This window comes from Leisingera sp. NJS201 (assembly GCF_004535885.1).
Taxonomy (GTDB): Bacteria; Pseudomonadota; Alphaproteobacteria; order Rhodobacterales; family Rhodobacteraceae; genus Leisingera.
Map to the genome: position 1 here is coordinate 3,835,001 of NZ_CP038234.1, position 226,347 is coordinate 4,061,347.

The window sequence follows — 226,347 nt, forward strand, 5'->3', positions numbered from 1 at the left end:
GGACAACCACCACGCCAAGATAAAACAGCGGTTCAATTTGGAAGCCCTTAACAAGCATCACGTAGTGCAGCGCCCCTAGAAGAGCTGCCGCATAGGTCAGCTTGTGCAACCGCGGCCAGGCACGACCCAGCCGCCGGACAGCGAAATTGTTGGAGGTCAAAGCCAGCGGAAGCATCAGGACAAAGCCCCCCATGCCAATGGTGATATAAGGGCGCTTGGCAATATCGCTGAGGATCTGGCCAATAATCTGAACGTCCAGCACCAGCCAAACCAGCAGATGGCAAGACACATAGAAGAAGCACAGCAGGCCGATCGACCGGCGGAACTTCATCAGGTTCAATCCCAGCAGCCGGCGCATCGGGGAAATGGAAAGCGTCAGGATCATCAGTTGCAGCGCCAGTTCGCCATATTCATGTTCCAGCGCCTTGATCGGCTCTACCCCCAGGCCGCCAGTGAGGCCGAGGTAAAAGAACCAGAACGCAGGCAGTGTCCCGAGCAGATAAACTGCCCAGACTGGAAAGCGGCGGAAAAGCTGATTTACCCTATCCATCACGCGGCTCCGGTCAGAAGTGCTGGGCAAGGTCCATCCCGTCATACAGGGCGGCGACTTCGTTCCCGTAGCCATTGAACATCAGCGTCGGCTGGCGCTTGGCGAACAGCCCGCCGCCAATGCGGCGTTCGCTGGCCTGGCTCCAGCGCGGATGCGAGACATCGGGGTTCACATTACTATAGAAGCCGTATTCCCGGCCATTGGCCATATTCCAGCTGGTCGGCGGCTCCTGATCCGTCAGGGTGATGCGTACGACAGACTTGATCGACTTGAAACCGTACTTCCATGGAACCACCAGCCGCAGCGGTGCGCCGTTCTGGTTGGGCAGCGGTTTACCGAAGATACCCGTTGCCATCATCGTCAGCGGGTTCATCGCCTCATCCAGGCGCAGGCCTTCGCGGTAGGGCCAGTCCAGCACCTTATAGGCGGTGCCCGGCATTTCAGATGGCCGGTACAGCGTCTCAAATGCAACGTATTTGGCGCCGTCCTGCACGCCTGCAAGGTTCAGCAAATCAGCAAGTTCGAATCCTTGCCAGGGCACCACCATGGACCAGGCCTCGACACAGCGGAAACGGTAGATACGCTCTTCCAGTGTCATTTCGCCCAGGATCTGCTCAAAGGAATAATCACCCGGCTTGTCCACCAGACCGTCAATCTTGACGCTCCAGGGCGTGGTGGTCATCCGGTCCGCGTATTTGGACGGGTCGCCTTTGCCGGTGCCGAACTCATAGAAGTTGCAGTAATTGGTCACTTCTTCCCAAGTATTGGGCTCCAACGCCGCCTCCGCGCGCACGCCAGTGCCCAGCGCCGCGGCCAGCCCGCTGCCTGCCAGCCCCGCCATGATCTGGCGGCGGTTCCAGAACGCAACCTCCGGGGTTGCATCTGCAAGGGTCAAATCATTGGTCCAGCGGCGCGCCATCTGCGTCTCCTGAGTTTACTGCTCCCTTTCAGGTAACGGTCCCGTGCGCAAAACCCAAAACATATCCTGTAACGACTGCGCGAGAGAACTGTAACGTTGCACAACCTTCTTCATTCCGCGTTAACAAAAGGAGCTTTCAGCGGCGCGGCGCCTGAACCGGCTATACGGAAACTTTCCGGTGGCGGTTGCCCCCGTCTCATGCAAAAAATGTAATATGTTAGCGCACGGCCCTGCAGGGCAGCGGGCGCGTGTCAGCAATCACCAGGGAGATGCCCGATGAAGATGTATGTAGTTGCAGCCGCCCTTGCCATCAGCACCGGCACGGCTGCGGCGCAGGACATGGTGAGCTACACCACCCCCCTGCCCTTTGATGACGTAACCTTCGGGCTTGAAAGCGCCATCACCAACCGGGGCCTGCGGATCGACCACATCAGCCATGTGGGCGACATGCTGGAACGCACCCGCGCCGATGTCGGCTCGGATATTGTGCTGTTTGAGCATGCGCAGGTCTTTTCTTTCTGCTCCGCCAAACTGTCGCGCCAGGTGATGGAGGCCAATCCAATGAACATCACCTTCTGCCCCTATGACATATTCGTCGCTCAGACCCCCGGCGCAGATGACGTCACCATTGGCTTCCGCGCTTTCCCCGAGGGCGAGATGCAGGTGATCCACGATCTAGTGGACGGCATCGTGCAGGAGGCGATTGAGGAGTAAGCTCCGGAGTACCCCTGGCTGCAAAATTTCCCGCTGCACTGCCTGCGTGATTTCACTATGCTGGCCGGAAACTGAAATTCCGGCACGGGCAGACCATGATGAAATCCCTTTTTGCTTACCTGATGATGCTGGCAGCCGCCACGCTGGCTGGCTGCGCCACCGGCCCTACGGCGACCAAGAACGATGTCCAAGAACTCTCGCTGGCGCTGCAAACCCTGGATCCGAAAGTGGACCCGGTTGAGGCCCGCCGCGCAGCCGAGATCGCCTACAGCTACTCCGCCAGGCTGGCCGAGCAGTATAATGTCACCACCTCGCCGATCCTGCACAACACGATGGTGAACACCGGGGTCAAGGACCGCGGCCTTTGCGTGCATTACGCCGAGGACATGCAGGCGCGGCTTAGCCAGGAGAACTTCCAGACGCTCTCGATGCTGCGCGCCATTGCCGAACCTAAAAACGATTTCCGCATCGACCACAGCACTGCGGTGATCGCGGCCAAAGGCGACGGAATAAATGAGGGCATCGTGCTTGACCCCTGGCGCTATGGCGGCAAGCTGTTCTGGTCCTCCACTACCGAGGACGGACGCTACAATTGGGAACCCCGCCTTCAGGTCCTGCGCCGCAAATATGAACGGCGGGTGGCCAAGGACGCGGTCGCACAGTGAAGCTGCACCCCTGGGACTACGGGTCAGCTGCGGCAATAGCCGCCCGGAACTGACCCGGGGTCATTCCGAACTGCTTCTTAAATGCGCTGATAAAGTGGGACGTGCTGTCATAGCCGACGGCCAGCCCGATGCCGGTGACCGCCTCCCTGGTGTTTTCCAGCAGCCCTTTGGCCTGATCCAGCTTGCGTTGCTTGCGCCATTGCGCTGGTGACGCACCGAAAATACGCCGGAACTCCCGGTTGAATGTCGGAACAGAGCGACCGGACAAGGCAGCAAGGTCGCCAGTTTGCAAATCGTGATCCTGAAACGCCCTGGCCACATAAGCGACTGAGCGATGGTGCTGCGTGCTGAGACTGCCTGCAAGCGTGTTCGCCAGCTTGCTGCGGTCATGCAGCACCGCAAGCAGCATAATCAGCTCAATCAGTTTCAAACGCACAAGATCCGCGTCCACCTGCAGGTCGCCGTAAACCTCGGCGACACCGCTCATAAACGCGGCCAGCCTCTGGCTTGCAGGCACGGTTTCCAGGCCTGCAGGCTCCCCAACCCTCCCGCCTCCCAAACGTGCGAGCGCATCGCGGACCAGCGCGGGTGCCAGGAAAATCATCACCGCCTCAAGCGGGCCGTCCTGGCAGCGGAAATCCGACTGCAACCGCACATTCGGCGGAATGATAACCAGTTCGCCCGCCTGGATTTCGGTGCAGATGCCGTCCGCATCGAAAAACCGTTCCCGGCCCTTCAGCAAATAGCAGATGCAAGTCTCGCTGGAGACAAACTCCAGTTCCCTCAAATCCGCATGCAGCTCCTTATGCATCAGCCGCCCGTGCCGGCTCGACAGAATTTCGCGCGTAAAGGAAAAGGCTTTCAATGCATCGGGAATAACGATCAGCTGACTTCGGGCATGTGTCACGCGGCGGCTCCATCAGGTTGCCGGTACGGGCTGCCATTGCTCACCCGTGTTTGCAATTGCAGAAACCTAACCAGGGTTTCTGATCGGATTGCAATACTATTGATCGGGTTACGTTAGCGGACCGCTATCATCCCAGCCATGAACTGCGCATCGAGAGAAAAAAGGAGATCCCGATGAGCATCTGGGTAACGCTTGAAATGGAAGTACTGGAAGGGCGGTTTGCAGAACTGGAACCCTTCCTTGCGGACCGCCTTCCTGCTGTACGCGGCTTTGACGGCGCACTGTCGGTCACACTCTATTATGATGACGAAACCCGCGGCCTGCTGATTGTTGAGGAATGGCTCTCAAAACAGCACCACGCCGCCTACATTCAGGCGATTTCAGAAAACGGTGTCCTCGCCAGCCTGGCCGCCTTCATGACCGCGCCGCCAGAGGTTCGTTACTACAAAAGGCTGGTGATCTGATGGCAAGCTGTTCCATAGGCATTTCACGCCGCACGGCCCTTAGCTGCACAGCCGCAGCCGCCGCGGCGGCCTGCCTCTCGCCGGTATTTGCCGCAACGGCACCGGCAGAGATACGGTTCCATACCGTAAAGCTCCGCAAATCCGGCACCGCTGAATACCTTCTGGGCATGCGCCGCAACCCGTCGTCACTCAGTCAACTGGTACTGGAGAATGAGGACTTTTGCCTGATCCTGGCGGGTGAACGCACCCGAACGGGCGCGCGCCGTTTGGAACTATAGCGTTCCCCCTTTCCTGACAAAGGCCCGCCATCGCTGGCGGGCCTTCCTCGTTGCTTTTCCTCAATGCACCACGGCATCGTCAGGCTTGGGCCGGTCTGACGTCCCCAGCCGGTCGCCGATAATCAGCCCCTCGCTGCCAGCCGAGACCGGGACAGTGTCGCCGTCCTTGACCTCGCCGCCCAGCAGGGCCTCGGCGAGCGGGTTTTGCAGGGCGCGCTGGATCACCCGCTTCAGCGGACGGGCACCAAACACCGGGTCATAGCCCTCATCCGCCAGCCAGGTCTTGGCCGCCTCGTCCAGCTCCAGCGCGATCTTGCGCGCCGCCAGCCGCTTCAGCAGCCGCGCCAGCTGGATTTCGACAATGCCGTCCATATCCGCCCGCGCCAAACGGTCAAAGATGATGGTCTCATCCAGACGGTTCAGGAACTCGGGCCGGAAATGCGCCCGGACCGCATCCATCACATCACGCCGCGCGTCCGAGGCATCCGCGCCTTCGGGCAGCTGGCTGAGCGCCTGCGCGCCCAGGTTCGAGGTCAGAATGATCAGCGTCTGCTTGAAATCCACGGTACGGCCCTGCCCGTCGGTCAGCATGCCGTCGTCCAAGACCTGCAGAAGCACGTTGAACACATCCGGATGCGCCTTTTCGACCTCGTCGAACAGCACCACCTGATAGGGGCGGCGGCGCACCGCTTCGGTCAGCACACCGCCCTCGTCATAGCCGACATAGCCCGGCGGCGCACCGATCAGCCGGGCGACCGAGTGTTTCTCCATGAACTCGGACATATCAACGCGCACCATCGCGTGCTCGTCGTCAAACAGGAAGCCGGCAACCGCCTTGGTCAGTTCGGTCTTACCCACGCCGGTCGGCCCAAGAAACAGGAACGACCCCAGCGGCCGGTTCTCGTCATTCAGCCCGCGCGCGCCCGGCGCACCGCATTGGCCACTGCGGTCACCGCAGTGTTTTGACCGATCACCCGGCGGTGCAGATCATCTTCCATGCGCAGCAGCTTCTCGCGCTCGCCCTCCAGCATCTTGGAGGTCGGAATACCGGTCCAACGCTCCACAACAGCCGCGATCTGCTCCGGCCGCACGGCCTCTTCGACCATCAGGCCCTTTTCTTCGCGGCTCTCGGCATCGGACAGCTGCTTTTCCAGCCCCGGAATAACGCCATAAGACAGCTCTCCCGCCTTGGCGAGGTTGCCTTCCCGCTTGGCTATGTCCAGGTCGGCGCGGGCACGGTCCAGTTGCTCTTTCAGGTCGCGAGCCCCTGCCAGCTTGTCCCGTTCCGACTGCCATTGAGCGGTCATCTCGGCCGACTGCTCCTGCAGGTCCGACAGTTCCTTCTGCAGCGTCGTTAACCGGTCCTTGGAGGCCGCGTCGTCCTCAAGCTTCAGCGCCTCTTCCTCGATCTGCATCTGCAGGATCTGCCGGTCCAGCGCATCCAATTCTTCGGGCTTGGAATCCACCTGCATGCGCAAGCGGCTGGCGGCCTCGTCCATCAGGTCGATGGCCTTGTCCGGCAAAAAGCGGTCGGTGATGTAGCGGTTCGACAATGTCGCCGCCGCAACCAAGGCCGCATCGGCAATCCGCACCCCGTGGTGCAGCTCATACTTCTCCTTGATGCCGCGCAGAATCGAAACCGTGTCCTCCACCGTCGGCTCGGTCACCATTACCGGCTGGAACCGGCGGGCCAGCGCCGCGTCCTTCTCCACATATTTGCGGTATTCATCCAGCGTGGTCGCGCCAACGCAGTGCAGCTCGCCGCGCGCAAGGGCGGGCTTGATCAGATTGGCGGCATCCATCGCGCCGTCGGATTTGCCGGCGCCGACCAGCGTGTGCATCTCGTCGATGAACAGAATGATCTCACCCGCGGCTTCGGTCACTTCTGTCAGCACCGCCTTCAGGCGCTCCTCAAACTCGCCGCGGTACTTCGCACCGGCAATCAGCGCGCCCATATCCAGCGACAGCAGCTTCTTGTCACGCAAAGACTCCGGCACATCGCCGTTGATGATGCGCAGCGCCATGCCCTCGGCAATCGCGGTCTTACCCACGCCCGGCTCACCGATCAGCACCGGATTGTTCTTGGTCCGGCGTGACAGCACCTGCATCGAACGGCGGATCTCCTCATCCCGCCCGATGATCGGGTCGATCTTTCCCTCCCGCGCCGCCTCGGTCAGGTCACGGGCGTATTTCTTCAGCGCATCATAGCCTTCCTCAGCAGTGGCTGAGTCAGCGGTGCGTCCTTTGCGGATATCATTGATCGCCTCATTCAGCTTCTGCGCAGAGACGGCGCCGGCTTCCAGGGCGTCCTTCGCCTTGGACTTCACCATGCACAGCGCCATCAGCAGCCGCTCAACCGGCACAAAGCTGTCGCCTGCCTTCCCGGCAATCTTGGCAGCCTCGTCCAGCACCTTGGCAGTCTGACCGTCCAAATAGATCTGCGCCGCATCTCCGCTTACCTTCGCCTGCTTGGCGACAGCAGCCTCGACGGCCTCAACCACGCGCGCCGGTGCGCCGCCCGCGCGGGAGATCAGGTTGCTCGCCAGCCCCTGATCATCATCCATCAATGCTTTCAGAATGTGCTCCGGCACCAGCCGCTGGTGCCCCTCGCGCATCGCAATCGTCTGCGCCGCCTGCACGAAACCGCGTGCACGCTCAGTGAACTTGTTCAAGTCCATCTTGCTCTCCTTTATCAAGCGCCCGATGTTTGGCAGCGCCCGCCCTGCGGCACGCCCCTGTCCGGGCCTCAAGGTTCAATGTGGGAAGCAAACCAGCCGCTTCAAGATCATTAAACACCGAAAAGATGAGCAAATCCCTGACCTGCGTCAACTTCGCCTGGCCGCCACAGGAGCGACCGCGCCGCGGCGACGCGGCGCCGGGCCCAAAACTGTAATCTGTCCCCGCACGGGGACAGCTTCAGTTGCGGGAGCCCCGTCTGCACCTTGCCCAACCGAAGCCCCTTGCGTATGAAACGCCAGTTTCACGCCAAATCCGCCAAGAGTAAGGACCGTCCCATGACCCACCCCCGCGCGCCGACGACCGTCTGATTGTTGCCATGGATGTCCCCAATGCGCTGAATGGCCTGAAGCTGGCCGAACAGCTGGGAGATGCGGTCTCCTTCTACAAGATCGGCCTAGGTATGCTGACCGGCGGCGGGCTGGCGCTGGCAAATGAGCTGAAGCAGGAGCACGGCAAGCGTATTTTCCTCGACATGAAACTGTTCGACATCGGCGCCACCGTGGAAAATGCGGTGCGCGGCCTGGCCCAGTTCGATCTCGACTTCCTCACCGTGCATGGCGACCCTTACGTTGTGCAGGCGGCCAAGGAAGGCGCTGCCGGCAAAGACCTCAAGATCCTCGCCGTCACCATCCTCACCTCACTGGACCGCCAGGACCTGAACGGCGCTCTGATCAAAGAGGGTGCGGTGCAGGATCTGGTACTGGAACGCGCAGGCAATGCCTTTGCCGCCGGCGCCGACGGGGTTATCGCCAGCCCGCAGGAAGCGGCCCTGATCCGTGCCCTGCCCGAAGCCGAAGGCAAGCTGATCGTCACCCCCGGCGTCCGCCCTGCCGGTGCCGACCTCGGCGATCAAAAACGGGTCGCGACACCTGCGAGCGCTATTGCTGACGGTGCCGACCATATCGTTGTTGGCCGTCCAATCTGGCAGGCAAACAGCCCCCGCGCCGCGGCTGAAGCCATCCTGGCTGAGCTGGCCGGCGTGCGGATGTAACACCGAACAGTCTCGGCCTGCCTGCGCTGCGAACAGTGCAGGCGCCTTCTTGCCCAAAAATTAGGCAGAAATAAATCTTTTGCTCTATGCACAATCCGCCAGTGGGAGCCATGGTTCAAAAGTATAGTGACGCTACGTCAAACACTTCATTTCACTGAGAAATCCGCCGAGAGTGCCAAAATCTGCGCCAAATTGCCCTGTGCCTTCAAAAGCACACCACACAGCTCCGCAAACTCTGCCCGCTGCCGTGGACTTTGCGAATTACCGCCGACTGAGCGATTCTAGGACTTGAGACACTCCCCAGACGGGCTTTTCTTCCTGAGACCCGTCACCTCCCCCGCTAGTTAGCGGGGGATCTTTCTTTCAGCCCCATGCAGACCGCCCACTCCGCAAGGCAGCGCCTTAGCCGTCCGGCAGGATGCGGCACCGCCAAAGAGTGCCCGCTGCAGGTATCCGGCGGCATCAGCGCCCATCCCTGCCCCTCATCTCCGAACTTCACCTGTCCGGCTGCAGCACTAGGCCAACTTCTTCCCGGGTCTCCCGCAGCGTGCATACTTCGGGGCGTTCCTTCCACACGCGCCCGCCGCCCGGCAGGTCTCAGTGCCCAGGGCGTGGAATATCCAGCGTGTCATCACGCAGGATGACACGCAGCTCCCGGCCCAGAAACAAGGCCACTTTCACGCCGGAAAAAATTTCTCGCCCTAGTGCCATGATCTGTCGCTTGGCGCCCCGCCACGCTAAAGACAAGCCTTCCGCCGCAAGCTAGACTTGCCGTTCCAGTCATTCAGCCACTTGCCCCGCCATGTATGCCCTTTGCCGAGACTGTCTGAAAGAAACCCCCGCCGCCCGGCGCTGTCCGCATTGCGGCAGCCCGCGGATCAAGGCGCATGCAGAGCTGTTTTCCCTCACCATCGCCCATATGGACTGCGATGCCTTTTATGCCAGCGTCGAAAAGCGCGACAATCCAGAACTGGCCGCCAAGCCGGTGATCATCGGGGGCGGCAAACGCGGTGTGGTCTCCACCGCCTGCTACGTCGCCCGCATCCGCGGAGTGCGCTCGGCCATGCCAACGTTCCAGGCCTTGAAACTTTGCCCCGATGCGGTGTTCATCAAACCGCGGATGAGCGTCTACGTCGAGGTCAGCCGCGAAATCCGCAAGATGATGAACGAGCTCACCCCGGAGGTGGAACCGCTGTCGCTGGATGAAGCCTTCATGGACCTCAGCGGCACCGAAAAACTGCACGGTGCGCCGCCCGCCGTGATGCTGGCCCGGCTGGTCAAACGGATGAAGGACGAATTGGGCGTCACCGGTTCCATCGGTCTGTCACATAATAAGTTCCTGGCCAAAGTTGCTTCCGACCTCGACAAACCGCGCGGGTTCTCGGTGATTGGCAAGGCAGAAACTGGTGATTTCCTGCGCGAAAAACCGGTGCGGCTGATTTGGGGCATCGGCCCCGCCGCCCAGGCAAGTCTGGAAAAGGCGGGCATCCGCACATTCTCGGACCTTTTGCGTTGGGACCGCGAGGCCCTGCACAGCCGCTTCGGCTCCATGGGGGACCGGCTCTGGCACCTGGCCCGCGGCCAGGACCGGCGCCGGGTTTCGGCCAATGCCCCCGTTAAATCAATTTCCAAAGAAACCACGTTTTTTGAAGACACCGCCAGCATAGACATTCTGGATGGTCATCTGTGGCGGCTTGCAGAACAGGTTTCCGACCGTGCCAAGGCGCGGGAACTTGCAGGCCGGGTTGTCACTCTCAAACTGAAACGCGCCAATCATTCCGCATTGACCCGGCGGTTGACACTGCGCAGCCCCACCCAGATCGCCGACCGCATTTACCGCACCGCACGCAACCTTTTGGACCAGGCGGGTGACCAAGGACCCTACCGGCTGCTGGGCTGCGGCATCTCTGAGCTCGTGCCCGAGTCGCAAGCCGACGAAACCGGCGACCTGCTGGATCCGCAGGCTGGCAAGCGGGCGGAGGCGGAACGCGCCACCGATGCCATCCGCAAGCGATTTGGTGATAGCGCGATTCTGAAAGGCCGCGCGTTGCGCTGAGCCGCGCAGGCGTTTTCTTCTTACTCCGCCGCCAGCGGCAGTTCCTCACGCCCAATCGCCGCAATCTCGGCAATCACTTGGCGCAACAGCTGCTGCAGCGGTTCAAAGTTCCCGTTGGGCCGGATTTTAGCTTCATCCATATACAATGCCCGGTCTATTTCGATCTGAACCGCGTGCTGCCGCCGCGATGGGCGACCATAGGTCTGGGCGATATAGGCACCGGCAAACGGCGTGTTGCGGGCAACGTTCAGCCCGGCCGCAGCAAAGGCAGCCTCGATCCGGTCCACAACGCTGCTATCGGCTGCGGCGCCGAAGCGGTCGCCCAGCACCACCTCGGGTTTGCCGCCCTTGCACGGAACCATGGTGTCGATCGCCTCATGCGGCATCGAATGGCAATCGACCAGGATCGCTTGGCCGAAATGCTGATGCGCCTGCTCCAGAAGCCCCTTCAGCGCCTGGTGGTAGGGGTGCCAGCAGCATCTGATCCGCTGCTCTGCTTCCGTCGCCGGCAGTTTGCCGCGGTAAATGGCACGGCCATTGGCCACCACCCGGGGAATCACCCCAAGGCCGGACGCCACCCGCGGATTCTGCCCGCGCCGCTGCACCCCTTCGATCACCGCCGGATCCAGCTCATCCGGAGACCGGTTCAGATCCAGGTAGGCACGCGGTTTGACTGCCATCAGCAGCGGTGATCCAAACTCTGGCGCGGCCTTAAACAACCGGTCGACAAAGGCGTCCTCCGAGCTGCGGATCTCTTTTCGCCCCAGAATCGACTGGGCCAGAAAGGAATCGGAATAGTCTGTGCCGCTGTGCGGAGAGGCAAAAACCACGGCGGACGCCAGTTTCTGCGGTGAAATCACGGAAAACGCTGTATCAGGCATCCTTGCTCCGGTGCTTCTTGTGCAAGAAACAGCATATCGCGGAAATTTCTGCGGTCAAAAGCTCTTGCACCCCTGAGCGACTCTATTTATAGACCCCCTCACCGGCGCGGCACCCCGCGCCCCTTTCACTTCTAAGGGGCAGGACGGCGCGCAGGCCAGAGTGGGCGATTAGCTCAGCGGTAGAGCACTTCGTTGACATCGAAGGGGTCACAAGTTCGATCCTTGTATCGCCCACCATTCATTCACGGCTTCGGCTCCGGCCAGGCCACCCGCTAACCCAGGCGCTGGTTCGCGCCGCAGACAAGGAGAGAGACCATGAAGGTCAAGAACTCGCTCCGTTCGCTGAAGAACCGGCACCGCGATTGCCGGGTTGTGCGCCGCAAGGGCCGCGTTTACGTGATCAACAAGACCCAGCGCAAGTTCAAAGCGCGCCAGGGCTAAGATCCGACACAGCGACACGCAGAAAACCGCATCATTTGATGCGGTTTTTTTGCGTTTGGCAACTGCGGTTTCCAGAAAAGGCACAGGCAAACGCTCCCGCACCCGCAGATCCCCCGGCCAAAACCGGGCGAATCTTCGCGGCCTTGGGCATGGCACCGCGCATGGCGCGGTGCCATGCCCAACCGAAGCGGACTTTGCCAGAAGTCCGGCGACGGGCGGGAGCGCGCCCCGGCATCTGCCCCTGCTCTTTAGCTCCTGCCCGCCTGCTCTCAGTTGCCGCCAGTCCAGGCCGAGAATTCACCAAGTGATTCAGTCGGAAATTCATTGCATCTTCTGCCAATTGCTTTAATTGACTATTTCAGTCGGAATAAAAGCCACAGAAGAACGGGACACCCAATGCTGAAAGCCACCACCGTACTGGCCGGCGCCCTGACCGCTGCCATTGCCACCTCGGCTGCCGCCGAAGGCGAGCTGAACATCTATTCGTCGCGCCACTATGACACCGACGAACAGCTCTATTCGGAATTCGAAGCGGCCACCGGCATCACCATCAACCGCATCGAAGGCAACGCGGACGAGCTGATCGCCCGGATGAACGCAGAAGGCGAGAATTCCCCTGCTGACATCCTGATCACCGTCGACACCTCGCGCCTGACGCGCGCCAAGGACGCCGGTGTGCTGCAAAGCATCAAAAGCGATGTACTGGAAGCCCGCGTGCCCGCCTATCTGCAGGACGAGGACAATCAGTGGTTCGGTTTCAGCCAACGCTCACGGATCATCTTCTATGACAAGGATGAAGTGGCTGACCCGCCGCTCACCTATCTGGATCTGGCAGACCCCGCCTACAAAGGCCTGGTCTGCATCCGCTCTTCCAAGAACACATACAACCAGACCCTTTTGGCCTCGATCGTGACTCACCACGGCACCGAAAAAGCCCGGGAATGGGCTGAGGGCGTCGTCGCCAACATGGCCCGCGACCCGCAGGGCGGCGACACTGACCAGATGCGCGGCATCATCTCGGGCGAATGCGATATCGCGGTGGCCAACACCTACTACTTCGCACGTTCGATCCGAAAAAACGTCAAGGGTATCTCGGACGGCCGCGATCAGATCGGCTGGCTGTTTCCCTCGCAGAATACAGAAGGCGCGCATATGAATCTCTCGGGCGGCGGTGTGGCGGCCCATGCGCCGAACAAGGAAAACGCCGTCCAATTCCTGGAATATCTCGCCGGTGATTCCGCCCAAGCGTATTTCTCGGCCGGGAATGACGAATACCCGGCGGTGCCCGGTGTCGGTCTGGCCCCCTCGATCGCAGCGCTTGGCCACTTCAAACCGGATGACGTGAGCCTTTCGGACGTTGCCAAGAATCTTCCCGAAGCACAGAAGATCTTTAACAACGTTGGCTGGAAGTAAGTCCAGCCGTCAGCCAACACGTAAAAAGCGCGGCTTGGACCGCGCTTTTTTTTGCAGCGACCGGTTCCCCAGAAACACACTGGCACGTCCCTTGACGAAAGATTGAAGCTGACCGAGCTTTTGCTAGACCCGTTCGGGCCACCGGCCTATAGATTCCCGCATCTTGAATTTCGGGGGGAATCATGCAGTCGAGAGCTTTCCGCGCTCTGGAGGAACAGAGCGTATGAACCGGTTGCCGGTAACGATAATCAGCGGCTATCTGGGCGCTGGCAAGACCACGTTAATCAACCGCCTTTTAGCCGAAGACCACGGATTGAAACTGACCGTGATCGTGAATGATTTTGGTGCAATCAACATTGATGACACCCTGATCCAGGACACCGCTGGGGGTACGATTGCTCTCACCAATGGCTGTGCCTGCTGCACCATGGGCGATGACCTGTCTCTCGCGTTGCGCGACATCCTGAACCGTCCGGACCGTCCGGATCATCTGATTATCGAGGCCAGCGGTATTTCCGACCCGGTCGCCATAGCCAATTCGGTTCTGAATGAAATCGGGCTGAGTTATGGCGGCATCGTCACTCTGGTGGATGCAGAGAATGCCGGAACCCTGCTGAGCGACCCGCTGGTTGCACCGCAGGCGGAGCAGCAAATCCGCGCCGCTGATCTGGTGATCGTCTCCAAATGCGATGGCATGAACCAGACGGTCTCCGCCCTGCTGGCGAAGGCCGGCGCCCGCACTCCTACCGTGCTGAATGGATCGCCCGTGGCCGAGCTGCTGTTCGACGTGGTGCCGCTGCCCAAGGGCACCGCTGTTGCCGCACATCCCGCCTATACCACCTGGCAGCACCGCAGCAGCGATGTGCTGGACCGCCGCGCACTGGGCAACAAGCTGGCGGCCCGGCCTGCGGGGCTTTACCGGATGAAAGGCTTTGTGCTGACCTCCGGAGGCGCATATGAGCTGCATGTAGTTGGCCGGCATGTTGAAGCCAAACGCTGTGAGGCTGAGGAAACCGTGCTGGTGGGCTTGGGTCCGGCAAACCGGATTTCCCGCGACGAGATTGAGGCCTGGTGGGCAGCATAAGCTGCACCCGGGCCAAGAAAATTCAAATTTTCTTGGCAAGAATTTTCCATAATTCTTGCGCCTAGCGCCGCCGTCCCACCTGACGGCAGATCAGAATCACCGGCAGCAGCCCCACCGCCATGATCACCAGCGAAGGCACCGCGGCGCCTTCCAGCCGCTCATCCGCCGCCAGCCGGTGCGCCTGCACCGCCAGCGTGTCGAAATTGAACGGCCGCATTATCAGCGTCGCGGGCAGCTCCTTCATCACATCGACAAACACAATCAGCAGCGCGGTCAGCAGGCTGGGCGTCAGGATCGGCAGATGCACCCGGCGCAGCATCCCAAGCGGCCCCTGCCCCAAGGAGCGCGCCGCCGCATCCATGTTGGAATGCATCGTGGCCTGGCCGCCCTCATAAGCGCCAAGAGCGGCGGCCATGAAACGCACGCCGTAGGCCGCGACCAGCAGCCAGATCGACCCTGTCACCAGCAGCCCTGTGCGAATGCCGAAACTTTCCCGCATCCAGGCATCCAGCGCGTTGTCAAAGGCGGCAAAAGGCACGATCAGCCCCACCGCGATCACCCCGCCCGGCACCGCATAGCCCAGCCGCGCAAAATAGGCCGCGGTTGAGGACACCTGCCCGGGCCGCAGCCGCTGGTAAAAGCCAAGGCACACTGCGGCTGCCACGGTCAGAACTGCAGCAGTTGCCGCCAAAGTGATCGAGTTGGCAGTGAAATCGATATAGCGCCGGCTGAACAGGTTCTGCTCAGACTCAAAACTCATCAGGAACAGCACCGCCACAGGCAGTAAAAACCCCAGCACCACCGGCACCGCACAGAAGAAGGCTGCGACCGCCGCCTGGAGCCCCTTCAGCTCGGCCGGCGGCATCTGGTTATGATGCTTGCCCGCGTGATGATACTTCGCCCGCCCCCGTGTCGCCCGCTCCGCTACGGCGAGCGTCAGGGCAAAGCCCAACAGGCACAGAGCCAGCTGCGCCGCCCCGCCCCGGTCGCCCAGCGAAAACCAGCTGGTGTAAATCCCGGTGGCAAATGTCTGCACGCCGAAATAGGAGACCGTGCCGAAATCCGCGATGGTCTCCATCACTGCCAGCAGCACGCCCGAGGCAATCGCCGGCCGCGCCATCGGCAGGCTGACCATCCAGAATGCCTGCCAGGCGTTCTTGCCCAACGCCCGTGCCGCCAGAAAAGCGCCCGCGCTCTGCTGCAGAAACGCCGCCCGCGCCAGCAGGTAAACATAGGGGTAAAGCACCAGAACCAGCATCGCCGCTGCCCCGCCTGTGGAGCGGATCTCAGGGAACCAGTAGTCCCGCGGCCCCCAGCCGGTCACATCCCGCAGCGTGGCCTGCACGAAACCGGGATGGTCCAGAATATGGGTATAGGCATAGGCCAGAACATAGGCCGGAAACGCCAGCGGCAGGACCAGAGCGATTTCCAGAAACCGCGCGCCGGGAAAGCGCGTCATGGTCACCAGCCAGGCAGCACCGGTGCCGATTGCAAATGTGCCAAGCGCGACCAGCGCGACCAGTGCCAGTGTCGTCAGCGAATATCCCGGCAGCACCGTGGCCGCCAGATGGCTGATCGTCTCCGTCCCGCCGAATGCCGCCGCCAGAGCCACCGCCAGCATCGGCAGCACGCAAGACAGGGCCACCGCCCAGGCCAGAAAGGCAAAAACACCGCCGCGGCTCCTTCCACCGCTGCGGCGCCCGTAGGGGGCATACTTTATGGGGTCATTCGCGGCAGTCATTTTACGGCAGTCACAGGTCCGGCTGATGGTTCGCGTTGCCCTATTACGACTATTCCAGTCAGAAATTCCAGCCAGAAAGCACTGCTTGCGCTCTGCCTGCTTGCGGAACAGTAAACGGGCGCCTGATGCCGGCGCCCGTGCTTCTTGGATCCTGCGAAGAAATCAGTCGTAGTTTCGCAGATCCTCGATCACCAGCCCGTCCTTGGGCAATGCGTCCGGTGCCACAACCTCAACTTTGCCCTTGAGCTTCAGCACCTCGATCACCGAGCGGGCATAGGCTGCCTCGTCGCCGCCCTGCGCCTCAATCTGCACGGTCATTGCATCCATCTCGCCATCGCGGCTGGCAACCACACGCGCCTTGACGATCTCGTCATGTTTGTCGACCAGCGCCGCCACCTGCTCGGGCCGCACAAACATGCCTTTGATCTTGGTGGTCTGATCCGCCCGGCCCATCCAGCCCTTGATCCGTAAATTGGTGCGGCCGCAGGGCGAAACGCCCGGCATCACTGCCGACAGATCGCCGGTGGCAAAACGGATCAGCGGATAATCCGGGTTCAGCGTTGTCACCACAACCTCACCCACTTCGCCGGGTGCCACCGGATTGCCGGTGCCGGGAGTGACAATCTCGACGATCACATGCTCGTCGACAATCATCCCCTCCATAGCCGGGCTTTCATAGGCGATATTGCCCAGATCAGCGGTGGCGTAGCACTGCAGGCAGGAAATCCCGCGATCAGCATACTCCTGACGCAGGGAAGGAAACAGCGCGCCGCCGCCCACCGCCGCCTTGGTAAAGGCCAGCTCCACACCCATGGCGTCGGCCTTGTCCAGAATCACCTTCAGGTAATCCGGCGTGCCGGCATAGGAGGTGGCACCAACATCACGCGCAGCCGTCACCTGCAGCTCTGTCTGGCCGGTGCCGGCAGGCAACACCGCCGCGCCCACCGCCCGCGCACCGTTTTCAAAAATCATGCCCGCAGGTGTCAGATGGTAGCCGAAACAGTTCTGCACTACATCGCCCTGGCCGATCCCGGCAGCGTTCAGAAACCGCCCCATCCGCCACCAGTCGCCATCCACCCCGCCCGGCTCATAGATCGGGCCGGGGCTTTGAAAAACATGGGCAAAGCCGGTCGCGGGCTTCACGGTGAAACCGCCAAAGGGCGGGTTCCCGGCCTGCGCCCGGCTCAGCTCCGACTTGCGCAGCACCGGCAGCGCCGCCAAGGCCTCCGCCGAGACCACCGCCGCCGGATCCACACCGTCCAGCAATTCCGCATATCCGGAGGCAGACTGCGCACGGGCGATCTGCTCTGGCAAGGCCTTGGCAAGATCTGCGGCGCGTTCATCTGCGCTGCGGGTTTCAAGCGTGTCAAAATAGGTCATCACGTCATCTCCCCGCATCAGCTCAGCCACCTCTTGCGGCGCCGGTAAGACCGCACGTCGCGAAAACTCTTACGCCCTTCATCCGACATGCCGAGGTAGAATTCCTTTACATCCGGGTTTTCCCGCAGCTCAGCCGCAGGCCCGTCCATCACAACACGGCCCGACTCCAGGATATAACCGTAATGTGCATAGCGCAGGGCCACGTTGGTGTTCTGCTCGGCCAAAAGGAAGGTCACCCCTTCTTTCTCGTTGATCGACTTCACGATCTCGAAAATCTGCTCCACCAGCTGCGGCGCCAGCCCCATCGAGGGCTCATCCAGCAGGATCGTCTCGGGCCGGGACATCAGCGCACGGCCCATCGCCACCATCTGCTGCTCGCCGCCCGAGGTATAACCGGCCTGGCTTTTGCGGCGCTCCTTCAGACGCGGGAAATAGTGATAGACCATCTCCAGATCGTCCTGAATCTTTGCACTGTTGTCCGAACGGGTATACGCACCGGTCAGCAGGTTTTCCTCCACCGTCAAATGCTCAAAACAATGGCGGCCTTCCATTACCTGAATGACGCCCTTCTTCACCAGCTCGGCCGGGTCCTGCTCATGCACATGCGCGCCGCGGTACTTGATCGAGCCTTTGGTGACCTCGCCGCGTTCCGAATGCAGCAGGTTCGAGATCGCCTTCAGCGTGGTGGTCTTGCCAGCCCCGTTGCCGCCTAGCAGCGCGGTTATGCCGCCCTTGGGAACATTCAGGCTGACGCCCTTCAGAACGAGGATCACGTGATTGTAGATCACCTCGATATTGTTGACCTCCAGCAGGGTCTCGGCCTGCACATCGGCGGTGTCGGCGGCGGTATTCGCTGCATCCAGCATCAAAGCGTGTCCTCATGACTGTCCCGGACCTGAACCGGAACCCTGTTGAGTGGCGCGGCAGCTCTCTGCCGCGCCGGTTGTTTCCGGCCCCGCCAAGGCAGGGGCCGGCCAAAGCCCTTACTCGCAGCGGGACTCAATGTTGTTTTCAGCCGCATAGGCGCCCGAATCTTCTTCGATCAGCTTACCGATCACTTCGGTATCGGACGGCTTGAAGTCCGAAATCAGCGACCAGGTTTTGCTCTCTGCATCCCACTGGGTCACACCCACCAGGCCAGGGCCGCCATGGTTGTCGCAGGAAACGTTGAAGGTCGGGCCAAAGTTCGGCATCCCCAGCGCAGCCATTTTGGCTTCGTCGATCACCAGCGCTTCCATGCCGTCCCGCATCATCGCAGCGTTGATATCCGCAGTGCCATGAATACCTTGCGCGGTCTTGGCGGCTTCGGCTGCCAGCATCGCCGCGTACATACCGCGGTTATACAGAACGTTACCAACCTGATCGCCGGCACCTGCGGCCTTGCCCGCATCGACGACATATTTCTGGATGTCGTCAAACACCGGGAAGTCGCGGCCGACGTTGTGGAAGGTCACTGCCTTGTAACCGTCCGCCTTGTCACCTGCCGGCATCACGTCATGCTCGGCACCGGACCACCACACACCGATAAAATTCTCCATCGGGAAACGGATGTTGGCAGCTTCCTGAATTGCCACCTGGTTCATCACACCCCAGCCCCACATCACAACATTGTCGGGACGCTCGCGGCGGATCTGCAGCCACTGCGACTTCTGCTCCTGGCCCGGGTGGTCCACCGGCAGGGCGATCAGCTCGAAACCGTGTTTCTTGGACAGCTCCTCCAGGGTGCGGATCGGCTCCTTGCCATAGGCAGAGTTGTGATAGATCAGCGCGATTTTCTTGCCGCTGATGTCGCCGCCGTTGGATTCCAGCAAGTAGTTCACAACGCCCGAGGCACCGTTCCAGTAGTTGGCCGGATAGTTGAACACATGGCTGAACACTTCGCCGTTCGCCGCCGAGGTACGGCCATAGCCCATGGTGTGCAGCGGGATGTTATCTGCTGTCACCTTGGGGATCAGCTGATAGGTGATACCGGTGGACAACGGTTGATAGATCAGCGCGCCCTGGCCCTTGGTGGACTCGTAGCATTCCACACCCTTCTCGGTGTTATAGCCGGTCTCGCATTCGATCACCTTGGCCGGTACACCGCCGATGCCGCCATCGCGCTCGTTCAGCAGGGTGAAATAGTCGTTATAGCCGTCCGAGAACGGAATGCCGCCGGCCGCATAAGGCCCGGTGCGGTAGCTGAGGTCCGGGAACACCAGGTCCGCCATTGCGGGGCTTGCTGCCATTGCGGCGCCCAGCGCCAGTGTGGTCAGTGTCTTTTTCATCGGCTTAAATCCTCCCTATGGTCTTATCCGATTGTTTCTTAAAACGGGGGTAGTCTTGCTTTTCTCCCCGCCGGTTTCCAGGCCGTGCCCGCATCAGTGCGGGAAGGGCCACAGTCTCAGTTTTTCCTTGGCGACGCGCCACAGCTGCGCCATGCCGTGCGGCTCGGCGATCAGGAACACCACGATCAGCGCCCCCACGATCACCAGCTGGAAATGCGCCACGATATCAGTTGGCCAGCCCAGAAGATCGACGCCCACCACCTTCAGCACCACCGGCAAGAGCACCAGAAAGGCCGCGCCGGCAAAGGAGCCGAAGATCGACCCCAGTCCGCCCAGGATCACCATGAACAGCACCAGGAACGACTTGTTGATGCCGAAGGCCTCGCCGACCTCGACCGCACCCAGGTAGACCGCAAAGAACAGCGCGCCGGAAATCCCGATGAAAAAGCCGGACACGGCAAAAGCTGTGAGCTTCGCTTTCAGCGGGTTCACCCCGATGATTTCAGCCGCGATATCCATGTCGCGGATCGCCATCCAGCTGCGGCCCACAGTGCCGCGGGTCAGGTTGCGGGCCACCAGCGCGCAGAACGTCAGGAAAATCAGGCAGAACAGATAGGTGGCCCAGGCCGGCGCATTGGGGCCGGTGATCAGGATGCCAAAGGTATCGCGCTCCGGCGCGTTGATCTGGCCCGAAGCCGAATAGTTGTAAAACCACGGCACCCGGTTGAACAGCCACACCAGGAAAAACTGCGCCGCCAGCGTCGCCACCGCCAGATAGAAACCCTTGATGCGCAGCGAGGGCAGGCCGAAGGCCATGCAGACCACCGCGGTGATGCCGCCCGCCAGGATCACATGGATGAACATGCTGACCTCGGGAAAGGCTGTCATCAGTTTGTAGCAGGCATAGGCCCCCACGGCCATGAACCCGCCGGTGCCCAGGGACACCTGCCCGCAGTATCCGACAAGAATGTTCAGCCCGATCGCCGCAATTGAATAGATCAGGAACGGCAGCAGGATCGCATTGGCCCAGTAGTCGTTGACCAGGAAGGGGATGATGCCAAAGGCCACCGCCAGCACCACATAATAGCGGACACGGTCGAACTTGATCGGGAAGGTCTGGCTGTCATCGGCATAGGAGGTTTTGAAGTCTCCGGCTTCACGGTAGAACATGTCTCAGATGCTCCCTTTCTGTTGCAAACAGGGCCCGGTCCGGGTGTTTGTCTTTAATGTTTCAGCAGCGGCAATCATTCGATCTGCCCCCATTGCGCCTGTGCCGCGTCGCGCTGCGCGCGGGTTATCCGGTTTGACGGTTTGGCATAGCCGCTGCGCTCGCTGCCGCGCACCAGACGCAGGTATGCAATGATGCCGGTAATCAGTCCTGAGGCCGCCAGCAGCGACGCGGTGACAATCTGGGTTTCCGTGAACCCTTCCGCGGTCAGCGCCAGATAGCCGAACGCCCAAAAACCCGCCCAGGCAATCACGTTGATGACGGCAATCGCCTTGGTCATGCCGCCGCCCCGCCGTTAACCAATTTGTCAGAAATCCGTGCCTGGCCACATTTTGCCCATTTCTTTCTGCCACCCTGTTCCTGGGTAAAGTGAGTGGGATCAATGACCGCGATTTTTGAGGAAATCCGGCGGCTGGAGGCCGCGCGGAAGAAGGGTGACATTTCAGCAGCCGAATTTGCAGAGGCCAAGGGCCGGCTGCTGGCAACGGTGGAAGACGCAACAGTGCTGCCGCCGTTCGAATTCGAGCCGCCGCGCCGGGAGGCACGCAGGGAAACCTCTGGGACCGCACCCGGCCCTTGGGGGCTGATGCTGATGGGGCTTGCCGGAGCCGGGCTGCTAACGCTCCTGGCCGGGCAGCTGATCGGCGATCTGACCATCGCCTTCACGCTGGTTGCCACGGTATTCGCCGCCATTGTCATCGCCGCATTCCGCAAGCTGGAAAGCTGAACAGGCCGGGAGCAGATCATATGAACCTCAGACCCGTTCAATGATCTTCTCCCCGAACAGGCCCTGCGGGCGGAACACCAGGAACAGCAGTGCCAGAACATAGGCAAACCAGTTCTCGGTGGCGCCGCCGACCATCGGGCCGATGGCAAACTCGAACAGTTTCTCGCCCACACCGATGATCAGCCCGCCGACAATGGCGCCGGGGATCGAGGTGAAGCCGCCCAGCATCAGCACCGGCAGCGCCTTCAGCGCGATCAGCGACAATGAGAACTGCACACCGGATTTAGTGCCCCAGACGATGCCCGCGACCAGCGCCACAAACCCTGCGACCGACCAGACCAGCACCCAGATGAAGTTCAGCGAGATACCGACCGACAGCGCCGCCTGGTGATCATCCGCCACCGCGCGCATCGCCCGGCCCTGCTTGGTGTATTGGGCAAAGCAGACCAGCCCGGCCACCAGCAGCGCCGCAATCACCGTCGCCACGATATCCAGATTGTCGATAAAGAAGCCGTAGCCGAAGATGTTGAAGGTGGTCTCGTCAATCCACAGGTTGATGCCCTGCGGCAGACCGACGTCCAGTGTCTTGATCTCGGACCCCCACATCAGGTCGGCAACGCCTTCCAGGAAATAGGCAAGACCAATAGTGGCCATGAACAGGATGATCGGCTCCTGACCCACTAGGTGCTTCATCACCAGCACCTGCACCAGCCAGGCCAGCAGCACCATCACCCCGACAGTCAGAGCAATTGCCAGCACACCGGGAACGTTCCAGCCGAAATGGGTGATATGGCCGCCAAAGACCGCATTTATGATATGCGCAAAGGGCACCTGCCCCTGCATAATCCCCACCAGCGTCATTGCCGCAAACAGCGCCATCACGCCTTGGGCATAGTTGAAAATGCCGGAAGCCTTGTAGATCAGCACAAAGCCCAGCGCGACCAGCGCATAAAGCACGCCTGCCATCAGGCCGTTCAGCGTCACTTCCATCGCAAAGACGAGTTGTTCGGGCATTAGAGGCTCTCCACGGAATTCTGCACTGCGGCGGTGCTTAGGGGCTGCACAGGGGGTGTACGGATGTCACCCTGCCGGAGCCGGGTGTTGCTGCATTGCAACTCAGTCATGACTGACCCCCAGATATGCGTCGATCACATCCTGGTTATTGCGCACCTCATCCGGGGTGCCGTCGCCGATTTTCTTACCGTAATCCATCACCACGACGCGGTCCGACAGATCCATCACCACCCCCATATCGTGTTCGATCAGGGCGATGGTGGTGCCGAATTCGTCGTTCACATCCAGGATGAAGCGGGACATGTCCTCCTTCTCCTCGACGTTCATGCCGGCCATTGGCTCATCCAGCAGCAATAGCTTTGGTTCGGCAGCCAGAGCACGTGCCAGTTCAACCCGTTTCTTCAGACCATAAGGCAGCCGTGACACCGGGGTCTTGCGGATGTGCTGGATCTCCAGAAAGTCGATGATCCGCTCCACAACCTCGCGGTTTTCGGTCTCTTCCTTTTCCGCTTTACCCTTCCACAGAGCCTGCGAAAACAATCCTGTTTTCATATAGTTGAGCCGTCCGGTCATCACGTTGTCCAGCACGCTCATGCCTTCGAACAGCGCGATATTCTGGAAGGTGCGTGCGATGCCCTGGCGGGCCACCTCATAGGGGCGCATCTGCGGGCGCTTCTTGCCGTGAAACAGCACCTCGCCTTCCTGCGGCACATAGAAGCCTGAGATCACGTTCAGCATCGAGGATTTGCCGGCCCCGTTGGGACCGATGATCGCGCGGATCTCGCCTTCTCGGATGTCAAAGGAGATATCCTTGATCGCCACCACACCGCCGAACCGCAGGGTGATGTTCTTCATCTCCATCACCACACCGCCGATGGTGCGGCCGTCTTCGGTGACATAGCTTAAGGAATTGTCAAGCATAACAACGGCCTCCATTATTCTGCCACATAGAAATTTTAAGGTTTCCATGCGATACTTGAAAAAAACGAGCAGCAAGGAGACCAAAACAATGTTTGGCGAACTTGAACATTCCTGCCTTCTGAAGATGGCCGTCGAATGCAAGCAGATGGGCCTCAGCCAATCCGAAAGCCTGACCTCGATCATCGAGCAGACACACGGGTTCAGCTCTCCCTTCAAGATCCAGCAGGTGGTCAACACGGCCTTCAATCCCGGCCTCAATCCCGACTTGATCTGAGATCTGCCCGGCCTGCCCGGCACGGGGCAGATTTTTCTCCGGAAATACGTGCATCATTCCGCGGCCACCTTGTGAACCGCAGCCGGTTTCACGTCCGCATCGACAATAGTCAGCGTCGCGCTGATGGACCCTTTGCGGCCGTCTTCATAGGTCACTTCCGTTACGGTCGAGACCTGCTCCGAACCGTCGTACAGCGCGGTTATGATATCGTCGAACTTCTCCTCAACGATGCGGCGGCGCACTTTGCGGGTGCGGGTCATTTCGCCGTCATCAGCGTCCAGTTCCTTGTGCAGAACCACAAAGCGGTGGATCTGGCAGCCTGACAGCATCGGGTCTTCCGCCACCGATTGGTTCACCGCCGACACATGCTCACGGAGTGACTCCAGGACTTGCGGATGCCCGGCCAGTTCCTGATAGGATGCATAGGCGATATTGTTACGCTCTGCCCAGTTTCCTACAGCCGTCAGGTCAATATTGATGAAGGCCACGCAGCGGTCTTTGCCATTGCCAAACAGCACTGCTTCCAGAATGTCCGGGTAGAATTTCAGCTTGTTTTCAACATACTTAGGCGCAAACATCGCACCATCAGCCATTTTGCCCACGTCCTTGGCACGGTCGATGATCCGCAGGTGGCCGGAGCCTTCCTCAAAGAAACCGGCATCGCCAGTGGCTACCCAGCCCTCCGGATCCTTGGTTGAGGCTGTAGAGTCCGGATTGTTGAAATATTCCACAAACGTGCCCGGCGAGCGGTAGTAGATTTCACCGTTGTCGCCGATCTTGATTTCCACCTCCGGTGCAGGAACACCTACGGTATCGGCACGTACTTCGCCATCCGGCTGCACGGTGATGAACACGGTGGCTTCGGTCTGACCGTAAAGCTGTTTCAGGTTGATACCCAGAGAGCGGTAGAAATCAAAGATCTCCGGCCCGATTGCCTCCCCCGCGGTATAGCCCACACGGATGCGGCCGTAGCCAAGCGTATCCTTGAGCGGGCCGTAAACCAGCACATTGCCCAATGCGTATTTCAGCCGGTCCATCAGACCCACCGGCTTGCCGTCCAAAATGTCGCCTCCGACTTTCTTGGCATGGGCCAGAAAATGGTGGAACATCTTGCGCTTCAGGGCGCCGGCGTCCTCCATCCGGATCATCACATTGGTCAGCTGGCCTTCGAACACCCGCGGCGGTGCAAAGAAGTAAGTCGGACCAATCTCCCGCAGGTCGGTCATCATGGTATCGGCGCTTTCCGGGCAGTTCACGCAGAAGCCGCACCAGTAGGCCTGACCGATTGAGAAAATGAAATCGCCCACCCATGCCATCGGCAGGTAGGACAGGATGTTCTCACCCAAAGTCAAATGGTCGAACTCAGCCGAGTTCTTGGCGCTCTGGATCACATTCCGGTTCGACAGCACCACGCCCTTGGGCTTGCCGGTGGTGCCGGAGGTATAAAGCATTACGCAGGTGCTGTCGTAGGTCAGCTTGGCCTGGCGCGCCTGCAGCTCACCGGTCAGTTCGTCGCGCGCCGCGCGGCCCTGATCCTGGATATGGCTGAACTGGTGCAGCTGGGTATGCTCGTATTTCCGCATCCCGCGCGGGTCGAGATAGATCATATGCTCAAACTGATGCAGCTGATCCTGGATCTCGATCACCTTGTCGGCCTGCTCCTGATCGCCCACGATCACAAAGCGTGCGCCGCAATGGCCCAGCACATAGGCCATCTCTTCGGCCACCGCGTCCTGATAGAGCGGTACCGGCACGGCACCCACCGCCTGCGCAGCAACCATCGACCAATAGAGATAAGGACGATTGCGGCCGATGATAGCGACAAAATCGCCCTCATTCACGCCAAGGTTGATGAGGCCCAGCGCCAGTGCCTCGATTTCCTTTGCCGCCTCGGCCCAGGTCCAGCATTGCCAAATGCCGAATTCCTTTTCCCGGTAGGCCGGTGCATTAGCGAATTGCGCCGCATTGCGTTGAAGCAGCGCCGGCAGGGATAACATCCCTTCGGCGCCCATCTGCATCTGAGCCAACTTTCTTTCCTCCCTTTCCGGCGTTGCTGCCGGACCTGACCGCTGCCCGCGGTTCTGGCCCGAGTAGGGACGTGCAAAGAATAGCCCGTCAACTTTTTCCTGATGTTTTCCCAAATCTTACGAATTGTAACAATGCCGTTCCCCTTGTTTTACGGGCTGTTACGCAAGCCGCCGAACCACCGGGCACAGAAAATCCCGCAGCCTTCACAAACACGCCGGGGCAAAGCGCGCGGGATGCGCACGAACTGGCCGGAATTCGAATCAAACGCAGCGGGCAGCCGTTTCAAGTTTCGCATCACTTGCACCATCTTCCGCTCACCGCGTCCGGCAACCCTAAGGAGACCGCCGGTCTGACGCGACGGCATGGCCTTCTCCCGCGGCTGAATGGCAATTTGCCCCGCACCCGCCGCGATGCTAGCCATGAAGCGGGGAGAACCATGAACCGAACAAGCAAGCCGCACGCCGCCATGACCACCGCCGGGCTGAACCTGATCGCCCAGGCGCTGTCGATCTATGACAACGATCTGCGCCTGGCGGTCTGCAACAGGCGTTTCCAAGAGATGTTCTCACTGCCTGATCATCTGGTGCAGCCGGGGGCGTCCTTTGCCGACACCATCCGCTTTCTTGCAGAGGCCGGTGAATACGCGCCGGAAACAGATACCCAGGACATCGTGCAAAGCCGGGTTGCTCAGGCACTGGATTTTGTGCCGCATTACCTGGAGCGTGAACGGCCCAACGGGCAGATGATTTCGATCGAAGGCTCGCCATTGCCGCAGGGTGGCTGGGTCACCGTCTATACCGACATCACCCGTACCAAACAGGCCGAGCAACTGCTGCATTCCCGGTCCGAGGAACTGTCCGAAAAACTGATCACCCATACCGAGGAACTATCCGCCGCCAACCGCCAGTTGGAAGCCACAAATACGGCCCTGGAAGAGACCAAGAGACAGCTGACCGAGATAGAAGGCCGTACCCGGCTGACGACCGAGATGATGCCCGCTCATATCGCCCACGTCGATGCAGACGGGTATTACACCTATACCAACCGCCGCCTCAGCTCGGTGTTTCCCAGCCGCCCCTCCGACATCCTCGGCATGCATATTGCGGACGCACTGGGAGAGGCTGCCTTTGACCGGATCGAGCCGCATTTGCTGGCCGCCTACAAGGGCAGCAGTCCGGTATTCGAGTTCACTGAGAGCCACGGCAGCCGCCGCATCCGGGTGGCCTTTACCCCGGACCAGCACGGCGGCGTGTATATCCTGTCGATGGATGTGACTGAGGAAACCCAGGCCCGGGTTGCCCTGCAGCAGGCCCGCCGCCGCGAGATGGCGGCGCAGATGACCAGCGGCCTGGCGCATGATTTTTCCAACCTTTTGACCATTATTCTCGGAATGCAAAGCAAGCTGGAGAAAATGGGGCTGAGCGGTGAGGCAACCCAACTGGTCCAAGGCACGCTTTCGGCCGCAAAGCGCGGCGGCCGGCTGCTAAGCCGGATTGCCGAAATGACCGGCCAGCGCACCTTGCGCCCGCAGGCGGCCGACATGCATGCGCTGCTGGGTGAACTGAAGATCCTCGCCTCTCCTTCGCTGCCGCAGGGAATTGGGCTAAGCATCCTTGATAACATGCCGGACGAGGTACTGCTTCTGGACAGCGGCAAGCTGCAGGATGCGCTTTTGAACCTAATCCTGAATGCCCGTGACGCTTGCGGAACTTCAGGCCAGATAACTGTCAGCGCCCACGCAGTCGGGCAGACCTGGGTGGAAATCACGGTGACCGACAGCGGCCCCGGCTTCTCCCCCCAAGCGCTGGACAAGGCGTTGAATCCTTTCTTCACCACCAAAGGCAGCGAAGGCTCCGGTCTTGGCCTGCCAATGGTTTACGACATGGCCAAACTGGCCGGCGGCGACATGCGGATCAGCAACACCCAAACCGGCGCTTCGGTGACCCTGCGGCTGCCCTACCGGCTGGCACCTGATGCCAAGGGCGGCATGGCCTTGCTGGTCGAGGACAGCCAGGAACTGCGTGCCGCCTTTCGCGATATGCTGATTGATCTTGGCTATTCGGTGATCGAAGCGGCCAGCGTGGACGAAGCCAGTGCGCTCACCGCCGACCTGCCAGACATCGCGCTGGTGCTCTCCGACATCAAACTGGAAGGGACTGCCACCGGCATCGACTTGGCCACCCGGCTAGACGGTTCAAACCTGCCTTGCATCCTGATGACGTCCCTTCCCGTCAGCGACCCGTTGTTCCGCAAGGCCTTGAAATGCGGCCCGGTTTTGCGCAAACCCTTCACCACGGATCAACTGTCCGCGCTGATCAAACCGGAGCCCGCCGCATGACATCGCCCTTGGTCACCATCCTGGATGACGAGCCGGAAATCCGCCGGATCCTGACCAGCACGCTGGAGGAGGCGGGCTTCCGCACCCAAAGTTTCGCCCGCGCGCGCGAATTCGAGGCGGCTCTGAACCGGATGGCACCCGATGTCTGCCTGGTCGATCTGTCGCTGCCTGACACCGATGGGCTGGCGTTGGTGCACCGGCTTGCACTGGAGCAAGGCGCGGCGGTCATCATCATCTCCGGCCGTGCCCAGGTGCAGGACCGGGTGACGGGGCTGGAACTGGGAGCAGATGATTACATCACCAAACCGTTTGATCCGGCCGAAGTTGTCGCCCGGGTCCGCGCCCGCCTGCGCAGCGCCCCCCGCACAGCGGCTCCTGCCAGCGACACTGCCCGGTTCTCCGGCTGGACCGCGCATTTCGACCGCTATTTGCTGGAAGATGAAGCAGGCAACGAAACCCCGTTTTCCCACGCCGAGGGCGAAGTTCTGCGATTGTTCCTCGACAGCCCCAAGCGGCTGATCTCCCGCGCCCAGATGCAGGAGGCGCTTGGCGGTGCGGCTGGTGAAAGCTTTGACCGGGCAATGGATGTGCGCGTCTCCCGCCTGCGCACGAAGTTGCGCGAAGACCCCAAGAATCCACGTCTGATCAAGACGATCTATGGCGCGGGCTACATCTTCTTGGGCGATGTGGACTGGGGCTGACCCTGTTCCGGTACAAAACCAATTTTCCCGCACTGCGCTCTTTCTTCCAGATAAGAAGAGCGAAAGAAAACGCAGCTGCAGTGCTTTACCGACCTTGTCCATTCTGGCTAAGCCGGTGTTCGCCGCGGCGGCGCTGTCTTGCGCGCTCTGCGGCCTCACTTTCGTCAGCGCCGCATAGAGATTCTTGCCGCGGCGAATCGCTTGGCGTAGAATCAGGTCATGGCCACCTGTCTGCTCTACCGCCAAGCCCCTTCGCGCCCGTCTCGGTTCTACCGGATTGAGCTGGCGATGAACCTGTTTTCCGAGGTCTCCGTGCTGCGCGAATGGGGCATAGCCGGCGGCAACGGGCAAAGCGTCATCAGCATCTACGGCAATCTGCGCGAGGCTTCCCTGGCTGCCGACAGGCACCGCAACCGGATGCTCAAACGCGGCTACGGACGGGGCTGACCGCGCCGCGCCAGCGGCGCCAGGCCCAACTGTGAGAGGGCATCCTGCAGGATGTCCGGGAACAGGCGGGAGTACCCGCCTGCATTTCACCCCGCCAGCGCCCGGGCCGCGCAGTCCAGCACCTGCAGCCCCAGCACCAGATCTGCCTCCGCCGTATCTTCGTCAAAGGCATGGCTTATGCCGCCGGTCGAGGGCACAAACAGCATTGCCGCAGGCATCACCGTCGCAAGATTGGCCGCATCATGCAAAGCACCCGACGGCATCTTTTGCCACTTTCCCGGTGCCAACGCCTCTGCAGCGGCCCCCAACTCCGCCTGAAACCGCACATCCATTGCCGACGGTTCTATGCCCATCACCGGTCCAAGCTCTGATGCTGCGCCGTGACCGGCCGCAATCTCCCGCGCTGTCTCCTTGATGAGTGTTTCCATCTGCACCAGCCGGTCTGCATCAGCATCGCGCCATTGCACGGAAAATTCGACGCGCCCGGGCACAACAGAGGACGCATTGGGATGCAACGCCACATGACCGATAGTCCAGACCGTGGCAGGCGTCACCACATCAGCAAACCGGCTGTTCAGCGCCGTGTTGAAGGCAGACAGCACCTGAAACGCATCCCGCCGCAGGTGCATCGGCGTGGTGCCTGCGTGGTTCTGCCGACCGAAAAACGTGATCCGCATATCCCGGATGCCGACAATATCAGTCACCACCCCAAGCTTGAGTCCGGTTTCTTCCAGATAGGGGCCTTGCTCGATATGCATTTCCAGAAATCCGCAGAAACGTTCAAGCGGCAGGAAATCCCCCGAAAGCTCCGCCATCCGCGCCCGCATCCCGGCCAGGGTATTGCCGGCGTTGTCAGTGAACCCATCCGCCTCATCCAGCGCCAGATTGCCGGTCCAAACATCCGATCCGGTCAGCACCCCGAACCGCCCCTCCTCATCCTGAAAACTGACGCAAGAAATGAGCGGCCCGCCGGCCTCCCGGGCTGCGCGGGCAATCTCCAGCCCGGCCACCACACCCAGCGCGCCGTCCAGCCAGCCGCCCTCGGGCTGGCTGTCGCTGTGCGACCCAACCAGCAAGCTGCGCTCCCCAGCCAGCCCGAACAGATTGCCAAGCGGGTCGAAATGCGGCTCTAATCCGCACTCTGTCATCCGTTCAGCCAGCCATTTCCGCGCCGCGATATCTGCTTCTGAAAACGCCGGCCGCACCACTCCTTTGCCTGCACCCGAGGCACCAAAGCTGCGCAATTCATGAAGATCATCCAGAAAACGCTGAGGGTTAAGGGGCATGGCAAATCTCCCAATTGACAGATGCACATTGCTCCAGTTTTGCTCCCGCCCTCAATCAAATTGATCAAACCTGCACCCAGCCCGCCCTTCCCTCTGCCCGGAACCTCCCCTAAGACTTCCCCGGTAACAACGGAGCCGCCGCCCATGTCCCACATAACGCTGATCCGCCACGGCCAGGCCAATACCGGCGCCCGGGACGAGGCAAGTTATGACCGCCTCAGCGATCTGGGTCACCAGCAGGCGGCCTGGCTGGGGGACCATCTGCGCAGCACCGGCAGCCACCACCCGCGCGTCTACTGCGGGACCCTCAGGCGGCACATCGAAACCGCAGCCTCTATGGGCTTTGCCGATCCGGCGCAGGACGCGCGGCTGAACGAGATGGAGTATTTCACCCTCGCCGAGGCGATGCGCGATCAGCACGGCCTGCCAATTCCGAAAGAGCGCGAGGGCTTTGTCGATCATTTGCCCAAGGTGTTTGCCGCTTGGGCCAAGGACGAAATCGCCGATCCCTACGAAAGCTGGGCCAGTTTCGAAACCCGCACCCAGGCCTGTCTGGAGGAAATCGCCGCAGGCGACGGCCCCGCAATGGTTGTCACCTCCGGCGGGCTGATCTCGATGGCCCTGCGGCAAGCGATGGGGCTGGACTCCGCCGCCATGGCCCGGGTTACGCTGGCGATCATGAACACCTCGATGCATCGTCTGTTCCCCATCGGCGGCCACCTGAGCCCGGTTTTGTTCAACGCAGTGCCGCATCTGGAAGCGCCGGACCGGCATTTTGCCCAGACACATCTTTGAACGTCCGAGAGGGAGGGAAAGACATGCAGCTTTATTACGCCCCCAACACCATCTCGGTGGCCGTGGCCATCGCGCTGGAAGAAGCCCGAATTGAATATGAGGCGGTGAAAATCGACTTTGCCGCCAAGGAACAGACCGGTCCGGCCTATGCCCAGATCAACCCCAAGGGCCGGGTGCCCGCACTGGCGGTCGAGGGCGGCATCCTGACCGAGACCGGCGCGCTGCTGGAATATATCGCTGATATGGCGCCCGAGGCCGGCTTGCGCCCGCAGGACCCGGTACTGCAGGCGCGGATGCGCGAGGTGATGTTCTACCTCGCCTCGACCATGCATGTGAACCATGCCCATATGCGGCGCGGTGCCCGCTGGGCCAGCAAGACCTCCAGCTACAAGGATATGCAGGCCAAGGTGCCGCAGACGATGATGGCCTCCTGCGAGTACATCAGCCAGGCCGGCCTGCGCGGACCCTTTGTGCTGGGCGAGACGGTCAGCCTCGCCGATTGCTACCTCTATGTGATCTGCACCTGGCTGGCGGGTGACGGGGTGAAGGTGGACGGCTTCCCCAAAATCCAGACTTTCATGACGGCAATGGAGCAGCGCGAGTCGATCCGCGCAGTCTATGCCAAGGGAATGCTTTGAAGGACATGACGATGACGCATCTGTGGGTACGGGCCGAACAGCGCCCGAATGAGGAGCGGGTCGGCCTGACCCCCGATGGCGCCAAGGCGCTGCTGTCAGGCGGCATCAGGGTCACGGTTGAGGAAAGCTCGGTCCGGGCGCTGCCGCTGCAGGGTTACATTGATGCCGGCTGCGACATTGCACCGGAAAACTCCTGGCCCCAGGCGCCTGCGGACGCAATCATCTTTGGCCTCAAGGAACTGCCCGAGGACGGCACCCCGCTGCCCCACCGCCACATCATGTTCGGCCATGCCTTCAAGGGCCAGCATTCCGGCAAGGCACTGCTGGAACGCTTCAAGGCCGGCGGCGGCACCCTTTATGATCTGGAATACCTGGTGGATGAAAGCGCCCGCCGGGTTGCTGCCTTTGGGTATTGGGCGGGCTATGCCGGCGCCGCGGTAACACTAAAGTCCTGGACCGCCCAGCAGCGCGGCGGAATCTGCGGCCCGGTTGGCGTTTATGGCGGCAAGGATGCGCTGCTGACGGATCTGGGCGCGGAACTTGATGCCCTGAACAAAGACCGCCCCTCTGCTATCGTGATCGGCGCGCTTGGCCGGGTCGGCACCGGCGCGGCAGATCTCTGCGAAGCGATGGGTGTCAAAGTCACCAAATGGGACATCGACGAGACCGCAAGCGGCGGACCTTTCCCGGAGATCCTGGCCCATGACCTGTTTCTCAACTGTATCTTCGCCCGTCCCGGCACCCCGGTCTTTGTCCCGCGCGAGGCGCTGGCTGCGGACCGCAAGCTGACCGCCATCGGCGATGTCGCTTGCGACCCTGACAGTGACTACAATCCGGTGCCGGTCTATGACCGCGCGACCTCCTGGGATCAGCCTGCGCTGCGCGTCGCCGAACACCCGGTGCTGGATGTGATGGCAATCGACAACCTGCCCTCCATGCTGCCGGTGGAAAGCTCCGAAGACTATGCCGCTCAGCTGCTGCCCTCGCTGCTGACCCTGACCGATCTGAAGTCCGGCGTCTGGGGCCGGGCGGAAGCCACATTCAACGAACATCTTCCGGGCTGAATGCCGCCGGAACCAAGTAAGGGAGAACTCTCATGACAATTCACTGGTGCGGCACCGGCCTCTCCGCCATTCCCGGCCTCCGCCGCCTGCTGGAAGCGGGCCATGACGTGGCGGTCTGGAACCGGACCACCGACAAAGCGCGTGAGGCCGTCGGCGATCTGACCACTAACATTCACGCCTTCAGCATCGCCAACCTGGGCCGGATGCTGAGCCCGAAAGACGTCATCGTCTCAATGCTGCCCGGCGACTGGCATGTGCCGCTGGCCGAGCTGGCGATCGAGCACGGCGCGCATTTCGTCTCCTCCTCCTACATCGCGCCGGAAATGCGCGCACTGGACCAGAAGGCCAAGGATGCAGGCGTCTGCCTGATCAACGAGGTGGGCCTGGATCCGGGCATCGACCACCTGATGGCGCATGCGCTGGTGGCGGATTACAAAGCGTCTGATGCCTTTGACGCGGAAAACGAGATCAGCTTCATCTCCTATTGCGGCGGTATCCCCAAGACCCCGAACCCGTTCCGCTACAAGTTCAGCTGGTCGCCGCTGGGCGTGCTGAAGGCGCTGCGTTCGCCCTCCAAATCAATCCGCGGCTTCAAGGAGCTGGACGTCGCCCGCCCCTGGGATGCGATTTCCTCCTATGAGGCGCCGCTGCCCGCACCCGAAAGCTTTGAGGTCTACCCGAACCGCGACTCGATCCCGTTCATGACGCAGTACGAGTTCGGCGAGGACTGGAAGGTGAAGGAATTCGTCCGCGGCACCCTGCGCCTTAACGGCTGGGCCGATGCCTGGGCGGATGTCTTCAAGGAAGTCGAGACCCTCGAAGGCCCCGAAGGGGACGCCCGCCTCAAGGAAATGTCAGACCAGTTCTGGACCGAGAACGCCTATGACGAGGGCGAGCCGGACCGGGTGGTGCTCTGCGTTGGCCTGAAGGCGGAAAAAGACGGCACCGAAGCCTGGCATAAGACCTATGTGATGGACGCCTGGGGCGACGACCGCGGCACCGCCATGGCGCGCCTGGTGTCCTACCCAGTCTCCTTTGCCATCGAGGCCGCGATGAACGGCAAGATCGCCGCTGGTGTACACGCCGCACCCAGCGACCTGGGCCTGGTCGAAAACTGGATGGGCGGGATCGGCAAGCTGGCCCAGCACCTTGAGATCGTCGATAGCAAGGCCTGAGGGCTTCTGGAAGCAATAAGGGGCGCCGGATTGCGGCGCCCCTATACATTTTACCCGGTGCGGCCCCTAGCGGCCGATCACATCATCTTCGACATCGTTCACATCAATCCCAAGCGCTTCCATGCCAGCCTCCAGATTGTCAGCCAGATGCGGCGTGCCGAGCAAGTAATCGACGGTCGGCGTGGTCGCTTCCTGCCGGGCGGTATAGATCGCTTCACCCAGTTCTTCCGGCTCGAAACTGCCGCGGCCGACCCACATGATGCCAACCAATTCCGACTGCTGATCTTCCCCCATCCGGTCGATGAAGGCGCGCAATTCCCCTTCAGCCCGGCCCAGTTCACGGGCCATCATCGCCACTTGTGCCACCTTACGGGCTGAAATCTCCAGCATTGCTACAATCCTTCTGTTCGCTGCCTCAGCATAGCAAACAGCAGGCCAAACGCCTAAGTCTTTGATCTGTGGCAAATGGAGCGCTGCTTAGCTGTTTGGTTCCAGGGGTTGATAGTGCGATCCATTCATTGGAATGGAAGGACGCCTTATGGGACAGATATGCCACGTCTGCGTCACGTCCTGTCACCCGGCAGGGTATTGCGCAGCATTGTCCCGAGAAGTGCAGGTTTCAATCGCGGAGCTGAACCAGGAACCTGGCATCACCCCAAAGCCGGTTGCGAAGCGGTAGACTGCTGAGGATCAGAAAACCCGTCCCAATGAGCCCCGCTCAATCGTCCCTAGTGAAGAAGATGAAGCCATGATCGTTGCTTTCAGGTGGCCTGCTCTCCGACCGCTGGACGACGGCCTTTGCAACCGCCCTCTCAAGACACTCAGTGGACGCGCGCCATACAAATACATCTGCAAGATCCGGACTTCAGAGTCAGACAGTTTCATTGCGGGTCCGTTTCACCGGAAGCCAGGACAGAACACTATGGTGAGCAGCAACATTTCCATGAAAAACCTGTCCGAAAGAAACACAACGCCAACAGCTGCAATGTGTCGTCGTGCCCGGCAATGCCCTTAATGGGCGCTTCCCGGGGTGATAATGAAACTTGGACAGTAAGCTTGGACAGTCGAAATTGCCCTGTTACAGACGGCTGATGATCACCCGCAGCCACACCAAGGGCGATGCGCCCTCAACCGCCGTCTATTCCGATTGCGAAACTTACCGCTACAGCCTGACCCGGGTTTGGGATCCTGCCGGACCGCGGGTGATGTTTGTGATGCTGAATCCGTCAACCGCAACCGAAGTGCAGAATGATCCGACCATCGAACGCTGCGAGCGCCGCGCACGGGCATTGGGGTTCGGCGGTTTCCGGGCCACCAACATCTTTGCCTGCCGGGTCACCGATCCGCGCGGGATGCGGCAGCTGGAAGAGCCGGAAGGCCCGGGCAACATGGCAGCCATTTTGCACGGCGTTGATTGGGCTGACATGGTGATCTGCGCCTGGGGCACCCATGGTGAGCACCGCGGGCAAGGGGAGCGGGTTGCGGCGCTGCTGCGCGCAACCGGAAAGCCGCTGCACCACCTCGGTCTCAGCAAGGCCGGCCACCCGAAGCACCCGCTTTACATCGCATACACCCAGCAACCAGAGCTTTGGCATCAGCGTTAGCGGGTTCTTCGGTTGCCGTTAACTGATGTTCCCTATTTGTTTTGCATTTGCAATCAACGCGTGTGATCGTGCAATTGAGTTTTGAGTGTTTATTGAGGTTGAGCGGGCAATGTTGTGGCTGGCGAGTGTTCTGGGCCTTGTTGCAGTGGGCAGCGCGGTCCTGGTTGATACCGAAACCCCGGATGGGGAGGAGCCGTCCTCCGGCCCCGATCCGGAGGCGGACACCGGCGGGGTGGGTCAGATGGCGGGTTTATCGAGCCGGGTGGCAGCACCGTAACCGGCACCGATGAAAATGACGTCATCGCGGGAACCGGGGCGGCTGACAGCCTTAGCGGCGGTGATGGCGATGATCAGCTTGGCGGTTACAGCGGTCATGACTGGATAGACGGGGGCCAGGGCAGCGATGTTCTGCATGGCGGTAGCGGAGATGACAGCCTGTCCGGCGGCACAGGCCAGGACCTGCTGCACGGCGAAGACGGTGCTGACGTGCTGCAGGGCGCCGCCGGAGAGGACAGTCTTTATGGGCATTTCGGGGATGACACGCTTCAGGGCGGCGGCGGTGCGGATCTGCTGCATGGCGGTCAGGGCGAAGATTGGCTGGAAGGCGGTGAAGGCCGGGACACACTGCACGGCAATGACGGCGATGACAGCCTAGTGGGCGGCGGCGGCGCCGACGCGCTGTTTGGCGGTTATGGAAATGATGTGGTGTCCGGTGCTGGGGACGGCACGGACCAAGACTATGTCAATGGCGGTGCCGGCGATGACACATTGATCGCCGGGGCGGGGGATGTGCTGACCGGCGGCACAGGCGAGGATCAGTTCATGGCCGGCAACTGGACCGGAACCGAACAGACTGTGCAGTTGATGGACTTCGATACGGATGAAGATAAGCTGGTGCTGGTTTGGGATTTTGAGGACGGCGAAGAGCCTTCCGTGGAGCTGCAGCAGAACCCTGAGGCAGAGGACGAGCAGGTCATTCTTGTCGACGGCGAGCCTGCCTTGCGGGTCACCGGAGCCGGCGGGCTGACTGCGGCGGATCTGGTGCTGATCGATCCGGTCTCAGCCGCTGCTACCGGGTTGCTGCCGCAGTAGGCCCGCGCAGATCCACCGGCTGGCAGTTAATCTTTGCCTTTACAACGGAAACGTCATATATGCCCGCATCTGCTGCGATTCTGCGGCGGATATCTCCATGGGCCTGTGCTGGACGACATCCCGGCCTGAGCCATCCACTCTAACCTTTAAGGAGACCCCGATGTCGATCACTGCAGAAGAAAAAACCCGCCTGATGAAAGAATTCGCAACCAAGGACGGCGACACCGGTTCGCCGGAAGTCCAGGTTGCAATCCTGACCTCGCGCATCAACACCCTGACTGAGCACTTCAAAACCCACAAGAAGGACAACCACGGCCGCCGTGGCCTTCTGAAGATGGTTGCTCAGCGCCGCAAGCTGCTGGACTACACCAAAGGCAAGGACGTGTCCCGTTACCAGGACCTGATCAAACGCCTGGGTATCCGCCGCTAATCCGCGCTTATCCCGGATTTTTTACGCCCGTTCCGAAAGGAGCGGGCGTTTTCTTTTGCGCGCAAACCCTGTCTTGGGCCTGGAACGCCGGCAAGGCCGGATAGAAAACGCCGCCCCGAATGGAGCGGCGCTTTTATGTCTTGGCCAGAAGCGGGAAAGCTCTGGGATCCTGTTTCACTCGCCGTAGGGCACCCAGATGTTCTTGATCTCGGTGGCCTCTTGCAGGAAACGCTTGCTGTGATCCTGCGTCCAGTCCATCGCGGTGGCGTTGTTGACCCAGGTCCGTTTCAGATTGCCCGCCGATGCGGCTTCGATCTCCTCCGACAGATCGGTGGAGGAAAAGCTCCAGACCGCATCCACGTTCAGATGCGACGCCAGCGGTTTTGCCAGCTCGGCGTGGCTGCCGGTCAGGATGTTGACCACGCCTGCGGGCACGTCTGATGTTTCCAAAACCTGGTAGAAATCGGTGGCCGCCAGCGGGAAAGGTTCGCAGGACGCCAGCACCACCCGGTTGCCCATGGCAATGGCAGGCGCCATTGCCGAAACCAGACCCAGCAGCGGTGCCTCATCGGCGCAGAGCACGCCAATCACACCGGCGGGTTCCTTCATTGCAAGCGCCACGCCGCGGATCGGTACGCCGTGGACCTGACCGTCATATTTGTCGGCCCATGCAGCCGCAGTGAACAGGCGCTGGATCGAGGCCTCGACCTCAGCCGCGCCGGTCTTCTTGCCGGTCATTGCGTCAATGCGGGCGGCAAATTCCGCGGCTCGGACCGAGAGGTTCTCGCCGATATAATATAGGATCTGTGCCCGAAGATGCCCGGTGGTCCTGGACCATTTTCCGGCGCCGGCGGCGGCTTCAACCGCGTTGCGGACATCCTTGCGGCTGCCGAGACCGATGTGGCCCAGCAGCGTGCCGGATTTGCCATAAACCGCTCGGGAGTATCCGCTGTCCGGGCGAGTCTGCTTGCCGCCGACATACATCTTGGCGGTACGGTCCAGCGGGTCTGCCGGGGCGCCAATGCCCTCGATCGGCTCCACCCTGGCCAGCGGTTTAGCTGCAGTCTTGGGGCGGGTATAAGCGGTCAAGCCCTCCCAGCCGCCCTCGCGTCCAAAGCCGCTCTCACGCACACCGCCAAAACCTGCAGCGGCGTCGAACATGTTGGTGCCGTTGATCCAGACAACGCCGGCCGCCAGTTTCGGAGCCATGCCGAGTGCCAGGTTCACGTTCTCGGTCCACAGCGTCGCAGCAAGGCCGTAGCGGGTGTTGTTGGCCAGCTCCACCGCTTCTTCGGGAGTGCGGAAAGTGCAGGAGACCAGCACCGGGCCAAAGATTTCCTCCTGCATCAGCGGATCGGCAGGCGACAGGCCTTCAATCAGCGTCGGCGGGTAGAAACAGCCGCCTTCTGGCATTTTCACCTGGGCCTGGTGCATGGTGCCGGCCTGGTTGGCTGCGACCATGCTGCTGATGGTATCCAGCTGCACCGGGTCGACGACGGCGCCGACGTCGATGCATTTATCCAGCGGGTTGCCGATGCGCAGGCCGTCCATCCGGGCCTTGAGCTTGGTGTGGAACCGCCCGGCGATGCCTTCCTGCACCAGCAGGCGCGAGCCGGCGCAGCAGACCTGACCCTGGTTGAACCAGATCGCATCGATTAGCCCTTCGATAGCTGAATCAATATCGGCGTCGTCAAAAACGATGTAGGGGGACTTGCCGCCCAGCTCCAGCGTCAGCGCCTTGCCGCTGCCTGCGGTGGCCTCGCGGATCCGGCGGCCAATTGAGGTGGAACCGGTGAAGGCGACCTTATCCACATCTGCCGCGGTGATCATTTCGCCCACGGCACCGTCGCCGGTGACGATGTTGACGACGCCCTTGGGCAGGCCCGCCTGATGGCAGATGTCGGCAAACAAAAGCGCTGTGAGCGAAGTGTACTCTGCCGGTTTCAGCACCACCGTGTTGCCCATTGCAATAGCAGGCGCGATCTTCCAGGCCAGCATCAGGAGCGGGAAATTCCACGGAATGATCTGGCCGCAAACGCCCAGGGCCTCGGCATCCGGCAGTTCGCTTTCCATTAGCTGGGCCATGCCGGCGTGATAGTAGAAATGCCGCTGGGCCAGCGGGATATCGATATCGCGGGATTCGCGGATCGGCTTGCCGTTATCGAGCGTTTCCAGCACTGCAAACAGGCGGGAATGTTTTTGCAACAGCCGGGCAATGGCATAGAGGTATTTGGCGCGGCCCGGCCCGCCTAGACCGGCCCAGCCGCCCTGCGCCTTGCGGGCTGCTTCAACGGCGCTGTCGACGTCTGCTTGCGTGGCTTGGGTCAGGGTCGCCAAAACTTCACCGGTGGCTGGGTTTTTACTGTCAAATCCTTCGCCAGGGGCGGTGAACTCGCCGTTGATGAAATGGCCGAACCGGCTGCCCTGATCGACCAGCCAGGCCAGTGCCTCGGCGGCGCTTTCGGGGGCGGGGCCGTATTCCATGGTGTCGAAAATCTCTTTGATGGTCATGTGTTCAGCCCTCAGCCCATGGAATGGCGGTAGCCGGCGGAGTATGCCCCGGTGACATGGTGTTCCAGCTGACGCTCGATATCGCCCAGCAGTGACGAGGCGCCAAAGCGGAACAGATCAGGCTGCAGCCAGCGGTCGCCCAGTTCGTCCTTCATCAGTGCCAGATAGACGAGTGCATCCTTGGCCTTGGAAATGCCGCCCGCAGGCTTATAGCCGACGCGGTGGCCGGTACGGTCATAATAGTCGCGGATTGCGCGGATCATCACCAGGCTGACAGGCAGAGTAGCGTTGACGCTTTCCTTGCCGGTGGAAGTCTTGATGAAATCGGCCCCTGCCATCATGCAGATCAGCGAGGCACGGGCGACGTTTCGCAAGCTGCCCAATTCGCCGGTCGCCAGGATCGCCTTCACATGGGCGTCGCCGCAGGCCTGGCGGAAGGCCTTCATCTCGTCATAAAGCGCCTGCCAATTGCCGGTCAGAACATGGCGGCGCGAGATCACGATGTCGATTTCCCCGGCGCCTGCCTTGACGCTTTCCTCAATCTCCGCCAGCCGCAGATGGAAGGGCGACAGGCCGGCCGGAAAACCAGTGGAGACCGCGGCAACCGGAATGCCAGTGCCGTGCAATGCGGCAACAGCCGCGGGGATCATGTCGTGATAGACGCAGACCGCCCCGGTGGTGAGACCCTCCATCCCCAATGTGCGCAGAACACCGGCGCTGACCGGCTGCCGGGCCTTGGCGCACAGACGGCGGACCCGGCCCTCGGTGTCGTCACCGGACAGGGTGGTGAGGTCAATGAGGCTGATGGCTTTCAAAAGCCAGGCGGCCTGATGGTCCTTTTTCACACTGCGGCGGCCCGGCAAGGTGGCGCAGCGGCGTTCGATGGCCGATGTATTGGCCTGCACGGCGGCGACCCAGTCCAGGTCCAGCGCCATGCCCGGATTGCGCGGCTCGGCCAGCTGCGGCAGCTGCGCGCTTCGTTCAGCGATTTGGCTTTCCATTCGGGGAGTCCTCAGCAGAGTTCCGTGCGAAATTCGCACGGGTGCGGCATATTGGCAAGCAAGGCTAAGGATTGCAGGCGGCTTTTTTGACTGATTGGACAAAATATTGGTGCGCGGGCTGCAATGACACTCTGAAAACCGGGAAGATACAGGTGGTTTGGTGCGAAAATCTTGTTTTACGCGTCTCCGGCCAAAGCCGCGCGCATTCCAGTGGCAGAATCAGCTCCGCATGCTAAATTTAGCGGTATGAGCAGTGCAGAACCCCATATCAGCGACAAAACGCGACCAATCATCCGCCAGCTGGATGACAGCGCCATCAACCGGATTGCCGCTGGCGAGGTGGTGGAACGCCCCGCTTCAGCGGTCAAAGAGCTGGTGGAGAATGCCATTGATGCCGGCGCCGCCCGCATCACTGTAGAAATTGCCGATGGCGGCAAGACGCTGATCCGGGTGAGTGATGACGGCTGCGGCATGACGCCGGAGGACTTGCCGTTGGCATTGTCCCGCCACGCGACATCCAAGATCGACGGCTCGGACCTGCTGAACATCCATACCTTCGGGTTCCGCGGCGAGGCGCTGCCTTCTTTGGGGGCTGTTGGGCGGCTGACAATCACCAGCCGCGCTGCAGGGCATGAGGCGGCGCAGATCCGGGTCTCCGGCGGCAGGCTGGAGCCGGTGAAACCCGCCGCCTTGCGGGCAGGCACCATAGTCGAGCTGCGCGATCTGTTTTTTGCCACACCGGCGCGGCTCAAGTTCATGCGCACCGACCGGGCCGAGAGCCAGGCGATTTCCGACACGGTGAAACGGCTGGCAATGGCAGAGCCTTCGGTAGGGTTCACGCTGCGCGATGTATCGGGCGGCGGTGAGGGGCGGGTGACCTTCCGCGCCGATCCTTTGCCGGGCGATTTGTTTGATGCGCTGCACGGGCGGCTGGCCTCGGTTCTGGGGCGTGATTTTGCCGAGAACGCGTTGAAGATTGATGCCGCCCGCGAGGGGATCCGCCTGTTTGGCTATGCGGCGCTGCCGACCTATTCGCGCGGCGCTGCGGTGGCGCAGTTCCTGTTCGTGAACACGCGCCCGGTAAAGGACAAGATGCTGACCGGGGCCTTGCGCGCGGCGTATTTTGATTTCCTCAGCCGCGACCGGCATCCTGCAGCGGCGCTGTTCATCGATTGCGACCCGCAGCTGGTCGATGTGAATGTGCATCCTGCCAAATCCGAGGTGCGCTTCCGCGACCCCGGACTGGCACGCGGGCTGATCGTGTCTGCCCTGCGCCATGCGCTGGCAGAGGCCGGGCACCGCGCATCAACCACAGTGGCAGGCGCCACGCTGGGGGCAATGAAACCGGAACAACCCACGGCGACAGGTGCGCCGCGGATATATCAGATGGACCGGCCGTCCATGGGCGCACGCAGCAGCGCCTACGCGGCGCAAGCCCCCGGGTTGCCGCAAATGTCTTCCTTCGATGCGCCGCCATCGCCAGGTTTTGCCGAATTGCAGGGGTCCTACAGCGGGCGGGTCACAGAGGTGCCATTGGCTCCAATGGCCCCGGGTCAGACCTCAGATGCGTCCGGGGCCACCGCGCCCGGGGCCGAACAGCTGCCGTTGGGCGCGGCGCGCGGCCAAGTGCATGAGAATTACATCATCGCCCAGACTGCCGACGGCATGGTGATCGTCGACCAGCACGCAGCCCATGAGCGGCTGGTCTATGAAAAGCTGAAACATCAGATGGCAGAGAATGGCGTTGCGGCCCAGGCGCTCTTGATACCGGAGATTGTCGAGCTCAGCGACAATGACTGTGCCTGCCTTCTGGGCGTGGCTGATGAGCTTGCGAAATTCGGCCTTGGCATTGAGGCCTTTGGCGGCGCTGCTGTTGCAGTGCGGGAAACCCCCGCGATCCTGGGCGAGGTCAACGCTGAAGCGATGATCAAGGATATTCTGGACGAACTGTCCGACCAGGGCGGAACCCAGCTGGTGCAAGCCAAGATCGAGGCTATCCTGAGCCGGGTTGCCTGCCATGGCTCGATCCGCTCAGGAAGGCGGATGCGGGGCGAGGAAATGAATGCTCTGCTGCGCGAAATGGAGGCAACGCCCCATTCCGGCCAGTGCAACCACGGCCGTCCCACCTATGTGGAACTGAAACTGGCAGATATCGAGCGCCTGTTCGGGCGCACCTGAACAAGAACCCCCGGTAAAGGGAGGACGAGCAGTGACACTGGAACAGGCCCAATGGGCCATTTACGCGCTGGCTGGTCTGGCCGCTGTTTTTGCCCTGGCTGGGCTGCGGCTGCGAGGCGCGGCCCGGCAGTTGGAACAGGCCAATGCAGGTCTGAGCCAGGAGGCGGCCGGGCTTCGGGCAGAGGTCAAGCGGCTGCCGGAGCTGAACGATGAGCTGGCAACCCTGCGCCGCACCAGCGATAATGAACGTGCCGCCCGGTATCAGGCTGAGGCACAAGTTCAAGCGCTGAAGGCAGAACATGCAGCGCGGCTGGAAGAGCTCAAGCAGATGAATGCGCAGATGGAACATAAATTTGCGGCGCTGGCGTCGGGCGTGCTGAAGCAGAACTCGGAAAGCTTCCTGAGCCTGGTCAGCGAGCGGTTTCAGGCACATAGCAAATCCGCGGATGCGGATCTGGCCAAGCGCCACGCAGCGATTGAAGGTTTGGTAAAGCCGCTGGATCAGAAGCTGGGTCAGTTCGGTGAGCGGATCAAGGAAATCGAGAAGGCCCGCAATGAGGCCTATGGCGCGATCCAGACGCAGGTAAAACACTTGGCCGATGGCCAGGCAGCATTGGGCGGCGAGACCCGCAAGCTGGTGCAGGCCCTGCGCGCGCCCAAGACCCGCGGCCGTTGGGGCGAGATGCAGCTGCGTCAGGTTTTTGAGATGGCCGGGATGGCCGAGCATGTTGACTATGAGCTGGAGAAAAGCGTCGGCACCGATGACGGTCTGCGCCGCCCCGATGCAATAGTGCGCATCCCCGGCGGCAAGAGCATCGTAGTGGATGCCAAGACCCCGCTGGAGGGTTATCTGGATGCGCTGGAAGCGGAGACGCCCGATCAGCAGCAGCAGGCGCTGCTGCGCCATTCGGGCCATGTGAAAACCCATGTGCGTCAGCTTGCGTCGAAATCCTATCAAAGCGCGCTGGGAGAGACGCCGGACTTTGTGGTGATGTTCATCCCCGGTGAGACCTTCGTGTCCGCGGCAGTGGAGGCGGATCCGGGATTGATTGAATATGCCTTTGAAAACAAGGTTCTGATCGCCACGCCAACCACCCTGATGGCGCTGGTCAAGTCCATTGCCTATGGCTGGCAGCAGGAGAAGATGGCGGAAAACGCAATCGAAGTGCAAAAGACTGCCAAAGAACTCTATGACCGGCTGGCGACGTTTTCCAAGAACCTGGCCTCCGTCGGCAAGTCACTGTCGTCATCGGTGAACAACTACAACAAGGCCGTTGGCTCATTGGAGGCCCGCGTGCTGCCTTCGGCCCGCCGGTTCGAGGCAATGGGCGTGGTGGCTAACGGCGCGGAACTGGAAGATCCTGGCCAGGTGGAAGTCGAGCCGCGCCAGGTGGCGCTGCTGGCGGAGGAGTAGATGCGGTTGCCGCTGGTTTCAGGCGCGGGCAACCTCAACCCCGGCGGGGCGGTGCTGCTGCGTGCGGCGGAATTAGAAGCCGAGCGCATTGTGGCACTCTTGCGGATTGCCGTGTCTGCCGGGCTGCTGGCGGCCTTGGTTCTTGCGGTTGATGCAGTGCAGACGGTGGGCCAGGACTACCTCTGGCACCAAGTCGGCCTGGCGGCGGCAACCCTACTTGCCTATCTTACGGTTGGGGTCCTGAGTTTTGCGGCTATCCGCAAAGGCGTGTTCCGGCACTGGATGATCTGGGCTGCAGTGACCGCGGACGGTGTCTTTCTTTTCCTGAACTCCTGGTTGTCTTTGGTGAATTCCGGGCTGTCCGGCGAAGTTGTCTTTGCCATGCCTTCGGCCTGGATGGCACCGCTGATCCTGGCTTTTGGCGTGTTGCGTTTCAACCCGCTGCTGCTGGGATACCAAGTGCTGCTGGTTGCGGCCGGGCTTTTGTGGCTGGTTCTGTGGGAACCGGCAATCGTCTCTGACGCTGCCATGCAGCGGGTGCATCTGGCCATGGCCACACCCCCAATCTGATGCGGGTGCTGATGGTGGCGCTGGCTGGTTTGGTGCTGATGGTGGCGGCGCTTCGGATGCGGGGCCTTCTGCACCGCTCCATAGAAGAAACGCGGCAGAAGGCCAATCTGACTCGTTATCTGCCGGCCCAGATGGCGGGCCGCCTTGCCGGCGGCGGGCTGGAGGCGTTGCAGGAAGGCCGCCAGCAGAAAATGGCGATCCTATTCATTGATATCCGCGGTTTCACCAGCTGGTGCGAGGGCCGCGAGCCGCAAGATGTCAGCAGACTGATCACCGAGTTCCGCACCCGTGTCGAATTGGTGGCGGGCCGGACTGGCGGTCTGATCGACAAATACATCGGCGACGCAGCGATGATCCTGTTTGAGGGTGAGCGGGCTGCAGCGCGGGCGCTGGATTGCGCCGAAGGGCTGCTTGTGGAAATGGAGGCTTGGCGCCAGGAACGGGAGGCTACTGGAGAGACCGGCCTGGCCGCAGGGATCGGAGTGCATTGGGGTGAGGTGTTTTCGGGTGTCACCGGCACACCGGCACGGCTGGAATATTCCGTGTTCGGAGACACGGTGAACACTGCGGCGCGGCTGGAGCAGCTGACCAAGACAAATGACACGGCGCTGATCGCGTCTGCAACTTTGCTGCAGGAAGCCGGCACAGAGCCCGCGCGCGGCGGCTGGACCGCGCTGCCGGCGGAGCAATTGCGCGGGCGCCGCAGCGGGCTCGCGCTGTTCGCAAAGGCGCAAGCCTAGCAACTGTATTGTTCAGACGGTCTCGACCGGTTCCAGGCAGATCATTCCGGCTGCACAAACACCCGGCTCGGGTGCAATTCACCAGCCTTGTAGATCCCCACGGCCACCGCCTGCCCGTCCAGCGAAGCCCAAGCTTCATCGCCGTACTCCACATCCGCGGCCATCACCATGCCCGGGTTGCCATTGCGCAAGCGCACTGCTCCCTGCGGGGTGCATTTCAGCTCGGGCAGGTCGGCAAGCCCTTCTTCCAGAGGCCGCAGATACTGGTCCAGATCAGTGGATTTCGCCAACTCATCCACCAACTCCAGCGAGACGCCGTCTTCGGCATCAAACGGGCCGGACCAGGTCCGCCGAAGCTGCTTCACATGGCCATGGCAGCCCAGCGCCGCACCCAGATCGCGGGCGATTGAGCGCACATATCCGCCTTTGCCGCAGGTCATCTCCAGCACCACGTGGTCTTCGTCGGGACGGTCCAGCAGGATCAGCTCTTCAACCCACAGCGGGCGGGCAGAAAGCTCTACCTCTTCGCCGTCACGCGCCAGCTTGTAGGCACGCTGGCCGTCAATCTTCACCGCGGAGAACTTGGGCGGCACCTGCATGATCTCGCCCAGGAACGGCAGCAGCGCATCCTTAATCTGTTCGTCGGTGGGGCGCTCGGCGCTTTCGGCAATCACCTCGCCCTCGGCATCGTCGGTATTGGTTGCAGAACCCAGCCGCACAGTGAAGGTATAGGCCTTCAACGCGTCGGTTATATAAGGCACAGTCTTGGTTGCCTCGCCCAGCGCCACGGCCAGAACACCGGTTGCCTCGGGGTCCAGGGTGCCCGCATGGCCTGCCTTCTTGGCATCCAGCGCCCAGCGCACCTTGTTCACAACTGCCGTGCTGGTCAGCCCCGCGGGCTTGTCCACCACCAGCCAGCCGGAAATATCGCGCCCTTTGCGTTTGCGTGCCATGCCTAGTCCCCATGTGTATGTGAGGCGCGCCAGTTACCGGATCGCCGGGACAGTGTCAATTTAGCAAATGCCAGGTCCCGAAGGAAAACCTGGAAAGAAGCCCGATGGGGACCGGATCAGGCCAGTGCTTGCCCCTGCCTGCCAGTGGCGCTAGGCAGGCGGTCATGGCCGTTTCAAGCGAATACACCCCGCCGCAGGACCCGCTGGAGATCCTGCACCACGACGCCGAGCTGCTGGCGGTAAACAAGCCTGCCGGGCTGCTGTCGGTACCAGGCCGCGGCGCGCATCTGGCCGATTGCCTGATCACACGCATTCAGGCCGTATTCCCCGAGGCGTTGCTGGTTCATCGGCTGGACCGGGATACGTCGGGTGTGATGGTGTTCGGTCTCACCCCGCATGCGCAGCGGCATCTGTCGATGCAGTTTGAAAAGCGCACGGCGAAAAAGGCCTATGTGGCGCAGGTGGCTGGCAGGCTGGAGCCGCGCAGCGGCACAGTGGAACTGCCGCTGATTGTGGATTGGCCGAACCGGCCAAAACAGATGGTCTGCAATGAGAGCGGCAAGCCTGCCGTCACCGACTGGCGGGTGATGAAATACGAGGACGGTGCTACCCGGGTGCGGCTGACACCGAAGACAGGGCGCACACATCAGCTGCGGGTGCATATGCTGTCGCTGGGCCACCCGATCCTGGGCGACCCGCTTTATGCCAGCGGTGCAGCAAAGGAGTATCCGCGGCTCATGCTGCATTCCCAGGAGCTGCGGATCAAACACCCGGACAGCGGCGAGTCGCTGAAATTCCGGGTGAAGCCGGAGTTCTGAGGGCCCCGGTCAGGGCGCCTCCATCACCATCAGGAACAATGTGCCGGACCGCGTCGCCTCATAGCTATGCGGGTGGTCGCCGGGAAAGCTGTAGTAATCGCCCGGCCACAGCAGCTCCTCCTGCCCTTCCAGCCCTGCCCGCATCTGCCCGGAACAGACCAGCATATGCTCCACTGTGCCGCGCGGGTGCGGCGCGGCGCGGCGGATCTCTCCCGGCTGCATCACCACGCGATAGACATCCCGGCGCACATTCGGCGGGCTGCGGGACAAGAGGACGGCAGCAAAGTCTGACTGCTCCGACTCCAGCACTTCACCTTCGCTCGCGCGGATCAGCTTGGTCGCGGGTGCCTCCGTTTCAAACAGCAAGCTCAGCGGAACGTCCAGCGCTGCGGCCAGTGCCCAAAGCGTCTCGACACTGGGATTTCCGTTACCGGCTTCAAGCTGCGAAAGGGTTGATTTTGCAATTCCAGCCTGGGCTGCCAGCCCCGACAGCGACATTCCCGCGCGGCTGCGCTCACGCTGGATGGCGGCAGCAATCATTTGATGGGGCGCTGACATGTTCGGTATTTCGCCTTTTTGTTCGACTTGACGAACGGATGTGCCGTTCGGTATACAAAACTTGCGTTCGGTTTAAGCGAAATCATGCCCCTTTTCCAGAGGAACTGCCCTCCATGGCAATCCAGAACATCTCCGCCCGGTCCCCCGCCTTCAGCCAGCTGACCTGCGGGCTGCGGGATATCCTGCCATTGGCTGCCGGCGTTGCTGTCTATGGGCTGGCATTCGGCCTGCTCGCAGCACAGGCAAGCATGGACGGGCTGCAGACCGGAATAATGGGCACCATCGTCTTTGCCGGATCTTCACAGATCATCGCAGTGGAGCGGCTGGTTGCCGGCACCGGCGCGGGTGCCGCCATTCTGGCCGGGCTGGCACTGAACCTGCGGCTGCTTCTGATCACCGCCTCGCTGCGGGATGAGTATTCCGGCCGGCCCTGGTGGCAAGTGCTGTTAGGGGTGCATCTGGCCACCGACGAGAATTGGGCCCTGATGCACGCGATGCGCGCCCGGGGCCATCAAGCCGGCTACTGGTACTTGATTGGCGGCGGCATCGGGCTGATTGCAGTCTGGGTGCTGTCCACAGCGGCAGGCGCGGGATTTGCAAACACTGTGCCAGACCCCAAGGCCCTGGGTATGGATTTTGCCTTCACCGCAGCTTTCATCGCCATTCTCCGGTCGCTGTGGAGCGGCTCAACCATGCTTTTGCCCTGGGCCGGTTCTGTGGCCATCGTATTGCTGACCGGCCTGTTAGCGCCGCTGGACCCTACCTGGACACTGATCCTGGGCGGTCTGGGCGGAGCGGTTCTTGCCGGAGTGCTGAATGATGACTGAAACATGGATCCTGATTCTCGGGCTGGCAGCGGCTACTTTTGCGGTACGGCTGTCTGGTTACCTCCTAGGCCAACGGCTGCCGGATCACGGCCCTTGGGCGCACGGTCTGCAGGCGCTGCCGGGCTGCCTGATCCTGTCACTGGTCACCTACCTTTTGATGCAGGGCGGCCCGCAGGAATGGGCATCGGGCGCGGTGGCGCTGGCAGTGGCTCTTGCCACCCGCAGCCTGCCCTTGACCATGGCTGCGGGAATAGCAGCGATCTACCTGCTTAGAGCCTATTTCTGACCAACCCCGCGCAGGCCCCCTGCCCGTGCGCAGCACGGGCCACGCCCAAGGCTGAGAACCGCCCGGCGCAGCCGGGGAATGAAGACGCGGGAGCACTGCCGATGCCCCCAGTCCCCCCGCAAAAAAGAAAGCCGCCCGGACAGGCGGCTCTCCATAACTTCAAAAGCTGCGGGACTATTCAGCAGCCCAGCCGCCTACAGCCTTCACTTCCAGGAAGTCCTCTATGCCCCATTTACCGCCTTCACGGCCCTTACCGGACTGCTTCATGCCGCCAAAGGGCGAACCGGCCGAGCGGGATTTTCCGTTCATCTCAACCATGCCAGAGCGCAGCGCGCGGGCCATGCGGTTGGCGCGGGCGCCATCCTGGGTCTGCACATAATTGGTCAGACCATAGGGCGTGTCATTGGCGATTTCGATCGCGTCTTCCTCATTCTCAAAGGGAATGATCGACAGCACCGGGCCAAAAATTTCTTCGCGTGCGATGGTCATCTGGTTGTTCACATCAGCAAAAACGGTGGGCTTTACATAGTAACCCTTGTTCAGCCCGTCCGGACGGCCAGTACCGCCGGCAACCAGTTTGGCGCCTTCGTCGATGCCCTGCTGGATCAGATCCTGGATCTTGTTCCACTGCAGTTCATTAACAACCGGGCCGATGTGGCGGCCTTCCTGGCTGGCCGGGCCGACCTCGACCTTGGCAGCGACTTCCGCAGCCTCGGCAACCACACGGTCATAGATGCTGTTCTGCACCAGCATCCGGCTCGGCGCGTTGCAGCTCTGGCCGGTGTTTTGCATCATGTGCAGCACCCCGCGCTTCACCGCCTTCTCATCGGCATCTTCAAAGATCACATTGGCGCCTTTGCCACCCAGCTCCAGATCCACCTTTTTCAGGGTCGGAGCCGCAGCCTGGGTGATCGCGATACCCGCCCGGGTGGAGCCGGTGAAGGAGATCATGTCCACATCCGGATGGGTGGTCAGCTGTGAGCCAACACCCGGGCCGTCGCCGTTCACCAGGTTGAACACGCCCGCAGGGAAGCCGGCCTCATCCATCAGCTCGGCAAAGATCATCGCGTTCAGCGGGCTTTGCTCGGAAGGTTTCAGCACCATGGTGCAGCCGGCCACAGCTGCTGCGCCGACCTTGAGTGTCACCTGATTCATCGGCCAGTTCCACGGCGTGATCAGCGCGCAGACGCCCACCGCCTCGTGGATGATGCGGTCGTTGGGGCTTCGGTCGTTCAGCGGCGCGTCAAAGCCGAACTCCTTGGCCGCGGCGATGAAGTTACGCAGGTGCCAGCTGCCCGCTCCGGCCTGCGACGTGCGCGCCAAATCGATCGGTGCGCCCATTTCCAGCGACATCGCTTGTGCCAGATCTTCGGCGCGGGCCTCATAGACATCCACCAGCTTTTCCACCAGCGCAATACGCTCTTCCACCGGGGTCGCCATCCAGCCTGGCAGAGCAGCCTTAGCCGCGGCAACGGCGGCGTTGGTATCAGCCTCGGATCCCAGCGAGATCACTGCACAGGGTTCTTCCGTCGAAGGGTTTACCACTTCGAAATCGTTTGAAGCAGCAGGAGCGGCCCACTGGCCGTTGATGTAAAATTCGCGTTTCTCGATCATGTCGGGATCTCCCAAATCAGAGGTATTCCGGTTACCGCCTTGCCGGTTTCGCGGCCACTGTGTCACTGCTCCGGCACGGGGGCAAGGGCGGGGCAAAGGCATCGCTGCGTAATTTGATCAAATTATTGCAAGCTCTGTCAATGGCCGCTTGGACCGGTTGCAATCTTTCGCCATGACTGCTTGCAGCAATTTATCGTGGTTTCCCGGCACGGGGGCTGTATCGTTGCGTTAGACTACTTAGGTTGCAGTCAAGACGACTCAAAATTCATATGACAAGGAGATACCGCCATGGGTTTGCGCATTAACGACACGGTCCCGGATTTTACTGCGGAAACGGATCAGGGCACCATCACCTTCCATGATTGGATCGGCGACAGCTGGGCGATTCTGTTCTCGCACCCCAAGGATTTCACCCCGGTCTGCACCACCGAATTTTCCGCGGTGGCGCAGCTGAGCGAGGAGTGGAGCAAGCGCAACACCAAGGTCCTTGGCGTTTCGGTTGACGGTGTTGAAGACCATAAGAAATGGAAAAAGGACATCGAGGAATACGGCAAGGCCGCGCCGGGCTTCCCGATCATCGCTGATGACGGTCTGGCGGTATCCAAAGCCTTCGACATGCTGCCCGCAGAGGCCTATCTGCCCGACGGCCGCACCCCGGCGGACAGCGCCACTGTGCGGTCGGTTTTCATTATCGGCCCGGACAAGCAACTGAAACTGTCGATGACCTATCCGATGACAGTGGGCCGCAACTTTGCCGAGATCCTGCGGGCGCTGGACGGCTTGCAAATGTCGCTGGGCAAGGGTGTTGCAACACCTGCGAACTGGATGCCCGGCGAGGATGTGATCATTCCGCCGACCGTGTCGAACGAAGACGCCAAGGCGAAGTTCGGCGAATTCGAGACCATCTTCCCTTACCTGCGCAAGACCAAAGCACCTGAGTAACCGGCGCTTGCCATCGCAGTGATTACAAGCCGCCTTCGGGCGGCTTGTTTTTTGTTTCCTTACTGAAGCCCGCCTGGTGCCGGTGGAAAATCCGGTGCCCGGCTTTGACACAATTGCCGCGCCTCCGCCGCTATGGCTTGGCCAGCCTCGCCCTTCAGTCCGGCAGCAAATCGCAGGGTTATGTCCGACCCGTCCCGGGTCAGCCAGCAGGGCGACTTCTTGAGGAAGGTGAACCCTGCCTCGGCATGCAGATAAGCTGGAATTGTGTAACTGACGCCTTGGGTTGCCACCGCTGTCAGGATGAAAGCCAGGTAATCCTCTGCCTGGGCGCCGTCTGACAGCAACCTTGCCTTCAGCGCCGCCAGGCTGGGGCGGCCAAAGATGACGGTTTCCTTGGCGATACGCCGGATCTCCTCCCGTGGCAGCTGCGCCAGCCGCTGATCCAAATCTGCAGTCTTCAGCACGGCGCCATGCGAAAACCCATGTGCCAGCACCCATTGGGTGAGGCCGGTTTCACCGCGGCGGACGATGAATTTCTTGTTGTTGGTCAGCGGGAAGCGCTGCCAGAACCTGAGGAAGCCCGGATCCTCCATCAACCGCCCTGAAAGCATCAGCGCATAAGAGCAGTACTGGAAATTGCGGCTGGCTGTGGAATACCCCCAATTGATGCTGCGGAAATTTTCTGCATCCACCCGTGGGTGACCGTAGTTGCAGGCGGCAGCCGCAAAGTCCGCATCCAGCGCCTGTGCTTCCTTCAACCAGTCGCCTGCCCCTGGCAATGGAAACCAGGAGGAATCATTCAGCAGCACCAGCCGGTCAATCTGTTCCAGCCGCGCGCGTGCCGCCAGCAGCCCGTCGCGGTAGCCGCCAAAGTCATATCCGAAATTCGGGCGTTCGATGCACAGCCAGCAGACGTCGCTCAGCCGCTGCCGGTCTTCGTCGCTTAGCGGGATGTTGGAGACCACAACCGGAGCGTAGCCACTGTCGATCAGATATCGCAGCGCGAGGAAATGCGACGCTTGCAGGCCCTGACTGGGGAAAATCAGGTAGACCGCAGGCTGCGGTCCGGCCGGAATGGCGCCTTCGGTGCAGCGGATATTGCGGGCCAGGAACGCGTCGTAATACCAGCGCCCCAGCAGCAGCGACCCGAGGCGGCTGGGCAACTGAGTGATTTGCTGCAACGGGCGTTTCAGCTCGCGGGTGATTTTCCAAAGCGGGGACCGTCTCATGCGGGACACCTGTAACTTTAAACTTTTGGTAGGCCAGCCCGGTCAGTCTTGCTGCCATGGCGGAGGGAGGTCTGCGGATTGCTGGGCAGCACTGCTGAGAACCGCACGGAAGTAATACCAGTTCTTGGACCGTTTACGTGCCGAAAGCAGGTTCAGCGGTGAGACCAATTGCAGCGACGCCTCCCCCAGGGCCCGCAGGAAACCAAATGGCAAGCCGTGTTTGCGGGCGCCATAAACGCGCGACTGGCCCATGTACCAGGCTTTCAATGCTGCGGTTTTGGCGGAGCGTTCGGTGGAATGGCCCAGCAGATGCCGGACCTGCGCTGCGTAAACATAACGCAGCGGCCCGCACTCCGCCTTCAGCCGCAGGCTGAGGTCGTCATCTTCGTGGAACAGGAATATTTTGGGGTCAAAGCCACCGACCTGGTCAAAGGCGGATTTACGCACCAGCAGGGCACCGCCCGAAAGCACCGGCACCTCGCCGTCCTGTTGCGCGGCATCCCGCCCCAGCCACAGCGATTTCGCAATCAGCTTGCTGCGGCGCTTGAAGAACAGCGATCCGTCACCTTTGACAATGCGGGTGTTAAAGGCGGATGCTTCGGGGTGTGCATCGGCGGCATCCAACAGATGCTCCAGCGTGTCCTCGAACAGTTCGGCATCGGGGTTCACAAAGAACAGAAACTCAGTGCCGGCCTGTGCAGCCCCCTGATTGCAGGCCGGACCAAAGCCGGTGTTTTCCGGGTTCTCAATAAACCGGGCGCCATGTGCTGCGGCCAGCGCGCCGGTGTCTTCTGCATCCTGGGACGCGTTATCGACCAGAATGCAAGGCACCGAAGCTGGAATGGAGCGCAACAGGCCCTCAACAACGGCGGAAGAATTATAGGTGACCGTTATGATGGTCACACGGGGCGGCAAAGACTGTTCCATAAGCGTCCCGGCAGAAATGGAAAACCCGGGGCACGGATCGCGCGCCCCGGGCTGTTTATGTGCAGTCAGACTGGGATCAGTCCTGCTCTGCTTTTTCTTTCTTTTCCGGCGCGATTTCTTCGCCGGTTTCCTGATCGACGATTTTCATCGACAGGCGGACTTTGCCGCGGTCATCAAAGCCCAGCAGCTTGACCTTCACTTCCTGGCCTTCCTTCAGAACGTCCGAAGGATGGTTCAGGCGGCGGTTTTCGATCTGGGAGACATGCACCAGGCCGTCGCGCTTGCCGAAGAAGTTCACAAAGGCGCCGAAGTCGACGATCTTCACAACCTTACCGGTGTAGACTTGGCCTTCTTCCGGCTCTGCCACGATCGAATAGATCATGTCATAGGCCTTTTTGATGGCTTCGCCGTTCGGGCTGGCGATCTTGATGATGCCATCGTCATTGATGTCGACTTTGGCGCCGGACACTTCGACGATCTCGCGGATCACCTTGCCGCCGGAACCGATCACTTCACGGATCTTGTCGGTCGGGATCTGCATGGTCTCGATGCGCGGAGCGTGGACCGAGAAGTCGGACGCTTCGGTCAGGGCTTTTGCCATCTCGCCGAGGATGTGGATACGGCCGTCTTTGGCCTGGGCCAGGGCTTTCTCCATGATCTCGGGCGTGATGCCTGCGACCTTGATGTCCATCTGCAGCGAGGTGATACCGTTTTCGGTGCCTGCCACTTTGAAGTCCATGTCGCCCAGGTGGTCTTCGTCACCCAGGATGTCGGACAGGATCGCGTAAGAGCCGTCGTCTTCCAGGATTAGGCCCATCGCAACACCGGCAACCGGTGCTTTCAGCGGCACACCTGCGTCCATCATCGACAGCGAACCGCCGCAGACCGAAGCCATCGAGGACGAACCGTTCGATTCGGTGATCTCGGAAACCAGGCGGATGGTGTAGGGGAAGTCGGTTGCCGCAGGCAGAACCGCCTGCAACGCACGCCAAGCCAGCTTGCCGTGGCCGATTTCGCGGCGGCCCGGGCCGCCCACACGGCCAACTTCACCCACCGAGTAGGGAGGGAAGTTGTAGTGCAGCAGGAAGTTGGACTTGAAGTTGCCGTGCAGCGCGTCGATGAACTGCTCGTCGTCGCCGGTGCCCAGCGTGGTCACAACCAGACCCTGGGTTTCACCACGGGTGAACAGCGCCGAACCATGGGTCCGCGGCAGCAGGCCGGTTTCCGACTCAATCGCGCGGATCTCGTCGGTTTTACGTCCGTCGATCCGCTTGCCGGTTTTGACAACATCGCCGCGCAGAATACCGGCTTCCAGCTTTTTCAACGCGGAACCCAGGTTTGCATCGCCCAGCTGCTCTTCGGACAGAGCACCCTTGATGGTTTCGCGGGCGGCGGCAACAGCGGCGGTGCGCTCCTGCTTGTCGCTGATCGCAAAGGCAGCACGCATCTCGGTTTCGCCGGCAGCTTTGACCGCTTCGTACAGCTCGGAGTAATCCGGCGCCTGGAAGTCGAACGGCTCTTTCGCGGCTTCTTCGGCCAGCGAGATGATCAGGTCGATGACCGGCTGGATCTGCTCGTGGGCAAATTTCACCGCACCCAGCATTTCTGCTTCGGACAGCTCGTATGCTTCCGATTCCACCATCATCACGGCGTCTTTGGTGCCGGCAACAACCAGATCCAGACGCTGCTCGGGGTTCAGGCGCAGGTCCTGCATGTCGTCAACGGTCGGGTTCAGGATGTATTCGCCATCCTCAAAACCAACACGGGCGCAGGCAATCGGACCCATGAACGGTGCGCCCGACAGGGTCAGCGCAGCGGAGGCGGCGATCATTGCAACCATGTCCGGGTCGTTGACCAGGTCGTGGCTCAGCACGGTGCACATCACCAGCACTTCGTTCTTGAAGCCGGGGACGAACAGCGGGCGGATCGGACGGTCGATCAGACGCGCGGTCAGGGTTTCTTTTTCGGTCGGGCGCGCTTCGCGCTTGAAGAAGCCGCCGGGCACTTTGCCCGCAGCATAGTATTTTTCCTGGTAATGCACGGTCAGCGGGAAGAAGTCCTGGCCGGGCTTCTGCTGACGGGCAAAGGTCACGTTGGCCATGACCGAGGTTTCGCCCAGCGTGGCAATTACAGAGCCATCAGCCTGGCGGGCAACCTTGCCGGTTTCCAGTGTAAGCGTCTCTTCGCCCCACTGCATCGATTTTTTCGAAACGTTAAACATCTAGCGTATCCTAATTGGGAGCACTCCCGGCCCTCCGGGTCTCCCGTTTGCGTGGCGGCCCCATTGCCGCCGGCCCCTTCTATCTTGCTTTCGCGTGCCAGGGCCTGGCACATCGTCTCAGACAAGCCCGCCCATACATGAGTTTGGGGTAAATTGAAAGGGAAAGCGGCAAGCGTCAGCCGCCCTGGGCAGCAGTGTGCTGTGCGGGATCCTTGGCGGGGCCTCGCAGCCCCGCCTGAGAGCTGTCAGTTGGTGGTTTCCAGCCCATCAGGGCGCCCGGCAATCGCAAAATGCAAACCGTCAGGATCCATGAACTCCGCGGCAAAGCGGTTCACATCTTCCAGCGTGACCGCGCTGATACGGTCGTTGCGGGTTTCCACATAGCTGATTGGCAAATGGTCCATCTGCATACCCGCAAGGATTGAGGCAATACGGCCATTGCCGTCAAAGCGCAGCGGATAGGCGCCGGTCAGATAGGTCTGCGCATCCTTCAGCTCTTTCTCTGTCACACCTTGTTCGGCCATCCGGCGCCATTCATCGCGGATCACCTCGACCGCTTCGGCCATCTTGCCGTTAGCCGACGCCACCGATCCCATATAGACCGCCGCCAGATCACGCGGCACCAGATAGGAGTAAACCCCATAGGTCAGCCCGCGCTTTTCCCGCACCTCGGTCATCAGCCGTGTCTCAAAGGAACCGCCCCCCAGGATCTGGTTCATCACATAAGCAGTGAAGAAATCCGGATCCTCGCGCTTGATCCCCTTTTGGCCGAACAGCGCCACAGATTGGGGGGTGTCGAAATCCACAACAGTGACGCCGCCCGCGATAGTGACCTCAGCCGGACCCGGAATCGGGTCGCCCTCCGCCGGCAAAGCGCTCAGCAGCTCATCCAGGAGCACGCCGAGCTCCTCGGCGGTGATATCGCCCACCGCACTGACGTACAGCCTGTCCCGGGCAAAAACCGCCTCATAGGCGTCAAAAATATCCTGCCGGCCAAGTGCGGAAACGGTCTCCTGCGTTCCCTTGCCGTCGCTGGCGTAAGGGTGGTCGCCAAAGGCCATCCGGGAGAAGGCCTCGCCCGCGATTGTGTTCGGATTTTTGGCATCAGAACGCAAACCCGCCAGCACCTGGGCCCGGACCCGGTCCAACGCATCCTGGTCAAACCGCGGCTCGAACAGGGTCTGGCGCAAAAGGGCCACTGCATCCTGTCGGTTTTCGGTTAGGAAGCGGGCGGAAATGGAGACTGAATCCTTGTCAGCATCATAGGAAAACTCCGCCGCCAGGGATTCCAATGCGCGGGCATAATCCTGTGCCCGCAGATCACCGGAGCCTTCCTCAAGCAATCCAGTCATCAGGTGCACCGCCCCGCGTTTCCCGGGGCATCCAATGAGGTGCCGCCGCGAAAGCGCAGCTCAAGAGCGGAGAAGGGAATCGCATGGTCCTCGACCAGCCAGGCGGTGATACCGCCGGGAGAGGTGACTTCCTCGATCTTGACTCCGGCCCATGCGGGCAGTGCCATGCAGCAGGCCACCAAGGACGCGGCGATTAGTTTCAGCAAGGTCATTGGGTTACCTCCTGGCCACGCGTCATCCAACCGGTGACTGATGTTTCAGGCCGCAGAACCTCATTGGCGGCGGCGATGATCTCATCCGCGGTGACCGATTGCAGGATCTTCGGCCAATCCTGCACATCCTGCACTGTCAGCCCAATGCTGAGCGCCTGGCCATAGCGGTTGGCAATTCCGTTCACGTTGTCGCGGTCATAGATTTCGGCGGCGCGCAGCTGCAGCTTGATGCGCTCCAACTGGGCTTCGTCCACTCCTGCTTCCAGAAAGCGGGCGATAGTGGCATCCAACGCCTCCTCGGCCTGATCCATGCTGATGCCCTCAGCCGGAACCACAAGAAAGGTGAAGGACGTATCATCCAGCGAGCTGCCCGAATAAAAGGCACCGGAGTAGACGGCGACCTGCTGGTCGAACTGCAGCGCATTGGCCAGATAGGAAGTGCTGCCGCCGCCCAAGAGTTCAGCCAGCAGATAAAGCGCAGCAGCTTTCTGCTGGGCGCCGCTGTCGCGTTCCGGCGCCAGATAGGAGCGTTGCACATAGGGCTGGGCGACGCGCGGATCCTGATAGGTGATGCGGCGGGCTGCCGTCTGAGGCGGCTCCTGGCTGCGGAAGCGCTCCGGCAAGTCCGGGTTGGCTGGGATCGCGCCATAATACTGCTCGGCCAGCGCCTTTACATCTTGCGGCTTCACATCGCCGGAGACCACCAGGATGGCGTTGTTGGGCGCATAATAGGTGCGGTAAAAGGACAGCGCGTCCTCCATATCCAGGCTTTCCATCTCGTGGCGCCAGCCGATCACCGGCTGGCCGTAACGGTGATTCAGATATTGCACCGCCTGCAGCTGTTCGCGAAACAGGGCCACCGGGTCGTTGTCGGTGCGCTGGTTGCGCTCTTCCAGGATGACCTCGCGCTCGGTGGCGATATCCTCTTCGCTGAGCCGCAGATTGGACATCCGGTCGCTTTCCATCTGCATCATCAGCTCCAGCCTGTCGGCGGCGACGCGCTGGAAATAGGCGGTGTAATCATAGCTGGTAAAGGCATTGTCCTGACCGCCGTTGGCCCGCACGGTGGCCGACAGCTCCCCCGGTGCCAGTTTATCGGTGCCCTTGAACAGCAAATGCTCCAGGAAGTGGGCAACTCCGGACTGGCCCGGCGGCTCATCCGCGGAACCGGCCCGGTACCAGACCATCTGCTGCACCACCGGCGCACGATGGTCTTCAAGCACCACCACTTCCATGCCGTTGTCCAGGGTGAACGCGGTCACCGCCTCATCTTCGGCCCATAGCGGGCCAGTCAGGGCAGCAGTCAGCGCTGCGGCGGCCAATGTGATCCTTTGGATCATCTGGCATCCTCCAATTTCTGCACGTTTGCCCTTGCCTGGCACCGTGCGGTTACTGCTCTTTTGTTCAATGCAGCCACAATTCGCCACCCATTGCCAGCAGAAAGACTGCTGTCAACCTACGCTGCTGCTGGCGTCTTACAAGACTGGCTGGCAGAAAAGTGAGGATCAGAAACCGTCAACCGGCGGTGCGGATGGGGTAGCAGCCCCGGCACGGCGGAATTGTTCGTTGGCGGCATGCGGGTCCAGCGTCTGCTTCTTGTAAAGCTGCTCGTAGCGATCCACCGGCAGCAGTTTGATCCGGCCCACACGGCGGTTGCGGTGGCGGAATTTGGAGTCCTCTTCGGCGACCGTTTCACGCACGCCCGGTTCCACACCATAGCGGCTGGACGCTGTCACCAGGGCCGCATCGCTGGAGGGAATACCGCTGCCAGGAACCAAGGCGCCGGGTTTGCCGCCCAGGGCAGCAACCGCTTCGGCTTGCGGATTGGGATCCGTCAGATTGGCGCCGCCGGGTGTCGGGGCCGGCAGGCTGCTGTAGCTTTCCGGCGTGCTTAGCGGCTTGGAGGGCAGAACCAGGAATTCATCCGGGCCGGTGCCGGGCTTCTGGATGAGGCGCAGCCCCTTTTGCCCGCAACCGGCCACAGCCAGTGCGCCTGCCAGAACGATCACTCCGAACGGGATCCGCATTACCCCAAACTCCTGCCTGTTTCTCAGCGCTTTTAGCGCAATTGCCCAGCGAGGTCTACGCAGGCTTTTTGCGCCGCCCGTCAAAGAAAATCAGCCCCGCTGCGCCAGCAAAGATGAAGATATCGGCAACATTGAACACAAACGGGTTCTGGATGCCGCAGCACGATGTGTTCAGGAAATCCAGCACGTACCCGTACAGCAGACGGTCCGCGACATTGCCCAGCGCGCCGCCGATCACCAGCCCGGCCGCGAGCTGCATGCCCCGCGCCGCCTTCTGTGAGCGTGCGATCCAGATCACAAGGGCCAGGCAGATCGCCAGTGACATCCCGATCAGCATCCAGCGCGATGCCTCGTCTCCACCGCCGAACAGACCGAAGTTGATGCCGTTATTCTCGCCGTAGCGGAAATTCAGAAACGGCGGCAGCACGTCGATCCGGTGGCGCTGGTCCAGCCCCATCCAGTGGATCACCAGGTATTTACTTGCCTGATCCGCCAGAAACGAAAGGCCGACGCCCCAGATCATCCAACGTGCTGCCATGTCTTAGCTCTGCCTGCTTAGTGGCGGAAGTGGCGCATGCCGGTGAAGACCATGGCCAGGCCCGCCTCGTTGGCCGCCTTGATCACCTCGTCGTCACGCATCGAGCCGCCCGGCTGAATGACGCAGGCGCCGCCAGCAGCTGCAGCTTCCAGCAACCCGTCCGCAAAGGGGAAAAACGCATCCGAAGCGACTGCGCAGCCCTTGGCGAGGCTTTCTTCCAGACCCAGTTCGGCGGCCATGCGGCCGGCCTTGGCCGCAGCCACATTGGCGCTGTCCAAGCGGCTCATCTGGCCGGCGCCGACGCCAACGGTGGCGCTGTCCTTCACATAGACGATGGCGTTGGATTTGACGTGTTTGGCGACTTTCCAGGCAAACAGCATGTCCTGCATCTGGGCATCAGACGGAGCCTTTTCGGTCACCACCTTCAAGTCCTCCATGCCGACGTAGCCCACGTCCTTGTCCTGTACCAGCATACCGCCGGCCACCTGTTTGTAGGCGGTGATGGCTTTGCGCGGCTCGGGCAGACCATCCGTCAGCAGCAGGCGCAGGTTCTTTTTGGCCGCGAAGACCGCCTTAGCCTCCTCCGAAGCACCGGGCGCGATAACTACTTCGGTGAAAATCTCGGTGATCTTGGCGGCGGTTTCGGCGTCCAGCGGCTGGTTCAGCGCGACAATACCGCCAAATGCGGAGGTGCGGTCGCAGTCAAACGCCTTCTGATAGGCCTCGGCCAGGGTCGCGCCCTTGGCCACGCCGCAGGGGTTGGCGTGTTTGATGATCGCGACAGCGGCGCTGTCGGCAGGATCGAATTCCGCCACCAGCTCATAGGCCGCGTCGGTGTCGTTGATGTTATTATAGCTCAGTTCTTTGCCCTGCAGCTGCACCGCGGTGGCCACGCCGGGGCGGTTGCTGCCATCGGTATAAAAAGCCGCCTCCTGGTGGCTGTTTTCGCCATAACGCAAGGTCTGCTTCAGCTCGCCCGCAAAGGCACGGCGGCGCGGGGTTTTCTCTTCAATCGCGGTTGCCATCCAATTCGACACGGCAGCATCATAGGCTGCGGTACGGGCATAAGCAGTCTGCGACAGGCGCTGGCGGAAAGCATAAGACGTCTGACCGTCGTTCCGGTCCAGCTCTGCCAGCAGCGCCTCATAGTCCTGCACATCGGTCACCACGTTCACGAACAGGTGGTTCTTGGAGGCCGCACGGATCATCGCCGGGCCGCCGATGTCGATGTTTTCGATCATCTCGTCATAACCGGCACCGCGCGCCAGGGCCGCTTCAAACGGGTAGAGATTCACCACAAGCAGGTCGATGGCACCGATGCCATGTTCGTTCATTGCAGCAACATGAGTATCATTGTCGCGCAGCGCCAGCAGGCCGCCATGCACCATCGGGTGCAGGGTCTTTACGCGTCCGTCCATCATTTCCGGAAAACCGGTCACTTCCGAGACATCCTTGACCGTTAGGCCGGCTTCACGCAGCGCCTTGGCAGAGCCGCCGGTGGACAGCAGCTCAACACCGCGCGCAGACAGCGCCTTGCCCAGCTCGATCAGGCCGGTCTTATCGGATACGGAAAGCAGCGCACGGCGTACGGGGTGAAGGTCGGTCATGGCAGGGCGGTCCTTTTCAAAGGCTCAGTCAAACGTCTCGGGTTCGTCCCGGTTCAGGTCTCGCACGGCAATGGCAGTCTCCTGCGCTTTGCTGAGCGTCCACCGGATACGCGTCGCATACTCCATCGCGCGTCCGGATAAAACGATCTGCTTTGCCGCACGCGGCTTTAAGCGGGTCTTTTCCAGGAAAACGCTCGGCTCCAGCCGCAGCCGGCAGGTTCCGTCATGGCGGAACACCCAGATTTCCCCGCTCTTGAGCGCCATGGATACCGCGGCGCCGCCCAAGTCAAGGGCCGCGTCCACCTCAGGGTGCAAATGCAGGCGGAGGTCAAAGCCGACGCCGCCTTCAGCGCTGGTATCCCGCACCTTGGTGAACTGGCGCTTGGCAGCATCGTCCAGCGCCACCAGCATGTCTTCGCCGCTCAGGGCCCGCCCGTCAAACGACAAATCCAGGGTCCGCGCATGGGTCAGCCCGAAATGAGAAGCATAGCCATTGTGCCCGCCCTGAAAACGGCAGCTATCCGCCAGGTCGCTGACCTCCAGCGGCACCTCATCAGGGGCTTCGATCAATTCCTCATGGCCAGTGGTCTTGTGTGGCGCGGCCAGCCGGGCGCTGGAGTGCCCCTCGATGCACAGCGTGGAATGCGAGGGCGTGGCGCGCCCGGCCCGGCGCCATTCGACGCCAAAAGTTTCACCCGATCCGCAATTCACAATCAGAGGCCGCCGCCCTGATGTCAGCTCAAACGCCAGGGTCGAGGCATGACCATAGTTTGACGCCTTGCCCTTGGGCGGCGCCGAGGCATCGACAAGTACCGAGGTCCGCCGCGCAGACAGCCGGGCAAACCCCATTGCCAGCCCATCCGCATGGCGATCAGCCACATGACTGGCCGCAAGGGCATGGTCCAGCCGCCCCTCCAATCCGCGGCCGCCGCCATGGAACCGTGCCAGCCCGCCATCACTGTGGCGCAAGGTGCGCAAAGTGGGGGCGATCCGCTCAATCGCATTGATATGCGCAGGCGGCACTGCGCGCCCGGCTTCATGCAGGGCAGCCGCGGCCCAGGTCAGCAGGGTGAAAACCTCCAGCAGCTCTTCTGGGTTGCGGGTCGGCAACCCGCCCTGGTCATCAATCTGCGCCTCGCATTCTGCCGCCAGCGCGCGGACCGCCGGGTCGGCCAGCTCTTCGCGTCCCTGCAGGGCAAGACCCGCATAGATCAAGCCGCATAATGCCTCGAACCGGGGCAAACCCGGCGCAGCCCCCTGCCAGCGCTGTGCCAGGAACCAGGTCTGTTGCGACAGCGAATGATAAAAGGCTTCGGTCTCGTCTTTTTCCTTGCCGCTCAGCAGGAACAGCGCGTGGTTGATCCAGCGGATCACCCGCCGCCCGGTCAGATCGGGCAGCCAGGCCAGCCCGCCGCTGCGTCCGTGCTGCTGGATCCAGCCCCAGACCCATTTCTGCGCTTTGGCGCGGGCCTTGAAATCCCCGACCGCCGCCAGGTCGTCGAGCCAGGAAAAACCGTGCCGCTCTGCATCGAAAGCTGCATCCGGGGCGGCAACCTCCCACAATCCGGTGTCAGGCGATTCGACCAGATACCCAGCAAACAGCAGGTTGCCAGCCACCAGCTGACGGCCACGGGCAAAGCTGCCGATGGTGCGCGGCTCGGGCTGCGAGACAAAGCCGGTAGCAGCCGGCTGGCTGCGCGCCCGCCAAGCGTAATAGCTGTTCAGCAGCCGGGTGCCGCGGCCGGCCATTCTGTCAAAAGTGGACATGCTCTTTTTGCCTCACGCCGGATTTTGCCAGGGCGTTTTGGCGCGAGCATAACGCGAGGGGCGGTTCAAGTCACCGGCGAAAACCGGGGACGCACCAGGGTCACGCGGATTTGCGCAAAAGGGCCATATAGAACCCATCCATGCCACCGCGTTCCGGCCAGTAGTCGGGGCGCAAGCGCAAGCCGCCCTCTTCGCTGATCCAGTCCGGAACCACGCCGGGCACCTGCAATCCTTCGCGGTCGACTGACATCTCCGGGAACATGTCCAGCGCTTCCTCCACCTGGCATTCGCCCTCATCCGGCAGCAGGGAGCAAGTGCAGAACATCAGCCGCCCGCCAGGTTTCACCAGGGTCCAGGCGTGGGCCAGCATCTGCGCCTGCAATTCGATCAGGGCGCCAAAGTCACTGCCATCTTTGGCCTGCGGAAGATCCGGGTGGCGGCGGATTGTGCCGGTGGCCGAACAGGGGGCATCCAGCAGCACGGCATCGAACTGGCCCTGCTGTTCCAGTGCGTCGCCCACAACCAGCTCCGCTTGCAGTCCAGTGCGGGTCAGGTTTTCCCGGAGCCTGGACATGCGGTTTTGGGAGACATCCACTGCGGTCACATTGGCACCCGCGGCTGCCATCTGCATGGTTTTACCGCCCGGCGCTGCGCAAAGTTCCAGCACCTGCTCGCCTGGGCGAACATTCAGAATGCGGGCGGGCAACGCGGCGGCGGCATCCTGGATCCACCAGTCGCCGGTCTCATATCCCGAAAGCGCCGATACCTGTCCGGCATTGGCGATCCGCACAGAACCGGTGGGCAAGATTTCCCCGCACAAAGCGCTCAAGTCCGAATTGGGTTTAGCCGTTACATCCAGCGCGGCACCGGCGAAATGCGCGGTCTCCATGCCCAGCATCGCCTCCGCCCCCCAGGCCTGCACCAATGGTTTGCGCAACCAGTTCGGCAGACGCGGCACACGCAGCTTGGCCCATTCCGCCGGACCGTCCTCTGCCACCTTGCGCAAGACTGCATTAACCAGCCCCTTGAGCTGCCCATGCCGCCGGTGCTTGGAGACGATGGCCACCATAGCATTCACAACACCGTGCGCCGCGCCGCCCGAACACAATTCCACCGTTCCCAGCCGCAACACATTCAGCACGGTCATTGGCGGTGTTTTCTTCAGATGCTTCTTCAGCACCCGGTCAGCGCGTTCCAGGTTGCGCAGGGTTTCCCCAGCCAGCCGCTGCGCCCGTGCCCGGTCTTCCGGCGCCAACTTCTCCAGTGTACCTGCGGCATAACATTCCGCCAGCAGCCGCCCCTCTCCCAGAACCTGATCCAGCAGGTATACCGCGGTGCGGCGGGCGTGATTGGCGTCTGACATCTGGCAACTCCTCAGGGCGCGGCTTGTTTGCGCGGGACAGGGGCGTATATCATGGGCCAAGCATAAAGGAACCCGCGATGAGCGACGATACTCCACTTGGTACAAATGGCCTGCCTCCCGCCGCCCTGCGCGCATTGGCCGAAGCCGAAGAGCGCCGCAAGGCAGCCGAGGCGCAGGAGCCGCGCCCCAAGGAGCTGGGCGGACGCGATGGACCCGATCCAGCCCGCTTTGGCGATTGGGAGAAAAAAGGCATCGCAGTCGATTTTTGAGCCGCGGCCGGGGGCTTTGCCCCCTCGCAGGCGCTGCCTGCTCACTCCCAGAGTATTTTCCCAAAGGTGAATGACCTTCATCTTTTCAAAAATACTCACGTCCCGCTGCCGGCAGGCGGCTTTGCCGCCGAGAGGCGAGGGGCGGCCCCCAGGGCCGCATTTCAGACCTCAGAGCCCCAGCACATCCACCATATCATACTGTCCCGCCCCCTTGTCCTGGCCCCAAAGCGCAGCCTTCAGCGCGCCGCGGGCAAAAATGGCGCGGTCGGTGGCCATATGGCGCAGCACGATACGTTCGCCAGCGGCGGCAAACAGCACGTCATGCTCGCCCACGATGTCGCCGCCGCGGATGGCGGTGAATCCAATGTCGCCGCGCTTGCGGGCGCCGGTGATGCCATCACGTCCGGAATCGCGCACATCTGACAGATGAACCCCGCGGCCTTCGGCTGCGGCTTCGCCCAGCATCAATGCAGTGCCAGACGGAGCATCGACCTTGTGGTGGTGGTGCGCCTCGATCACTTCAACATCGAAATCCTCGTCCAGCGCCGCGGCGACCTTCTTGGTCAGCTGCACCAGCAGGTTCACACCAAGGCTCATGTTGCCGGCGCGCACGATCACTGCGTGCCGGGAGGCCGGCTCCAATTGGGCGATCTGCGCATCCGTCATGCCGGTGGTGCCGATCACATGCACCGCGCGCGCTTGGGCTGCCAGTTTGGAAAAATTCAACGTCGCTTCCGGCGATGTGAAATCAATCACCGCTTGCGCTTTGGAAAAAGCCTCCAGCGCATCCGACGTGACGGTGACACCAACGGGAGCGCCGCCCATTGCTTCGCCCGCATCGCGGCCGACCCAAGCATGCCCTTCACGCTCCACCGCGCCGGTCAGCGTGGCCCTATCGCTTTCCAGCACCGTCTTGATCAGCATCTGCCCCATGCGGCCTGATGCGCCGGTAATCACAATCCCTGGTTTGTGAGTCATTGGCCAATTCCCTTGTTCAAGCTGGATTTGTCCTACATTGCCGGGCAGCGCTTGGCAAAGCCCGCAATCCGGCATAGATCGGAAATATGGCAAAGAACAAATTCCAAGATGGCCCCGGCCCTTCCCAGCGCCAGCTTCGCGTCGGCGAACTGATCCGCCGCTCTCTCTCCGAGGTGCTGGCGCGCGGAGATGTGCATGACCCGGACCTGAACCGCATGTCGATCACCGTAGGCGAGGTGCGCACCTCGCCGGATCTGAAAATCGCCACTGCCTTTGTGCTGCCTTTGGGCGGCAAGGGGCAGGAGGATGTGCTAAAGCTCCTCGCCCGGAACAAGGGTGAGCTGCGCCGCGCGGTCGGCAAGAAGCTGGGACTGAAGTTCGCCCCGGATCTGCGCTTCCGGCTGGATGAAACCTTTGATCAGATGGACGAGACCCGCCGGATGCTGTCCCAGGACGCGGTGCGCCGCGACACGGAAGAGTGATCCGCAAGGCCGCTTTGCTGCTGGCCGCGCTCTGGGCCGCCCCGGCCGCAGGCGCGGTGGAATGCAGCGATGCGGCCTACGAGGGCAACCGGTATTCGATCTGCGAGGTGGATGCATCACGGGAGCAGCTGCGGCTGTTCCTGCGCGATGGCGAGGGGCAAGTCTACGGGCATTTCTCCACGCTCGACACGGCGTTGGCGGAAGACGGCAAAGCGCTGGTATTTGCCACCAATGCCGGGATGTATCACAGCGACCGCTCGCCCGTGGGTCTCTATGTTGAAGACGGCGCCGAAGAAATGCGGCTGGTCACCAATGCAGGCCCTGGCAACTTCGGCCTGCTTCCCAATGGCGTCTTCTGCATCCGCGAAGGCCGGGCTGATGTTTTCGAAACCTTTGCTTTCGGCAAAGCCGCCCCCGCCTGCGCCTATGCCACCCAATCCGGGCCGATGCTGGTGATCGATGGAGAACTGCATCCGCGGTTCCTGCCCGATTCGGACAGTTATTATGTGAGGAACGGGGTCGGCACCTCAGCCGATGGCCATCGCGTCGTCTTTGCCATCTCGCGCAATGCGGTGACGTTTCACCAGTTCGGCAGCCTGTTCCGGGATTACCTGAAACTGCCAAACGCGCTGTATTTCGACGGCAACATCTCGCGCCTGCATGCGCCTGAGCTGGGCCGCAGCGATGCGGGATTCATGATGGGGCCTGTTGTGGGCGTGGTCGAGGACGCCCCGGCCGGCGAATAGCCCTCTTAACCCGGACGTTTGCGCATCTGCCGCACCATCGGAATCGAGTAGATAACCAAAGCGGCCCAGATCATCGGGAAGGCGATCATCCTGGCACGTCCGAATTCCTCGCCAAACAGCAGTACCGCAGCCAGCATGATCATAGTCGGTGCGATGTATTGCAGGATTCCCATGGTCGACAGCCGCACCAGCTTGGCCCCGTTGGCATAGATGATCAACGGCACCGCGGTGACAACACCGCACCCAAGAAGCAGCGAGGTGTCGCTGAAAGAGCCGCCAAAGCTGCTGCTGCCGGTCGCAGCAAGATAGGCAAAATAGCCCAGCGCCGGGAACAGCAGGATCAGTACCTCCAGCAGAAAACCCTGATTGGGGCCGATCGGCAGCGATTTTTTGAAAAACGCATAAAACCCCCAAGTCAGCGTCAGCCCAATTGAGACCCAAGGCACGCTGCCGGCTTCGACCGTCAGAACAACCACTGCAGCAGCGGCCAAAGCAACAGCGGCCATTTGGGCCTTGGTGAGCGGCTCACGCAGCAGGAAGGCGCCCAGGGCAATGCTGAATAACGGATTGATATAGTAGCCCAAAGCCGCGTCCAACGCCCGGCCAGAGGCAATCGACCAGACATAGATCCCCCAATTCACCGAAATCAGCGCCGCAGTGATACAGGCCATGCCCAGCATCCGAGGACTTTTCAGCGCCGCCTGCAGATCCCGTGTCCGCCGCAGGATGAGCAGAAGCGCCCCAGCGACAGGCACTGACCAGATTACCCGGTGGGTAACAACTTCAGCTGCGGAATGTGCGACAGCGCTTTCATGTAAAGCGGCAAAAATCCCCACATCAGGTAGGCCGCAATGGCAAAAGCCAACCCGCGGGCGTGTCTGTATTTTCGAAGGCCGGCTGTGTCATGCGGAAGTTCCTGTCCAGGACACTGTTATGGCTGGTTTTTACCGGGTTGAAACTTTGTTTTCCGTGATAACGGGTATTCGCTGCCTTTATGGGTCCGCCGGCATGCCGTTCCGGACTCATTACGCAACAAAACGGCCCCGGAAACCGGGGCCGCAGTGCAAATCGGGGCAAGCAGTTTGGGCTAAAACCGCCCGTCAGGCTTCAAGCGACCGGCGCAGCATCTCCACGTCTTCGGCGATCTGGCCGTCAGTGGTTTTCAGCTCCTCGATGCGCTTCACACCATGCATGACTGTGGTGTGGTCGCGCCCGCCAAAACGGCGGCCGATTTCCGGCAAGCTGCGGCTGGTCAGCTGCTTGCACAGGTACATCGCCACCTGACGCGGGCGGGCGTAAGAACGCAGGCGCTTGGGGCCGATGATGTCGGACATGCGGATATTGTAGTACTCGGACACCTTGCGCTGGATCTCCTCGACAGTGATCTTTCGCTCGGAGGCCCGCAGCACGTCGGCCAGGCAGTCCTGGGTCAGGTCCATGTCGATCTCGCGGCCTACCAGCGAGGCAAAGGCGAACAGGCGGGTTAGAGCGCCTTCGAGCACCCGCACATTGGTCGAGATGCGGTGTGCCAGGAATTCCAGCACGCCAGCGGCGATGCACAGGTCCGGATAAGTTTTGCGCTGTTGCTCCACCTTGGTCTGCAAGATGCCCAGGCGCAGCTCATAGTCGGTCGGGTGCAAATCCACCACCAAGCCGCACTGCAGGCGGGATTTCACCCGGTCTTCCAGATCCTTGATCTCGCCGGGGGCGCGGTCGGCCGAGATGATGATCTGCTTATTCTGATCCACCAGCGCGTTGAAGGTGTGGAAGAATTCCTCCTGGGTGGAATCTTTGCCGGCGATGAACTGCACGTCATCCACCATCAGCACATCGACGGAGCGGAACAGGTGCTTGAAGTCCATCATCTTGCGCTCGCGCAGCGCTTGCACAAAGCGGTACATGAACTGTTCCGCCGACAGATACAGCACGTTGAGCGACGGGTTCTTTTCCTTCAGCTCCCAGGCTATGGCGTGCATCAGGTGGGTCTTACCCAGACCAACGCCGCCATATAGCACCAGCGGGTTGAAGGTGACCGGGCCGCCTTCGCCAACGCGGCGCGCGGCAGCATGAGCCAGTTCGTTCGGCTTGCCCACGACAAAGCTGTCGAAGGTAAAGCGCGGATCCAGCGGAGCCGCCTGCAGCGCTTCAAGCGTGTCCTTGCCACCCGCAGATGCCGGCACAGCAGCGGGTGCTGTCATCACCGCCACGTCGCCCTGTGCGCCGCCATAGACATCAGCCGCTCCGGCGGTGTCTGCCGGACGTGCCGGGCTGTTGGCAGCAACCCGGAAGGCCAGGCGCTGAACCGGCTCACCGGACATCGCCAGCTCATGCAGAATCAGATCCGCAAAGTTCTGGCTGACATAGTTCCCCATGAAATTCGTCGGCACCTTGAAGACAGCAACGCCTCCGTCCACGGTGTCAAACTCCAATGGCTCAATCCAGGTTGTGAAATTGTTCTGGCCGACCGTCTTCAACAGCCGGTTTCTGAGCTGTCCCCATTTTTCTTCTGTCATGCTGCGCCTCACGCGTCCCCAAAAAAGCAGCGGCCCCTTGGCCGGGCCAATTCTATTCTATCTTACCCCCAACCACCCGGGAGGCATTCACGCACAGGGGTTATGTGTGCGGACCAGCAGTGGCCGCATTACCCGAAGGCTGAAAGTTCGCACAAACAGCAAAAACAGCCGCAAGAAGCGGCGGATTTGCCGTGACGAACAGTATCGCACACAATTGAGACAAGGCTGCTGTCCTAAACCAACACAGCAGTGGATCCCGGTCAGAACAACGCACGTATGTGCCGTCTGTACCGGATAACCTGGCAACCTTGATGCCCGTCAAGATTGCCGCAAGCAGCCTGTCCCCCCAGCGAGTGAATCGCTGTCCTATTGGTAGCAATTCGAGGGGGCGGCAGCAACGAAACTATGATGTTGACTCTGCCTTTGGCGACAAAGAATCTCTCGCGCCTGCAGAACACCGCCGAGGGTTTTCCCAAAAAACAAGGCGCTGCAATCTGCAGCGCCCTGACAACTTTTCAACTCTGCTTGAGCTTGCCCAGCAGCGCGAATCTCAGGCCAGTGCCTTCACGCGTGCGGACAGGCGCGAGATTTTGCGGGAAGCGGTGTTTTTGTGGTACACACCCTTGGTAACACCGCGCATCAGCTCGGGCTGAGCAGCGCGCAGAGCTGTGGTTGCAGCTTCTTTGTCGCCGGAAGCGATAGCTTCTTCAACTTTACGCAGGTAGGTGCGGATGCGCGAACGACGGGCTTTGTTGACGGCAAAGCGCTTTTCGTTCTGACGTGCGCGCTTCTTGGCCTGGGGCGAATTTGCCATGGTGTTTGACCTTATCTCGGGTTCTGTTTCTATCGGACGCAATGCCAGCCAAACCCGGGTCACTAAACCGGTGTGATTCTAGCCAGAGCGGGCTGCACGCGCATGTATGGGGCGGCATTTATCCAATCCGGTGCAGAATTGCAAGGGCGCTGGCCCGGAAAGCAAAACGGCGGGCCCATCCGCCCGCCGCCCTGTTACTTCAATCGCAAGCTGGACTCACTTGTCCCGGAACTGCGCCTCACGCTTTTCCAGAAAGGCGGCCATGCCCTCTTTCTGGTCTTCGGTTGCAAACATCGAGTGGAATACCCGGCGCTCGAACAGCAGCCCCTCGTTCAGCGGCAGCTCGTAAGAGCGGTTCACCGTCTCCTTGACTGCCATCGCTGTCAGCAGCGATTTTTCGGCGATCTTCTGTGCCGCTGCGGTGGCTTCCTCGATCAGCTTCTTGGCCGGCACCACGCGCGACACCAGGCCGGCGCGTTCGGCTTCCTCGGCGTTCATGAAGCGGCCGGTGAGGTTCATATCCATCGATTTGGACTTGCCCACAAACCGGGTCAGACGCTGTGTACCGCCAATTCCTGCAACGACACCCAGATTGATCTCAGGCTGGCCGAATTTGGCAGTCTCAGCAGCGATAATGAAATCGCACAGCATCGCCAGCTCGCAGCCGCCGCCCAGCGCATAACCGGCCACTGCCGCGATCACCGGCTTGCGAATGGCAGAGATCCGGTCATTGGCATCGGCAAACAGGTTCGTGGAGAACACTTCGGTAAAGCTCATCTCCGACATCTCTTTGATGTCGGCACCGGCGGCAAAAGCCTTTTCCGAACCGGTCAAAACGATGCAGCGCACCTTGTCGCTTGCATCGGCCTCCTCCAAAGCGGCGCACAACTCACCGATAAGTTCCTTGTTGAGCGCGTTCATCGCCTCTGGGCGGTTCAGTTTTATGAGGCAAACGTGGTCCTGCACATCGACGTTGATCGTCTCGTAGGCCATGATTTCTCTTTCGGTTGTTCCGTTCAAATCCGAGTCCTTACCAAAAGGGGCACTCTGATCAAGCTATCTTTGGCACTTTACACAGTAGAAGGTAGAGCGTCCGGACTGAGTGATTCTGGCAATTGACCCGGTGCAACCCGCACGGCGGCAAGGTTCGCCCTCGCGCCCGTAAGCATCGAAAGAATGTTGAAAATATCCAAGTTCACCAGAGGCTTGCCGAAAATCCTTGAGCGACGATCCGCCTGCACGAATGGCATCCTGCAACACTTCCCGGATGATCGGAACCAGCGCCGCAACCCGATGCGCGGCAATCTGCCCAGCCTTGCGGCGTGGCGAAATTCCCGCACGGAACAAAGCTTCGCAGACGTAAATGTTACCAAGGCCAGCAATGATTCCCTGATCCAGTAATGCAGATTTCACCGGCGTGTTGCGACCCTGGAAGGCGGCAACCAGATGATCCTCGTGAAAATCATTGCCCAGCGGCTCCGGCCCCAGCACCGCCAGCAGTTTGTGGGACTCGGCAGTCGCCGTCTCCAGCAGATCCATCGCCCCGAACCGGCGCGGATCGTTGAAGGTGATGCGGGCGCCGTTGTCCATATCCAGAACCACATGATCGTGCTTTACTGCTTGAGGGTGCTCATGCGTGAACTGCCCCAGCGGATCACCCGACACCGTCATCCGGCCCGACATGCCAAGATGAATGAGCAATGTCTCATCCGTATCGAGGTCGGCAAGAATGTACTTCGACCGCCGCCGCAGCCCATTGACCCGCGCACCGGTCAGCCGCTCGGCCATCCGCTCCGGAAACGGCCAGCGCAGGTCCGGCCGGTTCACAGCCGCATTTGTGATCACCGCCCCCTCCATCGCAGGCGCCAATCCGCGTTTCACTGTCTCGACCTCGGGCAATTCTGGCATTACACCCCTCCTGAACCAACGGGCCGCATTGTGCCTGCCCTCCAGCGCCTTATAACAAGGGCGGAATTCAGCAAACGGCAAGCCTCATGAGCGATAGCAGCGACAACACCACCCATTTCGGGTTCGAAACCGTCCGCGAGGAGGAAAAGGCCGGCCGCGTGCAGGGGGTCTTCAACTCGGTCGCCTCAAAATACGACATCATGAACGATGTGATGAGCGTCGGCATCCACCGGGTCTGGAAAGACGCGATGATGGACTGGCTGGCGCCGCGCCCCGATCAGCGGCTCTTGGATGTGGCGGGCGGCACCGGCGACATTTCCTTCCGCTTCCTGAAGCGCGCAGGGTCCGGTCATTCCACTGTGTTCGACCTTACCCGCCCGATGCTGGAGGAAGGCCGCAAACGCGCCGAGGCAGAGCAGATGGCGCACAGCCTCGACTGGGTCACCGGCGATGCGATGAAGCTGCCGTTCAAGGACAACACTTTCGACGTCTACACGATCTCTTTCGGCATCCGGAACGTAACCCGCCCGCAGGAGGCCCTGAACGAGGCTTACCGGGTGCTGCGCCCCGGCGGGCGGCTAATGGTGCTGGAGTTCTCGCAGCTGCCGAATGACGGGCTGCAAAAGCTTTATGACCTCTATTCCTTCAATGTGATTCCACGGATGGGGCAAATGATTGCCGGCGATTACGACAGCTACCAGTATCTGGTGGAATCGATCCGCAACTTCCCCGATCAGGAGACTTTCCTCGGAATGCTGCGCAAAGCAGGCTTTGAAAACGCCAAGTACCGCAACCTGTCGCTGGGCATCGCCGCCCTGCATTCCGGCTGGAAGATCTGACCTATGCGCGGTCCCCACAACATTCTGCGCCTGATCCGCACAGGCGCCACTTTCGAGCGCACCGGCGCCATGCATTCGGTGCTGGAGGCGTTTGAGGCCCCCAGGCCCCTGCGTATCCTCGCCCGCACCCTGGGCTGGCCGTTCAAATGGCTGGGCTACAAGGGCGATCCCGCGATGCCGCCCGAAACCCGCGCGCTGAACGCCCTGGGGCCTGCCTATATTAAATTCGGGCAGGTTCTTTCGACCCGGCCCGATGTGGTGGGCAAGGATCTCGCCCGCCAATTGCGGGTGCTGCAGGACAAGCTGCCGCCGTTCTCCCGCGCCGAGGCGCTGGCCGAAGTGGAAAAAGAACTGGGCCGCCCGGTCTCGGAGGTTTTCTCGGAGTTCAGCGACCCCATCGCCGCGGCCTCCATTGCGCAGGTGCACCGGGCCACCCTGGCGGACTCCGGCGATGAAGTGGCCGTCAAGATACTGCGGCCCGGTATTGAGCGCGCCTTCAACCAGGATGTGGACGCCTTTTACTTCGCTGCCCGCATAGCCGATCTTTTTGCGCCCGGTGCCCGCCGCCTGAAACCGATGGACGTGATCGAGCATTTCGACGGCGTGGTGCAAGGGGAATTAGACCTGCGCCTGGAAAGCGCCGCCGCCTCGGAATTTGCCGCCAATACAGTGAATGACGAAGGTTTCCAGCTGCCTGAGATCCGCTGGGGCTATTCCGCCCGCCGGGTAATGACGATGGGCTGGGCGGACGGCGTTGCGCTGGGTGACAATGACGCGCTGGATGCAGCCGGCCATGACCGCCGGGTGCTGGCCGACCGGGTGCTTTCACTGTTTCTCCGCCACGCACTGCGCGATGGTTTTTTCCACGCCGACATGCATCAGGGCAACATGAAGGTCGCGGCAAACGGTGACATTATCGCCTATGACTTCGGCATCATGGGCCATATTGATGAGTACACCCGCCGGGTCTACGCCGAGATCCTCTATGGTTTCATCAAACGCGACTACAAACGCGTCGCCGAAGTGCATTTCGAGGCCGGTTATGTATCCGCCTCCCACGATGTGGATGAATTCGCCCGCGCCTTGCGCGCGGTGGGAGAGCCGATCTTCGGCATGGATGCCTCGCAGATCTCCATGGGGCGGCTGCTGAACTATCTGTTTGAAGTCACAGAGCGTTTCGGCATGGAAACCCGCACCGAGCTGATCCTGCTGCAACGTACCATGGTGGTGGTCGAAGGCGTCGCCCGCTCGCTGGATCCGCATATCAACATCTGGGAAGCCGCCCAGCCGGTGGTCGAGGATTACATCAAGAAATCAATCGGCCCGCGCGCCGTGGTTTCCGACCTATTGGACACCGCCAAGGTGATGGCCCGGTTTGGCCCCCGGCTGCCCGCGCTGGTGGAACAGGCGCTGATCGCACAAGCAGCGCAGAACGGGACACAAAAACGCAAGCTGAACAGCTGGGTAACCCCGGCTGTTCTAGGCGCAGCCGGCGGAGCAAGCCTCTGTGCCGTTGTTGCCCTTCTGCTGTGAGCGTGCAAACGCCCCAACGGCACGGTCTTCTTTCTGGTCTGAAATACCCCAGGGGTGAGCGCCGCAAGGCGCGAGGGGCAGCGCCCCTTCGCTTTCTTTTACAGCCGCTCGATTGCCAATGCGATGCCCTGACCACCGCCGATGCACATCGTGATCAGACCTTTCGATCCGCCGATCCGCTCCAATTCATAAAGCGTTTTCAAGGTGATGATAGCGCCGGTTGCCCCCACCGGATGGCCCAGGGCAATCGCTCCGCCGTTCGGGTTCACCCGGGCAGGGTCCAGCCCCAGTTCCCTGTTCACCGCCAGCGCCTGCGAGGCAAAAGCCTCGTTCGATTCAATGACGTCGAAATCGCCGGCCGACAGGCCGGTCTTTTCGAACAGGTTACGCACCGCAGGAACCGGGCCGATCCCCATCACCTCGGGACGCACACCGGCATGGGCATAGCCCAGGATCCGCGCCTTGGGTTTCAGACCCGCCTTTTCTGCGGCGGAGGCCGTGGCCAGCACCACCGCCGCCGCACCATCGTTGATCCCGCTGGCATTGCCGGCAGTAACCCGGCCGTCTTTCTGGAACACCGCTTTAAGCCCGCCCAGCACATCCAGAGTGGTGGCTTTGGGGTGCTCGTCCACCTCGAACGGCACCATGTCGCGCTTGACCTTCACCTCAACCGGCGCGATCTGCGTTTTGAAATGCCCGGCCTCGATTGCTGCCGCCGCGCGGGTCTGGCTGGTAACGGCAAATTCATCCATCTGGGCGCGGGTAATTCCGTGCTCATCGGCGACGTTCTCGGCTGTAACCCCCATATGGCCTGTGCCGAACGGGCAGTTCAACGCCCCCAGCATCATGTCGAGCGACTTTACATCACCCATCTTCGCCCCCCAGCGGCTTTGCTGGAGGATATAGGGGCTGCGCGACATGTTTTCGGCGCCGCCGGCCAGCGCGAACTCCGCATCGCCCATGGCAAGAGATTGAAATGCTGATATAATTGCCTGCACGCCGGAACCGCAAAGCCGGTTCACGTTCATCGCGGGCACCGCATCAGGCACCCCCGCCTGCATCGCTGCAACCCGGCTCAGGTACATGTCGCGCGGCTCGGTGTTGATGATGTGGCCGAATACGGCGTGGCCGATTTGCCCGCCCTCAACGCCAGAGCGCTGCAGTGCTGCTTTTGATACGGTTGCGGCCAGATCAATCGGTGCAGTACCTGCCAGCGCGCCGCCAAATGTGCCGATGGCGGTGCGGGCGCCGTCCAGAATCACGATATCAGTCATTGTCTTTCTCCTCACTCCTGCGTCGCCGCCATTATGCGCCCGCAGCATGACCCTGTCTGCCGGGACGTGCCGTCATGGAAACGCCGCGTAACTCCCCGTACACCGCCACTGCGCAACATTCCGAAAGACCGCAGGATTTGACAAATCCTGCCTGACGGCGCAGAGAATCCGTCATGACGGAAAACACAGACGATATCCTGACCCTGCTGCCCGCCCGCCTGAAAGAGGCCCGCCGCACCCAAGGGCTGAGCCTGGAGGCGGTGGCGAATCTCTCCGGCGTCAGCCGTTCCATGGTAAGCCAGATTGAGCGTGGTGAAAGCTCCCCCACCATCGCAACACTGTGGAACCTGACCCGAGCGCTGCAGGTGGATTTTGCCGGGCTGCTGGAAACTGGGGACATGAAAGACCGGATTGAGGTTCTGCGCGCAACAGATGTGCCCAAGATCGAGAACATGGGCCAAGGATGCCGGATCCGCATACTGTCGCCGCCAGAGGACGCCGGCGGGCACGAGGTCTATGATATCCGTTTCGACAAGGGCGGTGCACTGATCAGCCAGCCCCACACCCGCGGCACAGTGGAACAGCTGACCGTGCTAGAGGGCGAAATTGCACTTTCTTCGGGCAATGCCAACAACTTGCTGCAAACAGGCGACACTGCCCGTTATGCCGCTGATGTTGCGCATTCGGTCACCGCCCCCGAGGGGCCGGCGCGGGTGTTTCTTATTGTGAAAACCGCTTGAGGTATGCCCTCAAGCCCGGCTGCACCCGTTGTTTCAATATCAATCCAGGCATTGGCAGACCTTTCACACAGGCGGGAGAGTTCGGGTTTGAGCCGGATCTTTTTAGCTGAACCGGCGTAAACGCACCGGCAAGAAAGCCCCTCTCTCCACCTTTCCGGAACAAAGCCCTTGAAAGACTCACGGCATCGGACCATATGTGGATCGCTAACGTTATTCTTGTCGATCCACTGTCTCCCGCTTTGCGGCGTTTTCAGTCTCTCGATCCAGACCGACTACGCCAGGCTGCCGCACTTCCGCGGGCAGCAATTATTAGGAGACTACGGATATGGCCACCGGCACCGTAAAATGGTTCAACACCACTAAAGGCTTCGGCTTCATCGCACCCGACGGCGGCAGCAAAGATGTGTTCGTGCACATCTCCGCTGTTGAGCGTTCCGGCCTGACCGGCCTGGCGGACAACCAGAAAGTCACTTTCGACATCGAGCCCGGCCGTGACGGCCGTGAGTCGGCTGTGAACCTGGCGCTGGCATAAGCTTTTAAGCTTAGCAGTTCTGAAACGCGGTCCCTTCAAAGGGGCCGCGTTTTTTTTTGCCTGCCATTCGGACACAAAGGGACAGTCAGCCCTTGTTCTTGTCATCCCAAGGCGCAGGCTCCCACAGCTCCACCTTGTTGCCTTCCGGGTCCATGATCCAGGCAAAGCGGCCATTCTCATGGGCGTCAGGCCCTTTCAGAATGGGAATGTCTGCGGCGGTCAGCTGTGCAACCATGCCGTCCATGTCATCAACCCGGTAGTTAATCATAAAGCCCGAGGTACTGGGATCGAACCAAGTCCCGTGCTGATCAGCAGCGGCCCATACGGTGAGGCCGCCGTCGCCGGCCTTGTCATCCTGCCACTTGAGGACGGCGCCGCCGAAATCCGCCAGCTCCAGCCCCAAATGGTCGCGGTACCATTCTGCCAGCTCAGTGGCGCCGCCGCGCGCCTTGATGAAGACTCCGCCGATACCCGTGATGCGTGCCATGACTGTTTCCTCCCTGTTTTGGGATGAGATAGTCCGGCCGGGTGGAATTCCAGCCTTCAAATCCGGTTTCACGGAATTTTTTCCGCCATACTGAAATCCTGTATTCCGGAAACGCATCCGCTATGATAGACACGCGACTCGAGACACCCAGGGAGCCAGCTCATGTCCAACGCATTTCTGACCGACATCTCCAATACGCTTGCCCAGATCGAGGCTGAGGGACTGTACAAACGTGAGCGAATGATCACCTCCCCCCAAGCGGGCGGGATCACGGTTGGCGGCCGCGAGGTGATCAACCTGTGCGCCAACAACTATCTGGGTCTGGCCAACCACCCTGCCCTCATCAACGCCGCCAAAGACGCGATGGAGCCAAAAGGATTCGGCATGGCCTCAGTCCGGTTCATCTGCGGCACCCAGGACATTCACCGGGAGCTGGAGCAGCGGCTGGCCAAATTCCTCGGCAAGGATGACGCAATCCTGTTTGCCGCCTGTTTCGATGCCAATGGCGGACTGTTCGAGCCGCTGCTGGGGCCGGAGGATGCGATTATCTCGGACTCGCTGAACCATGCGTCGATCATCGACGGGGTACGCCTGTGCAAGGCCAAACGCTATCGCTATCTGAACAGCGACATGAACGATCTGGAGGCCTGGCTGAAACAGGCGCGCGAGGACGGGGCGCGGCACATCATGATTGCCACCGACGGGGTGTTCTCGATGGACGGGTATCTGGCCAAGCTGCCGGAGATCCGGGCGCTGGCGGATAAATACGATGCTGTGGTGATGGTGGATGACTGCCACGCAACCGGCTTCATGGGCGCAACGGGGGCCGGCACGCCGGAGCATTTCGGGGTGGACGTGGATATCGTCACCGGGACATTGGGCAAAGCACTTGGGGGGGCCATCGGCGGTTATATCGCCGGGCCGCAGCCAGTGATCGACCTGCTGCGGCAGCGGGCACGGCCCTATCTGTTCTCCAATTCGCTGCCGCCATCAATTGTTGCTGCCGGGCTGGAAGCGATCCGGCTGGTCGAAGAAGGGGACGGGCTGCGGGCGCAGCTGTTCGAGAATGCGAAGTACTGGCGGGCGGGCTTGGAAAAACTCGGCTTTGACCTGTTGCCGGGTGAGCATCCGATCATCCCGGTGATGCTGGGAGAGGCGCAGCTGGCGCAGGATATGGCGGCGCGGCTGTTTGACGAGGGCGTCTATGTCTCCGGCTTCTTCTTCCCCGTCGTGCCGCGCGGTCAGGCGCGGATCCGCACCCAGATGAATGCGGCGCTGACGCGGGATGAGCTGGACCGGGCATTGGCCGCCTTTGGCAAGGTCGGCAAGGAATTGGGGATTGTGTCATGAGCCGGCCGAACACGATGAAGGCGCTGGAGAAGAGCCATCCGCAGGAAGGTCTGTGGATGGTTCAGGCGCCGGTGCCGGAGATCGGCCCGGACGAAGTGCTGATCAAGATCAGGAAGACTGGCATCTGCGGCACCGACATCCACATCTGGAACTGGGATGACTGGGCCTCGCACACCGTGCCGGTGCCAATGATTACCGGGCATGAATTTGCGGGCGAAATCGTCGAGATCGGGCGCAATGTCACCGATTTGGCGGTGGGGCAGCGCTGCTCCGGCGAGGGCATCTGATCAAGACGGACTCGCGCCAGAGCCGCGCCGGCAAATTCCATCTGGACCCCGGAACCCGCGGCATCGGGGTGAATGAGCAAGGCGCCTTTGCCCAGTATCTGAAACTCCCGGCCTTTAACGTGGTGCCGCTGCCGGAGGAAATCCCGGATGAGATCGGCGCCATTTTGGACCCTTTGGGCAATGCTGTGCATACGGCGCTCAGCTTTGATCTGCTGGGCGAAGACGTTCTGATTACCGGCGCAGGCCCCATTGGCATCATGGCGGCGGCGGTGGCGAAACATGCCGGCGCGCGCCATGTGGTGATCACCGATATCAACCCGGACCGCCTGACACTGGCGGAACATGTGGTTCCGGCAGTGCGCGCGGTGAACGTGGCGCAGGAAGACTTGCAGGATGTGGTGCGCGAGTTGGGGCTGAAACAGGGGTTTGATGTCGGGCTGGAAATGTCCGGTTCGCAAGCGGCATTGGATCAGATGGTCGAAGCGCTGGTGATGGGCGGCAAGATTGCCCTGTTGGGCATTCCGCCGGGAAAATCGCCGGTCGACTGGTCGCGCATCGTGTTCAAGGCAGTCACCATCAAGGGCGTCTACGGGCGCGAGATGTTCGAGACCTGGTACAAGATGATCGCCATGTTGCAGAACGGGCTGGATGTGAGCCGGGTCATAACACATCGCTTTGGCGTCGATGACTTTGCCGAGGGTTTTGCGGCGATGAAATCCGGGTCCAGCGGCAAGGTAGTGCTGGACTGGGGCTGAGGATTGGTTGCGGGGGCTTTGCCCCCTCGCGCCGCTGGCGCTCACCCCCAGGATTTTTTGAGCCAGAAGAAGAAGAGAATACTACGGGGTCAGCGGCTGGCGGCCGTTTTCCGTGAGCTGCCAGCAGTTGCGGCCTTCGAAGACGGCGGCACTGAGCGGGCGGCCGTAGCCGGCGCCGCTGTCCAGGTTGATGCGGTTGCCGTAATGGCTGGGGCAGTCCACTGGTGTATGGCCATGCACAATCAGTTTCGGGTGCGTACCAGTGTGGTCGTGGAACGGCTGCCGGATCCAGACCAGATCGTTCTCTTTCTGCCGGGCCAGCGGTACACCGGGAACGATTCCGGCGTGCACAAAGGCCAGATCAGGCGTCTCGTAGAGGGGCGTGAGGCTGCGCAGGAATTCAGCGTGACGCAGGGGAATAACCTCTTTGGCTTGTGCATGCAAATCGTCGAGCCGGGTGCGGTCCTTGAATGTCAGCCCGTAGCTGGCAAGGGTTTCAATGCCGCCGATCCGCTCATGCAGCCAGTGGTAGCCGATCAGAAGATGCGGGTCATGGCGCGGAATGTCCTCCATGAACCATTCAAACATCCGGTCGTGGTTCCCCTTCAGGCAGATCCAGTCCCGGCCCTCCTCCTGGCCTGCGATCAACCGTTCGATCACCCCGCGGCTGTCCGGGCCGCGGTCTGTGTAATCGCCCAGAAAGACAACCCGTGCGTCCGGGCCGCCGTCGGCCTCGATCCGGGCCAAAGCCTCCTCCAGCATGGCAAGCTGGCCGTGAATGTCACCGATCGCGTAAAGGGGGCGGTCATGGCATAGTCCTATGATTGAAGAAGCCCGGATAAGAAAACGCCGCCCTTATAACCGGGCGGCGTTCCTGATGGAACCAGTTACGTCTTCAGCACTTAGGCTACATCGAATGCCAGCGGCTTGATCTGGTTGAACAGCCCGGTTTCGGCCAGTTTGGCGCGGACCTCGGCGGGCACTTCGTCATCTACATAAAGCAGTGCGATGGCTTCGCCGCCAGCTTCGGAGCGGCCCAGGGTGAAGTTGGCAATGTTCACATCGCTTTCACCCAGGGTGTGGCCCAGGGTGCCGATGATGCCAGGCACGTCCTCGTTGGTGGTGTACAGCATATGCGCACCGACCTCGGCCTCGATATTGATGCCCTTGATCTGGATAAACCGCGGCTTGCCATCGGAGAACACGGTGCCAGCCACCGAGCGTTCGCGCTTGGAGGTCACTGCGGTCACCTTGACATAGCCGTCGAAGGTGCCGGATTTGTCCTGGTTTGTGGTCGATATCTGGATGCCGCGCTCCTTGGCGACCACCGGGGCGGACACCATGTTCACCTCGGGGTTGGCGCGTTTCATAATACCGGCAATCACCGCACAGTTCAGCGCGTCCAGATTCATCTCCGAAGCGGCACCGTCATAGAGGATGTTGATCGCCTTGATCGGTTCATCCGTCATCTGGCCCACGAAGCTGCCCAGGTGATCGGCCAATTTGATCCAGGGGCCCATGACCTTGGCTTCTTCCGCCGTCACCGAGGGCATGTTGAGCGCGTTTTCCACCGCGCCGGTCAGCAGGTAGTTGGACATCTGCTCAGCCACCTGCAGAGCGACGTTTTCCTGCGCCTCGGTCGTGGCGGCACCCAAATGCGGAGTGCAGACCACGTTGGGCAGGCCGAAGAGCGCGTTTTCCTTGGCCGGTTCCACCGAGAACACGTCGAAGGCCGCGCCGGCCACATGGCCGGAGGTCAACAGTTCTGCCAGCGCGCCCTCGTCCACCAGGCCGCCGCGGGCGCAGTTGATGATGCGCACGCCCTTCTTGGTCTTCTCCAGGTTTTCCTTGGACAGGATGTTGCGGGTCTGATCGGTCAGCGGCACATGCAGGGTGATGAAATCGGCACGGGACAGCAGCTCGTCCAGCTCCACCTTTTCGACGCCCATCTTGTCGGCTTTCTCAGTGCTCAGGTACGGGTCATAGGCCACCACCTTCATCTTGAGGCCGCGGGCGCGGTCGCAGACGATGCCGCCGATGTTGCCGGCGCCGATCACACCCAGGGTCTTGGCGGTCAGTTCGGTGCCCATGAACTTGGACTTCTCCCACTTGCCGGCATGGGTGGAAGCGGAGGCCTCGGGCAGCTGGCGAGCGGTTGCAAACATCATGGCGATGGCGTGTTCGGCGGTGGTGATCATGTTGCCGAAAGGCGTGTTCATCACAATGACACCGCGCTTGGAGGCGGCTTCTTTATCGATGTTGTCAGTGCCGATGCCGGCGCGGCCGATCACCTTGAGGTTTGCGGCACTCTCCAGGATCTTTTCGGTCACTTTGGTCGCCGAGCGGATCGCCAGGCCGTCATACTGGCCGATGATTTCCGCCAGTTTTTCCTTGTCCTTGCCCACATCGGGCAGGAAATCGACGTCGATGCCGCGGTCGCGGAAGATCTGGACGGCAGCTTCGGACAGTTTATCGGAGATGAGGACTTTGGGAGCCATATTTGTGGTCCTTTTCATACGGGGGCCTGTGCGGCCTGATATTGTGAAGGGTCCCCCCTTGGGGGTCCGGGGCATGCGCCCCGGAGCAGAGCCGAATTCAGGCGGCTTCAGTCTGGAGGGCGATCTCAGCCTCGAAGGCCCATTTGATCCAAGGCATCAGCGCAGCCACATCAGTGGTTTCAACCGTGCCGCCGCACCAGATCCGCAGGCCCGCAGGCGCGTCGCGATAGGCGCCGATGTCATAGGCTGCGCCTTCATTTTCCAGCCGTTTGGCCACAGCCTTGGCAAACGCTGCACCGTCCTGGATGCGCTCATCAGTGAACTTGAGGCAAACACTGGTGTTGGAGCGGTATTCCGGCTGTTCAGCCAGGAACGCGATCCAGGGATTGTCCTGCACAAAGCTTTGCACTGCGGCGAGGTTGGCGTAGGCGCGTTCGCGCAGGCCTTCCATGCCGCCAACCGAGCGCGCCCAGTCCAGCGCCAGCAGGTAATCCTCAACCGCCAGCATCGAGGGCGTGTTGATGGTGGCGCCCTGGAAAATGCCGTCGATCAGCTTGCCGCCCTTGGTCAGACGGAAGATCTTCGGCAGCGGCCAGGCGGGGGTGTAGCTTTCCAGCCGTTCGACAGCGCGGGGGGAAAGGATGATCATGCCGTGCGCCGCTTCGCCGCCCAGCACCTTCTGCCAGGAGAAAGTGGTCACATCCAGTTTATCCCAGGGCAGGCGCTGCGCAAAGGCTGCCGATGTGGCATCGCAGATGGTCAGCCCTTCGCGGTCCGCCGGGATCCAGTTGCCGTTGGGAACCCGCACGCCGGAGGTCGTGCCGTTCCAGGTGAAAACGACGTCATTGGAGAAATCGACAGAGGCGAGGTCCACGATCTGGCCGTAATCGGCGGTCTTGACGGTGGCGTCCAGTTTCAGCTGCTTCACCGCGTCGGTGACCCAGCCAGAACCGAAGCTTTCCCAGGCCAGCATCTCGACGCCGCGGGCACCCAGCAGGTTCCACATTGCCATCTCAACAGCGCCGGTATCCGACGCCGGGACAATGCCGATCTTGTAGTCAGCAGGGATGTTCAGAATTTCGCGGGTGCCTTCGATCGCCGCCTTCAGGCGCTCCTTGCCCACTGCCGCACGATGCGAGCGGCCCAGCGGCGCACCGGCAAGTTTGGCAACATCAAACACAGGAGGTTTGGCACAGGGGCCAGAAGAAAAACGCGGATTGGCCGGCCGCGATGCCGGTTGTGCAATAGCCATCAATGCTATCCTTCCAGATAAGCGCCCCTCGTTGGGGAGGGGTGTCCCGCCACCAGAGCTAGGGCGCTGCAGCGCGGCATGCAACAGGAAAGTCGGGGAAATACGGCCATACACACTCTTTTTGCGACACGTTTTTCCACCATCGGAAACAGGCGTCCCGAATTCGCTGCTGGCGGCCTGCCTTATAACGCCCCCTGTTTTTCACAGCATCGAGCAGGCTGGCCGATCCCGCGGCGTGCCGTTATGACAAGACGAACCCCGATGAAACGGAGCCTGCCGATGTTTGCTGCCACCCTGCTGTGCAATCCTGAACGCCCGGTTCTGGAACCTGCGCTGATCGAATCACTGCGCAATGCCTGGGGCGGTGGCGAGGCCGTCTGGCTGGCGCCGGGCGCGGCGGCTGAGTTTTCACTGAAGCAGATGCCGGACAACCGGTGGAACGTCTGGGAGGACCTGCAGAAGCTGGGCGTGGATCTGGTCATTCAGCCCAGCGCCGGGCGCAAGAAGAAGATGCTGCTGGCCGATATGGATTCCACCATGATCCAGCAGGAGTGCATTGACGAGCTGGCAGAAGAAGCGGGCGTTGGCGCACGGGTCAAGGATATCACCGCTCGGGCAATGAACGGCGAGCTGGATTTTGAAGGCGCGCTGACCGAGCGGGTCGGACTGCTGAAAGACCTGCCGGAAACGGTGATCGGCAAGGTGCTGGCCGAGCGCATCACTTACATGCCCGGCGGCAGGCATCTGCTGGCCACGATGAAGGCAGAGGGCGCTTATGCGGCGCTGGTGTCGGGCGGGTTCACGGCGTTCACCGCACAGGTGGCGGCAGAGCTGGGGTTTGACGAAAACCGCGCCAATACCCTGACCGTGGAAGACGGCAAGCTGACCGGAGAGGCAGGCCGGCCGATATTGGGCCGGGAAGCCAAGGTGGAGGCCCTGGAGCAGATAACCGCCCGGCTGGGGATTGGCGAGGCGGATGTCATTGCGGTTGGTGACGGCGCCAATGATCTGGGGATGCTGAAACGCGCAGGCGCCGGGGTGGCGCTGCATGCCAAACCTTCGGTCGCGGCGGAATGCGACATCCGCATCAACCACGGTGACCTGACTGCGCTGCTGTACATCCAGGGCTACGGTCGCGACGATTTCAAAGGCTGATCAATCACATGCTTGAAGTGGGGATCGAAACCCTACTGCTGTTGCTGGCGGCCGGATTTGTTGCGGGTTTCATTGACGCGCTTGCCGGTGGCGGCGGATTGGTGACATTGCCTGTACTGCTGCTGGCGGGGGCCAGCCCGGTCACAGCCTTGGCGACGAACAAGATCCAGGGGCTGTTCGGAGCGGCGACCGCAGCGGCCAGCTATGCCCGGGCTGGACACGTTGATCTGAAATCGCAGCGTAAACCTGCGCTGATTGCCTTTGCCGCATCGGTTGCAGGCGCCTTTCTGGTGACCTTCCTGCCCACCGAGTGGATCCGCCTGTTCCTGCCGGCGCTGCTGATAGCCATCGCTGTTTTCTTTGCGGTCAAGAAAGGGCTGGATGATCTGGACCGGCAGCGCCGCCTATCGCCTGCCCTGTTTGCCGCAACAATGGTTCCCTTGTGCGGCGCTTATGACGGGCTGCTGGGGCCGGGGGCAGGCAGTTTCTACATGCTCGCCTTTGTCTCCCTTGCCGGTTATGGCATCCTCAAGGCCACGGCCCATACCAAACTGCTGAACTTTGCCTCCAATGCGGGCGGGCTTGTTGCCTTTTCCTTTTTTGCCACCCCCTGGTGGATCACCGGCCTGCTGATGGGTCTGGCGCAGATTGCCGGCGCGCGTGCAGGGGCCGGGCTTGCAAAGAAGCAGGGCGCGAAGCTGATCAAGCCGCTGCTGGTACTGACTTCAATTACGCTGGCAGCGAAACTTCTTTGGGACATGCGGTGATCTGCTGACCCGCACCTGCCGGCGCCGGGCTTTGGGCCGCGCGGTTTTGTCATGCTGAATACGGGTCTATTGCACCCATATGTCTACTATCAAATTTTTAACCTGACACTTAATTAACAAAAGTGATAATAAGAGATATGATACCGATTCTGAAATCATTTGCCGCGTTGTCGGATGAAACCCGCATGTCGATCGTCGACCAGCTGATTGCAAAAGGCGAGCTGCCTGCAGGCGATCTGGCACCGGGTGCGGGCATTTCCGCACCTGCGATCTCGCGCCATCTGAAGGTGCTGCGCGAGGCCGGGCTGGTCACCCAGCGCGCCGATGGCACCAAGCGGCTGTACTCCGCCCGGCCCGAAGGCCTGCGGATGATTGCCGATTGGACCCAGTCCCGGCGCGCCTTCTGGGAGGGCGGTCTGGACCGGCTGGAGACAGCTTTAATGGCAGATGACACCTGATGGAGGAAACCGCATGAGTGATCTGCAGCTGCAACGGGTGTTTCCTGTAAGCCCGGAAAAGCTGTTCGCCTGGGTGACCACCCCGGACAAGCTGCTGAAGTGGTGGGGCCCGGAGGGGGTGCATATCCCGGAACATGATCTGGACCTGAGCCGCACCGGCCCTTGGTATTCCGTCATGCAGAACAGTGACGGCCAGCGGTTTCATGTCTCGGGCCAAGTGACACATGTGGATGGGCCGAAATCCGTCGGCTTCACCTGGGCCTGGCACGAGGAGGACGGAACCCGCGGTGCCGAAAGCCATGTGACCTTTACAATTTCTGCCACCGAAAACGGCGCCATGCTGCTGATTGACCACAGGGATCTGGACGGCAGTGAGATCGCATCGCGCCACGAACAGGGCTGGACCTCGACCCTGCGTAAGCTGGAGGCGCAACTGGCCGAAAGCCCCTGAACAGGAATTCATCGCAACCAAGGGAGAAGATCTATGCCACAGTTCATTTTTGCCTATCACGGCGGCAAGAAGCCCGAGAGCGAAGCAGAAGGCGCCAAGGAGATGGAGGCCTGGAAGAACTGGATGGGGTCGATGGGCGAAGCACTGAAGATCCCCGGAGCGCCGGTTGGCATGTCCAAAACCGTCAGCGCCGGAGGGGTCGTGGACAATGGCGGCGCCAATCCGCTTTCGGGCTACACGGTGGTCGAAGCGGCCGACCAGGATGCTGCCTGCGAAATGGCCAAGGGCTGCCCGATGGTGGTGAGCGGCAACGGTTCAGTCGAAGTGGCCGAGATCATCGACATGGAAATGTAGGCTGCATGCCCCGGGGCCGGCCCGGGGCAGCTATTTTCAGAACAGCAGTTCGGCTGCCGGGCGGATAGATCCGCACTCCAGCCCGCGGCGGCTGTAAAGTGTCTTGTTCATGTATTTGCGGGTTTCCGGATGCTCGGCCTCCAGCACACCAAGGCTGACCATCAGCGCGGCAATTGCGCATTCGCTGGCGCGGGTGGCGCCGTCGGTTATCTTCACGGCTACACCCATTTTCTGTTCAGGCAGGATCGCGATGAACACCGCTTCGGCGCCGGTCTTGACCGCCACTTTTCCGCCCATGGCCCGCATCAGGTTGGTGCAGCAGCGGGTTTCGCCTGCGACCAATTCGGGATGCGCCGTCATTGCCGCGACCAGCTGCTGCGCCGCTTGCGATGCGCGGTCAGAGCGGTCTGCAGCACTGGCAAACCAAGCCATGGACCGTGCGAGGCCAGAGACGGTGGTGGCAAAATTCGGCGCTGAGCAGCCGTCGATGCCATAACCGGGACTATCCTGCCCGGTGGTTTCCTCAAACGCCGCCAAACAGGCCTGCTGCACCGGGTGATCAATTTCGATATACTCGGCCCCTGCCCCCAGATATTGCGTCAGGGTCAGAAAGCCCGCGTGTTTGCCAGAGCAGTTGTTGTGAACCTGGCAGGGGCTGTTGTCGGTCTTGATCAGCTCATTGCGGGCCGGGATGTCGTCTGGCAATTGCGTGCCGCAGCGGAAGTCGTCATCGCCAAGGCCCAGCTGATTCAGCCAGGTATTCACCCGCTCGGTATGGATATGCGCGCCGTTGTGGGACGCACAGGCAAGCGCCAGCTGTTCGGACGTCAAACCATAGCGCGCGGCAGCGCCGGAGGTGATCAGCGGCAGCGCCTGGATCATCTTGGCCGAGCTGCGCGGGTAGATCACCGCATCCGGATCCCCCCAGCTGCGCACCACCTTGCCCGTGTCATCACAAATGACGGCATGACCCAGATGCAGGCTCTCCAGCAGCGGACCCCGCCAGACTTCGGCCATGGGCACAGGTTTCGGCATGATATCTCCCCTCATGTTTGCGTGCAGAATTCTGGGCGAAATCCTGCCAAAACGCACTTTCGCCCGTGGTGCAAGTTACGTTAGTGTGCTTGTGTAGCGCAAGCGAGGGGATCGGGATCAGACGGCGGCTGAAACGCTGCGGACCCTTTGTTTGGTATTTGAGGTTTAGAGAACAGTCTTGGAGTCGGGACAAATGGCATTGAAACTTGCCCGCGTGGCTGCGGGCCTGTGTCTGGCAGCATTGGCAACCACCGCATCTGCGCAAGCAACGTCGAATAACCGCGTTGCGGCCAAGGTGGACTGGAGCGTCTTTGAAGGCGAAAACCCAAATGAATGCTGGGGGGTTTCCGCACCAAAGGAAACCGTGAACACCCGCGACGGCCGCGTCGTGGCGGTGCGCCGCAGCGAGATCCAGCTGTTTGTCACCTTCCGCAGCAGCGATGCCCCCAAAGGCGAAGTCAGCTTTACCGGCGGCTACCCCTTTGCGCCGGGATCCACCGTGAACATGGCCATCGGCGAGACCGAATTTGAACTGTTCACCGAGGGCGAATGGGCCTGGCCGGCCACGCCTGCGGATGATGCCAAGATTGTCACCGCCATGAAACGCGGCGCAAATGCGGTGCTGACCGCGCGCTCCGCCCGGGGCACCCAAACCAAGGACAGCTTCTCGCTGCTGGGCTTTACAGCCGCCTTGGATGACGCGGAGAAACGCTGCAGCAAGTAATTTCGGCTGCCTAGCGGAAACACACCAAACCCCGGCCCGTGCCGGGGTTTTCTTGTTTGAGGCCCGCAAGCGGCGTAGCATGTTACGCAGGAGGTGCTTGCCATGCCGAACTCAGCCAGTCTCCCGTGCGCTTGCCTTGCAGTTGCGCTGCTCTTCCCGCCCGCTTTTGCCAACCCGGCGCTGGAATGCGGCGCTGGAACCCGTGAGGAAATCGGATCCTGCGTGGCGGACGATGAAGAAGGGGTGGAAGCCGCACTGCTCAACGCGCTGGAAGCCGCAATGGTCGCCGCTGCAGAGCGCGACAACACCAATGGCGGGACTGCGGTTGAAGCTGCACTGATGCAGAGCCAGACTGCATGGGAAGCGTTCCGGACTGCGCATTGCGCCTTTGCCGGCGAAGCCCATGCGGTGCGTGAAGATGCAGGAATTGCAACGCGGGCCTGCTGGACAACCTTGGGCCGCGCCCGGGTCGAAGAATTGGTGCGGTTTTCCAAATAGGCACTGGTCAAATCTGCGGTCTGAAACTTGTGTTCAAGGATTCCTTTTGATCTTCCGCGGGAATCCTATATAGAGCCGCATCCGCCCACCAGCACCGAGGCTAAAGCCAATGACCGCCAGCGCGCCGATCACCCAGGACGTATTGACCCTGCCCCGCAAGGATCCCGAGGGCGGCAAGATCAACCTTGTCGGCCTCACCCGCGAGCGCATGCGCGAGGTGCTGATCGAACATGGCACACCGGAAAAGCAGGCCAAGATGCGGGTCGGGCAGATCTGGCAGTGGATCTATCAATGGGGCAAGCGCGATTTCGCGGATATGACCAACCTGGCCAAAGCTTACCGCGCGGAACTGGCGGACACATTCGAAGTCCGCATTCCGGAAGTGGTGAGCAAACAGGTCTCCACCGATGGCACCCGCAAGTATCTGGTGCGCATCAATGGCGGCCATGAGGTCGAGGTCGTTTACATCCCCGAAGACGGCCGCGGCACGCTGTGTATCTCTTCCCAGGTGGGCTGCACCCTGACCTGCTCTTTCTGCCACACCGGCACCCAGAAGCTGGTGCGCAACCTGACCCCGGCCGAGATTGTCGGCCAGGTGATGATGGCGCGCGACGATCTGGAAGAATGGCCGGTACCGGGCGCGCCCAAGGACGAAACCCGCCTGCTGTCAAACATCGTGCTGATGGGTATGGGCGAGCCGCTGTACAATTTCGACAACGTGCGCGATGCAATGAAGATTGCGATGGATCCTGAGGGCATCTCGCTCAGCCGCCGCCGGATCACCCTGTCGACCTCAGGCGTGGTGCCGGAGATTGCCCGCACCGCCGAAGAAATCGGCTGTCTGCTGGCAATTTCCTTTCACGCCACAACCAACGAGATCCGCGACAAGCTGGTGCCGATCAACAAACGCTGGAACATCGACACGCTGCTGCAGGCGCTGGCGGATTACCCCAAAGTGTCGAACTCCGAGCGGATCACATTTGAATATGTGATGCTGGACGGGGTGAACGACACCGACGCGGACGCGCACCGTCTGATCGAGCACATCAAGCGCTACAATATCCCGGCCAAGATAAACCTGATCCCGTTCAACGAATGGCCCGGCAGCCCGTACAAGCGGTCCTCTAACAACCGTATTCATGCCTTTGCCAATATCGTGTATCAGGCCGGCTATGCTTCGCCGATCCGCAAGACCCGCGGCGATGACATCATGGCGGCCTGCGGCCAGCTGAAATCGGCGACCGAGCGCGCCCGCAAAAGCCGCAAGCAGATTGAGGCCGAAACCGGGTTGAAGTAACCCGGCTCCGGCCCCGGCGCGGCAGGGTCCCCGGCTGCCGTATCAAGTAAACAGGAAATGGTCCTCGGTGAGCGTGCCGGTATAGCCGGTCAGCTCAATCTCGTGACTGCCGAAATAGTCTATCAGCGTGTTGCCATTAACCTGTGTGATGGTCAGATCGCCGAAATCCTCCACTGAGGTGTCAAAGAATTCGATCCGGTCATTGCCTTTGCCGAAATCCTTGATGACTTCGTCTTCCCAATAATCGGCAGACACGAACACAAAAACATCCGCGTGTTTGCCTCCTGTCAAGACGTCAGACCCTTCACCGCCGACAAGGCGGTCTTTCCCGTTGCCACCGATCAGCCTGTCATCCCCCTGGCCACCGAAAAGCGTATCGCGGCCGCCATTTCCTTTGAGAAAGTCGTCTTCACCGTAGGCGCCTGAATAGTCGGTCTCATCCAAGCCGCCGATCAGTACGTCCGAGCCCTTGCCGCCTGCCAGCCTGTCTTCGCCAAAGCCGCCGGTCAGAGTGTCCGCGCCGCCGCCGCCGAACAGACGGTCATCCGCTTCGCGTCCGATAACAGTGTCATCGCCGCCCTTGGCATAAATCTTGGTATCCTGCCCGGTCGCCAATACAGTTTCTGCTCGGCTGCTGGCCTTGATCACCACGTCGCCCGCCGTATTGGCGTAAGCTCTCCATCCTGCGGTGCTGCCGGTATCGCCATAAAGATGGGTCAGGGCTTGCACATCAAACGTACCCAGCTCCGTGACGTTATACCCGGCATAGTTATAGGTCATCACGGTGTGCTCCTGGTCGTCCAGATGGTCCGCCAGCGTATTGTCACCGTCATGCGGGTGTTCAAGACCCAGCGCATGACCGATCTCATGCAGCACCGTTTCATAGCCATAGGACCCTGGCGCCATATTGCTGCTTTTAATCGCCAGTTCCCCCTCATTGGTGGAATATGAGGTGGACCAGGCAAGATCCGCCCAGCCCGCAGCAGAGCCGCCATTGTAGCCAAAGGCGTTGATCATCGCCGGGCCGTCCGTTTCGACAAACAGCAGGCCGGACGCCTCTTCGAACTCCGCAAGAGCCAGGCGGAAATAGTCGCGCTGCGTGCTGTTGAAGGACCAATAGCTGCTGGCGCCATAAGGGTCGTCAGCGACACTGCCCAAATCGCTGGTCTCAACAAAGCTGTATGTCACCACGGTTTGAGTACCGGGCTCAGTCAGGCTGTTCCAGCGGAGGCTGCTGTTCGATGTATAGGCTAAAAGCGCCGTGTAATCTGTAACTTCGGACATCAGCGGTCTCCACTATGCTGCTACAGGTAAGTTTTTGTTTGTAAATGTGGCCAAGTTTGGCCCGTTTCCGGCCTCAAGCCGAGCGAAGAAATGACAATTTTCTGCAATTGGCAAATTTCTGCGCGAAAACCGTCTGATGAAGTCCGGTTTCCCGCCGGTCCACTGCCCGCGTTACTGCGGCATCACCACGCCTGAGAACTGTTGCGCAGAAGCCGCACTTCGGGAGACAGGCCAGCCCGCCGTACTCTTTTCACAATACAGCTTAAATTCCGCCCTTTGCCGGGAACAATTTCCAAAACGCAGACAATTCATTTTCAGAAGGACTCACAGATGGCTCCAATGGAACGCAAGACTGCCCCGATTGACCCCAGCGTGCTGGACCTGATCCGCAGCGAACGGGGAAAAGCACTTAGCCCGCGGGAATGGCAATTCCGCCTGCGCGGTTATGGCTATTCTGTAAAAACCGTAGAAGGTGCGCAGATCCTCACCCGGCTGACCACCGGCGACGAGATCGGCAGACTGCCGCCGGAACTCTCTTAATCCCGGCAGCAGCGGCCTTGCATAGCGAGATTAGCGCTCGCGTCCGGGCAGGCTGTCGCGCGGCGGCGCAGGCTCCCAGTTGTCGATGATCTCCACCGCTTCCTGGGCAGTGTCGACCACGCGGAACAGGTCCAGATCCTGATCCGAAATGGTGCCGGCGTCACCCAGCGCCTCCCAGTTGATGATCCGGTCCCAAAATTCCTTGCCGAACAGCAGGAAGGGCACCCGCTCCATCCGGCCGGTCTGGATCAGGGTCAGGCTCTCGAACAGCTCATCCAGCGTGCCGAAACCGCCGGGGAATACGGTGATCGCCCGCGCCCGCATCAGGAAATGCATCTTGCGGATCGCGAAGTAGTGGAAATTGAAACTGAGGTCCGGCGTTACGTAGCCGTTGGGCGCCTGCTCATGCGGCAGCACGATCGACAGGCCAATGGACTGGCCGCCCGCGTCCAGCGCGCCGCGGTTGCCCGCCTCCATCACACCGGGGCCGCCGCCGGTTACGATCACGTTCTGACGGCCGCCGCTCTCCTTCGATTTTTCGGTCATCAGCCGGGCAAACTCGCGCGCCTCATCATAGAAATGCGACAAATCCGCCAGCGTCTTTGTCCGCGCCTGATCCTTATGCTTGGGATCCGGGATCCGCGCGCCGCCAAACATCACGATGGTGCTTTCGATGCCATGTTCGTTCAGCATCAGCTCAGGCTTCAGCAGCTCCAGCTGCAGCCGCACCGGGCGCAGCTCCTCGCGGCACAGAAACTCTTCATCGGCAAAGGCAAGCCGGTAGGCAGGCGCCTGGGTCTGCGGCGTGGCGGGCACATGTTCGGCCCGGTCCCGGTCGGAATGGGCATCGCGGAATCGGCTGTGGCGGTCTTCGGTCATAAAAAATCCCAGATTAATCAACAGGACTCCCTTTGTAGCCGCCCTTGACCGTTAGCGCCAATCAAGAATGCAACAACGCACCGTAGCGCTTGCACACAGCGGCGGCGCCGATAAGGTTCCCGCGCAGCAGGCAGGGAGATCGGCGCATGAACTGGCAGGATGAAATCAGGAACGCAGCAGAACGCGTTAGCCCCCATGTGCAGCAGACCCCGGTGATGCAAACGCAGGGCTTCGGCCTGGATTTCCCGGTGGAGCTGAAGCTGGAGCACATGCAGCACACCGGCAGCTTTAAGGCCCGCGGTGCCTTCAACACATTGCTGAGCCAGCCAGTGCCGCCGGCGGGACTGGTGGCGGCCTCGGGCGGCAACCACGGCGCCGCCGCGGCCTATGCCGCGCACCAGCTGGGCCACAAGGCCCGGATTTACGTGCCCGAGATGGCAGGCCCGGCCAAAATATCACTGATCGAACGAACCGGGGCTGATCTGCAGGTGGTACCCGGCGCCTATGCCAACGCACTGGAACAGGCCCAGGCCTATGAGGCGGAGACCGGCGCCATGCAGGTCCACGCCTACGACGCCCCCGCGACTGTTGCGGGCCAGGGCACCTGCTTTGCCGAATGGCAGGCCCAAAGCCTTGAGGCAGATACCCTTCTGATCGCGGTGGGCGGCGGCGGGCTGATTGCCGGCGCACTGGCCTGGTTCCAGGGAGCAAAGAAGATCGTGGCGGTGGAGCCCGAAACCTCTTGCGCGCTGAATGCGGCATTGCTGGCCCGTCAGCCGGTGGATGTGGACGTCTCCGGCGTCGCGGCCAACGCTCTTGGCGCCAAACGCATCGGCGCTATCTGTTTCGAACTTGCCTCGCAACCGGGCCTGCCTTCGGTGACTGTACCGGACAGCGCCATCACCAGGGCACAGACCGCATTGTGGCGCGAACGTCGGATCCTGGTTGAACCCGCAGGCGCCACTGCCTTGGCCGCACTGTTGTGCGGCGCCTACCGCCCTGCGCCCGGCGAGCGTGTGGCGGTGCTGGTCTGCGGCGGCAACATAGCCCCGGACCCGCTGGGATAACCCTTGCGACCCTCCATCAGCCCCGGTATCGCCAGGATATGTCGGCAACCATCGCAGATACCATCTACCGCAGCCTGAGCGAGCGCATCATCACCGGCAGCCTGCCTGCCGGCGAAAAACTGCGCCAGGACCATATCGCGCGCGAGTTTGACGCCAGCCACGTTCCGGTGCGCGAAGCGCTCCTGCGGCTGGAGGCGCATGGCCTCGCCCAATCCGAACCCCGCCGCGGCACCCGGGTCAGCGCCCTGGACCCTTCCGAAATCCGTGAGGTGATCGAGATGCGGGTGGCGCTGGAGGTTCTGGCCCTGACCCACGCCTTTGCCCGCCTGACACCAAAGGATATCGAAACCGCCGAGGCCGCCCGTCTCGCCTGCGACGCGGCACAGGACATGGCTGGCTGGGAACGGCTAAACCGGGCCTTTCACAAGACGATCCTTGCTCCTTGCGCGATGCCCCGGCTCTTGGCCTCGATTGACGATCTGCATATCGCCGCTGCCCGCCATTTGTTTGCCAACTGGCAGCACCAATGGACCCGCCGGACAGACAGTGATCATGCCGCCATCGTGCAGGCGATGGAGCGCCGCGATCCCGCTGCGGCTTGCGAAATCCTGCGCCGCCACCTGCGCCGGGTGCGCTGACTGCCGGCAAAACGCCGTCGGGGGCGGCAATTTGGACGCAATCCGGACATGACCTGCGAGCAGATTGCCGTTATGTAACCCCGAATCTAACGAATGCCGGAGGAACACCCATGTCCAACGCCCAGCTGGAAGCAGCGATCGAAGCCGCCTGGGAGGCGCGCGACACCATCACCCCCGCCACCACCGGCGAGACCCGTGAAGCCATTGAAGACACCCTGAACGCGCTGGACTCCGGATCACTGCGGGTGGCCGAAAAGCTGGACAGCGGTGACTGGCACGTGAACCAATGGGCAAAAAAAGCGGTGCTTTTGGGCTTCCGCATCAAGGACATGGAAATCCACGAAGGCGGCCCGCAGGCCGGCGGCTGGTGGGACAAGGTCGACAGCAAATTTGCCGGCTGGGGTGAAGATCAGTGGAAATCTGCCGGCTTCCGCGCGGTGCCGAACTGCGTCGTCCGCAAATCCGCCTATATCGCGCCGGGCGCGGTGCTGATGCCTTCTTTCGTGAACCTCGGCGCCCATGTCGGCGAAGGCACCATGGTCGACACCTGGGCCACAGTCGGCTCCTGCGCGCAGATCGGCAAGAACGTGCACCTCTCCGGCGGCGTCGGCATCGGCGGCGTGCTGGAACCGATGCAGGCGGGCCCCACCATCATCGAGGACAACTGTTTCATCGGCGCCCGTTCCGAGGTGGTCGAAGGCTGCATCGTGCGCGAAGGCTCGGTTCTGGGTATGGGCGTGTTCATCGGCAAATCGACCAAGATCGTAGACCGCGAAACCGGCGAAGTGACCTATGGCGAAGTGCCGCCTTACTCGGTTGTGGTCGCAGGCTCGATGCCGTCGAAGAACAACATCAGCCTTTACTGTGCAGTGATCGTGAAGCGCGTCGATGAAAAGACCCGCTCCAAGACCGGCATCAACGAGCTGCTGCGCGACTGATCCGCGCTGCATCGCAGAAACAATAGAGCGCGCCCCATCCGGGCGCGTTTTTTTTGGGGCTTTGCCCCAAACCCCAGGATATTTCGAGCAAGAGGAAGAAACAGGGGTCCGCTATTCCTCTTGCCGGAAATATCCCGGGGTGAGGCCGCGAGGCCAAGGGGCAGCGCCCCTCCAGCGCAATACTCTTGCAGCACAAAAAACATGCCGCTAATAGTATTACATCTACACATAAGAGGGTTAGATGCAGACCATATTCGCCCAGCACGCCCGCCTGCCCCAGGGATGGGCAGTGAACCTCCGGCTGACGATTGAGAGCGGCCGGATTTGCTCAATGGAATCCGGTGCCCAGCCGCAGCCAGGCGACGCGCGGGCAGACGTGCTGCTGCCGTCGCTGGGCAATCTGCATTCCCACAGCTTTCAGCGCGCGATGGCGGGAATGACCGAATACCGCGCAGCGGGCAAGGACAGCTTCTGGACCTGGCGCGAGTTGATGTACCGGTTCGTGGACCGCATCACCCCGGAGCAATACGAGGCTATCGCTGCGCTGGTTTTCATGGAGATGCTGGAAGCCGGCTATGCCTCGGCGGGCGAGTTCCACTATGTCCATCACCAGCCGGGCGGTGCGCATTTTGCATCACTGACCGAGCTTAGCGAGCGGGTGTTTGCCGCCGCCAGCCAGACCGGTATCGGTCTCACCCATCTGCCCGTGCTCTATACTTACGGCGGGGCGGGAAAACAGGCTCTGAATGGGGGCCAGCAGCGGTTTGGCAATTCGGTTGCGGAATTCTCTGAATTGGTCGCCCGGGCCCGCAAAATTGCTGCGCGGGATCTGCCGCAGGACGCCTGCGTCGGCATCGCACCGCACTCGCTGCGCGCCACCTGCCCCGAGGACCTGGCAGCAGTGCTGCAGATCCAGGACGGGCTGCCGGTGCATATCCATATCTCCGAGCAGCCAAAAGAAGTCGCCGACATCAGTGATTGGCTGGCTGCACGGCCTGTCGAATGGCTGCTGGACAACGCACCCGTCGATGGCAAATGGTGCTTGATCCATGCCACCCACATGACAAGCGCTGAGACCGGCGGCATGGCGCGTTCGGGAGCGGTCGCAGGGCTGTGTCCGATCACAGAAGCAAACCTGGGCGACGGCCCGTTCAACGGGAGAGAGTATCTGGCGAAGGATGGCGCGTTCGGGGTTGGTTCAGACTCTAACGTGCGGATTTCGATGCCCGAGGAGTTGCGCACGCTAGAGTATTCCCAACGTTTGCGCGACCTGGCCCGCAATGTGCTGGTGCCGGGAGCAGGCTCGGTTGGGGAAACGCTGTATTTGGGCGCAGCCAAAGGCGGCGCGCAAGCCTTGGGCCGGGATGGCGGCCGGATCGAGGAAGGCGCGCTGGCGGATCTAGTGGCCATCGACAGCAGCGTCCCGGCGCTCTGCGCGCTGAAGCCGGAGCAGATGCTGGACGGGCTGTGTTTTGCGGCAGGCGACGACACTGTGACGGATGTCTGGAGCGCCGGCCGCCATATTGTGCAACAGGGCCGCCATATCGCCCGCGACAGTGTCGTTGCGGGATACCGGACCGCGATCAGCGACCTGCTGAACAGTCTCTAAACAGGCAAAAACCGCAATTGGATAACCACGCCGCCATCGGAGATCCTTCCGCTAGCGGTGTTTTCCAGGACGATCCCTTCGCCCGGAGCAAAGTGGCCCTGGCCTGCAAGCTTCAGGCTGCCGGACACAACAAAGAACACTTGGCTGCCTGCAGCATCGGGCAGCGCGCCGTCTCTCAAAATTGCGGCGTCTGCCGTGACCCGCACTGGATCGTAGATCACATTACAGGCCTTGCAGGGTCCTTCGCGCAGACGGCAGTCCAAATCCAAGCCGCCATCAAAACACAGCGGTTTCAGCGGCCACGCTTGCAGCTGTGTTTCGCTATTTGACAGCGTGTGGCCTGCGCCCTCTACGATGCAATGGATGCGGGCAAGGCCCGGAAAGGCGGAAAACGGGCCGCTGCGTGAAATATCCGCCAGACTGAGACGCCAGATCATCTGGCCGTCTTCCTGATGCAAGGCCAATTCGCGTGTCACACCGCCGCCGTTCTTCCAGGGCACCGGCTGGGCAGTCAGAGCGGAGATGCGCATCGGCGGGTCCTTTGGGAAACTGAATAAGCGTAGACATAAATCCTGATCGCGCCTGCTTGCAAGCCATTCGCCAGCCCGGACAGTTTCCCCGCGGCCGCAATTTGATTGACCACCCCCCCGCCCCGGCGCTATGGCGGCGGCATGGAAAAGAAGAAACCCTCCCGCCAGCAAGTCTATACCCTGCTTGTCCAGATCGGACGCAAGGACGGCGACGGCCTGCCTGATGGCGCCACTGGCGCGGCGCTGATGATCTATGCCTCCGGCGTGGACGAGGCCGAGGCGGTGCGTGAAACCGTGGCGATTCTGAAACAGGCCGACACCGCGCCGCTGGATGTGACCGGATACGGCACCCTGGAGGAACGTGAGGCCGAAGGCCATGAGATCGGTGAGGAAGAACGCGCGCTGATGCAGCGGGCACTGGAGGAAAACGCCGTGATCGTTGCCCAGATGACCCCGTTCTTTGACGGCGAGGAGCCGGTTTTCCACTAACTCCGCAGGTCAGTTCTGGCTGCCGAACCATCTGCGGTAAAGGGCGTCATAGCTGCCGTCCTCCTGCATTGCCAGCAGCGCCTGATTAACCTCTTCCACCAGCGGCGAGCCGGCCGGGAACACCAGCCCGTAATTCTCGCGCAGGAACGGCTGGCCGATGGTGTATCCGAACTGGTACCCGCCCTGCTGAACATAATAGTTCAGCACCGGCGCATCAAAAACCAAGGCCTTCACCTCACCGGCTTCAAAGGCGGCCAGCATTTCATCCAGACCGCTAAAGGCGGAATAGTCGATCTCTCGCCGATCAAGGAACCCGGCTGCGGTCGACCCGCCGATTGTTGCAACGGATCTTCCATAAAGATCGTTCACCGAGTTCACCGAGCCGCTGATCGCCTCCACTGTCATCACAGCAGTGATCTTGGCGACAAAGACCGAGACGACGAACAGCGACGACACAACCAGCACCACACCGAACATCCGGCCTACCGGCGTACGCGGCACCCGTTCCTCAAATCCGCCGTTCACCACCAGGTTCAGCGCCCACCAGAAAGAAGGAAACCAGGCCTCTTTCAAGGGGCGGTCGAAATAGGGCTGGGCGCGGCGCTCGAAAACCCACATCAGCATGCCGCCGCCGAACAGCAGCAAAAAGGCAATGCCGATCGCCGCGGCCAGATCCCAGGACAGCAGCGCCCTGAACAGCGACGGCTGGCGGATTTCATCGGCCTGCACCATGATCTGCAGCCCGCTTTCAAAAATCGGATGGCTGAAGTCCATCGTGATTTCGCGTGATGCGGTGATGGAGATATTGGCGGCGGCCAGATCCGCCTCGCCGCTGCGCACCCCGTCCAGCATCTCTGCAAAGCTGCTCGTGCGGTTGACGCGGTACTCCCAATCCAGCCGTTCAGAGAGGACTTTGAGCAATTCCAGCGAGAAGCCCGTGTCACGCCCCTCTTCCACCATCGAAAACGGCGGACGGGTGACCGTGTTGACAGTCAGCACCTGCGCAGACAGCAATTGCCCCCAAATCAGGAACATGGCGGCGGTGGTCAGGCGGAGATACAGCACGGAAACGCTCGGGTCAGGCCTCTGGGACGGTTTCAATGTCCTTAGGCGGTTCCTTTTTTTCACGCAAGCGCCTTGGCAGCAAAGGCGGGATTCGATGCCGCGACTGTGTCAGGCCGTCCGCCGTTCAGCCAGTACTGCAGCGTCAAAGGCCCGCAGCACCGGGAATTTCGGCTGCCGGTGCTCGGGCAGGGCTGCGGCGCCCAGCGGTGCCAAAAGGCTGGCAGCCAGCCGCGGGGGATCGCGGCGCAGGCGGCCCAGGAACAGGCTCTCGGTCATGGCGCCGGCGGCCAGCAGCGGTTCATGATCCGGCAGCACCGCCTGACGGTAAGTGATCAGCGGAGTGGCTGACGCACCCCGCAATGCGGTGCCGGTCCCCAGCAAATTGCCGGCCGGCACCAGAACCGCAGGCTGCCCGAACAGATACTCCACCTCCGAACCGGACAGCACCAGCCGCTGAAACGGTGCTGCCTGAATGTCCCGAAGCAGCCCGAAGTAAGGCGCCCTGAGCCGCACCGGCGCAAAGGAGCCCAGCGCCGGCACTTGGCGTTCGATCACATGCAAGACCGGCACCGCCTCACCGCTGCTGGTCAGAACCAGATCGCCCCGCTGCAAACCATTCAGCGCACGGTAGCCTTCAGGTGTGGCAATCGGGGTGGAAGGCAGCAGCGCCGGGGCCGGACCGGCCGGCTCCATGCAGCTGGAGAACGCCACGTATTCTACTGCCGGCGCCACATAGCCCAACGGTCCGGTCAGCGCCTGCAGATCCCGCAGCCGCCAAGGTTTGGGTCTGGCCAGGGCAGCAATCTGCATCTGGCTGCCGTCCGGCTGTTCCAGCGTCAGCCGCCCTGTGCGGGCAGGTGCATCCCAGGCATAGAGCAGCCGCAGCCGGCCGGTGCGGCCCAGGCTGGTAGGATTCAGCGTCTGGTGCAGCACGGCACCGCTTTGCTCCAGCACAAAACTTAAGCCGCCGCCCGGCACCGCTTGCAATGCCAGCCGCAACGGCCAATCGCCGCATTGCGAATACAGCAGAAGCGGCTCTGGCCGTGCGCTTTCCGGCAGCTGGAATTCCAGCATGATTGTGCCGCGCACCAACAGGCCGTCGCTGTCAGATACCCCCGCTTTCAGCAGCACCTGCGGATCGCTCCAATTATGGCCGCTGCCAAAGACCGCAAACCAGCCCACCGGCGTCAGGCCGCCTGGATCGCGGCCAGCAGCCGCCCTTCATAGGCTTTAAGCGCAGGCCGCGCTGCGGCGCTGTAACCCGTGCCCGTTTCCGGATCAAGCTCGGGGAACAGCGCGCAGATCTCCTCTGCCACCGGCCGGTCGAACAGGTTGACGATCTGCGGACCGGGCAAAAAGCTCTCAGTAGCAAGACCTTCGGAGTAAATCACCTGGTGACGGTCGAACATCAGATGCACATAGGTGACTTCGCCGCCCGGACAGCGTGCCACACTGCGCCCATTGACCAGATCCTTGGCTGCCACCAGAACCTCTTCCTCGCCAAAAAACAACTCAGCATGGGCCCCGCGCACCAGCACCCGGTGCTGCGGAGAAACCATCAGTTCGCCATGCCGGCCAAACGTATCCGCGGCAATTCGGATCGGCGCAAAATCAGCTTCTGCCGCCACCGATCGCCCGCCGGTCCAGCACAGCACCTGCGCACCATCGTCGCGGGTCTCCACCAGATCGCCGGGCATCAGATCCTCCACCGGCACCTCGCCATAGGGGGTCCGGATCCGGGTGCCCGCCACGAAACAGGGGATCGAGCTGGCATTGACAAAGCCGGTATCGGAATTGACGCCATTGGTCACACCATAGGTAAAGTTGAAGTCCTCAACATCGCCGTCACCGATCAGGGTCAGCGTGCCATCCGCGTTCAGCTGCACCTCTTGCCCGGTGTTGAGCGTCACCACGGACCCGGCCGTCACCGCAGTACCGTTGAGATGAGTGATGGTCAGGCTGCCGCCGGAATTGTTCACGTCATTGGCCAGCACGTCGATGGTCTTGCTGCTGTCCGGTGCAACAAAAACCTTGTCGGTCATTGCCACCAGATCGGTCTGCACCGAATCTGCGGCGATCAGCAGGTTACTGTCGTAGCGGCTGTCGCTCACATCGGCGATGCCGATGCGGATGTCGTTCACTTCACCGGGGTTGACACGCATCGTCAGCGTCATGGTCAGGGTAAGCCCGTCCATCTCGGTGTTGAAATCATCGCCGGCGTTATCGAGATACAGATTCTCGTTGATAGAGGAACTGATGTTGCTGGGGTTGGCCTGGCCGTTGCCGATTTCCATCAACGCCTGCTCGCCATTGACCCAGACCGCCACCACGTCCTGATAGACTGAATTTTGGAATTCCGGAAATTCTTCGGAGGAAAAGACGAATTGCATCGTCATCACATCCGAATCGGGAATGAAGCTCACATCCAGATAGGAAGCATCATAGGTATTGGTGCCCGCTGCGGCATTGAAATCCGCGTTATTGCTTTCGCCGGACGTATTGGTCGAGGTTTGGGTGGACCGGTTGGGGTCGCTTCCATTCCGGGTGAAATGGCTGGCCCGCCCGGTCGACAGAATGACACCGGAATCGCTGGGTGTTGCGCCCGGTGCCAGGGCATCGCCGTTTGAATAGATCGCCGAGGACTGGCTCCACCCCGAATAGGAAGCGCCGACAACAGTGGCTCCATCGCCAAAAATTGTTTGCGCCATCTGCGTTGCAGAGGCGTTTGTCTGATAATTGAGTTCAGCGCCTGTTGCCATGATTTGCCCACCTCTTGCCTGTCAGAGGCCGGACAAACGAGAGACACAGGCCTGCACCTGCTGTCAATTACAGGCGCGCCGCGGCTGCGCACAGCTTGCTCCTGATTGGCCTTTGCGGCCCTTGTTGCTCGTTTGGTTGCCCTGCCTCGGGTCATTATTAACAAAGCCTTAACATAAAATTTTACGTGAGTCAGATTGGCCTGGGCGCATCTGCAAAACCGCAGCTTTTGCGCCACATTCCCTGCCGCAGCGGCGAATTGCACAGCGCCCCGATCCGCGCTAGGCCTGTGTGCACTCGTAATTCAGGAGCCCGCCCATGCCGCAAACCGATCCCGCCCGCCTGACTGCCGACCTGATCCGCTGTCCGTCGGTGACGCCCGAGGAAGGCGGCGCGCTGGTGCTGCTGGAGAAACTGCTGAGCGGCGCAGGTTTTGAGTGCGCCCGAACTGATCGCGGTGATGTTTCCAACCTGTTTGCCCGCTGGGGCGCCAAGGGCCACGCCAAAACCTTTGGTTTCAACGGTCACACCGATGTTGTTCCCTTGGGGGATGCCGCCGCCTGGACCATGCCGCCTTTTGGCGCAGAAGAGAAAGACGGTTTCATGTACGGCCGCGGCGCCACTGACATGAAGTCGGGGGTCGCTGCATTTGCCGCTGCCGCGATTGATTTTGTGCGGGATACACCGCCGGACGGTGCCATCATCCTGACCATCACCGGCGACGAGGAAGGCGACGCCGTGGACGGCACCACCGCGCTGCTGGATTACATGGACCGCGAAGGCGAGCAGATGTCGGTCTGCCTGGTGGGGGAACCCACCTGCCCCGATGAGATGGGCGAGATGATCAAGATCGGCCGCCGCGGCTCTCTCACTGCATGGTTCACAGTAACCGGCGTGCAGGGGCATTCGGCCTATCCGCACCGCGCCAACAACCCGCTGAACGCGATGGCGCGGCTGATGGACCACCTGGCCAGCCATGAGCTGGACAAGGGCACCGATCATTTTGATGCCTCGACGCTGGCGGTCGTTACCATCGACACCGGCAACCCGGCCACCAATGTGATCCCGGCACAGGCGGCCTCAACCGTCAACATCCGCTTCAACGATTCTCACAGCGGCGCCAGCCTGCGCGCTTGGCTGCAAGGCGAGGCTGACAAAGTGGCCGCCGAATTCGGTGTTGAAATCGGGATTAAGGTAAAAGTCTCCGGCGAAAGCTTCATCACCCCGCCGGGTGCGCTGTCAGATTTGGTTTCAGCGGCGGTGGAGGCGGAAACGGGCCGCAAACCTGACCTCTCGACTACTGGCGGCACGTCGGATGCGCGGTTTGTGAAAAACCACTGCCCAGTGGTAGAATTCGGCCTGGTCGGCAAAACCATGCATCAGGTGGATGAACGGGTGGAAGTCGCCCAGATCCACCAGCTGAAATCCATCTACACGCGCATTCTGCAGGATTTCTTCGCATGAGCCTGAGCATGGCTGTCACGGACGATCTTGAGACCTGCTTTGCTCTGCGCCACCAGGTGTTTGTGGTGGAGCAAGGGGTACCATTGGAAGAGGAACAGGACACGCTGGATGCCTCTGCCACCCACCTGCTGGCCGTTCAGGACGGTGATCCGGTGGGAACCGCACGGATTGTCTTCAAAGGCGACACCGCCAAAATCGGCCGGGTCTGCGTGCTGCAATCTACCCGCGGCAACGGGCTGGGCGCTAAGCTGATTGAAGCGGCGGTGGAAACCGCGCGGACCAAACCGGGCATATCCAAAGCCAAGCTGGGCGCGCAGCTCCATGCCATCGGGTTCTATGAAAAGCTCGGGTTCACCGCCTTTGGCCCGGTCTATGACGATGCCGGCATCGACCACCGGGACATGCTGCGCGATTTCACGTGAAACGGACCCTGATCATCATGGTCAAGGAGCCGCGCCCGGGCCGGGTCAAGACCCGGCTGGGCCGGGATATCGGCGTGATCCCGGCAACCTGGTGGTTCCGCCACCAATCCGCCCGGCTGATGCGGCGATTGCGCGATCCGCGCTGGCAGATTGTGCTGGCGGCAGCTCCCGGCATCGCGGTGAATTCAAAGGTCTGGCCCGCTGACCTGCACCGCCTGCCGCAAGGTAATGGCGACCTGGGCCAGCGGATGAAGCGGATGCTGCAATCTGTGCCTGGCCCTGTCTGCCTGATCGGCGCTGACATCCCCGGCATCACCCGCCCCATATCGCCCGCGCCTTTGCAGTCCTTGGTGATCACGACGCTGTCTTTGGCCCCGCGGAGGATGGCGGTTACTGGCTGGCGGGCGCCCAGCACCCGGCCCGCCTGCCCCACGGTCTGTTTCAAAACACCCGCTGGTCAACGGAACATGCGCTGGCTGATACGCTGCAGACCCTGCCCGGATACCGCATCGCCCTGACTGATACCCTGCGCGACGTCGACACCGCCGCCGATCTGCCCCGCCGCTAAGCTGCGCTTTTCACCATGACGCCGCCTCCGCGCCATGCTACGCGGGAGGTATGAGCCGTATTCCCTCCAAGGCCGAAATCCTCGACTGGATCTCCGCCAACCCGACCCATACCTCCAAGCGCGACATCGCCAAGGCCTTTGGCATCAAGGGCGCCGACCGCATCGACCTCAAGCGCATCCTGAAGGAGCTGGAGGGTGAGGGCCACTTGCAGAAGCGCAAGAAGACCTACCGCGACCCGGACCAGCTGCCGCCGGTGACCGTGCTGCAGGTAAAGGCGCCGGACGATAATGGCGACCTGTATGGTCGGCCGCTGGAATGGCACGGCGAAGGGGTGGAACCGGTTATTCTGATCCTCCCCGCGCCTCCGACCCGGCCCTGGGCGAAGGCGACAAAATCCTGGCCAAGCTGCAGCAGGTGCCGGATCAGGACCACAATTACGAGGCCCGGCTGATCCGCCGCATCGGCAGCAATCCGAAACGGGTGCTGGGCATTTTCCGCGCCGGTTCCGAAGGTGGACGGATTGTGCCGATCGACAAGGCCGCCTCCAGCGAATGGATGGTAGCCCCGGACGCCATCAACGGCGCCAAAGACGGCGAGCTGATCGAAGCCGAACAGGCAGGCCCCAAGGGCCGCATGGGCCTGCCGCGCGCGCGGATCGTGGAACGGCTGGGCGACCCGGCAGCACCAAAGGCGGTCTCGCTGATTGCCATTCATCAGCATGGTATCCCCGATCACTTCCCCGATCCGGTCATGGCCGAGGCCGATGCCGCCAAACCGATGGGCCTCAAGGGCCGCGAAGACCTGCGCGAGCTGCCGCTGGTTACCATCGACCCCGCAGATGCGCGCGATCATGACGACGCCTGCTTTGCCCATGCTGACGACGACCCGAAAAACCCGGGCGGCCATGTGATCTGGGTGGCGATTGCCGATGTGGCGGCCTATGTGCGCCCCGGCTCTGCGCTGGACCGCGAGGCGCGCAAACGCGGCAACTCCAGCTATTTCCCGGACCGGGTGGTGCCGATGCTGCCGGACCGGCTGTCGGGCGATCTGTGCAGCTTGCACGAAGGGGTGCCGCGCGCCTGTATCGCGGTGCGGATGCAGGTGGACGCCGATGGCAACAAGATCGGACACCGGTTTGTGCGCGGACTGATGCGCTCTGCCGCCTCGCTGCATTACGCCGAGGTGCAGGAGGCCATGGACGGCACTCCGAACGAAAAAACCACTCCGTTTGTGGAAGATGTGATCAAGCCGCTTTTTGCCGCATATCAGGCTCTAAAAAGAGCGCGTGCGGTGCGGGAACCCCTGGACTTGGACCTGCCGGAGCGCAAAATCATCCTGGATGACGCTGGTCAGGTCACCTCGGTTGCCTTCCGCGACCGGCTGGATGCGCACAAGCTGATTGAGGAGTTCATGATCCTCGCCAATGTCGCCGCGGCGGAGACGCTGATCAAAAAGCGCTCGCCGCTGCTGTTCCGGGTGCATGAGGAACCGGCGCAGGAAAAGCTGGAAGCACTGCGCGAAACCGCCCGCGCAGCAGGGTTGAACCTGGCCAAGGGCCAGGTGCTGCAAACCCGGCATCTGAATGCGCTGCTGAACCACGCGGCGGGAACCGATGAGGCGGAGCTGATCAACATCTCCACCCTGCGGTCGATGCAGCAGGCCTATTACAACCCGGAGAACTTTGGCCATTTCGGCCTGGCACTCAAAAACTACGCACATTTCACCTCGCCGATCCGCCGCTATGCGGACCTGATCGTGCACCGTTCGCTGGTCTCCTCGCATGGCTGGGGCGACGATGGGCTGGACGAAGCCCAGATTGAACGGCTCGAGGACACCGCCACCCATATCTCTGACACCGAACGGCGGTCGATGATTGCTGAACGGGACACCACCGACCGTTATCTGGCGTCCTACCTCAGTGAACGGGTGGGCAATGAATTCGAAGGGCGGATCAGCGGTATTGCCCGGTTCGGGGCCTTTGTGAAACTGGATGAGACCGGCGCCGACGGATTGGTCCCGGTGCGCTCGATCGGGCGGGAGTTTTTCCATTTCGACGCCCAGGCCGGCACGCTGATGGGGGCCGATACGGGCATGACCCTGGCCATCGGCCAACGGGTCACCGTGCGGCTGGTTCAGGCGGCACCGGTGACCGGCGGGCTGGAGCTGGAATTGCTGGCAATTGAAAACCTGGAACTGCCCAAGGGCGGCGGATCCCGCAAAGGCGGACGGCGCAGCCCGGCAGGCCGCACCGTCAGGCGCAAGGTAGCAAAGTCCAAGCACAAAGGCGCCAAAGTAAAACGCAAAGTTGAACGCAAGCGGCGGGAATAAGCAGCTGTCCCCGCGGGGACAGCCTGGTTTTCGATCAGGCCGGGATCTCTAACGGCGGCCGGATACGGTAGGTCAGCGCGCGCTTGATCAGCCACCCATGGCGAATGGGTTCGACCTCGGCGGGATCGTTGAACAGAACTGCTCGGGTGCCCTCGAACCGGTCCCAGGCCGGGAAGGCAGCGGCAAACTCCGGAATCAGCCGGCTTTGGCAATGTACAAACAGCGCAAAACGCGCACCCTTGGGCACCCCCAGCCGGAGGGTGGTGCCGGTTTTGCGCTCGGGGTGAGATAGGAAGGCTGGCCCCAGCGCAGGGCTTCCTCGATCCGCCCGGCCTCTGGCGATTGCGCCGCGGTGTCGAAGATCAATCCGCGCAGCGCCAGCAGGCCGGCGCGGGCCTGCGGGTCCAGCACATCAAAGGCGGCCTCAATTCCGGGACTGGCAAAGGGCGGGGTCATGGCAACGGCACCGTTTCAAACACGCGATCAACATAGGGCTGCAGGACCGTATCGTCGAGGATACGGCTGACCAGCGCGGTGCGGACAGGTGTTGTCCCCATCGCCTGCAACATGGAAGCGACGCTGAAATCGGCACTGGAGATCTGGGCGCCAAACAGGAAATTCTGCCCTTTCAGCAAACCGGCGAAGGCCCGCAGATCCTGGTCCAGACGCTGACTGCGTTCGGCGTCGCTGAACCGGGCAGTGCCCTGGAACATCAGCCCGTTATGGACCGACTTGCGGATTGAACTGGTCACCGGGCGGCGGATCAAGGCCGGGATCTCGTGAAAATAGCTGTCGCGGATCGTCGGCCAGACCGCATCATTGTCCCAGCGGTCGCGCACCACGTGGAAATAAAGCGTATCCTCGGCCATGCGGATCAGAAAATGCGCCTGGGCCCGGTCCCGTGTTCCGAGGGCAGCATCAAAATCCGTGCCCTGCTGCTCCAGCCAGGCACGGATTGCGCTGCTGTCCGGCACCAGCCCGCCTGGCGTGCGCAGCACGGGCAGCTTGCGGTGCGGCATCTTACGGGGATCGTTCAGGTCTTCACGGGTCCAGGTTTGGCCAGCATAGGCCAGCAGCAAGGCTGCCTTGACGCAAAACGGGCTGAGGCTGAAAACGGTGCCATTTCGGGGATAGGTAAGAAGGGTCAGCATTCCGGGCTCCTGTCATCTCGGGTTGCTGACAGCTTAAATCGGCATGGTGACAAAAACTGTCATCAGTCGTAGAGAGAATGGGTCATGTCCCGAACCCACCGCCTTTTTCAGCTGATGCAGGCCATGCGCCTTGGACCTGGACCGCATACTGCGGCACGGCTGGGCGACGAACTTGGGGTATCCGCCCGCAGCATCCACCGTGATATTGCCACCCTCCGCGAAATGGGCGCGGTGATTGATGGCGCCGCGGGCTATGGGTTTACCCTGATCGAGGACAACGCGCTGCCGCCGATGGGGTTTCGCGACACCGAACTAGAAGCGCTGGTGCTCGGTCTGCGCGAAGTTGAACAGATCGGCGATCCCGAGCTGGCCACCGCAGCCTCGGAAGCGTTGCGCAAGCTGCAGGCGCGGCTGCCGCCGCGGCAGGCCCACAGGCTGCGCCACGCGGTGCTGGCGCCCTACCGCTTCGACCGGCCCATTCCGCCCGCGATTTCGGCACAGGAGTTGCGTCAGGCCACCTGGGACGAGGTGGAGGTGCGCTTTGGCTATACTGACGGGCATGGCGCGGTGACCGAGCGGCAAGTGAAGCCGCTAAGTGTCGTATATTTCGACCGCTCGACCGTGCTGATTGCCTGGTGCTGCCTGCGCGAGGCGATACGCGTGTTCCGGCTGGACCGGATGCAGACCTTGCAAGTTACGGGGCAAAGCTTCCGCCCGCACCGGGTGCCGATGCTGCGGGACGCGCTGAAGCAGTTCCGCCAAGAGCACCGGCAGGCGGCCCGCCGCACATTCAATGACTGACCTCTTTACCCGGACGGCACCGCCGCTAGACTGGAGGGGAGCAGTGATAATGAGGTGCAACATGCGCAAATGGGTTGCAGCGTCCCTGGTAGCAGGCGGCGCCATGGCGGCAGAGGCCGCACCGGACAGTTCCCTGAGGCCCGCCCAGCGGCCAGGGCTTCTTGAACAAGAGGTACAGGGCGAAGCCATTCAATTGGCTGCAGCCACAGCCATGCGACCTGCGGCAAGGCCTGCGGCCGCCATCCAAAAGCCTGAGCTTGCCGCTGCTGACTTGAATTTCCAAGGCTGGATCAAAGCGTTCCGCAGCCGTGCCAAAGCGCAGGGCGTCAGCGCACCGGTGCTGGACACTGCCTTTGCCGGGGTCAGTTATGATGCTGAGGTGATCCGCCGCGACCGCAACCAGTCGGAATTCACCAAGACGATCTGGGACTATCTGGACAGCGCAGCCTCAGAGCTGCGGGTGAAAAACGGCAAGGCGGCACTGCAGGCACAGCGCGCCCGGCTGAATCAAATCGAAGCAACCTATGGCGTCGAAAAAGAGATCGTGGTGGCGGTCTGGGGATTGGAAAGCAGCTATGGCACGTTCCGCGGCAAGATGGATGTGATCCGTTCCTTGGCAACGCTGGCCTTTGACGGGCGGCGCGGGGCGTTTTTCGAGGGTCAGCTGGTGGCCGCGCTGAAGATCCTTCAGGCCGGTGATGTCGCCGCTCGCAAGATGACCGGCAGCTGGGCTGGTGCGATGGGACACACCCAGTTCATCCCGACATCGTACCTGGATTACGCAGTGGATTTCACCGGCGACGGCAAGCGCGATATCTGGTCGGACAATCCGGCTGATGCGCTGGCGTCGACCGCCGCGTACCTCAAAAAATTCGGCTGGGTGAAGGGCCAGCCTTGGGGCGTGGAAGTGTCCCTGCCCGAAGGGTTTGACTATACCCTGGCAGACCGGGAGATCGAAAAGCCGGCGTCAGACTGGGCTGCTCTTGGCATCAAGGGGCTGGACGGGCGCCCGGTTGCTGATCACGGTCCTTCTGCGATCCTGTTGCCTGCGGGCAGTGAGGGGGCGGCCTTTATGATCTTTGGGAATTTCGCCGTCCTGGAACGCTACAATACCGCCGATGCCTATGTGATCGGTGTCGGTCATCTGGCTGACCGGATCAAGGGCGGCGCGCCGATCCAGGGCAGCTGGCCGCGCAGCGACCGGGCGCTGACCCTGTCCGAGCGGGAAGAGATGCAGCAGCGGCTGACCCGTGCGGGTTTTGATACAGATGGCATTGATGGCAAGATCGGGCCAAAGACTATCGGCGCGGTGCGTGCCTATCAGGTCGCCAAAGGCCTGACACCGGACGGATATGCCTCGCCAAGGCTGCTGGAAAACTTGCGGTAGCAGGAGGGGGCCAGCCCCCTCTTGGCCTTACGGCCAATTCACTCCCGGGATATTTTCGCCAGATGAACAAGGGAAAGGCCCCGCTTGGCGGGGCCTTTGCTGGTTTGAAAGTCAGGCAACCAGATCAGCCGGGGGACATGCCGCGCAGGCGCTCGGAGCGGCGGCGCAGCATCTCCACCGCAGCCAGCAGCATGATGGAGATCGCAACCAGCAGCGTCGCCACAGCCAGAATGGTTGGCGAGATCTGCTCACGCAAGCCGATGAACATCTGCCAAGGCAATGTCTTCTGCCCGGCTGAACCAACAAAGAGCACCACCACCACTTCGTCGAAGGAGGTGATGAAGGCAAACAGGCCGCCCGAAATCACCCCGGGCAGGATCAGCGGCATCTGCACCCTGAAGAAGGTGGTCACCGGATCCGCACCCATGTTGGCCGCGGCGCGGGTCAGCGAGCGGTCAAAGCCCACCAGGGTTGCCGTCACCGTGATGATCACAAACGGAATGCCCAGTGCCGCGTGCGCCAGCACCACACCAATGTAGGTCCCCTGCAGGCCAATACGGCTGTAGAAGAAGTACATGCCGGCCGCGGAGATGATCAGCGGCACGATCATCGGCGAAATCAGGATCGCCATGATCGCCCGGCGGAACGGCACATGCGGCTGGCTGAGGCCGATGGCTGCCAACGTGCCGAAGGTCACCGAGACAATGGTCGCCATCGGCGCGATCTTCAGCGAGTTCCACATCGCCGACTGCCAGGAGTCATTGCTGAAGAAGTCGCGGTAGTGTTTCAGCGAGTATCCTTCGGGATCCAGCCGCAGCATTTCCGGCGTGAAGGTGAAGAAGTCCTGCGCATTAAAGCTGAGCGGGATGATCACCACGATCGGCGCGATCAGGAAAAAGAACACCAATCCGCAGATGACCCGGAAGGAATAGTACCAGGCACGCTGGCCGGTGGTTGCATAAGGAGGAAGTGCGCTCATGTCCGTTATCCCAGCTTCACGTTATCGATGCCGACGATCTTGTCGTAGACCCAGTAGAGGGCCAGAACCACCGCCAGAAGGATTGCGCCCAGTGCCGCGCCCAAACCCCAGTTGCCCGACGTCGAGATGTGGTAGGCGATCAGGTTCGAAATAAAGGTGCCTTTGGTGCCGCCGACCAGGGCCGGAGTGATGTAGTAGCCAACAGCCAGGATGAAGACGAGGATCGATCCGGCGCCGATGCCCGGCACGGTTTGCGGGAAGTAAACGCGCCAGAACGCAGTCCAGTCGGTTGCCCCGAGGGATTTGGCGGCGCGCAAGTAAGACGGGTTGATTGTTTGCATCACCGAATACATCGGCAGGATCATGAACGGCAGCAGGATATGGGTCATCGCAATGATGGTGCCCAGCTCGTTGTTGATAAGAACCAATCGGTTGGCATCATCCACCAGTCCGATCCAGACCAGCGTATCGTTGATCACCCCCTGCTGCTGCAGCAGGATTTTCCAGGCAGAGGTCCGTACCAGGAGCGATGTCCAGAACGGCAGCAAGACCAGAATCATCAGCAGGTTTGCCTGGCGTGTGGGCAGGTTCGCCAGGATCCAGGCAACCGGATAGCCCAGCATGATGCAGCTGAACGTGATGATCAGGGACATCCGCATGGTGCGGATCAGCATGGTGTTGTAGATCCGTTCGTTCTCCGGGCGGATCTCAGGGCCTTCAGCCCCCAAACGCATATCGACCGCGTTCAAAAAGTAACCTGAAGTGAAAGTGCCGGAGTAGGTCTTGATCGTCCGCCAAAGCTCAAGATCGCCCCAGCCGTCGTTCAGTTCTATAAGTTTTTCGCGGAAGGGGCCGTCGTTTGCGATATCCCATTTCTTGACCTTGCGGCCGGATTTGCGGAACACAGACGAGAGGCCCGGGTTTTCATAGTTCAGACGCTTGGCAACTTTGGTGTGGGTCTTCACGTTTGCCGCATCTTTAAGATCGGCGGCCAGAGCGGCAAATGCTGCCTCCTCCGGCAGTTGACCCGATGCAGGGTCCCAGTCTGCCAGAACTTCAACCGTGCGGGGCAGTGTATCCTCGACAATCCGGTTCTCTACCGACCGGAACAGCATGTCCGCCACCGGGAGGATGAATGTTATAAGGATGAACAGCAAGAGCGGCGCGATCAGCAGCAGTGCGCGCAGCTTCTGCATGCGCAGTGCACGCGCCAGGCTGCGCTTGAGCGGCCTGCCGTCGGCCGCCAGCACCGGGCCGGATTGGGTAATATCACTCATTGGGTTCCCCGTCGGGTCTTTATTTTTTTGGGCAGGGGGCCTGTTTCGTTCAGGCCCCCTGCAGTATCTCGGAAACGGTCAGATTACTTGGCCAGCCACGCCTGGAACTTGCCGTTCAGGTCATCGCGGTTGTCTGCCCACCATTCGTAGTCATAGACATGGACGTTACCTGCATTGGCCGGATCAGTCGGCATATGCGGGGCCATGTCGATACCCAGTTCAGCGTGCTTGCCAACCAGCGGCGCCGAGGAGGCACGGGCCGGACCATAGGAGATGTAGGCGGCCTGATCAGCCAGACGCTGGGTGTCGGTGGCGAACTTCAGGAAGTCCATCACGCGCGCCTTGCGGTCTGCAGGCAGTCCAGCCGGAACAACCCAGCCGTCCAGATCAAAGGACTGCATGTCCCAAAGCATGCCGATCGGCTGGTTCTGCTCCGCGATGGCCGAGAACAGGCGGCCGTTAAAGGTCGAGCCCATGACAACTTCGCCGTCGGCCAGCAGCTGCGGGGTTTCCGCACCAGCAGTCCACCAGACGACCTGGTCCTTGATGGTGTCGAGCTTGGCCAACGCACGCTCCACACCTTCGTCGGTGCCCAGAACGTCGTAGATCTCATCCTTGGCGACGCCATCGCAGTAAAGCGACCATTCCATGTTGTCGATCGGGCGCTTCTGCAGCGAGCGCTTGCCCGGGTACTTTTCGGTATCAAAGATCGCGCAGACAGTTTCCGGCTTGTCGATCAGGTCGGTGCGGTAGCCGAATGTGGTCGAATAGACGATCTGCGGCACAAAGCAGTCGCTGACAATCAGATCCCCGAAGTCTTCAGACGCCGAAGAGCCATCGGGTGCTGCTGCCAGATCTTCGTCGTGGTTGATTTCTTCGGCCAGGCCTTCGTCGCACAGGCGCATGGAGTCGGAGGCCACAGCGTCCACCAGGTCCCAGGTCACATTGCCGGCTTCGTTCATGGCGCGGATCTTTGCCACGGCCTCAGCCGAGCTTTCGTCCCAGATCACCTTAACCCCGGGGTTAGCGGCCAGATAGGGTTCCACATAGGCTTTCTGCTGGCTGGCCTGATAGGCGCCGCCCCAGGATACCAGTGTCAGCTCATTGGCCATTTCTTCGGCAAAGGCCGAAGGGGCGCAAAGGGCGGTGGTCACCGCCAGTGCAGACATTTTGCTGAGTTTCATAGAGAGTCTCTCCTTGTTGAATTCACAGATGTGAGTATCCCCCGGTCATTCGTCTGCCGGGGGTTTGCGCGCGCGGATCAGGCGTCCAGTGCGCGGCAGTCTTCCGGCAGCCAGCCGATTTCGATCTGCTGACCGGGCTGAAGACGGGTTTGGTCCGGGGCATTCCGGGTCTTGATGATGAACTCATCATTGCCGGCCACCCGCAGACGGGTGCGGAAGATGTCGCCCATATAGATGAACTCCAGCACTTCCGCCTTAAGCGTATGAACACCTTCCTGAAGGCGTTCCTTGTTGTATTCCACCCGTTCGGGGCGGATCGACACGCGGGTGCGCTCGCCAGGGCGGGACACATTGACCGGCTTGCAGTCAATCAGTTCGCCATCGTCCAGCTGCACCAGGGCAATACCGTTGTTGATTTCCTTGACGGTGCCTTCCAGCGTGTTGTTTTCACCAATGAACTGAGCAACAAAGCTGTTGTCCGGGCTTTCATACAACTGGTCCGGCGGCGCGATCTGCTGGATCCGGCCATCGTCGAACACGGCAACACGGTCGGACATTGTCAGCGCTTCGGTCTGGTCGTGGGTCACGTAGACCACGGTAATCCCCAGGCTGTGCGCCAGATGGGTGATTTCGAACTGCATTTTTTCGCGCAGCTGCTTATCAAGCGCGCCCAACGGCTCGTCCATCAGAACCAATTCCGGTTCAAACACCAGCGCGCGGGACAAGGCGACCCGCTGCTGCTGACCGCCCGAAAGCTGCGACGGGCGGCGGCCGCCAAAAGCACCCATTTCCACCATGTCCAGCGCACGCTTCACCTTGGCTTCGCGCTCGGACTTACCCATCTTGCGCACTTCCAGCGGAAACGAAAGGTTCTCCGCAATCGTCATGTGCGGAAACAGCGCATAGTTCTGGAACACCATGCCGATACCCCGCTTATGCGGCGGGATGTTGTTGATTGACGTTCCGCCCAGGCGAATGTCGCCATGGGTAGCGGTTTCAAATCCTGCCAGCATCATCAGGCAGGTTGTCTTGCCCGAACCGGACGGGCCAAGCATTGTCAGAAACTCGCCCTTGGGCATGGTGAGGTTGAGATCTTTGACAACGAGATTTTCGCCATCATAGCTCTTTTGGACGCGTTCGAATTCAACGAACGCATCGACGTTTGACGCATCAGCCAAAGCAGGCTCCCCGTAGTTTTGTCATTCTGGCAGATTTGCTCTGCACTTATTCGAAGTTAATCACACCGAAGCTATCAAGCGCTAGGTATGAAAAAAATATTCTTTCCATGGCGAGTGTACGAAATTCGTACTTCGGCCCCTCCCCAAGAGGAAATGAACATCCTTAGGGAACCCTAGTCCTGTTCCGGCATGCGGCATCGGACTTTTTGCGACGCAGCCCGGACATTTTGCGCCACATGCTGCAAAACACCAGCCTGAAAACGACCTTTTCAATTCCTCTACCGAAGAAACGGCCCGGCAACATTGTTGCCGGGCCTGGATGAGTCGCAGATGGAAACGGCACCATTGCGGTAGCCGGGAGGGGAATCAGGCGCTGTGCAGCAAGTCCTGCGCCTTCAGTTCCGCATAGCATTCATCAAGAGATTTGGAGGCGCGTTCGATCAGCACGTCGATTTCCGCGGGCGTGATCACAAGCGGCGGCGAAATGATCATCCGGTCCCCGACATGACGCATCACCAGGTTATTGGCAAAGCAGCGCTCGCGGCAGATATAGCCGACAGTGCCCGCCTCCGCAGCAAAACCCGCGCGGGTCGCCTTGTCCGGGGTCAGCGCGATGGAACCCATCATGCCGGCGATCCTGGCCTCTCCCACCAGCGGATGATCCGCCAGCGCTTCCCATTTTTGTTTGAGATACGGCGCGGCCACATCGCGCACATGGCCGAGGATGTTCTCCTCCTCCATGATGCGCAGATTTTCCAACGCGACAGCCGCCGCCACCGGATGGCCGGAATAGGTGTAGCCGTGGTTGAACTCATCCCCGGCAATCACCGAGGCAACTTCGTCGCTGACAATCGAGCCGCCGATCGGCGCGTAGCCGGAGCTAAGCCCCTTGGCGATGGTCATGATGTCAGGGCGGATGTTCAGGGTCTCGCTGCCGAACCAGTTGCCGGTGCGGCCGAAACCGCAGATGACTTCATCCGCAATCAGCAGGATCTCGTATTTGTCGCAGATGCGCTGGATTTCCGGCCAGTAGCTGTCGGGCGGCACAATCACTCCGCCTGCCCCCTGCACCGGCTCCGCAATAAAGGCGGCAACGCGGTCTTCACCCAATTCCAGGATCGCCTCTTCCAGCTCGCGTGCGCGCTGCAGGCCGAACTCCTCCTCTGGCATATCGCCGCCCTCAGCCCACCAATGCGGCTGGTTGATATGATGGATATCCGGGATCGGCATACCGCCCTGGGCATGCATACCACTCATCCCGCCCAAGGAACCGCTGCCGACCGAGGAGCCGTGGTAGCCATTCTTGCGGCTGATAATGACCGACTTCGCAGGCTTGCCCTTCAGCGCCCAATAATGACGCACCATGCGGATGTTGGTATCGTTGGCCTCGGAACCGGAACCGGCAAAGAACACATTGTTCAGGTCACCCGGCGCCAGTTCGGCGATCTTGGCGGCCAGCGCGATGGCCGGAACATGAGTGGTTTGAAAGAAGGTGTTGTAATACGGCAGTTCACGCATCTGACGGGCGGCCACCTCGGCCAGTTCATCCCGGCCATAACCGATGTTGACGCACCACAGGCCCGCCATCGCATCCAGGATCCGGTTCCCTTCGCTGTCGGTCAGATGCACGCCATCGGCGCGGGTGATGATGCGGGCGCCCTTCTGCGACAGTTCGCCATTGGCGGTGAACGGATGCATGTGATGGGCGGCGTCCAGCGCCTGCAGCTCGGCCGTCGGCATGTGGTTGGTGATAACGGTCATGGGACTCGCTCCTGAGAATGACTGATTGGCACCAGAATATGATCAAATTCCCAGGTGTCAATCGAATCAGTTTGCAGCCTGCAGCCCCTGAACCACATGCTCCATCCCCTCGTAGACGTCCCGCTCCATCGCCAATGCGGCCATTTCCGGGTCCTGCCGCCGCAGCGCCTCCAGTATGTCCTTGTGACGGTCCGGGAAGCTTTGGGTGCCGAGCCGCCCGCTGACCACCCGCAGCGAGGGGCCGAAGCGCAGCCACAGCCGGTCGGCAATGTCACTGAGAATGGGGGCATCCGCATGGGAATAAAGCGCCGTGTGAAAGCTGTAGTTTTGCACCAGGTACCCCGCCACATCGCCTGTCGATATGGCCTTGTCCAGCGCAGTATCAATGGCCACCAACTGCGCGATACTCGCTTCTGCAATCCGCAGCGTTGCCCGGCGGGCAAGTTCGCATTCTATTGTTTTTCTGGCAAAAATAAGCTCCTCAAGGTCACCGGGCCCCAACAAGGGCACCGATACGCGGCGGTTGCCCTGGAACACCAGCGCCCCGTCCGATATCAGCCGCCGGATTGCCTCCCGGACCGGTGTCATGCCGGCCCCCAGCGTCTCCACCAGCCCCTGGATTGTCACCGCTTGGCCGGGCACCAGTTCGCCGAATAGAATCTGCGACCTGAGTGTCTGATAGACGATCTCATGCGCGGGCGGTTTTGCAGGGCTTTCCTGGGCCGCAACGGGTGGTGAAGTGGTCTCGGTCACCTGGGGTTTTCCTCCTCGGTTTTGGCCAGCTTGCACCATCCGGAGCCAAGTGAAAACATAAAGAGTATTGCCGAACGCGACAAAACTTGATCAAATCCTTTCACAGCCGGACCCGGAAGCCGGCATGCACAGGGAGAAATTCATGACACTGAAAACGATGACCATGACTGCCGTCGTTGCCCTTGGCACGGCCGCCGCTGCTACTGCGGAAGAGGTGCGCGTCTACAATTGGTCGGACTATATTGACGAAAGCCTGCTGGAAAAATTCGAAGCCGAAACCGGCATTGACCTGATCTATGATGTCTTTGACAGCAACGAGGTTCTGGAAACCAAGATGCTGGCCGGCGGGTCGGGCTATGACGTTGTTGTGCCGACCGGATCGTTCATGGCGCGCCAGATCCAGGCCGGCGCTTTTCAGAAGCTGGACTCGTCGAAACTGGCCAATGCCGGCAACATGTGGGACGCGATCGAAGAACGCACCGCCCTTTATGATCCCGGCAATGAGTATTCCATCAACTATATGTGGGGCACCACCGGCATCGGCGTGAACATCGCCAAGGTCAAGGAAGCCCTGGGCGAAGATGCCCCGATCGACTCGCTGGAGCTGGTGTTCAACCCGGCCAACATGGAAAAGCTGGCCGGCTGCGGCGTGCATTTCCTGGACGCCCCGGATGAGATGATCCCGGCGGCGCTGAAATATATTGGTGAAGACCCCAACAGCATGGACGCCGATGTGGTGGCCAAGGCGGAACCGGTGCTGCAGGCGATCCGCCCTTATATCACCAAGTTCCACAGTTCTGAGTATATCAATGCACTGGCCAACGGCGATATCTGCGTCGCCTTCGGCTGGTCCGGCGACATTCTGCAGGCGCGCGACCGCGCGGCCGAGGCGGAAAACGGCGTCGAGATCGAGTTCAACGCCCCCAAGGAAGGCGCGCTGATGTGGTTCGACCAAATGGCAATTCCGGTCGACGCTCCGAACCCCGAAGGTGCCCATAAGTTCCTGAATTTCATCATGGATGCGCATAACATGGCGGCGGCGTCCAACTATGTCTATTACGCCAATGGCAACAAGGCGAGCCAGGAGTTCCTGGAACAGGATGTGATCGGCGATCCGGCAATCTATCCCGGCGCCGAGACCGTCAAGAACCTGTACATCAAGGAAGGCTACCCGCCGAAAGTGCAGCGCAAGGCCACCCGCATGTGGACCAAGGTCAAATCCGGCACCTGATCAGCCGGACCTGACCCGCGGGGCGCATCCGCCGCCCCGCATTTCCTGACGCGCCTGGATTCCCCCACGCGCGACCATCCGAGACATTCGCGCGACACTTCGCAGAAGAGGCCCGGCTTGACTGCTTCCGAATTCGAACCCTGGAACGATCCCGAGGCAAAGCCCTTGATCCACTTTCAGAACGTCACCAAACGCTATGGCGAGTTCACCGCCATCGACGATTTGACCATCGGCATCTACGAAAAAGAGTTTTATGCTCTGCTGGGCCCTTCGGGTTGCGGCAAGACCACGCTGATGCGGATGCTGGCCGGGTTTGAAACCCCGTCTGAGGGCACCATCCGGCTGGCCGGGCAGGATATCGCGCCGGTGCCGCCGAACAAACGCGCCGTCAACATGATGTTCCAGTCCTACGCGCTGTTCCCGCATTTGTCGGTCTGGGAAAACATCGCCTTTGGCCTGAAGCGCGAGAAAATGCCCAAGCACGACATCAACGACCGGGTCGACGAGATGCTGCGTCTGACCCGGCTGGAGCAATTTGCCCGCCGCAAACCGCATCAGATCTCCGGCGGTCAGCGGCAGCGGGTTGCCCTGGCGCGGTCGCTGGCGAAACATCCGAAACTTCTTCTGCTGGATGAGCCGCTGGGCGCGCTCGACAAGAAGCTGCGCCAGGAAACCCAGTTTGAACTGATGGATATTCAGGAGAAGACCGGCACCACATTTGTGATCGTGACCCACGACCAGGAGGAGGCAATGACCGTGGCTTCCCGCGTGGCGGTGATGGATCACGGCAAGATCATCCAGGTGGCCACGCCGGACCGGATCTATGAAAGCCCGAATTCCGTCTATGTGGCTGACTTCATTGGCGATGTGAACCTGATTGCAGGCACTGCCAAACCCAATGGCAGCGACACATATGCAATGTCCTGGCACGAGGGCCACGCGCCGCTGACCGTGCAGTCCCCGAATCCGCTATCCGACGGGCAAAATTGTCAGCTGGCAATTCGGCCGGAAAAAGTCTCCATCAGCGCCGAAAAACCCGAACAGGCGGACAATTCCGTGCAGGGCCGCATCCTGGATATCGCTTATCTGGGCAATATCTCTACCTACCACGTGGAACTGCCAACCGGCGCGGTGATTAAGGCGCAGACCGCCAACACCCGCCGCATCGCCCGCCGCGCCTTTACTTGGGAAGACACTGTCTGGCTGTCATGGACCGCCACGGCAGGCGTACTTTTGGCAGACTGATGCGCCGCTTTGTCCTGATTGCCATCCCCTATGCCTGGCTATTGGCGCTGTTCCTGGTGCCCTTTGCCATCGTTCTGAAAATCTCGCTGTCGGATTACGCGATTTCGATCCCGCCCTATGTGCCGCAGTTTGATCCGGAAACCGGTATCGGAGCATTGATCGACGCGCTGGACTTTGAAAATTTCATCTGGCTGACCGAAGATGACCTGTACTGGAAAGCCTATCTCAGCTCGCTGAAGATCGCGGTAATCTCAACTTTTTTCACCCTGCTGGCAGGTTACCCGATCGCCTACGCCATGGCACGCGCGCCGGCTGAGTGGCGGCCCACCTTGATGATGCTGGTGATTCTACCGTTCTGGACGTCGTTCCTGATCCGCGTTTATGCGTGGATGGGGATCCTGTCGAACGAAGGGTTCCTCAACCAATTCCTGCTGTGGACCGGGATAATTTCCGAGCCGCTTACGATCCTAAACACAAATACCGCGGTCTACATCGGCATCGTCTACACCTATCTGCCGTTCATGATCCTGCCGGTCTATTCGGCACTGGAACGGCTGGACGGATCGTTGATCGAAGCCGCCGAGGATCTGGGCTGTTCGCGTTTGTCTGCGTTCTGGCTGGTGACAATTCCCTTGTCGAAAACCGGCATCATTGCCGGCAGTTTCCTGGTCTTCATCCCGGTGCTGGGTGAATTTGTCATTCCCTCACTGCTGGGCGGATCAGACACGCTGATGATCGGCAAGGTGCTGTGGGAGGAGTTTTTCTCCAATCGCGACTGGCCGGTGGCCTCCGCGGTGGCGGTGGTTCTGCTGCTTCTTCTCGTCATCCCGATTGTGCTGTTCCAGCGCAACCAGCAGAAACAGCAGGAGGCAGAGCAATGAACCGTATGAGCTGGTTTAATGCCGTATCGCTGACCCTTGGCTTTGCATTCCTTTACATCCCAATGGTGATCCTGATCATCTTCAGTTTCAACGAAAGCAAGCTGGTAACGGTCTGGGCCGGGTTTTCGACCAAGTGGTACGGCGAGCTGATGCAGAACGAGGCGTTCCTGAATGCCGCCTGGGTGACCATCAAGGTCGCCGTGTTCTCCTCTACTATCGCCACCGTGCTGGGCACTATCGCCGCCTATGTGATGGTGCGCGGCGGGCGGTTTATGGGACGGACGCTGTTTTCCGGCATGATCTATGCGCCGCTGGTGATGCCCGAAGTAATCACCGGCCTGTCGCTGCTCCTTTTGTTCATCGGCATCGGATTGGACCGCGGGGTGCTGACCATCGTCCTGGCGCATACCACGTTCTCCATGTGCTATGTCTCGGTTGTGGTGTCCTCGCGGCTGGTGACTTTCGACCAGTCGCTGGAAGAAGCCGCGCTGGATCTGGGCTGCTCCCCGGCAGAGGCGTTCCGGCTGGTGACCCTGCCGATCATTGCGCCCGCGGTGATATCCGGCTGGCTCTTGGCCTTTACCCTGTCGCTGGATGATCTGGTGATCGCCTCCTTCACCTCCGGCCCCTCGGCCACCACCTTGCCGATCAAGATATTCTCCGCCGTGCGCTTGGGCGTCAGCCCCGAGATCAACGCGCTGTCGACGATCATGATCAGCATTGTGACCGTTGGAGTCATCACTGCCTCGCTGGTGACCAAACATCAGATGACCCGCCAGAAGCGGGAGGAACAGGCCGCGGAGCGCATCTGATGCGCCGGATATTTTCCGGTTACGCCTACGGTCCCGGCCCCCGCACGAACTGCTGGTGGGACGAAACCATTGCAGCACCGGACTGGCCGGTGCTGCAGGGTGAAGTCTCCGCCGATGTGGCCGTCATCGGCGGCGGGTTCACCGGCATGTCAGCCGCGCTGCATCTGGCAGAAAGCGGCGTGTCCGTTGCGGTACTGGAGGCCGAGACCCCGGGGTGGGGCGCATCAGGGCGCAATGGCGGTTTCTGCTGTTTGGGCGGCTCAAAGCATTCAGGCAGCACGATGCGGCGGGTTTTTGGCAAATCTGCGGCTGAAACGTATCACGCCAGCGAGGAAGCCGCGGTGCATCTGGTTCGCGGCCTGCTGCAGACCCATGGCATCGATGCCGACACTCATTCACATGGCGAAACCCAGCTGGCGCACAACGAAAAGGCCGTGCGCCGTCTGCAATCAGAAGCTGACGCACTGCGTCAGGCGGGAGAGGAACCGGAATTTCTGACCCGTGATCAGCTCGCGGACAAAGGGCTGAATGGCAGCTTCCATGCAGCGCTGACAACACCGGTGGGATTTGCGCTCAATCCGCGCAAATACCTGTTCGGCCTATCCAAGGCCGCGCAGGATGCAGGTGCCCGAGTGTACCAACGCAGCGCAGCGCTGTCGGTACAACAGGCAGGCAGGGGCTATAGAATAGAGACTAAACAAGGGGGCCTGAAGGCTTCCAAGGTCATCATCGCAACCAACGGCTATTCCGCCGAGGACCTGCCCGGCTGGCTCGCAGGGCGTTACATGCCTGCACAATCCACCGTCATGGTGACCCGGCCGCTGACCCGGGCGGAACTGGACTCGCAGGGCTGGTTCTCGCATCAAATGGCCTATGACACCCGCAATCTGCTGCATTACTTCCGGCTGATGCCCGACAACCGGTTCCTGTTTGGAATGCGCGGCGGGCTGCTGGCTTCCCCACGGGCTGAAGCAGGTATTCGCCGTAAACTGCGGCAGGATTTTGAGGCGATGTTCCCGGCATGGCGTGAAGTGGAAACCACGCATTGCTGGTCAGGCATGGTTTGCCTGTCGCGCAACCTAGTTCCCTTCATTGGCCCTGTGCCGAAGCGCCCCGGCATGTTTGCCGGGCTGTGCTATCACGGCAATGGTGTGGCGATGGGCAGCTATGCCGGACGGCTGCTGAGTGATCTGGTACAGGGGCACGCGCCCAAGCTGCCCTACTCACCCATAGTGCAGAAAATGGCACGCTTTCCGTTGGGCCGCGCCCGCCGGATGCTGATGCCTCCTGCTTATGCGGTTCTGGGCCTGATGGATTGAAGCGCCGCGCGTTCCAGTTCTGACGCCTGCAAATCCTGCGCGCTGCCGCGATCGGCCCGCCACCGGCAATAGGCTGCCATCCGCCAGTGGAACCAGGGCTTCAGCGCCAAGGCCCGCCCGGCAATCCGCGGATCTGGATAGGCGCGCAAAAATGCGTCTTCTTCATCCTCGGACAGCGGCGCCCCCCGGTACATCAGCTGCATCGCAGGCGACAGGAACAACGCCAGGTCTTCTGCCGGGTCGCCGATTTGCGGGCATTGCCAATCAATCAGCGTCAGCGTGCCATCATGTGCCAGCAGGTTGCCTGGCACCGGGTCGCCATGAATCAACACCAGCTGAGGCAACGGCGGAACCCGTCCCAACGGGCGAAGCGCCGCCAGCTGATCGCGATCGCGGCAGCTGCTCAAAATTTCAACGGTTTGCTGTTCCAGCGCCGCGCTGCCATTCACGCCGCAAGGCAAGCCCGGCGGGGGAGCCAGATCGTGCAAACGCCCCAATAGCTGTGCCACATGGCCAGTGTCCTGCTGCCAGGGACTGCCATTGACATGCGCATAGCCCAGCCATTTCTTGCCTTCAAATTCCCCGGTCTGGATCAGCGGCGGCACCATGCCGGTGCCTGACAGTGCCGTCAGCACAGCAACTTCGCGGGCCGGATCATTGGCAAACAGCGGGTTGGCGCCTTCGGCTGAATAAAGCTTGATCACCAGCGCGCCGGCCCGCCAGACATGATTGGACCGCCCGCCTGCCAGCCGTCTAGGAGCGGGCACATGAAGACCCAACGCAGACAAATGCGCAAAAAAGCGGGGTTCGAACTGGTCAGGAAGCGGTTGCAGGGCGGTCTCCGATGTTATGCCGCCCTGTTCTTAGACAGTTTTTCTGCCTGCGCATACAGCTGGATCAAGCCTCAGGATCACGCAGCGCGTTCACCGACGAAGCCAGAACCACGGACCCCCCTTCGGTGATCAATCCTACTTCGCCGCCCTGCATCCGGGTTTCGTTCACCTTGAAATAAATTTCGGCATATTCCTGCAGCAGCAGCTCGTCGCCTTTGCTGCTTTCGATCACAAAGGCGTATTCCCCCGCCTCAAGCGGGTTGCCGTCATCATCCAGACCGTTCCACTGGAAAGGCTCAGCCGAGACCGGCAAAGCGACGCGCTGCACTTCGGTGCCGTTTTTGTCTTGCACGACCAGTGTCACCGAATCCGCGGCAGCAGCCGGGTTAGGCGCAATAGTGATTTCATTGCTGCCATCAAAGTAACCAGGGGCCACCGCCCGTGCTTCCATCCCGACCCAGCCAGAAAGAGCCGCCATATTAGCCAGGCCAAGCTGTGATTGCAGCCCTTCCAGCAGGTTGTTGCTCTTGGTCTGTTGTTCGACCATCGAGAATTGCGCCAGCTGCGCGGCATATTCAGTCGAATCCATCGGTTCCAAAGGATCCTGATTTTTCGCCTGCGCGGTTAGCATTTTCACGAAAGTATCAAAATCCGAGGTCAGGCCGGAGGTCTGCTGCGGCGACGGCTGCGACGAATTGGATTGCCCTGAGTTGAATCCCGTAGAAGTAACTGGTGTTGTCATGTGTTCAAACCCTCATGTCCACACCGGCTGTTCCGAGCCGGAGGTTTTGTGTTGCTGCTTCACCGGCGTCCTTTGCATCGGCGCCGCGTGTCTCTGCGGTTCCGCCGGACAAGCCGGAACCGCCGTCCGCTTCATCGCCGGGATGACCGGTGCCGGCCTGTCCGCCGCTGAATTCAAATGAGATATCTTCATATCCCATGCGGCGGAATTCCTCGGCCAGTTCATGGATGTGCCGGCGCATCAAATCACCGGTTTCCGGACGTTCCGTCTGAATGATCATGGTGATTCCTGTTTCGCTGGCCATCACGCGCATCTTCACATGGCCCAACTCCTGAGGGTTCAAACTCACCTCAACCTTTTGCTCGCCTTTGGCAGCAAATGCCTCAGCCATCTGGGCTGCAATCATGCGCGGTGCTTCGGGCCGGTGCGCCCCATGTGAGCCAATTGAGGCTTCCGTCAGCAGCTGCGTCAATCCGGGCGCTTCGCTGGATAATCCCAGTGTTCCGGCCAGCGCCTCATCAGTTCCGGACAACAGCTCTGCCGCCATTTTTCCGGCAGTCATCCCGCCAGCAAGCAAAGGCTGCAGCTGAGAAGCTGCCGACTGAATGATTTGCGGCGCTGCAGGCACTGTAGCCATCCTGGCATCACTGCCTTTAAACGGATCGGCTAACGGGCTCTCAATTCCGGCTGGTTCCGCTTTAATCTGCGCTCCATTTCCGTTCGAAACAGGTGTGGAAGCTAGATCACGTTTCTGACCCGGCCCCTTCACAGCAACCTGGTTGACTGCAATGCCCGGATTTTCTCCTTGCGCAGCCGGATTGACCGCCTTCGCTATGCTGTCAGGCTTTTCACCAATCGACTGAGCCACTGAATGGGTACTTGAACTTGAACCAGTCTCGAGAGATTTCGGCTGCGCCGCACTGATTGCATTTCCGTTTTTGCTTTGCCCCGTGCCATCGGTAACTTGTGCCCTTTCCGCCGGAGCCCTTTCAGTGGCTGTCGCACCTGTTTGAGCAGCAGTCTCAGGCGAAACGCGGGCAGTGTTTTCCCGGCGATTTCCAGTTTCCCTGACATCAACTCTGCGGACATCGGGTTCAGTACTATCCCCCTGCAGCTTTGTGGCTGAGTTCTCTGGCGCAGCTGCAGGCGTTTTTGCTGCCGCCTGTGTTGCTGAACGCACTGAAGACTGCGCTTTCTCTGTGTTTCCAACTTCCCCGGCCTTCTCAGCAGGTTGCACATTGCCCTCGACGGATGGATCGTGATGAATCACTGCCCCTGCTTTGAGGCCCGCACCCTGATCAGTGGGGCTTACGCTGGAGGCTGCTTTGGGCATAGCGTCTGGCTGATCATTTCCGCCGGCAGGTGCACTGTCTCCGGGCTTAATACCGGCGCCGGCTCCCGGGTCCTTCAAAATCAGCAGCCCGCTTCGCTGCTCAGCGGCCCGTGACTCAACTCTTTCTCCAGTTGCTGGAATGACCCCGTGCGGGGACTTAGCCTTAGTCTCTGCGGCACCGGCCTCTTCAGCGGTGGAAGTTCCACTATTTTGCAACCCTGAAGCCATTTCCGCATCGGAAAGTACTGGTTCAACCCTAGAGGGGTTCCTTGCCGATATTTCCCGCTCCACCTCAAAGAGTGTGTCTTGGCTTTCCTTGCTGTCCTTGGCCGTACTCTTCTGCAACCTGGGTTCAGATTCGGCCTCAGCCGATTCGCCCTTGGCTGATTGTTGTTCGGCCGCCACCTCGCCAGGGTCGGACTGAGCAGACAAAAAATCTGAAAAGTCTCTTGAAGTATTTGATTTTTTTGAATCATCCGGAGAACCAGACGGTGACTTACCAGCAGAGCCGGCTTCCAAGCCAAGGATCGAATTCATATTCATGATCGTTTTCCAGACATTCTATCTCGACCCGGACAGACATACCCCAAAGCGGTTACGGCAATTTTAACCGGTTCCTGCGCAGTCTTAGAAAAATCGATGAAATTCGACTTTCAACCGGAGAACCGGACATGTCAGATCTATTGCCAAACCTGCTTCAGGCCGCACCTGCAACCACCCCGGTGCGTCCAGCGGTCAGCGATCCCCTTCGCGATGCCGCAATTGAGCTCGAAGCCTCCTTCCTTGCAGAAATGCTTAAGTCCGCAGGGCTCGGTGAAGCCAGCGAAGGCTTCGGCGGCGGCGCTGGAGAAGAGCAGTTCTCCAGCTTTCTAATTCGCGAACAGGCCACGCAGATCGCCCGCTCTGGCGGGATCGGTTTGGCTGAATCACTTTATCACGCACTAAAGGAGACCCAAGATGAGTGACCCGAAACCTCAGCAGCTCATTGATGAACTTGATCAGATCCTGGACCGCGAGCGCAAGGCGCTGATGGCCGGCGACCTTGGCAAACTGGAAGATCTTCTGACCAAGAAAGAGAAAGTCATCGGCAAGCTGAATTCCGTGTCAGAGCTTGAACGCGAGTCTCTGGCGCAAGTCCAAACCAAAGTCTCGCGAAACCAGCAGCTTCTGGACAGCGCCATGGACGGTATCCGTGCCGTCGCCGCCCGAATGGCCGAGACGCGCCGCATCCGCAAGGGATTGGATGTCTATGACCAGGCCGGCAAGCGGGCCCGTCATAGCACCCGAGGCGGCGGCAAGCTTGAAAAACGGGCCTGAGTGCAATTTTGGGAAAATTCTAGAAATACCGAATCCCGGCATTAGCACTCCCTTAGCAACTCCTGCGCCAATGTCGCCTTGCACCTTATGAAGGGTGGCGCGGAAGCCGGACGGCGGAACGCACAGTCAGAAAGACGTCACACAGCGCCCCTCGGGGCAAGTAATATTGGGGCTAAAGCGCCCCTCATCTAAAGGAAAAAGCTATGACCAGCATTCTGACCAACAACGGCGCAATGGTTGCTCTGCAGACTCTGCGTTCGGTGAACGACGATCTGGGTGACACTCAGAACCAGATTTCAACCGGTAAAGAAATCGGCTCAGCAAAAGACAATTCCGCTGTCTGGTCGATCTCTAAGTCGATGGAGTCTGACATCCAGGCCTATGAAGCCGTAGGAGATGCGCTGAACTTTGGCGAGGCAACCGTTGCCGTCGCCTCGTCTGGCGCGGAGCAGATCGTCGAAGTTCTTAAAGAGATGAAAGAACTCATCGTATCTGCAAACTCTCAAAACGTAGACCATTCCAAGATCCAGAATGACATCGTTAAAAAGCAGGAACAGATCACGGCGATCATCAGCTCGGCTGAATTTAATGGCGCGAACCTGCTGAACGAATTTGTCGACGCTGCTGATTCCGAAGCTGCCTTGACCGTTCTAGGTTCTGTTGATGGTGGAACCACGATCAGCGTTGCAGCTGTGGATATGGAAAACGATCTGGATTGGGCCACCACTCCCCTGACGGCTATTACCGATGCGGCCACTGCGAGCACCGCACTTGGTGAAATCGATGGTCTTATTGCAGGTGCAATCGATGATGCTGCGGCACTTGGTGCGGATGCAAAGCGTATCACGGACCAGAACGACTTTGTGTCGAAGCTGACTGACTCTCTGAAAACTGGCGTCAGCGCGATGACCGACACCAATATGGAAGAAGCCTCGGCCCGGCTGAAGGCCCTGCAAACTCAGCAGCAGCTAGCGGTCCAGTCGCTAACCATCGCGAACCAGGCGCCGTCCACATTGCAGCAGCTGTTCCGTTAACAGCCTGATCCGGGGCGCTGACGGCGCCCCGGTCTTCCCCTCTCAGAGAACCTGAAGAATAATACGTTAGGAAAACACGTGAATGCCCTTCTGAAGGCGAAGAGTGCCTATTCGGCGGCAAAGGCCCCGACCCGGACAGCAAAGAATTTCGAATATGAAGTGATCGCCCGCGTGACCCGCCGGCTGATCACAGCCGCGCAGAAAGGCCGCGATGAGTTTGCTGAACTTGCAGCAGCATTGAACGACAACCGCAAGCTTTGGTCAATTTTCACCGCTGATCTCGCGTCAAAGGGCAACCCCCTGCCGGATGAACTCAAACTCAGCCTGTTTGAGCTGGCAGAATTCACGAGGCAACACACCAGCAAAGTGCTTCAACGCAAGGCCGATGTCCGGCCGCTGGTAGAAATTAATACGGCCATCATGCGTGGCCTTCGTGGCGGAGCATCCTGAATATGAGCGGACTTGTCCTGAAACTTGCCCCAAGGAACGTGTCCTTGTAAATGGCGCGGTGATAGAAAACGGCGACCGCCGCAGCCGCCTGTCTATTGTCACCCCAGATGCCAACATCCTACGCCTGCGCGATGCGATCCATCCGGAAGAAGCCAATACGCCGGTGCGCCGGGTATGCTATGCGGCACAATTGATCCTGTCCGGTGATGCCGACCCCGAGGAAGAACGTCTACCGATGCTGCGCCGGATCGAAGAGCTGAGCCAAGTCTTCACCGATCCTGACAGCCGCGCATCCATTGCCGAGGCAACAGAAGCAGTGATCGGCAACAACCACTACCGCTGCCTGAAGGCGCTGCGCACCCTGCTGCCGCGCGAAGACCGGCTGTTTGCTGTCAGACCATCCTGATAGCCTCCAGCTCCTCCAGCCTGCTACAAGAATTGCGGGCTGGAACTCCCTTTCGGCTGAACCTGGAAAGCAGCTTTCAGCAATGTGCAGGATCGGTGCACAGTCTTAAAATTGGCCGTCGGAAATAGCGTGCATCTGATACTTGCAGGCGACGCAGAGAATGTTGACGAGCAGGCAGTGCAGTCCCTGCACACGAGGACTGGCGCGCTGGCCGCCGCCAACAATTCAGATCACGATGGTTCAAGACGTGGACCCTGATCAGAGTTGAATATCCCGGGCGGGCAGCGCCGGGCCAGCGCTTTCTTCAAGGCCTCGATGCAGAACCCGGCGTTCATTGTGCCGGATAGCCGCCAGATCAGAACTTTCCGGCTGTGCCAGCCCATGGCCGCGGCCGAGTAAAGGCCCCCGGTGCATGGGAATGCAGGCTGCATCGGTGCACCAGACCTGATTGGGGCGGGGTATCGCCAAGCCTTTGAGCAAATATGGGTGAATCTTGTGTTCCGGGTGTTTTTAGCTGGTCTTTGGCGCCTTTCAGATCGGCACAAGACGCATCAGCCGCCGCACGCGGTGCCGCCCACAACTGTACCCCTCTCGCTGCATGCGGCGGACCACCTGGAGCGCGCCATACCAAGGCGTTTGCAGAAATTGCTTGTCGATGATTGCCATGAACCGCAGCGTTTTCAACGCTTTCGCCGCGGGGGATAATACGGGTTGGAGCGGGCACGAGACAGCAAACTGCACTGCCGCCGGACGCTGAGACCGGGGTGGCCGTGCGTCACCGCTTTTTACCTCCAGTTCCAAAGATGAGACTGGAGGCACTGGCCGAAAAATCCCGTTCCACGACCGGCTGGCCGATCTTGGCGTGTAGTTTTTATACGTCGTTCTGTGAGATCGGCGGCTCTTCTTCGGTCTTCAGGCCAAAACGCGAAAGCCATGTTCGGGATCGCCGTTTTCTCCCAGATTCCGATCATCGCCGGATGGACGCCGTACTTCTTGGCCAGTTCAGCCGTCGTCAGTTCTTCACGGATGGCTTAACGTGCAACTCTGGCCCTGAACTCCGCCGAATAGCGTTTCCGCTCCGTCATCTGTGGTCGTGCCTTTGTGAGCCTGCGCATTCCGGCGAACTCGGCCACTCATTCCGGCAACATCCGGACACCTTTAACGCGTTGCCGTGAGGCATAGTTTTCCGGCTATCAGGTTTCGGGTGTTCCGCCATTCATATTGGCGATGGTCTTGCGCATCGACTGCCCTTCGAGGTCGAGACGGTAGGCGTTGTAAACGTTACCGTCGAGGATAGCGTCCGCAAAGGCCGGCTCGCCAGTAGCACCGTGCCAAGCCTTGATGGGCAGCTGGTTGGTAATCATGGTTGAACCGCGGCCGTAGCGGTCTTCGACGATATCCATCAGATCGCGGCGCGGCGCTGCGGTCAGCCGGTCCGGCCCCCAGTCATCGAGGATCAGCAGCCGGGGTTTGTGGGGCTGCGGAACAGGGGGGAAGCGGCCATCGCCATTGGCCATTTCGAGCCCTTCGAAGAGGCGCGGCATTCGCTTGCAGAGCACGGTGGTGCCATCGCGGTAGGCGCGGTAACCGGCATCTTCCGGGCAGGTGCCCACATGGCGCAACCTGGCCACGCACATGCGGGTCTCCAAGCACTTGGTCTCCCGGCTGGCGCGCCAAGCAAGCCCAGCTATTCGGCGTGGGTCAGATCGGCGGCGCTGTCCTGCACCTGCAATTCGGTATAGGCTTCCGCCATGCCATCGAGGCGCAGGGCATTCAGGCGCTCAAGGGGTGGATGGGTCAGCATGAATATCCTTTCGATGGAAGCAGCCGGCGCGTCCCGCCGAAGGCGGACCATGGGTAACAGGCGCCCCTTTGGGGGCGACGGATGTTGGGGTGGGTGATTGCAGTCTCCTTCCTGGCGCGGGTGCGGGGCTTGCGCTCCAGAGCATTCTTCAGGATCGAATGGACCGGCGAATAGGAACGGGCGTTGATCTCGAGCGCCCGCTGGCAGCGGCTTCAAGGCGGGCCTGTCCGGCTGTTCGAACAGCTGCCGGCGGCTGGCGACAAGGTGGCGGGAGACCTTGCTGCTGAGCCTGTCCAGCAACGGGCGGATGGCGGCGTTTACTTTCTTGAGGCTGAAGAATTGCAGGCTGTGCAGCCGCGCCAGGATCCAGCGTTCGACCAGCAGGACAGCACTCTCGGCCTTCGCTTTGTCTTTTGGTTTGCGAGGCCTCGCGGGCAGTGAGCTAGTGAAGGCGCCACTGGTTCAAGCCCACTGGCGAACAGCAGTATCGTAGTGCGCGGAGAGAGAAGCCGCTCAAGCTCGGCATCCGCCATCTCCGGCGGCAGCGGCCAGTTTAAGCCTGCCTCTTGGGCACGCTCCAGATAACCCTGCAGCGTGGTGCGGCCAATCGCCAGGTTCGCCGCCATCCGGCGGGCCGACAGGCCCTCGGCTGAAAGCCGCAGTACGTCTCGTATCTTCCGCATCCACTGCCCGGCAGCCGCATACGCGCATGCTGCCGAGAAGAGGCTATCGCTTCATCGCGCTCTCTCCGGTCCCAATAGAACCGCAAGGCAGCGGGCTGAAGATGGCCTTGCAGCAACACGTCAGAGAAGTTGCCGGATGTGGTTGGAAAGGGTGGCAGGATCACACTGGGTAACGCAAGCAAGGCATTCCAACTTGGAATGACAGCAGTAGGCAATCTCATTGGTTTTGACGGCGCGTTCGCGGATAAATGTGCCCAGAGTTTATTCCAAGGAGGCCGCATGGACCGCGCCCAGATCGTGCATAAGAATTTCCTGGACCGGGTTAAGGCCGCAGACTTCCCTGCAGGTGCGGCACCCGCAGGACCGCTTGCCGTATCAGAGGCGGTTGGCACTTTCCATGCACAGGTGTTGAGCCGGGCGCTGGACTTGACCAGCCGGGCGATGCAAAAAGCGGGAGAGGGGTTTTACACCATCGGATCCTCGGGGCATGAGGGGATGGCGGCAGTGGCGCGGGCCCTGCGCCCGACCGACATGGCCTTCCTGCATTACCGTGATGCAGCGTTTCAGATTGCCCGGGCGGATCAGGTTCCGGGGCAACGGATAGCCTGGGACATGCTTTTGTCCTTTGCCTGTTCCAGCGAAGACCCAACCTCAGGCGGCCGGCACAAGGTTCTGGGCTCCAAGGCACTGATGATCCCGCCGCAAACGTCTACCATTGCCTCGCATTTGCCCAAGGCGGTGGGGGCGGCTTATTCCGTCGGTGCAGCCAAGCGGCACCAGCCAGAGCATCAGGTGCTGCCGGAAGACGCCATTGTCATGTGCTCTTTCGGGGATGCTTCGGCCAACCATTCGACCGCACAGGGGGCAATCAACACCGCGGGCTGGAGCTCGGTGCAATCGACGCCGCTGCCTTTGCTGTTTGTCTGCGAGGACAACGGTATCGGCATTTCCGTAAAAACGCCGAAGGGCTGGATCGAGGCCTCGATGGCGCAGCGGCCGGGCATCAAGTATTTCAAGGCAGACGGGCTGGATATCTATAACGCCTTTGCAGTGGCGCAAGAGGCAGCAGAGTATGTGCGGACCCGCAAGAAACCGGCCTTCCTGCATCTGCGCACCGTGCGGCTGTACGGCCATGCCGGGGCGGATGTTCCGACCACTTACCTCAGCAAGACCGAGGTTGAGGCGGATGAAGCCAATGATCCGCTGCTTCATTCGGTGCGGCTGCTGAATGAAGCCGGGGCGCTGCAGCCCAAGGAAGCGCTGAAGATTTACACGGACACTTGCGCGCGGGTGGAGCGAATCCGGGCAGAGGCGGTGACACGGCCGCATCTGAAAACGGCAGAAGATGTAGCTGCCAGCCTGATTCCGCCAACGCGGACCTGTAGGCCCACCAATGGCCCGCGCTTAGAGGAGCGGGCGGCGGCGTTCGGCAGCGACATGCGGGCGATGGAGGAGCCGCAACCGATGTCGCGGCTGATCAACTGGGCGCTGACGGATTTGATGCTGGAACATGGCGAAATCGTCATGATGGGTGAGGATGTCGGCCGCAAGGGCGGTGTTTACGGCGTGTCTCAGAAATTACAGCAGCGGTTCGGACCGGACCGGGTAATCGACACGCTGCTGGATGAGCAGTCGATTCTGGGGCTGGCGATTGGTATGGGGCACAATGGGTTTGTGCCCATCCCGGAAATCCAGTTCCTTGCCTATCTGCACAATGCCGAGGACCAGCTGCGCGGCGAAGCGGCGACTTTGCCTTTCTTCTCAGACGGTCAATTCACCAACCCGATGGTGCTGCGGATTGCAGGCCTTGGCTATCAGAAGGGTTTTGGCGGGCACTTCCACAATGACAACTCTCTGGCGGTGCTGCGGGATATTCCCGGAATCGTAATAGCTTGTCCGTCAGATGGGGCTGAGGCTGCAATGATGATGCGCGAGGCGGTGCGGCTGGCGCGCGAGGAGCAGCGGGTGGTGGTCTTTGTGGAGCCGATTGCGCTGTATCCGATGCGGGACCTGCATGAGTCGAAGGATGGCGGCTGGATGCGGACCTACCCCTCGCCGGACCGGCGGATCGCTTTGGGCGATGCGGGTGTGCATGGGGAAGGCACCGATCTGGCCATCGTGACCTATGGCAATGGACGGTATCTTTCGGCCCAGGCGCAGGCGGAACTGGCGGTCCAGGGTGTGGACGCGCGGATTGTGGATCTGCGCTGGCTGGCGCCGTTGCCGGAGGCGGCGCTGTTGGAGGCGGTGAAAGATTGCAGACATGTGCTGGTTGTCGATGAATGCCGCATCACAGGCAGCCTGTCAGAGGCGCTGATGGCACTGTTTGCGGAACAAGGCGATGCCCCAACGGCGCGGGTGGCGGCCAGTGATTGTTTCATTGCCACTGGGCCGGCCTATGGTGCCACGCTGCCGTCGAAGGATAGCATTGTTGCAGCTGCCTTTAAGCTGGCAGGAGGCAAGTCATGACCCGCACAGCTGTTCTGATCTGCCCGGGACGGGGCACTTACAACAAGGCGGAGCTGGGGTACCTGCACCGCCACCATGCGGACAAGGCGGCGCTGTTCGCCGGATTTGATGCACAGCGCAAGGACGCCGGGCAGGAGGAAGTTACGGCGCTCGACGGGGCAACCCGGTTTTCGATGTCAAAGTACTCCCGCGGGGACATAGCATCGCCATTGATCTATGCCTCAACGCTGGCAGATGCGCAGTCGTTGGCGGAAGACATTGAAATTGTCGCGGTTACCGGCAATTCCATGGGCTGGTACACCGCACTGGCGGCAGCCGGAGCGCTGAGCGCGGCAGATGGGTTCAAGGTGGTGAACACCATGGGCACGCTGATGCAGCAGCAGCTGATCGGCGGCCAGCTGGTCTATCCCTTTGCAGGTCCGGATTGGCAGGATAACCCGCGCCGCAAGACCGGGCTGCTGGACTTGGCGGCAGAGATCAATGCGCGCGAGGAGCATAACCTGGGGCTGTCGATTGACTTGGGCGGAATGCTGGTGCTGGCCGGGAATGAGGCCGGGCTGTCAGCATTTGAGGCCGCGGTGCCGGTGCTGGACAACCGCTTCCCCATGCGGCTGGCCAACCATGCCGCGTTCCATACAGCGCTGCAAGCACCGGTGGCAGCCGAGGGGCGCAAGCGGCTGAGTCCCGAAATGTTCTCTCAGCCGGATGTGCCGCTGATTGATGGCCGCGGGCAGATCTGGTGGCCGGGTGCCACGGATAAACAGGCGCTGTGGGATTACACGCTTGGGCGTCAGGTGGTGGAGGCCTATGACTTCACCCGCGCGGTGCAGAATGCAGCTTATGAGTTTGCGCCGGACCTGTTTATCGTGACCGGCCCCGGCACCACACTAGGCGGCGCCGTGGCCCAATCCCTGACGCAAATTAGTTGGAAAGGGGTGGTTGGAAAGGCGGACTTTAAAGCACGGCAGGCGGAGGATCCGCTGTTGATCTCCATGGGGGATGACGGACAGCGGTCATCGGTAAGCGGCTGATCCAGCGGTATCCCGCGCCTGTTGCCTGCATCAAAGAAGCAGGCAAAACATCCTTGGGCGCATCACTGCCTTGCGTGCAGTGCCGTGAAGGCATGCAGGGGCAGGCTTTCCCTGAAAGCCTGTGTTCGCCGTGCTTCGAAAGCGCACAAGGGGGGTGTTCAATGGTAAGATCTTCTACAGCCTCCTTTGCTATCGCAGATCGCATGCAGCTAGGTGCTCATGCCGCCCGTGATACGGCCATTCTGGCGTCCACGCCCTCTTCACTCCAAGACTGGACGCAGTGCGGTGAACCTTGAAGTAGGTGGAAGACATATCGGCAGCCAACTTTGCATGCGTCGAAAGAGTGCTGTCTATCTTGGAAAGCTCCCGTGCTGATTGGTTTAATTGTGTTGTGATTGCGTACAGGCAGACTGAGCTACTCCCCAATTGTTGGACAGGTTCTGGCGTAATTTAAGCTACTCTCTGCTCCTGCTGATCGGGTTGGGTTTTGTGTTTTCTCAGCCAATAGACCACGGCCGGGGATTTGCCGCCAAGGGCGGAATGTGGGCGTTTTCGGTTGTAGAACTCGATCCACTTTCCGACGCCGACCTTCGCCTCTGATCCGGTCTCCCAAGCATGCAAGTAGACGCATTCGTATTTCAGGCTCCGCCAAAGCCGCTCGACGAAGATGTTATCGAGGAACCGGCCTTTGCCATCCATCGAGATCCGCACACCGGATCGCCACAGCCTGTCCGTCCAGGCGAAGGACGTGAACTGGCTGCCCTGATCTGTATTCATGATCTCGGGCGGGCCGAACTTGTGGATGGCCTCGTTCAGCGCCTCGACACAGAAGTCCGCTTCCAGCGTGTTCGAGATGCGCCAGGCCAGCACCTTGCGCGTGTGCCAGTCAATGATCGCCACCAGATACAGGAACCCCTTGCGCATTGGCAGATAGGTGATGTCCGCCGCCCAGACCTGGTTCGGGCGCCCCACCCGCAGACCACGCAGCAGATAGGGGTAGGTCTTGTGCCCCTTCGCAGCCCTGCCCCCTCTCGCACATGCTTTGCATGTGCTGCCGGGCAGCGGGTGTTGGGCTTCTGGTAGATCGGCATGAGCCCCATCACCCTCATCAGCCGCCTGATCCGCTTTTCGTTCACCAAATGACCTTCATTGCGCAGATGCCAAGTCATCTGCCGCACACCGAAGAACGGCGTTTCCAGGAACTGTTCGTCGATCCGGCGCATCAGCATCAGGTTCAGAGCCGTCTCGCCTTTGGGCTGATAATAGAACGACGACCGCGAGATCGACAGCAGCTTGCACTGCTTGCTAATGGGCAGATTGGCATTGGCAGGCTCGATCATTTTCCTCCTCACTTGCCGATCCACGGTTTGAGCTTTCGTGACAAAAAATCGTTGGCAACGGCCAGCTCCCCAATCTTGGCGTGCAGCTCTTTGACCTGTTCTTCGTCAATCTCCTGGGGCTTCCTGCCGCCGCGCTTGAACACGCCGGACGCGCCCTCCAGAAGAGCCCGCTTCCAGCTGTGGATCATCGTTGGGTGAACGCCAAACTGGCTCGCCAGCTCAGCAACAGTCCGCTCGCCCTTCAGAGCCTCAAGCGCGACTTTCGCTTTGAAATCGGGCGAATGGTTCTTCCGTTTCGACATCTCTGATCTCCTCTTCGTCGAAGATCAGCAGACAGCAAATCGCAGCTTACGTCAGTGTCCGAAATTCAGGGGGTAGCTCAGACAAAGCTCCGCCTTTTTATGCCCAGCGTTTCAGAATTTCTTTGTTTTTGGGAAGCTGTACCTGACAGTCATCTGTCATGCCGTACGCTATCAGTGTGCTAAAAGCTCTTCGAAATGTCAGAAACATCACAAAAACAACACTGTACGCACCAATCAGCGATGCAAAACTCAGCGCAATTGAAGCAATCGCCTTCTACACCATTCTACGTCAATCTATGCCGCGAAGTTGCTAGGTGGTTGCTGTAAGCGCGGTCATTTTCCGCCTGCAGCCTGTAAGTAGTTGAAGGAAGTGGTGAGCCGTGTTGGGTTCGAACCAACGACCTACTGATTAAAAGTCAGTTGCTCTACCAACTGAGCTAACGGCCCACTTCTTCGTTGCTGTCTAAGCGTTTTCTCCAAGAGGATCAAGCACTTATTTCGCTTCGGAACTGCCTGGCAACCTGTGTCATGCTGTCCCGATAGGCGGCGTATTTAGGGCCAGTGCGGCGGGGGTCAACCCCTTTTTTCAACTTTTCTCACCGAAGACTGGATTCATCTGCAGCGCAGGTCTATATGCCCGGAATGAACACCCAAGCAGATACCGCACTCCCCTTCATGAAGATGCACGGGCTGGGCAATGACTTTGTTGTTGTCGACGCGCGTGCACAGGACATTGCCGTTACTCCGGCTATGGCCAAAGGAATCGCCCACCGCCAGTTCGGCGTGGGATTTGATCAGCTGACGGTCATCTCGAATGGTCCCGGAGACGCGCATCTCACCTTTTACAATGCCGATGGCTCCACCTCCGGCGCCTGCGGCAATGCCACCCGCTGCGTGGCGCGCCACCTGATTGTGGAAAGCGGCAAGCCCGGGCTGCATCTGACTACGGACCGCGGCGACCTTTATGCACGCGATGCCGGCCATGGCCTTACTTCGGTCAATATGGGACATCCGCAGCTTGATTGGCAGGACATTCCGCTGGCCGAAGACGCGGACACATTGGAACTGCCTATCGAAGGCGGCCCAACCGCAACCGGCATGGGCAACCCGCATTGCACCTTCTTCGTTGACGACGCCGAACTGATCCCGCTCGCGGAATTCGGCCCCGCTATGAACACCACCCGCTGTACCCCCAGCGCACCAATGTGCAAGTCGCCCAGGTGACTGGCCCCGACCGCATCCGCATGCGCGTGTGGGAGCGCGGTGTGGGGGTGACACTGGCCTCTGGCTCCTCTTCCTGCGCCACAGCCGTTGCTGCGGCCCGCCGCGGGCTGACAGGGCGCAAGGTGCAGGTTGATCTCGATGGCGGCACTCTGTGGATCAACTGGGCGGAGGACGGCGTGTGGATGACCGGCCCGACCATGCATGTCTTCGACGGCAGCTTCACACGCGAGTTTCTGGAGACGTTGAAATGAGCGTACCCAAGTTCACCACCCTTGGCTGCCGCCTCAACGCCTATGAGACCGAGGCGATGAAGGAATTGAGCCAGCAGGCGGGCCTTGAGAATGCTGTGGTCGTCAATACTTGCGCGGTGACCGCTGAGGCCGTGCGCAAGGCACGCCAGGAGATCCGCAAACTGCGCCGCGAAAACCCCGAGGCCCCCATCATCGTGACCGGCTGCGCCGCCCAGACCGAGCCGGAAACCTTTGCCGCGATGGAAGAGGTCACCCGCGTCATCGGCAACACTGAGAAGATGCAGCCCGAGACATGGCAGCAGATTGCCAAGGGCCCGGACTTCATCGGCAGCACGGAAAAGGTGCAGGTCGATGACATCATGTCGGTGACTGAAACCGCAGGCCATCTGATCGACGGCTTCGGCACCCGCTCCCGCGCCTATGTGCAAGTCCAGAACGGCTGCGACCACCGCTGCACCTTCTGCATCATCCCCTATGGCCGCGGCAACTCCCGCTCCGTCCCCGCAGGCGTGGTCATCGACCAGATCAAGCGGCTGGTGGACAAGGGCTATAACGAAGTGGTGCTGACCGGGGTGGACCTGACCTCCTGGGGCGCCGATCTGCCCGCACAGCCGCGTTTGGGCGATCTGGTGATGCGCATTCTGAAGCTGGTACCGGACCTGCCGCGGCTGCGCATCTCATCTATCGATTCGATCGAGGCGGATGATAACCTGATGCAGGCGATTGCCACCGAACCGCGGCTGATGCCGCATCTGCATCTGTCATTGCAGCATGGCGACGACCTGATCCTGAAGCGCATGGCCCGCCGCCACCTGCGCGACGACGCCATCGCGTTTTGCGAGGAAGCCCGCCGCCTGCGCCCGGAAATGACCTTTGGCGCCGACATCATCGCCGGCTTCCCGACCGAGACTGACGCACATTTCGAGAACTCGCTGAAGCTGGTCACCGACTGCGACCTGACCTGGCTGCACGTCTTCCCCTATTCCAAGCGGGACGGCACCCCGGCCGCAAAGATCCCCAGCCAGGTGAACGGCAACGTCACCAAGGAGCGCGCCGCCCGTCTGCGCGCGGCTGGCGACGCCCAGGTCGCCCGCCACCTGGCTGATCAGATCGGCCAGACCCACCGCATCCTGATGGAAAACCCGCATATGGGCCGCACCGAGCAATTCACCGAGGTGGCCTTTGCCACGCCGCAGCCAGAGGGCCGGATCGTCACCGCCGCCATAACAGGCGCCAGCGGCAGCCAGCTCACCGCCTGATCAACGCGCTGAATGCGTCAGCAAGTTGCGGCCGCCACCGAAGCGGAATCGTAGAACTCGTGCAGGTCGCAGATACGCCCTTCCCGGAACCGGCAGACAATGGCAACAGGCGTCTCCACCCGCTTTCCTGTGGCTTTGCAAGTCCAGGCCGTGGTGCCCAGCCCAACCACCCGGTCGCCCTCCGAGACCGTCTCTTCCAGCGTCCAGTGTTCCATTTCAAAGGCACTGGTCAGCTCACTCAGATAGCTCCGCAGCTGCGCGCGCCCGTTCCGTGCCGCACTGAAATCCAGCCCATGCGCGCCCTCTCCCATCGAACGCATGCACATGTCCTCGGTGGTATAGTCATCCCACATGGCCAGATCGCCCGCTTTGCAGCCATTCCACCTGGTCATTGCTTCCCGCAGGATCTCTGCATTCGATAGCCCCGTCATTGCAACGCCTCCCAACTCGTATTGATACACCCTCTAAAGGGTGCGCTCCGGTCTCCTCATCCGTCAAGCGTGCCTGCCTGCAATTGCAGCGCAGTCTGAACTGCGCTATGACTTCAACAAGGTCCCGGATACCTGCCGCTCGCAGCCTTTGGCTTTGGTGAAATCCGGACAAGGATCCTTCCTGACGCTTGGGTGCATGCCCGGATAGCAACGCGAGCCCTGTCTGCATCGGCAACTGCGCCCTTCACGCGAAAGGTAACCCCATGCAGCCACCACCTGCTCTCCCTCCCGTTCCGCAGCTCAAGACCGAAGCGCGTCTGCTGCGTAAGCATTCACAGGCCCAGGGCCAGCCCATAAGCCACAGCACCGCCCTCGAACGGATCGCGCAATACTATGGCTTCCGCGACTGGAACACCCTTAGCGCCCGCGCTTCAAACACCCCGGATCTGCAAGTCGGGATGCGTGTTGAAGGCCAGTACCTGGGCCAGCCCTACACCGGCTATGTCCACGGCCTCTCGGCCTGCGGCATCAACGGCCACCGCCGGATTACCCTGCAGTTTGATACCCCGGTGGACGTGGTCCAGTTCGACAGCTTTTCCTCCTGGCGCCAACGGGTGTCCGCGGTGATCGGCGCGGACGACCGCTCGCCGCAAAAAACCTCCAACGGGCTCCCCCAGCTGGTGGTCAGCCCGCTGTTGTGACCAGTCCGGCCGGCTTCTTTCTGGTCCAGAATACCCCGGGGTGAATGCCCGCAGGGCAGAGGGGCAGCGCCCCTGAGCCCCTCACAACGAAAAACCCCCGCAAGCAGCACTTGCGGGGGTTTGATGTTTCAATCTGTCAGTCAGACAAGGATCAGTCTTTACCCTTGTGCGGCGCCCACAGCTTCTTGTTGGTCAGATACAGCAGAACCGACAGCAGGGTCAGGAACAGCACGCCGACAAAACCGGCCTGCTTGCGCGCCATCATCTTAGGTTCAGCAGTCCACATCAGGAAGGCCGCGACGTCTTGCGCCATGGCATCCACGTCATTGGCATGGCCGTCTGCAAACTCCACCTGCTCATCCGACAGCGGCGGCGCCATCGAAATCCAACCGCCCGGGAAGGCAGTGTTCTGATAGAAGATGGTGCCAGCCTCTTCCTTTTCTTCGCCGGTATAGCCAGCTAGCAAAGAAGCGATGTACTCGGCGCCGCCCATGCCCTTGAACAGCTGGTTCAGACCCGAACCGTAGGGGCCGTGGAAACCCGCACGCGCCTTGGCCATCATGCTGAGGTCCGGGGCGCCGGCGTTGTTGTTTTCCGGGAAGTGGTCAACCGGCTTGGCCGGGCGGTCCTCATCCAGTGCCGCATCATAAACGCTGAAGTTGTCGGCCGCGTAGGCACGCACCTGATCCTCAGGCAGCTGCGGGCCGCCCTCGTCGCCCAGGGTGCGCAACGGCACCAGCTTCAGCCCGTGGCAGGCTGCGCAAACTTCGGTGTAGATCTGCAGGCCGCGCTGCAGCTGGTTGCGGTCATAAGTTCCGAACGGGCCTTCAAACGAGAAGGCGTAGTCGGTGATGTGCTGTTCGCCGCCGCCTGCTGCGTAGGACGCAGCAGGGATCATGGCCAGAGCGAAGGCGGCACCGGTTGCCAGTTTCTTGAACATTGCGAGGTGTTCCTTCTTCTTACTCGGCAGGAGTGGCTTCAGCAGAAGACTTCTTGCCGTAGTGGGCGTCGAAATCCTCTTCGATGGTGGCAGGCTGAGCCGTCGGCTTCTCGATCACACCGAGCAGCGGCAGGATCACCAGGAAGTAGCCGAACCAATAGGCCGATGCGATCAGCGAGAACGATGCATAGGGTTCTTCCGCCGGCATCGCACCCAGCCACATCAGGGCAAAGAAATCGACCACCAGCAGGGCAAACCACCATTTGAACATCGGACGGTAACGGCCCGAACGGACGCGCGAGGTGTCCAGCCAGGGCACCAGTGCCATCACGGCAATTGCACCGAACATCGCCAGAACACCAAAGAACTTGGCGTCGACAATGCCTCCGGTCACGAAGGAGGCGAACTGAACCACCCACACTTCCGAGGTAAAGGCGCGCAGGATCGCGTAGAACGGCAGGAAGTACCATTCCGGAACGATGTGCGCCGGGTCACCAGCGGGTTGGCTTCGATGTAGTTGTCCGGGTGGCCCAGGTAATTCGGCATGAAGCCGACGATCGCCCAGAAGACCACCAGCACAACGGCCAGGCCCAGGAAGTCCTTGATCACGAAGTACGGCCAGAACGGCAGAGTGTCTTTTTCGGCTTCAGCCTTGGAGCCTTTACGGACATCAACACCGGTGGGGTTGTTGTTGCCGGTGGTGTGGAAGGCCCAGATGTGGATGATCACCAAGGCTGCAATCACAAACGGCAGCAGGTAGTGCAGCGAGAAGAAGCGGTTCAGGGTGGCGTTGTCCACCGCAGGTCCGCCCAAGAGCCAGGTCTGGATCGGCTCGCCGATGAACGGGATCGCGCCGAACAGCCCGGTGATCACGGTGGCGCCCCAGAAGGACATCTGCCCCCAAGGCAGCACATAGCCCATGAAGGCGGTGCCCATCATCATCAGGTAGATCAGCATGCCGACAATCCAGATGATCTCGCGGGGCGCCTTGTAAGAGCCGTAGAACAGGCCGCGGAAGATATGGATGTAGACAGCAACAAAAAACAGCGAGGCGCCGTTCATATGCAGGTAACGCAGCATATGGCCGCCATTCACGTCGCGCATGATGTGCTCGATCGAGGCAAAGGCCAGATCGGCATGCGGCGTGTAATGCATCACCAGGACAATGCCGGTGACGATTTGCAGCACCAGGCAGAACGCCAGGACGATGCCCCAGATCCACCACCAGTTCAGGTTCTTGGGGTGGGGATCATGATTGTGTCGTAGACAAGACCGACGATGGGCAGGCGGCTGTGCAGCCACTTTTCTGCGCCTGTCTTCGGCTCGTAATGGTCGTGCGGAATACCGGACATGAGCGCGTTTCCTTATCCCAGCTTGATGGTGTTGGCGTCGGTGAACTCAGCCACCGGCACATGCAGGTTCTCAGGCGCCGGGCCTTTACGGATGCGGCCTGCGGTGTCGTAGTGCGAACCGTGGCAGGGGCAGAACCAGCCGTGGAAATCGCCGGAACCGTCGCCCAGCGGCACACAGCCCAGGTGGGTGCAAACACCCATCATCACCAGCCATTCGCCGGCCTCGTCCATGGTGCGGTTCGCGTCAGCCGCGTCAGTACCCGGCTTGTTCGGGTTTTCCGACCGCGGGTCGATCAGTTCGGACAGCTCCACGGCGCGGGCTTCATCAATCTCTTCCTGGGTGCGGCGGCGGATGAACACCGGCTTGCCAAGGAACATGACCGAGATCTGCGTGCCTACTTCTACGCCGCTGACATCGACCAGGATCGAGGACAGCGCTTTCACGTCGGCGGAGGGTTCATCTGGTTGACCAGGGGCCATACGGCGGCACCCGCGGTCACTGCCCCGGCGCCGGCAGTGGCGTAGTAGAGGAAATCTCTCCGGGTTCCTTCGTGGTCTTCTGCGTGGGACACGAGGTTTTCTCCAATTCCAGCGCCCGTTTAGGGCAAACATGCGCATGCACCGCGATTGCTCGCAGTGACTCTGGCGCGTGTCTAGCGGGGAGAAGGGCATTCGTCCAGCGGTCATAGGCGCGCAGAAAGCCGCAGACGGCAATTCTGTCACCACTGTGTGACCGTGCCGCACCCATATCGGTGCGGCACCTGTCTTAATCAAGAGGCGCGCTCAGCCCGCCGGCGGTTTTGTGGCCTGCATCGAGGGGCGCGATTCGAAGCCCGCAAACCACTCCGCCAGTGCCTCGTTGCCCTGGCGCCAGCCCGCATCAGGGTGGCGCAAGTCCACATATCCCAGCGCACAGGCCACCGCGATCTGGCCAATATCAAGCGGCCCCTGCAAATGGCTCATCCAGCGCGCATTCAGCGCGGCACAGCCGCCCAGAACCTTGCTGCGCTGCGCATCCAGCCAGCCATCCCATTGTTTTTCCTCAGGGCGCAGGCGTTTTTCATAAGCCATCAAGATCGCCGCATCCATAATGCCATCGGCGGTGGCTTCCAGAACCTTACTGTCCCAGCCGCCACCATACAGCCTGCCGCCGGCCCGGTCGTCCAGATAGGCGCAGATCACCCGGCTGTCATACAGCGCAGGTCCGTCATTGCGCTCAAGCGCCGGGATTTTGGCCAGCGGGTTGCTGGCTTTCACCTCTGCACTGGGGCTAAGGGGCGTTGTGGTCACATTCAGGATTTCAACATCCTCAATCTGCCCGGTCTCATGCAGCAGCACCAAAACCTTGCGGGCAAAGGGCGACGCCGGTGAATATGTAAGCTTCATGGAAAATCCTCCGCTGTTTGGCTGCAGCCTACTGCATGCCCTGCCAAGGGGAAGGGGCAATCAGCACACTGTGCTATACTGGTCTGGCTCAGCCAATGTCAGGAGGACCCTCAAATGATCATGCGGATATTCCAGGTTGTCATCCGGCCGGGCAAGGAGGCCGATTTCAGCAAGTTCTTCCATGAGACCGCCATTCCGCTAATGAAAGGCACCAAGGGCATCGTTACTGTCCTGCCAGGCGCGCCGCGCACCGAAACTCCGCGGGAGTTCAGCTTTGTGATGGTGTGGAAGGATCTGGCGTCGCTCAAGGCCTTCGCGGGCGAAGACTACACCAGTCCGCACATCGACCCGGCTGAGGCCGAATTGGTCGAGTCGCGCAGCATCAAACACTATGACTTGGTGGAAACCTGACCTTAGGCGCAGTTCCCGCTTGCAGGAATCTCTGCTGCTTGGCAAAGTCCCGGCGTTCTCAGGGCGGGGCGGAATTCCCCACCGGCGGTAAGCGGGCCAAGTCCCGTAAGCCCGCGAGCGGCGTCTGTGTCCACAATCCGAAAAGTGGGAACCGGTTTTCGGGAAAATTGTGGAACAAGCATAGATGTGTCAGCAGATCTGGTGCAACTCCAGAGCCGACGGTCACAGTCCGGATGGAAGAGAACGTGCGTCAGGACCGTTCCGGGCTGCCTAGCCCTTTGCGTGCCTGCCGTTCGTGATCGCCTTGGGTGACGTGTCAAACCTATAGGAGATTACGACATGACACACACCCGCTATGCCTTCATCAAGGCGCAATGGCACACCGGTATTGTGGACCGTGCGCTGGACGGTTTCCAGCAGCTGATCCCGGCGGATCAGGTTGATGTCTTTGATGTCCCCGGTGCTTTTGAAATGCCGCTGCTGGCGCAGGAACTGGCCAAAAGCGGAAAATACGCAGCTGTGGCCTGTGCCGCCTTTGTCGTCGACGGCGGCATCTACCGGCATGATTTTGTGGCTCAAGCCGTGGTTGACGGTCTGATGCGCGCCGGAATGGACACCGGGGTTCCGGTGCTGTCGGTGTCGCTGACCCCGCATCAGTACCAGGAAACCGATCACCACAACGCGATTTACCGCGCGCATTTCGTGGAAAAGGGGCGCGAGGCCGCCAATGCCGCGCTGATGATCGGCAAAACACGGGCAGCGGCGCTGGCCGCTTAACCCAAATAGGCCTTTAGCGCGGGCGGCGGATTGTCCAGCAAGTCCGCCGTTCCCTGCGGCGGATGCGCCTTGCCATCCGCCACAAGCACCACTTGGCCCGAAATCCGGCGCGCGTCATTCGGATCATGGCTGACCATCAGCACCGTGGCGCCGCTTTCGCGCGCCAGTTCCGCAACCAGATCCAGCATCTCTGCCTTCAGCGCCGGACCAAGTGCCGCAAAAGGTTCATCCAGCAGCAGGATATCGCGGCCCTGCACCAGTACCCGCGCCAGGGCCACCCGGCTTTGCTGCCCGCCGGACAGAGCCGCAGGTTTCCGCCCCCCCATGCCGCCAAGACCAACCCGGATCAGCGCTGCGTCAATCTTTTGCCACTCCGCCTGGTTGAGCCGCAGGTTCGCTTGCAACCCCAGACCGACGTTCTGCGCCACGGTCAGATGCGGAAACAGGTTGCCGTCCTGAAACAGCATCGCCACCGGCCGCTTGCCCGGCGGCCTGCCGGTCAGGTCTGAGCCGTTCCAAGAGACGCGCCCACGGGTGACCGGCAGGAAACCGGCCACTGCCTCCACCAGCGTGGACTTACCGGCACCCGATGGACCAATCACCGCGACGCAGGCACCCGGCGCAATCTCAAGATCCGCCTCTACCACATAGCCGCCGTTCATGATCCGGCAATTCTCAAGCCTCAGCATGCCAGCGCCCTCCGCGGTCCAAAATCCAAAACGCACCCATCGACAACACCAGCAAGAGCAATGCAGCACCCGCTGCGGCCTCCATCCGGTAGGCCCCATCAGCCTGTAAATCTGCAAGGGCAGCGTTGCGAAATCCGGATCGGCAAACAGCGTTACCACGCCCAGATCCCCATCGACAGTGCCGCAGCCAAGCCCGCGGCAAACCCGGTCTGCGCCCGCATCCGGGCAGAAAGACCCGGCGCACAAAGGCCCAGCCCTGCATATCCAGCGACAGCGACAACCGGCCATAGCGACCCAGCACTTCCCGCGCACGGGGAACCAGGATGCGCATTGCAAAAGGCAGCGCCATCACCGCGTTGACCAGCGCCGTCACCGGCAGCGCCAGGGCAAAAGGGTCTGCGACAGGGTAGATCAGGATGAACAGCCCGGTGCCAATCACCAATGGAGAGGCCGCAAGCCCAAGAATGCCCGACAGTTCGGTCAGGCTGTTCCGGCCAGCTGCAACCGCAGCCGCCATCGGCAAGGCCAACGCAAGAAGGATTACAGTGCTGATTGCAGCCACCAGAATGGAGTTCCCCGCGGCCTGCAATACCGTGCCCTTCAAGTCAGCAAGCCCGGGCAGTCCGGCCAGCACGATCGCTGCCAGCGGCAGCAGTAAGAAACCAGCTGAAAGGGTAATCCAAACGGTGTCAAGACAGCGCGCCACAGCCCCCTGCCCGTCCCAGCGCCGCACCGCGCGGTCAAGACCGGCACCGAACCCTTCGCCCGCCGACACCCGCAGCGCGGCAAGCGCAGCTGCGCCGGTCAGCAATAACTGCAATCCCGACAAAAGCGCAGCCCGGCCCAGGTCGAAATCAAAGCGGAACGCCTGATAGATGGCCAGCTCGATCGTGGTCGCCCTGGGGCCGCCGCCAAGGGTCAGCGCAACCGCAAAACTGGAAAGGCAGATGGCAAAGACGACAGCCAAAGCACCCGGCGCCACCCGCCGGAGCATCGGCCCCTCTAGCAGCCGCCACATCGCCAGCGGACCGGCATCCAACTGCGCGGCCAATCGGAAGCGTTCAGCCGGGATTTCCTGCCAGCCCTGCAGGATCAGCCGAGTCGCCAGCGGCAGGTTGAAGAAGACATGTGCCAGGACCACGCCGTGCAGGCCATAAATTTGCACCGGCTCCAGCCCGAACAGGCCGAAAAAGCTGCTCAGCCAGCCAGCCCGGCCAAACACCGCCAGAAGGCCCAGAATGGCAACAATCACCGGCAGAATGAAGGGGGCGCCAAGCAGGGCAATCAGCAATGCCCGCCCTGGAAACCGTCGCCGCGCCAATGCGCGGGCCACGGGTATCGCCAGACTAACGCTCAGCAGCGCCGACAGGCTGGCCTGAGTGAGCGTGAACCGCAACGCCGCCCAATCGCTGGCACCAAATCCGGTTCCGGCCTCGGCCCTGAGTGCCACAGCACCCAAGGTTCCCAAGATCAGCGCGACGACAAGCAATGCCGCGCTGATTCCGGGAACGGAGCTTACTGGCTGAGCGCGTCCAGCCATTCGCCAAGCGCTGCATCCCGCACCTCTGCCGCTTCAGTTTCGCTCAGCAGCAAGGACTTACCTGGCGCGATCAGCGTTTCGAAACCCTCCGGCAGACCCGCAGAAGGTGTCACAGCGGGGTACATCCAGTTGGTGGTCGGAATGATCGACTGAAAGGCGTCGGACACCATGAATTCCAGAAACTGGTCGGCCAGCTCAGACTGATCGGTGTTTGCCAGTTTGCCTGCAACTTCCACCTGCATGTAATGACCCTCGTCAAAGGCGGCAGCCGCCTTGGAGCCGTCTTCCTCAGCAATCAGGTGATAGGCGGGCGAGGTGGTGTAGGAAAGCACCATGTCGGCCTCGCCTTCCAGGAACATGCCGTAAGCCTCGGACCAGCCCTTGGTCACGGTGACAACGTTGTCAGAGAGGCTCTTCCAGATTTCCGGCGCCTCATCGCCATAGGCGGCTTTCACCCACAGGAGCAGGCCCAGACCGGGGGTCGAGGAGCGCGGATCCTGAATCAGGATCTTCATGTCGCTGGTTGCCAGCGCCTTGAAATCCGACGGGAAACCCGCCTGTACCGCTGCATCGGCGTTATGAACAAAGGCAAAATAGCCCCAGTCATAAGGCACAAATGTCGCGTCGTTCCATTCGACCGGCAGCGCAAATTCGGCGCTGACCGAATGATCCGCAAACAGGCCGGTTTCCTTGGCCGCCGCGGTCAGATTGGTGTCGAGACCCAGAACGACGTCTGCGTCCGAGCGCTCGCCCTCCAGCTTCACCCGCGCCAGCAACGCGGCGCCGTCGCCCGCGCCGACCAGTTTCAGATCGCAGCCGCAGACGTCTTCGAACGCCTTTTCAACTGCCGGTCCGGGGCCCCAGTCGGAGACAAAGCTGTCGTAGGTATACACGGTAAGTTCCGGCGTTTCGGCAAAAGCCGCCGAGGCGCCAAGCAGTCCCGCGGCAAAAACAAGATGTTTCAAGCCATCCTCCTTTGCGGCGTTGGGCAAGGGTGGAGGCTGTCCAGTACCTTCCCTCCGCCGGTGTGATCCGGTTCAGGTTCAACGGGTTTCATCTCAGCGCTGCTGCGCACCCCGAGGTCGCGCGGACCTTATGCTCCAGGCGCCGCGAACACAAGCCAAAGCCCCGCCAGGACTTATGGCCCTTGGCAAACTGGACCGCAGCCAGCGCCCCCTCTGTTCCTCTGGCTGAAAATATCCCGGGGGAGCCGCCGCAGGCGGCGGGGGCAGCGCCCCAGCCCGCGTTGCCGCACAGGAATCCTCTTGAGGCACAGGCCCCTGCCCGCTAAGCACGTTCCGCAAAGGAGACCGCGCCTCATGTCGATGAACAGCTTTGGACACCTCTTCCGCGTCACCACCTGGGGCGAAAGCCACGGGCCCGCGCTTGGCGCCACCGTGGACGGCTGTCCGCCGAATGTGCCGCTGGAGCCGGAGATACTGCAGCAGTGGCTCGACAAGCGCCGCCCCGGCCAGAACAAGAACACCACCCAGCGCAATGAGCCTGACGCGGTGAAAATCCTGTCCGGCGTGTTCGACGGCATGTCCACCGGCACCCCGATTCAGCTGATGATCGAAAACACCGACCAGCGATCCAAGGATTACGGCGAGATTTCCCAAACCTTCCGTCCGGGCCATGCTGACATCACCTATTTCCAGAAATACGGCAACCGCGACTACCGCGGCGGCGGCCGTTCCTCGGCGCGCGAAACCGCAGCGCGGGTTGCAGCGGGCGGTGTTGCACGTGAAGCAATCAAGGCGCTGGTGCCGGGGCTGGAGATCAAGGGCTATATGACCCAAATGGGTGAGCTGGAGATCGACCGCAGCCGGTTCGACTGGGATGCGATCGAGCAGAATGACTTCTGGATCCCCGATGCCGGCGCGGTGCAGGAGTGGGAAGATTACCTGCAAGGTCTGCGCAAGGCGCACGACTCGGTGGGCGCCGTTGTCGAAGTTGTCGCCCGCAATGTCCCCGCAGGCATCGGCGCACCAGTCTATGGCAAACTGGACACTGATCTGGCCGCCGCGATGATGTCGATCAACGCAGTCAAAGGCGTGGAGATCGGCGAGGGCATGAATGCCGCGCGCCTCAAGGGCTCGGAAAACGCTGATGAGATTTTCATGAGCGAGAACGGGCCGGAGTATTCCTCCAACCACGCCGGCGGTATCCTGGGCGGCATTTCCACCGGGCAGGATGTGGTTGTGCGTTTTGCGGTGAAACCGACGTCATCGATCCTCACCCCGCGCCAGTCGATCCGCAAGGATGGCTCGGCAGTGGAGGTCATCACCAAGGGCCGCCACGACCCCTGCGTCGGCATCCGCGCCGTACCGGTGGCCGAGGCGATGATGGCCTGCGTGATCCTGGACCACCTGCTGTTGCACCGTGGCCAGATTGGCGAGAATCAAGGCAGGATCGGCTGAATATGCGGCTCTAACAAAGGGTTTCCCGGCAGCAGTGTTGGGAAAACACTCTCAGCTGTGATCGCCCGAGCATTGGCTGTGGTCACCGAGAGCCGTCAGCACCTTGCAGCAGCCGCCATTGCCGCCGTCGCAAAGATGGCTGATCCGCTCCAGCTCCGCCGCCAGCTGCTCCAGCTTGCGGATCCGGTCTTGGACATTGGCCAGCTGACTGCGGGCAATACGGTCGGCTTCGGCGCAGTCATCTCCGAGATTCCCGTCCAGTCCCATCAAAGACTTGATATCTTCCAGCGGGAAACCGAGGTCGCGAGCATGTTTGATGAAACCCAGCGCGTTCATTCCGTCCTGCCCATAGCGGCGCTGATTGCCGGCATTGCGGCCGGGCTGCGGCAGCAGACCGATCTCCTCGTAGTATCGGATGGTGGGAACCTTCACCCCGGTGGTCTTGGACAGCTGACCGATGGAAAACATCTGCGGAACCTCTTGAAGCTCTAGTGACTGGAGGCCCTACATTGATCTCGAATCAGGAATGAGGACAAGAGAAATGGCAGGCTGCTGCAATCACAACGCCCGTTTTGACGGCGTCTCGGCAGATTATAAACGCAGGCTTTGGCTGGTAATCGTCATAAACGCCGGTATGTTTGCGGTGGAAATGAGCGCGGGCCAGCTGTCGGGCAGCCAAGCGCTGAAGGCGGACGCGCTGGACTTTCTGGGCGACGCGCTGACCTATGGTATTTCGCTGGCGGTGATCGGCGCTACCCTGCGCACCCGGGCACTGGCGGCCCTGGGCAAGGGCATCAGCCTTTTGCTGATGGGGCTCTGGGTGTTTGGCTCTACCGTTTATCAGGTGTTTTTTGTCGATGTGCCGCAGGCGCAGATCATGGGGGTGATTGGCTTTATGGCGCTGGCGGCCAATCTGATTTCGGTGATGCTGCTGGCACGCTACAAGGATGGCGACGCCAATGTGCGCTCTGTCTGGCTGTGCTCGCGCAATGATGCGATCGGCAATGTGGCGGTGATGATTGCCGCGTTTGGCGTCTGGGGCACGGCAACCGGCTGGCCGGACCTGATTGTGGCCGGCATCATGGGCGGGCTGTTCCTAAGCTCCGCCTTCCAGATCCTGGTGCAGGCGATGCAGGAATGGCGCGGGGAAGAGGCGCGCCCTGCGGTGCATCAGAACTAAACAACTGTGCCGCTTGCGGCACGGGCGGCGCCCTGCATTGTTCAGACAAACAGCCCTGCGTATACCTCGCGCAGGGCTTTCTATGTTGCGCGGCAGGGCTTCCAGCAGGGTGAGGGAAGTGGATGCCATCGACCTCCACCGGCAGAGAATGAGCGTCGCGACCAGGCGACAGATACCCTTCTTCGTCAAGGCCCGTCTGCACCCAGTAATTTAGGACCGTGTCACCTCCTAGTGCTGGACGGCCCGTGCCAATGTCACACCGCCAGCACCGACTGCCAGCTGGATTTTGAGTTGTCTGTTGTCGCTCCACCGCCGACGCCGCTCGGCGCCCACAGCCTCGCTCAGTCTGGGCTCTCCACCCAAGACACATCGCAAACGTTGCACTGCAAGTATCTTAATTTCTGCAGGCTCCGTTGCGCTGGTGCTTATTAGCGGGAATCTTGCCGCTGAAAGATCTACGACGGCGTAGCTCGTCGCCGTGCGGCGAACCACGAAGTTCACAGGAAAATACCGGCTGGCGTCACTTTGAATTGCTGGCTAGGGGCGGCAAATCCAGCAGCGTGCAGGTCGGGGCTGACAACTCTTTCGACATATCAGACGAAATGGTTTCATTAAGGATCGGCAAGGCACCATTGTGATGAAGTTCCCTTGCTTTCGCGACCAAATCCTCTTCATGCCTTTCAATTAGCGCTTTTACGTCAATGCTGACCTGACATTCCTGGCTGAAACAATGAAGAGCCGCGTTCGAATAGGCACCTTCGCCCGCCAGATTGGGCTGACGCCCTGCTTCATTCCCACTGCAGCTTCCAAAACTGTTCTGAGATCGATGGGAGGCTGGATTGAAGACTATGACGACAACTACCCACACAGCGGGCTGAACTGGCGCTCGCCGCGCGTGTTCATCGAGGCCAATACCGAAACCGCTTAGCAACTGTATTGTTCAAACGGTCTGATAGGTCCATTTCTGGCGAGATTTGCAGAGCGCGTTAACGATTGTTACGGGCTTCCGGGCGACCGCCTTGATGACAACCTTGTGTGGTTTTCCGGCGGCGCGCAGGCGATCGGCGAAGGGCTTGAGAACCGGATTGTGGTGGCTGGCAACGAGTGCGGCCTGGAATAGGACGTGGCGCAATAGCCTTCTGCCTCCGCCAATGGCACGTTTTCCGCGAAGGGCACCGCTGTCATGCGCGATGGGAGCAAGGCCTGTGAGAGCTGCGGCCTGTTCACCGGATATGTGTCCAAGTTCCGGCATTTCCACTATGAGCATTGTGCTGGCGACTGGCCCAATTCCTGGAACTGACCGCAAGATTTCTGAGGTCTCCGCAAGGTTTTCATCAGCCGCGATGATTTGCTCAATCTGGGCTTCCAACTCAGCGATCTGACGATCCAGAAGGTCTTTCAAGTCGGCGTCCATATCTGAAAACACTTCAGATGATCCCAGCTTTCTGTGCGCTTTGATCTGCGTCAGAAGCCGCTTGCGTGTTTCGGCGATCTGCCCACGTTCGGACACCAAGGCTCTGAGAAGACGTAACCTCTCATGCGGAAGGCTGCGCCCGGAATCTGGCCGGAACACCATGAACCGGGCAATTAGTCCGGCGTCAATCCTGTCAGTCTTGGCCCGTGTGCCTCGGCTGGCGGCAAAGGCTTTTATCTGTGCAGGCGGCAATTGCCGTGTTGTCAAACCCGCACCATCCAAAGTTGCCCATAACCGCCATTCCTGACCACCAGTGGCCTCGAAACAAACGAGCGCATCCAGGTCCCGAGCCAGTCCGGCAACTTGCTTATGACCCTCAATGTTGTTCGGCACCCTCACACGCTTGCCATTGGGCAGGCAGCGAAGGTCCAGCCAGTCTCGACTGACATCTATTCCGATAACTGCCGCCCGTGTTATTTTGCTCATACCCTCTTCCTTCTGATCCGTGGTCCTTAGTGGCAACATGCAACTGTTCGAGATGATGAAGAGAGACGGTGCTGGCTCGCTAGCAAACGTGGTCACACCCGCAAGGCTCAGACGCCATGCACCGCCCCGTCAGCAACCTCGGCCAAGGTCGCTGACGGGGGCAACATAGCAAAGCTGAGATACAGAAGGCTCAGGACACATTGATTTCGATTGATCGTCATGATTCACCGGTCGAAAAATTGAACGGTGACATGTCTGATCTCTTTTGGCTGACCGACGCGCAAATGGCCGGATGGAGCCTTATTTCCCGAAATCCCATGGAAAGCCATGTATCAATGACTGGCTTGTCTTGAGCGAAATTATCTTCATCAATCACAATGGCATAAGGTGGCGGTATGCAGCCGGGGAATACGGCCCGCACAGTGAGGCGGGACCGTCGCCCCGGTGGGGCGGCGTAAGCCCGGTGAACGCATTACAGCCGTTGGAAACGCTGGAGCGACAAGGGTATCTTTGCGCAGATGATGGCCGGTCTGACGCCTTCGCGCAACCAATCCGGCGAACGTGATGTATCAGGCGGCATCACCAAGGCGGGGGATGCCAATCTCAGGCGGGCGCTGTGCGAGGCCGCAACGGTCATGATGAACCGCGGCAGATCGACTGGACTGAGAAAATGGGGAGCCCAGCTCGCACAGCGCCGTGGACGCAAGTGCGCGATGGTTGCCTTGGCTCGCCGAATTGCGGTGATACTCCATCGGATCTGGATCGATGGCACAGTATTCCACCCGGATACCGTGCCGAACATGGGCTGACCGGATGCTCCTCCACCCTTCGCCTGCATGATCGCAGGTCTTCGAAGTCCCGTAAGGACATGGTTCCGATGATGCCGAGGTCTGGACTGTCGCTGGCTTCCGTCAAGCACGCCAATGAGATGGGCACATCGGAATTGCATCGAACCAGCATCATATTGGCAGCCAGCACGCTGACCACGGACCGAAGCATGTACCCGAAAGACGTCAACCGAAAGCCGCGGCAGAAAGCAGGACGGGCTACAATAGGCCGGTGAGACCGCTTTGGCGGATCAATTTGCCTGCCTAAACCGCTTGACTGGGAAGTCCCCGTTACCGAATTCCTGACCCAAAGGGCAAACCTGTCCTTAATCGCTTCTTAGCAATGGATCCGCAAATGCCGTCTGGAAGGCAGTATTTTAACTGTTCATGATCAATCGCGGATTTCCAGCCGGTTCTGACTGCCGCGGGTGCGCATCAATGGGGGCCGCCTCTTCCAGCTGCTATCTTCAGGTCGGCAAAGAGGCGGCAAAACAAAACCCCCGCTCGCAGGCGGGGGTTCTCAGTCACGGAAGTGAGGTACGTTTACGCGCGGACCAGTTTCTCGTAATCCTCAGCAATCTCGCGGGTCAGGGCGCCGACCACGAATTTATACGGGCCGATCTCGCCGACCGGAGTGACCTCGGCGGCGGTGCCGGTCAGCCAGCACTGTTCGAACTCTTCCATCTCTTCCGGCTTGATGCGGCGCTCATGCACAGTGATGCCCTTGTCCTTGAGCATGCCGATCACGGTCTGGCGGGTAATGCCGTTCAGGAAGCAGTCGGCCTTGGGGGTGTGCACCTCGCCGTCCTTCACGAAAAAGATGTTGGCGCCGGTTGCTTCGGCCACATAGCCGCGCCAGTCCATGAACAGCGCGTCCGAGCAGCCCTGCGCGGTCGCTTTGTGTTTGGAAATGGTGCAGATCATGTAAAGACCTGCCGCCTTGGCATGGACCGGGATGGTTTCAGGCGACGGACGTTTCCATTCGGCAATCGCCAGCTTGGCGCCCTGCATCTTGGCGTCGCCATAGTAGGCGCCCCAGCCCCAGACTGCGATCGCCATCCGCACCGGGTTGGCTGCGGAGGCCACGCCCATGTCATCGCCGGAACCGCGCCAGACCAGCGCGCGGATATAGGCGTCCTGCAGGCCGGAGGCTTTCAGGGTTTCTTCCTTTGCCGCCTCGATCTGGTCGACGGTATAGGGCATCGGCATGTCCAGCGCCTCGGCGGAAGCTATCAGGCGCTCGGAATGCTCGCGGCTTTTGAAGATCTTGCCATTATAGGCGCGCTCACCCTCAAACACCGAGGAGGCATAATGCATCGCATGGGTCAGGATATGCACCTTTGCATCCCGCCAGTCGACCAGCCCCCCATCCATCCAGATCACACCGTCGCGGTCGTCATAACCTGCCATGCCGCACTCTCCTAAAACTCTGCGGGATTTCCATTTATTGCGCACATTACGTCCGAGAGGAACATAATATTGCGTCAAAGTTGGGATTCGATACATCTTCACCCTTGGAATGTCAACAACACTGACATAAACTGCATGGCAATACAGACGAGGGGGCACCGAATGCCGGAAGGCCGGACAGGGCAGGGATACGGCGGCGAAAGCCTGCTGTTTCTGACGGATGAGCAGCTGCGCCAGGGGATCGAGGCAATGTTTTTTGCCTACCGTGGCTTTACCGCCGATCCGGACCGGATTCTGGCGGAAATGTCCTACGGACGGGCGCATCACCGGGCGGTCCACTTTATCAACCGCTCACCCGGAACGACGGTGAACAACCTTCTCAGCATTCTGGGCGTGACCAAACAGTCGCTGAACCGGGTGCTGCGCACATTGATCGGCGACGGTTTGGTGATCAGCAAGGTGGGTGAGCTGGATAAACGCGAGCGGCATCTGTATCTGACCGATCAGGGCGCGGCGCTGGAGGCCACGCTGTCAGACGCCCAGCGCGCCCGGATGCGCGCCGCCTACAAAGATGCCGGCCCCGAGGCGGTGCAAGGTTTCAAAAAGGTGCTGGAAGCAATGATGGATGCGGATATGCGCCGTGCCTATGCCAAGTTGCGGGATTAAGGCGTATGAGCATGCATGACGCCCATCTGCTGATCATTGACGACGACGAACGCATTCGCGGGCTTTTGAAGAAATTCCTGATGCGCTCCGGCTTTCTGGTCACTGCAGCGCGCGACGCGGCCCATGCCCGCCGGGTGCTGGCGGGCTTGGATTTCGACCTGATCGTCATGGATGTGATGATGCCCGGCGAGGACGGTATCTCGCTGACAACTTCCTTGCGCGAAACCATGGCCACACCGATCCTGCTGCTGACCGCCAAGGGCGAGACTGAGGACAGGATTGCCGGACTGGAAGCTGGCGCGGATGACTACCTGCCAAAACCCTTTGAGCCCAAAGAGCTGCTGCTGCGTGTCAACGCAATCCTGCGGCGGATGCCGGACACGGTTGCACAGGAAAGTGCGCCCAAAGTGCTGCATCTGGGTGCCATCCGCTATGACATCGAACGCGGTGAAATGTGGCAGGGGGATGAGCTGATCCGCCTCACCGGCACCGAAAGCCAGTTGATGAAGATCTTCTCGGCCCAGCCCGGCGAGCCGGTCTCCCGCACCAAGCTGGTCGAGGATCTGGGCCGCGACCGCGGTCAGGCGCAGGAACGCGCGGTAGATGTGCAGATCACCCGTTTGCGCCGCAAGATCGAGCCGAACCCGAAACAGCCGCAATACCTGCAAACCGTCCGCGGCGCAGGCTACATGCTGGCCCCGAGTAAAGCCCCAGCCACTTCTTCTGGCCGCAATTATCCCGGGGTCCGGGGCAGCGCCCCGGGATTCCCCTTGCCGCGCAGCGCCGCGGCCCCCTAGGGTCGCGCCAAACCCCGCAGCAGGAGGATACGAGCCATGACAACCGCACTGATCACCCACGCGGATTGCCTGAATCACGTAACGCCGGACGGGCATCCGGAACAGGTGGCACGGCTTGCGCATATCCTGCACGCGCTGGAACCATTGGACCTGAAACGCGTAACCGCGCCGATGGCTGCCGAGGACGACATCCTGCGCATTCACCCGGCCGGCTACCTGTCGGACTTACGCAAGTCCTCTCCGGCAGAGGGCTGGGCGCAAATCGATGGTGACACCTTCCTGTCCCCTGGCTCGCTGGATGCAGCCTTCCGCGCAGCAGGCGCCGTTGTGCGTGGCGTCGATATGGTGCTGGGCGGCGAGGTGCAGAATGCTTTTGCCGCGGTGCGCCCGCCGGGACATCATGCCGAAACAGATACCGCGATGGGTTTCTGCCTGTTCGGCAACGCAGCACTGGCGGCCAAACATGCGCTGGATCATCACGGCCTGAACCGCGTTGCGGTGGTGGATTTCGACGTGCATCACGGTAATGGTACCCAGGATCTGCTGTGGGACGAGGCGCGCGCTCTGGTGATCACCAGCCAGCAGATGCCACTCTGGCCCGGCTCCGGCCGCCCTGAGGAGGACGGTGCCCATGGCAATATCCTGAACATGCCGCTGGCACCGGGATCGGGCCGCACTGAAATGCAAGCGGCCTATGAAGGCCAGGCATTTCCGCGCCTGCGTGCCTTCAAGCCAGAGTTGATTATCATCTCGGCAGGCTTTGACGCCCACCAGGACGATCCGCTTGCCAGCCTCAACTGGGCAACAGAAGATTTCGCCTGGATCACTGCCGAACTGTGCAGACTTGCAAGTGAACTGTGCCAGGGCCGTATCGTCTCGACTTTGGAAGGCGGATATGATCTGAACGCGCTGGCCGCCGCAACGCGCGCGCATGTGGAAGAATTGATAAAGGCACCGGCATGACTGAGACCCGCAACGAGCCCCCGTGGACCAGATGAGCTTTGAACAGGCGATGCGCGAGCTGGAAGGCGTGGTGGACCAGCTGGAGCGCGGCGACGTGGCGCTGGATGCCTCAATCGCGCTTTACGAACGCGGTGCTGCGCTGAAGAAACGCTGCGAGGATGAGCTGAAACGCGCCGAGGAAAAGGTTGCCGCCATTACGCTGGACGCCAACGGCACCCCCAAGGGCACCCAGCCGCTGGATGCCGGCTGAGCCATGACCGCCGCAGCAGACGCCCGAACGCGCCCCTTTGCAGATGCGTTGAAAAACGCACAGGCCAGCATCACCGCACATATGGAAATGCGGCTGGCAGGCAGCGACAAGCTGCATACTGCGATGCGCTACGCCATCACCGGCGGCAAGATGCTGCGCGGCTTTCTGGTGCTGGAAAGCAGCCGTCTGCACGGTGTCCCGGCTGAAGCTGCCCTTGAGGCAGCGCTCGCTATTGAATGCATCCACGCTTATTCACTGGTACATGACGACCTGCCCTGCATGGACGATGACGACCTGCGCCGCGGCCAGCCTACTGTGCACAAAAAATGGGATGAGGCGATGGCAGTTCTTGCCGGCGACAGCCTGCAGGCCTTTGCCTTTGAGTTGCTGGCAGACCCCAAGGCTGGCCCCCACGCCCTGACCCTGATCCGCGGCCTGGCGCAGTCCTCCGGCAAAGACGGCATGGTGTCGGGCCAGATGCTGGACATAGCGGCAGAGACCGCCGACGCGCCGCTGACGCTGGAGCAAATCACCAGGCTGCAGGGCCGCAAAACTGGATGCCTGATCGAATGGTCCGCCACTGCCGGCGCGGTGCTGGCAGGCGAAGATCCTGCGCCGTTGCGGCAATTCGCACGTGCCCTTGGCCTTGCCTTCCAAATCGCCGACGACATCTTGGATGTGGAAGGCGATGCCGCCAAGGTCGGCAAGGCCGTGCGCAAGGATGCCGATGCCGGCAAGGCAACCTTTGTCTCGCTGCTCGGTCTGGCAGAGGCAAAAGCCCGCGCACAGTCCTTGTGCGACGAGGCCTGCACCGCGCTGTCACCTTATGGTGAGGATGCAGCAACCTTGAAGGCAGCCGCGCGTTTCGTTATTGCGCGCGACAGCTAACCCCGCGCGCCACGCCCCGGCACCCTGCCCGGCGCAGCCCAAGGAGACACCATGTCCGACCGGCCTAAGACCCCGCTTCTGGACCAGATTACCCGCCCGCGGATCTGAAGGGGCTGACGGATGCGCAGCTGGTGCAAGTGGCGCAGGAACTGCGGCAGGAAACCATTGCTGCGGTTTCCGTCACCGGCGGCCATCTGGGCGCAGGCCTGGGTGTGGTGGAGTTGACCACCGCCCTGCACGCAGTCTTTGACACTCCGCGGGACAAGGTGATCTGGGACGTCTCCCACCAGTGTTATCCGCATAAGATCCTGACCGGGCGCCGCGACCGTATCCGTACACTGCGGATGAAGGACGGCCTCAGCGGTTTCACCAAACGTTCCGAGTCGCCCTATGATCCGTTTGGCGCCGCCCATAGTTCCACCTCGATCAGCGCCGCGCTTGGCTTTGCGGTGGCGCGCGACCTCGGTGGAGTGATCCCCGAGGGCAACGGCGACGCTATCGCGGTGATCGGCGACGGCTCGATGTCGGCCGGCATGGCGTTTGAAGCGATGAACAACGCAGGCCATCTGGGCAAGCGGCTGATCGTCATCCTGAACGACAATGAAATGTCGATCGCCCCGCCCGTTGGCGCGCTGTCGTCTTATCTCTCACGCCTCTACGCAGGCGAACCCTTCCAGGAGCTGAAGGCCGCCGCCAAGGGGGCCGTCTCGCTGCTGCCCGAACCCTTCCGCGAGGGCGCCAAACGCGCCAAGGACATGCTGAAAGGCATGGCCGTCGGCGGCACTCTGTTCGAAGCCTTGGGGTTTTCCTACCTCGGCCCGATCGACGGGCATGACATGGATCAGCTGCTGCCAGTGCTGCGCACGGTCAAAGCCCGCGCCACCGGTCCAATCCTGATCCATGTGCTGACCAAAAAGGGCAAGGGCTACGCCCCGGCAGAAGCTGCCCGCGACAAGGGCCACGCCACCGCCAAATTCGACATGGTGACGGGGGAGCAGAAGAAGGCGCCCTCCAACGCGCCCTCCTATACCTCGGTGTTCGGCAACGAGCTGGTGAAGCTCGCAGCCGCGGACGACAAGATCTGCGCCGTGACCGCGGCGATGCCCGACGGCACCGGGTTGAACCTGATGGCCGAACGCTACCCCTCGCGCACCTTTGACGTCGGCATTGCCGAACAGCACGGCGTGACCTTTGCCGCTGCATTGGCGGCCGGCGGCATGAAACCCTTCTGCGCGATGTATTCCACTTTCCTGCAGCGGGGTTATGACCAGGTGGTGCATGACGTGGCGATCCAGCGTCTGCCGGTTCGCTTTGCCATCGACCGCGCCGGTCTGGTGGGCGCCGATGGTGCCACCCACGCAGGCAGCTTCGACATTGGCTATATGGCAAATCTGCCTGGCATGGTGGTGATGGCCGCCGCCGACGAGGCCGAGCTGGCCCATATGATCAAAACAGCTGCAGCGCATGACGACGGCCCCATCGCCTTCCGCTATCCCCGCGGCGAGGGCGAAGGCGTCGAGATGCCGGAAACCCCGGACGTGCTGGAGATCGGCAAGGGCCGGATGATCCAGGCGGGCAAACGCGTGGCGCTCTTGTCCTTCGGCACCCGCCTGGGCGAGGTGCGAAAGGCCGCCGAAGCATTGGCGGCCAAGGGCATCACCCCGACCATCGCCGACGCCCGCTTTGCCAAACCGCTCGACCGCGATCTGATCCTGCAGCTGGCTGCGGATCACGAGGCACTGATCACCATCGAGGAAGGCGCAGTGGGCGGTTTCGGCTCCCATGTCGCACAGCTGCTAGCCGAGGAAGCCGTGTTCGACAGCGGCCTCAAGTACCGCTCCATGGTGCTGCCCGATACCTTTATCGACCAGGCCAGCCCTGCGGATATGTACGAGGTCGCGGCCATGAACGCGCCGCAGATCGAAGCCAAGGTGCTGGAGGTGCTGGGCGTGGCAACAATTGGCGAGAAGCGGGCTTAACGCGCTTTGAAACTTGGTCCGAACCTGCCTGTATAAGCGCGACTGCGCCTGCCGGGGAGCAAGCGTCCCGGCCGTGAGAATTACACCCCCGGCGGCTCCGCAGGCGGCACAAAGCTCTCCATATCCTCGGCTTCCAGCACTGCCCGCAGCCCTCGCGATAGGTCGGATAAAGCAGCTTCACACCCAGCTCTTCCTTGATGCGGAGGTTGCGGACGCGCTTGTTCTCTCCATAGAAACTGCGCGCCATAGGGGTCATGCCAGCCTCGTCAAAGGGCACTTCGGCGGGCACCGGCAGGCCCAGCAGTTCTGCGGCATGGCCCAGCACATCCTGCGGCGGCGCCGGATCATCGTCGCAGACGTTGAAAATGGCGCCGGGATCGGGCTGCGCAATGGAGGCCGCCAGCACCTGGGCAATGTCCTCCACATGAATGCGGGAAAAAACCTGACCCGGCTTGATGATCCGCCGCGCCTTGCCCGCCATCAGCTTGGCAAAGGGGCCACGGCCGGGGCCATAGATGCCCGCTAGCCGGAAGATGTGCAGCGGCAAACCGGGGATGGCCTGCCATTGCGCCTCGGCCCGGGCGCGCCAGTCGCCGCGCTCGCTGGAGGGCGTCACCGGCGTGGCCTCATCCACCCAGGCGCCGTCGTGGTGGCCATAAACTGCCGTAGTCGACAGATACCCCACCCATTCCAGATCGGGGGCCGCAGTGATTTGACCAGCCATCGCGGCCAGCACCGGGTCGCCCGCCATGTTCGGCCCTATCGAGCTCAGAACATGGGTGACCCCGTCCAGCGGCACGTCCTGCCCGGGCCAGGTGATCATCTCCACGCCTTCGGCCTCCACAGCCTCGCGCGAAGTGCCGATAACCCGCCATCCCTGCGCCAGCAGGCGCGGCGCAAGCGCCCGGGCGGTATAGCCAAATCCAAGACAAAGCAGCGTTTTCCTCATGCTTCCTAGATGCGTTGACCGCGCCTGCTGTGCAAGGGTTGATTCGAATCCCGATCAGCCTTTTCATGGCGCGCATGGACAAACAGAAACCGGGACTTTCAAACGCCTACGCCCTGCAGACACCTGCCGATTCCAAGCGGCTTTACAGGGACTGGGCCAGCACATACGACCAGGATTTCGCCGCCGGGCAGGGTTACCTCCTGCCCGGATTGACCGCCAAGGTTTTTGCCGCCGCCGGGGGAGCCGGCCCGGTGCTGGACGTCGGTGCCGGAACCGGTCTGTGCGGCCAAGCGTTGCGGGCGATTGGAATAGAACCTATCGACGCCACCGATATAAGCGCCGCGATGCTGGCCGAAGCCTTGCGCAAGGATGCCTACCGTGACGTGATCGAAGCCGATCTGCTGGAAGGCATCCCGGTGCCGCGCGGGTCCTACCGCGGCGTGGTCTCCTCCGGCACCTTCACCCATGGGCACCTCGGCCCGGAAGTCCTGCCCGCCCTGTTGCGGGTGGCCGCACCCGATGCCTGGTTTGCTCTGTCGGTGAATGCCAAGTTCTACGGTAAGGCGGGGTTTTCCGAAGCCTTCGGCCGGCTGCTGCGCGGGCAATGGATCAAAAATCTTACTCTGCCTGAACTGCCCATCTACGGACCTGGCGCGACGGGGGCGCACAAGGACGACACCGCCCTGATCGCGCGATTTCAAAAAGTATAGCGTCCCTTTACCACTTAGCTGTTGGACAGGCGGGGATCCAAACGCCGCACCTGGCGGCGCGCCGCGTCAGCGCCCCTTCCAGACCGGATCGCGCTTTTCGGCAAAGGCGCGGGCGCCTTCCAGGTTGTCCTCGGAACCATAGAGAACATCCACCGACTGCAGCTGCCGCTGCGTGATCCGGTTCATCGCGTCCTGGAATTTGGAATCTTCAGCGTCGCGCACGATCTCCTTGATTGCCGCATAGACCAGCGGCGGGCCGGAGGCGAGCAGCCGCGCCAGCTCCCAGGCCCGGTCCATCAGCTGGTCCGCCGCCACGATCTCGTTCACCAGGCCCCAGCGGTTGGCCTCTTCGGCATCGAACCAGCGCCCGGTCAGCAACAGCTCCATAGCGATGTGATAAGGGATGCGCTTGGGCAGCTTCACGCTGGCGGCATCGGCCACAGTGCCAGAGCGGATCTCCGGCAACGCAAAGGTGGCATGATCGGCAGCGATGATCACATCCGCTGACAGCGCCAGCTCCAGCCCGCCGCCACAGGCGATGCCATTCACGGCGGCAATCACCGGTTTGTTCATGTCGCGCAGCTCCTGCAGGCCACCAAAGCCGCCGACGCCATAATCGCCATCCACTGCATCGCCGTCAGCCGCGGCTTTCAGGTCCCAGCCTGGGCAGAAGAACTTTTCTCCACCGCCGGTCAGGATCGCCACCCGCAGCTCCGGATCATCGCGGAAACCGCGGAATACCTCCCCCATCACCCGGCTGGTCTGCAGGTCAATGGCATTGGCCTTGGGCCGGTCCAGCGTCACTTCCAGTATGGCGCCGTCGCGGCGGGTTTTCACAGGGCTGTCGGTCATATCAATTCCTCCTGGCACGGTAGTACCGCTTATGTTTCAGGCCGAAGCCTCAGTATTTCCGCCGCATCAGCGCATCTGCTGCAATGGCGTCAGCTGGCGTGCAGAGAAGCGGGTTGATCTCGATCTCTTCCAATCCCAGCGCGTTTTCCATCACATAGGCCTCGACTGCGCGGATGGCGCGCAGGATCGCCCCCCTGTCTGCTGACGGGGCACCTCGGTAGCCGTCCAGCAGTTTGGCGATGCGCAGAGCCTGGAGCGCGGCTTCTATGTCCGCATCCGATGCAGGCAGCAGGAAAGAAGCGCTGTCCGCCATCAGCTCAGTCAAAGTCCCGCCCGCTGCCAGTGTCATGACAAAGCCGTGTGCCGGATCCTTCACCACTCCGATCAGCAGCTCCGCTACAGCACCGGTGACCATCTCCTCCACCAGGAAATGCTCTGCAGGCATGTTGAAAGCGGCGTCGCTCACCTCCTGGCCCGAATTCAGGTTCAGCACTACCGCGCCAGCTTCCGTCTTGTGGGCCACGCCTTCGCCCTTCAGCACCACCGGGAAACCGACATCCACTGCCACCGCGCGGGCGTTGGTGGCCGAAGCCGCCCGTTTGGAGCGTGGAGTGCGCAGCCCATAGCTGGCAAGCTGCCACTTGGCCTCGGCCTCGGGCATCAGATCAGGCTCCACAACCGGGGTCGGCAGCAACAGCGGCACTGGCGCTTCCGGAAGCGGCAGGCTGGCTGCTTCGCAGGCAGCAATCGCTTCGCTGAGACCGCAGAAGGGCACCACGCCCGCATCCATCAGCCGGGCCGCCACATCCTCTGGCAGCAGTTCCGGCAGAGTGGCAACAAGACCGGTATTGGCCCCGGTCCGCTCGTGCGCGCCGATGGCGGCCTGTATCGCGCATTCCCAATCCGAGGCATCGCAGCGGTCATTGCGCGGGAAGTCGACGATCAGCATAGTCATCGCCAGCTGCGGATCCATCATTGCCGAGAATGCCTGTGTCATCGCCTCAGCATCCCGCCAGATATAAGTGTGGTAGTCGAGCGGGTTTGCCAGCGCCACCATCGGGCCCAGCGCCTCCCGCAAATCCGTCTTTTGGAGATCATTCAGGGGCGGGAACACGACATTGCGCGCATGGCAGGTGTCCGCGGCCAGGCTTGCCTCCCCTCCGGAGCAGCTGATCGTTGCAATGCGGTTCGAAGGCAGCCGCCCCGTCACATGCAGCAATTTCAGTGTCTCCAGGAAGGAGGGCAGGTCATTAAGACGCGGAATGCCTAGGCGTGAGAGCAAAGCCCCTGCACCCGCGTCACCGCCCGCAAGCGAGGCAGTATGAGAAACAGTCGCGGCCTGGGCCTCGGCGGATCTGCCGACCTTAAGGGCAACGATCGGCTTTCCCAATTCTCGTGCTCTGGCCGCCAATGCCTCAAACGCACGCAAATCGCCAAAACCTTCGATATGCAGGCCAAGTGCTGTGACACGGTCGTCTTCCAGCAGTGCTTCGCCGATGGCAGCAATGCCCGACTGTGCCTGGTTGCCGGCCGTCACCACATAGGCCACTGGCAGGCCGCGTTTCTGCATGGTCAGGTTGATGGCGATGTTGGAGCTTTGAGTGACCAGCGCCACGCCCCGTTCTGCCCGCGCCCCGCCATGCTGGTCCGGCCACAAGAGCGCACCGTCCAGATAATTGATGAAACCATAGCAGTTGGGGCCAAGGAAAGGCATATCTCCAGCCGCTTCCAGTAACTGCGCCTGCAAGTCTGCCCCTTCGGCGTCCTCAGCGGCGGCTTCCAAGAAGCCGGATGCAAAACAGACCGCACCGCCCGCGCCGCGCGCCGACAGCGCCCGCACCACATCAATGGTGATGAAACGGTTCACCCCGATAAAGGCCGCATCCGGCGCCTCCGGCAGGCTGTCCGCATCCTTGAAGGCAGGCAGACCCGCGACCTCGTCTGCCTTGGGGTGGACGGGCCAGATGGTGCCCTCAAACCCCATCTTCTGGCATTGCTCAATCACCAAGCGGCACCATGCGCCGCCGCCGATCACAGCAATGGTCTTGGGACGAAAGAGGCGGGAAAGGTCGCGTGTCATTTTCTAGCGGTTCCGCTGGTAGAGAGTTCGGGAGCCTCCGGCGGGGATATTTTCCGCAAGAGGAAGTTAGTTTTCGTTAACCAGAATCAAACCCAATAGCTGTGCGGTACAGGCGGGGACGCCAATGGCCGTGCAAGGGGAAGAGAGCCTCTCTCTTTACCGGGGCGGCTCTTGCGGGCCGCCCTTTTCCTCTTGCCCCCAATATCCCCGCCGGAGGCATCCGGCTTACCCGTCCGCGCTTCGGTCGAGATGGCCCAGATCCCTGCCGGGGTCAATCCGGTCGCGCACGCGGGTCTTCAGCTCTTTCACATCAGGAAAGCCGCCGTCCCGTTTGCGCTCCCAGATCAGCTCCTTTTCAACATGGATCTCAAAGATCCCGCCCATTTCTCCGGGAACCAGTGTCACCCCGCCCAAGGCGCCTTGGAAGGTCTGCAGCAGCTCCTGCGCCATCCAACCTGCCCGCAGCAGCCAGTTGCAGCCGGTACAGTAGGTAATGGTCAAAACAGGTTTCCCGGACCGGGTCATGGATCAGCCTCCGACAGCGCGCAGCATCTCGCGGCTGATGATGTGCCGTTGGATTTCACTGGTGCCTTCCCAGATACGTTCGACCCGCGCATCGCGCCAGATGCGTTCCAGCGGCAGCTCGTCCATCAGCCCCATGCCGCCGTGGATCTGGATCGCTTCATCCGCAACCATGGCCAGCATCTCGGTCGCTTTCAGCTTGGCCATCGACATGTCGCTCTCGGTGACGGTGCCCTGATCGAATTTCCAACCCGCTTCCCAGGTCAAGAGGTTCGCCGCTTTCATCTCCAGCGCCATATCCGCCAGTTTGAAGGAAATACCCTGGAACTTACCGATCTGCTGGCCGAACTGCTTGCGCTCCGCCGCGTATTCGACCGAATGCTGCAACGCGCGCTCAGCCCGGCCCAGACAAGTGGCAGCCACCTGCAGGCGGGTTGCGCCCAGCCATGTGTTGGCAACCTCGAACCCTTTGTCGACCTCCCCCAGAATGGCCGAGGACGGCAGGCGGCAGTCATCGAATTCCAAAACCGCGTTAGTGTAGCCGCGGTGGCTGACGTTGCCGTAACCATCCCGCACCTCAAATCCCGGCGTGCCCTTGTCAACAAAGAAGGCGGTGATCTTCTTCTTCGGCCCGCGCGGGGTTTCCTCAACCCCGGTTGCCATGAAGCAGATGGCAAAATCGGCGATATCCGCGTGGCTGATAAAGTGCTTGGTTCCGTTCAGGATCCAGTCATCACCGTCTTTGCGCGCGGTCGCCTTCATGCCGCGCAGGTCGGAACCCGCGTCCGGCTCGGTCATTGCCAGGCAATCCCATTTCTCACCTTTCATGCAGGGGAACAGGTACTTCTCTTTCTGCTCCTCGGTGCCCGCTAGCAGGATGTTCGAGGGGCGCGCGACGCCGGTCCAGTGCAGCGCATAGTTGGCGCGGCCCAGTTCCTTTTCGTACATCAGCCAGGTCAGCGTATCGAGGCCGGCGCCACCGACTTCCTCGGGCATGTTGGCGGCATAAAGCCCTGCTTCCACCGCCTTTTTCTGCACATCGCGGATCACGTCCATGTCCAAGTGGCCGGTGCGCTCAATCTCCGCTTCATGCGGATAGAGCTCCTTCTCCACAAAGGCGCGGGTGGTTTCGACGATCATCGACTGTTCTTCGGTCATCCCGAACTGCATGGCGGTCTTCCTTCGGCAAATCTGTTGCGGATCAGATTACGCTGCTTGCCTGCGCCCATCATGCAGGATTAGAAGATTTCATGCAAAGCTGGGTGAAACACGACGCTGCGGCGCAGCAACTGGATGTACTGCTGTTTGATGCGTTTTCAGCCCACTGCTTGGCGAACACGGTGGAGCCGCTGCGCGCTGCCAACACATTTGCCGGACGGCAGGTTTATGCCTGGCGGTTTCTGACACTGGATGGCCGACCCTCGGTGTCCTCCTCAGGCATGGAAGTGCGGGCGCATGGGAAGCTGGGTGATTGCAGCGGCGATCTGCTGATTGCAATGCCTTCTTACGACTTCTTGCGCCATGCAACTGTGGCAACCGCCCGGGCGCTGATATCAGCCGGCCGCCGCTACAAAGTGCTGGCCGGCTTTGACACCGGTGCCTGGCTGCTCGCCGCTGCCGGGCTGTTGGACGGCAAACATGCCACCATCCACTGGGAGGAGCTGAGCCGTTTCACCGAAGCTTTCCCCGATGTGCAGGCTGAACGTGCCCGGCAGGTCTGGGACGGCAACCGCGTCACCTGCACTGGCGCACTGGCGGCCTTTGACACCATGATGGAACTGATTGGGCAACAGCATGGTGCCGCGCTCCGGCTGGAGGTGGCCACGCTGTTCATGGCGCCCGAGGCGACCGAGACCCAGGACCCGATCCTGGTGCGCGGAAAATCGGTTGCCCGTGCGGTTGCGGTGATGCAGGCCAATCTGGAAACGCCCCTGCCGATCGCTGCCGTGGCAAGGAAAGCAGGCCGCAGCCAGAAAGATCTTGAGGCGCGGATGAAAGCAGAACTGGGGGCGACGCCGCAGGCGGTCTACCGGCGGCTGCGGCTGATCCAGGCCAGGAAGCTGGTGTTAGAGACTGTTCTGAGCGTTTCCGAGATCGCCCTGCGCTGCGGCTATGACGACCCGAGCGCGCTGACCCGGGCCTTCAAGGCAGAGTTCGGAACCACCCCGCGCAGCTTGCGCAGCAAAGGCTAGCCCCGCTTGGCCGCCATCCACTGGTTCAGCCGCCACAGCCCCCAGGCCAGCGGGATCGCGGCCAACCCGCCGATCACGTAGGCCAGCGGCTCATCCGCAAAGGATTCGAACATCTGCGTATAGCCATGGATCACGGCAAAGGTCAGCGCCGCATTGAACAGTCCGCGCTGATGCCGCTGTGCCGCCCAGAAAATCACCGCTGCCAGCACCATTGCCCACAGCACCGAATAGACATGCTCGGAAATGAATAGCGCGCTGTCGCGGAAAGCATCGCGGGCGGCGGCATAGGCCTCCCAGTCCTCGTAGCCATCGCTGTACCTGCCCGGCCCCCAGACGGTTTCGCCCACAACGTCACCCCATAGGGAGCCGACAAGCGCGCAGAGGTTCGCAACCACAAACCCCAGAATCCCCAGGATGCGCAGATGCCGGGCGTCGCGCTCCGCCAGCCGGGCTGCGCCCCAGACACAGAGCACAATCAGCAGCACCATCTGCAGGATCGTCAGCGTCGATTCCGGCGAATAGAACACATAGGCCGCATGAAAATAGCTGGTGCCGGTTTCCAGCATTTGGGCAAAAGGCGCAATCGCAAGCGCAGTCACAAAGCGCACGTCCACTTGCCAGCCGGCCAGGGCCAGCGCCGCGGTATAATACAGCAGTGCCAGGTTCCGCAGCGGCGAGCCGATGCCGTATTGCTGCAGCAGCAGTTCGATTCCTGCCAGATGCATTGCCAGTCCCATCAGCAGGATCGCCCCCAGCACAAAACCCGTGGACCAGGCCCCGTGCCGCCAGCGCCAGGTGCAGATCATCGCCACCAGCGCACCGGCAGGCAGCATCACCCAGCCGGCGATGTCCTCGTATTTGTCCACCAGCTCAATCCCGGCACCGCCCATCAGCATGCCCGCGCCGATCAGGGTGGCGGAGTTGCCGAACATCCGCAGCATCTCGCCGCCACGCGCCAGCACCGCAAGCCCGCCGACCAGCATCAGGATGCCGGTCACTGCCACCGCTAGTGGGTCGGCCAGCCAGAAGATGAACCCGGCGGTGGCTGCAATGATGCCGAAACACAGGATCGCATTCACCGCCAGCGACACCATCACTTCGCGTGAACGCGCCTCGATGGTGCGGGCCTGATCCGCAGTCAGCACTCCCTCCTCGACCAGCGCGGTTGTGTCGGTAATGGCGTGCATCAGCGGTCCCTCATGGCATCCAAAAGATACCGCCAGCATGGACCGGCGTTCTTTCAGTGGAAAGGGGAGGAATTCCCGCCGCTTACCCTTTCGTCCGGCTTGGAACCCAGGCGTAGCCGTTTTCACACAGGAGATAGGCCTCCCTCAGGCCATGCGGCTTGTCCGCGGGCGCCTGCAGAATGGTGAATCCCGCCGCCTCTGCCCGGTCGACAGCCTCATCCGGATCGGTATCATACAGGCGGATCTCAATCCCGGCCCCGCGCGGCGGGTTTTCCGGCAGCAGCCCCAGCAGCGGGTTTTCTGCATAGGTGCGATCACTGTGCAGCTGAAAGACCTGACCGCCATAGGTGACGATAGCAAAATCCTTGCTTACCTGATGGCCCCTCATATGAAAAACAGTCTCTAAAAAGGTTATTTCTGCCGGAACATCCCGCACCAGCAGATTGATCCCGATCCCGCGCAGGGAGCGGCCGAAGCTGTCCGCATCTATTGTTTCATAATCCATGAGCCCAGCTTTCCCCGGAAACCGCCCTACGGCAACGCCAAATGCGTCGGCCCTCGGCGCCTTTCCACCGCCCGCATGAAGCTTTGATGGCAAAGCCAGCAATCCGCTTGCCTTCCCGCGTGCAATCGGAACAATTGGAATATGTCAGAAAACATTTTTCCAAGCTGGCCCGACTCCGCCCCTCAATTGATCGACGTCGCAGCCGGCCGCGTGCCGGCGGATACAGTGATCCGGCAGGGTATCTGGGTCAATGTCCACACCCGCGAACAGCTGCCGGACCATGATATTGCGATCAAGGCCGGCCGCATTGCTTATGTCGGACCGGATGCCTCTTATTGCACCGGGCCTGAGACGCAGATCATAGAGGCGCATGGCCGCTACATGATCCCGGGCCTCTGCGACGCCCATATGCATATTGAATCCGGCATGCTGACCCCGGCGGAATTCGCCCGCGCGGTTATCCCGCATGGCACCACCTCGATGTTCACAGACCCGCATGAGATTGCCAATGTTCTGGGTCTGGACGGGGTGCGCTATATGCATGACGAGGCGCTGATGCAGCCCGTCAGCATCTTCACCCAAATGCCGAGCTGCGCGCCCTCGGCGCCCGGACTGGAGACCACAGGCTATGAAATCTCTGCCGAGGACGTGGCAGAGGCGATGAACTGGCCCGGCATCATCGGCCTGGGCGAGATGATGAATTTCCCCGGCGTTGCCAATGCCGATCCCAAGATGCTGGCTGAAATCGCCGCCACCCAGCGCGCGGGCAAGACCGTGGGCGGCCATTATGCCTCTCCCGATCTTGGCCCTGACTTCGCAGCCTATGTGGCAGGCGGTCCGGCGGATGACCACGAGGGCACCTGCGAGGCCGACGCCATTGCACGGGTCCGCCAGGGGATGCGGTCGATGATGCGGCTGGGCTCGGCCTGGTACGACGTCGAAAGCCAGATCACTGCGGTGACGGAAAAGGGGCTGGACCCGCGCAATTTCATCCTTTGCACCGACGACTGCCATTCCGGCACGCTGGTCAATGACGGCCATATGAACCGGGTTGTGCGCCACGCGATTGCCTGCGGCTGCGATCCGGTTATTGCCCTGCAGATGGCCACCATCAACACGGCCACCCATTTCGGACTGGAACGCGAGATCGGCTCGATCACCCCTGGCCGCCGGGCTGACGTGATCCTGACCTCCGACTTGCGGGAACTGCCTATCGAACTGGTTGTCGCACGCGGGCAAATCGTTGCGGAATCAGGCACTATCAAGGTCGAATGCCCGCACTACACCTGGCCCGCCAGCGCCCGCGGCACAGTGCATCTGGGTCACGAACTGACGGCGAAAGACTTTGAACTTACCGCGCCCGAGGGCGCCAATGCGGTCACCGCCAATGTGATCGGTGTTGTGGAAAACCAGGCCCCGACCAAGGCGCTGCAGGCAGAACTGCCGGTTGTGGACGGGCTGGTCGAGGGCGCGGGCGATGTCTGCCAGATCGCCCTGGTCGAACGCCACCGCGCCACCGGCGGCGTCACCAACGCCTTTGTCTCCGGCTTCGGCTACACCGGCAAAATGGCGATGGCCTCAACCGTGGCGCATGACAGCCACCACATGATCGTGGTCGGCACCGACCGCAATGAGATGGCGCTGGCAGCCAACCGCCTGGCCCAAGTGGGCGGCGGCATCACCCTTTACAAGAACGGCAAGGAACTGGCCCTGGTTGAACTGCCGATTGCCGGCCTGATGTCCGACAGCCCCGCAACCGAGGTAGCCGCCAAGGCGCAAGTCATGATGGAAGCGATGGAAGCCTGCGGCTGCAGCCTGAACAACGCCTATATGCAGCACTCGTTGCTGGCGCTGGTGGTGATCCCTGAGCTGAGAATTTCCGACCTTGGTCTAGTCGACGTGCGCACTTTTCAGAAAATTCCGGTAATCGAGCCTGCTCAATGATAACAACAAAACACCCCGGCCACCCGCCAACAGAAACCTTCAACGACGCAACCGAAGCGGTTGACCGGCTTGAGTTGCTTTACCGGCAGGCCACCGGCTTCATCTGCGAGGAATTCAGCCGTGCAATGGCTGACGGGGCGCCGGACAACCAGCGCATCCGCGCCTATTACCCGGAAATCCGGTTCTCCACCACGAGCTTTGCCCAGGTAGACAGCCGTCTCAGCTTTGGCCACGTGTCTGCCCCCGGCACCTATGCCACTACGGTGACGCGGCCGGACCTGTTCCGCAATTACCTGATCCAGCAGATCACCCTGCTCATTCGCAACCACGGTCAGCCAGTGACCATCGATGTCTCTGACACTCCGATCCCGGTGCATTTTGCAGTCGCCTCACGCCCCGATTTGACGGTGCCGCAGGACGGTGCAGCCGGGTTCACCCTGCGCGACGTATTTGACGTGCCGGATCTGTCGACCACCAATGACGATATCGTCAACGGCACCTATCAGCCGCCTAATGGCACCGGACCGCTGGCGCTGTTCACCGCACAGCGCATCGACTACTCGCTGGCCCGGCTCAGCCATTACACTGCCACCAGCGCCGAGCATTTCCAGAACCACGTGCTGTTCACCAATTACCAATTTTATGTCGCCGAATTTGAAGCCTACGCCCGCTCCCAGCTGGCGGATCCGGACTCCGGATACACCAGCTTTGTCAGCACCGGCGACCACGAGATCACCGATCCCTCAGCTGTGATACCGGCGATAGGCAAGCTGCCGCAGATGCCCACCTATCACCTGAAGCGCGCAGACGGAGGCGGCATCACCTTGGTCAACATCGGTGTCGGCCCGTCCAATGCCAAAACCGCCACCGATCATATCGCGGTGCTGCGCCCGCATGCCTGGCTGATGGTCGGCCATTGCGCAGGCCTGCGGAACACTCAGGCAATGGGAGACTTTGTGCTGGCGCATGGATACTTGCGCGAAGACCACGTGCTGGATGATGATCTGCCGGTTTGGACACCGATCCCGGCGCTGGCGGAAATCCAGGTCGCACTCGAAGAGGCCGTGGCCGAGATCACTGAATACGAGGGTTTTGACCTTAAACGGATCATGCGCACCGGCACCGTCGCCACCATCGACAACCGCAACTGGGAATTGCGCGACCAATCCGGCCCGGTGCAGCGGCTGTCCCAATCCCGCGCTGTTGCGCTGGACATGGAAAGCGCCACCATCGCCGCCAATGGCTACCGCTTCCGGGTGCCTTATGGCACGCTTCTATGCGTCTCCGACAAACCGCTGCATGGGGAGCTGAAGCTGCCGGGCATGGCCTCGGACTTTTACCGGACACAGGTTGCACGGCATCTGCAAATCGGCATAAGAGCAATGGAGCGGCTGCGGGGAATGCCTCTGGAGCGGCTGCACAGCCGGAAGTTGCGCTCGTTCGATGAAACGGCCTTCCTCTAAGGTTGAATTTTGCAGTTTTCCTAGAAAAAGTACCTATTTTCACCTGCTCGGTGCGCACAAGAAGTTGTGTTATCATACAACATAACGATAATATCCGGCGATGAGGCCCTAGAGTTCGGGCAGTTTAAGGAGACGAAGAATGTCCAAACCGATGACCAAAACCCAGCTTGTTGCCGCTCTGGCCGACGAAATGGGCAGCGACAAAAAAGTCGCAGGTTCCGCTCTGGAAGCGGTCTGCTCGCTGATCACCCGCGAAGTGTCGGGCGGCGGTGCCGTGACCCTGCCGGGCGTCGGCAAGATCTATTGCCGCGAGCGCCCCGAGCGCGAAGTGCGCAACCCGGCCACCGGCGAGAAGTTCACAAAAGAAGCCGACAAGGTTGTGAAAATGACCATCGCAAAGGCGTTGAAAGACAGCGTGAACGGCTGATACCGGCGACAAACCGGACGGTTTCAGGGCTGCCCGCATGGGCGGCCCTTTTCTTTTGCCCGGATGTTGTCCGGCTGCGGAAAAGCTTCGCCCGCGGCCGCAGCGATGTTGCTTGCCTATAGCCCCCGTCAAGCGCACCCTGCTGTCACGCCGAGGGAGGACTGCTGCATGACTGACGTGAATCTTATCCTGATCCTTGGGGCCGCGCTCTTGGCCGGTGCCAGCCCCGGCCCCGCGACGCTGACCATCGCCGGCACCGCCATGCAGCGCGGCCGCACCGCCGGGCTGGCCGTTGCCGCCGGCGTCAGCAGCGGTTCGCTGATCTGGTCCGTTTCCGCAGCTTTTGGCCTCGGCGCAGTGATGCTGGCCAATGCCTGGATTTTTGAGGGCGTTCGCTATTTCGGTGCAGGCTACCTGATGTATCTCGCGCTGCGCTCGGCCCGTTCCGCGCTGCGCCCCGGAAACCCGGAACTCAAGGTTTCTGCAGCGGGGTCCTTGCGTGCAGCTTATGCAAAGGGGCTGGCCCTGCATCTGACCAATCCCAAGGCGGTGCTGTTCTTTGGGTCGCTTTACGCCATCGGCATCCCGCCCGGCACCGAGCCATCAGCGCTGCTGACGGTGATCGCCGCCATCGCCGTGCAAAGTACGCTGATCTTCCACGGCTACGCCATTCTGTTCTCCAGCACCACTGCCAGCCGGGTCTACATCCGCCTGCGCCGCGGATTTGAGGCCCTTTTTGCCGCCGCCTTTGGCGCCGCCAGCTGGCAGATCCTAATGGCCAAGCTCAGCTGATCCCGGTTCAGCCCAGCCTGATCTCCACTATCAATTGCCCGAAGGTCCGCCCCGGGAGAAAGGTACTCACAATGGATGCGCGCGCTATAGCCATGGGGCTGGCCTTTGCCTTGATGTGGTCCTCTGCTTTCACCTCCGCCCGGATCATCGTCCAAGACGCCTCGCCGCTGTTTTCCCTTGCGGTGCGGTTCCTGATCTCCGGCCTGATCGGTGTCGCCATCGCCCGCGCCATGGGCCAGACATGGCGGCTGACGCCGGGCCAGTGGCGCGCCACGGTGATCTTCGGCATCTGCCAGAATGCGCTGTACCTCGGCTTGAATTTCGTCGCCATGCAATGGATCGAGGCCTCGCTGGCCGCGATCATCGCCTCCACCATGCCCTTGCTGGTCGCGCTGGCGGGCTGGGCGCTGTTCGGCGAACGGCTGCGCCCCCTGGGCTATGCCGGACTGGCGGCAGGCGTCCTCGGCGTGGCATTGATCATGGGCACGCGGCTTGGCGCTGGCGTCGACCTGTTCGGAGTGTTCCTGTGCGTGATCGGCGTGCTGGCGCTGACCACTGCAACGCTGGCATTGCGCGGCGCCACCTCAGGCGGCAATTTCATGATGGTGGTAGGGCTGCAGATGCTGATCGGCTCTGCCATCCTGTTTATAGCAGCCCCGCTGACCGAGGAAATCTTCGTCCGCCCCACCCTGCGGCTGGCGCTGGCCTTTACCTATACCACGGTGGTGCCGGGGCTGATGGCCACCCTCATCTGGGTTATGCTGCTGAACCGCATCGGCGCAGTGCGGGCTGCCACCTTCCACTTCCTCAACCCGGTGTTCGGCGTGGCCGTCGCCGGCGTGCTGCTGGGTGAAAAACTGGGGCCGCTCGATGTGCTGGGGGTGGTCATTGTCACCGGCGGAATTCTCGCCGTCCAACTTGCCCGCAAGCCTGCGCAGCCGCCAGCGGCGCTCTCCCGCACGGCAAAACCGGGCTGACGCCCGTTCCCGCCCGTTGGGTCCGGCACGCTTGACGGCGTGCGGACCGTTGCAACCTTGCGCGCTTCCGCTTTATTCTGATCCTCAAAGACCCAACAGGAGGACGCGGCATGAGCGCGCAATTGACCCAGGTGCTTGCCGCCATCGACGCCGCCAACGCCCAGGACCCTAACCATGAGGACGGCCAGCCTGCCGCACTGCTTTATGGCCAGCGTATGAGCGAACAGCAGATGCGCCTGTTCCCCGATGCCTCTGAGGCGCTGCAAATCGCCGCCCGCGGCCAGCATGTGGAACGCTGGAAGCTGCAGCGCAGCAGCTACCCTGAAGGCCGCGCCGGCTATCTCGCCTGGCGCAAAGCCGAAGCCGAACACCACGCCCAGGTGGTCTCTGCCCTGATGCAGGAGGCAGGCTATGGCGCAGACGATGCAAACACCGCCGCAAGGATGCTGCGCAAGGAGGGCATCAAGCGCGACGATCAGGTGCAGGCTCTGGAGGACATCATCTGTTTTGTCTTCCTGAAGTGGTATTTTACCCCCTTTGCCGCTAAACATCCGGCGGACAAGGTCCAGCGCATTGTCAAAAAAACCGCCCGCAAGATGTCGCCTGAGGCCCGTGCCCGGGTGCTGACAGAGTTCGACCTGCCCGAAGATCTGGCCGGCGCCTTCACAGCCTGACCAAACCCGCCCCCGCACACGGCTTTGCGAGCCGCCTGTAACAGGGCATTGCATTTGCGCCCTCACACCCCATGTTTTGCGACAAGTAAACAGGCGGGAGGACACCATGACCAAATACACCAAAAATCCGGACGCCATTGCCGCCCTCTCCGAGGAAGAGTTCTATGTAACCCAGAACGCGGGAACAGAACGCCCCGGCACTGGCAAGCTGTTGAGCAACAAGGAGCCTGGCATCTACGTCGACATTGTCTCGGGCGAGCCGCTGTTTGCCTCCTCGGACAAATACGAGAGCGGCTGCGGCTGGCCCAGCTTCACCAAACCCATTGAACCCGCACATGTGCAGGAACTGGAAGACCGCACCCTCGGCATGATCCGCACCGAGGTTCGCTCCACCTATGGCGACAGCCACCTTGGCCATGTCTTCCCTGACGGTCCAATGGACCGGGGCGGTCTGCGCTATTGCATCAACTCCGCCTCCCTGCGCTTTGTCCATCTGGACGATATGGAAGCCGAGGGCTATGGCGCCTACATCAACCAAGTGGAGGTCGTGAATTGAGCACCACCGAACGCGCCGTCCTGGCAGGCGGCTGTTTCTGGGGCATGCAGGAACTAATCCGCAAACGCCCCGGCGTCATCAGCACCCGCGTCGGCTATACCGGCGGCGATGTGCCCAATGCCACGTACAGGAATCACGGCACCCATGCCGAAGGGATCGAGATCATCTTTGATCCCACAGTCACCTCCTACCGCGAGCAGCTGGAGTTCTTCTTCCAGATCCACGACCCGACCACGCTGAACCGCCAGGGCAACGACCTCGGCGCCAGCTACCGCTCGGCCATCTACTACGTGGACGAGACGCAAAAAGCCGTGGCCGAGGACACCATCGCCGACGTCAACGCCTCCGGCCTCTGGCCCGGCAAGGTGATGACAGAACTCAAACCTGTGGGTGACTTCTGGGAAGCCGAGCCAGAGCACCAGGACTACCTGCAGCGGCTGCCAACCGGCTACACCTGCCATTTCGCGCGGCCCGACTGGGTACTGCCGAAACGAAATGCAGCCGCAGAATAGGCTCTAACAACTTACTTTTAGCCCCGCCGCACCCCGGCGGGGCTTTTCAATGCCAAATCTGCGGCTCGCACCCTTGCTTCCTCTTGCCGAAAATATCCCCGCCGGAGGCAGCGGGTTTTCCCTGAAAACCCGTTTCAAAACCCCAGGCGCCTAGGCGTGCGCCACCCGCGGCCGCCCGCTGGCTTCCACCGTCAGCGTACCCTCAACAAAGACCTCCCGCGATTCCACCTGTGCCGTGCGGATATCCCGCTCCACATGCACGTGAATATCCTCGGCACCGGCCTCTTCCGCCTCGCCGCGGGCCTCTTGCGCCAGGGCCGCCTCCAGCGCCTCCAGTGCTTCTCCGGGCTCTGTATAATCCACCGGCCCGCTCTCCAGGTGAACCCGGTACTTGCCCTCAGCGGGCGAGGTCACGGTGCCGCTGCGCCGCATGGTGACGCGGCCCACAACCGCACCGATGGCATTCGCCACACCTGCATGTTCCGGCAGGATCATATTGCAATGCAGCCGCTCCGCCACCGCCGGGTAATAGCTCGGGGCAGAGGCGCCAAGCCCGACAACATCCACATTCAGCACAGCATCCAGCGCCAGCAGGCCACGGTGCCGGGCCAGCCCCTTTTGCAGCAGCACATGCCGGGCCAGCTCTTTCTCAGGCAGGCCAAAGCTCTCCGCTTCTTCGGCAAAAGCAGACTCTAACAAGATCAAAGCGGTTTGCTCGGTCAGCTGAGCGATGATCATCTGCGCCATCGCCCCGGCATCCTGTGCCACCATATCACCGCTGCCAACCCGGCGGCGGGCAAACAGCGTCAGCGCTTTCTCCGCCGCCTCGCGGTCCCAGGCGTCCACCCGGCCTAGAACGTGGCTCGCATCCGAGGGAGACACGCCAGAGACCTGCACCAGCCCGCGGTCCACCAACCGGTTCAAGGAGCCGTGCTCCATCCGGGTACGCAGGATCTGGCCCAGAGGATGCACCTGCATCCCGATGCGTCCCAGCAGCCCGGCCTCGCGCTCGCTCAGACCCGCAACCGGCACCCCCGGCACCGCCCGCACAAACCGGCCGTCATACTCACCCACGGTGGAATTGCGCAGCTGCTCATCCAGCGCAGCGTGAACAACCTCAGGCGCATCCGTGGCAATCAACGACACCGGCACCACCCGGCGCGGCCCCAATGTCAGCCCGCCCGCCAGGCCGCTGGTGTTCAAATGCACCTGGCTGTCGCCGCCCAGGCCGGTGGTGCGCATTGCCACCGCCTCGACCATGGTGCGGAATTCGCCAACCCGGGCCCCCGCCGGATCAATCGCCGGCTTGCCATCCTTGATCAGCGCCACATCCGTTGTGGTGCCGCCAATGTCGCTCACCAGCGCATGATCTGCCCCGGTCATCCAGCGCGCGCCGACTATTGAGGCCGCCGGGCCGGACAGGATGGTCTCAATCGGCCGCTCCCGCGCCTGCCCGCCGCTCATCAGCGCGCCGTCGCCGCGCACGACCATCATCGGCGCCTTGATACCCAGATCGCGCAACGTGTCCTGCGCCCGCCCGATCAACCGGTCGATCATCCCGATAAGCCGCGCGTTCAGCACCGCGGTCACCGCCCGCTTAGGCCCGTTCAACTTGGCCGACAGCTGGTGCGAACAGGTGGCAGGCGCCCCGGTCATCTCGTGAATGATCCGCGCCGCCTCAATCTCATGCGCCGGATTGCGGGTTGCAAAAACCCCGGCAACCGCAAAGCCGGTCACCCCCTGACCCTCGGTGCGCAGGAACATCTCCAATGCCTCCACGTCCAAGGGCGCCGCCTCGCTGCCCGCATGGGTATGCCCGCCGGCAAGCACAAGCGCCGGATCGCCTTTCAAGGCATCCTTCAATCCGTGCCGGTCCAGATCGCTCTCGGCAAAACCAATATAGATCAGTGCCACACGGCCGCCCTGGCCCTCGACCAGCGCATTGGTGGCCAAGGTCGTGGACAGCGCCGCCAGCGACACCTCCTCCGGCTGAACCCCCGACTGGTCCAGCACCGCCCGGATCGCACCGCCAACGCCAATCGCCAGATCCTGCCGCGTAGTCAGCGACTTGGCCGAGGCAATGATCTCCTTCTCGTCGCGGATCAGCACCGCATCGGTATAGGTTCCGCCCGTATCAACACCCAATAGCAGCGCCATGCCCGGTCCTCTCCGCTTCTGTTCGCCGGTCAGGGTCTAACGCCTATTTACGCCGCGTCCATCCTGTTTGCGTCACGAAAGCTGCTGAACTGCCCATCGCGCCGCGTCCGCAACTGCCGGATCAGGGTCCTCCGTCAGCCTGCGTGCCACGTCCCGAAGGTCCGGCTGGCAGGAATTGCCGATGGCATAGAGCACATTGCGCACAAACCGGTCCCGCCCAATCCGCTTTATCGGAGAGCCGGAAAACAATGCCCGGAATGCCGCGTCGTCCAGAACCGCCAGCTCCGCCAGTTTTGGCGCCTTCAGATCATCGCGCGCAGCATAGCGCATATCACTCGCCGCCACCGCAAACTTGTTCCAGGGGCAGGCCGCCAGACAGTCATCACAGCCATATATCCGGTTACCCAGTTTCCCGCGCAGCTCTTCATCCACCGGCCCCTTGTGCTCAATGGTGAGGTAGGAAATGCAACGCCGCGCATCAACCTGATAGGGCGCCGGAAAAGCATCAGTCGGGCAGCTGTCCAAACAGGCCCGGCAGGACCCGCAGCGATCCCGCTCAGCGTCATCGGCAGGCAGCTCAATTGTGGTGAAAACAGAGCCTAAAAAGGCCCAATTGCCCCAATCGCGGCTCACCAGATTGCTGTGCTTTCCCTGCCAGCCCAATCCAGCCGCCATCCCCAGCGCTTTCTCTGGCACTGGCGCGGTATCAACAAAGACCTTGACCTCACAGTCCTCACCCGCCTCGGCAATCAGCCAGCGCGCCAGCCGTTTCAGCCGTTTCTTTACCAGGTCGTGATAATCCTTGTTGCGAGCATAGACTGAGACTGCTCCGCGGTCGGCCTGGCCAACCACTGCCATCGGGTCCTCGTCCGGCGTATAGCTCTCCGCCAGCATGATCACCGACCGCGCATCCGGCCACAGCAGCGCCGGGTCGCTCCGCCAATGGGTGCGCTCCGCCATCCAGCCCATCTGCCCGTGATACCCGGCGTCCAGAAACGCCTGCAGGCGCCCGGGCACCTGCGGCACGTCCCACGGACGGCAGATCCGGCAGGATACAAACCCCTCGGCCAATGCCTGCGCCACCAGCCGTTCTTTCAGCGCTGCACTCATCTTCTTTCTGGTCCCAAATACCCCGGGGTGAATTGGGCCAAGGGCCCAAGAGGGGCAGCGCCCCTTGCCCCGTTGATATCAGAAATCCAGATCAGTGTAATGCGGCGGCGGCCGGAACCCCGGCACCTGATCCGCCAGGATCGACCGGAAAGCGGGCCGTGACTTGATCTTGGCGTACCAGTCCTTGACCACCGCCGAGCGGTTCCAGTCCACATCCGAGATATAATCCAGCGACGACAGATGCGCAGCCGCGGCAAAATCCGCCAGTGTCATCATATCGCCCGCCAGCCAGCGCCGGTGGTCCAGCAGCCAGGCCATGTAATCCAGATGGTATTTGATCGCCTTAGCGCCGGCCTTCACATTGCGGCTGTCGGGATAGCCCTCACCGGTGATTTTCTTGTTCACCCGCTCATACAGCAGCTTCGACGTCACCTCGCTGTGGAACTTGTCATCGAACCAGCTGACCAGCCGGCGCATCTCATAGCGGCCTTCGGCATCACGGGGCATTAGGCATGGCTCAGGCCGGGTTTCTTCCAGGTATTCGCAGATCGCCGCGCTTTCGGCCATCATCTTGCCATCCAGGCGGATCACCGGGATCTTTGCCGCCGGGTTCCGGCGCAGGAAATCAGCATCCTGCTCCCAATAGCGCTCCTCGACCAATTCCACCTCAATTTTCTTTTCCGCCAGTGACAACCGCACCTTGCGGCAAAACGGGGACAGGGGAACATGATAAAGGCGCGCCATGGCTACAGAGGGTCTCCAAAAAACTTACAGCGGATGGCCCAGCAATGCCCCGCCAGCAGGAAAGATTCAATCCTCGAAACAGGCCGCCCGCCCGTCTGCGCGAATGGTGGCCGCCCCATCGGCGATCTGTGCGGCGCGGCGCTGCAGAAAACCGCTGGGCCGGCGGGCAGAGCGGTCCTTGGGATTGGGCAGCACAGCGGCAATCAGCGCTGCCTGACGCGCACTCAGCTGATCCGGGCCAACACCGAAATATTTGCGCGCCGCAGCTTCGGCGCCAAACACGCCCTCGTCCATTTCCGAGACGTTCAGGTAAACCTCAAGAATCCGCCGCTTGCTCCAGACAATCTCCACCGCCGGAGTCAGCAGCGTCTCCAGCACCTTGCGCGGCCAACTGCGGCCCTGCCACAGGAACACGTTTTTGACCACCTGCTGCGAAATGGTAGAACCGCCGCGGGCACCGCCTGCCTCAATCGCCGCCTGGATAGCGCGGGCATCGAACCCCCAGTGACGGCAGAACTGCGCATCCTCGGCCGCCACCACCGAGCGCGCCAGAACCGGAGCGATCTCTTCCAGCGGCACCCAAATCCGGTCCACCTCACCCAGGCGGCGCTGTTCTGCCCAGATGGTGTGGGTGATCGGCGGATTCACCACCGAAAACAACAGGATGAGGAAGACGAAACCCGCCGCCGCAGCCAGCGCCGCCCGCAACAGCCAGCGCCGCAGCAAGCGAAGGGGCTGGACCTTCAGCTTTACCGCCTTCTTACTGCTCTTGGCTTTCTTCTTTTTCGCAACTGCCTTTGCCATGCCCCTCTATAGGCCAGCATGCCCCCGGTGACCAACCGCCAAAAAGAAAACCCCGCAAGCATTTGCCTGCGGGGTCTGATTACCAGCCTCTAACTTGGCTTATTCCGCCGGAACGGCCGCCTGTTCCTGCATCACCGGATGAGCCAGCTTGCCAAGCATCTCTTTCGGGCAGACCTGCAGGAAGTTTGCCTTCTCGATGTCCCAGTGCTGCAGGATCTCTGCAGCCTTGCGGCTGCCGGTTTCCTCCAGATGGCGGGTGATCAGGGTTTTCAGTTCTCCCTCCCAATGCGCCACGGTGACCGGGCAGGTGACCAGCGACTCCATGTTCATCATGGTTTCTGCCTTGCGGTCGGGATCATAAAGATAGGCCATGCCGCCGGTCATGCCCGCACCAAAGTTGGCGCCGATTGTGCCCAAGATCACAGCCACACCGCCGGTCATGTATTCACAGCCGCAGGCACCGCAGCCCTCAATCACCACCGAGGCACCCGAGTTTCGCACCCCGAACCGCTCGCCTGCGCGGCCGGCGGCAAACAGGTAGCCGTCGGTGGCGCCGTACAGAACGGTATTGCCGATGATGGTGTTTTCAGACGCATTCAGCGGGCTGACCTGCGGCGGGCGTACCACGATGGTGCCGCCCGACAGGCCCTTGCCGACATAATCGTTGGCATCGCCTGACACTTCCAGCTTCAGCCCCGGTGCAGCAAAGGCACCCAGCGACTGCCCTGCCGAACCTTGCAGCTTCACCGTAAGATGATCCGGCTGGAAGGAGTTCCGCATGCCGAAGTTACGCACGATATGGCTGGAAGTGCGGGTGCCCACGGTACGGTGGGTGTTCTGCACCGCATAAGAAAGTTGCATCTTCTCGCCGTCCTGCAGGAAGCGGGCGGCGTCGCGCACAATCTCCGCATCCAGCGTATCCGGCACCGCATTGCGGTCCTTGTCGCGGTTATAAACGATGTTGGCCGAGCCATCGACGGTGATCAGCAACGGGTTCAAGTCCAGATCGTCCAGATGGGCGGAACCGCGCGACACCTGCGCCAACAGATCCGCCCGTCCGATCACCTCATCCAGGCTGCGCGCACCGATAGAGGCAAGGATTTCCCGCACTTCCTGCGCATAGAAGGTGATCAGGTTCACCACCTTGTCGGCATTGCCGGTGAACTTACCGCGCAACGCTTCGTCTTGCGTGCAGACACCGACCGGGCAGGTGTTGGACTGGCACTGGCGTACCATGATGCAGCCCATCGCGATCAGCGCCGCGGTGCCGATGCCGTATTCCTCGGCCCCCAGCATTGCCGCCATCACGATATCCCGGCCGGTGCGCAATCCGCCGTCGGTGCGCAGCGTCACCCGCTCGCGCAGGTTGTTCATCGCCAGCACCTGATGCGCCTCGGTCAGGCCCATTTCCCACGGCAGGCCCGCATATTTGATCGAGGTCGCAGGCGACGCCCCGGTGCCGCCGTTATGGCCCGAAATCAGGATCACATCCGCCTTTGCCTTGGCCACGCCGGCAGCAATTGTGCCAACGCCGGAAGATGCCACCAGCTTTACCGTCACCTTGCAGCGCGGGTTGATCTGCTTAAGGTCGTAGATCAGCTGCGCCAGGTCCTCGATCGAATAGATATCGTGGTGCGGCGGCGGCGAGATCAGGGTCACACCCTTGGTCGAGTGGCGCAGGCGGGCGATCAGGTCGGTGACCTTCATCCCCGGCAGCTGGCCGCCCTCGCCGGGCTTGGCACCCTGGGCCACCTTGATTTCCAGCTCTTCGCACTGGTTCAGATATTCTGCTGTGACGCCAAAACGGCCCGATGCCACCTGCTTGATCTTGGCAGACGGGTTGTCGCCGTTCGGCTCCGGCACGAAATGCGCCGGATCTTCGCCGCCCTCGCCCGAATCCGACTTGGCGCCAATCCGGTTCATCGCCACGTTCAGCGTCTTATGCGCTTCGGGCGACAGCGCCCCCAGCGACATGCCAGGTGTCACGAACCGCTTGCGGATCGAGGTGATCGATTCCACCTCCTCAATCGGCACCGGCTTGCCCAGCGGCTTCACCTGCAGCAGGTCGCGCAGATGGATCGGCGGGTTCGACTGCATCTTCGCCGAATACTGTTTCCACAGCTCGAATGAGGCTCTGTTGCAGGCCATTTGCATCATATGCATTGAGGTCGCTTCCCAGGCGTGGGTCTCACCCGACTTACGCGCCTTGTAGAAACCACCAATCGGCAGCACGCCTTCGGCTGAGGTCCAGGCCTTGGCGTGGATCTCCTCCGCCTTGGTCTGAATGCCGGTCACACCGATGCCGGAAATGCGCGAGGTCATGCCCGGGAAATACTCGGCGCACATGGCGCGCGAAAGACCCACGGCTTCAAAATTCAGACCGCCGCGGTAAGATGACACCACCGAAATCCCCATCTTGGCCATGATCTTCAACAGACCCTGGTCAATGGCTTCACGGTACCGCGCAACGTTTTCGGTCAGCGAGCCGTCCAGCAGCCCGCGGTCAATCCGGTCAGCCAGCGAATCCTCGGCCAGATAGGCGTTCACCACGGTTGCACCGCAGCCGATCAGTACCGCAAAATAATGCGGGTCGATGCACTCGGCAGACCGCACGTTCAGCGAACAGAAGGTGCGCAGCCCCTTGCGCGTCAGGTGCGAATGCACGGCAGAGGTTGCCAGAATCATCGGCATCGCCACCTTGCCCGCGCCTGAAAACTGGTCGGTCAGCACGATATGCCCCGCGCCCGAGCGCACCGCTTCCTCAGCCTCGGCCCGGATCCGCTCCAATGCTGCGCTCAGCGACCCGCGGCCCGGCGCAAAGGAACAGTCAATCTCTGCCAGCGGCGCGTTCAGCTGATCCACCAGCTTGTCCCACTGGGCATTGCCGACAAAGGGGCTCTCCAGCACGATGATCTCGGTCTGGCTGCTGTCTTCGTCCAGCACGTTCTTGAGATTGCCGAACCGCGTCTTCAGCGACATCACCCGGAACTCCCGCAAACTGTCGATCGGCGGGTTGGTCACCTGGCTGAAGTTCTGGCGGAAGAAATGGCTCAGCGGGCGGTACATTTTCGACAGCACCGCAGACGGCGTGTCATCGCCCATCGAAGCCAGCGATTCCTTGCCGTCCTCGGCCATCGGCGCCAGGATCTGCTCCAGTTCCTCGATGGTATAACCGGCCGCAACCTGACGGCGGCGCAGCTCTTCGCCGGTGAACAGCGGCTGCTCGGTGGCGCTGGCCAGGGTGGTGTCCAGATCGTTGATCCGCTTGACCCAATCTCCGAACGGCAGCGCTCGGGACAGTTTGTCCTTGATCTGCTGGTCGTTGAACAGCTTGCCTTTCTGCATGTCGACAGCCAGCATCTGGCCCGGGCCCAGTGCGCCCTTTTCGACCACATTTGCCTCGTCAATCGGCACCATGCCCGCTTCGGAACCGGCAATCACCAGCCCGTCGCCGGTCACCACATAACGCATCGGGCGCAGACCGTTCCGGTCCAGGCCGGCACAGACCCAGCGGCCATCGGTCATCGCCAGCGCCGCGGGGCCGTCCCAGGGCTCCATCACCGAGTTGCAGTAGGAATACATGTCGCGCCAGGCCTGCGGCAGCTCAACCGCCTGCTTGGACCAGCTTTCCGGCACCAGCATGGTTTTTGCCATCGGCGCCGAACGGCCCGCACGCACCAGCACCTCGAACACACCATCCAAAGCCGCCGAGTCCGACGCGCCGCCCGGCACGATCGGCTTGATGTCTTCGGCATGATCGCCAAAGGTCGCCGACGCCATACGGATTTCATGGCTCTTCATCCAGTTCAGGTTGCCCTTCAGCGTGTTGATTTCGCCGTTATGGGCCAGCATCCGGAACGGCTGCGCCAGCCACCACTGCGGGAAGGTGTTGGTGGAATAACGCTGGTGATAGATCGCAAAGGCGCTCTCGAACCGCGTATCCATCAGGTCAGGGTAGAACACTGCCACCTGCTCAGCCAGCATCATGCCCTTGTAGATGATCGACCTGCAGGACAGCGAGGCAATATACAAACCCGAAATCGCCGCGGCATTGGCCGCCTTCTCGACCCGGCGGCGGATCACATACAGCTCGCGCTCAAAGGTTTCCTCGTCCACGCCCTTGGCGTTGGAGATCAGAATCTGCTCGATCTCGGGGCGGGTCGCGTTGGCCTTTTCACCCAGGCAGGTCACGTCCACAGGCACATGACGCCAGCCGTAGATGGAATAGCCCATGCGCAGCACTTCGGTTTCCATGATGGTCCGGCAGCGTTCCTGGGCGCCGAAATCGGTGCGCGGCAGGAACACCTGACCGACCGCCATCAGCTCATCCTGGCGCGGTTCGTGGCCGGTGCGGCGGATCTGGTCGTAAAAGAACGGAACCGGGATCTGCACATGGATGCCCGCACCATCGCCGGTCTTGCCATCGGCATCCACCGCGCCGCGGTGCCAGATCGCCTTCAGCGCATCGATGCCGGCCTCAACCACCCTGCGGCTTTTCTTGCCGTCAACAGAGACCACCAGTCCCACACCGCAAGAGGAATGCTCTTCTTCTTCGGCATACAAGCCGTTCTCAGCCATCCACTTGCGCTTGGTTTCTTCGGCGCGCACCCAATCGGCATCAAATTTGGTCATTGGCTGTTTCCTTCTACGGAGGGGGCAAACATGTCGATCACGTCAGCACCGGTCAGCTTCCGGCTGCTGCTGTCGAAAACGTAACCCGCTGGCTTCTTGTCGATGTAAAGTTCCAGGCGCAATTCATTGCCGCCTGCGTTTTCAAACAGGCCAGCCGACATCTGCGTCTGGCCCTTATGTTCTCCTGCGGTCATCCGGTACCACAGCGCCGATCCGCATTTTCCGCAGAACGCCCGCTCAGCCCAGCCCGAAGACTCATAGGTCTGCACCGGACCCAGCGCCGCATAACCGCTGGCCGCCTGAAAGCTCAGGAACGGGCCGCTAGCCCAGCGCTGGCACATTTCGCAGTGGCAGGCGGAAATGGAGGCGCGCGCGGGCGTGGCGGTGACAGTCACCGCGCCGCACATGCATTGTCCCTGCAATTCGCTCATGTCCATCTTCCTTCTGCTGGCTGGGTCAGCAGTGCTGACCTTGCTGCTGTTCGCTCGCTGTTCCGACGGTGCAATGGGGGTGCACAGACGGTGTACAGGGTGCCGGGTTACTCCGCCGCCACTGCGGCCTTGTTGTTGAAGTTCTCCAGGATCGCTTCCGCGCAATCGCGGCCGTCCTTGATTGCCCAGACCACCAGCGACGCGCCACGCACGATGTCACCCACTGCATAGACGCCGCCCAGCTCGGTAGCGCCGGTCTTGAACGCCGCCTTGACAGTGCCCCAGCGGGTCACCGGCAACTCCGGCTGGTTCCACAGGGTGGGCAGCTCTTCCGGCTCAAAGCCCAAGGCCTTAATTACCAGATCGGCCTCCTCCACGTAGTCCGCGCCCTCAATCACCTCCGGCGCCTGACGGCCCGAGGCATCCGGCTGGCCCAGGCGCATCTTCTGAACCATCACGCCGGCGACTTTGCCGCCCTCGTCGGTGAAACCCTTGGGCGCCGACAGCCATTCAAACACCACGCCTTCTTCCTCGGCGTTCTGGGTCTCACGCTGCGAGCCCGGCATATTGGCACGGTCACGGCGGTAGAGGCATTTGACCGAGGTCGCGCCCTGGCGGATCGACGTGCGCACGCAGTCCATTGCGGTATCGCCGCCGCCAATTACCACAACTTTCTTGCCTTCGGCATTCAGGTCGCCGTTGTCGAATTCCGCAACTTCGTCGCCAAAGCTCTTCTTGTTCGACGCGCACAGGAAGTCGATTGCCTTGACGATACCCTCGGAACCGCTGCCCGGCATCGCCAGGTCACGCGATTTATAAACGCCGGTGGCGATGATCACTGCATCATGCTTGTCGCGGATCTCTTCAAACGAGATGTCTTCACCCACGTTGCAGTTCAGCACGTAAGTCACGCCGCCGTCAGCCAGCAGCTTGTTGCGGCGTTCCACCACGTCCTTTTCCAGCTTGAAGCTGGGGATGCCATACATCAGCAGCCCGCCGGCGCGGTCATAGCGGTCATAAACGGTGACCTGCACGCCGGCCTTGCGCAGCATGTCCGCCGCTGCCAAACCGCCGGGACCGGCGCCGATGATGCCGACGCTCTCGCTGCGCTCTGCCAGCGGTGCTGCGGGCTTGACCCAGCCGTTTTCCCAGGCGGTGTCGGTGATGTATTTTTCCACCGAGCCGATGGTCACGGTGCCATGGCCCGACTGCTCAATCACGCAATTGCCTTCGCACAGACGGTCCTGCGGACAGATGCGGCCGCAGATTTCCGGGAAGGTGTTGGTGGCTTGCGAGGTCTCGTAGGCTTCTTCCAAGCGGCCGGTTGCGGTCAGGTGCAGCCAGTCGGGGATGTTGTTGTGCAACGGGCAGTGGCTCTGGCAATAGGGCACACCGCACTGGCTGCAGCGGCTGGCCTGTTCTTCGGCCTTGGCAGCAGCGTACTCTGCGTAAATCTCATTGAAGTCTTCCTTGCGCACACTCGCGTCACGCTTTTGAGGCATGTCGCGTTCGATCTGCACGAATTTCAGCATCGGTTGCTTGGCCACGGGCTGGACTCCATCGTTTGTCTGGCTGCGCTGGCACCTTTTCGGGTACGGATACGCTTTATGTCAATATTACTGACCTATTTAGCCAGCTCTTGAATTCTGATACCGTGTTTTACAGAAATGTACAGGATTATTAAGTCCGAATCGGACCTTAATATCTACTTTCCAATCCAGAGCCGGGATTTATACAGAGTCGCGACAGTTTACGGCCCATCGGCGGCCAGTGAAGGATGATTTCAGCATGCCGCTTTTTCAGCTGATCCTGATTGCGTTGATCCAAGGCATCACCGAATTCCTGCCCGTTTCCTCCTCCGGCCACCTGATTCTACTTCCCGGATTGACCGGGCTGGAGGATCAAGGCCAGGTGATCGACGTCGCTGTGCATATAGGCACCCTGGCGGCAGTGATGATCTACTTTTGGAGCGACGTGCGTGAGGGGCTTGCCGGCCTGCCTCGTGCCCTGACCGGCCGTACGGATACGCCGGGATCCAAACTCGCTTTGGGGCTGATCATCGCAACTATTCCCACAGTCCTGTTCGGTGCTGTGCTGCATTTCACCGGCCTCAGCGATGCGCTGCGATCAATGACGGTAATCGGCTGGACCATGCTGGGCTTCGGGTTGGTGCTGTACTGGGCCGACCAGAAAGGCGCCGAAGTGAAGCAGACTGGCGACTGGGGCGTCCGCGATGCGCTGATCATGGGGCTGTGGCAGATGCTGGCGCTGATCCCAGGCACGTCACGTTCGGGCATCACGATCACTGGTGCGCGGCAGCTGGGCTATACCCGCGAGGACGGCGCCCGCATTGCCATGCTGATGTCGATTCCGACCATCATCGCCTCGGGTGTGTTGCTGGGAACCGAGGTGGCGCTGGAGGCCAACACCGCACTGATACGCGACGCGGGCATTGCTGCCGTGCTGGCGATGGCGACAGCGCTGGCGGCGCTCAGCCTGATGATGCGGCTGCTGCGCTCGGTCAGCTTTACGCCTTATGTGATCTACCGGGTGTTTCTGGGTGTTGTCCTGCTGGCCATCGCCTACGGCAGCTGAACCTAAGATCAAAAGCGCGGGGAAACCCCCGCGCTTACTAATCCTTAGACGGTAACAGTATCAGGCGCCGTTGCGCAGATTCCGGGCTGAGTTCGTCATCTCATCATACTGGCCGGAGGGGCGGAATTTCCACAGGTAATCCGGCAACACCGAACCCACAGTCACCGGGCTGATACCCAAATCACTGAAACCCTTGGCGCCCTCGGACACCACATTGTCCGCCTTCAAGCTGCGCAGCTGGTCGCGTGTCAGCACTTTGTTCTCAATCATCTGAAAACTGGCTGCCTGCAGCATGTCGAACCCGAAGGCCACCAGCCAAGCGGCAGGGCGCGGCAGCGACAGGATCAGGCGGCGCCGGTGGATCACCTCAAGCATCTGCACCATAAGCGCCCGGAAGCTTTTCACCTCGGGGCCGCCGAGTTCGTAGATGCCGCCTTCGGCCTCGCCCAGCGCTCCCATGACGGCGGCCTTGGCCACGTCATCGACGAACACTGGCTGGAAATTGGTATTGCCCGCCGCGATCGGAAGCATCGGTGACAGCCGGGTCATGCCGGCAAAACGGTTAAAGAAGCCGTCCTCGGTCCCGAAGATGACCGACGGGCGCAAAATCACCGCGCCGGGAAAGCTCTGCAGCACCGCGGCTTCTCCAGCGGCTTTGGTTTTGGCATATTCGCTGGGACCGTCCGCATCGGCGCCAATCGCCGAGATATGCACCAGGCTGGCTACCCCTTGTTGCGACGCGATGCGCGCAATACGGCCTGCGCCTTCCGCATGGATGGCGCCAAACGAGTTTTTACCGAGTTCGTTCAAGACACCTACGCAGTTTACAACTGCATCTGCGCCCTGCATCACCGCAGCAACAGACATATCATCGCGGATATTGCAGAACACCGGTTCAACCTGGCCCGGAACGCCGTAAGGCTTCACATGCATGGCTTCGTTGGGGCGGCGCACGGCCACCCGCACCCGCCAGCCTTCCTTGGCCATGCGCCGCGCAATGTAGCGGCCCACGAAACCGGATCCGCCATAGATCGTGACCAGTTTGGACATCATTTGGCTCCTGAACTTAGCTGCCCCTAAGCTCTAGCGCCGCAAGGGGCGCCAAACAAGGCGCAAAACCAGGGCTGCGGCTGCAATGGCGACAGAAACTGCAAGAGCCGTTAACAGCTTGCTGTGAATTGGGCGGTTTGGTTAACCCTGTTTTCAACCCTCCAACGCTAGAGTGGGGTGATGCAGCGGTAACATCTGTATCTGCACGTTTTCAGGAGGTCAGTCCCGGCGGTTAGTGAGCAGGACAAAAAGCTGATCCGGCAAAGCTTTGAAAGCGAGCGGATGAACATCGAAGCCTGTGTGGCGGCATTCTACGAAAATTTCTTTGCTGTCTGCCCCGATATCCGGAGCCTGTTCCCTGACGATCTGACCCAGCAAGAGGGAAAGCTGCTGGCCTCACTGACCCATATCGCCGAAGCGCTGGATGACACCGGCCGGTTGGATTCGATCTTGCAACAGCAAGGTGAAAAGCATCGCAAACTTGACGTATCAGATGCCCATTTCCAGGGCTTCATAAGCAGTTTCACCAGTGCCCTTGCTGACACGCTGGCTCCGGACTGGAACAGAGAAACACAGCAGGCCTGGACAAGTTTCCTGACACATGTGGCTTTTAAGATGGACTTTCTCACTCGGCGATAGGGCGGCCTGGATCGGCATTCCATCTTTGGTTGGATCTTCGGCGGTTTTCCGTTTGACGCCCCAGCGAACCACCTTATACGCCGGTCTCACGACACCTGCCCAGGTGGCGGAATTGGTAGACGCGCTAGCTTCAGGTGCTAGTGTTCGTAAGGACGTGGAGGTTCGAGTCCTCTCCTGGGCACCATTCCCCGAAGAAAAAATTCTGCACTTCGCAGCTGCAGATAGGCATATGCTTAAGCGTGAATGCGCCCGCCGTCTCCAGCAGGCACAAGGGCAGATTTCAGGCCGCCGTGTATTGCGGTGCCGTCGCCAGAAACCGGCCATAAGCGCTGGCATCCGGCGGTGCAAATTGCTCAACCAACGGGTTGGAACGTTTCCACTGCGCCGCCCCCATATCCATCAGCAGTTCGTCAAAATGCTTGAAATGGAACGGTGCCGAGCACAGTCCGCCATAGATCTGCGCGGCAGGCCGTTCCTTGCGGCGCCAATCAAGCATCATTTGGATGTTGTCCTCCATCTCTGCCCGCGAGGGCTGCTTCTCCAGCTTGCCGTCAGCAAAGCGGACCAGCCAATTCGCCACCAGCTCTGCCGATAGAATCGTGCAAAAGCTGGAGTTGAAACCGACAAAGCCCATCTCCGGCAGGTCCGGGTTCACCGACAGCCGGTAGGTCCGGTACTGGCCATCAGCCTCGATCAGCTTGTCCAGATGCCGCTGGGCCAGATAGGGGATGCCCAGCTTCCAGCCCACCGCCGAGATCACCAGGTCAGCGCCGATTCTATCGCCGTTCTCCAGCACTACCTCATCGCCCTCATACCGCGAAATCGTTGTGCGCCGCGGAATGATCGAGCCGCTTTTGAATCCTTCAAACAGACCCGGCGTCACAATCGGAACCGAACAGGATACATCCTGTTCGATCGGCATATCGGGCACCATATCCCACTTCTTCAGCCCCAGCTGCAGCTTCAAAAGCGTCTCTAACCCACGGAAATTGACCCAGATCAACGGTTTCGCCAGGCTATAGATTGCCTTGTGCAGCCAGCTGCGGCCCCAACCGTTGAATTGTGCCTCTTGGGCCCGCATATACAGCAGCTTCTTGAAATTGATGCCGCCGACGAAATACGGAATCCGCCAGACATTCTGCCGGTAGACCAGATGCACCTGCCGCGCACCATTCTGCACTGCATTCACCGCCACATCGGTGGCAGACTTTGAGCCGCCCAGCACCACCACCCGCTTACCGCGCGCATGGCCAGGGTCGAGGTACTCCGAGGAATGCATAACATCCCCGCCTTGCGCCTTAAAATCTTCCTGCCCAGGATGGCTAAGGATGTTTTTCTCTGAAAACTGCCCTGTGCAGACGACAGCGAAATCCACGTCCTGCACGCGGGTTTCGCCGTCCGTCTCGACCACCAGCCGCCAGCCCGGCCGCCCGTCCGGGCGCCGGTCCATCTCCTGTACAGCGGCGTTCAACCGAAAATACCGGTGCAGATCGTGCTTGTGAGCGTAAGAATGCAGATAGGCATGCACCTGCGGTCCCTTGGGCCATTCAGGGTACTCCTGCGGCATCGGGTGGTCGGTATAGCAATAAAGTTCCTTGGGGGACTGCGTCTGCACCCCAGGATAGGAGCGCGATGGCTCCCATACTCCACCCAGGTCATGGCTGCGTTCAAACCCCAGAACCTGATGCCCCTTTTCCGCAAAGGCTTTGGCTGCAGCCAGACCGCTTATTCCGCCGCCGATCACGGCAACCGTTTTGCGCTTTACCATGTTCCGCTCCCTCATTCCGCCGGAGGCGGCAGGAAGTCGACCTCATGCAGCGCCGAGATCCGCACCAGTTCTTCCGGGTCGGTCACGCCGTCCAGCGCACAAAACAAATCGAACAGCTTGCGCGACGGAGCTACCCCAAAAACACAAGAGGCCGCAGCGCCCGAACGGTTAAAGATGCCATGCGCCACGCCCATCGGCATCCGCACAGTGTCGCCCGGCCCGGCCCGAAAAACATCACCGCCGAATTCCACCTCCAGCGCACCCTCCAACAGGGTGATCCACTCATCCTGCGCGGGATGAATATGCGGCGGCACAAATGTGCCGTCCGGGATCAGTGCGTGCCAGATAAACGCGTTTTCGCTGTGCAGCTTGGGCGTGTAGGTGTGGCCAACTACGTTCCAGGACAGGCCCTCCAGCCCCTCGGCCGCCTTGGTAATTCCCCGATCCAATGCCATGCTTTCCTCCCATTTTTCTCCTCCCAGCAGCCTAGGGGCGGCTCCGCAAAAGGATTATCCAATATGCGCAAAATAGCGCAGCCTGCCATGATTGTCTGACCGGGTAACCGTGTTAGGCTGCGTCAATGACTAGGCAACAGGCATCAACCAGGCGCGAGCCCTTGCGCGCGTGGCGGCAATTCCACAGCCGCGACATTGATGAGGCCCGCTCGCTTGTCGCGCAAAAATTCTGCGATCACCGGCTGGAGCCGGCGGGGCTGGCCCGTGGCTTTGGTACCCGCCACAACCACGTCTGCGGACAGCACCTCTCTCTAAATTACCTCAGCTATGGATCCACCGTGCAGATCGACCCCGGTGAGCTGCAGGATTTCTATCTGGTGCAGGTACCGGTCAGCGGCCATGCGCAAGTGGCCAACGGAGCAGAAACCGAGGTTTCGGACTGCCGCGTTGCCACTGTGCTGAACCCGACACGGGCCACCCGGATGACCTGGCATTCCGATTGCCGGATGCTGCTTATGCAGATCGACCGGAAAGCTTTGCATGAAATCGCGGAACGCGCTGCCGGGCTTACTCTGGCCGAAGCGGTGATTTTCAACACAGCCGTTCCCGTCTCAAAAGGGCCATTGCACCGTTGGGCACGTCAATTTGCCGCCTGTGTCCACGCCACTGATGCGCAGGCAGGGTTCGGCACCTGGAGCCGCCTGCAGCAAAGTTTGATCGAAGAGCAGCTGATCCTGGGCTTCCTCACCTATCAGCAAAGCAACATCCGCCATCTTCTGTCACCGCGGACAGCGGCCGGCAGCAGCCATCAGATCCGCCGTGCACGGGACTTCATTCACACGCATGCAGGAGATCCTGTAACCGTTTTAGAAATAGCCGCCGCAGCAGGATGCAGTATCCGCAGCCTGCAAACCGGATTCCGTCAGGCTTTTGGTTTGACGCCGGTGGCGTACCTGCGCGATTTACGGCTGGATCTGGCTCGCTATCTGCTGTTGTCCCGGCCTCCTGAAACGCCGGTCAGCAGCATTGCATATGACTGCGGCTTTTCTCACTTAGGCCGGTTTTCCCAGCTCTACCGCGATCGGTTTGGCGAGCTGCCCAGCACTACCTGCGCTGTACGGGGAAAACCAGAAAAACCCGCAGGATCCCCACTTGCGCGGTTTTCAAGCAGCGTTTAAACGGGCAGCATTGTTTTCCGCTACAGGCAGAAAACGGCGCCGGTGTAGCTCAGCTGGTAGAGCACGTCATTCGTAATGATGGGGTCGTAGGTTCGAGTCCTATCACCGGCACCATTACTCTTTTCCTTATACTGAAACACCCTTAACGCCTTGAATGGTAAGGTTATTTCTGGTGTTCTAGCTCCCTCAGCTCGATGGTACGCAAAACGATCCGCATCTCATCGCCGTCAATGCGGGACCACACCACATGGGCATGACGGCGGCCTTCTTTTTCATGCATGACAATGGCGCGGGGCTGGCCATCCAGTCCCAATGCTTGTTCTGCGCGATCTGCGGCCTCAAGAAAGTCGTCTTCGGTGGCAATATGATCTGTGGGTGGGTTTAAACTCAAAGAGAACATGAACTGCTTACAACGGGTGGCTTTGGAAATTGCGTAGGTCTCAGTCAACGCATCATTAAGTTGATCAGACGAAAATCCACGCAACTCTAAAGAGGTGGCATGATCATTGTCACGTTCATTCATAAGGTGATCTGCAAGAGCCTTGCGCCAGCACGTTGTGAGCCTTTGAGGATCATGACTTCACCCCCAATGCTTCCATTAGCGTGGCCCGCATCCATGCGACCTCAGCCACAGCGCGTTTGAGATCGTCTTCCAGTTCAGGATCAATAACCAACGTGCCGAGGTTTAGATGTTTGGCGATCTGATTAAGATTGTTTACGTGGCGGGTCTGGCCAAGGCGTGCAAGCACTTCAGCAAGTAACTGTTGCTCCGCAACAGGTGGTTTCCGCCGACTACGATATTTAGGAGCTTCGTCGGCCAAAACCACCGACTTGATATAGGACGCCAGTGGCATCGCCCCAATTTGGGCTTCAAGCTTCTGGCGTTCATCTGGTGTAAGGCGAAGGGAAAACGGTGCAGGACGACTCATGGGCGAGGTTCCCGCAGTTTTGGACGGGGTCGTGCTAACTCTTCGTCTAAGACTGCCGAGGAACTGCTTTTCTCTGTGTCTTGATCAATGGTACGCAGCCTTTGAACAAGTTCAGGATCAGCTCCCAGAATGGTCTCCCACTCCTCCAATTTCTGTATCAAATCAGTGGGATCAAAGTGTTCTAGGTAATCATCCGCAAGTGCACCACCCCCCCCTGAAAAGCACCAGATAGTTCTGCCATTCTCGTCAGAAGCCTTGCCTCTGCTGGTCGTTGGCGCCTGAAACGAGCTTTTGCCGCACCAAAAACGTACTCACAGATTGCGGGACATAGCTGATGGGGGAATGAGAAAACGATCCGCGGGATCGTTTTCCCGCCTGACGGTCTTGAGCGGCCAAAACCCTGTCGTGGTGTGCCATCCGGCCATTTGCGCGTCGGTCAGCCAAAAGAGATCAGACATGTCACCGTTCAATTTTTCGACCGGTGAATCATGACGATCAATCGAAATCAATGTGTCCTGAGCCTTCTGTATCTCAGCTTTGCTATGTTGCCCCCGTCAGCGACCTTGGCCGAGGTTGCTGACGGGGCGGTGCATGGCGTCTGAGCCTTGCGGGTGTGACCACGTTTGCTAGCGAGCCAGCACCGTCTCTCTTCATCATCTCGAACAGTTGCATGTTGCCACTAAGGACCACGGATCAGAAGGAAGAGGGTATGAGCAAAATAACACGGGCGGCAGTTATCGGAATAGATGTCAGTCGAGACTGGCTGGACCTTCGCTGCCTGCCCAATGGCAAGCGTGTGAGGGTGCCGAACAACATTGAGGGTCATAAGCAAGTTGCCGGACTGGCTCGGGACCTGGATGCGCTCGTTTGTTTCGAGGCCACTGGTGGTCAGGAATGGCGGTTATGGGCAACTTTGGATGGTGCGGGTTTGACAACACGGCAATTGCCGCCTGCACAGATAAAAGCCTTTGCCGCCAGCCGAGGCACACGGGCCAAGACTGACAGGATTGACGCCGGACTAATTGCCCGGTTCATGGTGTTCCGGCCAGATTCCGGGCGCAGCCTTCCGCATGAGAGGTTACGTCTTCTCAGAGCCTTGGTGTCCGAACGTGGGCAGATCGCCGAAACACGCAAGCGGCTTCTGACGCAGATCAAAGCGCACAGAAAGCTGGGATCATCTGAAGTGTTTTCAGATATGGACGCCGACTTGAAAGACCTTCTGGATCGTCAGATCGCTGAGTTGGAAGCCCAGATTGAGCAAATCATCGCGGCTGATGAAAACCTTGCGGAGACCTCAGAAATCTTGCGGTCAGTTCCAGGAATTGGGCCAGTCGCCAGCACAATGCTCATAGTGGAAATGCCGGAACTTGGACACATATCCGGTGAACAGGCCGCAGCTCTCACAGGCCTTGCTCCCATCGCGCATGACAGCGGTGCCCTTCGCGGAAAACGTGCCATTGGCGGAGGCAGAAGGCTATTGCGCCACGTCCTATTCCAGGCCGCACTCGTTGCCAGCCACCACAATCCGGTTCTCAAGCCCTTCGCCGATCGCCTGCGCGCCGCCGGAAAACCACACAAGGTTGTCATCAAGGCGGTCGCCCGGAAGCCCGTAACAATCGTTAACGCGCTCTGCAAATCTCGCCAGAAATGGACCTATCAGACCGTTTGAACAATACAGTTGCTAGCGTCTGATCCGTGACCATAGCGCAGATGGCAGACCTGCTGGCCCTGCGTGTGCTGTGGCTTGGCAATCCGTTCAACTTTCCTTGCAGTTCGTCCTGAACCGTGGACGCCGGATGCCGTGTGGTTATCATGGCATGTATGTTGGACTTGCTTAGCGATATTCTCACCCGGCTTTCCCTCAAAGGGACGTTTTACTTCCGCACCTCCTTTACCCCGCCGTTCGGGATTCAGGTGCCGCCCTATGAAAACGTCGCCCGCTTCCACTTTGTGCAGCGCGGCGAGCTGAAGGTGCATGTGCCCGCAACCGGCGAAACTCTGCGGTTGAAACAGGGCGATTTGGTGCTGATCCCGCATGGTGCGGCGCATATGCTGTTGTGCAACGAGGTACAGCCGCTGGAGGCCCTGCCGCTGGAGCAAGTGCTGGAGGAGGCCGGATACGATGGCGGCGGAGTGCTGGTGTACGGCGGCGAGGGCGCGGGGCGCGATACTCAGCTGATCTGCGGCCATTTTTCGTTCGCGGGTGTGCCGGCGCGGCGCGGCACTGGGCATATGCTGATCGACCGCCTGCCGCCCTTTATTGTGATCGAGAACTACGGCGAGGAGGCAGGCGCATGGATCGAGGCGACCTTGCGGATGATCGGCTCGGAGGTGCATGGCACCCGCATAGGCGGCGACCTGATTGCGCTGAAACTGTCAGAGGTGCTGTTTGCCCAGGCGATCCGCGCCTATCTGGAGCATCAAAGCCCCAGCGGCTCGGCGCTGGCGGGCTTTGCCGATCCGCGGATTTCGCGGGCGCTGACCGCGTTTCACCAATCCCCGGCACAGGAGTGGAGCGTCGAAGGCCTGGCCCGCGAGGCCGGCATGTCGCGCACTGCCTTTGCCCAGGAGTTCACCGCCAAGATGGAGGTGACACCGATGCAGTACCTGACCGGCTGGCGGATGCAGATCGCCTGCCAGGGACTGACGGAGCAAGGGTTGAGTGTTGCCGATGCTGCGGAGGTTGCCGGCTATGCCTCCGAAGCAGCGTTTTCCCGTGTGTTCCGCAAGCAGGTGGGGATTTCGCCGGCGGCCTACCGGCAGCAGCATGCAGCCGCTTGAACGGCAGCCAAGGCCGGATCTCTGAACGATCTGCAAGATTTGCGAGATGATCTGAAATTCACCGTTCGATCTGGGTAAGGCAATCTGGGGTCAGAGCCGCCAAGGACGCGGCCAGAATGTTCTCAGTAACAAGGATCTGACCCATGCCGTTGCGTTTCGTGACCCGTACCATCCATGCCTATCTCGATTACCCTGTGGCCATCGCCCTGATGGGGCTGCCGCTCCTGCTCGGCCTTGGTGACAGCAACCCGCTGGCGTTGTGGCTGTCGGTGGCAACCGGCATCGCTGCATTTGTCCTGACGGTACTGACCGACCACCACCTGGGTCTGATCCGGGTGCTGCCCTACAAGTTGCATCTGACGGTTGACCTGATTGTCGGTCTAACCTTTCTGGCGGCACCGTTTCTCTTTGGTTTTGCCGGGCTGGACGCAGCCTTCTATCTGTTGAACGGGGCTGCGGTTCTGGCGGTGATCTCGCTTAGCGCGCCGGAAGGGGCGGAGACGGCCTCGGCCTGAGAATTACTGGCGCAGCAGACAGTCGACAACTGCTTTGGCCCGGCCTTTCTGGCTGGGCCAAAGCACATAAAACCCCTGGTCCCCCTGGCGTGGGGCTTGCCACAGGATCCGGAGAGGCTGGGTGCCCAGGAATATCCGTGGCACCAGCGCAATGCCCTGGCCATTCATCGCGGCATCCATCGCCAGCGCGGTTTGATTGAACAGCAGGATCCGCCCTGTTGCCGCCAGGCCTTCTTGCCGCAGCAGCAGGTCCCAGTGCCGGTGCCCGTCCTGGATCAGAGTTTGCGTCGCAAGACCGGCCAGTTCGGGCTGTTTTTCCTTAGTTAGAGACGCATCTTCCTTGGCCACCGCTACCAGATCCACCAGCGAAAGCAGGGCGTAATTCAGCCCGCTTTCCTGCGGTTTGCCGCCCTGGCGGATGGCGATGTCGATGCCGTCCCGCTTGAAATCGGTCAGGCTTTCCTCCGCCACCACCCGCAGGTCGATATCCGGATGCGCGGCCTCGAACTCCGGCAGCCGCGGCACCAGCCATTTGGAGGCAAAGGACGGCGGCACCGACAGGGTGACACGCTGCACCGCCGGTGCCAGCTTGTCTGTTGCATCCCGGATCAGGGCCAAGGCCTGCTGCACCGGCGCGTGGTAGCTGCGGCCGGTATCAGTCAGCGTCAGCCCGCGTGCATGGCGGTGGAACAGCTTGTGGCCCAGGTCCGCCTCCAGCCGCCGCACCTGCTGGGCCACAGCGCCTTGGGTCAAGTGCAGCTCTTCAGCCGCCCGGCCGAAATTCAGGTATCGGGCGGCGGCGTCAAACATTCGCAGGGCATTGAGGTTAGGCAGGCGCATCCGGGTAAGCCAGTAGTTTTTCTACAGTCTGGCGCGATGAGACATGATTGGTCAAGCGGTGATTGAACCGACATCCTTGAGGCCAAGAAAAGGAGTTCCAGAATGACCAAAGTTGCACTTTTCACCGCTGCAGGCAGCGGCATGGGCGCAGACGCTGCCCGCCATCTTCACGAGCAGGGATATGAAATCGCGATCGTGTCTTCATCCGGCAGGGGCGAGGCCCTGGCGCAGGAGTTGGGCGGAGTGGGGCATACAGGCTCTAATCAGGAGCAAAGCGACCTTCAAGCGCTGGTGGACAAGGTGATGGAACGCTGGGGCCGCATCGATGTGCTGGTAAATTCCGCGGGCCACGGCCCTAAGGGTGATATCATGGAAATCAGCGATGACGACTGGCATCTGGGGATGGAATTCTACCTGATGAACGTGATCCGCCCGGCGCGCCTGGTGGCACCAATCATGGTGGCACAGGGCAAGGGATCGATCATCAACATATCGACCTTCGCGGTGTTTGAACCGGACCCGCTGTTCCCGACCTCCGGTGTGTTCCGGGCCGGTCTGGCGAGCTTTACCAAACTGTTTGCCGACAAATTCGCCGCCCAAGGCGTGCGGATGAACAATGTGCTGCCGGGTTTTATCGACAGCCTGCCCGAAACCGAGGACCGCAAGGCCCGTATTCCGATGGGCCGTTACGGCACCTCGCGTGAGATTTCTGCGCTGATTGCCTATCTGGCTTCGGAAGATGCCGCTTACACAACTGGCCAGAACATCCGCGTCGATGGGGGATTGACCCGTGCAGTCTGACGCTCAGGTCCTGTCCGGAAATACCGAGGTCAATCCGGCCTTTCTATTGAAATGGGCCGCGTCCATCGTCCAGATCCTTGGCTATTCTGCCACCGCTTGGGGGCTTCACCCCTGGAACATCTATCTGTTCCTGGCCGGGCTAACAGGATGGTTCCTGGTTGGCGTTTTGTGGAATGACCGGGCAATTATGCTGATCCATGCTGTAGCGCTTGGCGCGATGATTGCAGGTATTTGGTCAAGTTAGAGCCAATTATCCGCCCTTGGGATCAATCATCGGCTTAGCCTTGCCGCGCTGCAGGCCAAGCCGGTGCTCGCGCCAGATCACCAGAATATTGCCGGCAATGACCAGTGCTGCACCGGCAAGCATCACCAGCGTCGGCCATTCTTCGAACCAGACATAGCCAATGACGATTGCAATTATCATTGAGGCATAGTCATAGGGCGCCAGCATCGACGCAGGCGCAAAGCGGTAAGAAGAGGTGACCAGGATTTGCGCCACCCCGCCAACTATCCCGGCGCCGACCAGCAGCGCGGCGGTTTGCGCATCCGGCATGGTCCAGCCGAACGGCGCGGTCAGCAGCGCCAGGGCAGAGGCGGTCAGCGAGAAATAGAACACGATCGCCGCAGTGTGTTCCGATTGCACCATGCGGCGGATGTGGATCTGCACAAAGCCGCGGGCCACCGTTGCCCCGACCACCAGCAGCACGCCCAGCATGGCGCCGTCGCTCATATCCCCGCCAAGCCGCGGCCAGATCATGATCATCACACCCAGTAAACCGATCGCCACTGCGGAAATCCGCACCAACCGGATCGTCTCTCCCAATAACAGCGCCGCCAGGATCAGGGTGAAGATCGGCGTGGCATAGCCGATGGCGGTGACCTCGGGCAGCGGCAGCAGTGCCAGCCCCATGAAGGTCATCCCCATTGCCGACGTTCCAACAAGGCCGCGCCACACGTGAAACATCGGCTTTTGGGTGATCAGCCCGTGCCGCAATTCTCCGCGCATGGACAACCAGACCACAATCACTGGAATTGCAAAAAACGACCGGAAAAACACCGCTTCCCCTGCTGGCACATGCTCGGATGTCGCCTTGATGATGCCGGACAGAGCAGTGAACAGGGCAATTGCTGTCATCTTCAGGAGAATCGCCAGCATAGGTCGATGCGATGTTAAGGATTTCGCCATGGCGTGAACCTGCGCCTATGTGCTGCAAAGATCAATGGTTTGATTTCAGGTGGGGAGAAGGCGCAAATGGCGCCGGTTTAGACAAGAGCCGCCGATGTACGATGCCAACCACCTGATCCGTCATGCGGCAGCCCACAAAAAACAGTTAGATCGACATGAACTCCTCAAGGCCGATTTCCGAGTTCGTGGAAGTTCCCTCGCAAAATCGCCCGCGAATTGGGCGTGACTGACTCTGCTGTCACTTTGGCAGGCAAAAGAATGTGTCGACCTGCGAAGATTGTGTTGGCTTTGGCCGACGCTTTGCAATCCACGCCAGAGCGGCTTTTCCTTGATCTTTCCGAAGAGAGCTGAAGCGGATGAGGTGGGTGTTTCCTGCTCCACCGTCATCGAATGTGCCAATCTGCAGTTGTCATCGACTTCCAGGAAGGGAGCCGCCCAATGGCAGTTAGGACAGTCGGCCTAGATCTGGCCAAGGAGGTTATTCAAGTACACGGTATTTCTGAGAGCGGCCGCGCCATCTTCAGCAAGGCCATCAAACGCGCGAAGCTGCTCAACTTCTTTGAGACGCTTCCGCCCTGTCTGGTTGCCATGGTGGCATATGCGACATCGCCTTACTGGGTACGCGAGATAACCAAATTGGGCCTTGTGGTTCGGCTGATCGCCCCGGGTTACGTTAAGATTCCATGAGAAGGCGACACGCACCCATCGCTCTGGAAGAGTTGGGGCGCTCACTTTCCCAATGCAGATCTTTGCCATGCAGACTGCGAAAATGACCGCCCCGCGCGCGATTGCAACCGCCAAACACAATGCAATCTTCGTTTCCCTGGACCTCAGCCCCTTAGCATAAGAATTATGCAATCCATATTCGCGACGCGGAAGGAGTACACGTGCCGCGTTGCAATGTAATCAGTACCGGCGTCACACACCTGCTTGGGCCGGCTGATGACAAGCCCCTTCAACAGCCAGGGCTAGGCCTCATACTGTGTATGTTTCTTGCCATCATGATCGCCTTGCTCACAAGCCGATCCGCCTTAGGAACTGGCGGAATTCCACAGCCACCTCGTCTTAACTTGTGCAGTATTCGGTCGTGATTATTGAAGTCCGGGTTTTGCCAGGCAGGCCGGTCCATTTTTGTTTGACGCTGCCTGCGACTCCGCTTATATGCCGGTCCCACGACACCTGCCCAGGTGGCGGAATTGGTAGACGCGCTAGCTTCAGGTGCTAGTGTTCGTAAGGACGTGGAGGTTCGAGTCCTCTCCTGGGCACCATCCCCCGAAAAAATGCACTTCGTTCCAGCCCGGAACTCGCCGTTTCCTCGGGTTTGCTTGTTTCTGCAGGCTGATGGCCGCCCATCACTGAGAGCTAAAGGAACGGCAGGAAATCCCGCCATTCCTTGCTATATATGCTGTCTCAATTAGGCTCTTTGATCTGCTCCTGGGACTCAGACACTGGTTCCTGAACGGATTCCAGAACCTCAGCCTCTTCCACAGCCTCCGAGGCCTTTTCTTCCGGCGCGCCAGTAATCAGCGGCAGCATATGTGCTGCTGCAAGGCTGGCAACTTCCGGTGTTTCCGGCCGTTTCCAGGACAGGGTGTCAAAGCTGGCACAATGCTCGCAAACCGGCGCCCATTCCGCGTGAATATGGTTGCAGCTATCACAGACCCATTGCGGCCCGCGCGGAGAGGTCAGTGCCTTGGCCAGCCAGCCCTGAACAACCTTGTCACCGGCACCTTCGCCGCGCTCAATCGCAGCCATCAGCGTCAACCCGCGGGCGTCGGGTGCACGCTCGGCCAGATCATTCAGCCAGCGGCGGGCTTCGGGGAAATCTTCGGCGACAATGTTCAGTTCGGCCATCATCAGCCGGGTCTCATCATCCTGCGGTTTGAGCCGGGCCAGCTGATCAAAACGTTTGACGCGCTCGGCCGCGCTTTCCTCCGGCTCGATTTCGGCAAAAGCATGGGCCAGATCGGGATGCGGCTGGGTTTCCCAGGTCTTTTTCAGCAGCCGGGCCGCCGGGCGTTTCTTGCCTTTGGCGATATATGCACGGGCGGCCATTGCCGCGGCCGGCACGAGATCCGGCGACAATCGGTTGGCCTCGATTGCCTGCTCCTGCTGCTCTACCGTCGCACCTTCGTCCAGGATTCCCTTGGAGGCCGACAGAGCCAGCACCGCATCACGGCGTTTGAATAGATCGCGCGGCAGGGTGCCGGTCTTGAGTTTGGTGGACAGCGTCTTGCGGGCACCGGCCCAATCCTCGGCCTGGGCTTGCAGACGTAAAAGCGTATCCTGCACTTCCTCATGTTTGGGACGCAGAGCCAGTGCTTTCTCGGCCAGCTGGAGGGCTGTCTCCGTGTCGCCTTCGGACAGCTTCTGCTTCATGATCCCGCGCACACCGACAAAGCGGGTCGGCTGGTTCGACAGCAGCCGCTTATAGGCTTCGGCCGCTTTGCGAGTGTCGCCGCTCATCTCCGCGGCCTGTGCCACCAGCAGATCCGTCAGATCCGGCTTTTGCAGGTATTTCTCGGCCCGCGCCGCCTTGGCCAGCGCCAGACGCCCCTCGCCGGAGGCAAGCGCCATCAGACCATCGGCCAGCGCCTGATAGCCTTTGCGCTCGCGCCCCTTGTCCCAATACCGTGACAAGGCGGTTTCATCACCATTCAAAAAATGCAGCGTGGCAACCAGAAGCGACAGCAGCTTGAGGAATAGCCAGACTCCAAAGACCAGTACGCCCAGCGCAATCACCGATTGCAGCGCACTCAGAGTATATTCAGTGCCGGCTACGGTGATCTGCACCCCGCCGGCAGTTTCCATCAGCAGACCCGCGCCAAATGCCAGAAGCGCGATAATCGCGACGAAAACGAGGATCTTCAACAACGACCAGAGCATGGCGGCTTCCTTATTTGGCTTGCAGGCTTTGGGCCAGATCAGTGGCGGCAGTCACGGCTGCCACCCGCGCATTTGCAGCGGCTTCCCAGCTGGACAGGGCAGCGCGGGCAGTGGCGGACAGGGCAGAAAGTTCTGCCAATGCTTCCTGCAGCTTGCCCGCGGCCACAGCCGCTTCGGCGCGGGACAGGACCGCATCCGTATCGTCCCCGTCCCTTGGAGTGACAGAGCGGGCACCCAGATGGCGGTTCACGTAATCCAGCAGGCCGCTGCCGTCCTTTGTCTCCTCGCGGGCAGAGGCCAGCGCCTCGCGGGCAGCCGGGGCGAACCCGTCCCGCAAGGCAGACAGCGAGGCTACTCCGCTCTCCGCAGGACCGGACAAGGCTGCCGGAACATCAACGCCGAGGGTGGCAAGCTCCTGTACGCTGGCCGCATAGCTGTTACCGGTGTCCAAGGCAGAACGCAGCTGCGCCAGCTGCGTCTGGGCGCTGGCAATCCGCGCGGCCTCAGCACTTGCCGCGTCCATAGCCTGGGCGTCTGCCAGCATCTGTTCGACTTCGGAACGCTGCGCTGCCAAGCTGTCTTGCAGCTTGCCCAGCTCAGCTTCAAACGCAGCGACAGCTTCGGGCGAGGCGCCTTCCAGCGGCCGGGTTTCCAGCGCGGCAACGCGGGCGGTCAAAGTCTCCAGATCCGCACGCAGCACCGCATCCGGGGCCTGCGCGGTTTTCAGCGGTTCGATGTCGGCGGCAAGAGCTTGGACCTGCGCAGTAAGGGGCGATATGTCCGGGGGCTGGCTGGCCTCAACCTGCTGCTTCAGCGCGGCCAAAGACGCCTGCAGGTCCGACTGGCCGGTTTCCAGAGCCGTCAAATCTGTGCCCCGGTTTTGCAATGAAGCCGGCAGAACGCTATCAAGCCAACCGCCCTGGCCGACGACAAACCCAATGACCGCAGCCACGACGCCACCCAGCACAGCTGAGCCGAATCCACCGCGCTTCTCTACCACCCGTTCGATTTCGCGGGGCGGCTCTGCGTGAGCAACTGGCTCCACGGTTTCAAATGCGGCCTTTTCTTCCGGAGCCGCCTCCCAGTCAGAAGCCGCAATTTCGGTCTCGGTCTCGGTCTCGGTCTCGGTCTCGGTCTCGGTCTCGGTCTCGGTCTCGGTCTCGGTCTCGGTCTCGGTCTCGGTCTCGGTCTCGGTCTCGGTCTCGGTCTCGGTCTCGGTCTCGGTCTCGGTCTCGGAAACTGCGAACTCCGTATCCTGAGAATCGTCAACCGTTTCGGCGGCGCTTTCGTCAATCACATCCTGTTGAAGCGCTTCAGCGGTGCCTTCAACCGGTTGGGATTCACCGGGGCCAGGCTCAATCACGTCTTCCGGATTTTTCTTGTCAGCCACGCCGGCCTCCCCCTCGATTCCTAAAATACATTCCTGCGAACACGCCGGACACTACTCTGCGCGCCCCTTACCCTCAAGCCGGGACAGCTGGGCTGCGGCATCAAAGACAGCCTCTGCCATGGCTTGGGCATCAGGTTCCTTACTTACGCGCAACACCTTGCAATTCAAGCTTTTCAATGGTTCTGCAACAGCCTGGCTCAGCGCAATCAGGTGCAAATGCGCAGCATCCCCGCATTGACTGGCAAAATGACTCGCCGTTCTGGGAGAGAAAAGCGGCACGATCACATCTTTCTGCGCAGAAAGCACCGCCTGCGCCTCCTCTGACAACGATAGAAGAACCTGATCATACACGGTTTGCGCACGGCAGGGGATACCGCCATCAGTAAGCCGCCGCGCAATCCCGCCCCGCGCATGGGCGCCCCGGAGATGCAACAGCGGTGCTTCCGGCGGCTGTTGCAGCATTCTTTCGACCAATTCATCCGCGCATTGCCCCAGGCTCACCGCCTGCCAGCCGGCCTCTGCCGCAGCCTTGGCCGTGCGCTCACCGACACAAAAAGCCGGCAGGCGGACCGCAGTTTCACGTGAAGCGGCTTCCACCCCGTTAGCCGAAGTGAAAATCACGCCTTTCATGCTGCCCAGGCTGACCTGTGCCTGTATTGGCCGGATCTGCATCAGCGGCGCATAGATCACTTGCAGCCCGGCACGGACCTCATGGGGCAGCCCGGCCACAAACCGCTCTGCCGCCGCCAGCGGGCGTGTCATCAGCATAGGCACCATCGCGGGCTCCCGGGATTGTTTGCAATCCGCTTAGGTGGTAGCCCCGGCAGCAAAGCGATGCAACGGTAAGGCCATGACAAAGACCCTGACAATTCTGGGGCTGGAGAGCAGCTGTGACGATACCGCCGCCGCAGTGGTGCGGCAATCGGAGGGCGCCCAGCCCGAGGTTCTGTCTTCGGTCGTGTTCGGCCAGGCCGAGCTGCACAGTGCCTTTGGCGGCGTGGTGCCGGAGATTGCTGCCCGTGCCCACGCCGAGAAACTAGACATTTGCGTGCTGGATGCTCTGGCTGACGCCGGGCTGACCTTGAAAGACATTGATGCGGTCGCCGTGACGGCCGGCCCCGGGCTGATCGGCGGAGTGATGTCAGGCGTCATGTGCGCCAAGGGGATTGCTGCCGCCACCGGCCTGCCGCTGGTGGGCGTGAACCATCTCGCAGGCCATGCATTGACGCCGCGGCTGACAGACGGGATTGCCTACCCTTACCTGATGCTGCTGGTCTCTGGCGGGCACTGCCAATACTTGCTGGTGCGCGGACCTGAGGATTTCACCCGCCTCGGCGGCACTATCGACGATGCCCCGGGCGAAGCATTTGACAAGACCGCCCGCCTGCTGGGCCTGCCGCAACCGGGCGGACCCGCCGTGCAGGCAGAGGCTGAAAAAGGCGATCCCAAGCGCTACCGCTTTCCCCGCCCTTTGCTGGACCGGCCGGATTGCAACTTGTCCTTTTCAGGCCTGAAAACTGCATTGATGCGGATGCGTGACCAAATCGCGTCGGAAAAAGGCGGCCTTACCCGGCAGAACCGGGCCGATCTGTGCGCCGGTTTCCAGGCCGCTGTAGTCGACACATTGGCCGAAAAAACCCGCCGCGCTATCCGCCTGTATCTGGAAGTGCATCCTGCGCAACCAACCGTGGCCGTTGCCGGCGGCGTTGCAGCCAATACCGCCATTCGTGCCGCATTAGAGACTGTTTGCGCCGAGGCAGGCGCCGCCTTTACCGCACCGCCGCTGCAGCTGTGCACTGATAACGCCGCGATGATCGCCTATGCCGGGCTGGAACGGTTCAAGGCGGGCGCCCGCGACGGGCTGGACCTGACCGCCCGCCCCCGCTGGCCACTGGATCAAAGCAGCCCGGCACTGATCGGATCAGGCCGAAAGGGAGCCAAGGCATGAGCATTTCTGTACTGGGATCCGGCGCCTTTGGCACAGCTTTGGCAATCTCACTGGCAGGCAATGGCCCGGTAACCCTGTGGGCGCGCAACGCGATGAAAGCCCAGGCAATGCAGGACAGCCGCCGCAACGGCACCCGGCTGCCAGGCGTTGAACTGCCCAAGAACCTTTTGATCACATCCAATATCGGGAAAGCCTGCGAGTCCGGTGTCCTGCTGCTGGCGGTACCGATGCAAACGCTGCGCGGCGCCTTGGAACAGCACAAAGATCACTTGACTGGAAAGACACTTGTCGCTTGCTGCAAGGGGATCGAGCTGGACTCTGGCCTCGGCCCGGTGGCGGTCATCCAGGAAGTTCTCCCGAATGCCAGCGCAGCGCTGCTGACGGGGCCGAGCTTTGCCGCGGATATTGCGCGCGGGCTGCCAACCGCTCTAACCCTTGCCTGCAACGACCCAGCGCAGGGCAAGGCACTGCAGGAGCAACTGACTACGGCCAACTTGCGGCTCTACCGCACGACGGACACAATTGGCGCAGAAATCGGCGGCGCTTTGAAAAACGTGATGGCAATTGCCTGCGGAGCGGTCATCGGGGCCGGGCTGGGTGACAGTGCCCGCGCCGCACTGATGACGCGCGGGTATGCTGAAATGCAGCGTATGGCGCTGGCTTGCGGTGCAAAATCTGAAACTCTGGCCGGGCTTTCGGGCTTTGGCGATCTGACATTGACCTGCAGTTCCGACCTGTCCCGAAACTACCGCCTGGGGCTTTCCATTGGCCGGGAGGAGGATTTCGACTCCACCATCACGGTCGAAGGGGCAGCCACCGCGCGGGCGGTCGCGGAGCAGGCGCAGAGGATGAATTTGGACATGCCGGTCACGCTCACGGTAACCAATTTGCTCGATCAGCGCTTGACGATCAGCGAAGCAGCGGCACATTTGCTTAAAAGACCACTAAAAGAGGAATAAAATGCTCATCGCATTGATTGCCCGCGACAAGCCAGGCCACTTGCAGACCCGTCTCGACAACCGCGACGCCCATCTGGCCTATATCAACGACACCGGTGCCGTAGCGCAGGCAGGTCCGCTGCTGGATCAGGATGGCAATATGGCCGGTTCCCTGGTTATTCTGGACGTTGAAGACATGGCTGCAGGCGAGGCATGGGCGGCAAGCGACCCATACAACAAGGCCGGCCTGTTTGAAGCTGTGGAATTGATCACCTGGAAAAAGGTCATCGGCTGATGCGCTACTGGCTGTTCAAATCCGAACCCTCTACCTGGGGCTGGGACAACCAGGTCTCCAAAGGGGATGCGGGTGAAGAATGGGACGGCGTGCGCAACTACCAGGCGCGCAATTTCATGCGCGAAATGAAGATCGGCGACCGCGGTTTTTTCTATCATTCGCAGAAAGAAAAATCCGTGGTCGGCATTGTTGAGGTCTGCGCCGAGGCCCATCCTGACAGCACCACCGAAGACGACCGCTGGGAGTGCGTCGACATCAAAGCGGTGCGGCCTTTTGCTAAGCCGGTTTCATTGGACCAGATTAAGTCCGACCCGCAGCTGGAAGAAATGGTATTGGTCAAGAACTCCCGCCTGTCTGTGCAGCCGGTGAGCGACGCGGAATGGGCCACCATCTGCTCGCTGGGGGAGACAGATCCCAGCTGATCTGCCAATCTGTTCCTAAATGGCTGAAACCATTTAGGAGAACAGCATGGAATTCATTAGTGTGATCGCGGCGGCTGCGGCAGCATTTGTGCTGGGGGCAGGATATTACGGCGCCCTCGCCAAACCATGGGTCGAGGCCGCTGGTGTTGAATGTGATGAAGACGGAAAACCGAAGGGCGGTCAGAGCCCGATGATTTTTGCGATGGCTTTTCTCTTGCAGCTGATCGTTGTTGGCATGATGCGCCATGTATTCACCCTGTCCGGCATCGAAACCCTGGGCGCGGGCCTGATTGGCGGTGCAGGTGTCGGACTGTTCTTCATCAGCCCCTGGATTGCCTTGAACAACATGTATGGGATGCGGCCGGTGAAGCTGACGCTGATTGATGGCGGCTATGCGACGCTGGCCTGCGCAATTGCTGGCCTGGTGCTGAGCCTGTTCTGAATTGAAAAAGGGAAGGACCTGAGGACAATCAGGACCTTCCCTTCCACCCCGCGTGCTCCACTATCCACCACACGCGTTTGAAAATCTGGTACCTGGCCGTCCTAGCCGGTGTCTTATGTGTAGCTCTTTGAAACACGATTCCGCAAATCAATAACCCTGACAATGCGAGCTAAATCAGCGACGCTGGCAGCCGGGAACAAAATACCGGGCCTCACTGCGGAAACTGTGAAGCGTCTTGACAGATCGCAATCTTATTTAACATTATAGTTAAATAATAGGATCACCAGTCAGGAAAGGCACGCAATGCCTGTAAGCATCCCCAACGAGAGCGCCGCCTACCGCACAGCCCGCAATGAACTGTTGCAAGCTGAGCTCGCTTTGCGCGCGCAAACCGAAAAAGTTGCCGCCCTGCGACGGGCTTTGCCTGCCGGCGGGCGGGTTGCAGAGACTTATGAATTCCGCAACACAAGCGGCGCTTCGGCATCCCTGCTGGACCTGTTCGGCCAGCACAGTGCCCTAGCCGTTTATTCCCTGATGTACGGGCCGGACAGCGAGGCCGCCTGCCCGATGTGTGCAGCGATTCTGGATGGCTGGCGCGGGCAACTATCCCATGTGCAGGCGCGCATGGGGTTCGCGGTTGTCGCGCAATCATCGCCGGAACGGCTTGCAGCACTGCAGATCGTAAAGGGCTGGCAGGATCTGCCGCTCTATTCTGCTGCGGCTAGCAGCTATCAGCAGGACTATTTGGGTGAAAGCAGCGAGGGCGCGCAGCTGCCGATGCTGAATGTCTTTACCCGATCAGACGGTGGCATCCGGCATTTCTGGGGATCGGAGATGCTCTTTGAGCCCAGCCCCTGGCAGCCGCGCCATGTCGATGCGCTGTGGCCAATGTGGAACCTGTTCGACCTCACCCCTGAGGGGCGCGGCGACCATATGCCCAGCCAGCGCTGACCTACGGTCCGGCAACAAAAAAAGCGCCGCCGGATTACTCCGGCGGCGCTGATTTTTTTTGCAATCACAGCCGCTTAGTAGCGGTAATGCTCAGGCTTGAACGGGCCTTCGGGCTTGACGCCGATATAGGCCGCCTGCTCAGAGCTCAGCTGGGTCAGCTTAACACCGATGCGGCCCAGGTGCAGGCGGGCGACTTTCTCGTCCAGATGCTTGGGCAGAATGTAGACATCGTTGTTGTAATGGTCGCCGCGGGTCCACAGCTCCATCTGGGCCAGCACCTGGTTGGTGAACGAGGCCGACATCACGAAACTTGGATGGCCAGTGGCGTTGCCAAGGTTCAACAGGCGCCCTTCGGACAGCAGGATCATGCGGTTGCCCGAAGGCATCTCGATCATGTCGACCTGTTCTTTGATGTTGGTCCATTTGTGGTTCTTCAGCGCGGCAACCTGGATTTCGTTGTCGAAATGGCCGATGTTGCCGACGATCGCCATGTCCTTCATCTCGCGCATGTGCTCGATGCGGATCACGTCCTTGTTGCCAGTGGTGGTGATGAAGATATCGGCGGAACCGACTTCCTCTTCCAGCAGCACCACTTCAAAACCGTCCATCGCGGCCTGCAGGGCGCAGATCGGGTCCGCTTCGGTGACCTTAACCCGGGCGCCTGCACCGCGCAGGGAGGCGGCAGAGCCCTTGCCCACGTCGCCGTAACCGCAGACCACAGCGACCTTACCGGCCATCATGGTGTCAGTGGCCCGGCGGATGCCGTCAACCAGCGATTCCTTGCAGCCGTATTTGTTGTCGAACTTCGACTTGGTGACCGAGTCATTCACGTTGATCGCCGGGAACGGCAGCTGGCCGTTCTTCTGCAGATCATAGAGACGGTGGACGCCGGTGGTGGTTTCCTCGGACACGCCCAGGATCGCATCGCGGGTCTTGGTGAACCAGCCCGGGGATGCTTCCATGCGCTTCTGGATCTGCACCTTGATGACCGCTTCTTCTTCGGACTGCGGCACGGGAATAATATCCTCGCCCGCTTCGGCACGCGCGCCCAGCAGAACATAAAGGGTGGCATCGCCGCCATCGTCAAGGATCAGGTTGGGGCCTTCCTCGAACATGAAGGATTTATCCAAATAATCCCAATGCTCTTCCAGCGACTGGCCCTTGATCGCAAAGACCGGAATGCCTGCTTCGGCAATCGCCGCGGCAGCGTGGTCCTGGGTCGAGAAGATGTTGCACGACGCCCAGCGCACATCGGCACCCAGCGCCACCAGCGTCTCAATAAGCACAGCCGTCTGGATGGTCATATGCAGCGAGCCGACAATGCGCGCGCCTTTCAGCGGTTTGCTTTCGCCGTATTCCGCGCGCAGGGACATCAGTCCCGGCATTTCGGTTTCGGCGATGTCCAGCTCTTTGCGGCCGAACCCGGCCAGCGCGATGTCCTTGACGATATAATCCCCGGCCATTGCCAGCTCCAATCCAGTTGCAAGTACAGTTGCAGGAGGGCCTAGCACTGCAATTGTTGATATTCAACGAAGATACCCGCAGCCGGAGCTTATGGCCCTGGCTTTTTATGGTGGAGCAGGCTGTTGGGGGAGCCTGTCAGGCGGCCAATGTCAGCTTGGCGTGCCTGGATCCGGCGTTTTTCCCGAAATGTGGAAGAATGAGGAACCGGTCGCAACAACGCAACTGACCCCATTCGCATGTGTGACCAGAACCGTAAAAGTTCCGGTTTCATCCGACGACCAGACCTCGATCACAGTGGCCTCAGGACGGCTTTTCTGCAACCCGCCGGCGGTCAGCCGTTCGGAGTATCCGCTTTCCAGCTTTTGGGTCATGACCTCGCGGTCGCCGCAACTGGCTGCCAAGGCTGGCGGCGCCGTCGCTGCCATACCGAATAACAGAGAAATACCAAGAAGACGCTTAAACATGACAAACTCCTTTCCATTGCGTGTCACGTCACGAAAAGGGGTTGCCGCAGAGAGGGGCGGTGCCCCTTGTATACCTATAATATTGGGCCGCGCAGTGCCCGTTTCAAACTCACAAGCCATAAACACTCCGTTTTTGCCTGTGTTCAGGTATCCGGCAGCCAAGCCCGGCAAGCATTGCCCGGTTGCCGCGCAACGGTTAGTCAAAGGGGTAAGTGCAGCGACAGGAAATCCTCATGCCCGCAAAACCCGCCCGCGCATGGCAGCGCATGCTGTCCGGCCGCCGCCTGGATCTGCTGGATCCGACACCGGTGGACATCGAGATCGAGGATATCGCCCATGGACTGGCATTTGTTGCCCGCTGGAATGGTCAAACAATGGGGGATTTTGCCTATTCCGTGGCTGAACATTCGCTGCTGGTTGAGGACCTTTTCACCCGGATGAACCCAAAGGCACCGGTCAAATGGCGGCTGGCAGCGCTGCTGCATGATGCGCCGGAATATGTGATCGGGGATATGATCTCTCCGGTCAAAGCTGCGGTGGGGCCGGGATATGGCGAGTTGGACTTGCGGCTGACGGCAGCCATTCACCTGCGGTTTGGTCTGCCCGCTGCCTTGCCCAAGACTGTGAAGGCGCAAATCAAGCGGGCCGACAAGATCAGCGCCTGGATGGAAGCGGTGCAGATCGCCGGTTTTTCAGAGAAAGAGGCCAGCCGCTATTTCGGACGTCCAAAGCCGGAAACCGTCGAGGGTTTCAATATCGTTCTGCGCCCGCCACTGGAAACCCGGGTGGCTTTTTTAGGCCGCCACTCGGAATTGATGAAGCAGCACTGAGCTTTAGCGCGGGCTGCGTTTGGCCAGAATACGCTGCAGGGTGCGGCGGTGCATGTTCAGCCGCCGTGCGGTTTCCGATACATTTCGGTCGCACAGCTCATAGATCCGCTGGATATGTTCCCAGCGCACCCGATCAGCGCTCATCGGGTTTTCCGGCGGCGGCGGCAGCACATCCTCGTTGGCCAGCAAAGCGTTCATGATGTCGGTGGCATCGGCCGGCTTGGACAGGTAATCTGTCGCACCGATCTTGACCGCTGCGACGGCCGTGGCGATGGCGCCATAACCGGTCAGCACCACAACGCGGCTATCCGGGCGTTTTTCCCGCAGCACTTCGACCACATCCAGACCATTGCCGTCTTCCAGCCGCAGATCCACCACCGCAAAGGCCGGCGGGCGGGCCGTTGCAATGGCACTGCCTGCGGCAACCGACCCCGCGGTCTCTACTGAGAAGCCGCGCTTTTCCATTGCCTTGGCCAGACGCCGCAGAAACGGCTCGTCATCATCAACCAGCAGCAGTGTCTTGTCGGGTCCAATATCCTGCAGAGCAGTTTCGGCCATGCCCGGTCCTCCGCGAAGTTTTTGTCTGTTAACGCAAGAATATGTCCGGGCAGGGGGAAAGGTCAAACAGCTATCCTGCCTCAGATTTTTTCGATGAAGCAGGCAGTCTTGTCGGCCATCTGCTCCGCCGTTTCATCGCGGCGGAAGAATTCCACAAAGCCGTCCTCGGGCAGCACCAGGTAGGAAAAGGTCGAATGGTCGACGAGGTAGTAATCCTCGTCACCTTCGTTCTTCTTAAAGTAGGTCTTATACGCCTTGCTGGCGGCCTTCACCTGGTCCAGAGACCCGGTCAGCCCGATCATCTTTTCATGCAGGTTTTCGGCGAAATCGCCAACAGCTTCAGGGGTGTCGCGGTCCGGGTCGATGGAAATGAACACCGGCGTCACGCTGATGCCGCGCTCTGCCAGCACATCGACCGCATCCGCGTTGCGGGCTGAATCCATCGGGCAGACGTCAGGACAGAAGGTGTAGCCGAAGTAGACAATCGACGGCTCGGTGATCACATCCTTATCGGTGACAGTCTCGCCCTTGGCATTGACCAGCTCGAACGCCCCGCCGATGGTATCGGTGCCGCCGGCGATCTGGCTGCTGCGGCACTGTGCGAATTTGTCGCCTCCAGCCCCTCCGCGGGTCATAAACCAGGCACCACCCACAAGGGCAGCAACAAAAGCAACAGCAAGAAGAGCATAGACGCGGGTCATGAGATCACACTTTTCGTAAGGGAAGGGTTGTTGATCGTTTGCGGCGCCAGACCTATCAAGAAATACAGCCGATGCAACTGGCGCACGGCGTCACATCTGCGGGAGCAACGAACCATATGAGCGATCGCATCTTCAGGCTGACAAGCGGCCAGGAACACAGCCACTGGATCCGGCTGCGGACCCTGATCCTGCTGCGATGGGTGGCCATTGCCGGACAGATCACCGCCATTGCCGTGGCGCAGTACCGCTTTAACCTGCAGTTGGAGCTGGGCCTGTGCTATCTGGCAATTGGCATTTCAGCCGCAGGCAATCTTATCGCCATCTTCGCTTTTCCGGAAAACAAACGCCTGACCGAGTTCGAGAACTTCCTGATGGTGCTGTTCGATCTTCTGCAGCTGGCCTTCCTGGTGTATCTGACCGGCGGGCTGAACAACCCCTTTGCCTTGCTGGTGCTGGGGCCGGTGACGATTTCCGCCGCCGTCATGGGGCTGCGCTCCACCCTGATCATCGGTGCCACCGCTGTCATTCTTGTCACCCTGATGGCAGAGTTCCACCTGCCGCTGCGCACCGAACAAGGTTTCATCCTGCGCATTCCCGATGTGTTCATCTTCGGCAACTGGATCGCCATTGTCATCGCCATTCTGTTCATCGGCGCGTATTCCTTCCGGGTCAGCAACGAAATGCGCTCTATGTCGGATGCGCTCAGCGCCACCCAGCTGGCGCTGTCGCGCGAGCAAAAGCTGACCGACCTGGGCGGCGTGGTGGCGGCAGCGGCGCATGAGCTGGGCACACCGCTGGCCACCATAAAACTCGCCAGTGCCGAGCTGATCGAAGAGCTGGACGACCGCCCTGACCTGCGCGAAGATGCCGCGCTGATCCGTGAACAGGCCGACCGTTGCCGCGACATCCTGCGCGGCATGGGCCGGGTCGGCAATGACGATTTGCATTTGCGTCAGGCGCCGTTTTCAACCCTGGTGACCGAAGCGGCAGAGCCGCACATGAACCGCGGCAAATCCGTTATCTACCATGAGGAGCCGCTGGAGGGAGGTGACTTCCAGCAGCCAACGGTGATGCGTAAGCCCGAGATCATTCACGGGTTGCGCAACCTGGTACAGAATGCAGTGGATTTCTCCCACTCCACCGTCTGGATAGATGCTGCCTGGAACAACGACCGGATCATTTTGCGGATCTGCGACGACGGCCAGGGATTTCCGCCGCATCTGCTGGGCCGAATTGGCGATCCGTTTGTGCGCCGCCGCCGAGGCGAAAACGAACTGAAGCAGCGGCCCGAGTACGAGGGCATGGGCCTGGGCCTGTTCATCGCCAAAACGCTGCTGCAGCGTACCGGTGCACAGTTGAGATTCGCCAATGGCGCAGACCCTTTCCAAACCCTCAGCCCCTACCGTGAACGGCGTGGCGCCATTGTCGAGGTTGCCTGGCCACGCAAAAAAATCGACGCCATGGCAGACGGCGGCCCTGTCATTGGGAAAAATATACCTTTAGAAATTTAACTATTCACTTTTGGGCAACCAATTAAACTTGATTTAACCATTATTAGGGAACCATGCGGGTAAACGAGAGCTGAACTGGGCAGGACGACATGCAGGACTTCGCTTCGATCGAATGGTTTGTACTGGCAGCGCTTTGTGCTGCTACCGCGGCGGCGGCGGTCTGGTGGCTGTCACCTGATCCGCGCCGCAATGGCATGGAACATGATCTGCTGGCCGGCGACGGCCGCACTGATGCGGTGTTCCTGTTTGACGAAAACAGCCTGATCGGCTGGTCTTCGGGCGCGCGAAAATTCATTGGCGACCAGGCAGAGAACTTTGACTGGGGCATGCTGCGCGACCAACTGGCCCGCAGCTACCCGGGCCTGCCGCAGTCACCGGGCTTCCTCAAGGATGTCGGCCCGCTCGTGCTTTCCGGCACCGCCTCCGCCGAAAGCCGCGAGGCGCATTGCGAATGGATCGACGGGGTCACCCGCGTGCAGCTGCGCCGCAGCACCTTGGAAGAACAGAACAAATCCCTGGATCAGGAACTGACCACCCTGCGCGCTGCCGTGCATCAGGCGCCCTACCCGGTCTGGCTGCAGTCGGAGGAGGGCAACGTTACTTGGTCCAACCTCGCTTATGACGACCTCAGCCAGAAGATCCGCGGCCGCAATGCCGACTTTGCCGAGCCGCTGTTCACCGATCTGCACGACCCGATGAACAGCGGCAAGCCGGAGCGGATCTACATCCCGCTGCCGGAAAGCAACAAGAAACTGTGGTATAACGTTTCCACCACAGAAACCGAAGCCGGCTGGCTGTGTCACGCGGTGGATGTGAATGCCGTGGTCGACGCCGAGGTTGCCCAGCGCAATTTCGTGCAGACTCTGGCCAAGACGTTTGCCCAGCTGTCGATCGGCCTTGCGATTTTTGACCGCAACCGCCAGCTGGTGCTGTTCAACCCGGTGCTGATCGACCTCACTGCCCTGCCCGCCAATTTCCTCAGCTCGCGGCCCAATCTTCTGACCTTCTTCGACCGCCTGCGCGACCAGCGGATGATGCCGGAACCCAAAAGCTACTCCAGCTGGCGCCACCAGATGGCCGACCTCTTGGAGGCCGCCGCTGAAGGCCGCTATCAGGAAACCTGGTCGCTGCCTTCGGGATCCGTTTACAAGGTTTCGGGCCGGCCGCACCCGGACGGCGCCATTGCCTTCCTGTTCGAAGACATCACCGCCGAGGTCACACTCACCCGCCAGTTCCGCTCAGAGCTTGAGATGGGCCAGTCAATCATGGACCAGATGGATGAGGCGATTACGGTCTTTGCCAGCGATGGCAGCATGACCTTCTCTAACAGTGCCTATGGCAGCCTCTGGTCAATGGACCCTGAGGCCAGTTTTGCCAAAGTCTCGATCATGGATGCCAGCCGGATCTGGCAGGACACCTGTGCGCCGACCCCTGTCTGGGGTGAGATCCGCGATTTTGTTGCCGGCGGAGACGGCCGCGAAGCCTGGTGGTCCCATGTCCAATTGCGCGACGGCACGCGCATGATCTGCAAGGTCTCCGCAATTCAGAACGGTGCAACAATGGTCAGCTTCCGGGCACCGGAAACTGTGGCCTTGCCGGCAGGCCAGCAGCGCTTCCCCGCTATCAGCAAGGGCTAGGCCCGGAAACCGGCTTGCAGCAGACCGGCGGCGGCGCCATTCTAGCGCCATGACAACAGAAACTGCGTTCTGCACGCTGAACTCACCGGACGATACGGCCCGATTGGCCGCACAGATCGCCGGGGCCCTGCGCCCCGGCGATTGCCTGTTGCTGGAGGGGGTGATCGGCGCCGGTAAAACCCATTTCGCCCGCCATTTGATCCAATCGCTTATGGATGTGCCGGAGGACGTCCCTTCACCTACTTTTACTCTGGTGCAAACCTATGACGTGCCCGCCGGTGAGCTGTGGCACACCGACCTTTACCGGCTGTCGTCTCTGGATGAGCTGGAAGAACTGGGTCTGATCGAAGCGTTCGACAGCGCCATCTGCCTGGTCGAATGGCCCGACCGGCTGGCCGAACTGACCCCCGCCCACGCCATTCGCCTGAAACTGGCACTGGATCCGGAACATGAAGACCGCCGCCGTCTGACGCTTAGCTGGAGCGACATGAAATGGCGGCCCCTGATGGAGCGCATCTGCGCATGACTGACCGCAACACCCTGTGCGAAAGATTTCTCTCGGCTACGTCTTATGGCGGCTGGCAACGCGGTCCGCTGGCCGGCGATGCCTCCAACCGGCGCTATGAACGGCTGACGGCTGACAATGGTAAGACCGTTGTGCTGATGGACGCGCCGCCGGAAAAGGGCGAGGATGTCCGCCCTTTCATCCGCATTGCCGAATACCTGCGGGCCCAGAGTCTCAGCGCCCCGGAGATCCTGGCACAGGACGTTGAGAATGGCTTTTTGCTGCTGGAAGACCTGGGTGATGACCTTTTCGCACGCGTCGTTCTTCAGAAACCGGCGCTGGAAATGGAACTCTATAAGGCGGCCACCGATGCGCTGGTTTCCTTGCATCACGCAGCGACGCCGGATCTGGAACCATATGGCCCGCGAATGATGGCAGAAATGGCCGGTCTGGCGCTGCTGAAATACCGCGACGGCATCCTCGGCGGCCATGATCCTGACTTGCAATCCAGGTTCGAGGATCAATTCGAAGACATCCTGCGTGAAACTGTCAAAGGCGATCCTGTTCTGGTTCAGCGTGACTACCACGCCGAAAACCTGCTGTGGCTGCCGGACCGCAACGGGGTGGCGCGCGTCGGTTTGCTGGACTTTCAGGATGCCCGCGCAGGCCACTGCGCATATGATCTGGTGTCGCTGCTGCAGGATGCCCGCCGCGACGTGCCGGCCGCCATCGAGATGCAGATGATTGATCGCTATATCTCTGCCACCGGAGTGGATGAGTCTGGTTTCCGCACCGCCTATACCGTTCTGGGCGTGCAGCGGAATCTTCGTATCCTCGGTGTCTTTGCCAGGCTCAGCCTGGAATACGGCAAACCTCATTACGTGGACTTGATCCCGCGGGTGTGGGACCATTTCATTCGCGGGCTGGAGCATCCTGCGCTGGCTCCGGTTGGGGATCTGTTGCGTGAAGGCCTGCCCCCCCAACCCCGGGCAATCTGGATAGGCTGAGGCCCTGATGCAGCGCGTCCCTGATGCCGTCATGCTGTTTGCCGCTGGATTTGGAACCCGGATGCGGGAGCTGACCCGCGACAAGCCGAAACCGATGATCGAAGTCTCAGGACGGCCGCTGATCGCCCATGCGCTGGAGCTTGCCCAAGCCATCCGGCCAGCCCGGATAGCAGCAAACCTGCATTACAAGCCTGAGCCGTTAAGGACCTTTTTAGAGCCTCATAATGTACGCATCAGTCTCGAATCCCCCGAGATTCTCGACACTGGCGGCGGTCTGCGCCAGGCTTTGCCGCTGTTGGGAGACGGGCCGGTTTTCACCATGAATACCGACGCCATATGGAAGGGCCCGAACCCATTGAGTTTGGCCCTGCAGGCTTGGGACCAGGACCGCATGGACGCACTGCTGGTCTGTGTGCCGCTGGAACGTGCAGCGGGCCGCACCGGTGGCGGGGATTTCTCGGCTGATGCCGACGGCCGCATCAGCCGTGGCGGAAAGTTAGTCTATGGCGGGGTTCAGATCCTGAAGACCGGCGGCTTGGATCAGGTAAAGGAACAAGCGTTTTCACTGAATCTCCTTTGGAACCAGATGGCCGCTCAAGGCCGGTTGTTTGCTCTGGAATATCCTGGCCGCTGGTGCGATGTGGGCCATCCAGAGGGGATCACACTGGCCGAGGATCTGATAGCCGCAGATGATGTTTGAACCTTCCGAAAAACCGCGCGTCTTCGCCCTGCCCTGCGGTGTCGACTTCCCGCATGCACTGACCGACGGGCTGCGCATCCGCGGCCAGGACCAGCCGCCCGAGGCATTGGCGAAGGTTGAACTGATCATCAACACCTCCCGTATGGCGCGGCGTGTCCGCAGCTTGTTCGACAATGGCCCCGCCCTGCTGCTGCCGCGCATGCTGCTGCTGACTGATCTGGCAAAACGCGCCACACTGGACGGGCTGCCGCCCGCTTTGCCACCGCTGCGGCGGCGGCTGGAACTGTCTCAATTGATCGCAAAACTATTGGATGCGCAGCCCGACCTGGCCTCCAGGGCATCGCTCTATGACTTGTCCGACAGTCTTGCCGCGCTGATCGACGAGATGCAGGGCGAAGGCGTCAGTACCGATGCGATCCGCGATCTGGATGTTGCGGACATGTCCGGTCACTGGGCGCGGGCGCAGGCTTTTATCGGAATCGCCGATGAGTTCACTGGCCTGCATGAAGGTGCGATGGATGCCCAGGCGCGGCAGCGGCAGGTGGTGCTGAACCTGATCGGGCAATGGCAGGAGAACCCGCCGCCGCATCCAGTGATCCTGGCCGGCTCCACCGGCTCGCGCGGGACGACACTGATGCTGATGCAGGCCATCGCCCGGCTGCCGCAAGGCGCGGTGGTGCTTCCCGGCTTTGACTTTGACCAGCCGGATCATGTTTGGGACAGGCTAGATGATCCGATGATCTCAGAGGATCATCCACAGTACCGGTTCCACAAATTATTGAAAGACTTGGAACTTTCACCTGGCGACGTGCAGCGCTGGACTGATGCACCGCCAGTCTCTTGTGAACGCAACCAGCTGGTTTCTCTTGCCTTGCGTCCAGCCCCGGTGACCGATGCCTGGATGAGCGAAGGACCAAATCTGTCTGGTCTGAAACCGGCCACAGATAACGTTACCCTGATCGAGGCCGCCACCCCCCGCGCCGAAGCGCTCGCCATTGCTCTTCGACTGCGCCAAGCGGCGGAAGACGGGCAAACCGCCGCGCTTATTACTCCGGACCGGATGCTGACCCGCCAGGTCTCGGCAGCGCTGGACCGCTGGGATATCCTTCCTGACGATTCTGCCGGCCAGCCCCTGCAGCTGTCGCCGCCGGGCCGTTTCCTGCGCCATGTGGCAGGTCTGTTCTGCAAACCGCTGGCATGCGACAGCCTGCTGACACTGCTGAAACACCCGCTGACCCACGATGGCGCGGAACGTGGCAATCACCTGCGCCAAACCCGCGAGCTTGAACTGTCCCTGCGCCGAAACGGTCCGCCTTTCCCCGATGCCGCAGCCTTTGCCGGATTTGAAAAGGGACGCAATCTGACCCCAGGCTGGACATCCTGGCTCAGCGCCTGTTTCGCAGATCAGCAGATCGCAGGCACCCTTCCCTTGACTGATTGGGTCTGGCGGCTGCGTGAGCAAGCTGAACATATCGCTGCCGGCAGCCGATCAGACGGCGGCAGTACGTTGTGGAACAAGAAGGCTGGTCAGGCCGCGCGCTCTTGCATTGAAAACCTGGAAGCCGAAGCCCCCTATGGCGGCGACATGTCCGCCCGCGATTTTGCCGATCTGCTGGGTGCGCTGCTGAGCCAGGGCGAGGTGCGCGACCGCGATGCGCCCTATGGTTCAATCATGATCTGGGGCACGCTGGAGGCCCGGGTGCAGGGCGCTGATCTAGTGATCCTTGGCGGCCTTAACGAGGGCAGCTGGCCAGAGGCTGCCAGCCCCGATCCCTGGCTGAACCGGCAACTGCGCAACCAGGCCCGCCTCTTGCTGCCCGAACGCCGCATCGGCCTGTCAGCGCATGACTTTCAACAGGCCATCGCTGCACCCGAAGTCTGGCTGACGCGCGCCGAACGCTCGGAAGAAGCAGATACCGTGCCTTCGCGCTGGCTGAACCGGCTGACCAACCTCTTGTCCGGGCTGCCGGATCAGGGCGGCCGGGATGCGCTGGAAGCTATGCGGACGAAGGGCCGACGGTGGCTCGGCCGGGCAGAGACTCTGGAGCAGCCGACACCGATCCCGCAAGTGCCGCGCCCCTCGCCGAGGCCACCGGTTACCGCCCGCCCGCGCCGGCTCACAATCACGGAAATCCCCCGCTTGATCCGCGATCCTTATGCGATTTATGCCAAGCACGTACTGCGGCTGAAGCCTCTGAATCCTCTGGTGCAAGAGCCGGACGCCTTGCTGCGCGGTATTGTGGTGCATGAGGTGTTTGAGCAGTTCATCAAGGAAGCCCAAACGGATCCTTCCCTGCTGACTGCCGGTCACCTGATCGACAAAACCCGCCAGCTGCTGGAAAGCCACGTCCCCTGGCCGGTTGCGCGCATCTTGTGGCACAGCCGCATCCGCAAGATCGCCGGAGACTTTGTGCTGGCGGAGCGGGAACGCCAGGCCCGTGCCAAACCGGTCGCCTTTGAGGCCAAAGGCAGCACCCGGCTGGACCCTCTGGATTTTACCATCGCCTGCCGCGCCGACCGGATCGACATGGACGACCGCGGGTTTCTGCATCTTTATGATTACAAAACCGGCGCACCGCCCTCGGAATCGCAGCAAAAGAAGTTCGAAAAGCAACTGCTGATCGAAGCCGCCATGGCCGAGCAAGGCGCCTTTGATGGCCTTGGCCCGGCAGAAGTGGCCCGCGCCCTGTTCATCGGGCTTGGATCCAGCATGAAAGAAGTGCGTGCGCCGCTGGAAGAAGAACCGCCGGCCAAGGTGTGGGACGAGCTGCACACTCTGATCGGGGCCTATTTCGAGCCTGAACAAGGCTATTCGAGCCGCCGCATGGTGTATCGCGACGATATCGCCGGCGACTATGACCACCTGGCGCGTTACGGCGAATGGGATCGCAGCGCCACGCCGCAGCCGGAGAATTTGTCATGACCATCCGCGACGCCGCCTCCGAGGCGCAGTTCCGCGCCGCCCGTCCCGATGCCTCTACCTGGCTGGCGGCCAATGCAGGTTCTGGCAAGACCAAAGTTCTGACCGACCGGGTGGCGCGGCTCTTGCTGAAGGGCGTGCAGCCGCAGCACATCCTGTGTCTCACCTACACCAAGGCCGCCGCCAGCGAGATGCAGAACCGGCTGTTCAAACGGCTGGGCGAATGGGCGATGCTGAGGGATCCGGCGCTGATCGCCGCGCTGACGGAGCTGGGCGAGGTCAACACCGGCGCCGGCGACCTGGCGCAGGCCCGCACCCTTTTCGCCCGCGCGATTGAGACGCCAGGCGGGTTGAAAATCCAGACCATCCACTCCTTCTGCGCCTCGCTTCTGCGCCGTTTCCCGCTGGAGGCCGGCGTCAGCCCGCAATTTTCAGAGATGGACGACCGATCGGGCCAGCTGTTGCGTGCGGAAATCATGGAGGATTTTGCCCAAGGGTCCGAGGCACCTCTGGTCGGCTCACTGGCGCGCCATGTCAGCGACAGCGATTTCGAGACCCTGACATCCTCCATCTGCCAGCGCCGCGCCGATTTCGGCCAGCCGTTGGGTTGGGAAGGGCTGTTGGAGCTGTTTGAGCTGCCTGAAGGTTTTGACGAAGCCGCACTGGAGGCCTTGGTTTATTTAGGCGGCGAGGAAGACCTGCTGCAGCGCACCCGCCAGATGCTGGGGCAGGGCGGTGCGACCGATCAAAAGGCAGCTGCAAAGCTGACAGGCATAGCCAAGCCGGCACTTGCCGACTTGAGCACGCTGGAAAGCATCTTCCTTACCGGCGCCAGCGCCAAAGAGCCGTTCACCGCCAAAATCGATAAATTCCCAACCAAAAAGCTACGCGAATCGCATCTTTCACTTATGGACCAGCTGGAACCGCTGATGCTGCGGGTCGAAGATGCCCGCACCAAACGCCTGGCCCTGGCCGCCGCACGTAAAAGCCATGATCTGCATCGCTTTGCCGCCGCCTTCCTGCCGGAGTATGAGCACCGCAAACAGCTGCGTGGCTGGCTCGACTTTGACGACCTGATCCTGAAGGCCCGGCAATTGCTGAACGATCCGGGCGTTGCAGCCTGGGTGCTGTACCGGCTGGATGGCGGCATCGACCACATTCTGGTGGACGAGGCACAGGATACCAGCCCGGTGCAGTGGGACGTGATTGAGAAGCTGGCGCAGGAATTCACTGCCGGCGTTGGTGCGCGCTCGGATGTCGAACGCACGATCTTTGTGGTCGGCGACAAGAAACAGTCCATCTATTCCTTTCAGGGCGCCGATCCGGATGCCTTTGACCGGATGCAGCAGGAGTTCGGCAACCGGCTGGCGGAAACCGGGGCAGGGCTGCAGGATGCATCGCTCGATTTCTCTTTCCGCTCTTCTGCTGCGATCCTGAAACTGGTGGATCTCGTATTCCGGGACAGCCCGCGCGCAGGTTTTCGCAAGGACGCACTGCACCGGGCTTTCAAATCCGACCTGCCGGGCCGGGTGGATCTTTGGCCGGTGGTCGGGAAGGTCGAGGATGACGAGGATCCGGACTGGACCAGCCCCGTTGACCGGCCCAGCAGCCGCCATCACACAGTGATCCTGGCGGAACGCATCGCCCAGTCGATCAAACAGATGATCGGCACCGGCGTCACAATCCCTGAGGACGGCACCGAACGCGGCACCTTCCAGCGCAGGCCGGTTCAGGCAGGTGATTTCCTGATCCTGGTGCAGCGCCGGTCTGATCTGTTCTCTGAGATCATCCGTGCCTGCAAGAAGGCCGAACTGCCCATTGCCGGCGCTGACCGGTTGAAAGTAGGTGCCGAACTGGCGGTGAAGGACATCGCAGCGCTGCTGCGGTTCCTGGCCCTGCCGGAGGACTCCTTATCATTGGCGGAAGCACTGAAGTCGCCGCTGTTCGGCTGGAATGAACAAGCGCTGTTCGACCTCGCCCACCGGCGTGAGGCAATGTACCTATGGCCAGCGCTGCGCGAGCGGGCAGGGGCGTTCCCCGAAACCATGGCCGTGCTGGACGACCTGCGCGCCAATGCTGATTTCCTGCGCCCCTATGATCTGATCGAACGCATACTGACACGCCACAGCGGCCGCCAGAAACTGCTGGGCCGGCTGGGGCCGGAAGCCGAGGACGGCATCAACGCGCTGCTGTCGCAGGCACTGGCTTATGAGCGCACCGATGTGCCGAGTCTTACCGGGTTCCTGGTCTGGATGCAGACCGACGATCTGGAAATCAAACGCCAGATGGGTGCCGCCGGCAATATGATCCGGGTGATGTCAGTGCATGGCTCCAAAGGCCTGGAAGCGCCTATTGTGATCCTGCCGGATACAGCCAAACGCCAAGCGCCGCGCGA

The 226,347-nt window shown here is 61.1% G+C and carries 205 protein-coding genes, 5 tRNA genes, 21 pseudogenes and 2 riboswitches (2 of these 233 only partly in view); of the genes and pseudogenes, 125 read left to right on the forward strand and 106 right to left on the reverse strand.

All coding sequences use genetic code 11. The annotated features are described in order from the left end of the window. Window positions 1-550, reverse strand: partial view of a protein-methionine-sulfoxide reductase heme-binding subunit MsrQ gene (msrQ, locus tag ETW23_RS18955; RefSeq protein WP_134830917.1) — the 5' portion only. 74 nt of this gene lie to the left of the window's left edge; only the first 550 of its 624 coding nucleotides appear in the window; its start codon is at window positions 548-550; its stop codon lies off the left edge, out of view. A 13-nt stretch (window positions 551-563) separates the two neighbouring features. Beyond that, window positions 564-1,469, reverse strand: a complete 906-nt coding sequence (gene msrP / locus ETW23_RS18960; protein WP_134830918.1) for a protein-methionine-sulfoxide reductase catalytic subunit MsrP — start codon at window positions 1,467-1,469, stop codon at window positions 564-566. Between the two features lie 276 nt (window positions 1,470-1,745). Here msrP and ETW23_RS18965 point away from each other — a divergent pair, with 276 nt between their 5' ends. Both ETW23_RS18965 and ETW23_RS18970 read left to right on the forward strand, forming a co-directional pair. Further along, a complete protein-coding gene (locus ETW23_RS18965; RefSeq protein ID WP_134830919.1) occupies window positions 1,746-2,183 on the forward strand; it encodes a DUF302 domain-containing protein in 438 nt (145 codons plus the stop codon). A gap of 98 nt (window positions 2,184-2,281) precedes the next feature. Then, window positions 2,282-2,848: a hypothetical protein gene (locus ETW23_RS18970; protein WP_129372789.1), complete on the forward strand. Its 567-nt coding sequence runs from the start codon at window positions 2,282-2,284 to the stop codon at window positions 2,846-2,848. 16 nt (window positions 2,849-2,864) lie between these two features. On the opposite strand, the gene ETW23_RS18975 is transcribed toward ETW23_RS18970, so the two are convergent. Continuing rightward, on the reverse strand, window positions 2,865-3,755 hold the full coding sequence (locus ETW23_RS18975; protein WP_134830920.1) for an AraC family transcriptional regulator: 891 nt from the start codon (window positions 3,753-3,755) through the stop codon (window positions 2,865-2,867). A gap of 173 nt (window positions 3,756-3,928) precedes the next feature. Here ETW23_RS18975 and ETW23_RS18980 point away from each other — a divergent pair, with 173 nt between their 5' ends. Continuing rightward, window positions 3,929-4,219, forward strand: coding sequence for an antibiotic biosynthesis monooxygenase (locus ETW23_RS18980; protein WP_134830921.1), 291 nt, complete (start codon window positions 3,929-3,931; stop codon window positions 4,217-4,219). After that, entirely contained in the window at window positions 4,219-4,497 is a 279-nt protein-coding gene (locus ETW23_RS18985; RefSeq protein WP_134830922.1) for a hypothetical protein, read from the forward strand. Before ETW23_RS18980 ends, ETW23_RS18985 begins: the two co-directional genes overlap by 1 nt. A 60-nt stretch (window positions 4,498-4,557) precedes the next feature. Here ETW23_RS18985 and clpB read toward each other — a convergent pair. Further along, a pseudogene (gene clpB, locus ETW23_RS18990) lies at window positions 4,558-7,175 on the reverse strand (ATP-dependent chaperone ClpB). A gap of 377 nt (window positions 7,176-7,552) precedes the next feature. Between clpB and pyrF the strand changes: the two are divergent. Beyond that, window positions 7,553-8,227, forward strand: coding sequence for an orotidine-5'-phosphate decarboxylase (gene pyrF, locus ETW23_RS18995; protein ID WP_134830923.1), 675 nt, complete (start codon window positions 7,553-7,555; stop codon window positions 8,225-8,227). Window positions 8,228-8,567: 340 nt separating this feature from the next. Here pyrF and ETW23_RS19000 read toward each other — a convergent pair. Then, window positions 8,568-8,938 (reverse strand): annotated as a pseudogene (locus ETW23_RS19000) (NUDIX domain-containing protein). Between the two features lie 91 nt (window positions 8,939-9,029). On the opposite strand from ETW23_RS19000, the gene ETW23_RS19005 reads away from it, so the two are divergent. Next, a complete protein-coding gene (locus ETW23_RS19005; protein WP_129369254.1) occupies window positions 9,030-10,283 on the forward strand; it encodes a DNA polymerase IV in 1,254 nt (417 codons plus the stop codon). Window positions 10,284-10,303: 20 nt separating this feature from the next. Here the strand turns inward: ETW23_RS19005 and ETW23_RS19010 are convergent, their stop codons facing one another. Then, window positions 10,304-11,164, reverse strand: coding sequence for an N-formylglutamate amidohydrolase (locus ETW23_RS19010; protein ID WP_134830924.1), 861 nt, complete (start codon window positions 11,162-11,164; stop codon window positions 10,304-10,306). Window positions 11,165-11,326: 162 nt separating this feature from the next. Here ETW23_RS19010 and ETW23_RS19015 point away from each other — a divergent pair. The 4 genes from ETW23_RS19015 (at window position 11,327) to ETW23_RS19030 (ending at window position 14,102) form a co-directional block, all read left to right on the forward strand. Further along, window positions 11,327-11,401, forward strand: a tRNA-Val gene (locus tag ETW23_RS19015). A 78-nt stretch (window positions 11,402-11,479) separates the two neighbouring features. Further along, window positions 11,480-11,605, forward strand: a complete 126-nt coding sequence (gene ykgO / locus ETW23_RS19020) for a type B 50S ribosomal protein L36 (protein WP_005648635.1) — start codon at window positions 11,480-11,482, stop codon at window positions 11,603-11,605. A 396-nt stretch (window positions 11,606-12,001) separates the two neighbouring features. Further along, window positions 12,002-13,018 carry a Fe(3+) ABC transporter substrate-binding protein gene (locus ETW23_RS19025; RefSeq protein WP_134830925.1) on the forward strand — a complete coding sequence of 339 codons (1,017 nt, stop codon included), beginning with the start codon at window positions 12,002-12,004 and terminating at the stop codon, window positions 13,016-13,018. Between the two features lie 223 nt (window positions 13,019-13,241). Then, a complete protein-coding gene (locus ETW23_RS19030; protein ID WP_134830926.1) occupies window positions 13,242-14,102 on the forward strand; it encodes a GTP-binding protein in 861 nt (286 codons plus the stop codon). 61 nt (window positions 14,103-14,163) lie between these two features. Here the strand turns inward: ETW23_RS19030 and ETW23_RS19035 are convergent, their stop codons facing one another. The 6 genes from ETW23_RS19035 to ETW23_RS19060 all read right to left on the reverse strand — a co-directional run bounded on the left by ETW23_RS19035 (window position 14,164) and on the right by ETW23_RS19060 (window position 20,998). Then, entirely contained in the window at window positions 14,164-15,843 is a 1,680-nt protein-coding gene (locus tag ETW23_RS19035) for an iron ABC transporter permease (protein ID WP_129369250.1), read from the reverse strand. Window positions 15,844-16,005: 162 nt separating this feature from the next. Further along, complete coding sequence (locus tag ETW23_RS19040; RefSeq protein ID WP_134830927.1) at window positions 16,006-17,223, reverse strand: phenylacetate--CoA ligase family protein; 1,218 nt, start codon at window positions 17,221-17,223, stop codon at window positions 16,006-16,008. Between the two features lie 17 nt (window positions 17,224-17,240). Continuing rightward, entirely contained in the window at window positions 17,241-18,089 is an 849-nt protein-coding gene (locus tag ETW23_RS19045) for an ABC transporter ATP-binding protein (RefSeq protein WP_134830928.1), read from the reverse strand. A 117-nt stretch (window positions 18,090-18,206) separates the two neighbouring features. After that, window positions 18,207-19,490 carry an ABC transporter substrate-binding protein gene (locus ETW23_RS19050; protein ID WP_134830929.1) on the reverse strand — a complete coding sequence of 428 codons (1,284 nt, stop codon included), beginning with the start codon at window positions 19,488-19,490 and terminating at the stop codon, window positions 18,207-18,209. 93 nt (window positions 19,491-19,583) lie between these two features. Then, window positions 19,584-20,660, reverse strand: a complete 1,077-nt coding sequence (locus tag ETW23_RS19055) for a branched-chain amino acid ABC transporter permease (RefSeq protein WP_129369246.1) — start codon at window positions 20,658-20,660, stop codon at window positions 19,584-19,586. Window positions 20,661-20,734: 74 nt separating this feature from the next. Beyond that, entirely contained in the window at window positions 20,735-20,998 is a 264-nt protein-coding gene (locus ETW23_RS19060) for a hypothetical protein (RefSeq protein WP_129369245.1), read from the reverse strand. 102 nt (window positions 20,999-21,100) lie between these two features. On the opposite strand from ETW23_RS19060, the gene ETW23_RS19065 reads away from it, so the two are divergent. Next, a complete protein-coding gene (locus ETW23_RS19065; RefSeq protein WP_129369244.1) occupies window positions 21,101-21,445 on the forward strand; it encodes an SHOCT domain-containing protein in 345 nt (114 codons plus the stop codon). A gap of 27 nt (window positions 21,446-21,472) precedes the next feature. Here ETW23_RS19065 and ETW23_RS19070 read toward each other — a convergent pair whose 3' ends face one another. Continuing rightward, entirely contained in the window at window positions 21,473-22,459 is a 987-nt protein-coding gene (locus tag ETW23_RS19070) for a branched-chain amino acid ABC transporter permease (RefSeq protein WP_027257202.1), read from the reverse strand. A gap of 102 nt (window positions 22,460-22,561) precedes the next feature. Then, the gene (locus ETW23_RS19075) at window positions 22,562-23,380 is read right to left on the reverse strand and encodes an ABC transporter ATP-binding protein (protein WP_027257201.1); all 819 of its coding nucleotides are present in this window, start codon (window positions 23,378-23,380) and stop codon (window positions 22,562-22,564) included. An 88-nt stretch (window positions 23,381-23,468) separates the two neighbouring features. Between ETW23_RS19075 and ETW23_RS19080 the strand changes: the two genes are divergently transcribed. Continuing rightward, window positions 23,469-23,654: a hypothetical protein gene (locus tag ETW23_RS19080; protein WP_027257200.1), complete on the forward strand. Its 186-nt coding sequence runs from the start codon at window positions 23,469-23,471 to the stop codon at window positions 23,652-23,654. Window positions 23,655-23,707: 53 nt separating this feature from the next. Here ETW23_RS19080 and ETW23_RS19085 read toward each other — a convergent pair whose 3' ends face one another. Next, window positions 23,708-25,672 carry an AMP-binding protein gene (locus ETW23_RS19085; protein WP_129372788.1) on the reverse strand — a complete coding sequence of 655 codons (1,965 nt, stop codon included), beginning with the start codon at window positions 25,670-25,672 and terminating at the stop codon, window positions 23,708-23,710. 446 nt (window positions 25,673-26,118) lie between these two features. Here ETW23_RS19085 and ETW23_RS19090 point away from each other — a divergent pair, with 446 nt between their 5' ends. The 3 genes from ETW23_RS19090 to ETW23_RS19100 all read left to right on the forward strand — a co-directional run bounded on the left by ETW23_RS19090 (window position 26,119) and on the right by ETW23_RS19100 (window position 29,168). After that, window positions 26,119-28,020 carry a PAS-domain containing protein gene (locus ETW23_RS19090; RefSeq protein ID WP_134830930.1) on the forward strand — a complete coding sequence of 634 codons (1,902 nt, stop codon included), beginning with the start codon at window positions 26,119-26,121 and terminating at the stop codon, window positions 28,018-28,020. Further along, window positions 28,017-28,721: a response regulator transcription factor gene (locus ETW23_RS19095; RefSeq protein ID WP_134830931.1), complete on the forward strand. Its 705-nt coding sequence runs from the start codon at window positions 28,017-28,019 to the stop codon at window positions 28,719-28,721. The genes ETW23_RS19090 and ETW23_RS19095 overlap by 4 nt, the downstream gene beginning before the upstream one ends. A gap of 219 nt (window positions 28,722-28,940) precedes the next feature. Then, complete coding sequence (locus ETW23_RS19100) at window positions 28,941-29,168, forward strand: WGR domain-containing protein (protein ID WP_134830932.1); 228 nt, start codon at window positions 28,941-28,943, stop codon at window positions 29,166-29,168. A gap of 86 nt (window positions 29,169-29,254) precedes the next feature. On the opposite strand, the gene ETW23_RS19105 is transcribed toward ETW23_RS19100, so the two are convergent. Beyond that, window positions 29,255-30,454 (reverse strand): hydantoinase/carbamoylase family amidase, encoded by a 1,200-nt coding sequence (locus ETW23_RS19105; protein WP_134830933.1) that lies wholly within the window; start codon window positions 30,452-30,454, stop codon window positions 29,255-29,257. 144 nt (window positions 30,455-30,598) lie between these two features. Between ETW23_RS19105 and ETW23_RS19110 the strand changes: the two genes are divergently transcribed. Genes ETW23_RS19110 through ETW23_RS19125 form a run of 4 tightly spaced genes read left to right on the forward strand, consistent with a single transcriptional unit; the run spans window position 30,599 to window position 34,126 of the window. Next, a complete protein-coding gene (locus ETW23_RS19110) occupies window positions 30,599-31,249 on the forward strand; it encodes a histidine phosphatase family protein (protein WP_129369239.1) in 651 nt (216 codons plus the stop codon). Window positions 31,250-31,272: 23 nt separating this feature from the next. After that, on the forward strand, window positions 31,273-31,887 hold the full coding sequence (locus ETW23_RS19115) for a glutathione S-transferase family protein (RefSeq protein WP_134830934.1): 615 nt from the start codon (window positions 31,273-31,275) through the stop codon (window positions 31,885-31,887). A gap of 11 nt (window positions 31,888-31,898) precedes the next feature. Continuing rightward, window positions 31,899-32,951 (forward strand): saccharopine dehydrogenase, encoded by a 1,053-nt coding sequence (locus tag ETW23_RS19120; RefSeq protein WP_134830935.1) that lies wholly within the window; start codon window positions 31,899-31,901, stop codon window positions 32,949-32,951. A gap of 32 nt (window positions 32,952-32,983) precedes the next feature. Beyond that, window positions 32,984-34,126 carry a saccharopine dehydrogenase family protein gene (locus tag ETW23_RS19125; protein WP_134830936.1) on the forward strand — a complete coding sequence of 381 codons (1,143 nt, stop codon included), beginning with the start codon at window positions 32,984-32,986 and terminating at the stop codon, window positions 34,124-34,126. A gap of 66 nt (window positions 34,127-34,192) precedes the next feature. On the opposite strand, the gene ETW23_RS19130 is transcribed toward ETW23_RS19125, so the two are convergent. Next, a complete protein-coding gene (locus ETW23_RS19130) occupies window positions 34,193-34,516 on the reverse strand; it encodes a DUF3775 domain-containing protein (RefSeq protein ID WP_027257190.1) in 324 nt (107 codons plus the stop codon). A gap of 701 nt (window positions 34,517-35,217) precedes the next feature. Here ETW23_RS19130 and ETW23_RS19135 point away from each other — a divergent pair. The 5 genes and pseudogenes from ETW23_RS19135 to rpsO all read left to right on the forward strand — a co-directional run bounded on the left by ETW23_RS19135 (window position 35,218) and on the right by rpsO (window position 37,252). Continuing rightward, window positions 35,218-35,730, forward strand: a complete 513-nt coding sequence (locus ETW23_RS19135; protein WP_134830937.1) for a DUF1643 domain-containing protein — start codon at window positions 35,218-35,220, stop codon at window positions 35,728-35,730. Between the two features lie 85 nt (window positions 35,731-35,815). Next, window positions 35,816-36,007 carry a hypothetical protein gene (locus ETW23_RS26250; protein ID WP_254695082.1) on the forward strand — a complete coding sequence of 64 codons (192 nt, stop codon included), beginning with the start codon at window positions 35,816-35,818 and terminating at the stop codon, window positions 36,005-36,007. A 23-nt stretch (window positions 36,008-36,030) separates the two neighbouring features. Next, window positions 36,031-36,147 (forward strand): annotated as a pseudogene (locus tag ETW23_RS26255) (calcium-binding protein); the annotation flags it as partial. A 69-nt stretch (window positions 36,148-36,216) separates the two neighbouring features. Further along, window positions 36,217-36,822, forward strand: a complete 606-nt coding sequence (locus ETW23_RS26260; RefSeq protein ID WP_254695083.1) for a calcium-binding protein — start codon at window positions 36,217-36,219, stop codon at window positions 36,820-36,822. Window positions 36,823-36,982: 160 nt separating this feature from the next. Next, window positions 36,983-37,252: a 30S ribosomal protein S15 gene (gene rpsO / locus ETW23_RS19145; RefSeq protein ID WP_129369234.1), complete on the forward strand. Its 270-nt coding sequence runs from the start codon at window positions 36,983-36,985 to the stop codon at window positions 37,250-37,252. A gap of 174 nt (window positions 37,253-37,426) precedes the next feature. Here the strand turns inward: rpsO and ETW23_RS19150 are convergent, their stop codons facing one another. Next, a complete protein-coding gene (locus ETW23_RS19150) occupies window positions 37,427-39,763 on the reverse strand; it encodes an aldehyde dehydrogenase family protein (protein WP_134830938.1) in 2,337 nt (778 codons plus the stop codon). 11 nt (window positions 39,764-39,774) lie between these two features. Continuing rightward, on the reverse strand, window positions 39,775-40,764 hold the full coding sequence (deoC, locus tag ETW23_RS19155) for a deoxyribose-phosphate aldolase (protein ID WP_134830939.1): 990 nt from the start codon (window positions 40,762-40,764) through the stop codon (window positions 39,775-39,777). A gap of 246 nt (window positions 40,765-41,010) precedes the next feature. On the opposite strand from deoC, the gene mutL reads away from it, so the two are divergent. Genes mutL through ETW23_RS26270 form a run of 4 tightly spaced genes read left to right on the forward strand, consistent with a single transcriptional unit; the run spans window position 41,011 to window position 45,666 of the window. After that, entirely contained in the window at window positions 41,011-42,942 is a 1,932-nt protein-coding gene (gene mutL, locus ETW23_RS19160; protein ID WP_134830940.1) for a DNA mismatch repair endonuclease MutL, read from the forward strand. Window positions 42,943-42,973: 31 nt separating this feature from the next. Further along, the gene (rmuC, locus tag ETW23_RS19165; protein WP_129369230.1) at window positions 42,974-44,356 is read left to right on the forward strand and encodes a DNA recombination protein RmuC; all 1,383 of its coding nucleotides are present in this window, start codon (window positions 42,974-42,976) and stop codon (window positions 44,354-44,356) included. After that, window positions 44,357-44,926: a hypothetical protein gene (locus ETW23_RS26265; RefSeq protein WP_254695084.1), complete on the forward strand. Its 570-nt coding sequence runs from the start codon at window positions 44,357-44,359 to the stop codon at window positions 44,924-44,926. Between the two features lie 11 nt (window positions 44,927-44,937). Next, the gene (locus tag ETW23_RS26270) at window positions 44,938-45,666 is read left to right on the forward strand and encodes an adenylate/guanylate cyclase domain-containing protein (protein ID WP_254695085.1); all 729 of its coding nucleotides are present in this window, start codon (window positions 44,938-44,940) and stop codon (window positions 45,664-45,666) included. Window positions 45,667-45,707: 41 nt separating this feature from the next. Here ETW23_RS26270 and truB read toward each other — a convergent pair whose 3' ends face one another. After that, window positions 45,708-46,619: a tRNA pseudouridine(55) synthase TruB gene (gene truB, locus ETW23_RS19175; RefSeq protein WP_134830941.1), complete on the reverse strand. Its 912-nt coding sequence runs from the start codon at window positions 46,617-46,619 to the stop codon at window positions 45,708-45,710. 164 nt (window positions 46,620-46,783) lie between these two features. On the opposite strand from truB, the gene ETW23_RS19180 reads away from it, so the two are divergent. Continuing rightward, a complete protein-coding gene (locus ETW23_RS19180) occupies window positions 46,784-47,437 on the forward strand; it encodes an RluA family pseudouridine synthase (protein WP_134830942.1) in 654 nt (217 codons plus the stop codon). 9 nt (window positions 47,438-47,446) lie between these two features. Here ETW23_RS19180 and ETW23_RS19185 read toward each other — a convergent pair whose 3' ends face one another. Next, a complete protein-coding gene (locus ETW23_RS19185) occupies window positions 47,447-47,995 on the reverse strand; it encodes a helix-turn-helix domain-containing protein (RefSeq protein WP_164982656.1) in 549 nt (182 codons plus the stop codon). Between the two features lie 113 nt (window positions 47,996-48,108). On the opposite strand from ETW23_RS19185, the gene ETW23_RS19190 reads away from it, so the two are divergent. Both ETW23_RS19190 and ETW23_RS19195 read left to right on the forward strand, forming a co-directional pair. After that, window positions 48,109-48,822, forward strand: coding sequence for an AzlC family ABC transporter permease (locus ETW23_RS19190; RefSeq protein ID WP_134830943.1), 714 nt, complete (start codon window positions 48,109-48,111; stop codon window positions 48,820-48,822). Next, window positions 48,812-49,108 (forward strand): AzlD family protein, encoded by a 297-nt coding sequence (locus ETW23_RS19195; RefSeq protein ID WP_247676866.1) that lies wholly within the window; start codon window positions 48,812-48,814, stop codon window positions 49,106-49,108. Before ETW23_RS19190 ends, ETW23_RS19195 begins: the two co-directional genes overlap by 11 nt. Before the next feature lie 174 nt (window positions 49,109-49,282). On the opposite strand, the gene ETW23_RS19200 is transcribed toward ETW23_RS19195, so the two are convergent. Then, a complete protein-coding gene (locus tag ETW23_RS19200; RefSeq protein ID WP_129369224.1) occupies window positions 49,283-50,722 on the reverse strand; it encodes an aldehyde dehydrogenase family protein in 1,440 nt (479 codons plus the stop codon). A 288-nt stretch (window positions 50,723-51,010) separates the two neighbouring features. Between ETW23_RS19200 and ETW23_RS19205 the strand changes: the two genes are divergently transcribed. Then, window positions 51,011-51,664, forward strand: coding sequence for a peroxiredoxin (locus tag ETW23_RS19205; RefSeq protein ID WP_134830944.1), 654 nt, complete (start codon window positions 51,011-51,013; stop codon window positions 51,662-51,664). 59 nt (window positions 51,665-51,723) lie between these two features. On the opposite strand, the gene ETW23_RS19210 is transcribed toward ETW23_RS19205, so the two are convergent. The 10 genes and pseudogenes from ETW23_RS19210 to ETW23_RS19255 form a co-directional block, all read right to left on the reverse strand. Beyond that, entirely contained in the window at window positions 51,724-52,893 is a 1,170-nt protein-coding gene (locus ETW23_RS19210; RefSeq protein ID WP_134830945.1) for a rhamnan synthesis F family protein, read from the reverse strand. Between the two features lie 42 nt (window positions 52,894-52,935). Next, window positions 52,936-53,796, reverse strand: coding sequence for a glycosyltransferase family 2 protein (locus tag ETW23_RS19215; RefSeq protein WP_254695086.1), 861 nt, complete (start codon window positions 53,794-53,796; stop codon window positions 52,936-52,938). A 100-nt stretch (window positions 53,797-53,896) separates the two neighbouring features. Beyond that, window positions 53,897-56,041 (reverse strand): polyribonucleotide nucleotidyltransferase, encoded by a 2,145-nt coding sequence (gene pnp, locus ETW23_RS19220; RefSeq protein ID WP_129369220.1) that lies wholly within the window; start codon window positions 56,039-56,041, stop codon window positions 53,897-53,899. A 245-nt stretch (window positions 56,042-56,286) separates the two neighbouring features. Continuing rightward, a pseudogene (locus ETW23_RS19225) lies at window positions 56,287-57,605 on the reverse strand (M16 family metallopeptidase). Then, window positions 57,602-58,945, reverse strand: a complete 1,344-nt coding sequence (locus tag ETW23_RS19230) for a pitrilysin family protein (RefSeq protein ID WP_129369218.1) — start codon at window positions 58,943-58,945, stop codon at window positions 57,602-57,604. The pseudogene ETW23_RS19225 and the gene ETW23_RS19230 overlap by 4 nt, the downstream one beginning before the upstream one ends. 165 nt (window positions 58,946-59,110) lie before the next feature. Then, window positions 59,111-59,632 carry a DUF3035 domain-containing protein gene (locus ETW23_RS19235; protein ID WP_134830947.1) on the reverse strand — a complete coding sequence of 174 codons (522 nt, stop codon included), beginning with the start codon at window positions 59,630-59,632 and terminating at the stop codon, window positions 59,111-59,113. A 55-nt stretch (window positions 59,633-59,687) separates the two neighbouring features. Continuing rightward, window positions 59,688-60,170 (reverse strand): signal peptidase II, encoded by a 483-nt coding sequence (gene lspA, locus ETW23_RS19240; RefSeq protein ID WP_134830948.1) that lies wholly within the window; start codon window positions 60,168-60,170, stop codon window positions 59,688-59,690. 17 nt (window positions 60,171-60,187) lie between these two features. Continuing rightward, window positions 60,188-61,777 carry a bifunctional phosphoribosylaminoimidazolecarboxamide formyltransferase/IMP cyclohydrolase gene (gene purH / locus ETW23_RS19245; protein ID WP_134830949.1) on the reverse strand — a complete coding sequence of 530 codons (1,590 nt, stop codon included), beginning with the start codon at window positions 61,775-61,777 and terminating at the stop codon, window positions 60,188-60,190. Between the two features lie 24 nt (window positions 61,778-61,801). After that, window positions 61,802-63,544, reverse strand: a complete 1,743-nt coding sequence (locus tag ETW23_RS19250; RefSeq protein ID WP_134830950.1) for a heparinase II/III family protein — start codon at window positions 63,542-63,544, stop codon at window positions 61,802-61,804. A gap of 100 nt (window positions 63,545-63,644) precedes the next feature. Then, window positions 63,645-64,907 carry an RsmB/NOP family class I SAM-dependent RNA methyltransferase gene (locus tag ETW23_RS19255; protein WP_134830951.1) on the reverse strand — a complete coding sequence of 421 codons (1,263 nt, stop codon included), beginning with the start codon at window positions 64,905-64,907 and terminating at the stop codon, window positions 63,645-63,647. Window positions 64,908-64,984: 77 nt separating this feature from the next. Here ETW23_RS19255 and ETW23_RS19260 point away from each other — a divergent pair, with 77 nt between their 5' ends. Then, a complete protein-coding gene (locus ETW23_RS19260; protein WP_134830952.1) occupies window positions 64,985-65,176 on the forward strand; it encodes a DUF1674 domain-containing protein in 192 nt (63 codons plus the stop codon). 168 nt (window positions 65,177-65,344) lie between these two features. Here the strand turns inward: ETW23_RS19260 and dapB are convergent, their stop codons facing one another. Next, window positions 65,345-66,154 (reverse strand): 4-hydroxy-tetrahydrodipicolinate reductase, encoded by an 810-nt coding sequence (gene dapB, locus ETW23_RS19265; protein ID WP_134830953.1) that lies wholly within the window; start codon window positions 66,152-66,154, stop codon window positions 65,345-65,347. A gap of 86 nt (window positions 66,155-66,240) precedes the next feature. Between dapB and rbfA the strand changes: the two genes are divergently transcribed. After that, window positions 66,241-66,636 (forward strand): 30S ribosome-binding factor RbfA, encoded by a 396-nt coding sequence (rbfA, locus tag ETW23_RS19270; protein WP_129369210.1) that lies wholly within the window; start codon window positions 66,241-66,243, stop codon window positions 66,634-66,636. After that, window positions 66,633-67,382: a phosphodiester glycosidase family protein gene (locus tag ETW23_RS19275; RefSeq protein ID WP_205877310.1), complete on the forward strand. Its 750-nt coding sequence runs from the start codon at window positions 66,633-66,635 to the stop codon at window positions 67,380-67,382. The genes rbfA and ETW23_RS19275 overlap by 4 nt, the downstream gene beginning before the upstream one ends. Window positions 67,383-67,387: 5 nt before the next feature. On the opposite strand, the pseudogene rarD reads toward ETW23_RS19275, so the two are convergent. From rarD to mutM, 5 genes and pseudogenes are all read right to left on the reverse strand, one after another. Then, window positions 67,388-68,288 (reverse strand): annotated as a pseudogene (rarD, locus tag ETW23_RS19280) (EamA family transporter RarD). A 194-nt stretch (window positions 68,289-68,482) separates the two neighbouring features. Then, a complete protein-coding gene (gene dnaA / locus ETW23_RS19285; protein WP_134830954.1) occupies window positions 68,483-69,895 on the reverse strand; it encodes a chromosomal replication initiator protein DnaA in 1,413 nt (470 codons plus the stop codon). Between the two features lie 550 nt (window positions 69,896-70,445). Continuing rightward, window positions 70,446-70,709 (reverse strand): 30S ribosomal protein S20, encoded by a 264-nt coding sequence (rpsT, locus tag ETW23_RS19290; RefSeq protein ID WP_134830955.1) that lies wholly within the window; start codon window positions 70,707-70,709, stop codon window positions 70,446-70,448. 216 nt (window positions 70,710-70,925) lie between these two features. Next, a complete protein-coding gene (locus ETW23_RS19295; protein WP_129372784.1) occupies window positions 70,926-71,702 on the reverse strand; it encodes an enoyl-CoA hydratase in 777 nt (258 codons plus the stop codon). A gap of 63 nt (window positions 71,703-71,765) precedes the next feature. Further along, window positions 71,766-72,617 carry a bifunctional DNA-formamidopyrimidine glycosylase/DNA-(apurinic or apyrimidinic site) lyase gene (mutM, locus tag ETW23_RS19300; RefSeq protein WP_134830956.1) on the reverse strand — a complete coding sequence of 284 codons (852 nt, stop codon included), beginning with the start codon at window positions 72,615-72,617 and terminating at the stop codon, window positions 71,766-71,768. Between the two features lie 86 nt (window positions 72,618-72,703). Between mutM and ubiE the strand changes: the two genes are divergently transcribed. After that, window positions 72,704-73,456: a bifunctional demethylmenaquinone methyltransferase/2-methoxy-6-polyprenyl-1,4-benzoquinol methylase UbiE gene (ubiE, locus tag ETW23_RS19305; protein ID WP_134830957.1), complete on the forward strand. Its 753-nt coding sequence runs from the start codon at window positions 72,704-72,706 to the stop codon at window positions 73,454-73,456. 3 nt (window positions 73,457-73,459) lie between these two features. Next, on the forward strand, window positions 73,460-74,989 hold the full coding sequence (gene ubiB / locus ETW23_RS19310; RefSeq protein WP_134830958.1) for a 2-polyprenylphenol 6-hydroxylase: 1,530 nt from the start codon (window positions 73,460-73,462) through the stop codon (window positions 74,987-74,989). Between the two features lie 98 nt (window positions 74,990-75,087). Here ubiB and ETW23_RS19315 read toward each other — a convergent pair whose 3' ends face one another. Beyond that, window positions 75,088-76,263 (reverse strand): acetyl-CoA C-acyltransferase family protein, encoded by a 1,176-nt coding sequence (locus ETW23_RS19315; RefSeq protein WP_134830959.1) that lies wholly within the window; start codon window positions 76,261-76,263, stop codon window positions 75,088-75,090. Between the two features lie 173 nt (window positions 76,264-76,436). Between ETW23_RS19315 and ETW23_RS19320 the strand changes: the two genes are divergently transcribed. Together ETW23_RS19320 and ETW23_RS19325 are read left to right on the forward strand one after the other, a co-directional pair. Continuing rightward, window positions 76,437-77,003 (forward strand): helix-turn-helix domain-containing protein, encoded by a 567-nt coding sequence (locus tag ETW23_RS19320; protein WP_027257153.1) that lies wholly within the window; start codon window positions 76,437-76,439, stop codon window positions 77,001-77,003. A 325-nt stretch (window positions 77,004-77,328) separates the two neighbouring features. Further along, entirely contained in the window at window positions 77,329-77,535 is a 207-nt protein-coding gene (locus ETW23_RS19325) for a cold-shock protein (RefSeq protein WP_024092327.1), read from the forward strand. A gap of 85 nt (window positions 77,536-77,620) precedes the next feature. On the opposite strand, the gene ETW23_RS19330 is transcribed toward ETW23_RS19325, so the two are convergent. After that, window positions 77,621-78,022: a VOC family protein gene (locus ETW23_RS19330; protein ID WP_134830960.1), complete on the reverse strand. Its 402-nt coding sequence runs from the start codon at window positions 78,020-78,022 to the stop codon at window positions 77,621-77,623. A 162-nt stretch (window positions 78,023-78,184) separates the two neighbouring features. Between ETW23_RS19330 and ETW23_RS19335 the strand changes: the two genes are divergently transcribed. Both ETW23_RS19335 and tdh read left to right on the forward strand, forming a co-directional pair. Next, complete coding sequence (locus ETW23_RS19335; protein WP_134830961.1) at window positions 78,185-79,372, forward strand: glycine C-acetyltransferase; 1,188 nt, start codon at window positions 78,185-78,187, stop codon at window positions 79,370-79,372. A 14-nt stretch (window positions 79,373-79,386) separates the two neighbouring features. After that, window positions 79,387-80,414, forward strand: a pseudogene (tdh, locus tag ETW23_RS19340) (L-threonine 3-dehydrogenase). An 81-nt stretch (window positions 80,415-80,495) separates the two neighbouring features. Here the strand turns inward: tdh and ETW23_RS19345 are convergent. The 3 genes from ETW23_RS19345 to ETW23_RS19355 all read right to left on the reverse strand — a co-directional run bounded on the left by ETW23_RS19345 (window position 80,496) and on the right by ETW23_RS19355 (window position 84,164). Further along, complete coding sequence (locus ETW23_RS19345; RefSeq protein ID WP_134830962.1) at window positions 80,496-81,176, reverse strand: metallophosphoesterase; 681 nt, start codon at window positions 81,174-81,176, stop codon at window positions 80,496-80,498. A gap of 140 nt (window positions 81,177-81,316) precedes the next feature. Beyond that, complete coding sequence (gene serA / locus ETW23_RS19350; RefSeq protein ID WP_129372776.1) at window positions 81,317-82,912, reverse strand: phosphoglycerate dehydrogenase; 1,596 nt, start codon at window positions 82,910-82,912, stop codon at window positions 81,317-81,319. Window positions 82,913-83,009: 97 nt separating this feature from the next. Continuing rightward, window positions 83,010-84,164 carry a phosphoserine transaminase gene (locus tag ETW23_RS19355; RefSeq protein ID WP_129372775.1) on the reverse strand — a complete coding sequence of 385 codons (1,155 nt, stop codon included), beginning with the start codon at window positions 84,162-84,164 and terminating at the stop codon, window positions 83,010-83,012. A gap of 279 nt (window positions 84,165-84,443) precedes the next feature. Here ETW23_RS19355 and serB point away from each other — a divergent pair, with 279 nt between their 5' ends. The 5 genes from serB (at window position 84,444) to ETW23_RS19380 (ending at window position 87,349) form a co-directional block, all read left to right on the forward strand. Then, entirely contained in the window at window positions 84,444-85,319 is an 876-nt protein-coding gene (gene serB / locus ETW23_RS19360; protein WP_134831362.1) for a phosphoserine phosphatase SerB, read from the forward strand. 8 nt (window positions 85,320-85,327) lie between these two features. Next, window positions 85,328-86,086, forward strand: a complete 759-nt coding sequence (locus tag ETW23_RS19365) for a TSUP family transporter (protein ID WP_134830963.1) — start codon at window positions 85,328-85,330, stop codon at window positions 86,084-86,086. 137 nt (window positions 86,087-86,223) lie between these two features. Then, complete coding sequence (locus tag ETW23_RS19370; RefSeq protein WP_129372772.1) at window positions 86,224-86,544, forward strand: helix-turn-helix transcriptional regulator; 321 nt, start codon at window positions 86,224-86,226, stop codon at window positions 86,542-86,544. Between the two features lie 13 nt (window positions 86,545-86,557). Further along, window positions 86,558-86,995, forward strand: coding sequence for an SRPBCC domain-containing protein (locus tag ETW23_RS19375; RefSeq protein WP_129372771.1), 438 nt, complete (start codon window positions 86,558-86,560; stop codon window positions 86,993-86,995). Window positions 86,996-87,028: 33 nt separating this feature from the next. Next, entirely contained in the window at window positions 87,029-87,349 is a 321-nt protein-coding gene (locus tag ETW23_RS19380; protein ID WP_129372770.1) for a YciI family protein, read from the forward strand. 36 nt (window positions 87,350-87,385) lie between these two features. Here ETW23_RS19380 and ETW23_RS19385 read toward each other — a convergent pair whose 3' ends face one another. Next, window positions 87,386-88,384 carry an asparaginase gene (locus ETW23_RS19385; RefSeq protein WP_134830964.1) on the reverse strand — a complete coding sequence of 333 codons (999 nt, stop codon included), beginning with the start codon at window positions 88,382-88,384 and terminating at the stop codon, window positions 87,386-87,388. A gap of 193 nt (window positions 88,385-88,577) precedes the next feature. On the opposite strand from ETW23_RS19385, the gene ETW23_RS19390 reads away from it, so the two are divergent. The 3 genes from ETW23_RS19390 to rlmN all read left to right on the forward strand — a co-directional run bounded on the left by ETW23_RS19390 (window position 88,578) and on the right by rlmN (window position 90,903). Beyond that, window positions 88,578-89,108, forward strand: coding sequence for an invasion associated locus B family protein (locus tag ETW23_RS19390; protein WP_134830965.1), 531 nt, complete (start codon window positions 88,578-88,580; stop codon window positions 89,106-89,108). 102 nt (window positions 89,109-89,210) lie between these two features. Further along, window positions 89,211-89,606: a lysozyme inhibitor LprI family protein gene (locus ETW23_RS19395; protein ID WP_134830966.1), complete on the forward strand. Its 396-nt coding sequence runs from the start codon at window positions 89,211-89,213 to the stop codon at window positions 89,604-89,606. Window positions 89,607-89,715: 109 nt separating this feature from the next. Beyond that, window positions 89,716-90,903, forward strand: a complete 1,188-nt coding sequence (gene rlmN, locus ETW23_RS19400) for a 23S rRNA (adenine(2503)-C(2))-methyltransferase RlmN (RefSeq protein ID WP_129372766.1) — start codon at window positions 89,716-89,718, stop codon at window positions 90,901-90,903. 42 nt (window positions 90,904-90,945) lie between these two features. Here rlmN and ETW23_RS19405 read toward each other — a convergent pair whose 3' ends face one another. Further along, window positions 90,946-92,187, reverse strand: a complete 1,242-nt coding sequence (locus ETW23_RS19405; RefSeq protein WP_134830967.1) for a reprolysin-like metallopeptidase — start codon at window positions 92,185-92,187, stop codon at window positions 90,946-90,948. Between the two features lie 339 nt (window positions 92,188-92,526). Here ETW23_RS19405 and ETW23_RS19410 point away from each other — a divergent pair, with 339 nt between their 5' ends. After that, window positions 92,527-92,727 carry a hypothetical protein gene (locus ETW23_RS19410; protein ID WP_348773137.1) on the forward strand — a complete coding sequence of 67 codons (201 nt, stop codon included), beginning with the start codon at window positions 92,527-92,529 and terminating at the stop codon, window positions 92,725-92,727. Between the two features lie 30 nt (window positions 92,728-92,757). Here ETW23_RS19410 and ETW23_RS19415 read toward each other — a convergent pair whose 3' ends face one another. Beyond that, window positions 92,758-93,606, reverse strand: a complete 849-nt coding sequence (locus ETW23_RS19415) for a TIGR00730 family Rossman fold protein (protein WP_129372763.1) — start codon at window positions 93,604-93,606, stop codon at window positions 92,758-92,760. 146 nt (window positions 93,607-93,752) lie between these two features. On the opposite strand from ETW23_RS19415, the gene ETW23_RS19420 reads away from it, so the two are divergent. The 4 genes from ETW23_RS19420 (at window position 93,753) to ETW23_RS19435 (ending at window position 97,858) form a co-directional block, all read left to right on the forward strand. Further along, window positions 93,753-94,673: a threonine/serine dehydratase gene (locus ETW23_RS19420; RefSeq protein ID WP_134830968.1), complete on the forward strand. Its 921-nt coding sequence runs from the start codon at window positions 93,753-93,755 to the stop codon at window positions 94,671-94,673. Window positions 94,674-94,711: 38 nt separating this feature from the next. Next, the gene (locus ETW23_RS19425; protein WP_134830969.1) at window positions 94,712-95,311 is read left to right on the forward strand and encodes a GntR family transcriptional regulator; all 600 of its coding nucleotides are present in this window, start codon (window positions 94,712-94,714) and stop codon (window positions 95,309-95,311) included. Window positions 95,312-95,421: 110 nt separating this feature from the next. Further along, on the forward strand, window positions 95,422-96,249 hold the full coding sequence (dapD, locus tag ETW23_RS19430; protein WP_134830970.1) for a 2,3,4,5-tetrahydropyridine-2,6-dicarboxylate N-succinyltransferase: 828 nt from the start codon (window positions 95,422-95,424) through the stop codon (window positions 96,247-96,249). Window positions 96,250-96,490: 241 nt separating this feature from the next. Then, window positions 96,491-97,858, forward strand: coding sequence for a formimidoylglutamate deiminase (locus ETW23_RS19435; RefSeq protein ID WP_134830971.1), 1,368 nt, complete (start codon window positions 96,491-96,493; stop codon window positions 97,856-97,858). Here ETW23_RS19435 and ETW23_RS19440 read toward each other — a convergent pair. Next, entirely contained in the window at window positions 97,855-98,388 is a 534-nt protein-coding gene (locus tag ETW23_RS19440) for a HutD family protein (protein ID WP_134830972.1), read from the reverse strand. The genes ETW23_RS19435 and ETW23_RS19440 overlap by 4 nt on opposite strands. 141 nt (window positions 98,389-98,529) lie before the next feature. On the opposite strand from ETW23_RS19440, the gene ETW23_RS19445 reads away from it, so the two are divergent. Continuing rightward, complete coding sequence (locus ETW23_RS19445; RefSeq protein ID WP_205877425.1) at window positions 98,530-98,877, forward strand: hypothetical protein; 348 nt, start codon at window positions 98,530-98,532, stop codon at window positions 98,875-98,877. A 9-nt stretch (window positions 98,878-98,886) separates the two neighbouring features. Here ETW23_RS19445 and ETW23_RS19450 read toward each other — a convergent pair whose 3' ends face one another. The 3 genes from ETW23_RS19450 to ETW23_RS19460 form a co-directional block, all read right to left on the reverse strand. Continuing rightward, a complete protein-coding gene (locus ETW23_RS19450; protein ID WP_134831363.1) occupies window positions 98,887-99,912 on the reverse strand; it encodes a transporter substrate-binding domain-containing protein in 1,026 nt (341 codons plus the stop codon). Window positions 99,913-100,050: 138 nt separating this feature from the next. Further along, complete coding sequence (locus ETW23_RS19455) at window positions 100,051-101,124, reverse strand: Hint domain-containing protein (RefSeq protein WP_254695087.1); 1,074 nt, start codon at window positions 101,122-101,124, stop codon at window positions 100,051-100,053. 5 nt (window positions 101,125-101,129) lie between these two features. Then, window positions 101,130-102,701, reverse strand: a complete 1,572-nt coding sequence (locus ETW23_RS19460; RefSeq protein ID WP_134830973.1) for a Hint domain-containing protein — start codon at window positions 102,699-102,701, stop codon at window positions 101,130-101,132. A gap of 316 nt (window positions 102,702-103,017) precedes the next feature. Between ETW23_RS19460 and dapE the strand changes: the two genes are divergently transcribed. The 4 genes and pseudogenes from dapE (at window position 103,018) to rnr (ending at window position 107,482) form a co-directional block, all read left to right on the forward strand. After that, complete coding sequence (dapE, locus tag ETW23_RS19465) at window positions 103,018-104,163, forward strand: succinyl-diaminopimelate desuccinylase (RefSeq protein WP_134830974.1); 1,146 nt, start codon at window positions 103,018-103,020, stop codon at window positions 104,161-104,163. Then, window positions 104,160-104,585: a GNAT family N-acetyltransferase gene (locus ETW23_RS19470; RefSeq protein ID WP_134830975.1), complete on the forward strand. Its 426-nt coding sequence runs from the start codon at window positions 104,160-104,162 to the stop codon at window positions 104,583-104,585. The genes dapE and ETW23_RS19470 overlap by 4 nt, the downstream gene beginning before the upstream one ends. Next, window positions 104,582-105,153: pseudogene (locus ETW23_RS19475) on the forward strand (TIGR04282 family arsenosugar biosynthesis glycosyltransferase). The gene ETW23_RS19470 and the pseudogene ETW23_RS19475 overlap by 4 nt, the downstream one beginning before the upstream one ends. Before the next feature lie 50 nt (window positions 105,154-105,203). Next, window positions 105,204-107,482 (forward strand): annotated as a pseudogene (gene rnr / locus ETW23_RS19480) (ribonuclease R). Between the two features lie 195 nt (window positions 107,483-107,677). Here rnr and ETW23_RS26900 read toward each other — a convergent pair. Next, on the reverse strand, window positions 107,678-107,938 hold the full coding sequence (locus ETW23_RS26900; RefSeq protein WP_368075858.1) for a hypothetical protein: 261 nt from the start codon (window positions 107,936-107,938) through the stop codon (window positions 107,678-107,680). Beyond that, window positions 107,935-108,633, reverse strand: coding sequence for a glutathione S-transferase family protein (locus tag ETW23_RS19490; protein WP_134830976.1), 699 nt, complete (start codon window positions 108,631-108,633; stop codon window positions 107,935-107,937). Before ETW23_RS19490 ends, ETW23_RS26900 begins: the two co-directional genes overlap by 4 nt. 84 nt (window positions 108,634-108,717) lie before the next feature. On the opposite strand from ETW23_RS19490, the gene ETW23_RS19495 reads away from it, so the two are divergent. Both ETW23_RS19495 and ETW23_RS19500 read left to right on the forward strand, forming a co-directional pair. Then, on the forward strand, window positions 108,718-109,434 hold the full coding sequence (locus ETW23_RS19495; RefSeq protein WP_134830977.1) for a YafY family protein: 717 nt from the start codon (window positions 108,718-108,720) through the stop codon (window positions 109,432-109,434). Between the two features lie 61 nt (window positions 109,435-109,495). Beyond that, complete coding sequence (locus ETW23_RS19500) at window positions 109,496-110,821, forward strand: lytic murein transglycosylase (protein ID WP_247676859.1); 1,326 nt, start codon at window positions 109,496-109,498, stop codon at window positions 110,819-110,821. Window positions 110,822-110,945: 124 nt separating this feature from the next. Here the strand turns inward: ETW23_RS19500 and ETW23_RS19505 are convergent. From ETW23_RS19505 to ETW23_RS19530, 6 genes and pseudogenes are all read right to left on the reverse strand, one after another. Then, window positions 110,946-111,791 (reverse strand): annotated as a pseudogene (locus ETW23_RS19505) (ABC transporter permease); the annotation flags it as partial. Between the two features lie 14 nt (window positions 111,792-111,805). Then, window positions 111,806-113,077 carry an ABC transporter permease gene (locus ETW23_RS19510; RefSeq protein ID WP_129372746.1) on the reverse strand — a complete coding sequence of 424 codons (1,272 nt, stop codon included), beginning with the start codon at window positions 113,075-113,077 and terminating at the stop codon, window positions 111,806-111,808. A gap of 83 nt (window positions 113,078-113,160) precedes the next feature. Continuing rightward, on the reverse strand, window positions 113,161-114,261 hold the full coding sequence (locus ETW23_RS19515; RefSeq protein ID WP_129372745.1) for an extracellular solute-binding protein: 1,101 nt from the start codon (window positions 114,259-114,261) through the stop codon (window positions 113,161-113,163). Between the two features lie 77 nt (window positions 114,262-114,338). Next, window positions 114,339-115,439 (reverse strand): ABC transporter ATP-binding protein, encoded by a 1,101-nt coding sequence (locus ETW23_RS19520; protein ID WP_129372744.1) that lies wholly within the window; start codon window positions 115,437-115,439, stop codon window positions 114,339-114,341. A gap of 366 nt (window positions 115,440-115,805) precedes the next feature. Further along, window positions 115,806-117,200, reverse strand: a complete 1,395-nt coding sequence (locus tag ETW23_RS19525; RefSeq protein WP_129372743.1) for an aspartate aminotransferase family protein — start codon at window positions 117,198-117,200, stop codon at window positions 115,806-115,808. A 66-nt stretch (window positions 117,201-117,266) separates the two neighbouring features. After that, the gene (locus ETW23_RS19530; protein ID WP_237455249.1) at window positions 117,267-117,953 is read right to left on the reverse strand and encodes a GntR family transcriptional regulator; all 687 of its coding nucleotides are present in this window, start codon (window positions 117,951-117,953) and stop codon (window positions 117,267-117,269) included. A gap of 142 nt (window positions 117,954-118,095) precedes the next feature. Here ETW23_RS19530 and ETW23_RS19535 point away from each other — a divergent pair, with 142 nt between their 5' ends. The 5 genes from ETW23_RS19535 (at window position 118,096) to ETW23_RS19555 (ending at window position 123,441) form a co-directional block, all read left to right on the forward strand. Next, complete coding sequence (locus ETW23_RS19535) at window positions 118,096-119,184, forward strand: polyamine ABC transporter substrate-binding protein (protein ID WP_129372741.1); 1,089 nt, start codon at window positions 118,096-118,098, stop codon at window positions 119,182-119,184. 117 nt (window positions 119,185-119,301) lie between these two features. Beyond that, complete coding sequence (locus ETW23_RS19540; RefSeq protein WP_129372740.1) at window positions 119,302-120,429, forward strand: ABC transporter ATP-binding protein; 1,128 nt, start codon at window positions 119,302-119,304, stop codon at window positions 120,427-120,429. After that, window positions 120,429-121,310: an ABC transporter permease subunit gene (locus ETW23_RS19545; protein ID WP_129372739.1), complete on the forward strand. Its 882-nt coding sequence runs from the start codon at window positions 120,429-120,431 to the stop codon at window positions 121,308-121,310. The genes ETW23_RS19540 and ETW23_RS19545 overlap by 1 nt, the downstream gene beginning before the upstream one ends. Beyond that, window positions 121,307-122,122 carry an ABC transporter permease gene (locus tag ETW23_RS19550; RefSeq protein ID WP_134830980.1) on the forward strand — a complete coding sequence of 272 codons (816 nt, stop codon included), beginning with the start codon at window positions 121,307-121,309 and terminating at the stop codon, window positions 122,120-122,122. The genes ETW23_RS19545 and ETW23_RS19550 overlap by 4 nt, the downstream gene beginning before the upstream one ends. Then, a complete protein-coding gene (locus ETW23_RS19555; RefSeq protein WP_205879919.1) occupies window positions 122,122-123,441 on the forward strand; it encodes an FAD-binding oxidoreductase in 1,320 nt (439 codons plus the stop codon). The genes ETW23_RS19550 and ETW23_RS19555 overlap by 1 nt, the downstream gene beginning before the upstream one ends. Here the strand turns inward: ETW23_RS19555 and ETW23_RS19560 are convergent. The 3 genes from ETW23_RS19560 to ETW23_RS19570 all read right to left on the reverse strand — a co-directional run bounded on the left by ETW23_RS19560 (window position 123,414) and on the right by ETW23_RS19570 (window position 126,892). Beyond that, window positions 123,414-124,190 (reverse strand): aminoglycoside phosphotransferase family protein, encoded by a 777-nt coding sequence (locus tag ETW23_RS19560; protein WP_134831365.1) that lies wholly within the window; start codon window positions 124,188-124,190, stop codon window positions 123,414-123,416. The two genes, ETW23_RS19555 and ETW23_RS19560, sit on opposite strands and share 28 nt — an antisense overlap. A 148-nt stretch (window positions 124,191-124,338) precedes the next feature. Then, window positions 124,339-125,016, reverse strand: coding sequence for a flagellar hook capping FlgD N-terminal domain-containing protein (locus ETW23_RS19565; protein ID WP_134830982.1), 678 nt, complete (start codon window positions 125,014-125,016; stop codon window positions 124,339-124,341). A 4-nt stretch (window positions 125,017-125,020) separates the two neighbouring features. After that, window positions 125,021-126,892 carry a flagellar hook-length control protein FliK gene (locus ETW23_RS19570; RefSeq protein ID WP_134830983.1) on the reverse strand — a complete coding sequence of 624 codons (1,872 nt, stop codon included), beginning with the start codon at window positions 126,890-126,892 and terminating at the stop codon, window positions 125,021-125,023. A 128-nt stretch (window positions 126,893-127,020) separates the two neighbouring features. Here ETW23_RS19570 and ETW23_RS19575 point away from each other — a divergent pair, with 128 nt between their 5' ends. From ETW23_RS19575 to flbT, 5 genes and pseudogenes are all read left to right on the forward strand, one after another. Continuing rightward, window positions 127,021-127,314 (forward strand): rod-binding protein, encoded by a 294-nt coding sequence (locus ETW23_RS19575; RefSeq protein WP_134830984.1) that lies wholly within the window; start codon window positions 127,021-127,023, stop codon window positions 127,312-127,314. After that, complete coding sequence (locus tag ETW23_RS19580; protein WP_134830985.1) at window positions 127,307-127,666, forward strand: flagellar export chaperone FlgN; 360 nt, start codon at window positions 127,307-127,309, stop codon at window positions 127,664-127,666. The genes ETW23_RS19575 and ETW23_RS19580 overlap by 8 nt, the downstream gene beginning before the upstream one ends. Before the next feature lie 203 nt (window positions 127,667-127,869). Next, window positions 127,870-128,700 (forward strand): flagellin, encoded by an 831-nt coding sequence (locus ETW23_RS19585; RefSeq protein ID WP_134830986.1) that lies wholly within the window; start codon window positions 127,870-127,872, stop codon window positions 128,698-128,700. A gap of 78 nt (window positions 128,701-128,778) precedes the next feature. Continuing rightward, window positions 128,779-129,150: a flagellar biosynthesis regulator FlaF gene (flaF, locus tag ETW23_RS19590; protein ID WP_134830987.1), complete on the forward strand. Its 372-nt coding sequence runs from the start codon at window positions 128,779-128,781 to the stop codon at window positions 129,148-129,150. 2 nt (window positions 129,151-129,152) lie between these two features. Then, a pseudogene (flbT, locus tag ETW23_RS19595) lies at window positions 129,153-129,556 on the forward strand (flagellar biosynthesis repressor FlbT). 531 nt (window positions 129,557-130,087) lie between these two features. Here the strand turns inward: flbT and ETW23_RS26905 are convergent. The 3 genes and pseudogenes from ETW23_RS26905 to ETW23_RS26275 all read right to left on the reverse strand — a co-directional run. Then, a complete protein-coding gene (locus ETW23_RS26905) occupies window positions 130,088-130,222 on the reverse strand; it encodes an IS3 family transposase (RefSeq protein ID WP_211038060.1) in 135 nt (44 codons plus the stop codon). A gap of 527 nt (window positions 130,223-130,749) precedes the next feature. Further along, window positions 130,750-131,193 carry an ATP-binding protein gene (locus ETW23_RS19600; protein ID WP_247676860.1) on the reverse strand — a complete coding sequence of 148 codons (444 nt, stop codon included), beginning with the start codon at window positions 131,191-131,193 and terminating at the stop codon, window positions 130,750-130,752. Between the two features lie 443 nt (window positions 131,194-131,636). After that, window positions 131,637-131,798 (reverse strand): annotated as a pseudogene (locus ETW23_RS26275) (IS21 family transposase); the annotation flags it as partial. Between the two features lie 524 nt (window positions 131,799-132,322). On the opposite strand from ETW23_RS26275, the gene ETW23_RS19610 reads away from it, so the two are divergent. Then, complete coding sequence (locus ETW23_RS19610) at window positions 132,323-134,512, forward strand: alpha-ketoacid dehydrogenase subunit alpha/beta (RefSeq protein ID WP_134830988.1); 2,190 nt, start codon at window positions 132,323-132,325, stop codon at window positions 134,510-134,512. Next, a complete protein-coding gene (locus ETW23_RS19615) occupies window positions 134,509-135,543 on the forward strand; it encodes an ACP S-malonyltransferase (protein ID WP_134830989.1) in 1,035 nt (344 codons plus the stop codon). Before ETW23_RS19610 ends, ETW23_RS19615 begins: the two co-directional genes overlap by 4 nt. Window positions 135,544-135,993: 450 nt before the next feature. Here ETW23_RS19615 and ETW23_RS19620 read toward each other — a convergent pair. Continuing rightward, window positions 135,994-137,185, reverse strand: a pseudogene (locus tag ETW23_RS19620) (IS3 family transposase). 371 nt (window positions 137,186-137,556) lie between these two features. Continuing rightward, window positions 137,557-137,632: transfer RNA gene (locus tag ETW23_RS19625), tRNA-Lys, on the reverse strand. 186 nt (window positions 137,633-137,818) lie between these two features. On the opposite strand from ETW23_RS19625, the pseudogene dapF reads away from it, so the two are divergent. Next, window positions 137,819-138,660, forward strand: a pseudogene (dapF, locus tag ETW23_RS19630) (diaminopimelate epimerase). Continuing rightward, window positions 138,657-139,919 carry a tRNA (N(6)-L-threonylcarbamoyladenosine(37)-C(2))-methylthiotransferase MtaB gene (gene mtaB, locus ETW23_RS19635; RefSeq protein WP_134830990.1) on the forward strand — a complete coding sequence of 421 codons (1,263 nt, stop codon included), beginning with the start codon at window positions 138,657-138,659 and terminating at the stop codon, window positions 139,917-139,919. Before dapF ends, mtaB begins: the two are co-directional and overlap by 4 nt. A gap of 17 nt (window positions 139,920-139,936) precedes the next feature. Here mtaB and ETW23_RS19640 read toward each other — a convergent pair whose 3' ends face one another. Beyond that, a complete protein-coding gene (locus tag ETW23_RS19640; RefSeq protein ID WP_134830991.1) occupies window positions 139,937-140,350 on the reverse strand; it encodes a nuclear transport factor 2 family protein in 414 nt (137 codons plus the stop codon). 263 nt (window positions 140,351-140,613) lie between these two features. Between ETW23_RS19640 and ETW23_RS19645 the strand changes: the two genes are divergently transcribed. Beyond that, window positions 140,614-141,051: a glyoxalase superfamily protein gene (locus tag ETW23_RS19645; protein ID WP_134830992.1), complete on the forward strand. Its 438-nt coding sequence runs from the start codon at window positions 140,614-140,616 to the stop codon at window positions 141,049-141,051. Window positions 141,052-141,202: 151 nt separating this feature from the next. Here the strand turns inward: ETW23_RS19645 and ETW23_RS19650 are convergent, their stop codons facing one another. The 4 genes and pseudogenes from ETW23_RS19650 to ETW23_RS19665 form a co-directional block, all read right to left on the reverse strand. Continuing rightward, window positions 141,203-141,991 (reverse strand): cytochrome c1, encoded by a 789-nt coding sequence (locus tag ETW23_RS19650; RefSeq protein ID WP_129372723.1) that lies wholly within the window; start codon window positions 141,989-141,991, stop codon window positions 141,203-141,205. Between the two features lie 19 nt (window positions 141,992-142,010). After that, window positions 142,011-143,343 (reverse strand): annotated as a pseudogene (gene petB, locus ETW23_RS19655) (cytochrome b). A 12-nt stretch (window positions 143,344-143,355) separates the two neighbouring features. After that, window positions 143,356-143,915 (reverse strand): annotated as a pseudogene (petA, locus tag ETW23_RS19660) (ubiquinol-cytochrome c reductase iron-sulfur subunit). 211 nt (window positions 143,916-144,126) lie between these two features. Continuing rightward, window positions 144,127-144,729, reverse strand: coding sequence for a glutathione S-transferase (locus ETW23_RS19665; RefSeq protein WP_134830993.1), 603 nt, complete (start codon window positions 144,727-144,729; stop codon window positions 144,127-144,129). A gap of 114 nt (window positions 144,730-144,843) precedes the next feature. Between ETW23_RS19665 and ETW23_RS19670 the strand changes: the two genes are divergently transcribed. Further along, window positions 144,844-145,140 (forward strand): antibiotic biosynthesis monooxygenase, encoded by a 297-nt coding sequence (locus ETW23_RS19670; protein ID WP_129372719.1) that lies wholly within the window; start codon window positions 144,844-144,846, stop codon window positions 145,138-145,140. Between the two features lie 50 nt (window positions 145,141-145,190). Next, window positions 145,191-145,389, forward strand: a riboswitch (FMN riboswitch). 90 nt (window positions 145,390-145,479) lie between these two features. Beyond that, entirely contained in the window at window positions 145,480-145,917 is a 438-nt protein-coding gene (locus ETW23_RS19675; RefSeq protein WP_134830994.1) for a 6,7-dimethyl-8-ribityllumazine synthase, read from the forward strand. Here ETW23_RS19675 and ETW23_RS19680 read toward each other — a convergent pair. The 3 genes and pseudogenes from ETW23_RS19680 to thiB all read right to left on the reverse strand — a co-directional run bounded on the left by ETW23_RS19680 (window position 145,914) and on the right by thiB (window position 149,111). Continuing rightward, the gene (locus tag ETW23_RS19680; RefSeq protein ID WP_134830995.1) at window positions 145,914-146,606 is read right to left on the reverse strand and encodes an ATP-binding cassette domain-containing protein; all 693 of its coding nucleotides are present in this window, start codon (window positions 146,604-146,606) and stop codon (window positions 145,914-145,916) included. The two genes, ETW23_RS19675 and ETW23_RS19680, sit on opposite strands and share 4 nt — an antisense overlap. Next, window positions 146,593-148,146, reverse strand: a pseudogene (locus ETW23_RS19685) (thiamine/thiamine pyrophosphate ABC transporter permease ThiP). Before ETW23_RS19685 ends, ETW23_RS19680 begins: the two are co-directional and overlap by 14 nt. Beyond that, window positions 148,122-149,111, reverse strand: a complete 990-nt coding sequence (gene thiB, locus ETW23_RS19690; protein ID WP_134830996.1) for a thiamine ABC transporter substrate binding subunit — start codon at window positions 149,109-149,111, stop codon at window positions 148,122-148,124. The pseudogene ETW23_RS19685 and the gene thiB overlap by 25 nt, the downstream one beginning before the upstream one ends. Before the next feature lie 32 nt (window positions 149,112-149,143). Then, window positions 149,144-149,235, reverse strand: a riboswitch (TPP riboswitch). Window positions 149,236-149,465: 230 nt separating this feature from the next. Here thiB and aroC point away from each other — a divergent pair. After that, on the forward strand, window positions 149,466-150,566 hold the full coding sequence (aroC, locus tag ETW23_RS19695) for a chorismate synthase (protein WP_134830997.1): 1,101 nt from the start codon (window positions 149,466-149,468) through the stop codon (window positions 150,564-150,566). Window positions 150,567-150,617: 51 nt separating this feature from the next. Here the strand turns inward: aroC and ETW23_RS19700 are convergent, their stop codons facing one another. Then, window positions 150,618-151,034 (reverse strand): helix-turn-helix domain-containing protein, encoded by a 417-nt coding sequence (locus ETW23_RS19700; protein WP_134830998.1) that lies wholly within the window; start codon window positions 151,032-151,034, stop codon window positions 150,618-150,620. A 73-nt stretch (window positions 151,035-151,107) separates the two neighbouring features. Here ETW23_RS19700 and ETW23_RS19705 point away from each other — a divergent pair, with 73 nt between their 5' ends. Both ETW23_RS19705 and ETW23_RS26280 read left to right on the forward strand, forming a co-directional pair. After that, window positions 151,108-151,746: a cation transporter gene (locus ETW23_RS19705; protein WP_134830999.1), complete on the forward strand. Its 639-nt coding sequence runs from the start codon at window positions 151,108-151,110 to the stop codon at window positions 151,744-151,746. Window positions 151,747-152,500: 754 nt separating this feature from the next. Continuing rightward, window positions 152,501-152,674 (forward strand): annotated as a pseudogene (locus ETW23_RS26280) (IS3 family transposase); the annotation flags it as partial. Between the two features lie 12 nt (window positions 152,675-152,686). On the opposite strand, the gene ETW23_RS19710 reads toward ETW23_RS26280, so the two are convergent. After that, complete coding sequence (locus ETW23_RS19710) at window positions 152,687-153,646, reverse strand: IS110 family transposase (protein ID WP_134831000.1); 960 nt, start codon at window positions 153,644-153,646, stop codon at window positions 152,687-152,689. Between the two features lie 251 nt (window positions 153,647-153,897). Between ETW23_RS19710 and ETW23_RS25450 the strand changes: the two are divergent. Then, window positions 153,898-154,179, forward strand: a pseudogene (locus ETW23_RS25450) (transposase); the annotation flags it as partial. Further along, on the forward strand, window positions 154,168-154,455 hold the full coding sequence (locus tag ETW23_RS25455; protein ID WP_368075902.1) for a transposase: 288 nt from the start codon (window positions 154,168-154,170) through the stop codon (window positions 154,453-154,455). The pseudogene ETW23_RS25450 and the gene ETW23_RS25455, both read left to right, overlap by 12 nt. 561 nt (window positions 154,456-155,016) lie before the next feature. Here the strand turns inward: ETW23_RS25455 and ETW23_RS19720 are convergent. Further along, window positions 155,017-155,883: a branched-chain amino acid aminotransferase gene (locus ETW23_RS19720; RefSeq protein ID WP_134831001.1), complete on the reverse strand. Its 867-nt coding sequence runs from the start codon at window positions 155,881-155,883 to the stop codon at window positions 155,017-155,019. 162 nt (window positions 155,884-156,045) lie between these two features. Between ETW23_RS19720 and ETW23_RS19725 the strand changes: the two genes are divergently transcribed. The 6 genes and pseudogenes from ETW23_RS19725 (at window position 156,046) to dxs (ending at window position 161,426) form a co-directional block, all read left to right on the forward strand. Further along, window positions 156,046-156,549 carry a MarR family winged helix-turn-helix transcriptional regulator gene (locus tag ETW23_RS19725; RefSeq protein WP_134831002.1) on the forward strand — a complete coding sequence of 168 codons (504 nt, stop codon included), beginning with the start codon at window positions 156,046-156,048 and terminating at the stop codon, window positions 156,547-156,549. 5 nt (window positions 156,550-156,554) lie between these two features. Beyond that, window positions 156,555-157,346: a response regulator gene (locus tag ETW23_RS19730; RefSeq protein ID WP_254695088.1), complete on the forward strand. Its 792-nt coding sequence runs from the start codon at window positions 156,555-156,557 to the stop codon at window positions 157,344-157,346. A gap of 36 nt (window positions 157,347-157,382) precedes the next feature. Next, window positions 157,383-158,309 carry a histone deacetylase family protein gene (locus ETW23_RS19735; RefSeq protein ID WP_134831003.1) on the forward strand — a complete coding sequence of 309 codons (927 nt, stop codon included), beginning with the start codon at window positions 157,383-157,385 and terminating at the stop codon, window positions 158,307-158,309. A 31-nt stretch (window positions 158,310-158,340) separates the two neighbouring features. Then, window positions 158,341-158,559: an exodeoxyribonuclease VII small subunit gene (locus ETW23_RS19740; RefSeq protein WP_134831004.1), complete on the forward strand. Its 219-nt coding sequence runs from the start codon at window positions 158,341-158,343 to the stop codon at window positions 158,557-158,559. A 3-nt stretch (window positions 158,560-158,562) separates the two neighbouring features. Further along, on the forward strand, window positions 158,563-159,447 hold the full coding sequence (locus ETW23_RS19745) for a polyprenyl synthetase family protein (RefSeq protein ID WP_134831005.1): 885 nt from the start codon (window positions 158,563-158,565) through the stop codon (window positions 159,445-159,447). A gap of 51 nt (window positions 159,448-159,498) precedes the next feature. Continuing rightward, window positions 159,499-161,426 (forward strand): annotated as a pseudogene (dxs, locus tag ETW23_RS19750) (1-deoxy-D-xylulose-5-phosphate synthase). An 80-nt stretch (window positions 161,427-161,506) separates the two neighbouring features. Here dxs and ETW23_RS19755 read toward each other — a convergent pair. After that, a pseudogene (locus ETW23_RS19755) lies at window positions 161,507-162,375 on the reverse strand (SDR family oxidoreductase). A gap of 74 nt (window positions 162,376-162,449) precedes the next feature. On the opposite strand from ETW23_RS19755, the gene ETW23_RS19760 reads away from it, so the two are divergent. Then, window positions 162,450-163,085 carry a class I SAM-dependent methyltransferase gene (locus ETW23_RS19760; RefSeq protein WP_129372565.1) on the forward strand — a complete coding sequence of 212 codons (636 nt, stop codon included), beginning with the start codon at window positions 162,450-162,452 and terminating at the stop codon, window positions 163,083-163,085. A 66-nt stretch (window positions 163,086-163,151) separates the two neighbouring features. On the opposite strand, the gene ETW23_RS19765 is transcribed toward ETW23_RS19760, so the two are convergent. From ETW23_RS19765 to ETW23_RS19780, 4 genes are all read right to left on the reverse strand, one after another. After that, a complete protein-coding gene (locus ETW23_RS19765) occupies window positions 163,152-163,937 on the reverse strand; it encodes a carnitinyl-CoA dehydratase (RefSeq protein ID WP_129372566.1) in 786 nt (261 codons plus the stop codon). Window positions 163,938-163,986: 49 nt separating this feature from the next. Further along, window positions 163,987-166,017, reverse strand: coding sequence for an acetate--CoA ligase family protein (locus tag ETW23_RS19770; protein WP_134831006.1), 2,031 nt, complete (start codon window positions 166,015-166,017; stop codon window positions 163,987-163,989). A 225-nt stretch (window positions 166,018-166,242) separates the two neighbouring features. Further along, on the reverse strand, window positions 166,243-166,542 hold the full coding sequence (locus tag ETW23_RS19775) for a SelT/SelW/SelH family protein (RefSeq protein WP_134831007.1): 300 nt from the start codon (window positions 166,540-166,542) through the stop codon (window positions 166,243-166,245). 3 nt (window positions 166,543-166,545) lie between these two features. After that, window positions 166,546-167,709 (reverse strand): acyl-CoA dehydrogenase family protein, encoded by a 1,164-nt coding sequence (locus ETW23_RS19780; protein ID WP_134831008.1) that lies wholly within the window; start codon window positions 167,707-167,709, stop codon window positions 166,546-166,548. An 80-nt stretch (window positions 167,710-167,789) separates the two neighbouring features. Between ETW23_RS19780 and ETW23_RS19785 the strand changes: the two genes are divergently transcribed. Beyond that, a complete protein-coding gene (locus ETW23_RS19785) occupies window positions 167,790-168,731 on the forward strand; it encodes a GlxA family transcriptional regulator (RefSeq protein WP_134831009.1) in 942 nt (313 codons plus the stop codon). Here the strand turns inward: ETW23_RS19785 and ETW23_RS19790 are convergent. Together ETW23_RS19790 and ETW23_RS19795 are read right to left on the reverse strand one after the other, a co-directional pair. Next, a complete protein-coding gene (locus ETW23_RS19790; protein WP_205879920.1) occupies window positions 168,728-169,918 on the reverse strand; it encodes a hypothetical protein in 1,191 nt (396 codons plus the stop codon). The genes ETW23_RS19785 and ETW23_RS19790 overlap by 4 nt on opposite strands. Before the next feature lie 82 nt (window positions 169,919-170,000). Further along, window positions 170,001-170,423, reverse strand: coding sequence for a glyoxalase/bleomycin resistance/extradiol dioxygenase family protein (locus ETW23_RS19795; RefSeq protein WP_129372571.1), 423 nt, complete (start codon window positions 170,421-170,423; stop codon window positions 170,001-170,003). A gap of 141 nt (window positions 170,424-170,564) precedes the next feature. Between ETW23_RS19795 and ade the strand changes: the two genes are divergently transcribed. The 8 genes from ade to msrA all read left to right on the forward strand — a co-directional run bounded on the left by ade (window position 170,565) and on the right by msrA (window position 177,768). Next, window positions 170,565-172,367 (forward strand): adenine deaminase, encoded by a 1,803-nt coding sequence (ade, locus tag ETW23_RS19800; RefSeq protein ID WP_134831010.1) that lies wholly within the window; start codon window positions 170,565-170,567, stop codon window positions 172,365-172,367. Next, entirely contained in the window at window positions 172,364-173,830 is a 1,467-nt protein-coding gene (locus tag ETW23_RS19805) for an AMP nucleosidase (protein WP_134831011.1), read from the forward strand. Before ade ends, ETW23_RS19805 begins: the two co-directional genes overlap by 4 nt. A 139-nt stretch (window positions 173,831-173,969) precedes the next feature. Beyond that, window positions 173,970-174,257 (forward strand): HU family DNA-binding protein, encoded by a 288-nt coding sequence (locus ETW23_RS19810; protein ID WP_027256921.1) that lies wholly within the window; start codon window positions 173,970-173,972, stop codon window positions 174,255-174,257. Window positions 174,258-174,425: 168 nt separating this feature from the next. Beyond that, window positions 174,426-175,049, forward strand: a complete 624-nt coding sequence (locus ETW23_RS19815; protein WP_129372574.1) for a LysE family translocator — start codon at window positions 174,426-174,428, stop codon at window positions 175,047-175,049. Window positions 175,050-175,120: 71 nt separating this feature from the next. Next, window positions 175,121-176,026, forward strand: a complete 906-nt coding sequence (locus tag ETW23_RS19820) for a DMT family transporter (RefSeq protein WP_134831012.1) — start codon at window positions 175,121-175,123, stop codon at window positions 176,024-176,026. Between the two features lie 110 nt (window positions 176,027-176,136). Then, entirely contained in the window at window positions 176,137-176,700 is a 564-nt protein-coding gene (locus ETW23_RS19825) for a DUF4202 domain-containing protein (RefSeq protein ID WP_134831013.1), read from the forward strand. 106 nt (window positions 176,701-176,806) lie between these two features. Further along, window positions 176,807-177,256, forward strand: coding sequence for a peptide-methionine (R)-S-oxide reductase MsrB (gene msrB, locus ETW23_RS19830; protein ID WP_134831014.1), 450 nt, complete (start codon window positions 176,807-176,809; stop codon window positions 177,254-177,256). Beyond that, complete coding sequence (gene msrA / locus ETW23_RS19835) at window positions 177,253-177,768, forward strand: peptide-methionine (S)-S-oxide reductase MsrA (RefSeq protein WP_134831015.1); 516 nt, start codon at window positions 177,253-177,255, stop codon at window positions 177,766-177,768. Before msrB ends, msrA begins: the two co-directional genes overlap by 4 nt. A 150-nt stretch (window positions 177,769-177,918) precedes the next feature. Here the strand turns inward: msrA and ETW23_RS19840 are convergent, their stop codons facing one another. From ETW23_RS19840 to ETW23_RS19870, 7 genes are all read right to left on the reverse strand, one after another. Beyond that, a complete protein-coding gene (locus ETW23_RS19840) occupies window positions 177,919-179,925 on the reverse strand; it encodes a hydantoinase/oxoprolinase N-terminal domain-containing protein (protein ID WP_134831016.1) in 2,007 nt (668 codons plus the stop codon). Between the two features lie 72 nt (window positions 179,926-179,997). Next, the gene (gene queG, locus ETW23_RS19845) at window positions 179,998-181,035 is read right to left on the reverse strand and encodes a tRNA epoxyqueuosine(34) reductase QueG (protein WP_134831017.1); all 1,038 of its coding nucleotides are present in this window, start codon (window positions 181,033-181,035) and stop codon (window positions 179,998-180,000) included. A gap of 78 nt (window positions 181,036-181,113) precedes the next feature. After that, window positions 181,114-181,779 (reverse strand): glutathione S-transferase family protein, encoded by a 666-nt coding sequence (locus ETW23_RS19850; protein WP_129372581.1) that lies wholly within the window; start codon window positions 181,777-181,779, stop codon window positions 181,114-181,116. 66 nt (window positions 181,780-181,845) lie between these two features. After that, on the reverse strand, window positions 181,846-182,583 hold the full coding sequence (gene mtgA / locus ETW23_RS19855; RefSeq protein ID WP_134831018.1) for a monofunctional biosynthetic peptidoglycan transglycosylase: 738 nt from the start codon (window positions 182,581-182,583) through the stop codon (window positions 181,846-181,848). Window positions 182,584-182,682: 99 nt separating this feature from the next. Then, window positions 182,683-187,215, reverse strand: coding sequence for a glutamate synthase large subunit (gltB, locus tag ETW23_RS19860; RefSeq protein ID WP_134831019.1), 4,533 nt, complete (start codon window positions 187,213-187,215; stop codon window positions 182,683-182,685). Beyond that, the gene (locus ETW23_RS19865) at window positions 187,212-187,646 is read right to left on the reverse strand and encodes a GFA family protein (RefSeq protein WP_167738157.1); all 435 of its coding nucleotides are present in this window, start codon (window positions 187,644-187,646) and stop codon (window positions 187,212-187,214) included. The genes gltB and ETW23_RS19865 overlap by 4 nt, the downstream gene beginning before the upstream one ends. 107 nt (window positions 187,647-187,753) lie before the next feature. Further along, the gene (locus tag ETW23_RS19870; RefSeq protein ID WP_134831021.1) at window positions 187,754-189,193 is read right to left on the reverse strand and encodes an NAD(P)-dependent oxidoreductase; all 1,440 of its coding nucleotides are present in this window, start codon (window positions 189,191-189,193) and stop codon (window positions 187,754-187,756) included. A 241-nt stretch (window positions 189,194-189,434) separates the two neighbouring features. Between ETW23_RS19870 and ETW23_RS19875 the strand changes: the two genes are divergently transcribed. Continuing rightward, a complete protein-coding gene (locus ETW23_RS19875) occupies window positions 189,435-190,241 on the forward strand; it encodes an undecaprenyl-diphosphate phosphatase (RefSeq protein WP_134831022.1) in 807 nt (268 codons plus the stop codon). A 60-nt stretch (window positions 190,242-190,301) separates the two neighbouring features. Here the strand turns inward: ETW23_RS19875 and ETW23_RS19880 are convergent, their stop codons facing one another. Further along, window positions 190,302-191,291, reverse strand: coding sequence for a complex I NDUFA9 subunit family protein (locus ETW23_RS19880; protein WP_167738158.1), 990 nt, complete (start codon window positions 191,289-191,291; stop codon window positions 190,302-190,304). A gap of 282 nt (window positions 191,292-191,573) precedes the next feature. Between ETW23_RS19880 and ETW23_RS19885 the strand changes: the two genes are divergently transcribed. After that, window positions 191,574-191,930 carry a globin domain-containing protein gene (locus ETW23_RS19885; protein WP_134831024.1) on the forward strand — a complete coding sequence of 119 codons (357 nt, stop codon included), beginning with the start codon at window positions 191,574-191,576 and terminating at the stop codon, window positions 191,928-191,930. Window positions 191,931-192,027: 97 nt separating this feature from the next. Next, window positions 192,028-192,114, forward strand: a tRNA-Leu gene (locus ETW23_RS19890). Between the two features lie 96 nt (window positions 192,115-192,210). Here the strand turns inward: ETW23_RS19890 and ETW23_RS19895 are convergent. Next, a complete protein-coding gene (locus ETW23_RS19895; RefSeq protein ID WP_134831025.1) occupies window positions 192,211-193,698 on the reverse strand; it encodes an NAD(P)/FAD-dependent oxidoreductase in 1,488 nt (495 codons plus the stop codon). A gap of 11 nt (window positions 193,699-193,709) precedes the next feature. Then, window positions 193,710-194,153: a cupin domain-containing protein gene (locus ETW23_RS19900; protein ID WP_129372702.1), complete on the reverse strand. Its 444-nt coding sequence runs from the start codon at window positions 194,151-194,153 to the stop codon at window positions 193,710-193,712. Between the two features lie 125 nt (window positions 194,154-194,278). On the opposite strand from ETW23_RS19900, the gene ETW23_RS19905 reads away from it, so the two are divergent. Both ETW23_RS19905 and ETW23_RS19910 read left to right on the forward strand, forming a co-directional pair. Continuing rightward, the gene (locus ETW23_RS19905; RefSeq protein WP_134831026.1) at window positions 194,279-195,331 is read left to right on the forward strand and encodes an AraC family transcriptional regulator; all 1,053 of its coding nucleotides are present in this window, start codon (window positions 194,279-194,281) and stop codon (window positions 195,329-195,331) included. 38 nt (window positions 195,332-195,369) lie between these two features. Beyond that, a tRNA-Thr gene (locus tag ETW23_RS19910) sits at window positions 195,370-195,445 on the forward strand. Window positions 195,446-195,494: 49 nt separating this feature from the next. Here ETW23_RS19910 and ETW23_RS19915 read toward each other — a convergent pair. From ETW23_RS19915 to ETW23_RS19925, 3 genes are all read right to left on the reverse strand, one after another. After that, window positions 195,495-195,854, reverse strand: a complete 360-nt coding sequence (locus tag ETW23_RS19915; RefSeq protein ID WP_247676937.1) for a hypothetical protein — start codon at window positions 195,852-195,854, stop codon at window positions 195,495-195,497. 49 nt (window positions 195,855-195,903) lie between these two features. After that, the gene (locus ETW23_RS19920) at window positions 195,904-196,260 is read right to left on the reverse strand and encodes a MobC family plasmid mobilization relaxosome protein (RefSeq protein WP_247676936.1); all 357 of its coding nucleotides are present in this window, start codon (window positions 196,258-196,260) and stop codon (window positions 195,904-195,906) included. Window positions 196,261-196,571: 311 nt separating this feature from the next. Next, complete coding sequence (locus tag ETW23_RS19925) at window positions 196,572-196,769, reverse strand: hypothetical protein (protein ID WP_134831027.1); 198 nt, start codon at window positions 196,767-196,769, stop codon at window positions 196,572-196,574. 200 nt (window positions 196,770-196,969) lie between these two features. Here ETW23_RS19925 and ETW23_RS19930 point away from each other — a divergent pair, with 200 nt between their 5' ends. The 3 genes from ETW23_RS19930 (at window position 196,970) to ETW23_RS19940 (ending at window position 199,556) form a co-directional block, all read left to right on the forward strand. Then, window positions 196,970-197,929: an IS110 family transposase gene (locus tag ETW23_RS19930; protein ID WP_134831000.1), complete on the forward strand. Its 960-nt coding sequence runs from the start codon at window positions 196,970-196,972 to the stop codon at window positions 197,927-197,929. A gap of 152 nt (window positions 197,930-198,081) precedes the next feature. Next, window positions 198,082-199,041 (forward strand): AraC family transcriptional regulator, encoded by a 960-nt coding sequence (locus ETW23_RS19935; RefSeq protein WP_134831028.1) that lies wholly within the window; start codon window positions 198,082-198,084, stop codon window positions 199,039-199,041. 143 nt (window positions 199,042-199,184) lie between these two features. Beyond that, window positions 199,185-199,556, forward strand: coding sequence for a hypothetical protein (locus tag ETW23_RS19940; protein ID WP_134831029.1), 372 nt, complete (start codon window positions 199,185-199,187; stop codon window positions 199,554-199,556). Window positions 199,557-199,559: 3 nt separating this feature from the next. On the opposite strand, the gene ETW23_RS19945 is transcribed toward ETW23_RS19940, so the two are convergent. Next, on the reverse strand, window positions 199,560-200,366 hold the full coding sequence (locus tag ETW23_RS19945) for a LysR substrate-binding domain-containing protein (protein ID WP_167738159.1): 807 nt from the start codon (window positions 200,364-200,366) through the stop codon (window positions 199,560-199,562). Between the two features lie 132 nt (window positions 200,367-200,498). Here ETW23_RS19945 and ETW23_RS19950 point away from each other — a divergent pair, with 132 nt between their 5' ends. Both ETW23_RS19950 and ETW23_RS19955 read left to right on the forward strand, forming a co-directional pair. Next, window positions 200,499-201,197, forward strand: a complete 699-nt coding sequence (locus tag ETW23_RS19950; protein WP_134831031.1) for an SDR family oxidoreductase — start codon at window positions 200,499-200,501, stop codon at window positions 201,195-201,197. Then, window positions 201,187-201,441, forward strand: a complete 255-nt coding sequence (locus tag ETW23_RS19955; RefSeq protein ID WP_134831032.1) for a DUF6552 family protein — start codon at window positions 201,187-201,189, stop codon at window positions 201,439-201,441. Before ETW23_RS19950 ends, ETW23_RS19955 begins: the two co-directional genes overlap by 11 nt. A gap of 6 nt (window positions 201,442-201,447) precedes the next feature. Here the strand turns inward: ETW23_RS19955 and ETW23_RS19960 are convergent, their stop codons facing one another. Further along, complete coding sequence (locus tag ETW23_RS19960; protein ID WP_134831033.1) at window positions 201,448-202,383, reverse strand: DMT family transporter; 936 nt, start codon at window positions 202,381-202,383, stop codon at window positions 201,448-201,450. 438 nt (window positions 202,384-202,821) lie between these two features. Here ETW23_RS19960 and ETW23_RS19970 point away from each other — a divergent pair, with 438 nt between their 5' ends. Continuing rightward, window positions 202,822-203,070, forward strand: a complete 249-nt coding sequence (locus ETW23_RS19970; RefSeq protein ID WP_134831034.1) for a transposase — start codon at window positions 202,822-202,824, stop codon at window positions 203,068-203,070. A 494-nt stretch (window positions 203,071-203,564) separates the two neighbouring features. Next, window positions 203,565-203,651: transfer RNA gene (locus ETW23_RS19975), tRNA-Leu, on the forward strand. 142 nt (window positions 203,652-203,793) lie between these two features. Here ETW23_RS19975 and ETW23_RS19980 read toward each other — a convergent pair. Genes ETW23_RS19980 through ETW23_RS19995 form a run of 3 tightly spaced genes read right to left on the reverse strand, consistent with a single transcriptional unit; the run spans window position 203,794 to window position 207,421 of the window. Further along, window positions 203,794-205,269 carry a heme biosynthesis protein HemY gene (locus ETW23_RS19980; protein ID WP_134831035.1) on the reverse strand — a complete coding sequence of 492 codons (1,476 nt, stop codon included), beginning with the start codon at window positions 205,267-205,269 and terminating at the stop codon, window positions 203,794-203,796. A 10-nt stretch (window positions 205,270-205,279) separates the two neighbouring features. Then, window positions 205,280-206,659, reverse strand: a complete 1,380-nt coding sequence (locus ETW23_RS19985) for a hypothetical protein (protein ID WP_205879921.1) — start codon at window positions 206,657-206,659, stop codon at window positions 205,280-205,282. A gap of 51 nt (window positions 206,660-206,710) precedes the next feature. Continuing rightward, window positions 206,711-207,421 carry a uroporphyrinogen-III synthase gene (locus ETW23_RS19995; RefSeq protein WP_254695089.1) on the reverse strand — a complete coding sequence of 237 codons (711 nt, stop codon included), beginning with the start codon at window positions 207,419-207,421 and terminating at the stop codon, window positions 206,711-206,713. A gap of 88 nt (window positions 207,422-207,509) precedes the next feature. Between ETW23_RS19995 and tsaD the strand changes: the two genes are divergently transcribed. The 6 genes from tsaD (at window position 207,510) to ETW23_RS20025 (ending at window position 211,655) form a co-directional block, all read left to right on the forward strand. Then, a complete protein-coding gene (tsaD, locus tag ETW23_RS20000; RefSeq protein ID WP_134831038.1) occupies window positions 207,510-208,607 on the forward strand; it encodes a tRNA (adenosine(37)-N6)-threonylcarbamoyltransferase complex transferase subunit TsaD in 1,098 nt (365 codons plus the stop codon). Then, a complete protein-coding gene (locus tag ETW23_RS20005) occupies window positions 208,604-209,566 on the forward strand; it encodes an NAD(P)H-dependent glycerol-3-phosphate dehydrogenase (RefSeq protein ID WP_134831039.1) in 963 nt (320 codons plus the stop codon). Before tsaD ends, ETW23_RS20005 begins: the two co-directional genes overlap by 4 nt. Window position 209,567: 1 nt before the next feature. After that, window positions 209,568-209,840, forward strand: a complete 273-nt coding sequence (locus ETW23_RS20010) for a YciI family protein (protein WP_027256944.1) — start codon at window positions 209,568-209,570, stop codon at window positions 209,838-209,840. After that, window positions 209,840-210,262, forward strand: a complete 423-nt coding sequence (locus ETW23_RS20015) for an EVE domain-containing protein (protein WP_134831040.1) — start codon at window positions 209,840-209,842, stop codon at window positions 210,260-210,262. The genes ETW23_RS20010 and ETW23_RS20015 overlap by 1 nt, the downstream gene beginning before the upstream one ends. Before the next feature lie 46 nt (window positions 210,263-210,308). Beyond that, entirely contained in the window at window positions 210,309-210,704 is a 396-nt protein-coding gene (locus ETW23_RS20020) for a DUF1761 domain-containing protein (RefSeq protein ID WP_134831041.1), read from the forward strand. 303 nt (window positions 210,705-211,007) lie between these two features. Continuing rightward, window positions 211,008-211,655 carry a DUF899 family protein gene (locus tag ETW23_RS20025; protein WP_134831042.1) on the forward strand — a complete coding sequence of 216 codons (648 nt, stop codon included), beginning with the start codon at window positions 211,008-211,010 and terminating at the stop codon, window positions 211,653-211,655. Window positions 211,656-211,729: 74 nt separating this feature from the next. Here ETW23_RS20025 and ahcY read toward each other — a convergent pair whose 3' ends face one another. Next, window positions 211,730-213,118, reverse strand: coding sequence for an adenosylhomocysteinase (gene ahcY / locus ETW23_RS20030; protein WP_129372691.1), 1,389 nt, complete (start codon window positions 213,116-213,118; stop codon window positions 211,730-211,732). A gap of 150 nt (window positions 213,119-213,268) precedes the next feature. Next, the gene (locus ETW23_RS20035) at window positions 213,269-213,583 is read right to left on the reverse strand and encodes a hypothetical protein (protein WP_129372690.1); all 315 of its coding nucleotides are present in this window, start codon (window positions 213,581-213,583) and stop codon (window positions 213,269-213,271) included. Between the two features lie 233 nt (window positions 213,584-213,816). Here ETW23_RS20035 and ETW23_RS20040 point away from each other — a divergent pair, with 233 nt between their 5' ends. Next, window positions 213,817-214,413, forward strand: coding sequence for an HD domain-containing protein (locus ETW23_RS20040; protein WP_129372689.1), 597 nt, complete (start codon window positions 213,817-213,819; stop codon window positions 214,411-214,413). A gap of 3 nt (window positions 214,414-214,416) precedes the next feature. Here ETW23_RS20040 and ETW23_RS20045 read toward each other — a convergent pair whose 3' ends face one another. Continuing rightward, on the reverse strand, window positions 214,417-214,971 hold the full coding sequence (locus ETW23_RS20045; RefSeq protein ID WP_129372688.1) for an ActR/PrrA/RegA family redox response regulator transcription factor: 555 nt from the start codon (window positions 214,969-214,971) through the stop codon (window positions 214,417-214,419). An 80-nt stretch (window positions 214,972-215,051) separates the two neighbouring features. Further along, complete coding sequence (locus ETW23_RS20050; protein WP_129372687.1) at window positions 215,052-215,672, reverse strand: SCO family protein; 621 nt, start codon at window positions 215,670-215,672, stop codon at window positions 215,052-215,054. Between the two features lie 116 nt (window positions 215,673-215,788). Here ETW23_RS20050 and regB point away from each other — a divergent pair, with 116 nt between their 5' ends. The 7 genes and pseudogenes from regB to addA form a co-directional block, all read left to right on the forward strand. Continuing rightward, complete coding sequence (regB, locus tag ETW23_RS20055; RefSeq protein WP_134831043.1) at window positions 215,789-217,183, forward strand: sensor histidine kinase RegB; 1,395 nt, start codon at window positions 215,789-215,791, stop codon at window positions 217,181-217,183. 89 nt (window positions 217,184-217,272) lie between these two features. Further along, window positions 217,273-218,820, forward strand: coding sequence for a PAS-domain containing protein (locus ETW23_RS20060; protein ID WP_134831044.1), 1,548 nt, complete (start codon window positions 217,273-217,275; stop codon window positions 218,818-218,820). A gap of 49 nt (window positions 218,821-218,869) precedes the next feature. After that, the gene (gene tsaE / locus ETW23_RS20065; RefSeq protein ID WP_134831045.1) at window positions 218,870-219,346 is read left to right on the forward strand and encodes a tRNA (adenosine(37)-N6)-threonylcarbamoyltransferase complex ATPase subunit type 1 TsaE; all 477 of its coding nucleotides are present in this window, start codon (window positions 218,870-218,872) and stop codon (window positions 219,344-219,346) included. Then, window positions 219,343-220,340: pseudogene (locus tag ETW23_RS20070) on the forward strand (aminoglycoside phosphotransferase family protein). Before tsaE ends, ETW23_RS20070 begins: the two are co-directional and overlap by 4 nt. Further along, a complete protein-coding gene (locus tag ETW23_RS20075; RefSeq protein WP_134831046.1) occupies window positions 220,340-221,032 on the forward strand; it encodes a nucleotidyltransferase family protein in 693 nt (230 codons plus the stop codon). The pseudogene ETW23_RS20070 and the gene ETW23_RS20075 overlap by 1 nt, the downstream one beginning before the upstream one ends. Continuing rightward, window positions 221,022-223,955, forward strand: a complete 2,934-nt coding sequence (addB, locus tag ETW23_RS20080) for a double-strand break repair protein AddB (RefSeq protein ID WP_205879922.1) — start codon at window positions 221,022-221,024, stop codon at window positions 223,953-223,955. Before ETW23_RS20075 ends, addB begins: the two co-directional genes overlap by 11 nt. Further along, on the forward strand, window positions 223,952-226,347 hold the 5' portion of the coding sequence (gene addA / locus ETW23_RS20085) for a double-strand break repair helicase AddA (RefSeq protein WP_134831047.1). It continues 958 nt past the right edge of the window; 2,396 of the gene's 3,354 nt are visible here — the first part of the coding sequence; it begins with the start codon at window positions 223,952-223,954; the stop codon falls past the right edge of the window. Before addB ends, addA begins: the two co-directional genes overlap by 4 nt.

Bases quoted from the DNA above. Each gene is read 5' to 3' on its own strand.
- msrP (WP_134830918.1), bottom strand. From the start codon at position 1,469: ATGGCGCGCCGCTGGACCAATGATTTGACCCTTGCAGATGCAACCCCG.
- ETW23_RS18965 (WP_134830919.1), top strand. From the start codon at position 1,746: ATGAAGATGTATGTAGTTGCAGCCGCCCTTGCCATCAGCACCGGCACG.
- ETW23_RS18970 (WP_129372789.1), top strand. From the start codon at position 2,282: ATGAAATCCCTTTTTGCTTACCTGATGATGCTGGCAGCCGCCACGCTG.
- ETW23_RS18980 (WP_134830921.1), top strand. From the start codon at position 3,929: ATGAGCATCTGGGTAACGCTTGAAATGGAAGTACTGGAAGGGCGGTTT.
- ETW23_RS18985 (WP_134830922.1), top strand. From the start codon at position 4,219: ATGGCAAGCTGTTCCATAGGCATTTCACGCCGCACGGCCCTTAGCTGC.
- pyrF (WP_134830923.1), top strand. From the start codon at position 7,553: ATGGATGTCCCCAATGCGCTGAATGGCCTGAAGCTGGCCGAACAGCTG.
- ETW23_RS19005 (WP_129369254.1), top strand. From the start codon at position 9,030: ATGTATGCCCTTTGCCGAGACTGTCTGAAAGAAACCCCCGCCGCCCGG.
- ETW23_RS19010 (WP_134830924.1), bottom strand. From the start codon at position 11,164: ATGCCTGATACAGCGTTTTCCGTGATTTCACCGCAGAAACTGGCGTCC.
- ykgO (WP_005648635.1), top strand. From the start codon at position 11,480: ATGAAGGTCAAGAACTCGCTCCGTTCGCTGAAGAACCGGCACCGCGAT.
- ETW23_RS19025 (WP_134830925.1), top strand. From the start codon at position 12,002: ATGCTGAAAGCCACCACCGTACTGGCCGGCGCCCTGACCGCTGCCATT.
- ETW23_RS19030 (WP_134830926.1), top strand. From the start codon at position 13,242: ATGAACCGGTTGCCGGTAACGATAATCAGCGGCTATCTGGGCGCTGGC.
- ETW23_RS19035 (WP_129369250.1), bottom strand. From the start codon at position 15,843: ATGACTGCCGCGAATGACCCCATAAAGTATGCCCCCTACGGGCGCCGC.
- ETW23_RS19040 (WP_134830927.1), bottom strand. From the start codon at position 17,223: ATGACCTATTTTGACACGCTTGAAACCCGCAGCGCAGATGAACGCGCC.
- ETW23_RS19045 (WP_134830928.1), bottom strand. From the start codon at position 18,089: ATGCTGGATGCAGCGAATACCGCCGCCGACACCGCCGATGTGCAGGCC.
- ETW23_RS19050 (WP_134830929.1), bottom strand. From the start codon at position 19,490: ATGAAAAAGACACTGACCACACTGGCGCTGGGCGCCGCAATGGCAGCA.
- ETW23_RS19055 (WP_129369246.1), bottom strand. From the start codon at position 20,660: ATGTTCTACCGTGAAGCCGGAGACTTCAAAACCTCCTATGCCGATGAC.
- ETW23_RS19060 (WP_129369245.1), bottom strand. From the start codon at position 20,998: ATGACCAAGGCGATTGCCGTCATCAACGTGATTGCCTGGGCGGGTTTT.
- ETW23_RS19065 (WP_129369244.1), top strand. From the start codon at position 21,101: ATGACCGCGATTTTTGAGGAAATCCGGCGGCTGGAGGCCGCGCGGAAG.
- ETW23_RS19070 (WP_027257202.1), bottom strand. From the start codon at position 22,459: ATGCCCGAACAACTCGTCTTTGCGATGGAAGTGACGCTGAACGGCCTG.
- ETW23_RS19075 (WP_027257201.1), bottom strand. From the start codon at position 23,380: ATGCTTGACAATTCCTTAAGCTATGTCACCGAAGACGGCCGCACCATC.
- ETW23_RS19080 (WP_027257200.1), top strand. From the start codon at position 23,469: ATGTTTGGCGAACTTGAACATTCCTGCCTTCTGAAGATGGCCGTCGAA.
- ETW23_RS19085 (WP_129372788.1), bottom strand. From the start codon at position 25,672: ATGCAGATGGGCGCCGAAGGGATGTTATCCCTGCCGGCGCTGCTTCAA.
- ETW23_RS19090 (WP_134830930.1), top strand. From the start codon at position 26,119: ATGAACCGAACAAGCAAGCCGCACGCCGCCATGACCACCGCCGGGCTG.
- ETW23_RS19095 (WP_134830931.1), top strand. From the start codon at position 28,017: ATGACATCGCCCTTGGTCACCATCCTGGATGACGAGCCGGAAATCCGC.
- ETW23_RS19100 (WP_134830932.1), top strand. From the start codon at position 28,941: ATGGCCACCTGTCTGCTCTACCGCCAAGCCCCTTCGCGCCCGTCTCGG.
- ETW23_RS19105 (WP_134830933.1), bottom strand. From the start codon at position 30,454: ATGCCCCTTAACCCTCAGCGTTTTCTGGATGATCTTCATGAATTGCGC.
- ETW23_RS19110 (WP_129369239.1), top strand. From the start codon at position 30,599: ATGTCCCACATAACGCTGATCCGCCACGGCCAGGCCAATACCGGCGCC.
- ETW23_RS19115 (WP_134830934.1), top strand. From the start codon at position 31,273: ATGCAGCTTTATTACGCCCCCAACACCATCTCGGTGGCCGTGGCCATC.
- ETW23_RS19120 (WP_134830935.1), top strand. From the start codon at position 31,899: ATGACGCATCTGTGGGTACGGGCCGAACAGCGCCCGAATGAGGAGCGG.
- ETW23_RS19125 (WP_134830936.1), top strand. From the start codon at position 32,984: ATGACAATTCACTGGTGCGGCACCGGCCTCTCCGCCATTCCCGGCCTC.
- ETW23_RS19130 (WP_027257190.1), bottom strand. From the start codon at position 34,516: ATGCTGGAGATTTCAGCCCGTAAGGTGGCACAAGTGGCGATGATGGCC.
- ETW23_RS19135 (WP_134830937.1), top strand. From the start codon at position 35,218: ATGATCACCCGCAGCCACACCAAGGGCGATGCGCCCTCAACCGCCGTC.
- rpsO (WP_129369234.1), top strand. From the start codon at position 36,983: ATGTCGATCACTGCAGAAGAAAAAACCCGCCTGATGAAAGAATTCGCA.
- ETW23_RS19150 (WP_134830938.1), bottom strand. From the start codon at position 39,763: ATGACCATCAAAGAGATTTTCGACACCATGGAATACGGCCCCGCCCCC.
- deoC (WP_134830939.1), bottom strand. From the start codon at position 40,764: ATGGAAAGCCAAATCGCTGAACGAAGCGCGCAGCTGCCGCAGCTGGCC.
- mutL (WP_134830940.1), top strand. From the start codon at position 41,011: ATGAGCAGTGCAGAACCCCATATCAGCGACAAAACGCGACCAATCATC.
- ETW23_RS26265 (WP_254695084.1), top strand. From the start codon at position 44,357: ATGCGGTTGCCGCTGGTTTCAGGCGCGGGCAACCTCAACCCCGGCGGG.
- ETW23_RS26270 (WP_254695085.1), top strand. From the start codon at position 44,938: ATGGTGGCGCTGGCTGGTTTGGTGCTGATGGTGGCGGCGCTTCGGATG.
- truB (WP_134830941.1), bottom strand. From the start codon at position 46,619: ATGGCACGCAAACGCAAAGGGCGCGATATTTCCGGCTGGCTGGTGGTG.
- ETW23_RS19180 (WP_134830942.1), top strand. From the start codon at position 46,784: ATGGCCGTTTCAAGCGAATACACCCCGCCGCAGGACCCGCTGGAGATC.
- ETW23_RS19185 (WP_164982656.1), bottom strand. From the start codon at position 47,995: ATGTCAGCGCCCCATCAAATGATTGCTGCCGCCATCCAGCGTGAGCGC.
- ETW23_RS19190 (WP_134830943.1), top strand. From the start codon at position 48,109: ATGGCAATCCAGAACATCTCCGCCCGGTCCCCCGCCTTCAGCCAGCTG.
- ETW23_RS19195 (WP_247676866.1), top strand. From the start codon at position 48,812: ATGATGACTGAAACATGGATCCTGATTCTCGGGCTGGCAGCGGCTACT.
- ETW23_RS19200 (WP_129369224.1), bottom strand. From the start codon at position 50,722: ATGATCGAGAAACGCGAATTTTACATCAACGGCCAGTGGGCCGCTCCT.
- ETW23_RS19205 (WP_134830944.1), top strand. From the start codon at position 51,011: ATGGGTTTGCGCATTAACGACACGGTCCCGGATTTTACTGCGGAAACG.
- ETW23_RS19210 (WP_134830945.1), bottom strand. From the start codon at position 52,893: ATGAGACGGTCCCCGCTTTGGAAAATCACCCGCGAGCTGAAACGCCCG.
- pnp (WP_129369220.1), bottom strand. From the start codon at position 56,041: ATGTTTAACGTTTCGAAAAAATCGATGCAGTGGGGCGAAGAGACGCTT.
- ETW23_RS19230 (WP_129369218.1), bottom strand. From the start codon at position 58,945: ATGATCCAAAGGATCACATTGGCCGCCGCAGCGCTGACTGCTGCCCTG.
- ETW23_RS19235 (WP_134830947.1), bottom strand. From the start codon at position 59,632: ATGCGGATCCCGTTCGGAGTGATCGTTCTGGCAGGCGCACTGGCTGTG.
- lspA (WP_134830948.1), bottom strand. From the start codon at position 60,170: ATGGCAGCACGTTGGATGATCTGGGGCGTCGGCCTTTCGTTTCTGGCG.
- purH (WP_134830949.1), bottom strand. From the start codon at position 61,777: ATGACCGACCTTCACCCCGTACGCCGTGCGCTGCTTTCCGTATCCGAT.
- ETW23_RS19250 (WP_134830950.1), bottom strand. From the start codon at position 63,544: ATGTCCACTTTTGACAGAATGGCCGGCCGCGGCACCCGGCTGCTGAAC.
- ETW23_RS19255 (WP_134830951.1), bottom strand. From the start codon at position 64,907: ATGTCAGACGCCAATCACGCCCGCCGCACCGCGGTATACCTGCTGGAT.
- ETW23_RS19260 (WP_134830952.1), top strand. From the start codon at position 64,985: ATGAGCGACGATACTCCACTTGGTACAAATGGCCTGCCTCCCGCCGCC.
- dapB (WP_134830953.1), bottom strand. From the start codon at position 66,154: ATGACTCACAAACCAGGGATTGTGATTACCGGCGCATCAGGCCGCATG.
- rbfA (WP_129369210.1), top strand. From the start codon at position 66,241: ATGGCAAAGAACAAATTCCAAGATGGCCCCGGCCCTTCCCAGCGCCAG.
- dnaA (WP_134830954.1), bottom strand. From the start codon at position 69,895: ATGACAGAAGAAAAATGGGGACAGCTCAGAAACCGGCTGTTGAAGACG.
- rpsT (WP_134830955.1), bottom strand. From the start codon at position 70,709: ATGGCAAATTCGCCCCAGGCCAAGAAGCGCGCACGTCAGAACGAAAAG.
- ETW23_RS19295 (WP_129372784.1), bottom strand. From the start codon at position 71,702: ATGGCCTACGAGACGATCAACGTCGATGTGCAGGACCACGTTTGCCTC.
- mutM (WP_134830956.1), bottom strand. From the start codon at position 72,617: ATGCCAGAATTGCCCGAGGTCGAGACAGTGAAACGCGGATTGGCGCCT.
- ubiE (WP_134830957.1), top strand. From the start codon at position 72,704: ATGAGCGATAGCAGCGACAACACCACCCATTTCGGGTTCGAAACCGTC.
- ubiB (WP_134830958.1), top strand. From the start codon at position 73,460: ATGCGCGGTCCCCACAACATTCTGCGCCTGATCCGCACAGGCGCCACT.
- ETW23_RS19315 (WP_134830959.1), bottom strand. From the start codon at position 76,263: ATGACTGATATCGTGATTCTGGACGGCGCCCGCACCGCCATCGGCACA.
- ETW23_RS19320 (WP_027257153.1), top strand. From the start codon at position 76,437: ATGACGGAAAACACAGACGATATCCTGACCCTGCTGCCCGCCCGCCTG.
- ETW23_RS19325 (WP_024092327.1), top strand. From the start codon at position 77,329: ATGGCCACCGGCACCGTAAAATGGTTCAACACCACTAAAGGCTTCGGC.
- ETW23_RS19330 (WP_134830960.1), bottom strand. From the start codon at position 78,022: ATGGCACGCATCACGGGTATCGGCGGAGTCTTCATCAAGGCGCGCGGC.
- ETW23_RS19335 (WP_134830961.1), top strand. From the start codon at position 78,185: ATGTCCAACGCATTTCTGACCGACATCTCCAATACGCTTGCCCAGATC.
- ETW23_RS19345 (WP_134830962.1), bottom strand. From the start codon at position 81,176: ATGCTGGAGGAGGCTTTGGCCCGGATCGAGGCCGACGGCGGCCCGGAC.
- serA (WP_129372776.1), bottom strand. From the start codon at position 82,912: ATGGCTCCCAAAGTCCTCATCTCCGATAAACTGTCCGAAGCTGCCGTC.
- ETW23_RS19355 (WP_129372775.1), bottom strand. From the start codon at position 84,164: ATGGCTATTGCACAACCGGCATCGCGGCCGGCCAATCCGCGTTTTTCT.
- serB (WP_134831362.1), top strand. From the start codon at position 84,444: ATGTTTGCTGCCACCCTGCTGTGCAATCCTGAACGCCCGGTTCTGGAA.
- ETW23_RS19365 (WP_134830963.1), top strand. From the start codon at position 85,328: ATGCTTGAAGTGGGGATCGAAACCCTACTGCTGTTGCTGGCGGCCGGA.
- ETW23_RS19370 (WP_129372772.1), top strand. From the start codon at position 86,224: ATGATACCGATTCTGAAATCATTTGCCGCGTTGTCGGATGAAACCCGC.
- ETW23_RS19375 (WP_129372771.1), top strand. From the start codon at position 86,558: ATGAGTGATCTGCAGCTGCAACGGGTGTTTCCTGTAAGCCCGGAAAAG.
- ETW23_RS19380 (WP_129372770.1), top strand. From the start codon at position 87,029: ATGCCACAGTTCATTTTTGCCTATCACGGCGGCAAGAAGCCCGAGAGC.
- ETW23_RS19385 (WP_134830964.1), bottom strand. From the start codon at position 88,384: ATGCCGAAACCTGTGCCCATGGCCGAAGTCTGGCGGGGTCCGCTGCTG.
- ETW23_RS19390 (WP_134830965.1), top strand. From the start codon at position 88,578: ATGGCATTGAAACTTGCCCGCGTGGCTGCGGGCCTGTGTCTGGCAGCA.
- ETW23_RS19395 (WP_134830966.1), top strand. From the start codon at position 89,211: ATGCCGAACTCAGCCAGTCTCCCGTGCGCTTGCCTTGCAGTTGCGCTG.
- rlmN (WP_129372766.1), top strand. From the start codon at position 89,716: ATGACCGCCAGCGCGCCGATCACCCAGGACGTATTGACCCTGCCCCGC.
- ETW23_RS19405 (WP_134830967.1), bottom strand. From the start codon at position 92,187: ATGTCCGAAGTTACAGATTACACGGCGCTTTTAGCCTATACATCGAAC.
- ETW23_RS19410 (WP_348773137.1), top strand. From the start codon at position 92,527: ATGGAACGCAAGACTGCCCCGATTGACCCCAGCGTGCTGGACCTGATC.
- ETW23_RS19415 (WP_129372763.1), bottom strand. From the start codon at position 93,606: ATGACCGAAGACCGCCACAGCCGATTCCGCGATGCCCATTCCGACCGG.
- ETW23_RS19420 (WP_134830968.1), top strand. From the start codon at position 93,753: ATGAACTGGCAGGATGAAATCAGGAACGCAGCAGAACGCGTTAGCCCC.
- ETW23_RS19425 (WP_134830969.1), top strand. From the start codon at position 94,712: ATGTCGGCAACCATCGCAGATACCATCTACCGCAGCCTGAGCGAGCGC.
- dapD (WP_134830970.1), top strand. From the start codon at position 95,422: ATGTCCAACGCCCAGCTGGAAGCAGCGATCGAAGCCGCCTGGGAGGCG.
- ETW23_RS19435 (WP_134830971.1), top strand. From the start codon at position 96,491: ATGCAGACCATATTCGCCCAGCACGCCCGCCTGCCCCAGGGATGGGCA.
- ETW23_RS19440 (WP_134830972.1), bottom strand. From the start codon at position 98,388: ATGCGCATCTCCGCTCTGACTGCCCAGCCGGTGCCCTGGAAGAACGGC.
- ETW23_RS19445 (WP_205877425.1), top strand. From the start codon at position 98,530: ATGGAAAAGAAGAAACCCTCCCGCCAGCAAGTCTATACCCTGCTTGTC.
- ETW23_RS19450 (WP_134831363.1), bottom strand. From the start codon at position 99,912: ATGTTCCTGATTTGGGGGCAATTGCTGTCTGCGCAGGTGCTGACTGTC.
- ETW23_RS19460 (WP_134830973.1), bottom strand. From the start codon at position 102,701: ATGGCAACAGGCGCTGAACTCAATTATCAGACAAACGCCTCTGCAACG.
- dapE (WP_134830974.1), top strand. From the start codon at position 103,018: ATGCCGCAAACCGATCCCGCCCGCCTGACTGCCGACCTGATCCGCTGT.
- ETW23_RS19470 (WP_134830975.1), top strand. From the start codon at position 104,160: ATGAGCCTGAGCATGGCTGTCACGGACGATCTTGAGACCTGCTTTGCT.
- ETW23_RS26900 (WP_368075858.1), bottom strand. From the start codon at position 107,938: ATGACCCCGCCCTTTGCCAGTCCCGGAATTGAGGCCGCCTTTGATGTG.
- ETW23_RS19490 (WP_134830976.1), bottom strand. From the start codon at position 108,633: ATGCTGACCCTTCTTACCTATCCCCGAAATGGCACCGTTTTCAGCCTC.
- ETW23_RS19495 (WP_134830977.1), top strand. From the start codon at position 108,718: ATGTCCCGAACCCACCGCCTTTTTCAGCTGATGCAGGCCATGCGCCTT.
- ETW23_RS19500 (WP_247676859.1), top strand. From the start codon at position 109,496: ATGCGCAAATGGGTTGCAGCGTCCCTGGTAGCAGGCGGCGCCATGGCG.
- ETW23_RS19510 (WP_129372746.1), bottom strand. From the start codon at position 113,077: ATGAGTGATATTACCCAATCCGGCCCGGTGCTGGCGGCCGACGGCAGG.
- ETW23_RS19515 (WP_129372745.1), bottom strand. From the start codon at position 114,261: ATGAAACTCAGCAAAATGTCTGCACTGGCGGTGACCACCGCCCTTTGC.
- ETW23_RS19525 (WP_129372743.1), bottom strand. From the start codon at position 117,200: ATGACCGTTATCACCAACCACATGCCGACGGCCGAGCTGCAGGCGCTG.
- ETW23_RS19535 (WP_129372741.1), top strand. From the start codon at position 118,096: ATGACACTGAAAACGATGACCATGACTGCCGTCGTTGCCCTTGGCACG.
- ETW23_RS19545 (WP_129372739.1), top strand. From the start codon at position 120,429: ATGCGCCGCTTTGTCCTGATTGCCATCCCCTATGCCTGGCTATTGGCG.
- ETW23_RS19550 (WP_134830980.1), top strand. From the start codon at position 121,307: ATGAACCGTATGAGCTGGTTTAATGCCGTATCGCTGACCCTTGGCTTT.
- ETW23_RS19555 (WP_205879919.1), top strand. From the start codon at position 122,122: ATGCGCCGGATATTTTCCGGTTACGCCTACGGTCCCGGCCCCCGCACG.
- ETW23_RS19565 (WP_134830982.1), bottom strand. From the start codon at position 125,016: ATGACAACACCAGTTACTTCTACGGGATTCAACTCAGGGCAATCCAAT.
- ETW23_RS19570 (WP_134830983.1), bottom strand. From the start codon at position 126,892: ATGAATATGAATTCGATCCTTGGCTTGGAAGCCGGCTCTGCTGGTAAG.
- ETW23_RS19575 (WP_134830984.1), top strand. From the start codon at position 127,021: ATGTCAGATCTATTGCCAAACCTGCTTCAGGCCGCACCTGCAACCACC.
- ETW23_RS19580 (WP_134830985.1), top strand. From the start codon at position 127,307: ATGAGTGACCCGAAACCTCAGCAGCTCATTGATGAACTTGATCAGATC.
- ETW23_RS19585 (WP_134830986.1), top strand. From the start codon at position 127,870: ATGACCAGCATTCTGACCAACAACGGCGCAATGGTTGCTCTGCAGACT.
- ETW23_RS26905 (WP_211038060.1), bottom strand. From the start codon at position 130,222: ATGGCAATCATCGACAAGCAATTTCTGCAAACGCCTTGGTATGGCGCG.
- ETW23_RS19600 (WP_247676860.1), bottom strand. From the start codon at position 131,193: ATGTGCGTGGCCAGGTTGCGCCATGTGGGCACCTGCCCGGAAGATGCC.
- ETW23_RS19610 (WP_134830988.1), top strand. From the start codon at position 132,323: ATGGACCGCGCCCAGATCGTGCATAAGAATTTCCTGGACCGGGTTAAG.
- ETW23_RS19615 (WP_134830989.1), top strand. From the start codon at position 134,509: ATGACCCGCACAGCTGTTCTGATCTGCCCGGGACGGGGCACTTACAAC.
- mtaB (WP_134830990.1), top strand. From the start codon at position 138,657: ATGAGCGTACCCAAGTTCACCACCCTTGGCTGCCGCCTCAACGCCTAT.
- ETW23_RS19640 (WP_134830991.1), bottom strand. From the start codon at position 140,350: ATGACGGGGCTATCGAATGCAGAGATCCTGCGGGAAGCAATGACCAGG.
- ETW23_RS19645 (WP_134830992.1), top strand. From the start codon at position 140,614: ATGCAGCCACCACCTGCTCTCCCTCCCGTTCCGCAGCTCAAGACCGAA.
- ETW23_RS19650 (WP_129372723.1), bottom strand. From the start codon at position 141,991: ATGTTCAAGAAACTGGCAACCGGTGCCGCCTTCGCTCTGGCCATGATC.
- ETW23_RS19665 (WP_134830993.1), bottom strand. From the start codon at position 144,729: ATGAAGCTTACATATTCACCGGCGTCGCCCTTTGCCCGCAAGGTTTTG.
- ETW23_RS19670 (WP_129372719.1), top strand. From the start codon at position 144,844: ATGATCATGCGGATATTCCAGGTTGTCATCCGGCCGGGCAAGGAGGCC.
- ETW23_RS19675 (WP_134830994.1), top strand. From the start codon at position 145,480: ATGACACACACCCGCTATGCCTTCATCAAGGCGCAATGGCACACCGGT.
- ETW23_RS19680 (WP_134830995.1), bottom strand. From the start codon at position 146,606: ATGCTGAGGCTTGAGAATTGCCGGATCATGAACGGCGGCTATGTGGTA.
- aroC (WP_134830997.1), top strand. From the start codon at position 149,466: ATGTCGATGAACAGCTTTGGACACCTCTTCCGCGTCACCACCTGGGGC.
- ETW23_RS19700 (WP_134830998.1), bottom strand. From the start codon at position 151,034: ATGTTTTCCATCGGTCAGCTGTCCAAGACCACCGGGGTGAAGGTTCCC.
- ETW23_RS19705 (WP_134830999.1), top strand. From the start codon at position 151,108: ATGGCAGGCTGCTGCAATCACAACGCCCGTTTTGACGGCGTCTCGGCA.
- ETW23_RS19710 (WP_134831000.1), bottom strand. From the start codon at position 153,646: ATGAGCAAAATAACACGGGCGGCAGTTATCGGAATAGATGTCAGTCGA.
- ETW23_RS25455 (WP_368075902.1), top strand. From the start codon at position 154,168: ATGGCCGGTCTGACGCCTTCGCGCAACCAATCCGGCGAACGTGATGTA.
- ETW23_RS19720 (WP_134831001.1), bottom strand. From the start codon at position 155,883: ATGGCAGGTTATGACGACCGCGACGGTGTGATCTGGATGGATGGGGGG.
- ETW23_RS19725 (WP_134831002.1), top strand. From the start codon at position 156,046: ATGCCGGAAGGCCGGACAGGGCAGGGATACGGCGGCGAAAGCCTGCTG.
- ETW23_RS19730 (WP_254695088.1), top strand. From the start codon at position 156,555: ATGAGCATGCATGACGCCCATCTGCTGATCATTGACGACGACGAACGC.
- ETW23_RS19735 (WP_134831003.1), top strand. From the start codon at position 157,383: ATGACAACCGCACTGATCACCCACGCGGATTGCCTGAATCACGTAACG.
- ETW23_RS19740 (WP_134831004.1), top strand. From the start codon at position 158,341: ATGAGCTTTGAACAGGCGATGCGCGAGCTGGAAGGCGTGGTGGACCAG.
- ETW23_RS19745 (WP_134831005.1), top strand. From the start codon at position 158,563: ATGACCGCCGCAGCAGACGCCCGAACGCGCCCCTTTGCAGATGCGTTG.
- ETW23_RS19760 (WP_129372565.1), top strand. From the start codon at position 162,450: ATGGACAAACAGAAACCGGGACTTTCAAACGCCTACGCCCTGCAGACA.
- ETW23_RS19765 (WP_129372566.1), bottom strand. From the start codon at position 163,937: ATGACCGACAGCCCTGTGAAAACCCGCCGCGACGGCGCCATACTGGAA.
- ETW23_RS19770 (WP_134831006.1), bottom strand. From the start codon at position 166,017: ATGACACGCGACCTTTCCCGCCTCTTTCGTCCCAAGACCATTGCTGTG.
- ETW23_RS19775 (WP_134831007.1), bottom strand. From the start codon at position 166,542: ATGACCCGGTCCGGGAAACCTGTTTTGACCATTACCTACTGTACCGGC.
- ETW23_RS19780 (WP_134831008.1), bottom strand. From the start codon at position 167,709: ATGCAGTTCGGGATGACCGAAGAACAGTCGATGATCGTCGAAACCACC.
- ETW23_RS19785 (WP_134831009.1), top strand. From the start codon at position 167,790: ATGCAAAGCTGGGTGAAACACGACGCTGCGGCGCAGCAACTGGATGTA.
- ETW23_RS19790 (WP_205879920.1), bottom strand. From the start codon at position 169,918: ATGCACGCCATTACCGACACAACCGCGCTGGTCGAGGAGGGAGTGCTG.
- ETW23_RS19795 (WP_129372571.1), bottom strand. From the start codon at position 170,423: ATGGATTATGAAACAATAGATGCGGACAGCTTCGGCCGCTCCCTGCGC.
- ade (WP_134831010.1), top strand. From the start codon at position 170,565: ATGTCAGAAAACATTTTTCCAAGCTGGCCCGACTCCGCCCCTCAATTG.
- ETW23_RS19805 (WP_134831011.1), top strand. From the start codon at position 172,364: ATGATAACAACAAAACACCCCGGCCACCCGCCAACAGAAACCTTCAAC.
- ETW23_RS19810 (WP_027256921.1), top strand. From the start codon at position 173,970: ATGTCCAAACCGATGACCAAAACCCAGCTTGTTGCCGCTCTGGCCGAC.
- ETW23_RS19815 (WP_129372574.1), top strand. From the start codon at position 174,426: ATGACTGACGTGAATCTTATCCTGATCCTTGGGGCCGCGCTCTTGGCC.
- ETW23_RS19820 (WP_134831012.1), top strand. From the start codon at position 175,121: ATGGATGCGCGCGCTATAGCCATGGGGCTGGCCTTTGCCTTGATGTGG.
- ETW23_RS19825 (WP_134831013.1), top strand. From the start codon at position 176,137: ATGAGCGCGCAATTGACCCAGGTGCTTGCCGCCATCGACGCCGCCAAC.
- msrB (WP_134831014.1), top strand. From the start codon at position 176,807: ATGACCAAATACACCAAAAATCCGGACGCCATTGCCGCCCTCTCCGAG.
- ETW23_RS19840 (WP_134831016.1), bottom strand. From the start codon at position 179,925: ATGGCGCTGCTATTGGGTGTTGATACGGGCGGAACCTATACCGATGCG.
- queG (WP_134831017.1), bottom strand. From the start codon at position 181,035: ATGAGTGCAGCGCTGAAAGAACGGCTGGTGGCGCAGGCATTGGCCGAG.
- ETW23_RS19850 (WP_129372581.1), bottom strand. From the start codon at position 181,779: ATGGCGCGCCTTTATCATGTTCCCCTGTCCCCGTTTTGCCGCAAGGTG.
- mtgA (WP_134831018.1), bottom strand. From the start codon at position 182,583: ATGGCAAAGGCAGTTGCGAAAAAGAAGAAAGCCAAGAGCAGTAAGAAG.
- gltB (WP_134831019.1), bottom strand. From the start codon at position 187,215: ATGACCAAATTTGATGCCGATTGGGTGCGCGCCGAAGAAACCAAGCGC.
- ETW23_RS19865 (WP_167738157.1), bottom strand. From the start codon at position 187,646: ATGAGCGAATTGCAGGGACAATGCATGTGCGGCGCGGTGACTGTCACC.
- ETW23_RS19875 (WP_134831022.1), top strand. From the start codon at position 189,435: ATGCCGCTTTTTCAGCTGATCCTGATTGCGTTGATCCAAGGCATCACC.
- ETW23_RS19880 (WP_167738158.1), bottom strand. From the start codon at position 191,291: ATGTCCAAACTGGTCACGATCTATGGCGGATCCGGTTTCGTGGGCCGC.
- ETW23_RS19885 (WP_134831024.1), top strand. From the start codon at position 191,574: ATGAACATCGAAGCCTGTGTGGCGGCATTCTACGAAAATTTCTTTGCT.
- ETW23_RS19895 (WP_134831025.1), bottom strand. From the start codon at position 193,698: ATGGTAAAGCGCAAAACGGTTGCCGTGATCGGCGGCGGAATAAGCGGT.
- ETW23_RS19900 (WP_129372702.1), bottom strand. From the start codon at position 194,153: ATGGCATTGGATCGGGGAATTACCAAGGCGGCCGAGGGGCTGGAGGGC.
- ETW23_RS19905 (WP_134831026.1), top strand. From the start codon at position 194,279: ATGACTAGGCAACAGGCATCAACCAGGCGCGAGCCCTTGCGCGCGTGG.
- ETW23_RS19915 (WP_247676937.1), bottom strand. From the start codon at position 195,854: ATGAATGAACGTGACAATGATCATGCCACCTCTTTAGAGTTGCGTGGA.
- ETW23_RS19920 (WP_247676936.1), bottom strand. From the start codon at position 196,260: ATGAGTCGTCCTGCACCGTTTTCCCTTCGCCTTACACCAGATGAACGC.
- ETW23_RS19930 (WP_134831000.1), top strand. From the start codon at position 196,970: ATGAGCAAAATAACACGGGCGGCAGTTATCGGAATAGATGTCAGTCGA.
- ETW23_RS19935 (WP_134831028.1), top strand. From the start codon at position 198,082: ATGTTGGACTTGCTTAGCGATATTCTCACCCGGCTTTCCCTCAAAGGG.
- ETW23_RS19940 (WP_134831029.1), top strand. From the start codon at position 199,185: ATGCCGTTGCGTTTCGTGACCCGTACCATCCATGCCTATCTCGATTAC.
- ETW23_RS19945 (WP_167738159.1), bottom strand. From the start codon at position 200,366: ATGTTTGACGCCGCCGCCCGATACCTGAATTTCGGCCGGGCGGCTGAA.
- ETW23_RS19950 (WP_134831031.1), top strand. From the start codon at position 200,499: ATGACCAAAGTTGCACTTTTCACCGCTGCAGGCAGCGGCATGGGCGCA.
- ETW23_RS19960 (WP_134831033.1), bottom strand. From the start codon at position 202,383: ATGGCGAAATCCTTAACATCGCATCGACCTATGCTGGCGATTCTCCTG.
- ETW23_RS19970 (WP_134831034.1), top strand. From the start codon at position 202,822: ATGGCAGTTAGGACAGTCGGCCTAGATCTGGCCAAGGAGGTTATTCAA.
- ETW23_RS19980 (WP_134831035.1), bottom strand. From the start codon at position 205,269: ATGCTCTGGTCGTTGTTGAAGATCCTCGTTTTCGTCGCGATTATCGCG.
- ETW23_RS19995 (WP_254695089.1), bottom strand. From the start codon at position 207,421: ATGACACGCCCGCTGGCGGCGGCAGAGCGGTTTGTGGCCGGGCTGCCC.
- tsaD (WP_134831038.1), top strand. From the start codon at position 207,510: ATGACAAAGACCCTGACAATTCTGGGGCTGGAGAGCAGCTGTGACGAT.
- ETW23_RS20005 (WP_134831039.1), top strand. From the start codon at position 208,604: ATGAGCATTTCTGTACTGGGATCCGGCGCCTTTGGCACAGCTTTGGCA.
- ETW23_RS20010 (WP_027256944.1), top strand. From the start codon at position 209,568: ATGCTCATCGCATTGATTGCCCGCGACAAGCCAGGCCACTTGCAGACC.
- ETW23_RS20015 (WP_134831040.1), top strand. From the start codon at position 209,840: ATGCGCTACTGGCTGTTCAAATCCGAACCCTCTACCTGGGGCTGGGAC.
- ETW23_RS20020 (WP_134831041.1), top strand. From the start codon at position 210,309: ATGGAATTCATTAGTGTGATCGCGGCGGCTGCGGCAGCATTTGTGCTG.
- ETW23_RS20025 (WP_134831042.1), top strand. From the start codon at position 211,008: ATGCCTGTAAGCATCCCCAACGAGAGCGCCGCCTACCGCACAGCCCGC.
- ahcY (WP_129372691.1), bottom strand. From the start codon at position 213,118: ATGGCCGGGGATTATATCGTCAAGGACATCGCGCTGGCCGGGTTCGGC.
- ETW23_RS20035 (WP_129372690.1), bottom strand. From the start codon at position 213,583: ATGTTTAAGCGTCTTCTTGGTATTTCTCTGTTATTCGGTATGGCAGCG.
- ETW23_RS20040 (WP_129372689.1), top strand. From the start codon at position 213,817: ATGCCCGCAAAACCCGCCCGCGCATGGCAGCGCATGCTGTCCGGCCGC.
- ETW23_RS20045 (WP_129372688.1), bottom strand. From the start codon at position 214,971: ATGGCCGAAACTGCTCTGCAGGATATTGGACCCGACAAGACACTGCTG.
- ETW23_RS20050 (WP_129372687.1), bottom strand. From the start codon at position 215,672: ATGACCCGCGTCTATGCTCTTCTTGCTGTTGCTTTTGTTGCTGCCCTT.
- regB (WP_134831043.1), top strand. From the start codon at position 215,789: ATGAGCGATCGCATCTTCAGGCTGACAAGCGGCCAGGAACACAGCCAC.
- ETW23_RS20060 (WP_134831044.1), top strand. From the start codon at position 217,273: ATGCAGGACTTCGCTTCGATCGAATGGTTTGTACTGGCAGCGCTTTGT.
- tsaE (WP_134831045.1), top strand. From the start codon at position 218,870: ATGACAACAGAAACTGCGTTCTGCACGCTGAACTCACCGGACGATACG.
- ETW23_RS20075 (WP_134831046.1), top strand. From the start codon at position 220,340: ATGCAGCGCGTCCCTGATGCCGTCATGCTGTTTGCCGCTGGATTTGGA.
- addB (WP_205879922.1), top strand. From the start codon at position 221,022: ATGATGTTTGAACCTTCCGAAAAACCGCGCGTCTTCGCCCTGCCCTGC.